Source organism: Sulfurospirillum diekertiae (assembly GCF_011769985.2).
GTDB lineage: Bacteria > Campylobacterota > Campylobacteria > Campylobacterales > Sulfurospirillaceae > Sulfurospirillum > Sulfurospirillum diekertiae.
On record NZ_CP039734.2, the window covers coordinates 459,911 to 690,596 of the forward strand.

General features: G+C 38.4%; 229 protein-coding genes, 7 tRNA genes, 1 other RNA gene and 1 pseudogene (2 of these 238 cut by a window edge). 163 read left to right on the forward strand and 75 right to left on the reverse strand.

The genetic code is table 11. The features are described from left to right. Positions 1–482 carry the final stretch of a dynamin family protein gene (locus FA584_RS02400; protein WP_167750133.1) on the forward strand. 1,543 nt of this gene lie to the left of the window's left edge, so 482 of the gene's 2,025 nt are visible here — the last part of the coding sequence; the start codon falls outside the window, past its left edge; it ends in the stop codon at positions 480–482. 266 nt (positions 483–748) lie between these two features. Beyond that, complete coding sequence (locus FA584_RS02405) at positions 749–910, forward strand: hypothetical protein (RefSeq protein ID WP_167750950.1); 162 nt, start codon at positions 749–751, stop codon at positions 908–910. A gap of 75 nt (positions 911–985) precedes the next feature. Here the strand turns inward: FA584_RS02405 and FA584_RS02410 are convergent, their stop codons facing one another. Genes FA584_RS02410 through panB form a run of 3 tightly spaced genes read right to left on the reverse strand, consistent with a single transcriptional unit; the run spans position 986 to position 3,839 of the window. Beyond that, a complete protein-coding gene (locus FA584_RS02410) occupies positions 986–2,026 on the reverse strand; it encodes an AI-2E family transporter (RefSeq protein WP_096045830.1) in 1,041 nt (346 codons plus the stop codon). Further along, positions 2,023–3,045 carry a Holliday junction branch migration DNA helicase RuvB gene (gene ruvB, locus FA584_RS02415; RefSeq protein WP_096045831.1) on the reverse strand — a complete coding sequence of 341 codons (1,023 nt, stop codon included), beginning with the start codon at positions 3,043–3,045 and terminating at the stop codon, positions 2,023–2,025. Before ruvB ends, FA584_RS02410 begins: the two co-directional genes overlap by 4 nt. A 5-nt stretch (positions 3,046–3,050) precedes the next feature. After that, on the reverse strand, positions 3,051–3,839 hold the full coding sequence (gene panB / locus FA584_RS02420; protein ID WP_096045832.1) for a 3-methyl-2-oxobutanoate hydroxymethyltransferase: 789 nt from the start codon (positions 3,837–3,839) through the stop codon (positions 3,051–3,053). Between the two features lie 79 nt (positions 3,840–3,918). Between panB and FA584_RS02425 the strand changes: the two genes are divergently transcribed. Both FA584_RS02425 and trpA read left to right on the forward strand, forming a co-directional pair. After that, entirely contained in the window at positions 3,919–4,329 is a 411-nt protein-coding gene (locus FA584_RS02425) for an Hpt domain-containing protein (RefSeq protein ID WP_096045833.1), read from the forward strand. After that, positions 4,326–5,066 (forward strand): tryptophan synthase subunit alpha, encoded by a 741-nt coding sequence (gene trpA, locus FA584_RS02430; protein ID WP_096045834.1) that lies wholly within the window; start codon positions 4,326–4,328, stop codon positions 5,064–5,066. Before FA584_RS02425 ends, trpA begins: the two co-directional genes overlap by 4 nt. A 29-nt stretch (positions 5,067–5,095) precedes the next feature. Here trpA and FA584_RS02435 read toward each other — a convergent pair whose 3' ends face one another. Together FA584_RS02435 and FA584_RS02440 are read right to left on the reverse strand one after the other, a co-directional pair. Further along, entirely contained in the window at positions 5,096–5,698 is a 603-nt protein-coding gene (locus FA584_RS02435; RefSeq protein ID WP_096047772.1) for a Tgt2/MlaC family protein, read from the reverse strand. Positions 5,699–5,702: 4 nt separating this feature from the next. Further along, a complete protein-coding gene (locus FA584_RS02440; RefSeq protein WP_096045835.1) occupies positions 5,703–6,455 on the reverse strand; it encodes an MlaA family lipoprotein in 753 nt (250 codons plus the stop codon). 226 nt (positions 6,456–6,681) lie between these two features. On the opposite strand from FA584_RS02440, the gene rpsB reads away from it, so the two are divergent. The 9 genes from rpsB to FA584_RS02485 all read left to right on the forward strand — a co-directional run bounded on the left by rpsB (position 6,682) and on the right by FA584_RS02485 (position 14,903). Further along, the gene (gene rpsB, locus FA584_RS02445; protein WP_096045836.1) at positions 6,682–7,473 is read left to right on the forward strand and encodes a 30S ribosomal protein S2; all 792 of its coding nucleotides are present in this window, start codon (positions 6,682–6,684) and stop codon (positions 7,471–7,473) included. Further along, positions 7,473–8,540, forward strand: a complete 1,068-nt coding sequence (gene tsf, locus FA584_RS02450; protein ID WP_096045837.1) for a translation elongation factor Ts — start codon at positions 7,473–7,475, stop codon at positions 8,538–8,540. Before rpsB ends, tsf begins: the two co-directional genes overlap by 1 nt. A gap of 58 nt (positions 8,541–8,598) precedes the next feature. Further along, positions 8,599–9,243, forward strand: coding sequence for an ABC transporter ATP-binding protein (locus FA584_RS02455; RefSeq protein WP_096045838.1), 645 nt, complete (start codon positions 8,599–8,601; stop codon positions 9,241–9,243). Positions 9,244–9,246: 3 nt separating this feature from the next. Further along, positions 9,247–10,020, forward strand: coding sequence for a flagellar biosynthetic protein FliR (gene fliR, locus FA584_RS02460; protein WP_087437762.1), 774 nt, complete (start codon positions 9,247–9,249; stop codon positions 10,018–10,020). 61 nt (positions 10,021–10,081) lie between these two features. Beyond that, entirely contained in the window at positions 10,082–11,524 is a 1,443-nt protein-coding gene (locus tag FA584_RS02465; protein WP_167750134.1) for a hypothetical protein, read from the forward strand. Beyond that, on the forward strand, positions 11,524–12,141 hold the full coding sequence (gene gmk / locus FA584_RS02470) for a guanylate kinase (RefSeq protein WP_096045841.1): 618 nt from the start codon (positions 11,524–11,526) through the stop codon (positions 12,139–12,141). Before FA584_RS02465 ends, gmk begins: the two co-directional genes overlap by 1 nt. 74 nt (positions 12,142–12,215) lie before the next feature. After that, positions 12,216–12,461: a twin-arginine translocase TatA/TatE family subunit gene (gene tatA, locus FA584_RS02475; protein WP_088437219.1), complete on the forward strand. Its 246-nt coding sequence runs from the start codon at positions 12,216–12,218 to the stop codon at positions 12,459–12,461. A 9-nt stretch (positions 12,462–12,470) separates the two neighbouring features. Continuing rightward, complete coding sequence (gene argS / locus FA584_RS02480) at positions 12,471–14,057, forward strand: arginine--tRNA ligase (protein WP_167750135.1); 1,587 nt, start codon at positions 12,471–12,473, stop codon at positions 14,055–14,057. Between the two features lie 9 nt (positions 14,058–14,066). Then, positions 14,067–14,903: a DNA/RNA non-specific endonuclease gene (locus FA584_RS02485; RefSeq protein ID WP_167750136.1), complete on the forward strand. Its 837-nt coding sequence runs from the start codon at positions 14,067–14,069 to the stop codon at positions 14,901–14,903. An 18-nt stretch (positions 14,904–14,921) separates the two neighbouring features. Here FA584_RS02485 and FA584_RS02490 read toward each other — a convergent pair whose 3' ends face one another. The 3 genes from FA584_RS02490 to FA584_RS02500 are packed head-to-tail and all read right to left on the reverse strand — an operon-like array spanning position 14,922 to position 18,227. Further along, on the reverse strand, positions 14,922–16,829 hold the full coding sequence (locus FA584_RS02490; protein WP_167750137.1) for an EAL domain-containing protein: 1,908 nt from the start codon (positions 16,827–16,829) through the stop codon (positions 14,922–14,924). Between the two features lies 1 nt (position 16,830). Beyond that, positions 16,831–17,286: a hypothetical protein gene (locus FA584_RS02495; protein ID WP_087437769.1), complete on the reverse strand. Its 456-nt coding sequence runs from the start codon at positions 17,284–17,286 to the stop codon at positions 16,831–16,833. Further along, complete coding sequence (locus FA584_RS02500) at positions 17,286–18,227, reverse strand: TonB-dependent receptor domain-containing protein (protein WP_228448086.1); 942 nt, start codon at positions 18,225–18,227, stop codon at positions 17,286–17,288. The genes FA584_RS02495 and FA584_RS02500 overlap by 1 nt, the downstream gene beginning before the upstream one ends. Before the next feature lie 119 nt (positions 18,228–18,346). Between FA584_RS02500 and FA584_RS02505 the strand changes: the two genes are divergently transcribed. Genes FA584_RS02505 through istB form a run of 3 tightly spaced genes read left to right on the forward strand, consistent with a single transcriptional unit; the run spans position 18,347 to position 20,267 of the window. Continuing rightward, positions 18,347–18,781, forward strand: coding sequence for a helix-turn-helix domain-containing protein (locus FA584_RS02505; protein ID WP_167750138.1), 435 nt, complete (start codon positions 18,347–18,349; stop codon positions 18,779–18,781). Between the two features lie 29 nt (positions 18,782–18,810). Next, the gene (locus FA584_RS02510; protein ID WP_245394675.1) at positions 18,811–19,458 is read left to right on the forward strand and encodes a DDE-type integrase/transposase/recombinase; all 648 of its coding nucleotides are present in this window, start codon (positions 18,811–18,813) and stop codon (positions 19,456–19,458) included. Continuing rightward, entirely contained in the window at positions 19,449–20,267 is an 819-nt protein-coding gene (gene istB, locus FA584_RS02515) for an IS21-like element helper ATPase IstB (RefSeq protein ID WP_025344704.1), read from the forward strand. The genes FA584_RS02510 and istB overlap by 10 nt, the downstream gene beginning before the upstream one ends. A gap of 24 nt (positions 20,268–20,291) precedes the next feature. Here istB and FA584_RS14365 read toward each other — a convergent pair whose 3' ends face one another. The 3 genes from FA584_RS14365 to nadD form a co-directional block, all read right to left on the reverse strand. Continuing rightward, complete coding sequence (locus FA584_RS14365; protein WP_228448088.1) at positions 20,292–20,462, reverse strand: hypothetical protein; 171 nt, start codon at positions 20,460–20,462, stop codon at positions 20,292–20,294. 81 nt (positions 20,463–20,543) lie between these two features. Continuing rightward, on the reverse strand, positions 20,544–21,302 hold the full coding sequence (locus tag FA584_RS02520) for a TonB-dependent receptor (protein WP_228448583.1): 759 nt from the start codon (positions 21,300–21,302) through the stop codon (positions 20,544–20,546). Between the two features lie 189 nt (positions 21,303–21,491). Beyond that, positions 21,492–22,373, reverse strand: coding sequence for a nicotinate (nicotinamide) nucleotide adenylyltransferase (gene nadD, locus FA584_RS02525; RefSeq protein ID WP_096045847.1), 882 nt, complete (start codon positions 22,371–22,373; stop codon positions 21,492–21,494). A 111-nt stretch (positions 22,374–22,484) separates the two neighbouring features. On the opposite strand from nadD, the gene gap reads away from it, so the two are divergent. The 6 genes from gap to FA584_RS02555 are packed head-to-tail and all read left to right on the forward strand — an operon-like array spanning position 22,485 to position 27,398. Continuing rightward, positions 22,485–23,486, forward strand: a complete 1,002-nt coding sequence (gene gap / locus FA584_RS02530; RefSeq protein WP_096045848.1) for a type I glyceraldehyde-3-phosphate dehydrogenase — start codon at positions 22,485–22,487, stop codon at positions 23,484–23,486. A gap of 11 nt (positions 23,487–23,497) precedes the next feature. Next, entirely contained in the window at positions 23,498–24,697 is a 1,200-nt protein-coding gene (locus tag FA584_RS02535; protein WP_096045849.1) for a phosphoglycerate kinase, read from the forward strand. A gap of 2 nt (positions 24,698–24,699) precedes the next feature. Beyond that, entirely contained in the window at positions 24,700–25,413 is a 714-nt protein-coding gene (locus FA584_RS02540) for a triose-phosphate isomerase (RefSeq protein ID WP_096045850.1), read from the forward strand. 13 nt (positions 25,414–25,426) lie between these two features. After that, positions 25,427–26,248: an enoyl-ACP reductase FabI gene (gene fabI / locus FA584_RS02545; protein WP_096045851.1), complete on the forward strand. Its 822-nt coding sequence runs from the start codon at positions 25,427–25,429 to the stop codon at positions 26,246–26,248. Between the two features lie 9 nt (positions 26,249–26,257). Then, positions 26,258–27,223: an ABC transporter permease gene (locus tag FA584_RS02550; RefSeq protein ID WP_167750140.1), complete on the forward strand. Its 966-nt coding sequence runs from the start codon at positions 26,258–26,260 to the stop codon at positions 27,221–27,223. A 22-nt stretch (positions 27,224–27,245) separates the two neighbouring features. Further along, positions 27,246–27,398: a hypothetical protein gene (locus FA584_RS02555; RefSeq protein ID WP_167750141.1), complete on the forward strand. Its 153-nt coding sequence runs from the start codon at positions 27,246–27,248 to the stop codon at positions 27,396–27,398. Positions 27,399–27,453: 55 nt separating this feature from the next. Here the strand turns inward: FA584_RS02555 and nusA are convergent, their stop codons facing one another. Then, positions 27,454–28,578, reverse strand: a complete 1,125-nt coding sequence (gene nusA / locus FA584_RS02560; RefSeq protein WP_096045853.1) for a transcription termination factor NusA — start codon at positions 28,576–28,578, stop codon at positions 27,454–27,456. 251 nt (positions 28,579–28,829) lie between these two features. Between nusA and FA584_RS02565 the strand changes: the two genes are divergently transcribed. The 6 genes from FA584_RS02565 to FA584_RS02590 all read left to right on the forward strand — a co-directional run bounded on the left by FA584_RS02565 (position 28,830) and on the right by FA584_RS02590 (position 33,268). Further along, positions 28,830–29,072: an HP0268 family nuclease gene (locus FA584_RS02565; RefSeq protein WP_087437777.1), complete on the forward strand. Its 243-nt coding sequence runs from the start codon at positions 28,830–28,832 to the stop codon at positions 29,070–29,072. Positions 29,073–29,132: 60 nt separating this feature from the next. Next, entirely contained in the window at positions 29,133–30,398 is a 1,266-nt protein-coding gene (gene miaB, locus FA584_RS02570; RefSeq protein WP_245391479.1) for a tRNA (N6-isopentenyl adenosine(37)-C2)-methylthiotransferase MiaB, read from the forward strand. Next, positions 30,379–31,014, forward strand: a complete 636-nt coding sequence (locus FA584_RS02575; protein ID WP_096045855.1) for a lysophospholipid acyltransferase family protein — start codon at positions 30,379–30,381, stop codon at positions 31,012–31,014. The genes miaB and FA584_RS02575 overlap by 20 nt, the downstream gene beginning before the upstream one ends. A 124-nt stretch (positions 31,015–31,138) precedes the next feature. Continuing rightward, a complete protein-coding gene (locus tag FA584_RS02580; RefSeq protein ID WP_096045856.1) occupies positions 31,139–32,218 on the forward strand; it encodes a DUF8341 domain-containing protein in 1,080 nt (359 codons plus the stop codon). After that, positions 32,215–32,736, forward strand: coding sequence for a PilN family protein (locus FA584_RS02585; RefSeq protein ID WP_087437781.1), 522 nt, complete (start codon positions 32,215–32,217; stop codon positions 32,734–32,736). The genes FA584_RS02580 and FA584_RS02585 overlap by 4 nt, the downstream gene beginning before the upstream one ends. Further along, positions 32,729–33,268 (forward strand): hypothetical protein, encoded by a 540-nt coding sequence (locus tag FA584_RS02590; protein WP_087437782.1) that lies wholly within the window; start codon positions 32,729–32,731, stop codon positions 33,266–33,268. Before FA584_RS02585 ends, FA584_RS02590 begins: the two co-directional genes overlap by 8 nt. Here the strand turns inward: FA584_RS02590 and tilS are convergent. From tilS to panC, 3 genes are read right to left on the reverse strand one after another with little or no spacing between them, the layout of a single operon-like run. Then, positions 33,237–34,259: a tRNA lysidine(34) synthetase TilS gene (gene tilS / locus FA584_RS02595; RefSeq protein ID WP_228448092.1), complete on the reverse strand. Its 1,023-nt coding sequence runs from the start codon at positions 34,257–34,259 to the stop codon at positions 33,237–33,239. The two genes, FA584_RS02590 and tilS, sit on opposite strands and share 32 nt — an antisense overlap. Continuing rightward, on the reverse strand, positions 34,216–35,526 hold the full coding sequence (rimO, locus tag FA584_RS02600; protein WP_096045858.1) for a 30S ribosomal protein S12 methylthiotransferase RimO: 1,311 nt from the start codon (positions 35,524–35,526) through the stop codon (positions 34,216–34,218). Before rimO ends, tilS begins: the two co-directional genes overlap by 44 nt. 8 nt (positions 35,527–35,534) lie before the next feature. Next, positions 35,535–36,356 (reverse strand): pantoate--beta-alanine ligase, encoded by an 822-nt coding sequence (gene panC, locus FA584_RS02605; RefSeq protein WP_096045859.1) that lies wholly within the window; start codon positions 36,354–36,356, stop codon positions 35,535–35,537. 101 nt (positions 36,357–36,457) lie between these two features. On the opposite strand from panC, the gene prfB reads away from it, so the two are divergent. Genes prfB through FA584_RS02625 form a run of 4 tightly spaced genes read left to right on the forward strand, consistent with a single transcriptional unit; the run spans position 36,458 to position 40,086 of the window. Beyond that, positions 36,458–37,552, forward strand: coding sequence for a peptide chain release factor 2 (gene prfB / locus FA584_RS02610; protein WP_096045860.1), 1,095 nt, complete (start codon positions 36,458–36,460; stop codon positions 37,550–37,552). A 47-nt stretch (positions 37,553–37,599) separates the two neighbouring features. After that, complete coding sequence (locus FA584_RS02615) at positions 37,600–37,923, forward strand: hypothetical protein (protein WP_096045861.1); 324 nt, start codon at positions 37,600–37,602, stop codon at positions 37,921–37,923. Between the two features lie 12 nt (positions 37,924–37,935). Next, positions 37,936–39,330, forward strand: coding sequence for a YdgA family protein (locus FA584_RS02620; RefSeq protein WP_096045862.1), 1,395 nt, complete (start codon positions 37,936–37,938; stop codon positions 39,328–39,330). A gap of 6 nt (positions 39,331–39,336) precedes the next feature. Further along, a complete protein-coding gene (locus FA584_RS02625) occupies positions 39,337–40,086 on the forward strand; it encodes an EI24 domain-containing protein (protein WP_096045863.1) in 750 nt (249 codons plus the stop codon). Here the strand turns inward: FA584_RS02625 and FA584_RS02630 are convergent. The 3 genes from FA584_RS02630 to rho form a co-directional block, all read right to left on the reverse strand. Further along, positions 40,083–40,577, reverse strand: coding sequence for an asparaginase domain-containing protein (locus tag FA584_RS02630; protein ID WP_096045864.1), 495 nt, complete (start codon positions 40,575–40,577; stop codon positions 40,083–40,085). The genes FA584_RS02625 and FA584_RS02630 overlap by 4 nt on opposite strands. A gap of 2 nt (positions 40,578–40,579) precedes the next feature. Further along, a complete protein-coding gene (locus FA584_RS02635; RefSeq protein ID WP_096045865.1) occupies positions 40,580–42,256 on the reverse strand; it encodes a DNA polymerase III subunit gamma/tau in 1,677 nt (558 codons plus the stop codon). 163 nt (positions 42,257–42,419) lie between these two features. Then, entirely contained in the window at positions 42,420–43,802 is a 1,383-nt protein-coding gene (gene rho, locus FA584_RS02640) for a transcription termination factor Rho (protein ID WP_191342075.1), read from the reverse strand. Positions 43,803–44,035: 233 nt separating this feature from the next. Between rho and uppS the strand changes: the two genes are divergently transcribed. The 4 genes from uppS to FA584_RS02660 all read left to right on the forward strand — a co-directional run bounded on the left by uppS (position 44,036) and on the right by FA584_RS02660 (position 49,965). After that, positions 44,036–44,713, forward strand: a complete 678-nt coding sequence (uppS, locus tag FA584_RS02645) for a polyprenyl diphosphate synthase (RefSeq protein WP_096045866.1) — start codon at positions 44,036–44,038, stop codon at positions 44,711–44,713. A 126-nt stretch (positions 44,714–44,839) separates the two neighbouring features. Further along, positions 44,840–47,893, forward strand: coding sequence for an EAL domain-containing protein (locus tag FA584_RS02650; RefSeq protein ID WP_167750142.1), 3,054 nt, complete (start codon positions 44,840–44,842; stop codon positions 47,891–47,893). 79 nt (positions 47,894–47,972) lie between these two features. Continuing rightward, the gene (gene hcp, locus FA584_RS02655) at positions 47,973–49,304 is read left to right on the forward strand and encodes a hydroxylamine reductase (RefSeq protein WP_167750143.1); all 1,332 of its coding nucleotides are present in this window, start codon (positions 47,973–47,975) and stop codon (positions 49,302–49,304) included. A 151-nt stretch (positions 49,305–49,455) separates the two neighbouring features. After that, positions 49,456–49,965, forward strand: coding sequence for a lipocalin family protein (locus FA584_RS02660; RefSeq protein ID WP_096045869.1), 510 nt, complete (start codon positions 49,456–49,458; stop codon positions 49,963–49,965). 78 nt (positions 49,966–50,043) lie between these two features. On the opposite strand, the gene FA584_RS02665 is transcribed toward FA584_RS02660, so the two are convergent. From FA584_RS02665 to FA584_RS02685, 5 genes are all read right to left on the reverse strand, one after another. After that, a complete protein-coding gene (locus FA584_RS02665; RefSeq protein WP_096045870.1) occupies positions 50,044–52,080 on the reverse strand; it encodes a hypothetical protein in 2,037 nt (678 codons plus the stop codon). Beyond that, positions 52,077–52,829 carry an NERD domain-containing protein gene (locus tag FA584_RS02670; protein WP_096045871.1) on the reverse strand — a complete coding sequence of 251 codons (753 nt, stop codon included), beginning with the start codon at positions 52,827–52,829 and terminating at the stop codon, positions 52,077–52,079. The genes FA584_RS02665 and FA584_RS02670 overlap by 4 nt, the downstream gene beginning before the upstream one ends. Positions 52,830–52,902: 73 nt before the next feature. Continuing rightward, complete coding sequence (locus FA584_RS02675) at positions 52,903–53,778, reverse strand: ADP-polyphosphate phosphotransferase (RefSeq protein WP_096045872.1); 876 nt, start codon at positions 53,776–53,778, stop codon at positions 52,903–52,905. 119 nt (positions 53,779–53,897) lie between these two features. Beyond that, positions 53,898–55,184, reverse strand: a complete 1,287-nt coding sequence (locus FA584_RS02680) for a cytidylate kinase family protein (protein ID WP_210394402.1) — start codon at positions 55,182–55,184, stop codon at positions 53,898–53,900. A 136-nt stretch (positions 55,185–55,320) separates the two neighbouring features. Beyond that, positions 55,321–55,536 carry an RNA-binding S4 domain-containing protein gene (locus FA584_RS02685; protein ID WP_096045873.1) on the reverse strand — a complete coding sequence of 72 codons (216 nt, stop codon included), beginning with the start codon at positions 55,534–55,536 and terminating at the stop codon, positions 55,321–55,323. A gap of 128 nt (positions 55,537–55,664) precedes the next feature. On the opposite strand from FA584_RS02685, the gene FA584_RS02690 reads away from it, so the two are divergent. Genes FA584_RS02690 through FA584_RS02700 form a run of 3 tightly spaced genes read left to right on the forward strand, consistent with a single transcriptional unit; the run spans position 55,665 to position 57,581 of the window. Next, positions 55,665–56,165, forward strand: a complete 501-nt coding sequence (locus FA584_RS02690) for a QcrA and Rieske domain-containing protein (protein ID WP_096045874.1) — start codon at positions 55,665–55,667, stop codon at positions 56,163–56,165. Then, positions 56,162–57,322, forward strand: coding sequence for a cytochrome b (locus FA584_RS02695; RefSeq protein ID WP_096045875.1), 1,161 nt, complete (start codon positions 56,162–56,164; stop codon positions 57,320–57,322). The genes FA584_RS02690 and FA584_RS02695 overlap by 4 nt, the downstream gene beginning before the upstream one ends. Beyond that, positions 57,309–57,581 carry a hypothetical protein gene (locus FA584_RS02700; RefSeq protein ID WP_096045876.1) on the forward strand — a complete coding sequence of 91 codons (273 nt, stop codon included), beginning with the start codon at positions 57,309–57,311 and terminating at the stop codon, positions 57,579–57,581. The genes FA584_RS02695 and FA584_RS02700 overlap by 14 nt, the downstream gene beginning before the upstream one ends. Positions 57,582–57,603: 22 nt before the next feature. Here FA584_RS02700 and hemJ read toward each other — a convergent pair whose 3' ends face one another. Then, a complete protein-coding gene (gene hemJ, locus FA584_RS02705; RefSeq protein ID WP_191342076.1) occupies positions 57,604–58,116 on the reverse strand; it encodes a protoporphyrinogen oxidase HemJ in 513 nt (170 codons plus the stop codon). Positions 58,117–58,253: 137 nt separating this feature from the next. Here hemJ and FA584_RS02710 point away from each other — a divergent pair, with 137 nt between their 5' ends. Continuing rightward, a complete protein-coding gene (locus tag FA584_RS02710) occupies positions 58,254–59,495 on the forward strand; it encodes a DEAD/DEAH box helicase (RefSeq protein WP_096045878.1) in 1,242 nt (413 codons plus the stop codon). Between the two features lie 20 nt (positions 59,496–59,515). On the opposite strand, the gene FA584_RS02715 is transcribed toward FA584_RS02710, so the two are convergent. Continuing rightward, positions 59,516–61,138 carry a YcaO-like family protein gene (locus FA584_RS02715; protein ID WP_167750144.1) on the reverse strand — a complete coding sequence of 541 codons (1,623 nt, stop codon included), beginning with the start codon at positions 61,136–61,138 and terminating at the stop codon, positions 59,516–59,518. Between the two features lie 129 nt (positions 61,139–61,267). Then, positions 61,268–61,643, reverse strand: a transfer-messenger RNA (tmRNA) gene (ssrA, locus tag FA584_RS02720). Between the two features lie 72 nt (positions 61,644–61,715). Between ssrA and FA584_RS02725 the strand changes: the two genes are divergently transcribed. Further along, on the forward strand, positions 61,716–62,219 hold the full coding sequence (locus FA584_RS02725; protein ID WP_228448094.1) for a hypothetical protein: 504 nt from the start codon (positions 61,716–61,718) through the stop codon (positions 62,217–62,219). A gap of 84 nt (positions 62,220–62,303) precedes the next feature. Here FA584_RS02725 and FA584_RS02730 read toward each other — a convergent pair whose 3' ends face one another. Next, complete coding sequence (locus FA584_RS02730; protein ID WP_167750145.1) at positions 62,304–63,902, reverse strand: cache domain-containing protein; 1,599 nt, start codon at positions 63,900–63,902, stop codon at positions 62,304–62,306. 83 nt (positions 63,903–63,985) lie between these two features. Between FA584_RS02730 and FA584_RS02735 the strand changes: the two genes are divergently transcribed. The 11 genes from FA584_RS02735 to FA584_RS02785 all read left to right on the forward strand — a co-directional run bounded on the left by FA584_RS02735 (position 63,986) and on the right by FA584_RS02785 (position 77,388). Further along, positions 63,986–64,660: a response regulator transcription factor gene (locus FA584_RS02735; protein WP_096045881.1), complete on the forward strand. Its 675-nt coding sequence runs from the start codon at positions 63,986–63,988 to the stop codon at positions 64,658–64,660. Positions 64,661–64,795: 135 nt separating this feature from the next. Beyond that, positions 64,796–65,785, forward strand: a complete 990-nt coding sequence (locus FA584_RS02740) for a DctP family TRAP transporter solute-binding subunit (RefSeq protein ID WP_167750146.1) — start codon at positions 64,796–64,798, stop codon at positions 65,783–65,785. A 157-nt stretch (positions 65,786–65,942) separates the two neighbouring features. Then, the gene (locus FA584_RS02745) at positions 65,943–67,265 is read left to right on the forward strand and encodes an OprD family outer membrane porin (protein ID WP_167750147.1); all 1,323 of its coding nucleotides are present in this window, start codon (positions 65,943–65,945) and stop codon (positions 67,263–67,265) included. 187 nt (positions 67,266–67,452) lie between these two features. Continuing rightward, positions 67,453–68,688: an OprD family outer membrane porin gene (locus tag FA584_RS02750; RefSeq protein ID WP_096045884.1), complete on the forward strand. Its 1,236-nt coding sequence runs from the start codon at positions 67,453–67,455 to the stop codon at positions 68,686–68,688. Between the two features lie 161 nt (positions 68,689–68,849). After that, positions 68,850–69,968: an ABC transporter substrate-binding protein gene (locus tag FA584_RS02755; protein ID WP_167750148.1), complete on the forward strand. Its 1,119-nt coding sequence runs from the start codon at positions 68,850–68,852 to the stop codon at positions 69,966–69,968. 101 nt (positions 69,969–70,069) lie between these two features. After that, positions 70,070–70,966 (forward strand): branched-chain amino acid ABC transporter permease, encoded by an 897-nt coding sequence (locus FA584_RS02760; protein ID WP_210394405.1) that lies wholly within the window; start codon positions 70,070–70,072, stop codon positions 70,964–70,966. Position 70,967: 1 nt separating this feature from the next. Next, positions 70,968–72,008: a branched-chain amino acid ABC transporter permease gene (locus FA584_RS02765; protein ID WP_167750149.1), complete on the forward strand. Its 1,041-nt coding sequence runs from the start codon at positions 70,968–70,970 to the stop codon at positions 72,006–72,008. Next, positions 72,005–72,778: an ABC transporter ATP-binding protein gene (locus FA584_RS02770; RefSeq protein ID WP_087437811.1), complete on the forward strand. Its 774-nt coding sequence runs from the start codon at positions 72,005–72,007 to the stop codon at positions 72,776–72,778. Before FA584_RS02765 ends, FA584_RS02770 begins: the two co-directional genes overlap by 4 nt. Beyond that, entirely contained in the window at positions 72,765–73,460 is a 696-nt protein-coding gene (locus FA584_RS02775; RefSeq protein ID WP_087437812.1) for an ABC transporter ATP-binding protein, read from the forward strand. The genes FA584_RS02770 and FA584_RS02775 overlap by 14 nt, the downstream gene beginning before the upstream one ends. Before the next feature lie 271 nt (positions 73,461–73,731). Further along, complete coding sequence (gene ccsA, locus FA584_RS02780) at positions 73,732–76,869, forward strand: cytochrome c biogenesis protein CcsA (RefSeq protein WP_167750150.1); 3,138 nt, start codon at positions 73,732–73,734, stop codon at positions 76,867–76,869. A 72-nt stretch (positions 76,870–76,941) separates the two neighbouring features. After that, on the forward strand, positions 76,942–77,388 hold the full coding sequence (locus FA584_RS02785; RefSeq protein WP_167750151.1) for a hypothetical protein: 447 nt from the start codon (positions 76,942–76,944) through the stop codon (positions 77,386–77,388). 10 nt (positions 77,389–77,398) lie between these two features. Here the strand turns inward: FA584_RS02785 and FA584_RS02790 are convergent. The 7 genes from FA584_RS02790 to FA584_RS02820 form a co-directional block, all read right to left on the reverse strand. Continuing rightward, positions 77,399–77,473, reverse strand: a tRNA-Glu gene (locus FA584_RS02790). A 25-nt stretch (positions 77,474–77,498) separates the two neighbouring features. Continuing rightward, a tRNA-Lys gene (locus FA584_RS02795) sits at positions 77,499–77,574 on the reverse strand. Between the two features lie 53 nt (positions 77,575–77,627). Beyond that, a tRNA-Asp gene (locus tag FA584_RS02800) sits at positions 77,628–77,704 on the reverse strand. A 7-nt stretch (positions 77,705–77,711) separates the two neighbouring features. Beyond that, positions 77,712–77,787 (reverse strand) — tRNA-Val (locus FA584_RS02805). Positions 77,788–77,815: 28 nt separating this feature from the next. Then, positions 77,816–77,891, reverse strand: a tRNA-Glu gene (locus FA584_RS02810). A 12-nt stretch (positions 77,892–77,903) separates the two neighbouring features. Further along, a tRNA-Lys gene (locus FA584_RS02815) sits at positions 77,904–77,979 on the reverse strand. A 54-nt stretch (positions 77,980–78,033) separates the two neighbouring features. Further along, positions 78,034–79,143 carry a CinA family protein gene (locus tag FA584_RS02820; protein WP_167750152.1) on the reverse strand — a complete coding sequence of 370 codons (1,110 nt, stop codon included), beginning with the start codon at positions 79,141–79,143 and terminating at the stop codon, positions 78,034–78,036. A gap of 303 nt (positions 79,144–79,446) precedes the next feature. Here FA584_RS02820 and ileS point away from each other — a divergent pair, with 303 nt between their 5' ends. The 16 genes from ileS to FA584_RS02900 all read left to right on the forward strand — a co-directional run bounded on the left by ileS (position 79,447) and on the right by FA584_RS02900 (position 97,046). Beyond that, positions 79,447–82,209, forward strand: a complete 2,763-nt coding sequence (gene ileS, locus FA584_RS02825) for an isoleucine--tRNA ligase (protein ID WP_096045891.1) — start codon at positions 79,447–79,449, stop codon at positions 82,207–82,209. After that, entirely contained in the window at positions 82,202–82,345 is a 144-nt protein-coding gene (locus FA584_RS02830) for a hypothetical protein (protein WP_167750153.1), read from the forward strand. Before ileS ends, FA584_RS02830 begins: the two co-directional genes overlap by 8 nt. Before the next feature lie 78 nt (positions 82,346–82,423). Further along, positions 82,424–83,782, forward strand: a complete 1,359-nt coding sequence (gatA, locus tag FA584_RS02835) for an Asp-tRNA(Asn)/Glu-tRNA(Gln) amidotransferase subunit GatA (RefSeq protein ID WP_096045892.1) — start codon at positions 82,424–82,426, stop codon at positions 83,780–83,782. Between the two features lie 13 nt (positions 83,783–83,795). Next, complete coding sequence (gene guaB / locus FA584_RS02840; RefSeq protein WP_087437817.1) at positions 83,796–85,244, forward strand: IMP dehydrogenase; 1,449 nt, start codon at positions 83,796–83,798, stop codon at positions 85,242–85,244. Positions 85,245–85,368: 124 nt separating this feature from the next. Then, the gene (gene metX / locus FA584_RS02845; protein WP_096045893.1) at positions 85,369–86,478 is read left to right on the forward strand and encodes a homoserine O-acetyltransferase MetX; all 1,110 of its coding nucleotides are present in this window, start codon (positions 85,369–85,371) and stop codon (positions 86,476–86,478) included. A gap of 1 nt (position 86,479) precedes the next feature. Beyond that, complete coding sequence (gene xseB, locus FA584_RS02850) at positions 86,480–86,683, forward strand: exodeoxyribonuclease VII small subunit (protein ID WP_096045894.1); 204 nt, start codon at positions 86,480–86,482, stop codon at positions 86,681–86,683. After that, complete coding sequence (locus FA584_RS02855; protein ID WP_096045895.1) at positions 86,680–87,471, forward strand: carbon-nitrogen hydrolase family protein; 792 nt, start codon at positions 86,680–86,682, stop codon at positions 87,469–87,471. The genes xseB and FA584_RS02855 overlap by 4 nt, the downstream gene beginning before the upstream one ends. Beyond that, on the forward strand, positions 87,468–88,133 hold the full coding sequence (locus FA584_RS02860; RefSeq protein WP_096045896.1) for a HesA/MoeB/ThiF family protein: 666 nt from the start codon (positions 87,468–87,470) through the stop codon (positions 88,131–88,133). Before FA584_RS02855 ends, FA584_RS02860 begins: the two co-directional genes overlap by 4 nt. A gap of 29 nt (positions 88,134–88,162) precedes the next feature. Then, positions 88,163–89,290, forward strand: a complete 1,128-nt coding sequence (locus FA584_RS02865) for a succinyldiaminopimelate transaminase (RefSeq protein ID WP_167750154.1) — start codon at positions 88,163–88,165, stop codon at positions 89,288–89,290. Positions 89,291–89,441: 151 nt separating this feature from the next. Continuing rightward, positions 89,442–90,752: a UDP-N-acetylmuramate--L-alanine ligase gene (gene murC / locus FA584_RS02870; protein WP_167750155.1), complete on the forward strand. Its 1,311-nt coding sequence runs from the start codon at positions 89,442–89,444 to the stop codon at positions 90,750–90,752. Then, on the forward strand, positions 90,752–91,111 hold the full coding sequence (locus FA584_RS02875; protein WP_167750156.1) for a hypothetical protein: 360 nt from the start codon (positions 90,752–90,754) through the stop codon (positions 91,109–91,111). Before murC ends, FA584_RS02875 begins: the two co-directional genes overlap by 1 nt. After that, the gene (locus tag FA584_RS02880; RefSeq protein ID WP_167750157.1) at positions 91,111–93,312 is read left to right on the forward strand and encodes an endonuclease MutS2; all 2,202 of its coding nucleotides are present in this window, start codon (positions 91,111–91,113) and stop codon (positions 93,310–93,312) included. The genes FA584_RS02875 and FA584_RS02880 overlap by 1 nt, the downstream gene beginning before the upstream one ends. A 74-nt stretch (positions 93,313–93,386) precedes the next feature. Further along, entirely contained in the window at positions 93,387–94,499 is a 1,113-nt protein-coding gene (gene dapE / locus FA584_RS02885; RefSeq protein WP_167750158.1) for a succinyl-diaminopimelate desuccinylase, read from the forward strand. After that, entirely contained in the window at positions 94,496–94,867 is a 372-nt protein-coding gene (locus FA584_RS02890) for a RidA family protein (RefSeq protein WP_167750159.1), read from the forward strand. Before dapE ends, FA584_RS02890 begins: the two co-directional genes overlap by 4 nt. A 105-nt stretch (positions 94,868–94,972) precedes the next feature. After that, positions 94,973–96,313: an FAD-dependent oxidoreductase gene (locus FA584_RS02895; protein ID WP_167750160.1), complete on the forward strand. Its 1,341-nt coding sequence runs from the start codon at positions 94,973–94,975 to the stop codon at positions 96,311–96,313. A gap of 43 nt (positions 96,314–96,356) precedes the next feature. Next, complete coding sequence (locus tag FA584_RS02900) at positions 96,357–97,046, forward strand: class I SAM-dependent DNA methyltransferase (RefSeq protein WP_167750161.1); 690 nt, start codon at positions 96,357–96,359, stop codon at positions 97,044–97,046. On the opposite strand, the gene FA584_RS02905 is transcribed toward FA584_RS02900, so the two are convergent. Then, a complete protein-coding gene (locus FA584_RS02905; RefSeq protein ID WP_167750162.1) occupies positions 97,043–97,519 on the reverse strand; it encodes a hypothetical protein in 477 nt (158 codons plus the stop codon). The two genes, FA584_RS02900 and FA584_RS02905, sit on opposite strands and share 4 nt — an antisense overlap. 79 nt (positions 97,520–97,598) lie before the next feature. Here FA584_RS02905 and FA584_RS02910 point away from each other — a divergent pair, with 79 nt between their 5' ends. Both FA584_RS02910 and FA584_RS02915 read left to right on the forward strand, forming a co-directional pair. After that, positions 97,599–98,054, forward strand: a complete 456-nt coding sequence (locus FA584_RS02910) for a GNAT family N-acetyltransferase (protein ID WP_167750163.1) — start codon at positions 97,599–97,601, stop codon at positions 98,052–98,054. A gap of 90 nt (positions 98,055–98,144) precedes the next feature. Continuing rightward, the gene (locus FA584_RS02915; protein WP_167750164.1) at positions 98,145–99,302 is read left to right on the forward strand and encodes a S41 family peptidase; all 1,158 of its coding nucleotides are present in this window, start codon (positions 98,145–98,147) and stop codon (positions 99,300–99,302) included. On the opposite strand, the gene FA584_RS02920 is transcribed toward FA584_RS02915, so the two are convergent. Further along, entirely contained in the window at positions 99,303–100,355 is a 1,053-nt protein-coding gene (locus FA584_RS02920) for a chemotaxis protein CheX (RefSeq protein WP_167750165.1), read from the reverse strand. Between the two features lie 128 nt (positions 100,356–100,483). Between FA584_RS02920 and FA584_RS02925 the strand changes: the two genes are divergently transcribed. From FA584_RS02925 to FA584_RS03060, 28 genes are all read left to right on the forward strand, one after another. Continuing rightward, entirely contained in the window at positions 100,484–100,936 is a 453-nt protein-coding gene (locus FA584_RS02925; RefSeq protein WP_096045903.1) for a hypothetical protein, read from the forward strand. Positions 100,937–101,017: 81 nt separating this feature from the next. Beyond that, complete coding sequence (pyk, locus tag FA584_RS02930) at positions 101,018–102,463, forward strand: pyruvate kinase (RefSeq protein ID WP_096045904.1); 1,446 nt, start codon at positions 101,018–101,020, stop codon at positions 102,461–102,463. Positions 102,464–102,664: 201 nt separating this feature from the next. Further along, on the forward strand, positions 102,665–102,973 hold the full coding sequence (gene rplU / locus FA584_RS02935) for a 50S ribosomal protein L21 (protein WP_096045905.1): 309 nt from the start codon (positions 102,665–102,667) through the stop codon (positions 102,971–102,973). Positions 102,974–103,113: 140 nt separating this feature from the next. Next, positions 103,114–103,374 (forward strand): 50S ribosomal protein L27, encoded by a 261-nt coding sequence (gene rpmA, locus FA584_RS02940; RefSeq protein ID WP_025343852.1) that lies wholly within the window; start codon positions 103,114–103,116, stop codon positions 103,372–103,374. Between the two features lie 119 nt (positions 103,375–103,493). Further along, the gene (obgE, locus tag FA584_RS02945) at positions 103,494–104,600 is read left to right on the forward strand and encodes a GTPase ObgE (RefSeq protein WP_167750166.1); all 1,107 of its coding nucleotides are present in this window, start codon (positions 103,494–103,496) and stop codon (positions 104,598–104,600) included. Then, positions 104,581–105,348 carry a glutamate 5-kinase gene (gene proB / locus FA584_RS02950; protein ID WP_167750167.1) on the forward strand — a complete coding sequence of 256 codons (768 nt, stop codon included), beginning with the start codon at positions 104,581–104,583 and terminating at the stop codon, positions 105,346–105,348. Before obgE ends, proB begins: the two co-directional genes overlap by 20 nt. A 75-nt stretch (positions 105,349–105,423) precedes the next feature. Then, a complete protein-coding gene (gene fmt / locus FA584_RS02955; protein ID WP_167750168.1) occupies positions 105,424–106,341 on the forward strand; it encodes a methionyl-tRNA formyltransferase in 918 nt (305 codons plus the stop codon). Then, positions 106,322–106,957, forward strand: a complete 636-nt coding sequence (locus tag FA584_RS02960) for a biotin--[acetyl-CoA-carboxylase] ligase (RefSeq protein ID WP_167750169.1) — start codon at positions 106,322–106,324, stop codon at positions 106,955–106,957. Before fmt ends, FA584_RS02960 begins: the two co-directional genes overlap by 20 nt. Next, a complete protein-coding gene (locus FA584_RS02965) occupies positions 106,954–107,739 on the forward strand; it encodes a ParA family protein (protein ID WP_025343857.1) in 786 nt (261 codons plus the stop codon). Before FA584_RS02960 ends, FA584_RS02965 begins: the two co-directional genes overlap by 4 nt. A 4-nt stretch (positions 107,740–107,743) precedes the next feature. Continuing rightward, complete coding sequence (locus FA584_RS02970; protein WP_167750170.1) at positions 107,744–108,598, forward strand: ParB/RepB/Spo0J family partition protein; 855 nt, start codon at positions 107,744–107,746, stop codon at positions 108,596–108,598. Positions 108,599–108,740: 142 nt separating this feature from the next. Continuing rightward, positions 108,741–109,163, forward strand: coding sequence for a FoF1 ATP synthase subunit B' (locus FA584_RS02975; RefSeq protein ID WP_096045910.1), 423 nt, complete (start codon positions 108,741–108,743; stop codon positions 109,161–109,163). Positions 109,164–109,176: 13 nt separating this feature from the next. Continuing rightward, positions 109,177–109,692, forward strand: coding sequence for a F0F1 ATP synthase subunit B (locus tag FA584_RS02980; protein ID WP_096045911.1), 516 nt, complete (start codon positions 109,177–109,179; stop codon positions 109,690–109,692). Further along, positions 109,692–110,222 (forward strand): F0F1 ATP synthase subunit delta, encoded by a 531-nt coding sequence (locus FA584_RS02985; protein ID WP_167750171.1) that lies wholly within the window; start codon positions 109,692–109,694, stop codon positions 110,220–110,222. Before FA584_RS02980 ends, FA584_RS02985 begins: the two co-directional genes overlap by 1 nt. Positions 110,223–110,269: 47 nt before the next feature. Beyond that, positions 110,270–111,775 (forward strand): F0F1 ATP synthase subunit alpha, encoded by a 1,506-nt coding sequence (gene atpA, locus FA584_RS02990; protein WP_087439809.1) that lies wholly within the window; start codon positions 110,270–110,272, stop codon positions 111,773–111,775. A 9-nt stretch (positions 111,776–111,784) separates the two neighbouring features. Continuing rightward, positions 111,785–112,669 carry an ATP synthase F1 subunit gamma gene (atpG, locus tag FA584_RS02995; protein ID WP_167750172.1) on the forward strand — a complete coding sequence of 295 codons (885 nt, stop codon included), beginning with the start codon at positions 111,785–111,787 and terminating at the stop codon, positions 112,667–112,669. Between the two features lie 33 nt (positions 112,670–112,702). Further along, the gene (gene atpD, locus FA584_RS03000) at positions 112,703–114,100 is read left to right on the forward strand and encodes a F0F1 ATP synthase subunit beta (RefSeq protein ID WP_096045914.1); all 1,398 of its coding nucleotides are present in this window, start codon (positions 112,703–112,705) and stop codon (positions 114,098–114,100) included. A 19-nt stretch (positions 114,101–114,119) separates the two neighbouring features. Next, entirely contained in the window at positions 114,120–114,515 is a 396-nt protein-coding gene (gene atpC / locus FA584_RS03005; protein ID WP_167750173.1) for an ATP synthase F1 subunit epsilon, read from the forward strand. Between the two features lie 5 nt (positions 114,516–114,520). Beyond that, entirely contained in the window at positions 114,521–115,108 is a 588-nt protein-coding gene (locus FA584_RS03010; RefSeq protein WP_096045915.1) for a MotA/TolQ/ExbB proton channel family protein, read from the forward strand. Positions 115,109–115,112: 4 nt separating this feature from the next. Continuing rightward, complete coding sequence (locus FA584_RS03015) at positions 115,113–115,502, forward strand: ExbD/TolR family protein (RefSeq protein ID WP_369806284.1); 390 nt, start codon at positions 115,113–115,115, stop codon at positions 115,500–115,502. Positions 115,503–115,507: 5 nt separating this feature from the next. After that, a complete protein-coding gene (locus FA584_RS03020; protein ID WP_167750175.1) occupies positions 115,508–116,284 on the forward strand; it encodes a TonB C-terminal domain-containing protein in 777 nt (258 codons plus the stop codon). A gap of 6 nt (positions 116,285–116,290) precedes the next feature. Beyond that, positions 116,291–117,556 (forward strand): Tol-Pal system protein TolB, encoded by a 1,266-nt coding sequence (tolB, locus tag FA584_RS03025; RefSeq protein ID WP_167750682.1) that lies wholly within the window; start codon positions 116,291–116,293, stop codon positions 117,554–117,556. A gap of 66 nt (positions 117,557–117,622) precedes the next feature. Further along, on the forward strand, positions 117,623–118,126 hold the full coding sequence (locus FA584_RS03030) for an OmpA family protein (protein ID WP_096045918.1): 504 nt from the start codon (positions 117,623–117,625) through the stop codon (positions 118,124–118,126). 10 nt (positions 118,127–118,136) lie between these two features. Beyond that, complete coding sequence (locus tag FA584_RS03035; protein ID WP_167750176.1) at positions 118,137–119,087, forward strand: tetratricopeptide repeat protein; 951 nt, start codon at positions 118,137–118,139, stop codon at positions 119,085–119,087. A gap of 109 nt (positions 119,088–119,196) precedes the next feature. Further along, on the forward strand, positions 119,197–119,829 hold the full coding sequence (locus FA584_RS03040; RefSeq protein ID WP_096045920.1) for an FKBP-type peptidyl-prolyl cis-trans isomerase: 633 nt from the start codon (positions 119,197–119,199) through the stop codon (positions 119,827–119,829). Beyond that, a complete protein-coding gene (locus tag FA584_RS03045; protein WP_228448197.1) occupies positions 119,738–120,580 on the forward strand; it encodes a Fis family transcriptional regulator in 843 nt (280 codons plus the stop codon). Before FA584_RS03040 ends, FA584_RS03045 begins: the two co-directional genes overlap by 92 nt. A gap of 57 nt (positions 120,581–120,637) precedes the next feature. Then, positions 120,638–121,561 (forward strand): ACP S-malonyltransferase, encoded by a 924-nt coding sequence (fabD, locus tag FA584_RS03050; protein ID WP_167750177.1) that lies wholly within the window; start codon positions 120,638–120,640, stop codon positions 121,559–121,561. Positions 121,562–121,571: 10 nt separating this feature from the next. Then, the gene (locus tag FA584_RS03055) at positions 121,572–122,273 is read left to right on the forward strand and encodes a 5'-methylthioadenosine/adenosylhomocysteine nucleosidase (protein ID WP_167750178.1); all 702 of its coding nucleotides are present in this window, start codon (positions 121,572–121,574) and stop codon (positions 122,271–122,273) included. Next, positions 122,260–123,012, forward strand: coding sequence for a PP-loop family protein (locus FA584_RS03060; RefSeq protein ID WP_167750179.1), 753 nt, complete (start codon positions 122,260–122,262; stop codon positions 123,010–123,012). Before FA584_RS03055 ends, FA584_RS03060 begins: the two co-directional genes overlap by 14 nt. Before the next feature lie 106 nt (positions 123,013–123,118). On the opposite strand, the gene recO is transcribed toward FA584_RS03060, so the two are convergent. Then, positions 123,119–123,751 (reverse strand): recombination protein RecO, encoded by a 633-nt coding sequence (gene recO, locus FA584_RS03065; protein WP_228448096.1) that lies wholly within the window; start codon positions 123,749–123,751, stop codon positions 123,119–123,121. Positions 123,752–123,976: 225 nt separating this feature from the next. Between recO and gltB the strand changes: the two are divergent. The 8 genes and pseudogenes from gltB to FA584_RS03105 all read left to right on the forward strand — a co-directional run bounded on the left by gltB (position 123,977) and on the right by FA584_RS03105 (position 134,237). Beyond that, a pseudogene (gltB, locus tag FA584_RS03070) lies at positions 123,977–128,402 on the forward strand (glutamate synthase large subunit). Position 128,403: 1 nt separating this feature from the next. Further along, positions 128,404–129,786 (forward strand): glutamate synthase subunit beta, encoded by a 1,383-nt coding sequence (locus FA584_RS03075; RefSeq protein WP_167750180.1) that lies wholly within the window; start codon positions 128,404–128,406, stop codon positions 129,784–129,786. Positions 129,787–129,789: 3 nt separating this feature from the next. Continuing rightward, entirely contained in the window at positions 129,790–130,515 is a 726-nt protein-coding gene (locus FA584_RS03080; protein WP_167750181.1) for an inositol monophosphatase family protein, read from the forward strand. 22 nt (positions 130,516–130,537) lie between these two features. Next, on the forward strand, positions 130,538–131,416 hold the full coding sequence (accD, locus tag FA584_RS03085) for an acetyl-CoA carboxylase, carboxyltransferase subunit beta (RefSeq protein ID WP_087437857.1): 879 nt from the start codon (positions 130,538–130,540) through the stop codon (positions 131,414–131,416). Then, positions 131,413–131,868: a 23S rRNA (pseudouridine(1915)-N(3))-methyltransferase RlmH gene (locus FA584_RS03090; protein WP_167750182.1), complete on the forward strand. Its 456-nt coding sequence runs from the start codon at positions 131,413–131,415 to the stop codon at positions 131,866–131,868. Before accD ends, FA584_RS03090 begins: the two co-directional genes overlap by 4 nt. A gap of 53 nt (positions 131,869–131,921) precedes the next feature. Further along, positions 131,922–132,281, forward strand: coding sequence for an RNA polymerase-binding protein DksA (dksA, locus tag FA584_RS03095; RefSeq protein ID WP_087437859.1), 360 nt, complete (start codon positions 131,922–131,924; stop codon positions 132,279–132,281). A gap of 10 nt (positions 132,282–132,291) precedes the next feature. Then, positions 132,292–133,302: a fatty-acid--CoA ligase gene (locus tag FA584_RS03100; RefSeq protein ID WP_167750183.1), complete on the forward strand. Its 1,011-nt coding sequence runs from the start codon at positions 132,292–132,294 to the stop codon at positions 133,300–133,302. Next, positions 133,299–134,237 (forward strand): tRNA dihydrouridine synthase, encoded by a 939-nt coding sequence (locus FA584_RS03105; protein WP_167750184.1) that lies wholly within the window; start codon positions 133,299–133,301, stop codon positions 134,235–134,237. The genes FA584_RS03100 and FA584_RS03105 overlap by 4 nt, the downstream gene beginning before the upstream one ends. Here the strand turns inward: FA584_RS03105 and FA584_RS03110 are convergent. The 6 genes from FA584_RS03110 to fliN are packed head-to-tail and all read right to left on the reverse strand — an operon-like array spanning position 134,231 to position 136,699. Further along, the gene (locus tag FA584_RS03110) at positions 134,231–134,593 is read right to left on the reverse strand and encodes a hypothetical protein (RefSeq protein WP_096045932.1); all 363 of its coding nucleotides are present in this window, start codon (positions 134,591–134,593) and stop codon (positions 134,231–134,233) included. The two genes, FA584_RS03105 and FA584_RS03110, sit on opposite strands and share 7 nt — an antisense overlap. Next, positions 134,590–135,006 carry an AEC family transporter gene (locus FA584_RS14370; protein WP_228448584.1) on the reverse strand — a complete coding sequence of 139 codons (417 nt, stop codon included), beginning with the start codon at positions 135,004–135,006 and terminating at the stop codon, positions 134,590–134,592. The genes FA584_RS03110 and FA584_RS14370 overlap by 4 nt, the downstream gene beginning before the upstream one ends. A 13-nt stretch (positions 135,007–135,019) precedes the next feature. Next, on the reverse strand, positions 135,020–135,283 hold the full coding sequence (locus tag FA584_RS14375; RefSeq protein WP_245394676.1) for an AEC family transporter: 264 nt from the start codon (positions 135,281–135,283) through the stop codon (positions 135,020–135,022). Beyond that, positions 135,261–135,518: an AEC family transporter gene (locus FA584_RS14380; RefSeq protein ID WP_228448586.1), complete on the reverse strand. Its 258-nt coding sequence runs from the start codon at positions 135,516–135,518 to the stop codon at positions 135,261–135,263. Before FA584_RS14380 ends, FA584_RS14375 begins: the two co-directional genes overlap by 23 nt. Positions 135,519–135,524: 6 nt before the next feature. After that, positions 135,525–136,391, reverse strand: a complete 867-nt coding sequence (locus tag FA584_RS03120; RefSeq protein WP_096045934.1) for a hypothetical protein — start codon at positions 136,389–136,391, stop codon at positions 135,525–135,527. After that, complete coding sequence (fliN, locus tag FA584_RS03125; protein WP_087437865.1) at positions 136,388–136,699, reverse strand: flagellar motor switch protein FliN; 312 nt, start codon at positions 136,697–136,699, stop codon at positions 136,388–136,390. The genes FA584_RS03120 and fliN overlap by 4 nt, the downstream gene beginning before the upstream one ends. A 188-nt stretch (positions 136,700–136,887) precedes the next feature. On the opposite strand from fliN, the gene FA584_RS03130 reads away from it, so the two are divergent. From FA584_RS03130 to FA584_RS03160, 7 genes are all read left to right on the forward strand, one after another. Then, entirely contained in the window at positions 136,888–137,076 is a 189-nt protein-coding gene (locus FA584_RS03130) for a hypothetical protein (RefSeq protein ID WP_167750185.1), read from the forward strand. 9 nt (positions 137,077–137,085) lie between these two features. Continuing rightward, positions 137,086–138,093, forward strand: coding sequence for an ATP-binding protein (locus tag FA584_RS03135; RefSeq protein WP_167750186.1), 1,008 nt, complete (start codon positions 137,086–137,088; stop codon positions 138,091–138,093). Further along, the gene (locus FA584_RS03140; protein ID WP_167750187.1) at positions 138,074–139,270 is read left to right on the forward strand and encodes a vWA domain-containing protein; all 1,197 of its coding nucleotides are present in this window, start codon (positions 138,074–138,076) and stop codon (positions 139,268–139,270) included. The genes FA584_RS03135 and FA584_RS03140 overlap by 20 nt, the downstream gene beginning before the upstream one ends. Then, positions 139,242–139,949, forward strand: a complete 708-nt coding sequence (locus FA584_RS03145; protein WP_167750188.1) for a hypothetical protein — start codon at positions 139,242–139,244, stop codon at positions 139,947–139,949. The genes FA584_RS03140 and FA584_RS03145 overlap by 29 nt, the downstream gene beginning before the upstream one ends. Before the next feature lie 106 nt (positions 139,950–140,055). Continuing rightward, the gene (locus FA584_RS03150; protein WP_167750189.1) at positions 140,056–140,619 is read left to right on the forward strand and encodes a hypothetical protein; all 564 of its coding nucleotides are present in this window, start codon (positions 140,056–140,058) and stop codon (positions 140,617–140,619) included. Between the two features lie 58 nt (positions 140,620–140,677). Then, complete coding sequence (locus FA584_RS03155) at positions 140,678–141,103, forward strand: ArsC/Spx/MgsR family protein (protein WP_167750190.1); 426 nt, start codon at positions 140,678–140,680, stop codon at positions 141,101–141,103. Further along, positions 141,088–141,387 carry a hypothetical protein gene (locus FA584_RS03160; RefSeq protein ID WP_167750191.1) on the forward strand — a complete coding sequence of 100 codons (300 nt, stop codon included), beginning with the start codon at positions 141,088–141,090 and terminating at the stop codon, positions 141,385–141,387. The genes FA584_RS03155 and FA584_RS03160 overlap by 16 nt, the downstream gene beginning before the upstream one ends. Here FA584_RS03160 and FA584_RS03165 read toward each other — a convergent pair. Together FA584_RS03165 and FA584_RS03170 are read right to left on the reverse strand one after the other, a co-directional pair. Then, positions 141,384–141,968: a gamma carbonic anhydrase family protein gene (locus FA584_RS03165; protein ID WP_096045942.1), complete on the reverse strand. Its 585-nt coding sequence runs from the start codon at positions 141,966–141,968 to the stop codon at positions 141,384–141,386. The two genes, FA584_RS03160 and FA584_RS03165, sit on opposite strands and share 4 nt — an antisense overlap. Positions 141,969–142,069: 101 nt before the next feature. Beyond that, entirely contained in the window at positions 142,070–142,993 is a 924-nt protein-coding gene (locus FA584_RS03170; RefSeq protein WP_167750192.1) for an AEC family transporter, read from the reverse strand. A gap of 107 nt (positions 142,994–143,100) precedes the next feature. Here FA584_RS03170 and FA584_RS03175 point away from each other — a divergent pair, with 107 nt between their 5' ends. Continuing rightward, entirely contained in the window at positions 143,101–143,583 is a 483-nt protein-coding gene (locus FA584_RS03175) for a HugZ family pyridoxamine 5'-phosphate oxidase (protein WP_167750193.1), read from the forward strand. Between the two features lie 71 nt (positions 143,584–143,654). On the opposite strand, the gene FA584_RS03180 is transcribed toward FA584_RS03175, so the two are convergent. Further along, on the reverse strand, positions 143,655–144,239 hold the full coding sequence (locus FA584_RS03180) for a TetR/AcrR family transcriptional regulator (RefSeq protein WP_167750194.1): 585 nt from the start codon (positions 144,237–144,239) through the stop codon (positions 143,655–143,657). Between the two features lie 104 nt (positions 144,240–144,343). On the opposite strand from FA584_RS03180, the gene fabF reads away from it, so the two are divergent. The 5 genes from fabF to FA584_RS03205 all read left to right on the forward strand — a co-directional run bounded on the left by fabF (position 144,344) and on the right by FA584_RS03205 (position 148,405). Beyond that, positions 144,344–145,588, forward strand: coding sequence for a beta-ketoacyl-ACP synthase II (fabF, locus tag FA584_RS03185; RefSeq protein WP_167750195.1), 1,245 nt, complete (start codon positions 144,344–144,346; stop codon positions 145,586–145,588). A gap of 8 nt (positions 145,589–145,596) precedes the next feature. Continuing rightward, entirely contained in the window at positions 145,597–146,613 is a 1,017-nt protein-coding gene (locus FA584_RS03190) for an epoxyqueuosine reductase (RefSeq protein WP_167750196.1), read from the forward strand. A gap of 20 nt (positions 146,614–146,633) precedes the next feature. Continuing rightward, on the forward strand, positions 146,634–147,386 hold the full coding sequence (locus tag FA584_RS03195) for an SDR family NAD(P)-dependent oxidoreductase (RefSeq protein ID WP_167750197.1): 753 nt from the start codon (positions 146,634–146,636) through the stop codon (positions 147,384–147,386). Between the two features lie 72 nt (positions 147,387–147,458). Continuing rightward, complete coding sequence (locus tag FA584_RS03200) at positions 147,459–147,893, forward strand: MarR family winged helix-turn-helix transcriptional regulator (protein ID WP_167750198.1); 435 nt, start codon at positions 147,459–147,461, stop codon at positions 147,891–147,893. A 116-nt stretch (positions 147,894–148,009) separates the two neighbouring features. Then, complete coding sequence (locus tag FA584_RS03205; protein WP_167750199.1) at positions 148,010–148,405, forward strand: cupin domain-containing protein; 396 nt, start codon at positions 148,010–148,012, stop codon at positions 148,403–148,405. Positions 148,406–148,455: 50 nt separating this feature from the next. Here FA584_RS03205 and FA584_RS03210 read toward each other — a convergent pair whose 3' ends face one another. The 3 genes from FA584_RS03210 to FA584_RS03220 all read right to left on the reverse strand — a co-directional run bounded on the left by FA584_RS03210 (position 148,456) and on the right by FA584_RS03220 (position 151,639). Beyond that, the gene (locus FA584_RS03210; RefSeq protein WP_167750200.1) at positions 148,456–148,860 is read right to left on the reverse strand and encodes a hypothetical protein; all 405 of its coding nucleotides are present in this window, start codon (positions 148,858–148,860) and stop codon (positions 148,456–148,458) included. Between the two features lie 90 nt (positions 148,861–148,950). Continuing rightward, on the reverse strand, positions 148,951–150,819 hold the full coding sequence (thiC, locus tag FA584_RS03215) for a phosphomethylpyrimidine synthase ThiC (RefSeq protein ID WP_167750201.1): 1,869 nt from the start codon (positions 150,817–150,819) through the stop codon (positions 148,951–148,953). A 403-nt stretch (positions 150,820–151,222) separates the two neighbouring features. Then, a complete protein-coding gene (locus FA584_RS03220; RefSeq protein WP_167750202.1) occupies positions 151,223–151,639 on the reverse strand; it encodes a chemotaxis protein CheX in 417 nt (138 codons plus the stop codon). Positions 151,640–151,840: 201 nt separating this feature from the next. Between FA584_RS03220 and FA584_RS03225 the strand changes: the two genes are divergently transcribed. The 8 genes from FA584_RS03225 to FA584_RS03260 all read left to right on the forward strand — a co-directional run bounded on the left by FA584_RS03225 (position 151,841) and on the right by FA584_RS03260 (position 163,994). After that, entirely contained in the window at positions 151,841–153,136 is a 1,296-nt protein-coding gene (locus FA584_RS03225) for an amino acid permease (RefSeq protein ID WP_167750203.1), read from the forward strand. Positions 153,137–153,306: 170 nt separating this feature from the next. Continuing rightward, the gene (locus tag FA584_RS03230) at positions 153,307–154,056 is read left to right on the forward strand and encodes a sulfite exporter TauE/SafE family protein (protein WP_167750204.1); all 750 of its coding nucleotides are present in this window, start codon (positions 153,307–153,309) and stop codon (positions 154,054–154,056) included. Continuing rightward, the gene (gene uvrA, locus FA584_RS03235; protein WP_167750205.1) at positions 154,053–156,872 is read left to right on the forward strand and encodes an excinuclease ABC subunit UvrA; all 2,820 of its coding nucleotides are present in this window, start codon (positions 154,053–154,055) and stop codon (positions 156,870–156,872) included. Before FA584_RS03230 ends, uvrA begins: the two co-directional genes overlap by 4 nt. 164 nt (positions 156,873–157,036) lie before the next feature. Further along, complete coding sequence (locus FA584_RS03240) at positions 157,037–158,320, forward strand: cation:dicarboxylate symporter family transporter (RefSeq protein WP_167750685.1); 1,284 nt, start codon at positions 157,037–157,039, stop codon at positions 158,318–158,320. Between the two features lie 235 nt (positions 158,321–158,555). Then, complete coding sequence (locus FA584_RS03245; protein WP_096047780.1) at positions 158,556–159,875, forward strand: cation:dicarboxylate symporter family transporter; 1,320 nt, start codon at positions 158,556–158,558, stop codon at positions 159,873–159,875. Between the two features lie 87 nt (positions 159,876–159,962). After that, complete coding sequence (locus tag FA584_RS03250; RefSeq protein WP_096045957.1) at positions 159,963–160,772, forward strand: HDOD domain-containing protein; 810 nt, start codon at positions 159,963–159,965, stop codon at positions 160,770–160,772. Between the two features lie 25 nt (positions 160,773–160,797). Continuing rightward, a complete protein-coding gene (gene polA / locus FA584_RS03255) occupies positions 160,798–163,455 on the forward strand; it encodes a DNA polymerase I (protein ID WP_167750206.1) in 2,658 nt (885 codons plus the stop codon). Next, positions 163,452–163,994: a manganese efflux pump MntP gene (locus tag FA584_RS03260; RefSeq protein WP_167750207.1), complete on the forward strand. Its 543-nt coding sequence runs from the start codon at positions 163,452–163,454 to the stop codon at positions 163,992–163,994. Before polA ends, FA584_RS03260 begins: the two co-directional genes overlap by 4 nt. A gap of 33 nt (positions 163,995–164,027) precedes the next feature. On the opposite strand, the gene FA584_RS03265 is transcribed toward FA584_RS03260, so the two are convergent. Then, on the reverse strand, positions 164,028–164,651 hold the full coding sequence (locus FA584_RS03265) for an opacity family porin (RefSeq protein ID WP_167750208.1): 624 nt from the start codon (positions 164,649–164,651) through the stop codon (positions 164,028–164,030). Between the two features lie 240 nt (positions 164,652–164,891). Here FA584_RS03265 and FA584_RS03270 point away from each other — a divergent pair, with 240 nt between their 5' ends. Further along, on the forward strand, positions 164,892–165,149 hold the full coding sequence (locus tag FA584_RS03270; protein WP_167750209.1) for a helix-turn-helix domain-containing protein: 258 nt from the start codon (positions 164,892–164,894) through the stop codon (positions 165,147–165,149). Here the strand turns inward: FA584_RS03270 and FA584_RS03275 are convergent. Then, complete coding sequence (locus FA584_RS03275; protein WP_167750210.1) at positions 165,128–165,742, reverse strand: M48 family metallopeptidase; 615 nt, start codon at positions 165,740–165,742, stop codon at positions 165,128–165,130. The genes FA584_RS03270 and FA584_RS03275 overlap by 22 nt on opposite strands. A gap of 3 nt (positions 165,743–165,745) precedes the next feature. After that, on the reverse strand, positions 165,746–166,882 hold the full coding sequence (gene dnaJ, locus FA584_RS03280) for a molecular chaperone DnaJ (RefSeq protein WP_087437893.1): 1,137 nt from the start codon (positions 166,880–166,882) through the stop codon (positions 165,746–165,748). A 150-nt stretch (positions 166,883–167,032) separates the two neighbouring features. On the opposite strand from dnaJ, the gene FA584_RS03285 reads away from it, so the two are divergent. The 4 genes from FA584_RS03285 to recR all read left to right on the forward strand — a co-directional run bounded on the left by FA584_RS03285 (position 167,033) and on the right by recR (position 170,106). Then, on the forward strand, positions 167,033–167,527 hold the full coding sequence (locus tag FA584_RS03285; protein ID WP_167750211.1) for a Spy/CpxP family protein refolding chaperone: 495 nt from the start codon (positions 167,033–167,035) through the stop codon (positions 167,525–167,527). Between the two features lie 97 nt (positions 167,528–167,624). Beyond that, positions 167,625–168,296: a response regulator transcription factor gene (locus tag FA584_RS03290; protein ID WP_088437236.1), complete on the forward strand. Its 672-nt coding sequence runs from the start codon at positions 167,625–167,627 to the stop codon at positions 168,294–168,296. Then, complete coding sequence (locus FA584_RS03295; RefSeq protein ID WP_167750212.1) at positions 168,293–169,540, forward strand: ArsS family sensor histidine kinase; 1,248 nt, start codon at positions 168,293–168,295, stop codon at positions 169,538–169,540. Before FA584_RS03290 ends, FA584_RS03295 begins: the two co-directional genes overlap by 4 nt. Further along, entirely contained in the window at positions 169,537–170,106 is a 570-nt protein-coding gene (gene recR / locus FA584_RS03300; RefSeq protein ID WP_096045963.1) for a recombination mediator RecR, read from the forward strand. Before FA584_RS03295 ends, recR begins: the two co-directional genes overlap by 4 nt. Positions 170,107–170,108: 2 nt before the next feature. On the opposite strand, the gene FA584_RS03305 is transcribed toward recR, so the two are convergent. The 14 genes from FA584_RS03305 to gatC form a co-directional block, all read right to left on the reverse strand. Then, entirely contained in the window at positions 170,109–172,307 is a 2,199-nt protein-coding gene (locus tag FA584_RS03305) for a sensor domain-containing protein (RefSeq protein ID WP_167750213.1), read from the reverse strand. A 134-nt stretch (positions 172,308–172,441) separates the two neighbouring features. Further along, complete coding sequence (locus tag FA584_RS03310; RefSeq protein ID WP_167750214.1) at positions 172,442–174,256, reverse strand: methyl-accepting chemotaxis protein; 1,815 nt, start codon at positions 174,254–174,256, stop codon at positions 172,442–172,444. A 169-nt stretch (positions 174,257–174,425) separates the two neighbouring features. Then, a complete protein-coding gene (locus FA584_RS03315; protein WP_167750215.1) occupies positions 174,426–176,066 on the reverse strand; it encodes a fatty acid--CoA ligase in 1,641 nt (546 codons plus the stop codon). 20 nt (positions 176,067–176,086) lie between these two features. After that, positions 176,087–176,878 (reverse strand): shikimate dehydrogenase, encoded by a 792-nt coding sequence (locus tag FA584_RS03320; protein WP_167750216.1) that lies wholly within the window; start codon positions 176,876–176,878, stop codon positions 176,087–176,089. An 8-nt stretch (positions 176,879–176,886) separates the two neighbouring features. Then, the gene (locus tag FA584_RS03325; RefSeq protein ID WP_167750217.1) at positions 176,887–178,299 is read right to left on the reverse strand and encodes an anthranilate synthase component I family protein; all 1,413 of its coding nucleotides are present in this window, start codon (positions 178,297–178,299) and stop codon (positions 176,887–176,889) included. Between the two features lies 1 nt (position 178,300). Continuing rightward, a complete protein-coding gene (locus FA584_RS03330) occupies positions 178,301–179,047 on the reverse strand; it encodes an SPOR domain-containing protein (RefSeq protein WP_167750218.1) in 747 nt (248 codons plus the stop codon). A 24-nt stretch (positions 179,048–179,071) separates the two neighbouring features. Beyond that, positions 179,072–179,614, reverse strand: coding sequence for a DUF1882 domain-containing protein (locus FA584_RS03335; protein WP_087437904.1), 543 nt, complete (start codon positions 179,612–179,614; stop codon positions 179,072–179,074). 8 nt (positions 179,615–179,622) lie between these two features. Beyond that, entirely contained in the window at positions 179,623–180,870 is a 1,248-nt protein-coding gene (locus tag FA584_RS03340) for a serine hydroxymethyltransferase (RefSeq protein WP_096045970.1), read from the reverse strand. Positions 180,871–180,872: 2 nt separating this feature from the next. Then, positions 180,873–182,393 carry a lysine--tRNA ligase gene (gene lysS / locus FA584_RS03345; protein ID WP_167750687.1) on the reverse strand — a complete coding sequence of 507 codons (1,521 nt, stop codon included), beginning with the start codon at positions 182,391–182,393 and terminating at the stop codon, positions 180,873–180,875. Positions 182,394–182,409: 16 nt separating this feature from the next. Next, complete coding sequence (locus FA584_RS03350; protein ID WP_096045971.1) at positions 182,410–182,877, reverse strand: Fur family transcriptional regulator; 468 nt, start codon at positions 182,875–182,877, stop codon at positions 182,410–182,412. A gap of 11 nt (positions 182,878–182,888) precedes the next feature. Continuing rightward, positions 182,889–183,422 carry a CvpA family protein gene (locus FA584_RS03355; protein WP_096045972.1) on the reverse strand — a complete coding sequence of 178 codons (534 nt, stop codon included), beginning with the start codon at positions 183,420–183,422 and terminating at the stop codon, positions 182,889–182,891. Continuing rightward, positions 183,423–184,370 (reverse strand): GGDEF domain-containing protein, encoded by a 948-nt coding sequence (locus FA584_RS03360; RefSeq protein WP_096047782.1) that lies wholly within the window; start codon positions 184,368–184,370, stop codon positions 183,423–183,425. A 90-nt stretch (positions 184,371–184,460) separates the two neighbouring features. Then, positions 184,461–185,528 carry a type IV pilus twitching motility protein PilT gene (locus FA584_RS03365; RefSeq protein ID WP_167750219.1) on the reverse strand — a complete coding sequence of 356 codons (1,068 nt, stop codon included), beginning with the start codon at positions 185,526–185,528 and terminating at the stop codon, positions 184,461–184,463. Between the two features lie 25 nt (positions 185,529–185,553). Beyond that, positions 185,554–185,844, reverse strand: coding sequence for an Asp-tRNA(Asn)/Glu-tRNA(Gln) amidotransferase subunit GatC (gene gatC, locus FA584_RS03370; RefSeq protein ID WP_167750220.1), 291 nt, complete (start codon positions 185,842–185,844; stop codon positions 185,554–185,556). Between the two features lie 151 nt (positions 185,845–185,995). On the opposite strand from gatC, the gene FA584_RS03375 reads away from it, so the two are divergent. The 5 genes from FA584_RS03375 (at position 185,996) to hisG (ending at position 189,284) form a co-directional block, all read left to right on the forward strand. Then, a complete protein-coding gene (locus tag FA584_RS03375) occupies positions 185,996–186,577 on the forward strand; it encodes a tetratricopeptide repeat protein (protein WP_167750221.1) in 582 nt (193 codons plus the stop codon). After that, on the forward strand, positions 186,577–187,587 hold the full coding sequence (locus tag FA584_RS03380; RefSeq protein WP_096045975.1) for an outer membrane protein assembly factor BamB family protein: 1,011 nt from the start codon (positions 186,577–186,579) through the stop codon (positions 187,585–187,587). The genes FA584_RS03375 and FA584_RS03380 overlap by 1 nt, the downstream gene beginning before the upstream one ends. A 29-nt stretch (positions 187,588–187,616) precedes the next feature. Continuing rightward, positions 187,617–187,934: a hypothetical protein gene (locus tag FA584_RS03385; protein ID WP_228448587.1), complete on the forward strand. Its 318-nt coding sequence runs from the start codon at positions 187,617–187,619 to the stop codon at positions 187,932–187,934. Then, entirely contained in the window at positions 187,931–188,554 is a 624-nt protein-coding gene (locus FA584_RS03390) for a type III pantothenate kinase (protein ID WP_167750223.1), read from the forward strand. Before FA584_RS03385 ends, FA584_RS03390 begins: the two co-directional genes overlap by 4 nt. A gap of 106 nt (positions 188,555–188,660) precedes the next feature. After that, on the forward strand, positions 188,661–189,284 hold the full coding sequence (gene hisG, locus FA584_RS03395) for an ATP phosphoribosyltransferase (protein WP_096045978.1): 624 nt from the start codon (positions 188,661–188,663) through the stop codon (positions 189,282–189,284). On the opposite strand, the gene FA584_RS03400 is transcribed toward hisG, so the two are convergent. From FA584_RS03400 to FA584_RS03425, 6 genes are all read right to left on the reverse strand, one after another. Next, on the reverse strand, positions 189,285–189,665 hold the full coding sequence (locus FA584_RS03400; protein WP_191342077.1) for a response regulator: 381 nt from the start codon (positions 189,663–189,665) through the stop codon (positions 189,285–189,287). 11 nt (positions 189,666–189,676) lie between these two features. Beyond that, the gene (locus tag FA584_RS03405; RefSeq protein WP_167750224.1) at positions 189,677–192,916 is read right to left on the reverse strand and encodes an ATP-binding protein; all 3,240 of its coding nucleotides are present in this window, start codon (positions 192,914–192,916) and stop codon (positions 189,677–189,679) included. Between the two features lie 15 nt (positions 192,917–192,931). After that, complete coding sequence (locus FA584_RS03410) at positions 192,932–193,330, reverse strand: SEL1-like repeat protein (protein ID WP_167750225.1); 399 nt, start codon at positions 193,328–193,330, stop codon at positions 192,932–192,934. Next, positions 193,327–194,499 (reverse strand): hypothetical protein, encoded by a 1,173-nt coding sequence (locus tag FA584_RS03415; RefSeq protein ID WP_167750226.1) that lies wholly within the window; start codon positions 194,497–194,499, stop codon positions 193,327–193,329. The genes FA584_RS03410 and FA584_RS03415 overlap by 4 nt, the downstream gene beginning before the upstream one ends. Positions 194,500–194,560: 61 nt before the next feature. Next, entirely contained in the window at positions 194,561–196,363 is a 1,803-nt protein-coding gene (gene uvrC / locus FA584_RS03420; protein WP_191342095.1) for an excinuclease ABC subunit UvrC, read from the reverse strand. After that, entirely contained in the window at positions 196,354–196,692 is a 339-nt protein-coding gene (locus FA584_RS03425) for a hypothetical protein (protein ID WP_226372237.1), read from the reverse strand. The genes uvrC and FA584_RS03425 overlap by 10 nt, the downstream gene beginning before the upstream one ends. 233 nt (positions 196,693–196,925) lie before the next feature. Here FA584_RS03425 and nadB point away from each other — a divergent pair, with 233 nt between their 5' ends. The 15 genes from nadB (at position 196,926) to argH (ending at position 214,829) form a co-directional block, all read left to right on the forward strand. Further along, the gene (gene nadB / locus FA584_RS03430; protein ID WP_096045984.1) at positions 196,926–198,395 is read left to right on the forward strand and encodes an L-aspartate oxidase; all 1,470 of its coding nucleotides are present in this window, start codon (positions 196,926–196,928) and stop codon (positions 198,393–198,395) included. Then, the gene (gene nhaD / locus FA584_RS03435; RefSeq protein ID WP_096045985.1) at positions 198,383–199,732 is read left to right on the forward strand and encodes a sodium:proton antiporter NhaD; all 1,350 of its coding nucleotides are present in this window, start codon (positions 198,383–198,385) and stop codon (positions 199,730–199,732) included. The genes nadB and nhaD overlap by 13 nt, the downstream gene beginning before the upstream one ends. Positions 199,733–199,745: 13 nt before the next feature. Then, positions 199,746–201,281, forward strand: a complete 1,536-nt coding sequence (gene guaA / locus FA584_RS03440) for a glutamine-hydrolyzing GMP synthase (RefSeq protein ID WP_096045986.1) — start codon at positions 199,746–199,748, stop codon at positions 201,279–201,281. A gap of 6 nt (positions 201,282–201,287) precedes the next feature. Then, positions 201,288–201,914 carry a uroporphyrinogen-III synthase gene (locus tag FA584_RS03445; RefSeq protein WP_096045987.1) on the forward strand — a complete coding sequence of 209 codons (627 nt, stop codon included), beginning with the start codon at positions 201,288–201,290 and terminating at the stop codon, positions 201,912–201,914. 273 nt (positions 201,915–202,187) lie between these two features. Further along, a complete protein-coding gene (gene purD, locus FA584_RS03450; RefSeq protein ID WP_096045988.1) occupies positions 202,188–203,462 on the forward strand; it encodes a phosphoribosylamine--glycine ligase in 1,275 nt (424 codons plus the stop codon). Then, positions 203,452–203,907: an RDD family protein gene (locus tag FA584_RS03455; protein ID WP_096045989.1), complete on the forward strand. Its 456-nt coding sequence runs from the start codon at positions 203,452–203,454 to the stop codon at positions 203,905–203,907. The genes purD and FA584_RS03455 overlap by 11 nt, the downstream gene beginning before the upstream one ends. Continuing rightward, positions 203,897–204,226: a hypothetical protein gene (locus FA584_RS14385; RefSeq protein WP_228448588.1), complete on the forward strand. Its 330-nt coding sequence runs from the start codon at positions 203,897–203,899 to the stop codon at positions 204,224–204,226. The genes FA584_RS03455 and FA584_RS14385 overlap by 11 nt, the downstream gene beginning before the upstream one ends. Next, positions 204,150–206,012: an LPS-assembly protein LptD gene (locus tag FA584_RS03460; protein WP_228448589.1), complete on the forward strand. Its 1,863-nt coding sequence runs from the start codon at positions 204,150–204,152 to the stop codon at positions 206,010–206,012. The genes FA584_RS14385 and FA584_RS03460 overlap by 77 nt, the downstream gene beginning before the upstream one ends. Before the next feature lie 32 nt (positions 206,013–206,044). Continuing rightward, positions 206,045–208,288, forward strand: a complete 2,244-nt coding sequence (locus FA584_RS03465) for a polyribonucleotide nucleotidyltransferase (RefSeq protein ID WP_167750228.1) — start codon at positions 206,045–206,047, stop codon at positions 208,286–208,288. A 101-nt stretch (positions 208,289–208,389) separates the two neighbouring features. Continuing rightward, complete coding sequence (locus FA584_RS03470; RefSeq protein WP_041956852.1) at positions 208,390–208,692, forward strand: F0F1 ATP synthase subunit C; 303 nt, start codon at positions 208,390–208,392, stop codon at positions 208,690–208,692. A 48-nt stretch (positions 208,693–208,740) separates the two neighbouring features. Beyond that, positions 208,741–208,825, forward strand: a tRNA-Leu gene (locus tag FA584_RS03475). A gap of 93 nt (positions 208,826–208,918) precedes the next feature. Next, positions 208,919–209,179, forward strand: coding sequence for a hypothetical protein (locus tag FA584_RS03480; protein WP_087437927.1), 261 nt, complete (start codon positions 208,919–208,921; stop codon positions 209,177–209,179). Between the two features lie 686 nt (positions 209,180–209,865). After that, positions 209,866–211,671, forward strand: a complete 1,806-nt coding sequence (locus FA584_RS03485) for a biotin/lipoyl-containing protein (protein ID WP_167750229.1) — start codon at positions 209,866–209,868, stop codon at positions 211,669–211,671. Positions 211,672–211,779: 108 nt separating this feature from the next. After that, entirely contained in the window at positions 211,780–213,357 is a 1,578-nt protein-coding gene (gene pckA, locus FA584_RS03490; RefSeq protein WP_167750230.1) for a phosphoenolpyruvate carboxykinase (ATP), read from the forward strand. 86 nt (positions 213,358–213,443) lie between these two features. Further along, entirely contained in the window at positions 213,444–214,829 is a 1,386-nt protein-coding gene (argH, locus tag FA584_RS03495; protein ID WP_167750231.1) for an argininosuccinate lyase, read from the forward strand. A gap of 40 nt (positions 214,830–214,869) precedes the next feature. Here argH and FA584_RS03500 read toward each other — a convergent pair whose 3' ends face one another. Next, positions 214,870–215,262 (reverse strand): histidine triad nucleotide-binding protein, encoded by a 393-nt coding sequence (locus FA584_RS03500; RefSeq protein WP_096045994.1) that lies wholly within the window; start codon positions 215,260–215,262, stop codon positions 214,870–214,872. Between the two features lie 115 nt (positions 215,263–215,377). On the opposite strand from FA584_RS03500, the gene pheS reads away from it, so the two are divergent. The 11 genes from pheS to FA584_RS14675 all read left to right on the forward strand — a co-directional run bounded on the left by pheS (position 215,378) and on the right by FA584_RS14675 (position 230,259). Then, positions 215,378–216,370 carry a phenylalanine--tRNA ligase subunit alpha gene (gene pheS, locus FA584_RS03505; RefSeq protein ID WP_167750232.1) on the forward strand — a complete coding sequence of 331 codons (993 nt, stop codon included), beginning with the start codon at positions 215,378–215,380 and terminating at the stop codon, positions 216,368–216,370. After that, positions 216,367–218,706, forward strand: coding sequence for a phenylalanine--tRNA ligase subunit beta (gene pheT / locus FA584_RS03510; protein ID WP_167750233.1), 2,340 nt, complete (start codon positions 216,367–216,369; stop codon positions 218,704–218,706). The genes pheS and pheT overlap by 4 nt, the downstream gene beginning before the upstream one ends. Then, positions 218,703–219,986: a 3-phosphoshikimate 1-carboxyvinyltransferase gene (aroA, locus tag FA584_RS03515; protein WP_167750234.1), complete on the forward strand. Its 1,284-nt coding sequence runs from the start codon at positions 218,703–218,705 to the stop codon at positions 219,984–219,986. Before pheT ends, aroA begins: the two co-directional genes overlap by 4 nt. After that, positions 219,983–220,816 carry a 4-hydroxy-3-methylbut-2-enyl diphosphate reductase gene (locus FA584_RS03520; RefSeq protein ID WP_096045997.1) on the forward strand — a complete coding sequence of 278 codons (834 nt, stop codon included), beginning with the start codon at positions 219,983–219,985 and terminating at the stop codon, positions 220,814–220,816. Before aroA ends, FA584_RS03520 begins: the two co-directional genes overlap by 4 nt. Before the next feature lie 64 nt (positions 220,817–220,880). Continuing rightward, positions 220,881–222,557 (forward strand): 30S ribosomal protein S1, encoded by a 1,677-nt coding sequence (locus tag FA584_RS03525; RefSeq protein ID WP_167750688.1) that lies wholly within the window; start codon positions 220,881–220,883, stop codon positions 222,555–222,557. Between the two features lie 3 nt (positions 222,558–222,560). After that, a complete protein-coding gene (locus FA584_RS03530; protein WP_167750235.1) occupies positions 222,561–223,049 on the forward strand; it encodes a hypothetical protein in 489 nt (162 codons plus the stop codon). Then, the gene (serA, locus tag FA584_RS03535) at positions 223,046–224,632 is read left to right on the forward strand and encodes a phosphoglycerate dehydrogenase (RefSeq protein ID WP_167750236.1); all 1,587 of its coding nucleotides are present in this window, start codon (positions 223,046–223,048) and stop codon (positions 224,630–224,632) included. The genes FA584_RS03530 and serA overlap by 4 nt, the downstream gene beginning before the upstream one ends. Before the next feature lie 246 nt (positions 224,633–224,878). Beyond that, the gene (locus FA584_RS03540) at positions 224,879–226,216 is read left to right on the forward strand and encodes a TolC family protein (protein WP_167750237.1); all 1,338 of its coding nucleotides are present in this window, start codon (positions 224,879–224,881) and stop codon (positions 226,214–226,216) included. Further along, positions 226,213–227,019, forward strand: a complete 807-nt coding sequence (locus FA584_RS03545; protein WP_228448103.1) for an efflux RND transporter periplasmic adaptor subunit — start codon at positions 226,213–226,215, stop codon at positions 227,017–227,019. Before FA584_RS03540 ends, FA584_RS03545 begins: the two co-directional genes overlap by 4 nt. Positions 227,020–227,024: 5 nt before the next feature. Further along, entirely contained in the window at positions 227,025–228,617 is a 1,593-nt protein-coding gene (locus FA584_RS14670; protein WP_167750238.1) for an efflux RND transporter permease subunit, read from the forward strand. Next, positions 228,604–230,259, forward strand: a complete 1,656-nt coding sequence (locus tag FA584_RS14675) for an efflux RND transporter permease subunit (RefSeq protein WP_369805684.1) — start codon at positions 228,604–228,606, stop codon at positions 230,257–230,259. The genes FA584_RS14670 and FA584_RS14675 overlap by 14 nt, the downstream gene beginning before the upstream one ends. A gap of 29 nt (positions 230,260–230,288) precedes the next feature. Here FA584_RS14675 and FA584_RS03560 read toward each other — a convergent pair whose 3' ends face one another. Both FA584_RS03560 and FA584_RS03565 read right to left on the reverse strand, forming a co-directional pair. Then, on the reverse strand, positions 230,289–230,456 hold the full coding sequence (locus tag FA584_RS03560) for a hypothetical protein (protein ID WP_161491978.1): 168 nt from the start codon (positions 230,454–230,456) through the stop codon (positions 230,289–230,291). Beyond that, a protein-coding gene (locus FA584_RS03565) for a DNA-binding protein (RefSeq protein WP_037958366.1) crosses the window boundary here: on the reverse strand, positions 230,453–230,686 show its 3' portion. It continues 15 nt past the right edge of the window; 234 of the gene's 249 nt are visible here — the last part of the coding sequence; the start codon falls outside the window, past its right edge; the stop codon is at positions 230,453–230,455. The genes FA584_RS03560 and FA584_RS03565 overlap by 4 nt, the downstream gene beginning before the upstream one ends.

Consider the following 230,686-nt stretch of genomic DNA (forward strand, 5'->3'; position numbering starts at 1 on the left):
AAGAGCTTCACTCCGACATCGAATTTGCCAATATGCGCCGTTTTGCTTCCAAGGCGTATGAGAGCATCTTAAAACCGTTTAACGATGAAATCGCTAGTTCCTACGCGAAGATCAGTTCCGAGTTTAACCATCTTAGTAGCGCGGTCAGTTTCAACTACCAAAATGCCACTGAAGTATGTGTAGCGTTTTTGGAGAACAAAATCGAAAAATCCGCTAAGCTCTACGAGGAAAATCCCACAAAATTTTCACTCTATACCCCCAAACTCGATGAGATTAAAGAGCGCCTTAGAACCTCATTTCATCTCTATGAGCTTGAAAATATGATGAACACACGAAACACATTCCTCAATAAAGATTATGACCGTTTAATCAGTCAATTTACGGCGATTAAAGAGGAAAAAGTAGCCTTTTTGGAAGAGCGAAAAGCACGTCATCATAAGATTATAGAGCAAATAGAAACGTTGGTGAAAGAGATAGTCTAGTCTATCTCTTTCGCAGGTTCTTGTTATTTTTATCTTTACATGTAAAGATAATCTTGATATCTCCTTCAAAAAAGTTAAATACTTAATTCTGACTCTTTATTTCATAACTCCGATCATTGCATCTCCAAAAGTAGGAGATTCTAAAAAAGAAATATTGATGTATAGTGGAGTGATCTGTAATGCTACACCATTTCAGCTCTTTTAAACAAAAGGGCTGAAGATACAAAAAATTCTTGAGAGCATCAGTAAAATCGAAAGGATACACAATGAAAAAGAGTTTAACATTTCTAATGCTTCTGTTCATAGTTATCATGGCAAGTGGTTGTGAAACATGGCATGGTGTCAAAAAAGATACCGCAAACGGTGCTGAATGGAGCAAAGATAAGGTCAATGATGGCGCTAAATACATAGAGAAAAAAACGGAATAGTTCCATAGAATCATTTTATATTCCGAAAAAAAAGAGGTTAGGGCTAAACGTTTAACGTTTAGCCCTAACCTCTTTTTACATGTAATGCTTCTCTTTGAGCAGTTTGTAGAGTTTTAAAAGTGATAAAAAGAGTGTCGTAATCGCAGGGCCTAATATCATTCCCCAAAAACCAAAGGTTGTAAGTCCTGCAAAAATAGCAAAGAAAATCAAGAGTTCATTAACGGCAGTAGGCGTTTTAACCATTTTGTCATTGATGTACTTGATAATAAGTGGTTTAATAAATGTATCGGCGATGATAGAAATCACTACAATCGAATAGGTTGCAATGATAATCGCGGTTGTCGTATTGCCATGCGCCACTTCGATGGCACAGAGTGGAATCCACATGAGTGCTCCACCCACAATGGGGATAAGAGATGCAAACCCATAAAAAATTCCTAACAATAATCCATCATAACCAAAGTACATACCAATGAACGAAAAGAGTGCCCCTTGAAAGATTGCACTAAATAAAATAGAATAGAAAACAACACTCATGACATTGGTAACCTCAGAAAAGACAAAATTAACCTCTTTTTCCTCAATAGGCATCACGCTTTTAAAATAATCAATGAGGTCTTTGCCATTGAGCAGTGCAAAGAAGAAAAAGACAACGATGAGGAGCATGTCTTTTAAAAAGCCAGCACTATTTTTACCGATTGATCCAAGATAGGAAAGGGCAGTCGTAGAGATTTGAGCGATATTAAGATTGCTGATAAAATCATCCAAGGTTGATTGCATAAATGCCAGTGGCGCAGGAAGGTGATAATCAAGTGTTCGCAGATATGTTTGTACTCTTTCGATCATCGAAAAATCAAAATTGTTGACTATTCCACCAATCGAAGTGATAGTATAAACAATAGGTCCAAACAGTAAAATGGATAAAAAAACCGTTGACAAAAGAGCCGATAGATGTTTACTTTTTGTCAATTTATATAACTGCAGGTTAATCGTATACGTTGCCATAGCGAGAAGTGAAGCAATGGTAATAATCATCAAAAAAGGTTCATACAGCTTGATAATAGAAAATAAAACGGCTAAGAAAATGGCTGTTAAAAAAAAGCGATGTTCATTCATACATTATCCTCAAAAAGTGCACTTTGTAACGTTGGGGGAGTAAGACGAAAAAGTTCATACGTTTTAGCCGTGGCAATTCTTCCACGCGCTGTTCGTTCAATATAACTGTTAGCAAGCAAATAAGGTTCAATCACATCTTCAATGGTTCCCTCATCTTCACTCAAAGCAGCTGCCATCGTGCTGAGCCCTAAAGGACGACCTTTACTTTGTAGCAAGAGTTCAAGGTATTTAATATCCAGTTCATCAAAACCAAGATCATTGACCCCTAGTTCATTGAGTCCATATTGCGCTCGTTCGATGCTAATTGTCTCTTCATCTACCACGTCGGCATAATCACGGATACGTTTTAAAAGGCGTAAGGCAATCCTAGGCGTACCTCGTGAGCGTCTTGCCATCTCATGTGCTGCATCGTGTTGACAGATTTTTTCAAGTTTATGCGATGCTTTGGTAATGATGAGTGAAAGCTCCTCTTTCGTGTAAAATTGTAAACGAAAGTGCATTCCAAAACGATCGCGCAAAGGTGAGCTAATCATACCAGCCCTTGTGGTTGCCCCTATGAGTGTAAAATGAGGCAAATCAATTTTGATCGTTTGTGCCGCAGGGCCAGAGCCTATGATAATGTCAAGGCGAAAATCTTCCATTGCGGGATAGAGTATCTCTTCAATGGCAGGAGAAAGCCTGTGAATTTCGTCAATAAAGAGGATGTCCCCTTCTTGAAGATTAGTCAAAATCGCGGCTAAATCACCACTTTTTTCGATCATCGGCGCGGCGGTTATTTTCATATTAGCACGCATCTCGTTGGAGATGATATGTGCTAGTGTCGTTTTTCCAAGACCTGGAGGGCCAAAAAAGAGAATGTGGTCTAAGCACTCGGAGCGTTTTTGTGCGGCTTGAATGAAAACTTGTAAATTCTTTTTGATCTTCTCTTGCCCGATGTAATCTTCAAATGAAGAGGGACGTAAACTTTTTTCGTACTCATTTTCAAAAGAGATTTTTTCGATTTCCACAATGCGTTCCATCTCGCTCACTTTGTGTAAGTGTAAGGTATTTCAGGGAAGCTTCGTTCTTGCACCTCTTTAACATAAGCATCAACAGCGTTTTGCACCAAGGTAGCACCTTCTAAATAGCGTTTAACAAATTTGGGTTGAAACGCTTGAAAGAAACCTAACATATCGCTCCAGACTAAGACTTGACCATCGGTATATTTACCCGCTCCTATCCCAATCGTTGGAATAGAAATCGCTTCAGAAATACGACGTGCGGCTTCTTCGACAACCCCTTCGATGACCACGCTAAAAGCACCTGCCTCTTCGATAGCCTTAGCATCTTCAATCAAGGAAAGAATATCTGCTTCACTGCGCCCACGGACTTTATAGCCGCCTTCACTTCTTACATACTGAGGCATTAAGCCAATGTGTGCCATGACGGCAATAGAGTTTTGTGTCAGTGCTTTGATAATAGGTGCACGACTGATTCCGCCTTCAATTTTAACGGCATGCGCATTGGTTTGACTATAGACGAGTGAAGCGTTATGCAGTGCCATTTTTTCATCAGTGTAAGTACCAAAAGGCATATCACAAATAATAAAAGTTTCTTTGGCTCCAGCACATACTGCTTTAGTGTGGTATAACATTACTTCCATGCTAGCAGAGAGCGTATCTGGTTTAGCATTGAAACTCATATTGAGGCTATCGCCCACAAGAATCATGTCGACCTTTTGGTCAAACAGTGATGCAAAGAGTGCATCATATGCCGTAATCACAGTAAGGGGAGTTTGCCCTTTATGTTGTTTAATGGATGTAATTGTTTTCATGGGGAGATTATACCCTATTTTAGGACAAGAAAAATTTATAAAAAACATGATACAATGAGCTACTTCGGAGGGTAAAAACATGGGTCTTTTGGCACAATTGGAAGTTGATTTTGACATCGAAATTGTAGGAGATTTTATCTCTCACTATGCCATTATGTGTGAAAATATGGAGCCTCTGATTATTGGGCTCAGCAAAAAAGAGCGTTATGTTGACAATATTGGGGATCTTTTTCGTATTTTCCACAATATGAAATCAGCTGCGGGCTTTTTAAAACTCGATCCCATTATTAAATTGGCAGTCTTGTGTGAAGATATTGCTGAAGAAGCACGTACATTGCAAGGCCCTGCAAGTGAAGAATTTATTGATTGGTTACTTCTTGTAAGTGACCAGTTTGAACGATATCGCAAAGATGTGGAAAATGATGCTGCATTTTTTACGGTTTTAAATCCCTTAATTATAAAAGTACCTCATACGTTGGAGAGAGAGTGAAGCAATTAGTTGCCTATATTACTGCGGGATTTCCCGATCAAAATTTTTCATTAGATTTAGTTTCTGCCCTAAAAGAAGCAGGTGTAGATAAATTAGAGTTAGGAATTCCTTTTTCTGATCCTGTAGCGGATGGTCCTATCATCGAAGTTGCAAATTTACATGCCTTGCAAAATGGTTTTAAAATGGAGACACTTTTTGAGATTTCTTCTGTGGTTGCTCCAAAAATTGAGACGTATTGGATGGGATACTTTAACCCTTTTTATCATAAAGGTGTTGAAGTGTTTGCTCAAAAAGCGGCTGAGTTTGGTGTGAAAGGATTTATTATTCCTGATCTCCCTCATGAAGAAGCGTTGCCTTATGTCTCTTTAATGGAGCAATATAAGCTTTCACTCATTAGTTTTGTAGCACCAACGGATAGTAAAGAACGGATTGCTAAAGTGGTCAAAGATGCAAAAGGGTTTATTTATCTTGTAGCTTATGCGGGCATCACTGGAGCTCACTCAAGTGAAGATCTTACCAAAACCATTCAAATGATTAAAGAACAGAGTAGTACACCTCTGTTTGTAGGCTTTGGTGTGAATGAAAAGACAGCAAAAGAACGGGCTCGTGGTGTTGATGGAGTTATTGTCGGAAGTGCTTTCGTGGAGGTTCTGCTTAATGAGGGTCTAAGTGGCTCAGAAAAAATTGCGATGATTGCTCAAAAAGCAAAAATCATTAAAGAGAAAATTAACGCATAATATCAAAGAAACAGTGGTGTTGCCAAAAATTACTGTTTCTTTGGTGTCAGCTCATCAGGTTTTTTGAGCCTTTCAAGTAAATTCTCAAAAGGCTCTTTCGCTAAAATATCTGCAAACTGTGTACGATACGTTTGAATGATACTGACTCCCAAAATATCAACATCATAAATCATCCAACTACCATTTTTGTCTTTATAGAATTTATAAATAATCTCATATACTTCACTGTTTTTCATCAAATGCGTTGTTAAATGGATACGGGTGTCTTTAATTTTTTCTAGATTCTTAATAACAATTTTTTCATCAGTGTAGAGATCAAGTTTTTCCATATATGAATTTTTAAGCTTCATCTCAAAGAGTTTAGTAAATTCCACTTGTTTTTCTGGCGCAAGTGATGACCATTGCTTACCACCGATGGCAAGTTGTGCCATTAAATTATAGTCAAAAATTAAATCAAAAATAGCAAAAAGTTTTTCTGATCTCTCAGTTTTTTGAATTTTTTTGTCACGTAGAATTGTGGTTGCTAGATCAATATTGGTTTGCATAAAAGAAGAAATATTTTGCTCTTCAAGTGCCATAGCTGGTGAAGTGCATAAAAGGGATAATAGTAATAGCGTAAAAATTCGTTTCATTGCTTTATTCACTTATGAGTTTATTTCTTCGTGATTCGTAGGCATTACGTAAAAAAGGATAGAGTTCAATAGCATCTTTTTTAAAACTGTCATACTCTTTTACATGTAAAGAAGTTTTATTGACGATATAGAATGCTGTAACAGCTAAAGATTCTCCTGAGCTATTAAATAAATCAGGATCATTGTCATTAATGTAATTGATAGGATTGAGCCATGCGTCACCCACAAGACCAACAATATCGCGGACATTGGATGGTCCCAATAGCGGAAGGACAACATGAAAGCCACTACCCACGCCATAATACCCAAGTGTTTGTCCTAAATCTTCATCGTGTGCTTTAATGCCGAGCTCTTCACCTGCAACGTCACGAAAGCCTAAAATACCCATCGTTGAATTAAGTACAAAACGTTCAGTTTCTTCCCAACTATTGTGCAATTTAAGCTGTAAAAGATTGTTAACAAAACGGATAGGAAAGAAAAGGTTCTCAAAAAAGTTTGAGACACCATGCCGAGCCATTTCAGGAACAATATACGCATAGCCTTGTGCAGTTGGTCGCAAAAGGTATTCATAAAAATGATCGTTAATGGATGTCATGATTTCATTGTAACCGCTCAGTGGATCAAAAAGATTTTCACTATTTTGTGTATTAAATTCAGCTTCTAAATCTCCATTGCTCTGCAAATCGCTACCAAGGTACTTTATATTTGAGGCACTTAGTAAGGATACGCTCAATAAACAGGCTAAAATAAAACGCAAAATAGTACCTCTTTCTTTTAAAATTGCGCAATTATAGGATTTTTTTGATTTAAAGTAAATTAAAGTAAGTAAATTTTCTTATAAAATGATTAAAGCAAGCAAAAATTAATCTTTTTTTGACTATAATCACCGTCCAAATCTCACACACACCAATCCTTTACGGTTGCAGTTTATACTGTTGATGGGTGTGGAGGCTAAACCAAAAAACAAAACAAAGGAGCACTTCATGGTAACCATGAAAGACTTATTAGAGTGTGGTGTACACTTCGGACACCAAACACGTCGTTGGAATCCAAAGATGAAAAAATTCATCTTCGGCGAGAGAAAAAACATCTATATCGTAGATTTACAAAAAACACTACGTTATTTTAGATATACATACAATGTTGTTAAAGATGCAGCAGCAGAGGGCAAAACAATGCTTTTTGTTGGTACAAAAAAACAAGCAAGCCAAGCGATTAAAGAGTACGCAGAAAAATGTGGAATGCCATACGTTAACCACAGATGGTTAGGCGGAATGCTTACTAACTATCAAACCATCAGACAATCAATCCGTAAACTTGACATCATCGAGAAAATGGAAGAAGATGGACAAATTGACCTTCTAACGAAAAAAGAAGCGTTAATGCTTAGAAGAAAAAAAGAGAAACTTCTTGATTACCTTGGTGGTATCAGAAACATGAAAAACTTACCAGATATGATCTTTGTTATTGACACCGTAAAAGAGAAAATCGCCGTTCAAGAAGCAAGAAGACTTGGAATTACTGTTGTAGCTCCACTAGATACTAACTGTGATCCAGACGTTGTAGATCTTCCAATCCCAGGAAATGATGATGCGATCCGTTCAATTCAACTTTTCTGTAAAGAGATGTGTGAAGCGATGACTGAAGGCTATGAAATCCGTTCAAAAGACGCTCCAGCAACTGAAGAAGTGGCTGACATTAGCGAAGACGAGAAAAAAGAGTTGATCGAAGAAGTGGTCAGCGAAGAAGAATTTGCAGTAGAGGCAGGCGAATAATGGCTGAGATTACTGCTGCTTTAGTTAAAGAGTTACGTGAGTCCACTGGGGCTGGTATGATGGACTGCAAAAAAGCACTTGTCGATACTGACGGTGACTTTGAAGCAGCAAAAGACCTTTTAAGAGAAAAAGGTCTTGGTAAAGCAGCTAAAAAAGCTGACAGACTTGCAAGCGAAGGTTTGGTCAATGTTTTTGTTGATCCAAGTCTTAAAATTGCAACCGTCAGTGAAATTAATGCTGAAACTGACTTTGTTGCCAAAAACGAAGGCTTTATTAATTTAACGAAAGACACTACCGCACATATCCAAGCAACTAATGTTGAAACAACTGAAGAGTTGATGAAAACAACCATTAATGGTACTGTGTTTGAAGAGTATTTTGCAACGAAAGTTGCAACCATTGGTGAAAATCTTGTTGTTAGGCGTTTTGCAACGCTTAAAGCGGGTGCAAATGGCGTTGTAAATGGCTACGTTCACTCAAATGGTCGTGTAGGTGTTCTTATCGCTGCAAATTGTGACAGTGAAAAAACAGCAGCAGCAGTGGGTGAATTCATCCGTAACCTCTGTATGCATGCAGCAGCAATGAAACCATCTTTCTTAAGCTATACAGAACTTGATCCTGAGTTTGTAGAAAAAGAGACGATTGGTATTAAAGCAGACATTGAAAAAGAGAATGAAGAGTTAAGTCGTCTTAAAAAGCCTCTTAAACGTATGCCATTGTTTGTCTCTCGTGTACAGTTAAATGATGCTGTTTTGGAAAATGCTAAAAAAGAGATGGAAGCAGAGCTTAAAGCACAGGGTAAACCTGAAAAAATCTGGGATAAAATTATTCCTGGTCAACTTGAGCGTTTTATTGCTGACAATACTCAGCTTGATCAACAATATACACTTTTAAGCCAATTCTATGTAATGGATGATAAAAAAACCATTGCACACGTTGTTGAAGAAAAAGCGAAAGAACTCGGTGGTAAAATTGAGCTTGTTGGCTATGTTCGTTTCGAACTTGGAGAAGGCTTAGAGAAAAAAGCATGTGACTTTGCTAGCGAAGTTGCAGAGCAACTTAAATAAGTATTAAATTATTTGTGGTGAAGAGGAAACTCTTCACCCTCTTTCTTGAAGGACATTGATGTCTTTACTACAGGTACAAAATATCTCTCATGCTTTTGATTATCTTTTATTTGAAAATGTTAATTTTACACTAGAACCCAAAGAGTCGATGGCGATTTTAGGGGTAAGTGGTAGTGGCAAGTCAACCTTACTTCATATCTGTTCAACACTGCTTCATCCCAATCACGGTGAAGTGATTTTATGTGATCATAACATTTACAACGATAATGATGACGCAAGATTAAAACTAAGACGTTATGACGTGGGTATCATATTTCAATCACACTATTTATTCAAAGGTTTTTTTGCGAATGAAAATATTGAATTAGCTTCATTTATTAGTGACAAAAAAATTGATAATGGTATTTTAGAGCGTTTAGGAATTGCTGATTTTATGCATTACCGTGTTGGAGATCTCTCGGGTGGACAGCAACAGCGTGTTTCAATTGCTCGTGTATTAGCCAAAAAACCGAGAATTATTTTTGCAGATGAGCCAACAGGAAACTTGGACGATAAAACAGCTCAAGAAGTTATGAATGTTTTGTTTGAGTACATTGAAAAAGAAAATGCTGCATTGCTTCTAGTGACGCATAATCAGCAGTTAGCAAAACAGTGTACATATATGAAACATCTCCATCTGGATGGATTAAAAGAGGACGCATAAGCTATGGAATCGCTTGTCAAACTGTTTGGTGAAAATCAAGTGATTCTTTGTTTTCTTCTCTTTGCCCGCTTGAGTGGTCTTTTTGCTTTTTTCCCTTTTTTTTCCCATGCCAATATTCCTCTTACGATTAAAACTTCGATGACTTTTTTTATGGTTATTTTTTTATATCCACTCTTAACGCCTTTACATGTAACGCCAACGTTGCTCAATCTTTCACTGGCCATTGTGGGCGAGCTACTCATAGGTTTTGTAGCAGGACTTTTTTTATCCATAACGCTTTCAATTTTGCAAATGGTTGGCATGCAAATCTCTTTTATTATGGGATTTACAATGGCAAGTGTCGTTGATCCTCAAACAAGTACATCTATTCCTCTTTTATCGCAATTACTCTCTTTTATAGGGTTAATGGTCATTTTAGCGTTTAATGGTCACCACCAAATGCTTTTATTTATTGCTGATTCGCTCAATCTTTTACCGCTTGGAAGTTTCTATCCTCAGACGAATATGCTCGCATATCTTGCTAAGGCTGTAACAGGCATGTTTATCTACGGGTTCACACTCTCTTTCCCTGTTGTCGCTTTTTCTATGCTCTTAGATGCTGTCTTTGGAATGTTGATGAAAACAATGCCACAATTCAACCTTCTTGTTATCGGCTTTCCTATTAAAATTGCTGTTTCGTTTGTTGTGTTGATTGCAACACTTACCTCTATGATGTTGATATTTAAAAAAGAGTTTTTGGAAGCTCTCAATCATTTAACCATTCTTTTTGTCCGTTAAAGCAATCATAAATTTTTTTATACTACAATGAGAGTTAATTAATTCTCATTCAGGAGTGAGCATGCGCCTGTTACTACTCAATAATAATCCAGCTGTTTCAAGATTGATCAAACTTAGTGCCGAAAAAGCAGGGTATGAGTTAGATGAGTTTGAAGACTATGGCTTGGTGCCACTAACAACTTATGATGTCATTTTAGTCGATAATGAACTTTATGATGAAGCTTCGATTGTAGGAGCATGTGAAAACACAGGCTGCGACTATATTATTTATATTTGTCAGCGAGGTGCGAAAAAACCCGATATTGCCCATGTTGCTTTAGAAAAACCATTTTTACCCACAGATTTTTTAGTGCTTTTAGAAAAAGTCAAAAATGTCATTATTAGTCATAAGGCTGAAGCTACAGAAGAAGCAACTAAAGTATTGCAATCCTTAGACGAGAGTGAAAAGTCCGCTGCTTTTGATATTGACCAGATAGATACTTTAGAAGATGAGGATGAAGACAATACTTTGCCTATCAATCTTTTAGAAGAGCCTGATGATCTTGAAAAAGAAGAGGATGAAAAAGAACTTACTTTTGATGAGATTGAAGCAGAAGATTTGGGGTTAGAGCAAGAACTTTCCTTAGATGATATAGTAGATAAAAATGATGAGGATAAAGAGTTGAAAATTGATGATGAATTTTCATTTGATGAGTTAGATTCATTAGAAAAAGAAGAAGTATCATCATTGGAAGATTTTGATTTTGATGAGGGAAATACCACTTCTCTAACTCCGGCTGAAACAGAAGATGAGCGTGAAGAAGAATTTGCAAATCCATCTATTCTCGATAAAGATGATATCAATGAAGTGAAACAACTATTGGATGAAAGCGAAGAAGAGGCTGAGGAAGAAGAAATTTCTGAATTATCTCTTGATGCATTTGACTTGGACAAAGAGAACGAAGAAGCAGGAAAATTCTTTTTTGATGATGTTGAAAAGGAAGATGAATCCTTAGAAAAAGACGATATGGAAAAATCATTAAATCTTGAATTAGACGATGTCTCTTCTTTGGATTTTGAAGAAGTAGCTCCTGTTGGAGAAGAAGAGAAAGAAGATCAGAGCATAGAAATACCCGAAGAGCAAGAAGAAATTATTGACGATTTTGCTGAAGGTATTGAAGAAAAGATTGAAGAAGAAGAAAAAGAGCTTGCACAGGAAGAAGATATATTAATTCCGCAGGTTGATGTTGCTTTTGATGCTTTAGCACAAAATGGTGACATTGACTCTCTTGATGATCTCAATGAAAATTTACTCAAAAAAGCCTTTGGTGAAGAGGTCAATGAAGAAGAATCTACACCGATAAGTGTTCCTGAGGAAAAAGGTGAAAAGATTGAAGTGATTCGAGGCGAAATTGAAAGTAGTATTGCAAGAAGTATCTCAGGTTTAGCGCAAAGTGATATCTTACGCGAAGCGCTTAAAGGGATGCGTATTAATATTTCTATTACGTTTGATGAGAAAGAGTAATGGTAAAAGGCAACCTTCTGGTCATTTCAGGTCCAAGTGGTTCTGGGAAAAGCTCATTGATGAAAGAAGTCATCAATGAAATATCAGATTCATATTTCTCAATTTCAAGTACGACACGGGCTATTCGAGAAGGAGAAATTGATGGAATTAACTATCACTTTATCTCAAAAGAAGATTTTGAAAAAGATATAGACGCAGGATTTTTTTTAGAGTGGGCAAAAGTACATGATAATTACTATGGTACGTCACTCAAACCCATCTTAAAAGAGCTCCACGAAGGTAAGTTGGTGATCTGTGATATTGATGTGCAAGGACATAAAATTGCACGGGAAAAATTTGGTAATTTAATTACGTCTGTTTTTATCACGACTCCCGATCAAAAAAGTCTAAAAGAGCGACTGATTCATCGTGGAACAGACAGTCAGGAAATTATTGAAAAACGTTTAGCCAATGCTGTTTCAGAGATGACGCGGATCAGAGAGTACGATTATGTTTTAATTAATGATGACTTTAAAATAGCGTTACATGACATGTTGGCAATTGCCTATGCTTCACGTAAAAAAATGGAATTGATGGATTTAGGTGAGTTTATCAGTTCATGGGCAAATATTGATTAAAAAGAGTGCTTCATTTTTTGTTTATAAAAAAATGATACAATAAATATAAAGTTTATAAGGACAAAGGAGAGAATATGGGTTCATTTAGTATTTCACATTGGTTAGTGATTTTAGCAGTCGTTGTTTTATTGTTTGGTGCTAAGAAAATACCAGAGCTAGCTAAAGGCGTAGGTCAAGGTATCAAGGATTTTAAAAAAGCCATTAAAGAAGATGAAGAAGCTAAAACGACCGTTGATAAAGTGGAAGTAAAACCAGAAGCTGGTGCTACTCCAACAGCTACAACAACAGCCGCACCAGCAGATGAAAAAAAGTCTGTATAAGGTTATCTATTGAAAAAATCGGTTATTCGTGCTATTAAAGAGACATTGCAAAGAGAGTTTGTTTTAGAAAAACCTACCAATCTTTCTTTTGGTCATTATGCAACTCCTATCGCTTTTTCTCTTGCTAAAGAGTTAAAAAAATCGCCTATTGCTATTGCTGAAGAGATTTGTCAAAAGTTTACTATTGGAGAAATTTTTCAAGAAGTTACTCCAATTAAAGGTTATATCAATTTTAAACTCAGTGAGAGTTTTTTAGATCAATATGCGACATGGGCCATTCAAAATGAGGCACTTTTTGGATCTGATGAGCAAAATGAATCTATTTTATTAGAATATGTGAGTGCAAATCCTACGGGACCTTTACATATTGGTCATGCAAGAGGTGCTGTGATTGGTGATGCATTGGCTCGTATTGGAAAGCATTTAGGGTACAAGATTACCACAGAATACTATGTCAATGATGCAGGTAATCAGGTTGATCTTTTAGGTCTTTCTCTTTATCTCTCCGGACGTGAGCATATTCTAGGTTTTCCAGTAGAGTGGCCAGAAGAGTTTTATCGAGGTGAATATATTATTGACCTCGCCCACGTTGCTTCTGCAGAATTGGGAAAAGCTATTTTTGAAGATGAAGCCAATATTCCATTGCTCTCTGTTTGGGGTAAAGATAAGATGTTGGAGCTCATTAAGTCGAATCTTGCCGATGTTGGTATTGAGTTTGAGCAGTTTGTCAGTGAAAAATCGCTTTATAACAAGTGGGATGAAAGCTTCGCCAAACTTCAAAAAAGTGATAAAACCTATACTGAAGGTGGTAAAGTTTGGATTCGCTCTACTGAACTCGGAGATGAAAAAGATCGCGTTGTTGTTAGAGAAGATGGTAGACCAACTTATTTAGCGGGTGATATTATCTACCATGACAATAAATTTCAACGAGGGTATGATAGCTATATCAATATCTGGGGTGCTGATCACCATGGGTATATTACGCGTGTCAAAGCGGCTATTCATTTTTTAGGCTATGATGAGCAAAAACTTGAAGTGATTTTGGCACAAATGGTTTCACTTTTAAAAGGTGGTGAACCGTATAAAATGAGCAAACGTGCCGGTAATTTTATTTTGATGAGTGATGTGGTGAATGAAGTGGGAAGTGATGCTTTACGTTTTGTATTCCTCAGCAAAAAGTCCGATACTCATCTTGAATTTGATGTGGATGTTTTTAAACAAGAGGACAGTAACAATCCAATTTTTTATATCAACTATGCACATGCGCGAATCAATCAAATTTTTGCTAAAGCAGAAAAGACACTTGCCGACGTACAAAATGTTAAGCTCGAAAATTTAAGTGAAGAGGCTCAAAACCTTCTCTTTAGTGCACTGTTATTGCCAGAAGTTCTTGAAGATACCTTTAGTTCTCGTCAAGTACAAAAACTGACAGAATATCTTAAATCACTTGCTGCCGCTTTACATAAATTTTACAATGAAAATCGCGTTGTAGGTAGTGAGGATGAAGAAAAATTTCTCAAACTCTTTGCTGTTGTAGGACTATCACTGCGTGTTGGGCTCAAACTTATAGGTATTAATGCAAAAGATAAAATGTAAAGTGTGATCGTGAATAGATCACACTTTATTGCTTCTTTTCTTTCTTTTTTAATTAAAAATCCCAAAGCTTTTCTTTTAGCGCTTCTTTTAGGAGGGCTATCATACTCGTATGAGTTTTTTATTGCACGTGATACAATGGTATTTCAAGGCATACCAAAAGCAATAGAAAACTCTTTGCACACATACACGCGAATCTTTCGTAATCGAGCTTATATGGTAGGTTATTCTGATCTAAAAGGAAACCCTTTATGGGTTGTTTATAAGCTCACACCTCCTTTTCAAAATGTATCACCTCTCAAACGACCGGATAGTTTTAATGCGGATTGGCGTAATATGGGATTGATTACATCAAGCGATTATGTCAATAGTGGTTATGATAGAGGTCACATGGCTCCGAATCATGCAATTGCTCTTTTATACGGCAAAGAAGCGCAAGAAGAGACCTTTTTGATGACGAATATTACACCTCAAAAACCAATGCTAAATCAAAAACTCTGGCAACATCTTGAAGTGATTGAGCTAGAATCCTTTGCTCCAAAATTTAAAGAGCTTTGGGTTTATACGGGTCCTCTTTTTGATTTTAAAACCACACACTTAAAAAGTTCTCGTTTTATTGAAATCCCCGATGCCTTTTATAAAATCTATGTGGGGATAGAACACAGTGGAGAGATCAAAACACTTTCGTTTATCATTCCTCAAAATGCAAAGGGAAATGATCGTTTGGAAAAGTATTTGGTGAGTATTGATGAAGTGGAACGCCGTAGTGGATTCGATTTTTTATATGAGTTGGATGATAAAATCGAAAATGTATTGGAAAAAAAGATTGATCAAAGTAGCTGGTTTTAATCTTTACATGTAAAGATATTAGGAGGCTATTGAAGGGGTTGGTTCAGCGAAAAAGAGACCTTGTGAATACTCAATTCCTAAAGATTTTATTTTGTCATAAATCATCTCATTGCTAACATACTCCGCAATAACTTTTATATGCGCTTCTTTGGCAAAAGAGACAATGTTTTTAACCAGTAAAAATGAGATTTTATCATCCAAAATCTTTTGAATGATAGTGCCATCAATTTTAATGAAGTCAGTTTTAATTTCTGTAAGATAGATAAAATTGGAGTAGCCACTGCCAAAATCATCAATCAAAATTCGATATCCCAATTTTTTGAGCATCAAAAGATTGTTTTTTGCATCATCTCGATGGGTTATCTCTTCGCTCTCTATGATTTCTAATCCCATTCTATGAGCGATATTTTTTTGCTTTGCATAACTCTTTAAAAGAGTAAGGATTGCTTCATCAATAATATCATGAGGATTTAGATTGATATTAATAGCAATAGATGGTTTTTCGACTAACTGTTCATAACAAATTCGTAATACTTCTTTCGTAATGTTTCGTAGAACAAAAGTTCCTCTGATCGTTGGGAGAATTTTTTCAGGTAAGATAATGGAGCCATTTTTATCAATAATGCGAAGTAAAGCTTCATAGTGCGATAACTTTTGTGTTTGTGTGTCAACAATGGCTTGATAGTAGCAAAGGATTCTATTTTCTTCAATGGCTGCTTTTATTTCATTGAGTGATAGGCATAGATTTTGGGTATATTCATTTTCATCGTAAATATCGATCGTATTTCTACCTTTATTTTTAGCATTGTAGAGTGCTATATCGGCTAGCTTAAAGGCTTCAGAGAAGGTTCTTGATTTGTATGGTACTAAATTAACCCCAATAGAGACAGTGACTTTGATCGATTCATTGGAAGAAATATGAAATCTCGTTTCTTGAATTGTATGAGAAATCCTTTCAATAACATTCAGTGCGCCTAAGTGATCATCTCTACGCGTTTTGGCCAAAATTAAAAATTCTTCGCCCCCATAACGTATGACGATATCATCTTTATGGCGAATAGCGAGTAAGATTGTGTCGGCAACTTGTTTTAAAACTTTATCACCGGCATCATGCCCGTAAGTATCATTGACTTTTTTAAAGTAGTCAATATCCAAGGTTGCTAAAATATAGTCATTGAGATTAATGAAATCTTCATATTTTTGAAGATAATTTCGGTTGTATACATTGGTGAGTTTATCAATAAAAGCAGTTTTTTTAACGGCTCGAAATCGTACTGCTTGAATAATGACAAAGAACAAGATAATAAATATAACTGCCATAACTGCGAAAATACCATTTTGTATCATATGAATGATTTGGTTAATTTCTTCAACTTTTTGGATGGAAAAATCAATGGCTAAAATAAGTTCGACATTGTTTTGATACATAATGGGAACAAGGTAGCTCATTGAGAGTTGTTGGAGCATTGAATGCCGTATAATCAAAGCTTTTTTCTGGGCATAAATATCAAGCCATTCGGGGCTATCAGCATCAAATTTTTGGTCGATAAATGCCTTATCCTCATGCTTAGAAGCATCTCCTAGAAATCTAAATACACCTCGGCTGTCTCTGTACAAAAGATAGGCATATTTTATATTGGGGGTGATTAAGGTTTTTAAGCTCTCCTCAATTTTATGTTGAAGCGCACTATTAAGTTTGATATCAGAAGTATAATCGGTACTCTCTTTTAAGAGAGATTGGATTGATGAAGCACTGTTATTGGTAATCGAAAATACGTCAGAAATTGAAATTTCAAATAGCTTTTTTTCAATGCTTTGTTCCAGATTGGCTGTTGAAAAAAGCACGAGTCCTAAAATGGTCGCAATAATAAACGTTGGAAAAATGAAATAGAATGGATATTTAAAAAAGAGCTTGTCGCTATCCATATTAGATTCCTTCTATAAATTGATTGAAGGTGGAAGGCAAGACAATAGCCTTCTTGTCAAGTCTATTTTTAATAAAAACAATATTAGGCCTACTCTTGTTCCAAAAAAGTGCTCCATAGTATTTGTCATCTGATAATAATTTACGATAGTTATTTGTAAAAAAGAGTCTTTTAGTATTGTCGCATAACGTCTCACGATCAACCGTTTTATTGACAAAAACAAAGTTTGATGTTTCACATTTTTGAGTGAGCGTAAAATATTGAGAATAGACTTTCTTCTCCATCTCTGACATATTGGGAATAAAAAGTTTGATCTCTTCATGAAGAGAGGATGTTGCAATTTCAGAGATGATTTTCGCCTCAAGTTCTATCTCTTTGCTGTAAGGTTGAACCAAAAAAGTATAGTTTTCTGCCGATAAAAGGCCAAAAAAAGTTAAAAGAAGGATGAGTCTTTTCATTAGAAAACCCACCTAAAGGAGAGAGTGACACTTCGATCATTGTCATCTAATGCAAAATTGGTTTTTCCAAAATTTTCTAAATACAGTGACTTTGTCGATTTATCTAAAATGTTGCTTGCTTTAATACTATAACTCAAATCTTTTGTGACATGATAGGTCGCACCAAGGCTCATATCAAAGCTATTGGGAATATCAAGATTAAGGTATTCATAGCCATTTCGATAGATCACTGAAGTGAAGTAATCAAACTTTTGATACCCACCCATAAATTTGATAAAACCGCCTTTGGTTGAGTTATTGACGGTCTCACTCAAATTGGAAGTATAGTAATTGAGTTTGATTTTGTCCCTATTGGAAAAGCTATACTCGTAGTCAAAGATGAGCCCATTTGTGGTGATAGTACGGTCAATATTGATAAATCCAACAGGAGTAAGATAGAGAAAATTATCCATATCAACATGATTGTAGTTAATGCCAAATTTGGAATCTCCTTTAGTATAAACTGCTTCGAGGGTATAGATATAATACTGCTGAGATTTGAGATTGGGTTTAGTTCTATCGGCATAATCGACATTGTAAAAAGATGGAGGAAGGGCTGTTTGGGTATAAAAACTTTTAAATCCCCAATTTTCGGTTGGGGTATAGATAGCGCCAACTCTTAAAAGCGTCTCTGTACTGTCTTGTAGGTAGGCATTACGATCATAGGAATCAAGTTTTGCATTAGCCACTAAAATAAGTGTATCGTTTAGTTTATAATTGTCTTGAAAGAGTATCGATGAAGTGGTCTCTTCATCAAAAGCGTTATAGTTTCCTACATTGCGTGTTTGATTCATGAAATTGGTGGTTTCACGGTTTTGCACATCATAGGTTTTGTTTTTAACATTGAGTGCTGCGATGAATGAATTGTCTTCAACATCAAATGATTTAGAAAGATATGTCAAACGAACTGCTAAACTGGTCAGTAGAAAATGTAATTTGAGAGTTGCATTTTGATTTAAAACCTTAAAGAACCAAGTTAAATTGGTTAAACTCCATTTTCAATTTTTTGGAAAGGAGTTGAATGTTAAAAAAAGGTGAAATTAAAATGATAAAGAAGTTTTTAGCTGAAGGGTTTAGTAAAAGTGCCATTGCTAGAAAGTTAGGTATTTCAAGAGAAACTGTAAGGCGCTATGCCAATCTTCCAGATGATTATATTCCCCATATCAATAGACCTCCTGTGATTAACAGTGTTGATCCTTATTTGCCACATATCGCCAAGATGTTAGAGACGGCAGAGCAGCAGAAAAGTGAAATACCCTTAACCGTCATTTATGAAGAGATTAAGAAGCTTGGATATGATGGAAGTCTAAGGTGGCTTCAACAAGTCATACTAAGATATGAGCTTAGAGCTCGAGCCAAATTAGATGAGCCTATTATACGCTTTGAAACCAAACCAGCCCAGCAGATGCAAGTTGACTGGGTAGAGTTTCCAAGGATAATTTATCCGCCTTTGTAGCGACGATGGGTTACTCTAGAGCATCTTATGTGGAATACGTTAATAATGAGAAGATTGAGACCTTGATAGGGTGCCATATGAACGCTTTTGCCTACTTTGGTGGTGTTCCAAAAGAGTGTTTATATGACAATATGAAAACTGTCATATTGTCACGAAATGACTATGGTAAAGGTGATCATAGATTCAATCCCTTGTTTGCTGACTTTGCCAAACACTGTGGATTTAGTATCAAAGTATGCAAACCCTATCGCGCTAAAACCAAAGGAAAAGTTGAGAGATTTAACCATTATCTGCGGTATAACTTTCATAATGGATTACGAGTGAGACTCTCTATGAAACATTACACATTAACGCTTGATAATGCAAATGCGGAAGTTCTAAAATGGTTGGACAATACCGCCAATAAACGCATCCACCAAACGACATTACAGATGCCATTTGAGTTGTTAGCACAGGAGCAGTTACAGCTACTTCCTGTGCCTAAAGCCTATCAAGGAATCCACCCTAAAGCTTTGATTGAAAGTGTAGCTAAAAAATATTCCCCAATCAATTCTCACAAAGACTTGGAAAAATTATATATCCCCAATAGAGACATTCAATGTTACGATGAGTTTATACCCATGGTTGCAAACATCATCCTTCCTGTTGGATTTTATGGTGGTGCATTATGGAGTTAGATACCTCTATCGATGAGTTATGTAAAGAACTCAAGCTCTCTATCATAGGCGAAAAATATCATGATATTGCCAGTATGGCAGCTAAAGAGAATTGGCAATATACACAGTTCTTGGAGGAGGTATTACGAGTGGAAGTAGATAATAGACTAGGAAGGTCTAAAAATATGTTGACCAAACTCGCAGGATTCCCAGTTATTAAGACATTAGAGCAGTTTGATTACACTTTCTCCGTTGGCGTGAACCGTAAACAGATTGAAGAACTCTCAAGCCTAATATTTGTTAAAAAGTATGAGAACATCATCCTCTTAGGTGAAAGTGGTGTGGGTAAAACACATCTTGCTATTGCGCTAGCACTCAAAGCGGTGCAACATCGCTATAAAGTAAGATTTACCACCATAAGTGAGCTTTTAAGTAATGCAAATAGAGCCAAAAAAGAGAAAAAATATGATAGCTTCTTGAAATCTATCGCCTCTCCATCGGTACTTGTCATTGATGAGATTGGATATTTCAATATGAGCAAAGAAGAAGCCAATCACTTTTTTCAAATTATTTCTAAACGCTATGAAAAAAGCTCTACCATTTTTACTTCAAATCTTGTATTTAGTAAATGGGTTCAAGTCTTTGCAGGAGATAAAATCGTTACAACCGCTATATTAGATCGAGTGTTACATCACTCACATATCATCAATATTCAAGGAGATAGCTACCGACTTAAAGAGAAGAAACAAACAGGAGTTTTACACTCAGAAATCTATAAGTTTGAAGCTAAATCTTCAAACATAGAAGGTCAAAATCAAGAGGTGGTTTAAGTTTCAATTCGCAACTTTTTTACACTATAAACTGACCAGTTCTGCGCTTCGCTTGACAAGATAGGCATTGGTTTTGAAAAATCGTAGATCTTCGTTAAAATTTTTAGGAATGGTTGCCCCAAGATTGGAGAAATTTAAAACAGGGATCAGTCCTATACCTTGCGCATTTGCTTCATCATAACTTCGATCATTCACATCGACAGAGAGGTTGGCTTTAAGCGACTTGTCGTCTAGAAAATAGTGTGTATAGTTAATGAAAAAATCTTTGGAGAGATTTTATCCACTATCAGGTGTAGCATCAAGGGCGAGTCCCGCATAATTATTTTTAGAAACATCCGTATAGCCCATGTTGATTTTTGTCGTTTCATTGCTAACGTCGGCATAAAGATATTTCTTACCGCCATTGGTATTAAGTTTATGACCATCGTAAAGTGTTGTATATTTAATCTGTTCATGGTTGAGAAACATTAAATAAGACCAACCATTTTCCAAACTTGAAGAGTTGGTAAAACTTTCTGAATGAGAACCTTTTGTTGTGACCAATCCATTGAGTTCAGAGCCATTCTCTTTCAGCGCTGATTTGGTGTAAATACGTACAAAATAGATACCGGTTTCATTGCCAAAGGAAAAGGAACTTTCACCGTAATAAATCTCAACGTGATCAACAAAATCTAAAGGTAAATCGCTCCAAGAGAGTGAAGTGGATTGATCGTAACCTGAACTGATTTCATGGTCATTAATAAAAAATCTAAAAAAGCCACTGGTGGTTGTTTTAGAACCGATCAGAGAGTAATTGGTCAAGCCAAATTGGTTGGTATTAACGTTAAGAAGAGGGAGTTCTTTTAAAATATCATTGAGTTTTGTGTATTGCATCAATCGAATTTCTTTTTGCGAATAAATAATAACATGTCCAATTTTTTCATTGACCGTTTGCAATGAATTATCGGAAGTTGTTTTATATTCTTGGAGTAAAGAGTCGAGTGAGTCAGCTAAAAGTAGACCGACACTTAATGCAATCAATAAAATAATTTTCATCTGTTTATTCAGTGATTCCTTCTATTTGATACTATATGCATATGGGACATATTAGTATAGGGAAGAAGAGCTTAATACTATATTTTTATATCACAAAAAGATTACAAGGCTGAGGATGGTTTATTTTACTTGTTTGGGAAGCAGTGAAAATCAAATAGCTTTAAATTACATGTAAAGAGAAGGCGTAGACTATTCTACGCTTCTTACTTTTTTCATTTCTTCTTCTCTCTCTTTGAGAAAGAGTTCTAAGTTATATTTGAGACGATATTGCGGTGTCATAAGGTGAATGAGAACATCGCCCATATCAATCACTGTCCAGTTGTCATCAGCATCAACATTTAAAAAACTTTCACCTGCGCCTTTAAGCTCTGTTTTGAGATGATCTAAAAGTGAAAGCCCGTGTCGCTCACCCATTGTCGTTGCTATAACAACAGTGTTAACAAAATAATCTTTGCCACTCATATCAAATACTTGTATATCTTCTGCTTTTTTGTCGCTTAGAGCAGTTACGATTCTTTCAATTCTATTATCCATTGGATTCCTTGTATAAAACGCTATCACTTCATTTTTGATGGCTTTTGGAATAAATCTTGGGTCCAAAAATGAGCGGAGCTTTGAAGAACTGATATTAACATTAATTGGTAAAATTTTCAAGCCTTTTGGAGGAGTAAACTCTCCTCTTGGTGCTACAACAAATTCAACAAGGTTACAAAGCTCATCGTAGCGGTTCCATTTAGGAAGTGCAGAAAAACTATCACTTCCAACGAGCAAAAAGAGTTTAGCTCCTGGGTACAAACGCTTTACATGTAAAACAGTTTCGATGGTGGGAACTTGTCTTTTTTGATCACATTCATATGAAAAAATTTCGACTTTCTCCATACCTTCAAACATCTTAGCCAGCCATTTTTGGCGCATAGCAGCGGGAGCACAAAAACTTTCTTTAAAAGGGCTGAGGTACGTAGTAACAACTAAAAGCTTATCAATATCAAGAATTTCAAGGGCTTTTTTAACAATGAGTTCGTGTCCAGAGTGAGGAGGATCGAAAGAACCTCCAAAGATAGCTATGTTCAACTGTAAGACTCCATGTACTTTAAACTTTTTTATACATCATTTTTGCTAAAATAATTCGCTTTTCTAAAAGCTAGATGGATTAAAACGACTATTATATCAAAAGGAATACCTATGGCACTCAAAATTGCTATAAATGGATTTGGTCGCATTGGAAGATGCGTTGCTAGAATTATTGATTCACGCGATGACGTTGAGCTTGTATGTGTGAATGACACAGCTGAACGTGCTACCACAAAACAACTACTTAAATACGATAGTGTCCATGGCGTTTTCCAAGGTCACGTTGAATTACTTGAAAATGATTATATGCAAATGGGAAAATCAAAAGTGAAGATGTTCTCAACCCGTGATGCCAAAGAACTTAATTTTGCAGATTATGGTGTGGATGTCGTTCTTGAATGTACAGGAGCACTGTTAACCCAAAAAGATATGCAGGTGTTTATCGACAATGGTGTCAAAAAAGTGGTACTCTCTGCCCCGGCAAAAGATGATACACCCACTTTCGTTTTAGGTGTCAATGAACATACCTATGCAGGGCAAGCCATTGTCTCCAATGCTAGCTGTACTACAAATTGTCTAGGACCTGTTGCCAAAGTGCTTGATGATGCGTTTGGCATTGACAAAGGGTTAATGACAACGGTTCACTCGTATACGAATGATCAAAATATTTTAGATGTGAAACACCGTAAAAATGATTTACGTCGTGCACGTGCAGCGGCGGTTAATATGATCCCAACGAGTACGGGTGCAGCCAAAGCAATCGGCTTGGTTCTCCCACACCTTAAAGGACGTTTACATGGACAAAGCGTTCGTGTTCCAACACCTAATGTTTCTATGGTTGATCTGAACGTTGTCCTTAAAAAAGAGACAACCAAAGAAGAGATCAACGCGCTTTTTACGGAGCATGCTAACGGAAAACTCAAAGGTATTTTGGAAGTTGATGTTGAACAAAGAGTTTCTCAAGATTTCGTGACTACATCATGGAGCTCCATTGTTGCAGTCGATTTGACACAAGTGATTTGTGGCAATATGGTTAAAGTAATGGCGTGGTATGACAATGAGTGGGGCTATTCGACACGTTTGATCGATATGGCTGTTCACGTAAGTAAATAAAAGGATAGGGAATGATTCGCTCTATTAGAGATTTGGATATTGAAGGTAAAAAAGTTTTTATTCGTTGTGATTTCAATGTGCCTTTAGATGAGTTTACCAATATTACGGACGATAGACGTGTACGCTCAGCGATCCCTACCATTCGTTATTGTTTAGATCATGGTTGCTCTATCATTTTGGCAAGTCACTTGGGTCGCCCCAAGGGTGCCGTGGATGAGAAATATTCACTTGCCCCCGTCCAAATGAGACTCAAACGTCTTTTAGACAAAGAAGTTGTTTTGGCTGCCGATGTGATTGGTAAAGATGCAACAGAAAAAGCAGCGGCGCTTCAGCCGGGTGAAATTTTACTTTTAGAAAATCTTCGTTTCAGCAAAGGTGAAACAGCCAATGACGAAGAGTTTGCAAAAGCGCTGGCGGATATGGCAGAAGTGTACATTAACGATGCCTTTGGTGTATGTCATCGTGCACATGCTTCCGTTGAAGCGATTACCCACTATTTTAATGAAAAAAGTTCTGCAGCAGGATTTCTCCTTCAAAAAGAGGTTGAATTTTCTAAGAACCTTCTTCGTCGTCCAACACGTCCCTTTGTCGCCGTTGTCGGTGGTAGTAAAGTCAGTGGTAAACTTCAAGCGCTGGTTAACTTGCTCCCACGTGTCGATAAACTCGTTATTGGTGGCGGTATGGCATTTACATTCTTAAAAGCGCAAGGACTCGACATTGGCAATTCAATCGTTGAAGATGAGTTGCTGGATGAAGCAAACCGCGTTATGGAAGAGGCTAAACGTTTAGGGGTAAAAATTTACCTTCCAGTGGACGTTGTTGCTGCGCAAACATGCTCTCAAGATGCTACGATTAAGTTCGTTACCGTTCAAGAAATTCCAAAAGGTTGGATGGGCTTGGACATTGGACCTGCAACATCACGACTCTTTAGAGAAGCACTCGCAGATGCACAAACGATTCTTTGGAATGGTCCAATGGGTGTTTTTGAGCTTGAGAAATTCTCGAAAGGTAGTTTCAAAATGTCTCATGTGATTGCAGAAGCCCATGCAACAACGGTTGTGGGTGGTGGCGATACCGCAGATGTGGTGGCGCGCGCTGGCGATGCCGATGAGATGACATTTATCTCTACCGGTGGTGGGGCAAGTTTAGAGCTTATTGAGGGTAAAGAACTTCCGGGCGTTAAAGTTTTAAGTAAAGATGAGACTGAGTAAGCATGATTATTGCTTCAAATTTCAAAACAAACTACACCAGAGGTGCAGCGAAGGCTTTTATCCAAGAGATTCAAGCCTTTATTTCTAACACAAAAAGTGAACAACAGGTACGTATTTTTGCACCCTTTACGGCATTGGATCATTTTGATGAAGTATCCACTCTCAAGGTGGGTGCACAAAACTTTTATCCGGTGCAGAGTGGTTCGTATACAGGCGAAATTGGCTTTGAACAGCTTGAAGAATTTGGTATTGATACGGTGCTTATTGGGCATAGTGAGAGACGTCATATTCTTAAAGAATCGCAAAGTTTTATCGCTGCGAAATATGATTTTGCAAAAGCAAGAGAAGTAGAAATTGTCTATTGTATTGGTGAACCTGCTGAAATTCGTGTGCAAGGCATTGATGCCGTGATGAGCTATCTTTGGGAGCAGTTTGAGGGTATTGAAATTAATTATGACAAACTCATCATTGCGTACGAGCCTGTTTGGGCAATTGGTACAGGGTTGAGCGCTAGTTTAGAAGACATTGAAGAAGTTTTAACACGACTTCGTGAAAAACTCTGCACGCCTTTGTTGTATGGTGGTAGTGTTAAAGTTGATAATATAAATACTATTTTACATGTAAAAGCATGTGATGGTGTTTTAGTAGGAACAGCGAGTTGGAATGAAAAAGCATTTTGCGAGATGATTCATATCGCAGATAATGTAACAAAATAAGAGGAGTTTGAGAATGATCATGAAAGGCAAAAAAGGTCTTATTGTAGGTATCGCCAATAATAAATCAATTGCATATGGGATTGCAAAAGCATGTAAAGAACAAGGTGCAGAGTTAGCATTTACGTATTTAAATGAACAATTAGAAAAAAGAGTACGTCCGATTGCTGAAGAGTTTGGTTGTGACAAAGTGTATGAGCTTGACATCAATAATCCAGCACATTTGGAAGCATTAACGGCTTCATTAGAAAAAGACTTTGGCAAGATCGATTTTGTGGTTCACTCCGTTGCGTATGCTCCTAAAGAGGCATTGACAGGTAGATTTGTAGATACTACCAAAGAAGCCTTTGATATTGCTCTTGGTACATCAGCCTATTCATTGGTTTCACTCTCACGCGCATGTTTACCAGCGATGAACGATAATGGCTCTATTTTGACTTTAACGTACTTGGGTGGACCTCGTTATGTACCTCACTACAATGTAATGGGCGTTGCAAAAGCGGCATTAGAATCGTGTGTACGTTACCTTGCCGTTGATCTTGGACGTCGAGGAATTCGTGTGAATGCGATTAGTGCAGGTCCTATCAAAACATTGGCAGCCAGTGGTATTGGTGATTTTAGAATGATCTTGAATTGGAATGAGATCAATGCCCCTCTTCGCAAAAATGTAACGACCGATGAAGTGGGTAACAGCGGTATGTATCTTTTAAGCGATCTCTCAAGCTGTGTAACCGGTGAAGTTCACTATGTTGATGCAGGATACAGCATTATGGGTATGGGTATGGATGAAACTGATGCAGAAGGTCATACCGTACTGGCCTGGGATAATCAAAAATAAGGTAAACACATGAAATTAGTGCTGCAAAAACTTGGATATGTAGTACTAATGCTCTGTATCATCTCGTTAATCTCTTTTGGAGCAATTCATCTTGCTCCAAACTCTTTCTTTGCCAGTGGTGAACTCAATCCTAACATTACACCAGAAGCATTAGAGCAACTCAAACACGTTTATGGACTTGATCAATCTTTGCCCGCACAATTTTTTGCATGGTTTAAAGCGATGCTCCAGCTAGACTTCGGTATCTCGTTTGCTAGTGGCAAGGCTGTGCGCGATGAAATTCTAGAGCGACTTCCTATCACCCTTTTGATGAATGTTGTTAGTTTAATTTTCGTCTTTATACTGGCTTTGTATTGGGGTATAAAATCTGCTATGAAACAATCAAGCCTTTATGATAAAAGCATCAAACAGTTTGCCCTTATCAGCTACGCAATGCCTTCGTTTTACCTCTCTTTGTTGTTGGTTATTCTTCTCTCGGTACAGTGGAAACTGTTTCCTATCTCAGGATTGCACTCACAAGGCATTAGTGGAAATGGTATTGTTTACATGGCGGATATGGCATGGCATTTAGCCTTACCAATCTTTGTAATGGTCTTTGGTGGGCTTGGAAGTTTGATTTTGTATGTGCGAAGTTTGACACTCAATATTTTAAAAAGGGACTATATCTTTTTTGCCAAAAGTAGGGGTATTGAGGGAAGGGCACTTTTAATGCGTTTTATTTTGCCGAATCTCTCACCTCCCATTGTGACGATTCTAGGACTTTCGCTGCCAGGACTTATCGGGGGTAGTGTGATTTTGGAGTCTATTTTTGCGATTAATGGCATGGGACTCTTGTTTTATCAAAGTGCATTGAGCAGGGATTATCCTGTGATTATGGGAATACTGATTATTTCATCTTTTTTGACTTTATTTGGCAATATGATTGCCGATTTGATTTTAACAAAACTCAATCCTCATTTTAAACGACGAGGATAAATAATTTTAAAAGGAGCCAACAATGAAAAATATTCTTTTAGTGCTAGTAACCGTTTTATTAATGAGTGGCTGTGCGACATGGGGTGGTATTAAAAAAGATGCTAAAGATGGCGCCCAATGGACCAAAGAGAAGGTCAATCATGGTGCTGAATACGTGAAAGAAAAGACAGAGTAAGTTTGCAAAAAAGTTTTACATGTAAAGCAAAAAAGCTTTACATGTAAAGAAGTTCTTAAAGTCCGCCAAAAAGGTTTTTAAGGGCGTTTGGATCACGTTGTTCTGCTTGTTCATCACTGCTTGCATCACTGTTTGCAGTTGTTCCACCCGATTCGACCAATTCAATTTCAAATCCTGTTAACATCGAAGTAAGACGAATATTGATGCCATTCTTACCAATTGCTTTTGATTTTTGATCGCTTGGAAGCGTTACAATGGCTTTACCATTTTGAATTTTGACATTGGAAATAATCGCAGGAGAAAGAGCACGTGCGATGAAGATTTCAGGAATATTGGAGTATTCGATACAGTCAATATTTTCATTATGTAACTCTTTACTGACCGCATTAATTCTCACACCTTTTGTACCGACAGTTGCCCCAACAGCGTCAATATTAGGGTGCAATGAACTGAGTGCTACTTTTGCGCGTTCTCCTGGAATTCTAGCACTGCCAATAATCTTAATGAGTTCATCTTTGATCTCAGGAACTTCAAGTTCTAAAAGAGATTCTAAAAATTTTGGACTGGTACGAGAAAGTTCGACATACATTCCTTGTGTTTTATCAATGAGAACTTTACGAATGACACTTTTGACCACGTTGCCGACTTTAAATTTTTCACCTTTGATACGGTTTTTGCGTGGCAATACCGCTCTAATTTCTTCAATTTCAATATAGGTATTTTCATCGTTATCAACGCGCACGACAGATCCAAAAACAGTTTTGCCTACAAGTTTTTGATATTTTTCAAAAATATTGTTTTCAAGGAGACGTTGAATGTGGTATTCAAGCTCTTTTTGAAGCGTTGCTGCTGCGGTTCTTCCTAGATTATCAAGTGGCAATTCATAGGTAAGTTCATCACCAATTTCGATCTCTGGGTCAACCTCTTTAGCATCTTTAATAGCAATAAAATTTTCATTACCTTCTAAAAGTCTTGTATCATCAGGTTCAACGACAATGACTTTTTGATAGAGTTTAAGTGTTTTAGTGGCTGGGTCTATTTCTGCGCCATATTCGTATTCTGCGCCATAAATTCTTTTGGCTGTTTTGACAAGAGCAAGTGTAACGGTATTTTTAACTTCGTTAATATCCAACCCTTTTTCATGGGCAATAGATTCTATAATGTCTATAATTTTTTCCATAGGTTTCCTTAATAAAGATACGTATTTTTATATCATGGTGTAATCGCAATGATGAAAAATCAAAAATGGAAATTTAAACGATTGCGGTGAAGAGTAAGGATTATAACTAAAATCTTCTTTTATTTTTCTTTATGAGAAGGTGGTTGTTTGCTTTTAATGAGGAATTTATTGAAATTAAAGTATACTTCGCGATATATCTTTGTGCGTGTTGTACACATACGATAATTTTTGCGATAGAAAAGAGGTTTACAATGGAAATCAAATTAGCACGAAATGAAATTAATGGAAAACCAAAGACAATTACATTGGAGAAAGTGACCGAGATTATTGAAAAAGAGGGACAAAAGATCTTCTATTTTGATAAAGAAAACTCTCATAAAGACCTCGTAAGCTTGGTAGAACACTTTGAAGCACAAGGGTTTAGTGTCTATTTAAGAGATATTCGCTACGGTTTGGGTGAGAGCGATTATATGTACGAAGTACACATTCTTTAAGGCTATATTTTGGGTATTTTAGAGGAAAAGAAACTTTATATAGAAACACTTGGTTGCGCGATGAATGTGCGAGATTCTGAGCACATTATCGCCGAACTAGGTGATAAAGAAAATTATGTCTTGACCAATAGTCTGCAAGAGGCAGATCTTATTTTGGTCAACACATGTAGTGTACGTGAAAAGCCTGTGAGTAAACTGTTTTCAGAGATTGGTAAGTATAACCTTCAAAAAAAAGAGGGTGCAAAAATTGGTGTATGCGGATGTACCGCAAGCCACTTAGGAAAAGAGATTTTTAGACGGGCTCCCTATGTGAGTTTTGTCATTGGAGCACGTAATGTCTCCAAAATCTCCACTGCCGTTAATACCGAAAAATTTTTAAGTGTCGACACCGATTATGATGAGAGTACGTACGCTTTTGGCGAGTATCGCAATAGTCTTTACAAAGCGTATGTGAATATCTCCATTGGGTGTGATAAAAAATGTACCTACTGCATCGTCCCGCAAACGAGAGGCGATGAGATATCCATTCCTGCAGAATTGATTGTCAATGAAGCACGCAAAGCTGCTCAAAATGGGGCTAAAGAGATTTTCTTACTCGGTCAAAATGTAAACAATTATGGCAGACGTTTTAGCGGTAACGTAGAGCGTTCCATGGATTTTTCAGACCTACTTAACCTTATCAGTGAAATCCCCGAAGTAGAGCGCATTCGTTTTACTTCTCCCCATCCCCTGCATATGGATGATAAATTTTTAGAGACTTTTGCCAATAATCCAAAAGTATGTAAGTCAATGCACATGCCATTGCAGAGTGGTTCCACGCATATCTTAGAGCAGATGAAACGGGGTTATAGCAAAGAGTGGTTTTTAAATAGAGCTTTAAAACTTCGTGAAATGATTCCTGATGTCTCTATTAGTACCGATATTATTGTCGCTTTTCCAGGGGAAAGTGATGCCGATTTTGAAGATACACTGGATGTCATGCGACACGTGAAATTTGAACAGATTTTCGCCTTTAAATACTCGCCAAGACCTCTAACCAAAGCGGCAGAGTTTACCAATCAAATCGATTCGGAAGTAGGGTCACAGCGCTTAGAGCGATTACAACTTTTACAAGATGAAATTTTAGATGAGATTGCCGCGAAAAACCTCAATAAAATTTATCCTGTTTATATTGATGAACTGCGTAATAGTGGTTTTTTAGCAGGACGAAGTGATAATAATGCACTGGTTCAGATTAAAGGTGATGAGAGTTTATTGGGACAAACCGTAAATATCAAAATTACCAACCCAAAACGTCTCTCCCTCTATGGCGAAATTGTTCTCTAAAGAGTTTAAACGTAAACTCTTAGTGTGGATTGTTCCACCTCTTATTTATGCATTGATTAAACTTTTATTCTTTACATGTAAAAAGAAATTTTATCGTCCGCAGAATGGTTCTGCTACGCCGAGTATCTATGTTTTGTGGCATGGCGAGATACTGATGGCAGCCGCAGCTTACACATACTATACGAAACGTGTAGAGGCTGATACCATTGTCAGTAGTCATTTTGATGGTGAATTGGCCGCAAGGCTAATGCAGCTTTTTGGTGGAGGAACGATACGTGGAAGCTCATCCAAGGGAGGGGCTTCTGTTTTAAGGCAGGCGTTAAAGTCACTTCAAAAAGGACGCGATATCGCTCTCACCCCTGATGGACCAAGAGGGCCAAGACACAGTGTAGCCGATGGTGCCGCAGTGCTTGCAATGATGAAAAAAGTACCGATTATTACCATGAATTGCAATCCAACCTCGTATTGGAGCATGAAGAGTTGGGATCACTTTTGTATTCCTAAACCATTTTGTACGATAGAATTCTATTTTGGTAATCCTTTCTATGTTCATGAACTCTCACTTGAAGAGGCAAAATCATTGATCCAAAAGCGACTTTTAGAGCATGCGGTGTAAGTCCCTTTGGGGATATGGTATTACTTTTGCTTGATATTTTACAAAACTTAAGCAATATTAGTCTAATATATAGTATCAATTCAAATTAACACAAGAGTCGTAATGTGAACAAAGAGTCAGTAATATGGGCATAAGAACTGTTCTTCAGAAAAAATTTCAGAACCTTTTTGTGGCTATTGTGTTAAGTGAAACAGAATGTACATTAAGTTGTAAGGTACTTAAAAATGGTGCCATTATTAGAACTTTTTCCAAAACATTTGAGTTGACTCCTCCACTTGACGCGCTTGATAAATCACTTGAAAATTATCTGATTTCTTTGCAAGAAGAGTATCAATTCGTGTATATCGCTTTTTTATTAAGCTCTTTAGGACAAGGTGCTATCTCGGGAACAGGCAATACAAGTTTTCATAAGCATAATGTTGATTTACAAAATGTTCATCATGTTGCTATGTTTAACCAATGGTCAGCATACGCATCATATATTGAAATTAAATGGGCAAAAAACCTTTTTTCTGAAGTAGGACTTGATCTTGTATATTCGCCTTTTATTATACTCAGTGATTTTGTTGTTTCCCAAAAGCTTAAAAATAAACCAACCTGTTATATTTTAAATTGCCAAGATTTTTTTGTTTTAGCCATTTTTGAGGCGAAACAGCTTCACTTTGGAGCCTTTTTTAAGACACAAAGCGATATTTCATTTACACGCAGTAACGATGTCAACGATTGGGAAAATGAGCAAGAAGAAGATGATATTGTTAGTTCTGATGAGATGCCAGAAATCAGTGCTGAAGAGCACGAAGATACCGAGCATGAAGGTATAGAAGAACTCAGTGAATTTGGGGAATTAGGCGAATTGGAAGATATTGATGATTTACGCTCCACTGACTCCTTTTCAGATATTGATGACAAAGCAATAAGTCCTTATAAAGAGATGAAGGATGTTAAAGAAGAAGATATGAGCCTAGAGCTTTATGGGCGCGATCTTTTAGTGTACAAATATCTCAAATCATCGCTTGAAGAGTATTATCATAACCCTTTGTATGTGAGTGAATTTATTGATGAGATTATCATTTTTGATGGCTATGAGATTAGTTCTGATTTAATTCGTCAACTTGAAGATGAATTGATGATGGATGTTGAAATCCATAAAGTAGACGTCAGTGATCGTATGTGCGATATAGCTATAAAAGAGGTTTTTAAATGAGACTAAGTTTCATAGCACCACGCGCAAAACCTTTCTTTTCACTCTTTAGTAAGATGTGGCTTGTTTTTATTAGCTTGATGTCCTGCTTTATGATTATTTTCAATTTTTATATCGTGATCGAGATGAGCTCTTTTAAACATGGTGTCGTTGATTTGACGAAAGAGCGTGAAATGCTAGAGAAAAAAATTGATGAAGATGATGAATCTATCGGTCTTATTTTGCGCCAAAAAGCGATTTCTGAAGAGATCTTTTCCAATAATACCCTGCTTAAAGAGAGTATGAAAAATCTTTTTGATTTAGTTCCGGATCAAATTACGCTGAATAAAGTTCAAATGGAGCGAAACTCACTTATTTTATACGGTGTCTCACCAACACAAGACACTTTTAATTTCTTGTTAGCAGCTCCTTTAAAATCAATTTTTCACACGAGCAATACGACATTTTATTTAACCAAAGAGGGTTGGTATAATTTTGTGAGCATCAATAAAATTCTTGGCGAGGATGGTTTCCGTGAATAGCCTTGATAGAAGCTTAGAAAAAATAGATATTATGAAATTGCTCATTTTTTTGATGGTGTTTATCATCATTACCTTTAGTTTTGTTTTCTTACTCATTATTCCTAATGTAAAAGAGCATCGTGTTCTTCAAGCAGAATATAAACGGGTCTTGGTGCATAAAACCAGAGTTGAGAACCTTTTCTTAGAGCGAGAAGCAGAGCTTTCCAAACTCAAAGCAGAAAATGTCCATATAATGAGTGCGTTCAAGCATCCTTTTACACAAGAAGAGTTTATTCGTTATGCGGGAACATTCTTTAAGCAAGTTTCTTTAACAGAAGTAACCAAATCAGACTATAAAAAAGAGTTTGTTGAGTACGAGCTCAATGTAACATCAACATTGAAAACACCCACAAATTTTTATAACTTTTTAGAGGGACTTAACCGCTATTCCAGTATTGTTCAAGCAGATTTCCCTATTCATTTAGAATCTGGAAAAGAGAATATTAGCTCTACCTTTAAGATTAAAGTGTATGATCTAAACGCAACGCGCTAAGATCAATATGCGAAGTAAAGAGGTAAGAGCGAATCTTTGAAGGAATGCGTGCTTGACGGCACCTCTCTTTAAATTTTTTATCCATAGCTTGCTTGAGATACGGTGCTATCAAAATCATTTTTTCTTCAAAACAGACTGCAATTTTTCCACCCACCACACAGCTCTTCGTTTTTAAAATCTCATCCCTTTGCGCTTTTGATAAGAGAATACCGAGGAGTTTGACTATTTTATCAATATGACGAATATTGATCAGGTCATCTTCATCTTTGGGAAGGAGAAATAAGTCTTTGATGCGAGTAGCCTGATGGGGTAAAAGACGTTTAGCATCTTCTTCCATATAGCGAAAACTTTTAGCGATACCCTCCTCATAATTTTCGATCAACGGATTGGCATAGTGATGGCGAAATTGGTTGCGTACATGTTTGAAAGAGGTGTTGCTTTCGTCAGTAAAGTAAGTAATTTTATAATTTTCAAGATAGGCTTGAAGTGTTTTTTTGTTGACATGTAAAAGAGGTCGGATCATCGTGTAATGCTCTCGCTCTTCTATCTCTTGCATACCCAATAATTCAACAAGCCCAGCACCACGAGTTAGCTGCATTAAAAACCATTCAAGTTTATCGTTTAAATGGTGTGCGCTTAAAAGTGAATTGTAGCCATGTTCTTGGATGATGTTTTCAAAAAAGGTATAACGCTCTTTCCTCGCAGAGTGTTCAAAATTGGCATTTTCAAGTTTACATGTAAAGGTGAAAAGTTGTTTATTGTAAGTATCGGCAAGTTTTTTTGCATACGCTTCTTCGACGTCACTTTGCTCTCTTGTTTGATAATTCACATGGGCAATATCAAAAGGGATATTCTGCTCAAGCAGTAAAAAGAAGAGGGCGGTAGAGTCTCCACCGCCTGAGAATGCCAAAAGATTTTTGGATGTTTTAAGAAGGTCAATCGTTGCGTTATGCAACAGAGGTAATGGTTGCAATGAGTTGATCTCCCGCACACTCCGTAATCGTTGCACGGTAGCAAAGGCCTACTTCAATGTTCTCAATATCGGAGTCATTAACCAAGACTTCGCCATCAATGCTCGGTGCCCAGAGAAGCTCGCGTGCGCCCATAAAAAACTCATGCTCGCTACTTTCTCCTTCAACCAAGATGATCACCTCTTTGCCGACCTCTTTTTCAAAACTTTTTTTCGTTTTGGCTTGGACGAGTTTGTCAAGTTGTTTAATGCGTTTATTGATCGTTTTGGTGTCGATTTTTTCATCCATTTCATAAGCGGAAGTGTCTTCTTCATCGGAATAGGCAAAGATGTTCACACGATCAAAATCAAACGTTTTGGTGAAGTCCAAAAGCTCTTGAAACTCTGCTTCACTTTCACCCGGGTGACCCACAATAAAGCTGGTGCGAATAAAGCTATTGGGCGCTTGGCGCATAAGGTTAAGTTGCTCAATGATACGCTCACGTCCAGCCCCTCGTTTCATACGTTTAAGCATAGAATCGCTGATGTGTTGGATCGGCATATCAAAGTAATTATGAAAGAGGGGAGAGCTAATAATGCGCTCAATTAAAGCATTGGATGTTGTCGTTGGATAAAGATATAAAATGCGCGCACTTTTCACGCCTTCGATTTGCTCTACGGCCTCAATGAGTTTAATCAAACCCTCTTTTTCGCCCACATCACGAAGAAAGGAGCTACTATCCTGCGAGATAAAGCTAAAATCATAAAAACCTTTTGAAACGAGTGCTTTGACCTCTTTCACTAAAGATTCCAATGTTCGAGAATGGAGTTTGCCTTTAAAGCCAGGAATAGCGCAAAAGCTACACGCTTGATTACAGCCTTCGGAAAGTTTGACATACGCATGTGCATTTGAGCCTGTAATAATACGTTCTTCTTCGTTTAAAAGGTATGTTGCAGGGCTAAAACGGTTTTGGCGAAGTGCGATGATTTCATCAATTTTATCATAATCCCCCACGCCCGTAAACAGATCAACCTCTTTGAGCTCTTTCGTCAAATCTTCTTTGTAGCGTTCGGTAAGGCAGCCTGCCATCACAAGCAACGAGCCTTTTTTACGGGCTTCATGCAGTGAAAAAATGGTGTTAAGACTCTCTTCTTTCGCAGGTCCAATGAAGCCACACGTATTGACGATCAAGACATCGGCCTGACTTGGGTCATCGCACATTTCATAGGCTTGAAGTTTGCCAAGCATGACTTCACTGTCAACGAGATTTTTGTTGCAGCCAAGTGAGACTAAATGTAGTTTTTTCAATGTATTCCTTAAATCCATAAATTATCAATGAGGCGAGTCGTGCCAACTTTGGCGCAGACGAGAATGATGGAGTTGCCTATTTCAATGGTTTCTATTGTATCAAAATCACGATTTAAAATTTCCACGTATTCTACATGTAAAGGTGCTAGGGTGCGCAACATTTCAGCTTTAATAGCCTCAATATGACGCTCTCCAGCGATAATGTCATGGGTTGCCACTTTGAGGGATTCGCACAGTAAAAGTGCCTCTTGGCGCTCTTTTGCATTTAGGTACACATTGCGACTAGAAAGCGCTAAATCATCATCTTCTCTGACGATTTCACAAGGAACAATTTCCAAATCCAGAAAGAGGCTTTTAACCATATTTTGAATCAAATAGAGTTGTTGCGCATCTTTTTTACCAAAATAAGCCCGTGTTGGTTTGGTCAAGTTAAACAGTTTCAGAACCACACGTAAAACACCATCAAAATGACCAGGGCGAGCTAGTCCTTCAAGAATATAGGCTTTAGCGCTTGGTGCTAGGATACTTGGCTCGAGAGAGGAGTACATTACTTCAGGGGTCGGCATAAATAAAATACTTACGCCTGCAAGTTCACAAATTTTAATATCGGCTTGAGTACGCTTAGGGTAGGTATTAAAATCTTCTCCTACTAGAAATTGGGTAGGGTTGACAAATACAGAGACAATGGCATGATCATTTTGAGCTACAGCATTTTGCATTAAAGAGAGGTGTCCATTGTGCAATGCTCCCATAGTTGGAACAAAGCCTATGGTACCTTTTAACTCGCTTCTAGCGAGCTTGAGTTCATCAATCGTTTTTACTATTTTCATTTTAGGCACTTTTGAGTAAAATATAAGACTAGACTTCTAAGAAACGGCTTTTGTTGGAGGTCTCTTAAATTGAAGCGAGTATTATAGCAAAAGGAAACCATTTGGATAGTTACGAATACACCGAACTTCTCAAAAAATTAACCACAAAAGTGGATAACATCGCACAGATTATTAAGCCAGATGAGCTGATCTCAAGGCTTAAAGAGATCGAAACGATTGAACAAAACCCTGAGTTTTGGAATGATGCCAAAAAAGCAGCGGAGTTACAAAAAGAAAAAACAGCACTCAACTCTTTACTCAATCGTTATACCAAAGCAAATACGGTTGTTGTGGATGCCGTGGATTTATATGAAATGGCAAACAGTGAAAACGATGAAACAACACTGGAAGAGCTTTATAAAGATGCACACCATTTGGAAGATCATATCACCAATTTAGAAATTGCCATGATGCTCAGTGGTGAAAATGACAATAACAATGCTATTATTTCTATTCATCCAGGCGCTGGTGGAACTGAGAGTCAAGATTGGGCGAGTATCTTATACAGAATGTATCTAAGATGGGCAGAGCGCTTAGGCTTTAAAGTCGAAGTCCTTGACTACCAAGAGGGCGAAGAGGCTGGGCTTAAAGATGTCAGCTTTATCATCAGTGGGGAAAATGCTTATGGCTACCTCAAGGTCGAAAATGGTATTCATCGTTTGGTACGTATTAGTCCCTTTGATGCCAATGCAAAACGTCACACATCGTTTAGTTCTGTCATGGTTTCTCCTGAAGTGGATGATGATATTGACATTGTCATCGAAGATCGTGATCTTAAAGTCGATACCTATCGCTCTGGTGGAGCGGGTGGTCAGCACGTCAATAAAACGGACAGTGCGATTCGAATTACTCATATGCCAACCGGTATTGTGGTACAGTGCCAAAATGACAGATCTCAGCACAAAAATAGAGCAACCGCTATGAAAATGTTGAAATCTCGTTTGTATGAATATGAGCTTGAAAAACAACAAGCTGTGAAAGATGGTGTTGAAAAAAGTGATAATGGCTGGGGACATCAGATTCGCAGTTACGTTTTAGCACCGTATCAGCAAGTGAAAGACACTCGAAGCAATATTGCGTATTCTCAAGTGAGCAATATTTTGGATGGTGATATTTCAAAAATGATTGAAGATGTACTCATTGCACAAAAACGCTAGAGAACTTTGCATTTTGACGAATAAAAAATATTAAAAGGAAAAAACGTATGGAAAAACAGGCGATCTTAACACAACTAGGTTATGGGGTTACTCCAAATGCACAAGCGCAACTTGAGCGCGTTATTAACAATACTATAGGTTTTGAACATATTGAAAAACATCTTCTTGCACTGCATGATGCCCTCAAAGTTCACCACTCATTTGTGGCGCTTTCTAGTAACAAAGATTACTTTAAAATCAAAAATGAAGCTACAGGTGAAGATCTCATTGCTGAGGTGAATGAGTTAATTAGTAAATGGGCCACAAAGTTCAAAATTACTTTGGAAAAAGTTCCTAACAAAAATACCTATTATGTTATAGGTTATAAATAATAAAGGCCCTGTATGTCAAAAATAAAATATATCGTTATATCTTCTGTTGTGGTGGCAGCATTAGCTGCAACACCTCTTGTTGTTTCGCATAAAGTTGACAGTAGTATAGAAACCAACAGAGTATTGCTTGAACAAAATGGTCAAAAACTAGAGATTTTAAGTAAAAGCGGTTACATGACGGGCACACGAACCTTTAGTCTTGAAGTGGTTGATGCGAAAAAAGCACGCGACTTTTTGCTCTCGACATTGGTTGAAAAAAATGCTCAATATAAGCTCTTTGCAGAAAGCTTGAAAACGGAAACTGATGAGGGTATCAATGACGCATTTGATGGTTTAAAATTTAAAGGTGAGATAACGAATTCAAATTTTTTACCCAGCGATGTCAAAGTCTCTTTGAGTCTTAATCAATTACCTCGTTCTATTCAGGAATCCATTGCGAATGATAAAGTGGCAAGTGATGCCATTTTACCCCTTTTAACGCGAGGTGTTTTAGCGCTTGATATGACATTTGGTAGTGACCAAAAACTCAAAGACGTGAAATTTAAAGATATCAAAGAAGAGATCAAAGCAGAAGGTACTGTTCTGAGCATTGATACGGAAAAACAGATGCTGACACTGACAGAACGTGGTGGTAGTGTTCAAGGTGTTCTTGGTGTTGGCAAACAAAATTTTGGCATTAACAGTGATATGTTTATGTTTAAAAGCGAGCTTCAAGACTTTGTTTATAACTTTAGCTATCAAGACGATCTCAATAACAAAGGTGACCTTAAAATTGGTAAGTACGCTTTTGAAATTAATGATGAATATACCAATGCCAAGTTTGATCTAGGTTCGCTCAAAGCCAACAGTAGTGTAGAAGATGTCAAAAAAGATCTTCAAATCAAAGCAGACTATACGTTTGATGATATTGCTCTCAATAACAGTAGTGCAGATATCACACTCAAAAAACTTTTTGCAAAACTTTTCTTACGAGGCATTAATTCGGATACAATGAAAAAAGTACAAGCGGATTATAATATGTTGCTTCTTGGAACAACACCGCTTGAAGATAAAGTTCTTATTGATGATTTTATAGCACTTGTCAATCATGGGGTGAAGCTTGATTTAGGGATTGCACTGCAAGGGTTTAGCACAGAGATGATCAATCTTAAAGATGTCAGCATTGACACAACACTGGTTGTGGCAGAAAATAACTATAGTGACAAACAAAGTCCTCTCGCACTTCTTGGGCTTTTAGATATTACTTCCAAAGTCAAAGTTCATAAAGAAGATCGTGCAACCCTTGAGAGCTTGGGTCTGACATCCGCTGAAGATTTTGCATTAGGAAAAGAGGAAGGTGACTTTTTCATTTACGAAATAGCAATGAAAAATGGTGCCATTAGTGTTAATGGTCAAACGATTCAGTAAATTATAATGACACAACCAATACCCAAAACGAATATTTTCGCACTGGCTCTTGGGGATACTTTTTCTCCAAGAGTTTTGCTGATTTCTCTCCTCTCTTTTATTCTCACACTCTTCGTCTTTATTGGAGCTATTTGGCTTCTTTTTGGAGGTGTTGGTGCTTTGTCTGCATGGATTGCACAGAGTTTACAGAGTTTTGAAGGCAGTGTGGAACAGAGTTGGTTTTTGAGTATGATTTCACTCCTTTTCATCACCAAAACGATTGTAGCCATTCTCTTTTTCTTTACGTCTGCTATGGTTGTTTACTATCTTTTTTTGATGGTCTATTCGGTGATTGTTGGACTTTTTGCAAGCTATTTTATCAAAGAGATAGGCATACTCTATTATCCTAGTGTGGCATTTCGAGGCATTGGTTTGCTTAGTTACGTGTGGATAGTGCTTAAAACGCTTTTGTGGACAACATTGATGTTTTTGCTACTTTCACCTTTAGTTTTTATTCCACTCTTTAACTTTGTGCTTTTAGTGCCTGTATTTTATCTGTTTCATAAACTTTTGGTGCTAGATGTCGCTTCAATGATTAATTCTAAAGAAGAGTATTTGGCGTTGAAGAAATTATATGCGGGGCAAATGAGAGGGATTTCTTTGATCTGCTTTGCCCTAACGGTGATTCCTTTTTTAGGGGTTGTGATCTATCCGTACTATGTAATTGTCATGAGTCACTTTCTGTTTCGTAAAACAGAGGAGTTACGAGCCCTTTAACAGAGCTCGAAAATTCCTTTTTGTCTATTTTTATAGATACTTCCATGGCTGGCAATTGCCCCATGCATGGCAAGATTGACCCCATTTTTTTCTCGGCACATTAAATCACCCAACGCCATCATGAAATTGCTGGTTGCTTCAACGGTATCAATGCTAAAAGGCACCATGGCACCTGTGAGGGTAATGATCTTATCTTTTACATGTAACGCTAAAAAAGTAGCGGTAACATCCATGGTATCCGTACCATGAACAATTAAAATTTTATGACATTGTGAAGATTGAATGGTTTTAACCATCAATTCACGATCCTCCTCACTCATCTCAAGACTGTCTTTGTGAATGATATTCAACAGTTCATAGGAGGTATTATAGCAGTAGCGTAAAATGGACTCTACGGCGATGCCATCTTGTGGAACTTCAAGCTCACCTTTAAGAGGATTGTAGCGTTTATTAAACGTGCCACCTGTGTTAATAATCAGGATTTTTTCCATCATTAAACCTTTTGGTGAATTTGAATTTTTTGTGGGTCAAAAAGCTCTGTTGCTCTTTGAACGAAAGGGGTATTAAGAACTTCTTTAGCGTCAATTTCCCGTTGACCTGCCATTATGGCTCCTGCGGCACAGCTGTCGCTTTGAGGTGCATCTTCAAACGCTACACTTTCGATCATCGAAGCGCTTTGATCGTTTGCGCTCAGTTCTGCTTCACTCATTTGCAATTCATAGTTAGGATCAAACGAAGGTTCAGGTTTTGGCTCAGGTGGAAGCACGTGCATTTTAGTGATTTTTATTTTTGTTTCCAAACCAAAAAGCTCTTGGACAAAGTGCTTGATAATGCTGTAATGAGTATTCAGCGTTTTACTCGCTTCTCCTTCTGCACTTGAACTGAGCATCAGCTGTTCTTCTGAAAAACTATCAAACCGAATATGCTTTTTAAAACAATCACCTAGCTCCGCGTTACGATCGAGCAATTTGTCGCACAGGCGGGCAAAAAGCATCTCCGAAGTGACGCCTTGATCTTTTACATGTAAAGATGTTTCTTCAACTTCCACAGGAGTTGTTGGTGCTTCTGAAACATCTGTTTTAGCATGAGCCGTTGTTGGAAGGCGAAATTTTTCATTTTCAAGTGAGTCGATCATCTCTTCAATGGTTTTAATGTTGGTTGCTTCAATCATCTTAAAGAAGATTAACGAGAGCACAAAACCGTTGTTTGCATTGATGTACAAAAGACTTTTAGATTCACTGAGAATCTTGAAAAAACGTTCATACAGCAGTGTTGAAAAACGGCGATCTTGTGCAAAAAAGGCATTTTTAAGATAAGCAATTAACTCATCTATGACGATTTCGCACTCATAACTTTCAAGCTCTTTAATAATGCCGAGCATCTCATTTTTATTGCCACTTAAAATCGTTGTAAAAATTGTTTCAAGTTGATTAGGATCTAAAAGCCCTAACATCGTTGCAACATTCTCAGGCGTAATGTAGCCTTTGGAATAAATAATGGCTTGATCCATGAGAGTCAACGTATCGCGCAGTGAACCATTGCCTGCACGGCTGAGCATCTCTAATGCCTCTTTTTCATATTCAATATTTTCAAGATGGAGAATATGGCAAAGGTGATTAACGACGTCACTTTGCTTAATCTGTTTAAAACGAAAGTGCTGTGCACGCGATAAAATTGTTGCTGGAAGCTTTAGAGGATCAGTGGTTGCAAGGATGAATTTCACATAACTTGGAGGCTCTTCCAGTGTCTTTAAAAGCGCATTAAACGCTTGCGTGGTCAGCATATGGACTTCATCGATAATGAAGATTTTAAAACGCGCACTGGTAGGTTTGTATTTGGTACTTTCAATGAGTTCACGAATGTCATCAATACCACGATTGGATGCTGCGTCCATCTCGATGATGTCGATATGACGGTTTTCGTTGGCACTTAAGCAGTGTTCACACACTTCGCAGGGTGTTGAGGTTGGACCTTGCTCACAGACAAGAGCCTTAGCAAAGATACGTGCTGTTGAAGTTTTTCCACTTCCACGAAGCCCAGAAAAGAGATAGGCATGAGAGAGTCTATCTTGGTTAAGTGCTAAACTAAGCGTTTGAGTAATCGACTCTTGGCCGATTAGCTTATCAAAGGATGAAGGACGATATTTTAGAGCAAGTACTTGATGTGACACGTAAAGACCTTTATCTAATTTATAACCAATTTTACACTATTTTGAGATTTTTTCCAAAACCTTGCTCTGCCAATATCCTTGGCAATTTTTAGTGTCATAGTGGCTAACTCAATCAAAAAAGTTTTGCTTTTTTGACGTTCTGAACTAGACTTTTAAAAAAAGTCTAGTCATTCATAATAGAGAGTAGTTCTTCATTGTCCTTGGTTTTAAGCATTTTTGCATACAAGAATTTAAGTGCTTCAATGTCATCCATTTGGCTGATAGCACTTCTAAGAGCCCAAATTTTTTGAAGACGATCAGGGGTAAGAAGAAGTTCTTCTTTACGTGTGCCAGATTTCATGATATTAATCGCTGGGTAGATTCTTCGATCTGAGATATTTCTATCAAGAACAATTTCGCTGTTACCTGTACCTTTAAACTCTTCAAAGATAACTTCGTCCATTCGACTTCCAGTCTCGATCAATGCTGTTGAGATGATGGTTAAACTGCCGCCATTTTCGATATTTCTCGCCGCTCCAAAAAAACGTTTTGGTTTATGAAGCGCGTTGGCATCGACACCACCACTTAAAACTTTACCACTGGAAGGGGTCACCGTATTGTAAGCACGAGCAAGTCTCGTGATAGAATCTAAAAGGATAATGACATCTTTACCCATTTCCACACGACGTTTGGCTTTTTCAATGACAAGGTTAGCGACACGAACATGGTTCGATGCGGGCATATCAAAGGTTGAGCTATACACTTCACCTTGGACACAACGTTGCATATCGGTCACCTCTTCAGGTCTCTCATCAACCAATAAAACAATGAGTTCAGATTCAGGATGATTGCGAGCGATGCCGTGTGCAAGTTCTTTCATAAGTTCGGTTTTACCACTTCTTGGAGGTGCAACGATCAATCCACGTTGACCTTTACCGATTGGGGTAAAAAGATCCAGTACGCGACCTGTGATTTTCATTGGATCGTATTCAAGTTTAATTTTTTCGGTAGGGTAAAGAGGTGTTAGGTTTTCAAAAAGAGGGCGTTTTTTGCTCTCTACAAGAGGGAGATAGTTAATGGCTTCAATTTTAAGAAGGGCGTAGTAACGCTCTTGGTCTTTTGGAGGTCTCACTTGTCCTGTGACAATGTCACCGGTACGAAGCGCAAATTTTTTGACTTGGGTACTGCTGACGTAGGCATCGTTGGCGCTGTCTGAGAAGTTGGCATCGGTGGCACGTAGGAAACCATACCCTTCACCCGCAATCTCCAAAATACCCGTAAAAAGAATGAATCCACCTTGGTTAACTTGCGATTTTAAGATCTCAAACATCAAATCTTGGCGTTTAAGTTCATTGGGGTTTTCAATGCCAAGTTCTGCAGCAATCTCTAAAAGTTTTTCAAGTGGCGTAGTTCGAAGCCCCTCTATTTTGTAACCATCTACGGGAATATGGGTTCGTGATTTGTTATAGTGTGTTGGTTTTGCTTGTACGTTTCCATTTGTATTACCGTTGGGTTGGGCTGTATTCGCGCAGGGTTGATTGTTTGAGGTGGGAGTGTTTCCGCTCATTGTGCCTTCTTTGTTGTTAGTTTGATCGTTCATGAAGCTAGAGTCTCTTAATATGGTGAAAGATTCCCAAAGATAGAGTTGCTTGAGTCGATTGTTATGAGACTACTTTGTGAGAATTTCTAAAAAGTAGTGATGGTGTAATTTTAGTCAAAGTGGCAAGATTTGTCAAGGTGGGCTAAAGAGAAAAAAGATAAAATGGCGCTCATAAATTGTAAGCTCAAAAGAAGTAAAGAATGAATGATTTAGTGCATTTGGCAATTATTATGGATGGCAATGGCAGATGGGCACAGCGTCAAGGCAAAGAGCGCTCTTTTGGACACAAGGAAGGCGCTAAAAAGGTACGAGAGATTACCAAATATGCTGCAAAAATGGGCATCAAATACCTCACACTCTACGCCTTTAGCACTGAAAACTGGAATCGCCCAAAAGCCGAAGTTAGCGTTTTGATGAAACTGCTTTCCAAGTATTTGCACAGTGAAATTCCTATACTTCTTGAAAATAATATCTGTTTTGATGTCATTGGTGATATGAGCAAACTTTCATCTTCTTTGCAAAAAGAGATCGCTTATGCGAAAGAGGCAACACAGCACTGCACGGGGCTAAGGCAAATCTTGGCGATCAATTATGGTGCCCAAGATGAGATTCTTCGCGCCATCAATAAATCTTTACATGTAAAGGGTGAAATAACCAAAGAGATTTTAGAAGCGCATCTTGATACAGCAGGCATTCCGTCTGTGGATCTGCTCCTTCGAACAGGGGGCGATTGTCGTCTTTCGAATTTTTTACTATGGCAATCTGCCTATGCGGAACTTTTCTTCACAAAAACCTTATGGCCTGAATTTTCAATGGGAGAATTAGAAGCTATTATTTCCGAATATAAAACATCTGAAAGACGATATGGCAAAGTTTAGTCAAGAAACAAAAGTATGACATTTTAAAAATGGTATAATTAGAAAGAATTACAAATATCAATAAACAGAATAGTGCTATACTAATGTGAAAAGTTTTGATAATTCGTTAAACTATAGTGAGTTATCATGAAAAAAATTATTTTAATTGTCTTGTTTTGCTTATGTCAATATGTGAGTGCTGAAGAGGCTCTTCGCCTTGGAATTTTAGCGTTTCGCCCAAAAGAGCAGGCGTTACTTCAGTGGCAACCTTTTGCAACTTACCTCCAAAATACCATCGGGAAACCTATATCCCTTCAAATCTATAATTATCCAGAATTCACACAAGCAGTTGCCAATCACGAGGTTGACATCATCTTGACCAATCCAGGGCATTACATCGTTTTAAAAAATAAGTTCAAACTCTCTGCCCCTCTTGTGACACAAATCACACAAAAAGATCATTTTACACTCACCCAATTTGCAGGCGTTATATTTACACGCCACGATTCACCGATTTTAACATTACATGATATAGAATATAAACAGATTGCTGTAACCAATACCAATTCTCTTGGTGGGTATCAGATGCAAGCCTATGAGTTGGCAAATAGCGGTATTGCTCCTCATGATACACGTTTAGTCATAACAGGAATGCCCCACGACAAGGTTATTGAAGCAGTACTTTCGCATAAAGCCGATGTGGGATTCGTGCGTACGAATGTCCTTGAAGATATGATTCATGAGGGAAAATTAGCATTATCCGATATTAAAATTATCAATGAACAAACAGATCAAAAATTTCCATTTATTCACTCTACTAAACTTTATCCCGAATGGCCTTTGGTTGTTGTGCCAAACTTTGATGAGCATATTGCGCGTGACTTAACCGTAGCGCTTTTAGCACTTCCCTCCCAGAGTGAAGCTGCTACTCGTGCTCATATTCATGGATTCACAGTTCCTGCGGATTACAAAGGGGTAGAAGATGCGCTGCGAACGCTTCGTGTACCACCTTTTGAAAAAGCGCCCAATTTTACCTTAGCAGATTTTTGGTCACGATATTCTAATTACATCACAGGAATATTATCTATTTTTCTTGTTTTTCTTATGAGCATTGGTGTGCAGTTGTATAGGCAAAACAAACAAATACGTCAAAATGAAAAATACCTACTTTCAGCTCAAGATAGCTTGCAAAGCACTATAGATGCTATTCCTGATACGCTGTTTGAAATGAGTTTAGATGGCGTTTATTTTCGTGTGGGAAGAGCGCATGCTCATTTTTCTTCTATGTTGGAAAATTTTATTGGTAAAAATGTCAATGATATTTATCCAAGTCACGTTGCTCTTGTTTTTATGGAAGCACTTCAGGAAGCCAATAAAAAAGGGCGTGCCTTTGGGTTTCAGTATGCTTTAGAGGGAACGCATAAACTCTTTTGGTTTGAGCTTTCGGTTTCTAAGAAAAAAGAATCTCATGACATGGCACATTTTATTGTGTTATCGCATGATATTACCGATCGCAAAGAGACAGAAGCACGACTCAAACTCGCCGCAAGTGTGTTTACGTATGCGCGAGAAGGTATTATGATTACCAATGCTTCAGGCGAGATCGTTGAGGTCAATGACACCTTTACATGTATTACTGGGTATGCCCATGAAGAAGTTATTGGACACAATCCACGCCTGCTAAAATCGGGAAGACAAGGGAACTCTTTTTACAAGCAAATGTGGCAGTCACTCCTTGAAAAAGGGCATTGGTACGGTGAAATCTCTAACCGCCGTAAGTCGGGTGAAGTGTATATTCAGATGACCAGCATCAGTGCTGTCTACGATGAAAAAAAGGTTGTCCAGTCATATGTCGCTCTTTTTACAGACATCACAACAATGAAGGAGCATGAAAAACAGCTTGAATATATCGCTCATTACGATGCGCTCACTTCTCTTCCAAATCGTGTTTTATTTGCAGATCGACTCAGACAAGCGATGGTGCAAACAGAGCGAAGGAAAAAAGAGTTAGCGGTTGTCTATTTAGACCTTGATGGTTTTAAAGCGATTAATGATCAATATGGGCATCACATTGGTGATGAGCTTTTAGTCATTATTGCAGAACGTATGGAGGAGGCTCTTCGTCAGGGCGATACGATCTCAAGGCTTGGTGGTGATGAGTTTGTTGCTGTTTTGACGGACCTTGAGAGTTTAGAAGAGTGTAGACCTATTTTAGATCGTCTTTTGCAAGCAACATCTGACCCTATTGTGATCAATGACAACATCATCCAAGTCTCTAGTAGCATTGGTGTTACGCTGTACCCAAAAGATGGTGTGGATGCAGAACAGCTTTTAAGGCATGCAGACCTTGCAATGTATCAGTCAAAACAGGGAGGGAAAAACCGTTACCACTTCTTTGATATAGAGTATGACAAAGCGATCCAACAGCAAAATGCAAGTCTTGGAAATATTTTATCTGCGATTGCAAACGATGAATTTATTCTCTACTACCAGCCAAAAGTAAATCTTAAAACACATGAACTTATCAGTGTTGAAGCGTTGATACGGTGGCAACATCCCGAGCAAGGCTTTTTGCTTCCGCATGCTTTTTTGCCGATCGTGGAAGATCATGTCCTAAGCATTAAGCTAGGTGAGTGGGTTATTGAGCGAGCATTTAAACAGATGAGTGATTGGATCAAAAAAGGGTTACCTCTCGCTGTGAGCATTAACGTCGGTGCGAGACAACTTCAAGATGCGAACTTTACGGATTACATCCAAACCATGTTGCTTCGCTATCCAGAGGTTCCATCACATCTTATTATATTAGAAATTTTAGAGACCAGTGCGTTGGAAGACATGGTGCATGTTTCGCAAATCATGCATGCGTGTAAAGCACTGGGAGTTCGCTTTGCACTGGATGATTTTGGTACGGGGTATTCATCGCTGAGTTATCTACGAAAATTGCCAATCGATATTTTAAAAATTGATCAAAGTTTTATTTGTAATCTTCTGCATGACCGAGATGACCTTGCCATTGTTGAAGCGATTGTGGGCTTAAGTAAAGCATTTGATTTGAGTGTCGTTGCGGAAGGTGTTGAAACACAAGAACATGCCGAGCTTCTCTTAAAGCATGGCTGTGAGTTAGCACAAGGCTACGGCATCGCACGCCCCATGCACCCCGATGCTATCATTGATTGGAAAAAATCCAGTTCTTACATGTAAAAGTCTTGATTGAGATCAATCAATGACATAAATATTTCCTCTTGCTAAGATGCTGGAAATTTTTGAAAGAGGATAAAATATGTCTTTAAACATGTTATGTGATCAATGCTCTATGAGTGCAATCGGTGGCTGTGGTTCAAAAGGTCAAGATGCGGGAACGTGCGGCAAAGATGCCAACTTGGCGAAACTTCAAGACATCATGATTTACGGTCTTAAAGGGCTCAGTGCTTATAGAACACACGCGAATGAATTTGGTGCAGACACCAAAGAAGTCGATGACGTCATCGCGCAAACACTCTACTTCACCCTTACCAACGTTAACTTCAACTTTGACGACCACATCGCTCAACTGATGAAAATCGGCTCTGCGGGTGTTAGAATGATGGACATCCTAAGCGAAGCACACACGTCTCACCTTGGTGTTCCAACGCCTGTGAGCATTTCTCAAAACAAGGCTGAGGGCAAAGGCATCTTGGTCAGTGGTCACAACCTTGACATGCTTTTAGAGCTTTTACGTCAAACAGAGGGTAAAGGCATCAACATCTACACCCATTCCGAGATGCTTCCAGCGCATGGTTACCCAGAACTTAGAAAATACGCACACCTTAAAGGTAACATCGGTAAATCATGGTTTGACCAAACCAAACTCTTTGAGCAATGGGACGGAACCATCATCGTGAACACCAACTGTATCGTTCCTCCAAAATCAACATCAACCTATGTCGATAGACTTTATACCTACGACATCGTCGGCATCAAAGAGGGCAAAAAAATCCACAATAACGACTTTAGCGAAGTGATCGCTCAAACATTAGCACTCCCCGATGTTACAGGTTTTGACAGTGATGAGACACTCGTAACGGGTCACCACTATAAAACCATCTTAGGTCTTGCTCCACAAATTCTTGAAGCGGTCAAAGCAGGTAAAATCAGCCAGTTCTTCGTCATCGCGGGTTGTGATGCTCCTGGCTCAGGCGGGGAATACTACCGAAAAATGGCAGAGAGTTTACCAAATGACTGCGTAATTTTGACATCAAGTTGTGGTAAATTTAGATTTAACGACATCGACTTTGGAACGGTTGCAGACACAGGCATTCCTCGCTACCTAGACCTTGGTCAATGCAACGACAGTAACGGCGCTGTTCACATCGCTCTAGCGCTTGCTGGCGCACTTGGCGTAACGGTGCATGACTTACCAGTCTCTATCGTTCTTAGCTGGATGGAGCAAAAAGCAGTTCTTATTCTTCTAGGACTCTTTAGCCTTGGCATCAAAAACATCTACCTAGGACCAAAACCACCACAATTTGTGAACGATGACATCTTCTCATTTTTGCAAGAGAACTTTAATTTGCATTTGACCGATGATGCAACATCAGATATGGAAAAATTATTGATTAAAAAACCTGCGTAAGGTTTTACATGTAAAACAAGGAAGCTTCAGGAGAGGCTTCTTTTGTCTCTAATGTATGCTAAATATTAAACACATAGGTTAGATTTAAGATCAGCATCAAAAGAGCCTTTTTTGAGTGTATACTTTTAACATCACTCAAAAGGGAGTCTCTATGTTCAAAATATTCATTACTTTTATATGCTCCTTCATTTTTCTAGGCTGCGCAAAACACTATGCACCACTTCCAACGGTCGAAAAAGTTGATCTAACCCGATACCTTGGCACATGGTATGAAATAGCACGGTACGACCACTCGTTTGAAAAAGGCTGTACCAATGTGTCGGCGACATACGCGTTAAATGAAAACGGAAGCATCAACGTCCTCAATCAATGCACCAAAGAAGATGGAACCCACAAAGAAGCCCAAGGCATCGCCTACGCAGAAGATAAGACACATTCAAAATTAAAAGTGAGCTTCTTTAGACCTTTTTACGGTAATTATTGGGTGTTGATGCTCGATGAAGACTATACCTACGCACTTATAGGTGAACCCAGCCGCGAATACTTATGGATACTTTCTCGCTCAAAAAGCATCGATGAAGCAACAAAACAGAAGATATTAACCAAAGCGCAAGAGTATCACTACGACACCAGTAAGCTTTTGTGGGTGCAACAGAAGTGAAGAAAGTGTAATGATTCACCTGCGTAGAAGGTTTACATGTAAAGATGAGGAAGCCTTTCAAGGCTTTTGCACAAAAATCTAAGTTTTAGTCTCCTTTGCATGTTTTTTTAACTTTTTATACTCATTGTACGAATCATAGATATTATTTGTATCATATTTCATAAATAATAGACCTAAAATATGATGAATTAAATTTTTATCATGCTCATTTTCGCTTAATAGCTCCAATGGGATAAATAAACTACTAAATAATATATTGTCTAAATTATTGCTTTGATTAAGTTCTTCTATAATCTTAGTTAGCTTGTCTAAGTCTTTGTTTGTATCTGTAAAACTTTTAATAACATCAACTGGAGCCTCTTCTTTAAACGTAAACCTTATACGTATTAAAGCCAATAGCAGACTTTGAAGTCTATTATTCATTATGCTATACCAATTATTGGGAGATAAAGAAATTTTAATGATTCTTTCATTATTGTAGTTGAGTACTTTACCATTTAAAAAATTTAATTGTTTTTTTTCTGTTAAATGCTTTTCATGTCTTAAAAGCTGTTGTTGTGAAGTTGCAAATGCTCTTATGAAATCTTGCAGAATATGCAAGTTTGACCCAGCAAAAGCATTTTTTGTGAGTGCTTTATTTTTGTTCTCAATAAATACGATTTTGTCATCTATCTTAATAACCAAATCGCACTCATATACTTCTCTTTTTGATAGAGCATATTTTCCTGAATATATATCAAAATTATTGTTTTCAAATATGGCTTCTACATAGTTATCTATATTCTTACCTATCTTAGTTGTAATATCTTCATCTATTTGAGATTTTATTTTTTCAACTAGGGCATTATAAAAGTACATTTTAAAATATTTAAAGCCAATAATATAATATTCATTTTTATAGTGAATGATTGGGTTGTGAACAAAAAGATTTTGCTCTTCAGTAGTATTTATAGGAACAGAATATCTTGAATTGATATTTTTTGAATCAATACAAAAGAACTTAATAATCTGTTCAAAATGTTTAAAAACTGTTATGTCGAGTTTTATAATATGTTGATTATTGCCAAATAGTTCTACTTGGTGCAGAAAATCAATTAAATTATTTTTTGAAAAGCCAAATTGTTTTTCAAATGTTGTGTTCAATGCAGAGTTACCAATTAGATTATTTATATAATTTATAACTGTCGAAGTTTTGAGTGGATAACTGAGCAAATATAAACTAGAATGTAAAATTTGTTTTTTAAGTTTTTCTTGAATATTTGTTTCATCAATAAATATATATTCCCATTGATTAAAAGATCTAAGTTGAAATAAATTAATAAATTGTTTGAAATAGTTTGTCATAGACTTTAGAGTTTCTAAATTCTTCTTTTTAAAATTTGAATGATGGATATTTTTTATTGCAATATTAATTATATAGTTGAATGGTATGGTTTTGTCATGACGGCTTTGACTGAGTATGAAATGAATAAAGTGAAATATATCAACTTGTTGCAATTTTTTTTCTATGATTGACGCGATTTTTTTATCTTGCCCTTTTTGAAAATTAATTTCCCCATCAATACAGTTTAAATTGATATTTACATACTTCTTAAAAAATATAATAGCATCGACAAGATGAGGGATTTCAGTATTATAATCTTCTCTTAGATTTGCAAAAAATCCATTTTGGCTCAATAAGTTAAGTAAATAGAGTTTTTTTATCAGTTCTTTCCAAAATAACTTGTTTGAAAAATCTATAATCTTTTCTTCGTTATATATTCCATAATCTCTTATTGTTTTAGCTAAGGAATAATAAATATGTCCCTTTTCTAATTTCTTATCATTCACCAAATGATCTATATGAATTTGCTTTGATACATGATATAAAGTACTCATATCCATAGTGCAATTATCTTGACTGGATAGTATAAATTGTTTAATTTGTTCTACAAATAAATCTTGAGCCTTGTTCCCATTTATAGGATAATCTATTTCGTAATCGTTTAAAATCTTTTTTTCTATAGAAGGAAAGTCTAATTTTTTAATATTTTCTAATTCATTAAAATAACTTTTTTCAGTATCTAAAACATCATTTACAAGGTTGATAAAGAGTTGAGTATAGTTTTTGCTCATGAAGTACCTTTCACTATATTCCTACACTTCGGATATCCACTACATCCATAAAATTCTTCCCCTGTTTGTCTATTGTGTCTTAAAACCATTTCTTTCCCACATCGTGAGCATATTTTAGTTGTTTGTGTTGGAGTAGGCTTGGTATTGTGTCGTGCAGATAAGTTTGCAACATGTTCCCTATCGGTTGTAAAACTTTGTTTGAGGCGTTTTTGGCTTAAGGTTTCAATCGTCATGTCAAATTGATACGCGGAGAGTTTTTCTTCTTGGAAAGATTGGATGTAGGAAGTGTATTTGGCGTTGATAAAAACATTTTTTGGCATCGTGGTTTTAAATTTGCAATCACCGATAAAAACAACGATAGACATAATGTTTTCAGTCGGTAGTGCCAATATCTCTTCTAAAGCTTTGGTGTGTCGATAGTTTTGTCGTAAAGGGTTTTGAAAGCGGTGTTTTTCTTTGAAGATTTGCTGTGTCCACATACTCTGATGCTCATCTCCAAAAATCCACCCTTTCATGTTTTTGGTTTCAATCACAAAAACACCATAACGAGAGACGATAATATGGTCTATCTGTGTGGTTGAGCCATCATTCAATTGCAAGGTGATGTTTCTAATATTGATATATTCGTTTTTGTTAAGATGCAAAGAAGTCGCAACATTCACCGTAAATTCGCCGACTTTACCTTTCATCCACGGTGTTTTAAATAAAATACCCAGCACAAAAACAGAACCAATAAGCCAGAAAATCACTTTATTTGCCTTTACATGTAAAAAATAAAATTACGTTATTGTATCTTTTTTGAAAAGAACCTTTCGCCTATCTTCACTCCTCCTCAACCAACCTCTGCCTAATCGCCTGCAACTCTTCTTGTCGCTTGTCGTCCGCTTCAGGGTAGTGCATATCAAGTGCTTTGAAGGTGTCTAAAAGAATGTTTGAGATGATGAGGCGGGCATTTTTTTTGTCGTCTGCGGGGACGATGTACCATGGGGCGTGTTTGGTGCTGGTGGCGCTGAGGCAGGATTCGTAGGCGTGCATGTATGCTTTCCAGTATTGGCGCTCTTCCAAGTCTGCGAGGCTAAATTTCCAGTTTTTATTGGGTTTGTCGATACGCTCAAGAAAGCGTTTTTTCTGTTCGTCTTTGGAGAGATGGAGAAAAAATTTGACGATTTTCGTGCCGTTTCGGTGCAGGTGATTTTCCAAGTCCATGATGGAGCGGTATCGCTCCCTCCAAATGCTCTCTTCATCTAACACGCTATCAGGCAGTCTTTGTCCTTTTAAAATCTCAGGGTGAACCCGAACGATGAGCACTTCTTCATAATACGAACGGTTAAAAACGCCTATCTTCCCGCGTTCGGGTAAAACGCACGTCGTGCGCCAGAGAAAATCATGCGCGAGTTCTGTGGCGGCTGGGTGTTTGAAACTGAAAACCTGACAGCCTTGTGGGTTGATGCCTGAGAGAACATGACGAATCACGCCATCTTTCCCTGCCGCGTCCATCGCTTGAAAGATGAGTAAAACGGCGTATTTGTTGGAGGCATAGAGGAGTTGTTGGAGGTCGCTTAACGCTTCTATATTTTCCTTCAGCGTCTCTTCATACGCTTCTTTGGAGGCATAAAATGCTTTGACAAGCGTGGGGAATTTTTTAAGCTCAACTTTTGCGCCTTCTGGCACGAGGAAATCTTCGGTTTTTAGTTTCATGATACGTTTTTCTCCTTACATGTAAAGAATCATAGAACCCAAAAAAGTCAAAAAGAACGTACGATCATTGTAACAAAATAGAGATCATTTTGGAGCTTTTACTTTTACATGTAAAGATTCTAGTGCGCAAAATCCTTCAGTAGCTCGATAATCTTTTGAGCTGCTTTTTCAGAACCGTACAAAGAAGCATCCAGCGTGACATGGTAGTTGGTTGCGTCTTTCCAATCGTGTTTGGTGTAGTGAAGGCAGTAATTGGCGCGATTTTTATCGGACATCTCTAAGTCTTTGTCGCTGCACGGTGGGGTGGCTTTGTATTTTTCATTGACTTTTGTTTTACGATACGCCATGTTGGCATGAATGAAAACATTGAAACAATTTGGGTCATCTTTTAAGATAAAATTAGCACAACGCCCGACAATCACACATGCATCTTTGGCGCAAATATCGCGGATAATCTTACTTTGCACCATAAACAAAACATCGGCAGGCGGAAGTTGGTCATCCACGTAGGCGTAGTTTTGTTCGTAGAGTTCATAAAGTAGTTCACTGGCTAAGTGTTGTTCGTTGGCTTGAATGTATTCCGCCGTGTAGCCCGTCTCTTCGGCGGTTAGTTTGATAAGCTCTTTATCGTAAAAAGGAATGCCAAGCTTTTGGGCGATCATCTCTCCTATCTCATGTCCGCCGCTACCGTACTCTCGTGAGATGGTAATGACCAGAGAATTGAGCGCTGCTTCTTGGGTGCTTTGAGTTTGAGGAGCGACATACGTCCCCAGCCATTGTTCGACAAACACCAATTTGGTGCTGTACAATTTAATCAACGCTCCAACAAGCAACGCCGCAACAACACTGCCTTCGCGTATGCCCTCCAGGCGATTTAAAAAGGTAAACGAGCTGATGACACCAATGATGACCATCGAGCTGTCTAAACTGATTTTGACTTTACCAAACTCTTTGTGGTACGTGTGCGAGATTGCAACCGCCAAACCATCGAGCGGTAAATAGGTCAGTTTTGTTTTTAAGAGTAAAAAAATGCCAAATGCCAACACACTACACGCCGCTAAACACCAAAAAGCTTGTGCGACATACGACGTGGGGCTTAGCGAAGAGATCAGATGCATCGTCAAATCAATGCAGTACCCAAAAACGATGACAGAAGGGAGTTGAACCAGTTGTGTCCATTGGTAGTTTTTGCGCAGAACCGCCATTTGCGAGGCAATAAAAACAAGGTTGAGCAAAATGGTCAATTCGCCCAAACTAAGAGGCATCGTTAAGCTGTATACATACGGTACACACGAGATAGGCGAAACCCCAAGATTGGCTTTAACCGAGAGTGAGACACCTAACGCCATAATGAATTGCCCTAAAATAAAAACGACAATTCGCTTCGTCATATTCAAATTTAGCATAGTTGAGTCTTCCTTCATGAATGCAGTAGCGACAAAAAACGTTTTGAGGGTGCATGGGAGTGTTGAAATGAAGGAGAAACTATACTCCAAACTAAATTAGAGAAACAAAAGTTTTTTAAAGTAGATGCGTTTCATTTCACATCGAAATGGCTTCAACTTCGATGATTTCACCGCACGCTTCGATCTTTTCGCCTGCAACGATTTTCGCGCGCTTCCTCGTCTCTACTTCGCCGTTTCGCTTTACTTGTCCCTCTTCGATGAGCATCTTCGCTTGCGCACCACTTTCGGCTACGCCAGTGACTTTAAGCAGTTTAAACAATTCGATAAAATCTTCTTCTAATTCAAATGTCATTTTTATTCCTTTGTTGATGTGAAATCATATCCGAATCCATCTTTACATGTAATCCTTCTCAAACCTCTATTGATGAAAGTTTTTGGTAAAATAGTCACACGCAAAGTGGGGAATAAAGGAAAATGGGAATGGATAGAAACCGAAGAGTGGTGAATTACTCGCTCTTAGCATTGACGGGAACGGGGATGTATTTTAGTATCGGTACGATGTTCCAAACCTTAGAACCACCCAAAAAAGCGCGACTGGATGCGGCTACGTTTATTGATACGACGACATTACCCTTGAATGAAATCTCCTATTTTATGTGGCAGAAAAAACCGCTTTTTATTCTTAAAAAAGATGCTTCGATGACGCTTGATAAAAAGCGCGACATTCACATTGGTGAGTATTATTACACCTTAATGATTGGGATTTGCACGCATTTAGGCTGTGTGCCAAAGTACGATGCGAGCGTTAAACGTTTTATTTGTCCCTGTCATAATGGGCAGTTTGACTCCAATGGCAACGCCCTTGCGAGTCCTGTGAGCAAGCCCTTGGTGATTCCGCCGTTTAAACTAAACGGTGAGGTGATTATCGTCGGTGAAGTGGGCGAGGCGTACCTTCAACTCATGGAGGAAGCCAAGGCATGAATCTAAGACTGAAGAACTTCAATATTTTACTCTACACGGGCGCCATCATGGTGGTTTTGTGCCTGTTGCTATTGTGCTCAGGCATTTTCCTTGCGATGCATTACATTCCTGATGCGGATAAAGCTTTTGAGAGTGTTCATACCACGATTATGCAAGAGGTCAATTACGGTTGGTTGTGGCGCAAAATCCACGCGGTTGGCTCAACGTTTTTCTTTTTACTGCTGTACATTCACCTCTTAGGCATGCTCTATTTTGGGTTTTACAAACACGGCAAAACGAAGTATTGGTACAGTGGCATGGTACTTTATTTTTGTTGTATGGTCATCGGGTTTACGGGTTATGTGCTTCCGATGGGACAGATGAGTTACTGGGCGGCGCAAGTCATCACCAGTTTATTAGAGTACATACCAGGAGCAGGTGAGGACATCGTACTGTGGGTACGAGGTGATTTTAGCGTGAGTGGCATTACGTTACTGCGCTTTTACACTTTGCACATTGTGGTGATGCCTTTACTGATTAGTCTGATGATTTTGGTGCATACGGATTTTGTGAAATGGTACGCCACGACAAAGCTTTCATGGAACCGCAAAGGCTTACATGTCTGCAAAGAAGAGCGTTTTAGTAAACGCGACATCAATCTCAAAGAGCCAAAACCATTTTTCTCCAATGCTGTTTTAAAGCCACTACTGGCGTGTACGCTCTTTTTGGTACTCTTTTTTTATTGCGCTTTTTTTCACGATGAAATAGCGTTTGATGCGCTCAATCTCACCCCTGCCAATCCAAGCGATACGCCTGCTCATATCTATCCTGAGTGGTATTTTTTATGGATGTTGCAACTGTTGAAAAGCTTTTTCTTTGACATCGGCATGATCAAAGGCTCATACATCGGCATGGCGTCTTTGGTGGTGGTCAATGTCGGGTTTTTACTGATGCCCCTTCTTGATCGAAACCCTCGTCGCATTCCCGCGCATCAGCGTCCGTACTTTTTGGTGTGGTTTTGGGCGTTGGTCATCTCTTTGATAGGACTTACGATTCTTGGAAAACTGCCGAGTTCGACGCTGACTTTGTGGGTTGGATTGTTCTTCTCCACGGTGCTGATGGCACTTTTTTTCATCTTGCCGTTTCTCTCCAAAAAGGAGTCTCATGCCAAATCTTAAAATATTTGCAGCCATCGTTGTATGTGTTTTCGTTCTCGTTGTCGGGCTTGAGTGGTTACCCAAACAGTATGCCACACAAACAAGCGCCATTGTGACGGAGCAAACACTAAAGGCTCCAACGAATGAAGAAAAAGCGATTTATGAAAAAGAGATGAGCAGACGTGATGTGATCGGGTACAGCATCGTGGGGTACTTTTTGTTACTCTCAGCATTGCTATACTTTAAAATTTTGCTACAACGCTCCAAGCCAACGGAGTAACGAAACGCTTTACATGTAAAGATTAGGGCTTCTTTTTTCCATCCAAAATCACGTCGATAATCATGGCAAAGATGCCTAAGGTAATCAGTGTAAAAGCCCATGAAAAGCTCTTTGTGACCACATACCCGACAATCAAAATAGCCAATGCCGTCGGGACTTCGTTGTAGGCTCTGAAAAATTTGCCACTTTTGGTGCAGGTATCATGGGCAAGCTCTAGGCGGTACTTTTCCAGCGAAAAAGAGTAGAGTGCAAGGGTAATGAGTACAGTAAATTTCGCATAAATCCACCCACCACTTGAGAGCAGTTGAGGGTCAATTAAAATCATGCCAAGTCCACTAGCAAGGGTTGCCCAAAAGGCAGGAAGCCCAATGTATTTATAAATCTTGTACTCTTGAATTTTCACCACTTCCACAAACGCTTTTTTTTCGGCATATTCGACATGATACACAAAAAGCCGTGGCAAATAAAACAACATCGCCATCCACGACATTAACGCGATAACGTGAAATGCAAGCAACCATTTATAGTGATCCACCATTTATCCTTTGACATTTTACAGACGTATTATAACACCAAAAACTTACCCTAAACTGCCTTTACATGTAATCCTTAAAACCTCCCCTAAAGTGAAACTATTCTACAATGACGAAAAGACTCAAAGGATGCCAGCCCATGCCATTTTCCACGCTCAAACTCTGCCCACAAATTCTCCAAGCACTGAGTGAAGTAGGACATACCACTCCCACGCCGATTCAAAAAAAAGTGATTCCGCTTGTGTTGAAACGTAAAGATGTTTTGGCGAGGGCGCAAACGGGTAGTGGCAAGAGTGCTTCGTTTGTCCTGCCGATGTTAGAGCTTTGGAGTGCGAACAAAGGCGAGGGAAAAGCGAAGATCAAGGCATTGGTTTTAACGCCCACCAGAGAGCTGACCGTGCAAGTCGCTGAAGCGTTTACTACCTTTGGAAAATTTTTACATGTAAAGCCAAAGGTGGTGAGTGTCATCGGTGGCGAGAAGATCGGCGAGCAACTTTTTGACATCCAACAAGGGTGCGACATCGTAGTCGCAACATCGGGTCGTTTGCTTGACATCATGAGCAAAAAGCAGATCAATCTCTCCAGTGTGGAGTTCTTTGTGCTTGATGAAGCGGACAAGATGCTTGACCTTGGTTTTGAGCAAGAGTTAAGTTCCATTCTAGAAGCCTTACCAAAAGAACGCCAAAATCTTCTTTTCTCCGCGACGTATCCCGAAAAGATGCAAACCATTGCTTCTAAAATAACCAAAAGTGCCGTGGAAGTGAGCATCGAAGCTGAAGCGCCAACGGTGGAACTGATCAAACAACGAGCTATTGAAGTCAATAAAGAGAACCGTGCTCCACTGTTGCGTCAGTTACTGCGTGAAAACAAATGGGAACTCGTCTTAGTTTTTATGGCAAACAAACGCGCTGCCGATAATATCGCTGTGAAGTTTCGCAAACATGGTTTTTTAGCCGAATCGTTTCATGGCGACCTCATTCAAGAAGACAGAGCGTGGACGTTGAAGTCGTTTAAAGAGCGCAAGATTCGCGTTTTGTTTGCCACGGACATCGCTTCACGTGGACTGGATATTGATGATGTGAGTTGTGTCATTAACTTTGATTTACCGCGTGCAACCGAAGACTACATCCACCGCATCGGACGAACAGGGCGTGCGGGGAAAGAGGGTGTGGCGATCTCATTTATCGACCATGAGGACAAAGCACATTTTGCGTTGATCGAAAAACGTTGTGGCATAAAACTTAAAAAAGAGCAGATCAAAGGCTTTGAGCTTGAAGGTGAGGCACCTCAAAAAGAGAAAGGGAGCGCGCCCATCAAAGGCAAACGTAAAAGTAAAAAAGACAAGTTAAGAGAGCAAGCGGCTTGCAAACCTGCTCTTTAAATCTTTACATGTAAAGATTTTTAAGCGACGATAGACGCCTTCTTAACTTCGAGCCTATCGTACATATCGAGGATATTGACATAGTGCTGGTGCAAGCTAACGTCGATGAGGTAGGCTTTACCATCTAAGATGTTCACTGCGTGTTCAACGTTTTCTTTACCAAAAATGTCCCATAGGGCACTTTCATATTCACTCCAGATAAGATTTTGTCCCCTTAACGAGAGGATTTCACACAGAAGTTTGCTCATAGGATTTTGACTAAAGCCAAGGAGCATGTGTGCCTCTTCGTAATTTTCCAAAAGGAGATTGACTTGTGCTTTAAGGTCAATCATCTGAAAATTTTGCTCAAAAATAACACCGATGTATTTTTCCATATTGAGTGAATCTTCTAATGGCTCAATGGTTTCTAAAAGCGTTTCGTGATTTTCTTCTTTGAAGTTCAGCACTGCATGACGGATGAATTTCCCACAGTTACGATTTTGGTAGACCATATCGTCGATAGGATAGACCTCAGAAATACTTGGCACAATCATGTGGCATGAGTAAAAGTCTAAATAAGTGTATTCACGTAGGTAAATCTCTTTGTTCATAGATTTGACGATGTTGCACAAGAAGGCGTACTCCGCTTCGCTTCCCTCGTCCTTATACTTCCATGGAGCATATTCAAAACTTTTGGTTGCATTTAAAAAGCCAAAGCCTATTTTTCCGTTAGAATCGATGAAGTGTGCTTCAAGGTTAAACGTGTCTTCTACGATGCTCATGTCAAAGGTTGGCATCTCAAAAGCATCAAGGTTTTCAACACCTCTTCCTTGCATGAGTTCGCTCATGGTGCGCTCTAGGCTTACTTCTAAAATGGGATGAGCACCAAATGAGACAAAGAGGGTGCCATTGCGTGGGTTGATGAGCGAGATAGCCGTTACGGGGAATTTTCCACCCAAAGATGCATCCAGAATTTCAACAATGAAGCCTGCTTTTCTTAGTTCTATCACATCCGCATGCAGTTTCGGGAAAGTTGCGATGATACTCTCTGGATATATTGGAAGTGCATAACCATTTTTGATGATCTCAATTTTAGCATGACGTTCAAAGATTTCACTCAGAGCCTGAACTTTGGCTTCATCAGGCGTATTGCCACTGGCAAGTCCATTGCTGACGTAAAGATTGCTGAGGATATTTAAAGGAATGTAAACTTGCTCATTTCCAAAAAAGCTTTGAAACGGGAGTGCGACGATCTTATCGGTATAGTCGCTGTTAAAATCAACTAAGTCTTCGTTGCTCATTTCGTTGGATGGATTGTAGATTACATGTAAAGCAGGATTGAGGTAATTTCCGCCAAATTCAAACACCTTTTGGTCTGGATAGTACGCACGATTGGGAAGGTGAAAGTCGATAAAACAGTTGTTGGTTTGAAGGCGCTCGATGTACTCACCCAGCGCGCTTGCTTTCGACGCCCCTGAAAGGGTGCCTTTGCCGTTAGAATAAATATGATTGGGGGCTTCGGTGGAAGCTAAGTTTACTGAGTAGCAGTTTTGAAGAGGATGCTTTTCCGTTGCAAAGGTAATGCCACACCCAAGGTCACTTAAGATGGTTTCCATTTTTAAAATAGAGACTTCGAGTGGGGCGTTTTTTGAGAGTATATTCATAATGTAATAATTCCTTTTGGGTGTAACGCAATGTCGAAAATTGGGTAAAATTGAGTAGATTAGGAAGGTAACAGGGAGGAAATAGAAGTTATGAAAACTCCCATTTTGCCGAGTTAAAATCAATTCGAATGGTGGAGCTGTGGGGGATTGAACCCCAGTCCAAAAATAGCCACCTATGACGTCTACATGCTTAGATATTGTTGATAGTGTTTAATTTTGCTTCGTACAACAATCAGAAAACTACGCAAAACGAGCCTTTAACTTCGCTGCATGTAAAGGCGTTCATGCAGTATATCTATCATAGCTATGATACTTCTCAATCCTCCTTAGATAGCATTAAAGGGAGAAGCAGTCCTTATGTATTAAACTTATGCAGCTAGTGCGTAAGCAGGACGATAGTTACTGTTGTTAGCAGTTATTGTTTGAAGGTTGTGTAACGGAAGACCCTCACTTCCGACATGCAGCCATAAGCTAAAACTACTCCTGTCGAAGCCATGTCAGCCCCATTCGGAAACGGATTTTACCATAATAAACAAAAAACTTTGCTATAATCCGCAAAAATGTATAAGGATTTGTTTTGAAAAGATTGATATTGCCTCTTTGTGTAGTTCTCTTGTTTATGTTTATACAAGGTTGCGCACCAAAATCACCGCCTCCAGCATCAACACTTAAAACCTATAATACTGAAAAAGAGACAACTAACCCAAAACTCACTAAGCTGGTTGGTAAAAATTACATCAAGGGTATTGTTCGCACTTTGAAACAAGAGGCGAATTCGTCATTATGGAATTATGAAATTGATGGTATTGATAAAACCAATGGAAAATTATCTTATGTAAACTTCGATCATAAATCCGTGCTTGCTAATGAAGGAGATCTTGTCTATGCTTCTTTTGATGGTATGCGTTTAACAGAGATGTTTGTAATCAAAGCAGTCAAAAATACTACCTATACACCGCCTTTAAAGAAAAAGAGCTCGGCTAAAAAGAGTAGTAGTGATGATGATGGCGGCGCTGGTAAACGTAATAAATCACATCAAGTGATTGGTGTTCCACAAGAAGAGTCTATTAAATTAAATTAATTTTACTTTTGTTAACCGATCGTTTACTTTGAGTTTCTATACTTCTCTTAGCGAATTTCATATTTTCTTCTGAATTATGGAGACTCAAAGGGGCGATCCGCCAAGCGCCTCTTTGAAACCTTTTTCTAACTCTATCGTAAAAATAGCTCCCCCATTTTCATTCTTCACTTCAAGTTTACCTTTCATACTTTTTTCGATGATAAGTTTTGACATATAAAGCCCAATGCCTGTACCTTCATTTTGTTCTTTACTACTAATATAGGGTTCAAAAATCTTTTCAATAGGCTTTATTTTAATGCCACCACCATTATCTTGGATAATCAAACGTACCACATTTTCATCGCTCTCTAAGCTAATAGTAATCTTCCCCCCTTGTTGTCCTGAAGCAAGGATGGCATCTTTCGCATTGGAAAGTAAATTTAAAACAACTTGTTCATACTCATTTTTGTATCCCACAATATACTCATCATGTGGAATGTTAACTTCGACAGTAATCTCTTGATTTGTAATAGACATACCAATAATCCTCAAGACTTCATCAACAGATACTTGTATGCTAAATGTTTTTTTATCTTTATTGGGCATAAAGAAGTTACGAAAGTCGTCAATGGTATGTGACATATATTCGACGATGTTTTCTGCCTCAATACATTTAATTTCCATGGCGGTTTTATCGAGCTTGTCCATGTTGTATTTGAGTTTGAGTGTCATCAAGAGCGCTGAGAGCTGAGAGAGAGGTTGTCTCCATTGGTGAGCGATGTTGCTGATCATCTCTCCTAGTGCTATAAATTTAGATTTTTGGATCAAAAGCTGTTCTTGTTCTCTGTTTTTTTGAATCTCTTCGCTGACACGGCTTTCCAGAGTACGATTAAGATTTTCAAGCTCAAGTGTTTTTTGCTGAACTTGTTTATGGTAGGTTTGCAAAAAGCGTTCAATGCGTTTTCCCAACATAACGGCGAAAGTATTGGCAATAAGGGCAAAGAGCAAGAAGATAATAATAGCTGAAGTCACTTCAAGTTTCATTTTCTTTTGAAAATCAGCTTTAGCAATGCCTATCTCTTTTTCAATATCATCTGTATAGGCACCCGCTGCGATAATGAGGTTCCATTTTGGGTAGAGTTTAAAATAAGATACTTTTGGACGTATGATATTGCTCTCAGGTTTTTTGTACATGTAATTGACAAAAGAGTAGCCTTTTTCGTGAATATCTTGAAGAAAGATTTTACGAAAAGCTTTCCCGTTTTCATCCGTATAGGCATCGGAGATATATTCACCTTCTATATCGGGACGATTAGGATTAATGAGCATTTTGGCAAATTTATTACCACCTTCTATCTGTTCAACTTGATAGACAAAAATATAGTTATGTTCTTCCCCACCATAACGAATATGGCGTATCCAGTCATAGACCTCTAATTTGAGCGCTTCTTCTTCTTTAGCGGAGGTCAATGGTTTTCTTTGTGTTTTGAACTCTATAAATTCGATGATTGCATCAACTTCGCGTTTTAAAACATTGCGTTTATTCTCAACAAACGTTTTTTTGCTGTCTTCAATTTGTGCGGAAAGAATTTCATACTGTTTGGTGATAAAAAAATAGCCATTAAACAGCATTAAAGAGCTAATAATAAAGATGTTACTAAAGATGATGATCGTAGAGATATTGCTCTCTTTGATAATTTTCATAAAAAACTCCCATAGCGACTGCTATAATAATGAAAAAGAAAAAGTATCATAGTGATTCTTTGGAGAAATGTAAAGGGTGTTTGATGGATGAAAAGATGCTGAAAAAGCTTGCTCACTATAGAGTTTTGTATGCGGAAGATGAAGTTGGAGTCAGAAAAAATGTCAATGAACTGCTCAGTCTTCTTTTTAAAGAGGTCTATTTGGCAAATGACGGAGAAGAAGCCTATAAACTTTTTTTACAGCACAAACCTGATCTCATTATCACCGATATTAAAATGCCACATTTAAGTGGTATCGAATTGACAAAAAAGATCCGAGAGAGCGATAGCAAAGCGCATGTTATTATTATTACGGCGTACACAGAAGTTGATTTTATGTTGGAGGCCATTGAACTCTCACTCCTTCGTTATATTGTTAAACCCATTACAGAGACGAAACTTTTTGATGCACTGGAAAAGTTTTTACAGTCTAAAGACAAAGCGCACCTCCAAGAGATAGCCCTTGATTGGTACTATGACTCAATGCAAAAAATGATTACACATAAAAATGAGATTTACGAATTAACCAAAAAAGAGGCTAAGCTCATTGAGTTATTGTTAGAAAAAGATTCGATTATTACCTATGAAGAGATCGAGCAATATTTGTGGGAGAGTGAATATATGAGTCTTAATGCCCTTCGTTTGATGATTAAAAACTTAAGAAAAAAATTGCCAGAGGGGACATTGAAAAATATTCAAGGGATAGGATACAAACTCTAAAAATAAACCTTTAAAATAGCGTTACAAAAAGAAGCTTTTAAGAGCATAGTGATAGAGCTTTGACGATTTACATGTAAAGAAAATTATTTTTCATCTATAATCAAATTTACACCTAAATCTATATAAGGAATCAACATGTTCATCTTTATTAGAGTGATAGTTCTCATAACGTTGTGTATCTCCTCTTCTATTTCAGCGGAATATACAATCAAACTTACGCATGTTGTAAGCCCCAATACACCCAAAGGGAAAGGTGCTATTTTCTTAGCCAAAAGAGTAAGCGAGCTCACACACGGTAGGGTAGAGGTTATTGTCTATCCCAATTCACAGCTTTATGGTGATGGTGAAGAGATCAAAGCTTTGAAACTAGGTAACGTCCACATTGCTATGCCAAGTCTCTCAAAATTTACCAGCATGGTACCTGAAATGCAACTTTTTGATTTGCCATTTTTGTTCAGAGATGCAAACCATGTTCATGCCGTATTGGATGGAGAAGTAGGACAAATCATCAAAGATAAAGTAACAGCAAAAGGTTTTGTTGCCATTGATTATTGGGATGCAGGTTTCAAACATTTTTCCTCCAGTAAAAAAGCGATTATAATGCCTCATGATGCGCAAGGTCAAAAATTAAGAATTATGAAATCTCATGTCCTCGAATCTCAATGCAATGTCATGGGTGCTATTCCTGTCATTCTGCCCTTTGCTTTAGTCTATTCTGCTCTCCGTCAAGGAAGTGTCGATGGAGCTGAAAATCCACTTTCTAACTTTTACACAAAGAATTTTTACGAAGTACAAATGAACTTGACGCTGTCATCGCATGGTTACCTTGGGTATCTTGTCATTATGAGTGAGAGTTTTTGGAGAAAATTTCCAGCCGATCTCAAGCCGATGATACTGCAAGCCGTGAAAGAGGCAACTGCATATGAGCGCAAACTTGTGGCGCAAGATGATGAAGAGACCTTGGCAAAGCTAGAAATGTATGCCAAAACGTCTAATCATTTTAAAATTTATACATTGAGTTTAGAACAAAAAGAAGTATGGCAAAAAACAATGGAAGCACTTTATCCACAGTTTTACAGTGTCATTGGTGAAGATCTTATTAAAAAAGTACAAATAACAAGATAAGTAAAATATATTTTACATAGCATTTAAAAGTTATTTTTTTTAATAACAATTTGATAACAAAAAGCGAATGAGTAGGGTGTTTATTGAAAGATTTATTGTAATTTATTATTTTTTGTGATAGACTTGTCTCGCCTTTAAAAAAATTCAAGGAGATAATATGAAATTAGCTAAACTTAGCTTGGCGGCTATCGTAGTTGCTGGATTAGCATCTAGCTCATTTGCAGAGAGCACAACTCTTGCAGATGCATTTAAAAACGGAAAAGTAAACGGCGAATTAAGAGCTTGGTACTTTAATAGAGACAATGGTACAGCAACTGAAAATATTTTCAATACAGGTGTTGATCTTACGTATGTAACAGATTCATTGTATGGTTTAAGTCTTGGTTTGACAATGCAGTCAAACTATTCTCCATTTGCAAATAATGCTGAGAAAACAATGTACACTTCTGATATGTATGGTTCAGGTGCAGTTCTTTCTGAAGCGTATATCCAATACCAAATTGGTAAAACAACCGCTAAAGTTGGTCGCCAATATATTGCTACACCTCTTGTCAATGGTTCTGGCTCACGTATGATCAAAGAAGCATTCGAAGGTGCAGTTATTGTTAACACAGATATCCCTTCAACAACATTATTTGGTGGTTATGCTGATAAATTCCAAGGCAGAACAACAAATATTGATAAAACTTTAACAGATAAGACTGCAAGTGATATCGGTGAATTCAAAAAAACAGCAGTATTCTATGGCGCAGGTACTACTGCAGGATCAAATGTTTTTGGATTTGATGGAGCCTACACAATGGGCGCAATCAACAACTCTATTTCAAACCTAACATTAACAGCTCAATATTTATATGTTAATGATGTTAGTAAACTTGATGGCACTGTACTTGGTGATGCAAATGGTTTCTATGGTGAGGGTAACTATGTATTGCCTTTAAGCAATATGAAAGTAATCTTGGATGCTGGTTACCGTGGTTCAAGAACAACGAGTGTTCTTGATACTGCACATCTTGAAGGTGATATGTTTCAAGCGCGTGTTGGCTTTAAAGAGCTAGCAGGATTTGGTGCATCTTTTGCATATAGTACCGTATCAAGTGACCAAAGTGTTCTCTTGGGTGCAGGTAATGGCCCAACAACTTATACTGCTCCACTGATCAAGGCTGCTGAAGTTACTTCAGGTGCAAATACAGATGCATACAAAGTTGAAGCAACTTATGATTTCAGCAAAGTAGGTGTTGTAGGTCTTAAGGTATTAGGACAATATGTATATGTTGATCAAGACGCTGTAACAGGTACTGTATTCAATGGCGTAGCTGCTAAAACAAAAAATAAATTTTGGGAAGGACAAGTTTCATATGACATCCCAAATCTTAAAGGTTTAACACTATCTCTTGAGTATGAAAATGCTACAAAAGAAGTCGCAAATGCTGATGTAGATTCAAATGAAATGAGATTTAGAGCTAACTACAAATTCTAATTTGTACCTCTCTTAAATCTATAAAACAGTGGCGATTTTCGCCACTGTCCCTTTTAAAATCTTCTTTTACCTCTTAAATTTCTAAAAAGCTTATTTTTTCATCACACGTTTTATTTTATTTTACTATTTTTTTGTGTATACTTCGCCTTGTAACCAAATGGTAATCAAACATTTTCAAGGAGAAAATATGAAATTAGCTAAACTTAGCTTGGCGGCTATCGTTGTTGCTGGACTCGCATCTAGCTCATTCGCAGCAGATACACTTGCTGACGCATTTAAAAATGGAACAGTAAATGGTGAGCTTAAAGCTTATTATTTTACAAATGATAATGGTAAATCAAGTGAAGATATTTTTAGTACAGGTGTTCTACTTGGCTATAAAACAGCTTCATTATACGGTTTGTCATTAGGATTAACATTCCAAGGTAGTGCTTCACCATTTGCTGATGATGGTGGGAAAGATAGATTTAATAGTAGTATGTACGGACCAGGTGCTGTTCTTTCAGAAGCATATGTAGCATACAACATTGGTAAAACAACTGCAATGGTTGGTCGTATGTTCTTAGATACTCCACTTGTTGCAAGTTCTGGTTCAAGAATTGTTAAAGAAGCATTTGAAGGTGCTGCAGTTATTAATACTGATCTTCCAAATACAACTTTAATCGCTGGTTATGTTCAAAAATTTCAATCTAGAACAAATCGCGACGGCAAAATTGGTGAATTTACTAAAAGCTTCGCAACAAACTCTTGGAATAATGTAGATGTTGAAGATGGCGCTTATACATTAGCAGCTATCAATAAATCAGTTACTGGTTTAACATTAACTGCTGCATATGCAGATGTAAATAATATTATTCAAGTAGCATACGCTGAAGCATTGTACGAAGGAAAAGCTGGTGAGATTGGTTATACCCTTGGTGGTCAATACTACTACAATAAGCTAGATAGTAGCTTGGTTGCACCTGATGATACAATCGGCCTCTATGCTGTCAAAGCTGGATTAAGCTTTAAAGGTATCAATGGTACCGTTGCTTACTCAAAAGTAGGTAATGATGATGTTGCTACTGGTGTTGTTATTTCTGGTTTAGGTAATGGTGCGGATCTTCTTTATACTGACGCAGTTATTGCGATGAACGGCTATAACAGAGATACAGCATCATATCTTGTTGATTTAAACTATGATTTAACAGCAGCTGCAAATATCGGTGCACGCTACGTTGTTGCAGACGGGTATTTGGATGCAGGTCTTGTTGGTGCTACAAAAACAACTACAGCAGACAAATATAAAGCTTCTTCTACAGCAGTTTACGGTACTTACAAATTTGAATCCCTCAAAGGCTTTAGCCTTGGCGCTCAATATGAACACCAAGATAAAGATGTAGATGGCGACGATCTTTGGGTTAAAGCTAACTACAAATTCTAATTTCTGCCTTTTACTTCCACCCCTTTCTCGGGGTGGAACGCTTTTCTTTCTTTTTAATATTTCTTATCTGCATATTTTTTATACAACTCTTCCCAAACTTTACATTCAATCTTAAGTAACTTTTTTGTACTATATTTCCATTACTACACTAAGGAGTATTCATGAGAAAACTAGCTCTACTCGCTACATCTGTTGCGCTTTTAGCATCATCATCTTTTGCTAAAGACGTCAGTGTTGGTGTCGCCATGTCTATGAGTGGACCACTCGCGGCATATGGTCAAACTGCCTATGAAGGTATTGAGTTTGCAAATTCCTTGCAACCAAAACTTAAAAATGGGGATACCATTAAATTGGTGCTTATTGATACCAAAGGTGATAAAGTTGAGTCAGCCAATGCTGCAACGAGACTGATCAGTTCTGACAAAGTTGTGGGAATTCTTGGTGAGTTAACCAGTACAAACACGGCACAAGTCATGGCAATCGCTGAGAAAAAACAGATTCCAGTTATCTCTCCTGTTGCAACAAACGACAAACTCACTGAGCAAAAAGAGTTTGCAAATCGTGTTTGTTTTACTGACTCATTCCAAGGTGCGGTTGTTGCAAACTATGCAACAAAAGATCTTAAACTCAAAACTGCGGTTGTTGTCGTTGATCAAGCGCAAGTTTATTCACTAGGTCTTGCAAAAGCATTTACGGATGCATTTACAAAAGCAGGTGGCAAAGTGATTAAAGAGATTAAAGTTAGCTCAGGTGACAAAGACTTTAAAGCCGTTGTCTCTCAAATCAAAGCAGCAAATCCTGATATGTTGTTCTTACCAATGTATCATCCAGAAGTTTCTATGATTGCTCGTCAAGCAAAACAAATTGGTTTGGTTAAACCAATGTTCTCAGGCGACGGTGTTGCCAATCAAACCTTTATTGACTTAGGCGGTGATGCGGTTGAGGGTTACATGTTTACAGACTTCTTTGACTATGCTGCGCCTCCAACACAACGCTCAAAAGATTTTATTGCAGCCTATGCTCAAAAAACAGGAAAACAAGAGGTTAACTCTTTTGTTGCTCTTGGTGCAGATGCCTATAATGTTATGATTGATGCGATGAATCGTTGTGCAAATCCAGAAGACAGCGTATGTGTCAACAAAGAGATCAAAGCTACAGCTAACTTTGAAGGTGTATCGGGTGTTATCAACATGGATAAAACGGGTAACTCTACACGTTCAGCTGTTATCAAAGTTGTTCAAAATGGTAAAGCGGTTTATAAAGCAACCGTCAATCCATAATTGTTCATCTCTCTTTACATGTAAAAGTGTAAAGAGAGATTTTAGAGCAATCTCCACTTATAAAAGTGGGAATTGCTCTAAAATATTTTAGGAGAATCTATTTGGATTTAACAATGTTTATGCAACAGATGGTCAATGGCTTCAGCCTTGGCAGTATGTACGCGCTCATTGCCATTGGTTATACGATGGTATATGGAGTCTTAAGACTTATCAATTTTGCGCATGGCGATATTATGATGGTGGGTGGATTTTTAGGTTATTTTGGCATTGCCATTCTTGGTCTTCCTTTTGGTGCAGCAGTCCTTTTAGCTATTGTGGGTTCTGCCATTTTAGGTATGGCGAGTGATTTTATTGCATACCGACCTTTGCGTAGTGCTCCAAAAATCTCACTTTTAATTACAGCGATTGGTGTTAGTTTTTTTCTTGAAAATGCTTTTAACGTCTTTTTCGGAGGCGTTCCTAGAGCCTTTCCGGTGCCTGCTTACCTTGAAGAAATTGTTGACATTATGGGTTTAACGATGCCCGTTTCCGCAATTATAGTACCTATTATTACTGCTTTCTTATTGGCTGCTATTCTATGGGTACTTTTTAAAACTAAATACGGTATGGCTATTCGTGCGCTAGCTTTTGATGTTGGAACGGTCAATCTTATGGGAATTGATGCAAACCGCATTATTACGCTGGTGTTTGGTATGGGTTCAGCCCTTGCCGCAGTTGGGGGTATCTTTTGGGCAGTTAATTACCCTTCTGTTGAACCAATGATGGGTGTCCTTGTGGGTCTAAAAGCCTTTGCCGCAGCTGTTGTTGGTGGCATTGGAAGTGTCGGTGGTGCTGTTCTTGGTGGATTGATTATTGGCTTTACAGAAGTCGTTGTTATTGCTTTTTTCCCAGAATTGGGCGGTTATAAAGATGCTTTTGCTTTTATCTTTTTAATTCTCATTCTTTTGTTTAAACCCACAGGAATTTTGGGTATTGATTTTGAAAAAAGTAGGTTTTAATATGAACAGCCTTATCCTAAAAAAAGAGCTATTGATCAAGCTCACTATCGTTGCATTAACACTATGGTTTATTTGGTTTTCCAACACACATTTTGATGAATATACCGTAAGAATTTTAAATAATATTGCTATTTTTGTTATTTTAGCGGTGAGCTACAATCTTATTAACGGTGTAACCGGTCAGTTTTCTCTTGAGCCTAATGGCTTTGTTGCCATCGAAGCCTATGTAACGGCACTTTTACTGGTAAGCCCTGAGTCGAAACAGTATCAATATGCCATTGTTGATCCTTATCCATTTATATTAACACTGCATGCTAACTTTGTTGTAGCACTTTTGTTGGGTGGTATATTTTCAGCCATACTGGCAGCATGTCTCTCTTTCCCTGTGTTTAGAGTACGCGGAGATTACCTTGCAATCGTAACACTTGGCTTTGGATTTATCATTAAAATTTTAGCGATTAATGTACCTGAAGCGACGAATGGTTCTCTTGGGCTTAATGACATTCCAGAATTTTCTAATCTTTACTGGACCGGTGGCATTGCAATGATTGCTGTTATTGTTGTGCTCAATATCATCAATTCTAAATTTGGTCGTGCAATGAAAGCGGTTCGTGATGATGAAGATGCTGCCATTGCAATGGGTGTGAATACCTTTAAAGCCAAAACATTGGCGTTTTGTACAAGTGCCTTCTTTGAAGGAGTCGGTGGTGGACTTCTAGCCGCACTCTTAACAAGTATTTCCCCTGATCTTTTTGACTTTTTCTTTACTTTCCAGTTACTTATTATTATTGTTTTGGGTGGTCTTGGTAGTACGACAGGAGCAATTATTGGTACTGTTTTAGTGATGGGTGGAAGTGAATGGATGCGTTTCTTGGATGAGCCAATACATCTCTTTGGTTACAATGCCCCTGCAATGCCGGGTATGCGTATGGTTGTTTTTTCTCTTGGCCTTATTTTGATCATGCTCTTTGCCCGAGAAGGCATTATGGGCAAACGAGAACTAACAGACTTTTTTAAACCGCGTAAAAAGGGTGACAAATGATCTTGAAAATTGACAATGTCACTAAAAATTTTGGTGGTGTCACAGCCATAAAAGAGACCAGTTTTAGCGTTGCGCCTAAAGAAATTTTTGGACTAATTGGACCCAATGGTGCAGGTAAAACCACGATGTTTAATATCATTACGGGTAATTATACACCGACATCAGGAGAGGTTATTTTCAGAAATGAAGCCATTAGTGGTTTAAAACCTCACCATATTGTACGAAAAGGTATTGCAAGAACGTTCCAAAATATTAGACTTTTTTCAAGCATGAGTGTTTTGGATAATATATTAATCGGCTTTGATTTCCAAGCACGTTATGGATTTTTAGAATCGATTTTGCGTTTCCCTCGTTTTATTGGGGAAGAAAAGCGTATTAAAACACGTTCAATGGAAATTTTAGACTACTTTGGCATGAGCTCTTATGCCCATGATAAAGCGGTTGATTTGAGCTATGGCCAACAACGTAAAGTTGAAATAGCACGCGCTCTTGCAACCAATCCTGATCTTTTACTGCTTGATGAACCAGCTGCTGGTATGAATCCATCAGAGACAGAAGAGTTGGGTGAGATTATTAAAAAGGCTCGAGTTGATTTTGATTTGACGGTTCTTTTGATTGAACATGATATGAAATTTGTCAATCAATTGTGCGATAAAGTTTTAGTTTTAGATTATGGTAAAACTATTTTTGAGGGCAAACCCGCAGATGCGATACAAGACCCTGAAGTGATATCTGCGTATTTAGGAGATTTTCTTAATGATCAGTGTTAAAAATTTACATGTCTATTATGGACTCATTGAAGCTGTTAAGGGAATTGATTTTGAAGTCAAAGAGGGACAAATTGTCTCTTTGATTGGCTCAAATGGTGCAGGAAAAAGTTCAACTTTGAAAGCGTTGTTGAACAGTGTTAAAAAAACGGGGGATATCAATTTCTTAGGTTACGATACCCATAACCATAAAACACACACGCTGGTACAACATGGTTTATCTCTCGTTCCAGAGGGAAGAAAGATTTTTATTAATTTGACAGTAGAAGAGAACCTTCGTATGGGGGCATTTAATAACGATGAAAATTTTGATCATCTTAGAGATGCTATGTATGAGCTTTTCCCGCGTATCAAAGATAAACGCTATCAACTAGCAGGGACAATGAGCGGTGGTGAGCAACAAATGTTAGCGATTTCACGTGCCTTAATGGGTGAACCGAAGCTCTTAATGCTTGATGAACCAAGCCTTGGACTTGCGCCTAAAATTGTTGGTGAAGTTTTTGAGATCATTACACGATTACGTAATGAGGGAATCACCATTCTTTTAGTTGAGCAAAATGCTTTTGCTGCTCTCAAAATTTCAGATTATGCCTATGTTTTAGAGAATGGTAAAATTGTTATGAATGGCGTTGCATCTGCAATGATTGGTGATGATACTATTCGTAAAAAATATCTCGGTGGATAAAAAATTCACATCTTCTGTTTACATGTAAATCTCTCTTAGCGGAGGTTTACATTTCTATTAAACTCTTCTATAAAAATTCACCCCATTAGAGCAAACAAGTACAAATGATTTTAGTGCAATATTTTACTTATAGAATGAAAAAAAGGGTATCAAAGTGTATTTTTTTTGTTTTTTCTAAATTAAATAACGCTGTGCAAGGGACATGTATGATTTATAAATTATTTACTCTAAAAAGGTAACATAACTTAATTTTTCCAGACAAGGGAGTTTTATGGATTTTGTATTGAAGCAGATTTTTTCGATGAAATCGGCTATCATCCTGATGGTGCTTTTTGGACTTTTTTGTGGTGTAGCAACGTTTATTGAAAATGATTTTGGTGTCGAGACGAGTTGGGCACTGATCTATACTGCATGGTGGTTTGAACTGATTCAAGTTGCTTTAGCACTTATTTTAATCTCTAATATTATTCGATATAAACTCTACAAACTCGATAAATTACCTGCATTTTTATTTCATATTAGTTTTATTTTTATTCTTATTGGTTCTGGGATCACGCGCTATTATGGCTTTGAGGGAACTTTACATGTAAGAAATGGTATGCAAGAGGATAAAGTTTTATCAAGTAGTACTTTTATTCAAGTTAGTGCTTTAAAAGACACTAAAACTTATAGCTATAGTCATCCTCAGCTTATTTCTCGTGCAGGTGGCAATGGCTTTTCATTCTCATTTGATGTAGGTGGCGACAAAGCAGAAGTGAAATTTAAACAATATCTACCCAATGCTACTGCAAAAGTTGTTGATGATCCACAAGGTGTTCCAATGATTTCAATGATGCTCAGTGGGTATGGCGAAAGTCTCAATGTTGTTTTAAAAGAGGGCGATACTTACGAGTCAAGTGAATATATTTTTAGTTTTAATGCCCAAGTTCCTCAAACCAAGAAGACCATTATCCAATTTACATTGGAAGATGGGAAATTTTATTTTTACTCCAAAGAAAAAATTGCATGGTTTAAAATGGCTGAAAACAAGCGTGGGGAATACGCAGCCGATAATAAGCAAGATTTTGTAACAGGGCAGCTTTATACCATTGGAAATGTGAATTTTGCACCACGTTATATTGGTCTTAAAGGGCAAGAAAAAGTTGTTGAAGATAAAAATCCTATGATAAAAGCAAGTGGAGTATCTGCAATTATCGTTGATGCAAAATATAAAGGCGAAACAAAAGAAATTGCTATGTTTGGACAAGGAAAAGGGAGTGAAGGTGAGCCAACTAAGATCATGATCTCAGGTGTTCCTTTCATCTTTGAGTGGGGTGCACAAATTTTCACACTGCCTTTTGCTATCCAACTTAATGAATTTCAATTGGATCGTTATGCTGGATCAATGTCTCCAATGTCTTATGCAAGTGAGGTTGAAGTGGTTGACAGTGAAAAAGGGGTTCATGTACCCTTTCGTATCTATATGAATCATGTATTGGATTATCGAGGCTTCCGCTTTTTCCAAAGTTCGTACGATAAAGATGAAAAAGGAACAATTTTGTCCGTAAATAATGATCCTGGAAAGTTACCAACTTATTTTGGGTACCTTCTTTTAGGGATTGGACTTTTCTTTAACTTGCTCAATCCAAAAAGTCGTTTCCGTAAACTTGCAGGCATGGTACAAAAAGATATGACTAAGGTAAAATCTATCTTGGTGGCACTTGTCTCCATCATTGCTTTGAGCCAAGGATCTGTACTACACGCCTATACTACGGAAGAGTATATAGGATTTTTAAAACAGTACGATGCAAAACATGCTGATAAGTTTGGACGCGTCTTAGTCCAAAGTGTCGATGGAAGAATTAAGCCGATCGATACAATTTCGACGGAACTGCTCAATAAAATTTATGGTGGCTCCTCCTATGAAGGGCTAAGTGCAAATCAAGTTGCCCTGAGCATGATGAGTTCTCCGAGTGAATGGCAAGGTCTACCTATTATCAAAGTATTTCATCCTGAACTAAAAAAAATTATTGGTATTCCTGAAAATCAAAAATATGCCTCTTTTAATGATTTTTTCGAAAAAGAGGGTGATCATGCTTATAAATTGACCAAGTATTCTGAAGAAGCTAATCGCAAGAAGCCAGCGCTTCGTAATCAATTTGATAAAGATATACTCAAAGTGGATGAGCGTGTTAACATTTGTTATATGGTTTATACGGGCGAAGTGTTTAAGATGATTCCTAAGCAAAATGACATCAGCAAAAAATGGTTTGCTCCACAAGAGGCTGTCATGAACTTTTCCAAACAAGAAGGTGATGAAGTTAGAGCGCTTCTTGGTGGATACTTTGACTCTATCAGTGAAGGATTGGAAAAAGGAAATTGGGAAAATGCTAACAAAGCTATCGACAAACTTCAATCGTATCAAGAGCAGTATGGCTCTGAGATTATCCCGAGCGATAGTCGTATAAAAGCAGAAATTTTCTTTAACCATGCGAAAATATTTGCACGATTAACCCCTGTGTATCTTCTCAGTGGCTTAGTTTTACTCTGCTTTATTTTTGCGAAAATGGTTAAGTCATCTTTAAATATCAAATTGGCAACAAAAATTGTTTTGACCATTAATTTTGTTGCTTTTTTAGCTCATACGGGTGGCCTTGGACTCAGATGGTATATCTCAACGCATGCCCCTTGGAGTGATGGTTATGAATCAATGATCTACATTGCTTGGGCCATAGCACTTGCGGGTATTTTCTTTTCTCGTCAATCTGTTGTCTCTCTTTCTCTGACATCAATCCTTGCAGGTGTAACGCTTTTTGTAGCACATCTTAGCTGGATGGATCCACAAATTACCAATCTAGTACCTGTTCTAAAATCTTACTGGCTCAATATCCATGTTTCGGTGATTACAGCAAGTTATGGATTCTTAGGACTATGTGCGCTTCTAGGCTTTTTTACATTGATCTTATTTATTATAAGAAGCACAAAGCAAACCAAACGTAATGTCGAAATTGAACGCAATATTATTGAAGCAACACGTATTAATGAAATGGCAATGATTCTAGGACTGAGCCTTTTAACCATTGGTAACTTCTTAGGAGGGGTTTGGGCCAATGAATCGTGGGGTAGATATTGGGGATGGGATCCAAAAGAGACGTGGGCTTTAGTTTCGATTCTTTTTTATGCAGCTGTGGTACATTTAAGATTTATTCCAAAATTTAACACGCCTTTTGCATTTGCAGTTGCTTCAACGATTGCTTTTGCTTCAATTATTATGACTTATTTTGGCGTTAATTTTTATCTTTCTGGTATGCACTCTTATGCCGCTGGTGACCCAATTCCAGTGCCATCTTTTGTCTATTATACCGTTGCCATCGTTGTACTTGTTATTGCTTTGGCTTATCCTAAACGGAGTATCTCTAAAACCTTATAAATACAAAGAGGGATATTAATCCCTCTTTTAAGTTTGTGCTATAATAGGCAAAAATTTAAGAGGCTCTCCTCCATGCAAGAGAATTATCTCATAATAGCGATTGTTGCTGTTATTGCCATTGTTTTAATCACTCTTTTTATTATTGTTGCAAATTTACAAAAAACGGTTGTTGTAGAAGTGACGCATCATACACAAGAACAAGAAGATAAAGCTCGAAAAGTAGCGATTGAAGAGTTAGTCGATATTGCTGCCAAACGTACTTCTTCTCGCAATGATCTTACCAATGCAATCCTCAAGGTAGCCAAAGAGTGCCCTTTCCCTACTAAAGAAAAAGGTGTAGCACCAAAACTCTCTAAAGTCTATCTCAATTTTATCTTGCTTATTGCAAGCCATCGTAATGCTGATGCAAAATTGATAGCATTTATGGATGAGGAGCTTAAAAAAGCCAATCCAGAATATAAACGTGAAATTGATTTGTATGAAAATGAGGGAATTAATCAAAGAGGAAATAGAATTTAGCTGAGGAAAATGGCGACCCCAGGGGGACTTGAACCCCCGTTCCCGCCTTGAGAGGGCGGTGTCCTAACCACTAGACGATGGGGTCGCACAAGTGTGTTTGTTTAGGACAATGGTGACCCGTGATGGATTCGAACCATCGACCACCTCCTTAAAAGGGAGATGCTCTACCGACTGAGCTAACGAGTCATGCTCAGACAGTTTCATAATACGATAAGAAAATGCTGAGGGAAAATAAAAAGTGGCGCGGCGGACGGGGCTCGAACCCGCGACCCCCGGCGTGACAGGCCGATATTCTAACCAACTGAACTACCGCCGCGCATAAATGGTGGTCGCTATAAGACTCGAACTTATGACATCCACCTTGTAAGGGTGGCGCTCTACCAACTGAGCTAAGCGACCATTATGAACACTAAAGAAGAAATATCAATGGCGACCCCAAGGGGATTTGAACCCCTGTAACCGCCGTGAAAGGGCGGGATCCTGGACCACTAGACGATGGGGTCGCACAGATAAAATGGTGACCCGTGATGGATTCGAACCATCGACCACCTCCTTAAAAGGGAGATGCTCTACCGACTGAGCTAACGAGTCATTCACGTTCTTCTCGTAATGAGGCTGAAATTATAGAGAAAAAAAGTTCATTTGTCAAGACATTTTTTCACTTTTGAGAAAAATATTTTCGCCTACATGTAAAAGCAACTTTAAGGCATGGTAAGCACTTTGGGTTTGAATATACTCACGATCACCTTCCAAAAGAAGTCTTTCGATAAGAATCTTACCCTCTTTATTGCGAGCACCTACATAGACCGTACCAACAGGTTTTTCAATACTTCCACCCGTTGGCCCTGCAATACCACTGGTAGCGATGGCAAAATCAGAAAGGCTAGCATTGAGAACACCTTCAAGCATTTCACGCACACAGAGCTCACTGACTGCTCCAAAACGTTCGATAGTGTCGTTACTGACTCCTAGCCATGACTCTTTGATTTCATTGGAGTAGGTTACAAGACCCCCTTTGAAAACAGTTGATACACCTGAACGTTTGGTAAGCATAGAAGCAATAAGCCCTCCTGTACAACTCTCTGCAATACTGAGTGTCTTACCATGCGCTTGGAGTGATTCTGCGATATGTTCAATGACATCAGGGTGATTGATTACTTTTTGAGGAAGAAGCGATTTTGCTGCTTTAAAAAAGCTTTCTAAATTGCCATATTTATTGGAGATTGCTTCGATGGTCATCCAGCCATCAATAATTTTTGCGGGAGTAATGCGAATCTCAAAATTTTGGGCTAAGGGTTCAAGTAAGATTTTAAGAGAATCTTCATCAATATTGATAATGGAAAATAGGGCTGAACTATTTTTATTCTCGATTAAAACAGTAGGAAGCTTTTTATTTTCACTGGCTTTGATAACATTTATGAGTTTACTATCGCGTTCCAAAAGATAGCTGTTTTCTTCAAAATGGACTGTCTTAGAAGGAATGAGCATACCTCCTTTAAGTTCTAGGGACTCTTCCCCAAGCGTTGCAATGACTTTATTGACAAGATTAAAACTATCATTAGCTGTGACAATGACGATTTCATCAGCATGTGTGATAGACTCTTCTAAGACAAAGAAGAGGTCTTTATCATTTTTATCAATATAGACAGTTTGATCAGGAAGATCAAGATGTTTGATAATCGTTGCATGAATATAGTTTAAAAATGGCAGATTGTATCGCAGCGCTTTTCCAACTACGATCAAAGAGCTTTTCATAGGAATCCCTTTTTTTGTTTTTTTAATAGAGTTCCGCAAGAACTCTTAGCACGTTTTGAAGCAAAGCTTTAAACATTACATTAACACTAGATTTTCTTTGGCACAAGCCATGCACCCTTTGATGCTTTGAACTACTACTAGGGCATTAAAGCTTGCCAACTGTATTGGCGGACTCAAACTTAGAGTCATAACGTATCTCGTATTATACCGTAAGTGCTTCTTAAATCGTTTTTAGATAAACTTGCCTCATTTTAAGAGACGCTTACATGTAAAGAGTTGTAGCTTCCAAGGAGAAATAAATAGATGGACTATAAAGAGACCTTGCTTCTTCCTCAAACCGATTTCCCAATGCGTGGCAATCTTCCTCAAAATGAGCCTGCACGTTATGCCAAGTGGTTTTCCAAAGAGGAGAGCGCTTATGCAAAAATGATCAAAAATAGAGAAAATGCCCCAACGACATTTATTCTTCACGATGGTCCTCCGTATGCCAATGGACACATTCACATTGGACATGCCCTTAATAAAATTCTCAAAGATGTGATCGTCAAAACCCACTATTTTTTTGGTGAAAAAGTACGTTATGTTCCCGGTTGGGATTGTCACGGTTTGCCCATTGAGCAACAAGTGGAGAAAAATCTTGGGAAAGAGAAAAAAGATGCCCTTCCCAAAAGCAAAATTCGTGAGTTGTGTCGTGAACATGCACGTAAATTTATTGATATTCAACGTGAAGAGTTTAAATCCCTAGGTGTTATTGGCGATTGGGATAATCCCTATATGACGATGAAATTTAAATTTGAAGCCGACATCTACCGCGCATTGTGTGGCGTTGCCGATAAAGGACTTTTGGTTGAACGCAGTAAACCGGTTTACTGGTCATGGGCGGCACGTAGTGCGTTAGCCGAAGCCGAAGTCGAGTATGAGGACAAAGAAGATTATTCTATTTTCGTTGCTTTTGCACTGAGTCCTGAAGCTAAGGCAAAACTAGCAATCAGCACGGATGCTTCAGTTATTATCTGGACAACAACGCCGTGGACACTGCCTGCGAATGTGGGAATTGCGTTTAGTCCTGATGAAAACTATGTGCTTACGAGTGACGGTTATATCGTCGCTGAGCCTTTACATGTAAAACTGTTAGAGCAAGGTGTGGTGAAAGGTGAAATCGTTAAAACCTTTAAAGCGAGTGTGCTTGAAAATAGTTTTGCTCTTAATCCACTGAATGGACGTAAATCACAGTTTGTTTTAGGGGAGCATGTAACGATGGATGGCGGAAGTGGCTGTGTTCATACCGCACCGGGGCACGGCGATGATGACTACAAAGTAGGGCTTCGTTACGGTCTTGAAGTGATTATGCCTGTGGATGAGAGAGGTTGTTACGATGAAACTGTCGTTCGTTTAGGATTGCTTCCTGATGCGCAGAGTTTTGTCGGTGAGCATATTTTTAAATGCAACGAGCGTATTTTGGAGCTTTTGGGCGACAAACTTCTGAAATGTTCAAAATTTACCCACTCCTACCCATTTTGTTGGAGAACACATCAACCGGTCATTTACCGTGCAACCAAACAGTGGTTTGTGGCGATGGATGAAGCGGTTGACGGACGTGAGAGCCTTCGTAAAATGGCCATGGACGAGCTTCAAAAGGTTCGTTTCTACCCCAAATCTGGCATTAACCGTTTGGGCTCAATGATCGAAAATAGACCGGATTGGTGCATTTCCCGACAAAGAGATTGGGGTGTGCCAATTGCATTTTTTAGAGATAAAACGACGGGTAAACCGATTTTTGATGCGAACGTTGTCACGCATATCGCTAATATTTTTGAAGAAAAAGGTGCGGATGCGTGGTGGGATTTAGAGATTGAAGACCTTTTGGTCGCCAATAGCGGTTATAAGCCTGAGAATCTTGAAAAAGTGATGGACATCTTGGATGTTTGGTTTGACAGTGGTAGCACGTGGAAAGCGGTACTTCAATCTCCAGATTACGATGCGGGGGATTATCCTGCGTCAATGTATTTGGAAGGCAGTGATCAACATCGTGGTTGGTTCCAAAGTTCACTCTTGGTCAGTACTGCCAACAACGGCATTGCGCCGTACGGTAAAATCTTAACCCATGGTTTTACGGTTGATGAAAAAGGCGAGAAGATGAGCAAATCGAAAGGCAACGTTGTTGCGCCTACCGATATTGCAAAAAGCCATGGTGTCGAAATTCTTCGTCTTTGGGTTGGAACCAGTGAATACACGACGGATCTTAAAATCAGTGACAATATCTTAAAACAAATCAGCGAACAGTACCGAAAAATTCGTAATACGTTCCGATTTTTATTGGCAAATATTAATGATTTAGAGACTCTTTTGCCCTACTCGCAAATGAGCGTTTTGGATCAATGGATTTTAGTCCACGCCAAAGCGGTTTTTGATGAGGCGCAGGGGTACTTTAGAGAGTATGAATTCTCCAAAGGATTTGCGCTTTTGAACCATTTTATCGCTGTGGAACTCAGCGGAATTTATCTCGATATTTCCAAAGATAGGCTTTATTGTAACGCTAAAAACGACACGATTCGTCTCTCTGCGCAAAGTGCGATGGCGATGATTGCCGAGAAATTGATGGTCTTGATGGCTCCAACGTTGACCTATACGATTGATGAGATGATGGAGTATGCACCTGCTATCTTAAAACAAAAAGGCGAAAGTGTTTTTGACCTTGTGTACGAGTCACTGCCAAATATGACAACATCGTTTGAAGAAGCTTATATGGTCGAAGCGCGTGAAAAATTCTTTGAGATCGTTGATGCGCTCAAAAAAGAGAAAATCATCAAATCAACCCTAGAGTTGGTGCTTCAAACCAGTTCTCCTAAAATTGCAGCCTTGGAAAAAGTGGATGCGGAAGATTGGTTTACCGTGAGTAAGGTGATTGAACATATGGAAACAGGTGAAATGGGCGTATTTGAAGTCGCAGGCGATCACTTTAAAATCTTTAAAGCTGCCAAATGCAAATGTCCGCGTTGTTGGAAATATCGCGCTAAAAGCGAAGAAGAGCTGTGCCACCGCTGTAATGAGGCTTTAAATGTTTAATTTCAGTGCTCCTGTGCCGTTAAGTTTTGTTTTTATAACCATTGGCGCGATTTTCGCAGTCATTGGTGTGTGTATTTATCTGATCAATGTCAAAACAAAAAAATTGAAATCTGCTGATAAAGGCAGTAAACTTTAACAAACCACAAAGTGAAATGAGTTCTGTTTTGCGTGTCTTTGTGCAAAGTATTTTATAAATAACGATAAAGGAGAGGCGTTGATAACCTTAAAAGAGGCATTAAAACTTCCCAAAGAAGAGATCGAAGCGTTTCGAACTGATTTAAAGCAAAAAATAGAAGCAACAAAAAGTTTGGGTGCTTATATCGAACAGCTTACAGGTAAAGCGATTAGTGAGTATGGTTCAGGCATTCCGATTGCCATTAAAGATAATATTCAAGTCAATGGTTGGGAAGTTACCAGTGGCTCTAACATCCTTCAAGGTTATGTTGCCCCTTACAATGCAACGGTTATTGACAATATGTTACGTCATGGGCTCTCTCCATATGGGCGTACCAATATGGATGAATTTGCGATGGGAAGCTCCACTGAATCCTCGTTTTATGGAAAAACCTTAAACCCGCACAATCCAAAATGTGTCCCAGGTGGTAGTAGTGGTGGTAGTGCCGCTGCAGTTGCCGCGGGCATTGCCATTGCAGCCCTTGGAAGCGATACGGGTGGAAGTATTCGTCAACCCGCCGCTTTTTGTGGCTGTGTTGGATTAAAACCAACCTATGGCAAAGTCAGCCGTTACGGTTTGGGTGCGTATTCAAGCTCACTTGACCAGATTGGACCGATTACGCAAAATGTTGAAGATGCGGCGATTTTATATGACATTATTGCAGGGCATGAGCCTAAAGACTCTACCAGTGCCAACATAGCGCACCAAAGCGTTGCAGACAAACTGAACGCTGATCGTAAAATGACGATTGCTGTGATTGAGAATTACCTCAATGAAGCGAGTCCTGAAGTGCGAGAGCGCATGATGGATGGCATTCGCGCACTCGAAAAAGCGGGACATAAAATTATTTATCGCAATTTTATTAACTCTAAATACGACATCGCAACCTATTATGTGATTGCAACAGCCGAAGCGAGTGCTAACCTCAGTCGTTATGACGGTGTTCGTTATGGTAATCGTGGTAGCAATGAAAACCTCAAAGAAATGTTTATTCAAAGCCGAAGCCTTGGTTTTGGAGAAGAGGTTAAACGAAGAATCCTTTTGGGAACCTTCGTTCTAAGCAGTGGGTATTATGATGCATATTACATCAAAGCACAAAAGGCACGTCATTTTATAAAAGCGCAGTATGAAGCAATTTTTAAAGAGGCTGATCTGATTTTTATGCCTGTAACTCCAACGAGTGCGTTTGAGTTTGGTTCAAAAGCAGATCCATTGGAGATGTACTTGAGTGATATTTACACTATTTCACTCAATCTTACAGGGCTTCCTGGTATTTCGATTCCTCTTGGAATGGATAGCAAAGGGCTTCCTGTTGGCGGACAACTTATTGGTCAAGCGTATGGTGAGCAAGCACTTTTAGATGGAGCGCTGAGCTTAGAGAGAGAATTAGGGTTATAGGAGAAGGACACACATGAAAATTAGAAAAAGAGCATTAACATTTGAAGACGTATTATTGGTACCAAAGTATTCAGAGATTTTGCCTAAAGAGGTTGATATTAAAACAAAATTAACGAAGAATATCACACTGAATATCCCTCTGGTATCGGCTGCAATGGATACCGTAACAGAGCACCGTGCGGCGATTATGATGGCGCGTCTTGGGGGACTTGGCATTATTCATAAAAATATGGATATTGAATCTCAGGTGCGTGAAATCAGACGTGTTAAAAAAAGTGAAAGCGGTATCATCATTGATCCTGTTTCCATTAAAGCCAAAGCGACGCTTAAAGAAGCACTTGCCATTATGTCAGAGTACCGCATTTCAGGTGTTCCTGTAATTGATGATAACGATATATTGATTGGTATTTTAACCAATCGCGATCTTCGTTTTGAAAATGACTATAGTAAAAATGTTGAAGAGCTCATGACAAAAATGCCTTTGATCACCGTTAAAAAAGGCACAACGTTGGATGATGCCGAAGCAATTTTTAGAACCAATAAAGTTGAAAAACTTCCTATCGTGGATGAAAACAATAAACTAGCGGGTCTGATTACAATTAAAGATCTTAAAAAGCGCCAAGAGTATCCTCATGCCAACAAAGACGAGTTTGGTAGACTTCGTGTGGGAGCTGCTATTGGTGTGGGTCAACTGGATCGTGCTCGTGCGCTCGTGGAAGCGGGTGCTGACGTTTTAGTTTTAGATTCAGCACACGGTCACTCCAAAGGAATTATTGATACTGTTAAACTGATCAAAAAAGAGCTTAAAGTTGATATTATTGCAGGGAATATTGCAACTTCCGAAGCGGCACTTGCTCTTGTTGAAGCGGGAGCTGATGGCATTAAAGTAGGTATTGGACCTGGAAGTATTTGTACCACACGTATTGTTTCAGGTGTAGGTGTCCCTCAAATGACGGCAATCGAAGAGTGTTCCGATGTGGGGCGTAAATATGGTGTTCCCATTATTGCTGATGGTGGTATTAAGTATTCAGGTGACTTTGCAAAAGCGTTAGCTGCTGGAGCTCAAAGTGTTATGGTTGGAAGTTTACTTGCTGGAACCGATGAGAGCCCAGGTGAGCTTATTACGTACCAAGGACGCCAATATAAAACCTATCGTGGTATGGGAAGTATTGGGGCGATGACGAAGGGAAGTAGTGATCGTTATTTCCAAGAGGGAACGGCTGCTGATAAACTTGTCCCCGAAGGTATTGAAGGACGTGTTCCTCATGCTGGTTCTATTCGCGATGTCATTTTCCAACTGGTGGGAGGCCTTAGGTCTTCTATGGGCTATGTGGGTGCACGTGATATTATTGATTATCAAGAAAAAGCTGAATTTGTTGAAATTACCAGTGCGGGTCTTAAAGAGAGCCACGTGCATGATGTTATCATCACACACGAAGCACCAAATTACAGAGTAAACTAAGCATTATATTTTTTACATGTAAAAAATATTCTGTCTCGAAAGAGACAAGCTTCAGTGCCACAGCGGCGAGCGTAGGTTTTTGGGCTTTGCCTAAAAACCGTGGTAAAAAGTAATAAGGAAATGTGTGAAAATTCAAACAGCTATTGCCCATTTTGATGAACCGCTCTATTTAGAGAGTGGTCGTATCTTAGAAATCTATGATCTTAAGTATGAGACGTATGGTGACATGAACGAGACCAAAAGCAATGTCATTGTTGTCTTTCATGCCCTCACTGGAAGTTATCATGCGGCAGGTCGCTATGAAGGTGAAACAAAGGCTGGTTGGTGGGATCCTCTCATAGGCGATGGAAAAATCATTGATACAACCAAGTTTTGTGTCATTTGCGTCAATATCCTAGGAAGTTGTTTTGGCTCAACGGGACCTATGAGCATCAATGCTAAAACCAAAGAACCACTACGCCTTAAATTTCCCGTTTTAACGATCAGTGATATGGTTAGAGCACAAATGAATCTTTTTACCAGATTGGGGATCAAAGAGGCGTATGCGATTATTGGGGGCTCTCTTGGGGGCATGCAAGGGCTGTGTATGTCCATTGAGTATCCTGATTTTGCTAAACGGGTTATACTGCTTGCAACCACATACGCGACAGGTCCTTGGGCGATTGCATGGAATAAGATCGCGATAGAGGGTATCGTGAATGACCCACGTTTTAAAAATGGCAATTACGACGCCTCTGATTTTGAAGAAGAAGGGCTGCTCAGTTTTGCGATTGGTCGAATGGCGGGGCATATTAGCTTTTTAAGTCCTTATTCGATGAATAAAAAATTTGGACGCAATTACGTTGAGACTGACGGTCTGTACGAGCTTTTTGGACGTTTTCAGGTGGAGCGTTACATGGAGTATAATGGTTACAGTTTTGCCAAGCGATTTGATCCATTAAGCTATCTCTACATCATTAAAGCGATGAATATATTTGATGCAACACGTAATTATGACTCGTTAGAAGACTCGCTTAAGTTTATCAAAGCAAAACTCACCCTTATTTCATTTCAAGGCGATTGTCTGTTTATGCCTGAAGAGATGGCTTTGATTAAGACAACGATGGAAAATATGGGCAGAGCTGATCGTGTGGATTATGTCTGCATTGACAGTCAGTATGGGCACGACGCCTTTTTAGTTGAGTATGACAAGTTTGATTTTTACATTAAAAAAGCACTGGAAGCGAAGGTATAAGATGAAAGAAGAGAAACAAAGTTTTGAAACAAAGCTTGAGAACGCCAAAGTGATTTTAGAGACACTTTCAAATCCTGAGCTCTCCTTGGAAGAGGGAATGAAAAAATACCAAGAAGGTATTGCCATTTTAAAAGAAGCAACCAAAATGCTTGAAGAGGCAAAACTGACCTATACAAAATTGCAAGAGAAGGAAGCATTGGCATGAAAATAGCGGCATTGCAACTCAGTACACTCCCAATGAGCGAAGCAAAACTCGATTATTACTTTCGCATTTGCAAACAAAAAGAGGTTGAGGTGGTGCTGTTAAGTGAATACGCACTCAACAGTTTTTTCAAAGAGTTAGAAAGTATGCCACTTTCCATGATTAAAGAGCAATCCAATCATAAAATTGAAGTTTTGAAAAAATTGTGTGCGGATTATGATTTGCATGTCATTGCTCCGATTGTCAATATTAAAGGGGAGTTTTGCTACAAATGCAATGCTCATTTTTCGGCTAAATCGGTGCATTTTTTTGATCAACAATTTTTAATTAATTATAAACACTGGAATGAAGAGAAATTCTTTGCCAATACCGTTTCAAAATATGTATTGCCTATCTTTTTACACAATGGTATTCGCTTTGGTATCGTCAGTGGGTATGAACTTCATTTTGACACTGTTTGGATGGAAGTCATGAAGAAAAATGTGGATGTAGTCCTTACACCGACTTCATCCACATTTGATTCAGCACACCGTTGGGAAGAGCTTCTTAAAATGAGAGCCATGTTAAACAATGTTTATATTTTAAGAGCTAACCGTGTGGGAAGTTACAAAGAAGAAGAGACGTGGCAATTTTACGGCAAAAGCAGTCTGATTTCTCCTTTTGGCGAAGTCGAGCTCACCTTAGGCGATAAAGAAGAGATGCTGGTCGCGACCATCGAAAAAGAAAGCCTTGCGGAAGCGCGAAAGCTTTGGGGATGGAAAAAACAGGTAAGTAAGCGAGAAAGCGTATGATGCACTATTTCCACAGACAAGTACAGCTCTGGGGAGAAGAGACACAACAAAGTTTACAAAGTAAAAAAATTGTCATCATTGGTTGTGGAGGGCTAGGAAGCTCTTTAGCGTACGCGCTAGGAAGTTCGGGTATTGGTGAAATTCACCTCGTGGATTTTGATGAAGTGAGTGTGCATAATATTCATCGTCAAATTGCTTTTAAAGTAGGGGATGAGGGAAAACTCAAAGCCGATGTGGTCAAAGAGAGCATTGAAGCGCGTTGCCCTTTTGTCAAAGTTTATGCGCATATCGGACGTTTGGAAGTCTTTACATGTAAAGAGATTGAAGTCGATCTTATCATCGATGCAACCGATAATTTACCAACACGTAGCTTAATTGATGCCTATGCCAAAGAGGTAAAAACACCGTGGGTTTATGGTTCTGTTGAAGCGTTTAATGGGCAAGTTTGCTTTTTTGAGCAGAGTAGTTTTTCTGCCTTTAAGATTAGTGACAAAAAACCTTCCGGTATTGCTGCTCCTATTGTGATGCACATAGCCTCGTTGCAAGCCAATTTAGCATTGCGCTATCTAGCGGGGCTCAGCGTTAAAAAAGATTTGCTTTATTATCTGTTTATCAATGAAGAGGGTGAACTCATCACCCAAAAATTTGGAATGCTACACTAAAAATTGTTTTACATGTAAAAGGAAAACCATTGCATTTTGAACCTTATCCCTTTGAAAAATTAACGGAATTATTAAAAGATATTACGCCCAACAGTGCGTATCCAGCGGTTACATTAACCATTGGTGAGCCACAGTTTGAGACACCTGATTTTATTCAAAAAGCACTCAAAGAAAATGTGCATTTGCTCAAAAAATATCCTAAATCTTCGGGTGAAGCATCTGTTAATGAAGCGCAACGCAGTTTTGTGAAAAAGCGTTTTGGTGTTGAGCTTAAAGCCAGTGAGTTAATCTCTGTTTTTGGAACAAAAGAGGTGCTTTTTAATTTTCCTCAGTACCTCCTTCATGACAAGCCAAACCCTGTGATGGCGTATCCAAACCCGTTTTATCAAATCTACGAAGGTGCCGCCATTGCGAGTCGTGCTCGTGTGGTACATCTTAATTTGACTCAAGAGAACGGGTTTAAACCGGATATTCATTTAGCCGCCCTCAAAGAAGCAGATTTGATTATTCTTAATTCTCCCAACAACCCCACCACTTCGGTTTTAAGCCTTGAAGAACTGGGTGAATGGGTGAAGTTTGCCCTCAAATACGATATTGTACTTCTTAATGATGAGTGTTACAGTGAACTTTACGTGGGCGAGAAGCCAGCCTCTTTGTTGGAAGCCTCTTTACATGTAGGAAATAATACATTTAGAAATATTTTGGTACTCAATTCTCTTTCCAAACGAAGTTCAGCGCCAGGGTTACGCTCAGGATTTATTGCAGGCGATGAGAAAATCCTCAGTGGTTACGCAAAGTATCGTACCTACGTGGGAGCAGCGATTCCCTTGCCACTCCAGAAAGCATCAGCTGCGGCGTGGAATGATATGGAACATGTGGAACTCACACGTGCACAATACGCGAAAAACCTTCGCTTAGCACACGATATCTTAGGTGTACCCGCAATCAATGCAACCTTTTACGTTTGGCTAGAAGTGAAGAATGATTTGGAATTTACATGTAAACTGTATGAGCAAAAAAATATCAAAGTTCTACCAGGTCGTTTCTTAGGACGTGGCGGTATGGGTGATGGATATGTCCGCATTGCGCTTGTTGAAAATAGCGAAAAAACGGAACAGATATTAAAAGAGATCAAAGAGGTTATCGCCTCTTTCTAAAAAAGGTGAAGCCTTTCAAGCTTTACATGTAAAGCATAAAAGCGCTATATTTCTGCCTCGAAAGAGGCAAGCTTTAGTGCATAGCGCAGCGTAGCTTTTCAAGCTTAGCTTGTAAAGCGTGTAAAAATAGATTATGTATGAAGGATAATGGTTGAAAAAGGTTCATTTTGTAGGAATCGGCGGAATAGGGCTTTCCGCATTAGCAAAATATTTAAAACAAGAGGGTTATGAAATCACAGGCTCAGATGTTAAAGCCAGTAAAATTACAGCAGGCTTAGAAGCGATGGGTATTCCTGTGCATATTCCTCATGATCCAGCGTGTATTACCGATCAAGATTTAGTGGTGTTTTCAGCGGTTATTAAACCTGATAACATTGAGTTAGTCAGAGCACGTGAGAAAAACATGACGATCATGCCACGTCGTGAAGCTCTTTTGTTTATCTTGAAAAATAGACGTGTTTTTTCAGTCTGTGGAGCACATGGTAAAAGTACAACGAGTGCGATGCTCGCTTCCATGGTAGAGGGCTCTTTGGTTATTGGTGCGGAGAGTAAGCAATATGGCTCTAATATGTACTACAAAGAGGGCAATAATGTCATTTTTGAAGCCGATGAGAGTGATGCGAGTTTCTTAAACTCCAATCCCTACATTGCTATTGTCACCAATGCTGAGCCTGAACATATGGAATATTATAACTACGATTATGACCGATTCTACGGAGCTTACAGACACTTTTTAGAGAGTGCTAAGATTCGTGTCATTAATGCAGAAGATCCTTTCTTGAGCACGTTAACGGAATTGGAAGCGGATCGTCTTTATCCGAGTCGAGACATTCGTGAGATTGAGACCGTGATGCGCAATGGTGAGCCTTTTACCTCGTTTGTTCTTAAAGATTTAGGACGTTTTGAAGTGTGGGGTATTGGCGCGCACATGGCACTGGATGCCTCTTTAGCTATTTTAGCAAGTTTACATGAAATGGACGTGGATACGGCACGTGAGAAACTCAAAAACTACCAAGGGATTAAAAAGCGTTTTGATCTTTTAACGAAGGGTGAAACTTTTGCATTGATTGATGATTACGGTCATCATCCCACTGAGATCAAAGCAACACTGCAATCAGCTAAAAAATATGCTGAACTCATGGGGCTTACGAAGATTACTGCCATTTGGCAACCGCACAAATACTCACGTACGATTGATAATTTAGAGAGTTTTGTTAACTGCTTTGAAGGCGTGGATCAGCTTATTATTTTACCGGTTTGGAAAGCAGGTGAAAAAGAGGTTTTCATTGATTTTGAAAAAGAGTTCGCACGTTATTCGCCTCTTTTCCCACCGCGTATTTACCGAAATGAGAATAGTATTGAAGTATTCCCTTGTGAAGCGAATCAGCAGATGTTTAATGAAGGTTTGGTGATTAGTTTTGGTGCGGGGGATATAACCTATCAACTCAGAGGAGTTATGTGATGCAACTTTTACTTTTTTTAGCACTCGTGTTTCTTATTGCTTCTGTTATCGCTGCCAAAAAGAGCACTTTTTCTAAAAAAGCAAAAGGAGGACTGTTTATGGTCCTTGCCTTTCTCCTCGCTCTTGCTTGGTGGTATGAAGCACAAAGTCGACAGAGCAGTGAAGAAAACCGTTTGATGATTAGTGCATTTAAACAAGGTAAATCGCTCTATTGTGATGGTCGAGAAATTTCTTTGGACACCTTTGTTTTTGTGAATGGAACGCTTAGTTTTATTGCAAACAATAATAACCAAAATGACAGAGGTGTTGTCATCGATTTAGAAACATGTAAGCTTGAAAAAGCGAAAGTAAATCCCTAATGGAAAAACTTTTTTCAAAACTGGATTTGGTCGATTATGCCCAAAGTTTTAAGCACTTTTTAGCACGTGAAAAACCCCTTTTTATGGAGGGTGACGCAAATTTACATTATAAATTGATTCATGAGCTTCTTACCTGTGATCGCCTCAAGCCTCTGCCTGAAGTTCCTTCTTTGGATGTAGCACTCATGCATCTAAGCAAGATGGGCATACTGCGTCTCAATGAAATTTTTGCGTTTGTTCAAATAATCAAGTATATGCAGTATCTCAAAAATATGTTGATTGATCAAAGTCTTGGCGAATGGATGGAACGAATTCTGATTCCCCAAGAGATTACACACATTTGTGACTATTTTGATGAGAAAGGGGAACTAAAACCTAGTGTTGATGAGCAATTTGCCAACATCGCACAAAGTCTCAAAATGGTGAAAGATGAAATGAACAGCACCCTTCGCCGTCTCATTTCCACCGAAAAAATAGCACTTTACCTCGCCGATAAACAGATTCACTATATCAATAATCAAGAAGCACTTTTGGTTCGCGGTGGATTTAATCATGTGCTTAAAGGCAATGTTATTGGGCGCAGTAGTAGCGGATTTTTTTATGTCGTACCTGAATCTTTAGGCAAACTGGTAAGTCGCGAAAGTGAATTGATAGACCGCAAAGAAGAGCTGGTTTATAAGTACGCCAAACAGATCTCTGCCGTGTTTACCAAGCAACTTAAATTTTTGGGCTTTGTGAACAAAGAATTTGACCGTTTTGATGCCTATTATGCGAGAGTTGCGTATGCGAGAGAAAAAGATATGGAGTTTGTGCTTCCTTCAAAAACACATTCGATCAAGCTTGAAAACTTTGCCCATCCTGCTCTTGTGAATCCAAAACCCATCACGATTGATTTTTCCAAACAAGTTTTGATGATCACAGGTGTGAATGCGGGGGGTAAGACGATGCTTTTAAAGTCGATTCTCTCAGCGGCAATCTTAAGTAAATATCTGCTTCCGATGCGCATTGACGCGAGACATTCGAGCATTGGCTCTTTTAAAGAAGTCTTTGCCATTTTGGATGATCCTCAAAATGTCAAAAATGACATCTCCACCTTTGCCGGGCGGATGAATGAGTTTAGTAAACTCTTTGGGAAAAAAGCAGCACTCATTGGTGTGGATGAAATTGAGCTGGGAACGGACGCTGATGAAGCGGCGAATCTCTTTAAAGTGATGATCGAAAAACTCATCGACAAAGAGATGAAAATCGTCATTACCACCCACCATAAGCGCTTAGCTTCCTTGCTTGCCACCCACCCAGAAGTGGAGCTTTTGGCCGCAATTTACGATGAAAAGAGCGAACGTCCCACATACGGCTTTCTCAAAGGAACGATTGGTCGAAGTTATGCGTTTGAAACAGCCCTTCGTTATGGGATTCCGCAGAGCTTAGTTGCCGAAGCACGTGTTTTGTATGGCGAAGACAAAGAAAAACTCAATGAGCTCATTCAAAAAAATATTGATTTAGAGCTTGAGATGCGCAAAACCTCGGAAGAACTGGATGCGAGACTTCGTGAGGTAGAAAAACTCAAAGAGTCTTTGCGCGATGAAAAAGAGCGCGTGAGAGAAGAGTTTGATCATGCCTATTCGAAGATGTCTAAAGAGTTCAATCAAGCGATTGGCGAAGCAAAAAAAGCGATTAAAAGTTCCGATACCAAAGAGTCGCATCGTCTGTTAAACAAAGCCAATCAGTTGCATCAAGAGACACGCAAAGTGATTCCCGATCAAAAGGCCGAACCTTTACATGTAAACGATAAAATCAAATATGGAAGCTCCAAAGGGGTGATTAAAAGCATCAAAAAAGAGGAAGCAACCATCGAATGCGATGGCATTATGCTTCGCGTGCCACTCTCTAAGCTCAAACGCAGTGGTAATCAACCTAAAGTGCATAAAGCGGGCGTGGTGATTTCTAAAGAGACACCGAGTGGCTCAATGATTTTGGATTTACATGGTCTGCGAGCCGATGAAGCCGTTGAAAAACTGGATAAATTTTTAAGTGACGCATTGATGAGTGGTTTTGATGAGGTTTTGGTCTATCATGGCATTGGGACAGGCAAATTAGCGTATGCGGTACGAACCTTTTTAAGCACCTATCCATCACTTGTTTCCTATGGTGATGCACCGATTAATATGGGTGGATATGGTGCTACATTGATTAAACTTTAAAAAAGCTTGATGTTAGAGAATAAACGAAGAAAGAGTATCAACTCTAAACGATACTTCTTTAAAATAGAGGAATGATGTTAACAACAGAAGAACTTTTCTTAAAACTTTTACGCTTTGTCTCCGTAACACCTCATGATGATGGGGCTTTTGCGTTTATAAAAGAGTATTTAAATGATTTTAACGTTATGGAAGTGAACGTTGAAGAAACGAAAAATCTCTTTTTATATAAACGCTTTAGTGAAGGTCCACATCTTTGCTTTGCAGGGCATATTGATGTTGTACCAGCGGGTCATGGATGGCAGAGTGAGCCGTTTGAACCTATCATGAAAGAGGGTATCGTTTATGCGAGGGGTGCGCAAGATATGAAAAGTGGTGTGTGTGCATTTTTACAAGCACTCAAACAAACAGAAAATTTTAAGGGCACACTCTCAGCACTTCTCACCAGTGACGAAGAGGGTGATGCTAAACACGGTACCATAGAAGTTCTCAAAGCATTAAAAAGTCGTTCCTTCTTACCCGACTACGCCATTGTGGCAGAACCTACATCCGAAACAGTTTTTGGAGATGCTATCAAAATTGGGCGTAGAGGTTCTGTCAATGGGGTCATTGAAATTACAGGCAAGCAAGGTCATGCGGCTTATCCTGAAAAAGCGGTCAATCCTGTCCATCAAGTAGCTTCCGTACTGCACAAGCTTGCAGGTCATTTACTCGATAATGGTGATGAGGATTTTACCCCTTCCCAAATGGTTATTACCGATATTCGCGGCGGTATGGAAGTCACCAATGTCACTCCTGGAAATCTCAAGATTATGTTCAATGTCCGCAACTCAACTCAAACCGATATAGAAAAAATTCGTCTCTATGTAGAAGACGTTCTTCAGGGAATGAACTTTAGCCTCAGCCTCAGCCAAAGTGCGCAACCTTTTATTACATGTAAAGACTCTTTAATTATCAAAACACTCAAGAATGCGCTTTTACATGTAAACGGAAAAGTACCTAAACTTTCCACGGCGGGTGGAACCAGTGATGCACGTTTCTTTGGTAATTTTGGTGTTGCAACCGTCGAGTGCGGCGTGGTTAATGACACGATTCATGCTCCCAATGAGTGCTGCCCTTTAAGCGAAGTAGACTCTTTGGTGTCGGTATTTAAAACTGTAATTGAAAACTTTAAAAAGGAAGTTCTATGAAGATTGTTTCAACAACCAATGCACCTGCTGCTATTGGACCCTATTCGCAAGCCATTGTTGTGAACGACATGGTGTTTACTTCGGGACAAATTGCACTCAAACCCGATGGTAGCTTTCTAGAAGGTGATGTGGAAGCGCAAACCACTCAAGTATTGGAAAACCTCAAAGCAGTGCTTAAAGAGGCGGGAAGTAGTTTGAAAAAAGTGGTTAAAACAACCATTTTCTTAGCAAATATGGATGACTTTGCAAAAGTCAATGAGGTGTATGGCTCTTTCTTTACGGAAAACAAACCTGCACGCAGTACGGTTGGCGTGAAATCACTGCCTAAAAATGCCTTAGTTGAAATCGAAGCAATCGCTGTAAAGTAAAAATTTTATTTTAAAGGTCTAAAATCAACTTTATTTAAAGTTGTTGTAGGACTTTTTATAATAGAATATCGCACCCTAAAATCTTAGAGTAGGAAGTTGTTTAGCATGACAAAAAATCACTATGACGTCTTGGTCGTCGGTGGCGGAATCTCAGGTGCAGCTCTTTTTTATGAGCTTGCAAAATATACAGACGTTAAGCGCATTGCGCTTGTCGAAAAATATGAGCGTTTAGCAAAATTAAATTCTGCTGGAACGTCAAATTCTCAAACCATTCACTGTGGTGATATCGAGACTAACTATACTCTAGAAAAAGCGAAAAAAGTCAAAGAGACTGCAAGCATGATTGCAAAATATTGTGTTGCGCATGGACACGAAGGTAAATTCTTATTTTCGCACCAAAAAATGGCAATCGGTGTGGGTGATACCGAAGTTGCTTATATGAAAAATAGATACGAAGAGTTCAAAGAACTTTATCCGTATTTAGAAGTCTTTGACAAAGAAAAACTCGCCAAAATTGAGCCAAAACTCATTTATGACCTTGATGGCAAAGAACGCCCTGATAACATTGTTGGTGTGGGCGTCGAAGGTGGTCAGTACAGTACCGTTGATTTTGGTGCCATGACAGAGAGTTTGGTTCATGAAGCGCAAAAGATTGAAGGCAAAGTCGCTGATGTCTTTTTGAACTCTCAAGTAACCAATATTACCAAACTTGGTGATATGCATGTTGTGATGACCAAAGATCAAACGTTTACGGCTGATTTTGTGGTAGTAAACGCTGGTGCACACTCCCTTTATCTTGCACACGATATGGGATTTGGTCTTGACTTTGCATGTTTACCCGTTGCAGGTAGCTTTTATATGACAAAGAAAAAAATGCTTAATGGTAAAGTTTACATGGTTCAACACCCAAAACTTCCATTTGCAGCATTGCATGGTGATCCTGATATTTTAGCCGATGGTTGTACCCGTTTTGGACCAACGGCGTTGGTTCTTCCAAAATTGGAGCGTTATACAGGCGGTACGTATCTTGATTTCTGGCAAACATTACAGTTTGATGGTAAAGTAGCGAAAGTCTTTTATGATTTGATGAAAGATAGCGACATTCGAAATTATATCTTTAGAAACTTCTTCTTTGAAGTTCCTAAATTTGGTAAAGAACTTTTCATCAAAGATGCGCGCAAAATTGTTCCATCATTGCAACTAGACGAGATTGAGTACGCCCATCACTTTGGTGGAGTAAGACCTCAAGTAATCAACAAAACAGAGAAAAAATTGATGTTAGGTGAAGCAAGCATCAATCCGGGAACGGGTATTATCTTTAATATGACGCCAAGCCCAGGTGCTACAAGTTGTCTTGGTAATGCCAGACGTGACGTAAGAATCGTTTGTGAATACCTAGGTCGTACTTTCAACGAAGCGCTCTTTAAACAAGAACTCGTCGACTAAATCTTATGGGGCTTTGAAATAAAGCCCCAAACAAAGCTTATCTATGATAAATCCTCTTGATCTTTACGCCAAAATCGAATCTTTAATCGGTTTTGATGCACAATATGAAAAACTCTACCAGATCTATTTGAGTTTGTTAAAACCTTTACATGTAAAGACTGTTTTAGATGTTGGATGTGGTAATGGCACGTTTTTGAAGCATTTGCAAAACGAGCAATTTGATGCCTATGGCATTGATAGAAGTGTTGCAATGGTTGAACGCTCCCTTACTTTAGGTATGAATGCAAGTACCAAAGAGCTAGAGGAGTTTGGTGAAGCTTCGTTTGAATGCGTGGTTGCCATCGCAGATGTTCTTAATTACATCTCCCCTACAGAGATGGACTCTTTTTTGGAAGCAGTCGCAAGAGTTTTGCCCAAAGAGGGTTATTTTATCTTCGATGTTAACACGCTGTATGGTTTTGAAGGTGTGGCAGATGGCGTCATGTGTCAAGATAAGGAAAACCAATTTTTATGCGTTGATGCAACATTTTCTGATAAAGAATTGTTAACAAAGATCGTTTTATTTGAAAAAGAGGATGAGCTTTACCGTAAAGTTGAGGGCTCGATAACACAATACTTTCATCCACTTTCATTTTTCAAAAAGCTTAAAATGTTTAAACTCTGCTCTACCAAACCCGTCACACTTTTTGGCGACGAGCCTGATAAAACTATTTTAATTTTGCAAAAACGTTAACCCATTTTTTGTAAAAATGTGTTGAGCATTGAGTTTTGCTGATCTATCTTAGTGTCCGTATTAAGTTTATCCATGAGTTGTTTGCGAAAATCACTCAACATTTGGTCTAAACTTGCTAGTGCTTCGGCTCGCGCATTCCCCGTTAATGGAGGTTGAGCATCGGCACTTAATCCTAGTTTGTCTTCTAATTCTGCTTTTTTCTCTTCAATCATTTTTTCAATTTTTTCATTGTTATAATCTTGGAAAAAAGTCAGAGCACCTTTGCTTCCCAACGTCTTCTTAAACTCTTCAACCATTGCATCTGATTCACTTGGTTCTGTGATAGCGGACTGATTCATGGTTGTTTTTGTGGCAATTTGTTTTTGGAATTCTTCTGCAAAAGAAGATGTTGTAGAAGCACTATCGTCTTTGAGCACAGATTGCGTGCTACTAAACAATTGACTGAGGTTATTTTTTGCATCGCTGATAGTCATAAAAACTCCTTATAACATAGTAATTATAACAAGCAAAAAAGGTTCCTATGTTACAATAATAAAAAAGTAAAGGTCTGCTATGTTCACGGTTGAAGAGGCAAAACTTTCGGATATAGAGAGTTTAATTGATTTGCTAACACTACTTTTTTCACAAGAAGCAGAGTTTGCTCCTGCAAGAGATATCCAAAAAAGAGGGCTTCAAACGATCTTAGAAGATAAAAAAATTGGTACGATTTTTGTTCTCAAAGATAAGCAAAAAATCATCGGCATGGTCAGCCTTTTATGGACAATCAGCACAGCATTGGGTGGACGTGTTGCTTTTTTAGAAGATATGGTAGTTGATACTGCATGGCGAGGAAGAGGCGGTGGACATATACTGGTTGAACATGCCATTGCTTATGCAAAAAAACTTACATGTAAACGCATTACACTTTTAACGGACACTGACAATTTAGCCGCACATCGTTTTTATCAGCAGTTTGGATTTCAAACCTCTGTGATGCAACCTATGCGTTTGATACTGAATGATCAATAAAAAGAGTATGTCATAAGTGCATAAACATTTTTGCAAAAAATATCTGAAAGTAGTACCATACAACATTATGATAGAGCTTAGGAGATATTTTTGAGACGTTTTTTTGTGTTAGCCTTCACTCTTTTGAGTATGCTTAATGCTGCCAATACACCAGCATATGATCCTGCGACTTTGTATCAAGAGGTTGTTCAGAAAATTAAAGATGAGTCCATAACTTCTGTTGATGAAAAACGACTGATGAACAGATGTTTGGATGGAATGGTCAATAGTGTTGATCCAAATGGGCGCTATTTGAACGAAGAAGAATATGAAACGTTATACCTCAGTTCTAAAGCAGTAGCTGGAGTTGGACTATTTTTGGCAGAAAAGCATAATCATATCTTTGTAAAATCGGTTGTCGATCACTCTCCTGCACAAAAAGCAAATCTTCAAAAAGACGATGAAATTGTTCAGATTGATGGAATATTGGTTCGTGACTTAAATTTTGAAGAAGTTGTCGCAGCACTAAGGGGGTCACCCAATACGAAAGTAAAATTAGGTATCTTAAAACCTAATAGTTTTAAATCTATTGAAGTACAAGTCATGCGTAAAGTTGTGACGATTGATTATATTACTTCCTTGATGTTTGAAGGCGATATAGCCTATGTTAAGGTAAGTTCTTTTGCACAAAATGCCCTTTTAGAAATGTTAGATGACATACAGTATCTTTATAATCTTCAACACAATAAACTAGACGGAATGATTTTGGATCTTCGCGATAATCCCGGTGGGTATTTCATCAGTGGCATAGCCCTTACGTCACTCTTTTTAGAGAAAGACAAGCCTATCATTAATGTGAAAAGTCGGCACAAAGAAGAAAAAAAGCAGTATATCAATACACCACAAGATTATGACGGAATGGAATATGTTGAAAAAATTGAAGCACTCTCTTTTTTAAAAACCATTCCATTGGTCATTTTAGTCAATAATGACTCCTCTGGTAGTTCTGAAATCGTAGCTTCGGTATTGCAAGAGTATAATCGTGCAATAATTATCGGCACTCCAACGTTTGGCAAAGATACTTTTGCCACTCTTTTCCCTCTATCTACTACTTCGTCAGCCGTAAAATTTGCAACAGCAAGGTGGAGCACTCCAAAAGGGAAAAGTGTTTGGCCCAATGGAGTAACACCCAATATTGAGGTTATGCAAGAGAGCGAAGAAGACGATAAACCTTTAAGTGAGGCTTTACGTGTTTTAAAAAAGAAGTAATTACTTCGTGATAAACATGTAAAATGGTTTTTCATCCAACTGCATATCAATCCAAACGCCATTAGAACCCAAAGTATCGTTAAGGGCAACTTGTAAAGAGAGATAGGTTTTAGGAAGTTCAAAGAGCACTTTGAGTTTTTTGTTAGAAAAAATTGCTTTTGCTGAACCTGTAATAATATTACAAAACTCTGCAACCCCATCAACAATCGCAGCCGTGTCATCTGCTTCAAGGCTCTCTCCTAGCATAGCCTCAAGTGCAATAAGGGCAAGTTCTCTTGGAAATATAAGAAAGAAAGAACCGGAAATCTCACCTTTAAATTTCATAGCCGCAATAATCACTTGCGGTGGAATTTTTTCATTAAACGGTCTGATCTCGTGTTTGATTTTTTGAGCTTCAAGACCTGTAATTGTGACGAGGGAATTAACGGCCGTATCAATAAAAACAGGGAGATTCATAATGAGTTGTCTAGAAAGTCCTAAACTTTGTGTAGCCGAAACTTTGCTTTTTGATTGGTTGATCGCCGTATGGGTAATGGTCATATCGTATTTTTTAGCAGAGGCTTTGAGTTTAAAATCTTCTGCATCATGGGCATGAACAATCGAATATCCAAGCTTGATAAGTTCACTGGAAATTTTATCAGCATTCTCTTTATCATCATCATAAATCAGTACCGCAAGCTCTTTTTTGAGCGCACTTGGGTTAAAAAAAAGAAGGGCGGTGTTAATGTTTTGAAAGAGTTTAACCGATGTATTTGCGCTAAGTTTTTTGAGATAGGTAAACGTATCTTTTTTATAGTCACCAATGGCTATTGGAAGATCAATTGCTTGGCTAAGTTTTTCAAGTTGTGTTACAAGATTTGCAAGGTTTGGATCTTCTTTAACAAAAGGAGAATAAGGAGCTTCTCTGAGTGAAACAAGAATACCTTTAATGTTTTTTTCTTTCAAAGAAATTTTTTGACCCAAGATCGTATTGCACAAAACTGTATTACGGCTCTCAAGAATAGTTTCATTGTAGTTAAAAATTAAAATAGAATGTTGGATGGTGTTTGTCATGGACTTCGCTCAACCGTTTTATTAATTAGGATTATGAGTATAGATAATAGCACAGAAAGCTTTTAATTTGGTTGAAATGATCTAAGGTATAATACAAGCTTACAAAAATTAAGAGGTATAAAAAGTCGATGAAATCTCATTTTGTGGACATTGATAACGCAGTTAAACACTATGTTGCCAATGAAATTGACATTGAAAAAAATAAGGAACTCGAAGAGCTGATATTTTTTTCAAGTTATACAATTAAATTTGATGTTTTTAAGAAAGCAACGAATAAATTAAAAAAAGTATTGCATCAAAGCCTTCCTCATGAGATGCACATGTGGGAGGTTGATGCCTTGTATGTCATTCAAAAATATCAGCTTGAAATTGATTATGGCAGTGCACGTTATACCTATTTACTTCGTGCTCTTCTCAAAGGACAAATAAAAATCAATGAAGCTGTGATGAAGCATTTTGTACAATTATGTAAAAGAGCACACTCGTTAGAGTATGTTCAAAGTCGGGCAGAACAGATCTATCGGCTTTTGTTTGAGGAGATGGAAAAAATAGATATGCGTAAAAGTTCATCATCACTTTAGGTGTTACATGTAAGGCTTATGATATAATTTGGTAACAATAAAGTGATACAATTGAACTCATTTTGAAAGAAGGAACTAAAGATGGATAAAAAGACAAAAATCCTAGCAACCGTTGGCCCAGCAAGTGATAGTGTAGAGATTTTAGAAGGATTAATTAATGCTGGCGTAAACGTATTTCGTCTCAATTTTAGCCATGGTACTCATGAGTATCATGCAAGTACGCTAGCAAAAATAAGAGAAGCAGAAAAAAATGCACAGAAAAAAGTAGGTGTTTTACAGGATATTTGTGGTCCTAAAATTCGTGTTGGAAAGCTTGAAGAAGATTTTTACCTTGAAGAGGGAGATAAGCTTTATTTCACCAAAGAGCAGATTGTTGGTAAAAAATTAGAAGAGGGTAAGTATGAGCTCTGCATCAATCAGCCTCAAATCTTAGATATGCTTAAAGAAGATGAATATATCTATTTGTATGATGGTAATATTCGTGCACGTGTGATTGAAGCAGGCGATAAAATTGTCACTGAGATTGAAAATAGCGGTAAACTTTCTTCTAATAAAGGCGTTAATTTTCCAAATACTGTTATTAATATTGAAGTTATCACACCAAAAGATGAAGCGGATCTTTTGTGGGGTGCTCAGCATGGTGTTGACTTCGTAGCCGTCTCTTTTGTCCAAAGTGCTAAAGATGTTTTACATGCAAGAAGAATTCTTAAAGAGCATAAATCTCGTGCACATATTTTTGCAAAAATTGAGAAGTTTGATGCTGTTGAAAAAATTGATGAAATTTTAGCTGTAAGTGATGGCATTATGGTCGCTAGGGGAGATCTTGGCATAGAAGTACCTTACTATAAAGTACCTAGTATTCAAAAAAGGTTAATTGCCAAAGCAAATGCTGCTTCAAAGCCCGTTATTACTGCAACGCAAATGCTTCTTTCCATGGCTGAAAAAGAGATGGCAACACGCGCTGAAATTAGTGATGTCGCAAATGCCGTTCTTGATGGAACCGATGCGGTCATGCTTTCCGAAGAGAGTGCAATTGGCAAAAATCCAATTCATGTTGTTGAAGTCATGGCCAATACGATTAGAGAGACTGAGATGATTTATCCTTATGGTAAATTTGAGGTTTATCCTTTCTTGGACGAAACAGATATCATCTCCTCATCTACCGCACGTTTGGCAGATCGTTTAGGTGTTGAAGCGATGATCTCACTCACCAGTTCAGGAAAATCTGCTAAAAAATTGGCACGATATCGTATCAAAGCGGATATTTATGCTGTAACGCATGATGAACGTACAGCACGTTCGTTAACGATTGCATGGGGTATCAAACCAATTATGAATATAGAAGCAAGTAATCTTAATATGATGCTTGGTAAAACACTTCAAAAAGGAATTGAGCGAGGATTGATTGATAAAGAAAAAACCTATATCGTAGCAGCGGGTTATCCAGCAGGCGTTGAAGGTAGTACTAACTTTATTCGCATCTTAAAAAAGGCTCAAATCGAATATTATACTGATATGGTCTTGTAAGTTTTTAATATAGCCAAAAAGCTTTGCTTTTTGGCTATATTAGGTATTTTTGTAATGTGACAGTTCTCTCTAAAAAGCCAAACTATCGCATTTTCTGTCGAACTGTGACAAACTAAGTGGGTTTTATTTTAATATTACCTTAAAGAAGGTTTAGGTAGAATCCATACCTCAAAATAAATCTCTCCCAAGAAGGACATACGCATGTATGCAATTATAAAAAATGGCGGGAAGCAGTATAAAGTTCAAGAAGGCGACTATTTAAATGTCGATAGACTTGACGCTCAGCCAAAAGAGAAAATCGTAGTGACGGAAGTTTTAGCTGTGAACAATGGCGAACTCAAAGTGGGTGCCCCATTCGTCAATGGTGCTACAGTAGAACTTGAAGTTGTTACTGAAGGCAAAGATAAAAAAGTTATTACTTTCAAAAAACGAAGACGTAAAGATTCAAAAGTCAAACGTGGTTTTAGAAGACAATATACTAGAGTAAAAGTTGTAAGCATTAAAGCTTAACCTACCTATAGAATTCTGCCAACTTCAGTTGGCTAGCTTTAGTGCCGTAGTGGCTAACGTAGCTTGAAGAGCTTGCTTTTTAAGCGTGTAACGGAGTTTTTCAAAACTCCGATTTAAGATACAAAAATTAGGAGTAACCAATGGCTCACAAGAAAGGTCAAGGAAGTACCCAGAATAATAGAGACTCAGCTGGACGTAGACTGGGTGTTAAAAAATTTGGTGGTGAGTTCGTACGTGCAGGCAATATTATTATTCGCCAACGTGGAACAAAAGTACATGTAGGCAATAACGTAGGTATTGGCGTTGATCACACAATCTACGCATTAATCGATGGTTTTGTACAATTCCAACGTAAAGATAAAATCAGAAATAAAGTTTCTGTTATCCCCGCAAGCTTGTAATTTAAAGGTGGAGTGCGCTCCACCCTCTTTTTTTTCCTCAAAAATAAAAATACCTCTAATGATTATACATTTACATGTAATGATTAAAGGTATTATTCTACATACAAAAGGTTTTTACGATGTTTATAGACAATGTAGCACTCACACTAAGCTCTGGCAAAGGCGGCCCTGGTTGTGTCTCTTTCCGTAGAGAAAAACATGTTATCCAAGGTGGTCCTGATGGTGGCGATGGTGGACGAGGTGGCAATGTCTATTTTGAAGTGGATAAAAATACGCATACCCTTTCACATTTTCGAAACAATCAACACCTTAAAGCAAAAAATGGCGAACCAGGAATGGGAAAAAAAATGTACGGTAAAATGGGTGAACATTTAATTGTTACCGTCCCTCCTGGAACGCAAGTTTTAGATGTCGAAACAGGTGAAGTGCTTTTAGATCTTTTAGACGATACAGATAAAAAGCTTTTTTTAGAAGGCGGAATGGGAGGGCTGGGCAATACACACTTTAAAAGTTCCACCAACCAGCGTCCTGAATTCGCTCAACCTGGACGTCCTGGGATTACCAAAGAGATAAAATTAGAACTTAAATTGATCGCTGATGTTGGGTTGGTCGGTTTTCCTAATGTGGGAAAATCAACATTGATTTCAGTTGTTTCCAATGCGCAGCCTGAAATTGCAAATTATGAGTTTACAACTATCACACCAAAACTAGGTGTTGTGGTCACGGATGATTATCGCTCCTATGTTATGGCGGATATTCCCGGAATTATTGAGGGTGCAAGTGAAGGTAAAGGGCTTGGTATTGAGTTCTTGCGCCACATTGAGCGTACAAAATTTTTACTTTTTATGGTGGATCTTGCCAATTACCGTGATCTTAAAGAGCAGTATTACACACTTAAACAAGAGTTACGAAAATTTTCTGAAAAACTTTCACTCCGTGATTACGCCATTGCGCTTACTCGTTGCGATACATTAAGCTCTGAAGAGATTAACCAAAAAGTAGATGCTTTCTTAGGACTTCTTGACCTTGAACCGAATGAATTATCTCAAAAGTATAAAACGCGTGAAGATTTACATACATATTGCCAAGATGTGCATGAAAGGGAGAGAGCCTTACCATTCTTTGTAATGCCAATCTCTTCGGTCTCTAAAATTAATATAGATCCTATCAAGTATGCCCTATCTGATGTTATTACAAAGGTACGTGATGAGAAGAGTAGTCGTTAAGGTTGGCACACATGTGCTTAGCGATCAAAACGGTTTATGTGAAGAGCGTATTTTAAATTTAGTTGAATTTTTAGTAGCGCTCATGAAAAACCATGAAGTGATTTTAGTCTCTTCGGGTGCTGTAGCTGCTGGGTACTCTATTTTAAAACTTGATAAAAAAATGCTTCATAACCGCCAAGCAATCGCCGCAGTAGGGCAACCACAACTGATGGCAACCTATAACGAAAAATTAGAAAAATTTGGGAAAAGTGGCGCACAACTTCTTTTAACGGCAGATGACTTTGACTCACGAAAACGCTGTTTTCATGCTAAATGTACCATTGATACCCTTCTTGATAATGGTATTCTCCCTATCATTAATGAGAATGATGCAACAGCGACGGAAGAACTTGTTTTTGGAGATAATGATCAACTTTCTTCCAGAGTTGCCTACTATTTTGGGGCAGACATGTTAATCTTGCTCTCCGATATTGATGGCTACTATGATAAGGATCCTCATAAACACGCGGATGCAAGCATGCGTAAAATTGTCCATGAGATTGATCCAGCAGAACTTGAAATGGAAAAATCAACCAATTTTGCGTTTGCAACGGGCGGTATTGTCACCAAACTTAAAGCCGCAGACTTTTTGTTAGAGCGTAAAAAATCGATGTTTATTGCCAGTGGTTTTGATTTAAGCGATGTCAAAAGTTATATGATAGAGGGCATTCATAAAGGTGGAACACTCTTTACATGTAAAACGCTGTAAGAGAGAATTTCTTCGATTTTATAGCGTTAAAACCGAAGTGTTTATGTGAAGAATGAACATATACGAAGGATTAAAATGCGCATAGTCTTTATGGGAACCCCTGCTTATGCAACAACGATTTTAGAAGCACTTTTAAAAAACTCTGACTGTGAAGTTATACTATTAGTAACACAAGAAGATAAGCCTGTTGGACGAAAACAGACGCTCACTCCTCCTCATATCAAAGCATGGCTTTTAGAACACGATTTACATGTAGAAATTTATCAGCCAAAATCTTTACGCACAGAAGAAGCTCACATCAAAATAGCGCAATTAAAGCCTGATTATATTGTAGTGGCGGCATATGGGCAGATATTACCTAAAAACATTCTTTCCATTGCTCCTTGCATTAACTTGCATGCATCGCTACTCCCAAAATATCGAGGTGCAAGTCCAATTCAATCAACACTGTTAGCCAATGAAACCTATGCAGGTGTGACCTCTATGCTTATGGAAGAAGGTTTAGATACAGGTGCCATGTTGGGTTTTTCATATCTCAAAATTAAACCAGAGCATAATGCTCCTATGCTGTTTGATCTCCTTGCGGATGCCGCAGCCAAGCTAATCATTATGACACTTCAAAATTTCCCCTTGCTGGCTCCACTGGGTCAAGTAAGCGCTAATGCAACCCATTGTAAAAAGATCAAAAAAGAAGATGGCCTTGTATCATTCGACCAAAGTGCACAGTCTATCGTTACTCGGTACAAAGCACTCACCCCTTGGCCTGGTGTATTTTTAGATTCAGGATTGAAACTTCTTGATCTTGAGTTGTACAGTGATGGAGAAGAGACTCTTTCAGGCGTTATTAAAGAGATCAAAGCTGAAGGTGTTGTTGTTACATGTAAAAAGGGTGCATTGTTGCTTAAAACACTTCAGCCTATCTCCAAAAATGCAATGAATGCACTGGATTATATTCGAGGTAAAAGGTTAAATAGTGGTTATACATTGGTTTGATACTTTAGATTCTACTCATCAATATCTCCTTAGCTCTCTTCGCGAAGGTACACTTCTTGCACCATGTGCCATTGGAGCTACCAAACAGACAAATGGTATTGGGAGCAGAGGTAATAGTTGGATTGGTGAAGTTGGAAATTTTTTTTTCTCATTTTGTGTAGAAGAGAAACAGTTACCTCCTGATTTACCATTAGCTTCTAGCTCTATCTATTTTTCTGCTTTAATGAAGCAGGTTTTAGAAGAGCAAGGCTCGAAAATATGGTTAAAATGGCCCAATGATTTTTACTGTGATACGAAAAAAATTGGAGGGATGATTACCACGAAAACGGGTGCAAATATTGTCTGCTCAGTAGGACTCAATATTAGCATTTCACCTAAAGATTTTGGAACTTTAGATATCATCGTCACACCAAATGCTTTAGCCAATGATTTAATTCAAAAGGTTGAGGAAAACATATCGTGGAAGAAAGTTTTTAGTAAATATAAGATAGAATTTGATCTAAATCGAAATTTTTCTTTCCATTTAGATGGCAAATTGGTCTCGTTACGTGATGCGATATTGTGTGATGATGGCTCTATAGAGCTAGAAAATAAAAAGGTGTACAGTTTACGATGAGTGAGATTATAGCGATAGCAAATCAAAAGGGTGGTGTTGGTAAAACAACGACCGCTATCAATTTGGCTGCCTCCTTAGCAGTTGCTGAAAAGCGCGTGTTATTGATCGATATTGACCCTCAAGCCAATGCTACAACAGGCCTTGGTTTTCACAGAAGTGACTATGAATACAATATCTATCACGTTCTTATCGGCAGAAAGCGTCTCTCGCAAGTCATTCTTGAGACATCACTTTCAACGTTACATGTAGCACCGTCCAATATTGGTCTAGTAGGTGTTGAAAAAGAGTTTTATGACAATAATACGAAAGGGCGCGAGCTCATTTTGAAAACAAAAATTGAAGAGATTAAAGATCAATATGATTACATTATTATTGATTCACCGCCGGCACTTGGAAGTATTACCATTAATGCTTTAAGTGCAGCAAATTCCGTCATTATTCCTATCCAGTGCGAATTTTTTGCATTAGAGGGTTTGGCACAATTACTGAATACCGTGAAATTGATTAAAAAAACAATTAATCCGACACTTGAAATTAAAGGTTTTTTACCCACGATGTATAGCACACAAAACAATCTTTCTAAGCAAGTTTTTGCTGACCTTAAAGAACATTTTAAAAGTAAATTGTTTGTTGACAAAGAGAGTGCTTCCTATGTAGTGATTCCTCGTAATATTAAACTTGCAGAATCTCCAAGCTTTGGCAAACCAATTATTTTATACGATGTAGAATCTCCTGGTTCTAAAGCGTACCAAAATCTTGCTAATTCGATTTTAGTGAGTTAATGTGATGAGCGCAAAAAAGGTCTTAGGACGAGGGTTAAGTGCTATTATAGATGATGTTGAAGAAGCCTATAAACAAGATATTGAGCAGGCTAAAGATTTAGTGCGCGAAATTGATGTTGAGCGCATTTCTCCCAACCCTTATCAACCACGTACACATTTTAATGAAGTTGCCTTAAAAGAGCTGAGCGAATCAATTAAGCGTCATGGATTACTACAACCTATTATTGTTGTAGCAAAAGATGATAATTATATGCTATTAGCAGGTGAACGTCGTTTACGTGCTAGTAAACTCGCTGGCTTAACTAAAATTAAAGCGATTGTTGCAGACATCGAATCAAAAAATCTGCGTGAATTAGCGCTGATTGAAAATATCCAAAGAGAAGATCTTAATCCTGTAGAGCTTGCCGTTGCTTATAAGGAACTTATTGAAGAGTATAAAATAACTCAAGATGGACTCTCGGAGATTATTCACAAAAGTCGTACTCAAATTACAAATACAATTCGTTTGTTAAGCCTCAGTGAGCAAACTAAAAAATATCTTGCTGAAGGCATTCTCTCTCAAGGTCATGCCAAAGTGCTTGTAGGACTGGAACCTAAAGATGAAGAGACGATTGTTAACACCATTTTAGGTCAAAAGCTTAGTGTTCGCGAAACCGAAGCCTTGGTTAAAAAACTAAAAAGCACAGACGAAACGAGTGGTAAAAAAGAAAAAATCATTTCTGCTATTCCTGAAGAACTTCAAACACTCAAAAGCAGACTCAAAGAGCTTGGTTTTGAGGCTACACCAAAAGCCAATACCATTACAATTTATTTTAAAAACGGTGAAGCAATCTGTACTTTTTTGGAGCAATTGAAGTAATAATATTAGTTGTTTTGGTTAATTTAATAAACGATTTTCCTTTGCTGTGTTACAATTCGCGCAAAATTTTGATACAGCAATCTTGTTTGTGCTAAAAAATCTTAAAAATTGAGTCTGATCTCGAGCTAAAGGAGCAAGAAATATGTTGGATATTATCCCAGCACTGTTACTGGTGACTGGAACTGTATTTTTAGTTTTGTTAATACTTCTTAACAAAACACTTTATAGACCCCTTCTGGAGTTTATCGACAATAGAAATAACTCTATTAATCGTGACTTAGAAAATGCAGGGAAAAATGCCAGTGACGTTGTAGCCTACTATAAAGAAGTAGAAACGATTTTGTCTGAGGGCAAAATGGAAGCAGCTAAAATTAGAGAAGCTGCACTGAGTGAAGCAAAAGAAAAAGCTGCAAAAAAAATTGAACAAAAAAAGAGTGATCTTGAAGTTCAAAGCGTAGTATTCTTCAAAGCTTTAGAGTCAGAAAAAGATGAGTTTAAAAATGGTCTGTTGGCACAAATGCCTCTCTTCAAAGAGAGTATTTCTGCTAAACTGAGCCATATTTAAAAGGAGTATGTGGATGAAAATGAACTATATTTTATTTTTATTAGCTCCAATAGCACTATTTGCTAATGCGGGTGAAAGTGATGGTGCAAGCGATATCATCCCCCGAACCATCAACTTTTTAATCTTTGCTGCAATTATGTACTATTATGTTGCCGATGCTGCTAAGCAATGGTATTGTGGACGTAAAAACGAAATTGCAACAAAATTGGATTCTATTCAGGTAAAACTTAAAGAATCAAATAGTAAAAAAGAGAATGCCCTTCTAAAAGTTGAGGAAGCAAAAGCGAATGCAAGAGCTCTTGTTGAAACAGCAAAAAAAGAGGCGATTCTTTTAAGTGATAAAATAGCACAAGAAGCAGATGCTGAGATTGCAAATTTGTCAAAAACATTTGAAGATCGTATTGGTGTTGAACGTCGTAAAATGCAAAGAACGATTGTATGTGAAGTTTTAGATGAGATGTTCAAAGAAGGATCTATCTCTTTAGATAATGATGAGATGGTTAAAATTGTCAATAAGAAGGTTGCATAATGAGTGGAGCGATAGCAAAAAAATATGTTAATGCTCTCATGAGTGGATGTACGGATAGTGAACTTACAGAAGTTTATGGCGTATTGGTTCAATTGGTTGAGGCATTTAAGCTAGAGAAGTTTATTAACATTATTCTTTCACCAGACGTAACATCAAAATCGAAAGAAGAGTTGGTTCTCTCTTTGGTTGATACTAAAAACATAAAATTCCAAAATTTGATTAAATTGATTAATAGTAACGATCGATTAAAATTGATCCCACATATGGCTAAAGAGCTTAAATATCAACTCTCTTTGAAAAACAATAGTTTTGAAGGTAGTGTATCAACTAACTTTAAAATGAGCCAAACGCAAGTTGCTATGTTAGAAGAAAATTTCAGTAAAAAATTTAACGCTAAAGTCAATTTAAATGCCAATGCAAATGCGTATCCGGGGATTAAAGTTGAGTTAGATGATTTAGGTGTTGAAGTAAGCTTTTCTCTTGAGCGACTTAAAGCTCAAATGACAGAGCATATTTTAAAAGCAATTTAATAATACATAGATAAAAGAAAGTTAAGGAGTAATGTGTGGGAGCAAAAATGAAAGCTGACGAAATCAGTTCAATCATTAAAGAGCGTATTGAAAACTTTGAGCTTAATGTTGATATCGAAGAGACAGGAAAAGTTATTTCTGTCGCTGATGGTGTTGCCAATGTTTATGGTTTGAAAAACGTTATGGCCGGTGAAATGGTTGAGTTTGAGAATGGCGAGAGAGGAATGGCATTAAACCTTGAAGAATCAAGTGTTGGTATCGTTGTCCTTGGTAGTTGTACTGATATCAAAGAAGGTTCATCTGTTAAAAGATTATCAAAACTTTTACGTGTACCTGTGGGTGAAGCATTGGTTGGTCGTGTTGTTAACTCATTAGGCGATCCTATTGATGCTAAAGGGCCTATTAATTCAACCGAAACACGTTTCGTTGAAGAAAAAGCGCATGGTATTATGGCACGTAAATCCGTCCATGAACCACTCCAAACGGGTATTAAAGCGATTGATGCGCTTGTTCCAATTGGTCGAGGACAAAGAGAGCTTATTATCGGTGATAGACAAACGGGTAAAACAACGATTGCAATTGATGCTATCATCAATCAAAAAGGTCAAAATGTTACATGTATTTATGTAGCGATTGGTCAAAAACAATCTACCGTTGCACAAGTGGTTAAAAAACTTGAAGAACACGGTGCAATGGATTATACTATTATTGTCAATGCAGGTGCCAGTGATTCAGCAGCAATGCAGTTCTTAGCACCATATACAGGCGTTTCTATGGGTGAGTATTTTAGAGACAGCGGTAAGCATGCCCTTATCGTTTACGATGATCTTTCAAAACATGCTGTTGCTTATCGTGAAATGTCATTGATTTTAAGACGTCCTCCAGGTCGTGAAGCGTACCCAGGCGATGTTTTCTATCTACACTCAAGACTTCTTGAGCGTGCTGCAAAAGTTAACGATGAATTAGGTGCAGGTTCTTTGACTGCTCTTCCAATTATTGAAACACAAGCTGGTGACGTATCAGCGTATATTCCAACTAACGTTATTTCAATTACAGATGGTCAAATTTTCTTGGAATCCGACCTCTTTAACTCAGGTATTCGCCCAGCAATTAACGTTGGTCTATCTGTTTCTCGTGTTGGTGGTGCAGCACAAATTAAAGCAACCAAACAAGTTGCAGGTACAATGAGACTTGACCTTGCTCAATATCGTGAGCTTCAAGCATTTGCACAATTTGCAAGTGATCTTGATGAATCAAGCCGTAAACAATTAGAGCGTGGTCAACGAATGGTTGAACTCTTGAAACAGCCTCCTTATGCGCCAATTCCTGTTGAAAAACAAGTTTTGATTATTTTTGCAGGTGCTAAAGGGTACTTAGATAGTATTGACGTCAAGTCAGTAGGTCGTTTTGAAGCGGAACTTAACTCTTATGTTGAAGCGAAGTATGCAGATATTTTTGAACAACTTAAAGCTAAAAAAGCGATTGATAAAGAGCTTGAAGAGCTACTACATAAGGCATTGAGCGAGTTTAAAGCGACGTTTGCAGTCAAGTAAGGATAAGCTATGGCAAACCTTAAAGAGATAAAGAGAAAAATCAAGAGTGTTCAAAATACTCAAAAGACGACACGGGCTATGAAGCTTGTTTCCACTGCAAAGTTGAAACGAGCAGAAATGGCTGCAAAGCAATCACGTGTGTATGCCGTTAAGATTAACGAAGTGCTCTCTGAAATTGCATATAAAATTAATCAGTACAAAAATGGTGCTGCTGAAAGTCGTTTCTTTGATAAAAATGAAACTCCAAGCACGATAGATGTTATTTTTGTGACAGCAGATAAAGGATTGTGCGGTGGCTTTAATATTCAAACGATTAAAGCTGTTCGTAACCTTTTAACTGAAAATACAGAGAAAAAAGTGACGGTTAGACTTCGTGCTGTTGGAAGAAAAGGTATGGCGTTTTTCAATTTTCAAGGAACTGAACTTTTGACCTCTTATGCAGGTGTAAGTTCATCTCCAAGCTATGAAAAAGCACAAGAAATTATTCAAAGTGCCATTAATGATTTTGTCGAAGGTAAAACAGATAAAGTTATCTTAGTCCATAATGGTTACAAAAATATGATTTCACAGGAGTTAAAAATCGTGGATGTTGTACCTGTACAATCTCCTCTTGAGACACTTGAAACGAGCTCTTTAATGGAATTAGAGCCTGATGAGAGTGGTGAAGAGATTTTGGACTCATTGTTACAAAAATATTTTGAATTCAATATGTATTATGCATTGGTTGATTCATTAGCGGCTGAACACAGCGCACGTATGCAAGCAATGGAAAATGCAACAAATAACGCCAAAGAACGTGTGGGTATTTTAACTTTGGCATACAATAAAGCTAGACAAGAGTCTATTACTACTGAACTCATTGAGATCATCAGTGGTGTAGAATCTATGAAATAAACTGTTTTGCAAAAAATAAAAGGAGAATATTCAATGAATGGATTAATTAGCCAGATCATGGGTCCAGTTGTTGACGTCGATTTTAATGGCTACCTTCCTAAAATCAATGAAGCGATTGAAGTGAATTATGAAGTAGAAGGCAAGAAACAACGTTTGATTCTTGAAGTAGCAGCACACTTAGGCGACAACCGTGTAAGAACAATTGCAATGGATATGAGTGAGGGTTTAACAAGAGGAATTGAAGTTAAAGCTTTGGGAAATCCTATCCAAGTTCCTGTAGGTGAAGAGGTTTTAGGACGTATTTTTAATGTCATTGGTGATGTTATTGATCAAGGTGCTGATGTTTCAAGAAAAACACTATGGTCTATTCACAGAGAACCACCAAAATTTGAAGAACAAAGTACAAAATCAGAGATTTTTGAAACCGGTATTAAAGTAGTTGATCTTCTTGCCCCTTATGCAAAAGGTGGTAAAGTTGGACTCTTCGGTGGTGCTGGTGTTGGTAAAACCGTTATTATTATGGAATTGATTCATAACGTTGCGTTTAAACACAGTGGATACTCAGTATTTGCTGGTGTTGGTGAGAGAACACGTGAAGGAAATGACCTTTACCATGAGATGAAAGATTCCAACGTTTTGGATAAAGTTGCATTGTGCTATGGTCAAATGAGCGAGCCTCCAGGAGCACGTAACCGTATTGCCCTTACAGGTCTTACAATGGCAGAATATTTCCGTGACGAAATGGGTCTTGATGTTTTGATGTTTATCGATAATATCTTTAGATTTTCTCAATCAGGTGCTGAGATGTCAGCGCTTCTTGGACGTATTCCTTCAGCTGTTGGTTATCAACCTACTCTTGCAAGTGAAATGGGTAGATTTCAAGAGAGAATTACATCAACAAAAAAAGGTTCAATTACTTCTGTTCAAGCAGTTTATGTACCAGCAGATGACTTAACTGATCCAGCTCCAGCAACGGTATTTGCTCACTTAGATGCAACAACCGTACTTAATAGATCAATTGCAGAAAAAGGTATTTACCCGGCAGTTGATCCACTTGATTCAAGTTCTCGTATGCTTAATCCAGATATTTTAGGTATTGAACATTACACTGTTTCTCGTGGTGTTCAAGCCGTTCTCCAAAAATATAAAGATTTGCAAGATATTATTGCAATCCTTGGTATGGATGAGCTCAGCGAAGAAGATAAAGTGACAGTTGATCGTGCTAGGAAAATTGAAAGATTCTTATCCCAACCATTCTTCGTTGCGGAAGTATTTACGGGGAGCCCTGGAAAGTATGTAACGCTAGAAGAATCAATCGCAGGATTTAAAGGTATTTTAGATGGTAAATATGATGATTTACCAGAAGCTGCTTTTTATATGGTTGGAAGTATCGAAGAAGTTATTGAAAAAGCTGCAAAACTAAAAAGCTAAGAAGCGATAAGGTTAAAAAATGAATACATTAAAATTAGAAATTGTGACTCCAACAGGTCAAATTTTTGCTAACGATGTAAAGAGTGTTACGCTTCCAGGCAAAGAGGGTGAGTTTGGTGTTTTACCAAATCACGCCTCTTTAGTAACGCTATTACAAGCAGGCGTAATTGATATTGAGCTTAAAGATGGCAATCATGATGTTGTTGCGATTAATTGGGGTCATGTCAAAGTCGATGAAAATTCTGTAACTGTTTTAGCTGATTGTGCTGTCTCAATTGGTGGAACTACTGAAAGTGAAGTAGCAAAATCTCTAGAAGCTGCTAAGCAACTTCTAGAGAGCATTAGTGACTCAGATGTCGCTATTGCTATGGCTACAGCAAAAATCGACTCAATTGCAAAAACAAGGAAGTTTTAAATCTTATGTCATCATTTGAATTATTTTTGAACTATTTTGCAAGAAGTGGTTTTTTTACGTGGGTGATTTTGATCTGGCTATCTGCTTATTTTATCATAACATGTGGTATCTTCTTTAGTAGGTATCTTTACTTGGGTTATTGGCTTTCAATTGAAAAAAATTCGCTAGAGTCAATGCTCATGGGGGCTAAGAATGTACGTGATGATTCAATTCTGAGAAAATGTTCAAGTGCAGCAGGCGCTTCAGAAAAACTTTTGAATGTATGTAAAAATGTTGCTGAAAAAAATGCAACCAGCGGTTTATGGATGCTTTCTATTATTGCCTCAACAGCACCTTTTATTGGATTGTTTGGAACGGTTGTTTCAATTTTGCAAACATTTAGTGGACTTGGCCAATCAGGTAGTGCATCTCTTGGTGTAATAGCTCCAGCAATTAGTGAAGCCTTAGTTGCAACAGCTACAGGCATTTTTGTAGCTATACCCGCATACAGTACAAACCTCTTTCTTCGAAGAAAAGCTTATGAAGTGATTGTCTATGTACAAAGAGAAGTAGATATTTTGCTCTCTGCAAACGAAACAAGACGAGATAGCTAACATGATGAGTCAATTGGATGAAGTACCAGAACTAAACATTACTCCGCTTGTGGATATTATGTTGGTACTCCTCGCCATTTTAATGGTAACAACACCTGCATTAGTTTATGAAGAGGTGATTAAACTTCCCGATGGTAGTAAATCAGCTGTTGTTAGTAAACTTCCTGAACTTGAAATTCGGGTAACGAAAGATAAAAAAGTCTACATAAAAAGTGATAGCTTTACTCTTGCTGAATTTCCTGATAGTTTTATGATGCAAAAAAGTAAATATCCACTTAAGAGCATTGTTTATATTAAAGCTGATGAAGGTCTCTCATATAAAGATGTCATGTTTGTGCTCAAAACAATTAAGCAGGCTGGTTTTACGAACGTATCTTTAGAAACGAATGGATAAATACTGTGTCGAGTGTGAATAGATATGCCTCTTTTGGATGGACTTTGTCCATCCTTCTCTATATATGTCTTTTAGTTGGTCTCGCTTATGTTTTAAGCTCTCAAAAAGATACTATCAAAAATTATACTTCAAACAAAGATCCTATGAATGTTGCTTTGGTTGAGCGCAAAAAGAATGACTCAGAAAAGCCAAAAGAGGAACGAAAAAAAGAAGAGGTCCAAAAACCAGTTGAAAAACCGGCAGAAAAACCTGTCTCTGAAGATAAAAAAGTTGCTTCTTCTCCAAAAGAAGCTGTAAAGAGCCAATCACTTAGAGGTCTCTTTGAGGATATTAATACTTCCAAATTACCTCCTGATGCAAAAGAACAGAAAAAAGACCAAACTACGCCAACACGTATCAAACCGAATAAAGAAGAGACAAAAGAAAAAAGTGAGAATGCAGCATCTAAAATTGCTAACTCATTGAACTTTTCTGAGCAAAAACATTCAATTGATACTAAAAAAGGTGGAGAGTATGACCCTTTCATTGGTAAAGTACAAGAAATCTTAGAAGAAAATTGGCAAAAGACGATTGATACAGAAAATGGAAATGTCGCTAAGGTTGTAATCAAAGTAAGTGATCGAGGAACCTTTAGTTATAAAATAGTTTCTTTGTCTTATAATAATGAATTTAACACGAAACTCAAAGAATTCTTAAAAGCTATGGAAAGTGTAGAATTTCCAAAGTACGAAAAAGGACCACTTTTTGAGATGCAGGTTGAATTTAAAGATATAAAGGAGTAAAACATGATCAAAAAAATAGTTGCTTTCTTCTTTTTAACAATTTTTGCATATGCTTCAGATGCAACAGTAGAAATTGTAAAAAAAATAGATGTGCTACCCAAAATTGCGGTACAAGATGCAAGTCCAAAAAATGTTGATTTGGAATTTAGAAAAAGTTTTTTTAAACTTATTGCAGGAGATTTGCGCGTTAGTAGCCATTTTAATGTACTTGACGAATATTTGCAAAGTAGTTATGAAGGGGGACCTTTAGAAAATTTTCTATCAGATAAAAAAGTAGATATGATTTTGCGTTTTAGTTTAGGTCAAGATTTTAATACGGCATCCGCAAATGTAAAATTGATTAATGCTAAAACGGGTGCAACAACTTTTGAAAAATCGTATAGTATTAGTGATAAAAAAAGAAACCCATTTTTGGCACATAAAATTGTTGTTGATGCAAATGATCAAGTGGGTGCACCTTCGGTCAAATGGATGGAGCAATCAGTTTTATTTGCACGGTATACAGAAGCAAAAAAAAGTGAAATTGTCATTTCAGATTATACACTCAGCTATCAAAAATTGATTGTTTCTGGTGGTCTAAATGTCTTTCCTAAATGGGCGAATACAGAACAAAGTGCATTTTTTTACACTTCCTATAATGGCGCTGAACCAACTATCTACAGGTATGATTTAAAAGATGGGAGTAGAAAAAGTATTATTTCAAGTTCTGGAATGCTTGTTTGCTCTGATATTTCAAAAGATGGTAATAAGTTACTTCTGACGATGGCACCTAAAGATCATCCAGATATTTATTTGTATGATTTGCAGAGTAGAAAAATCACTAAAATTACTGATTATGCAGGTATTAATGTGAATGGAAACTTTATCGATAATGATAAACGCATCGCCTTTGTTTCTGATCGACTAGGAAATCCTGATATATTTGCACAAGGAATTTATGATAAAAGCTTTGAAAAGCTCGTTTATCATGGAAAAAATAAGAATTCAATCTCAACCTATGATAATTATATTGTTTACTCAAGTAGAGAAGGGGATAGTGAATTTGGACGAAATACTTTTAATCTCTATTTAATTTCAACAAAAACAGATTATCTTAGACAATTGACTGCATCTGGAGAAAATCTTTATCCACGTTTTTCGCAAGATCCTGATACTATTATGTTTATAAAACAATTTGGAAATCAGAGTGCTTTGGGGATAATTCGACTAAATGCAAACAAAACATATCAGTTTCCGTTAAAAATAGGTAAACTTCAGTCAATAGACTGGTGATTTTTTTAAAAAAATGTGGTATAATTCCGAAGTTTTTAAATTTGAACTTTTAAAAAGGATCTAATAATGGGTAAATTAGCTTTAACAAGCTTAGCGGTAGCGGTTTTGGTTTTAACAGGTTGTAGCCAAAAAAGTCCAGAAGTCGATATGACTAAAGGAACTGGTGATACAAAAGGTGCTGGTGTAAATGATGGCATGAGTGCACTTCAAAAATTGATTGCTTCTTTAGAAGCTAATTCTAAAACAATCTATTTTGATTTTGACAAATATAATGTCAGAAAAGACCAACAAGCAAATATTGATGCAAACGCTGCATTATTCAACTCTGCAGAGGCAAAAAGCTTCTCAATCAAAGTTGAAGGTAACTGTGATGAATTCGGTACTGACGAATACAACTACGCACTTGGTCTTAAAAGAGCAAAAAGTGTTAAAGATGGTTTAGTTGCTAAAGGTATGGTTGCAGATAGAATTACAGTTGTAAGTTATGGTGAGAGCAATCCTGCTAGTACAGAGCACAATAAAGAAGCTTGGGCTAAAAACAGAAGAGCAGAATTTAAAGTACTTCCATAATCTTTATTGAATGAAAAAACAAATTCTTCTATTTTCGATAGCATTGCTGCCTCTGGCAGCGCTATCGAATGAACCCTCAGCCTTTGGTAGTAATACAAATGATGTTGATAGTAGCAGTGCCACTACGTCTTATAGTAATACTGTTAGTGTAAGTGACAAAAAGTATTTCCAAAATAATCAGAAAACAATATCTTCTACTTCCAATGATAATCTTAGTTCAACAAAAACTGATCAAGGTAGTATTTCTTCTGAACAATATGAAGGTATGCGATCAGTTGTTGATAGTTATGCAAGTAAAATTGCTAAACAAGATGATAAAATGCGACAACTCGAAGAGGAAAATAAAAAACTCAGAGAGTATGTTGAAGAAAATCGTAAAATTCAAGCGGATAACCAAGAGAAAATAAAGACAGTTGTTGGAGAACTTGGAACATTAATTGATTCCATTAATAAAAATTATGTTCCAAAAGATAAATTTGATCAACTTGCTAATGAAGTAAGAGGTGGGAAAAGTGCTTCTAAAACAGCTACTCCCGCAATTGATTCTACAAAAAAAGACACTGTGAAGGAAACTCCTCCTGCGACTAAAGTAATTTCTGCAAAAGAACTTAGCACAAAAGATAGTGCCACATTGACAAAAGAGGCAGATGATTTACTTGAGAAAAAATCATATTCAGAAGCACAAGCCCTTTATACAGAACTTTTACATCGCAATTACAAGCCTGCTAAAACAAATTTTAGTTTAGGCGAAGCAGCTTATAACCAAAAAGCTTATTCTACTGCTATTGAACATTATAAAGCAAGTATTACTGCATCGGATAAAGCAGCTTATACTCCAGCACTTTTATATCATACAGGTGTTTCATTTGAAAAGCTTGGAAAAGCTAAAGAAGCACAAGGTTTTTATAAAGCTCTCAAAGATGGATACCCTGATTCTCCAGAAGCAAAAAAAGTAAAATAGTTTTTTTTATACATTTTCTTGCACAAAAAATAGACTTAACAATTTCTCCTAAGGGCATATACAACAAATATATGTTAGAATCTTATGTTTATAAATTAAGGGAGAAAATATGAGTATTAGTGATAATCAAGTAGTTTCAATCCATTATGAGCTTAGAAATGTTGATAATGGTGAAATTTTAGATAGTAATCTTAATGCAGCGCCACTTTCTTTTATTGTTGGAAAAGGTCAAATTATTCCAGGATTAGAAGAAAAAATTAAAGAGCTTAAAGCTGGTGATAACGCTGATATTAAAGTAGTTGCAGCTGATGCCTATGGCATTTATGATGAAAATGCTGTCCAAACATTACCAAAAGAGCAATTTGCTGGTCTTGAGCTTCAAGCAGGCATGACACTTTATGGTCAAGGTGAACATGGTGAGACAGTTCAAGTTATTGTCAAAAACTTTAATGATGAGACTGTTGAAATCGATTTTAACCATCCTTTAGCAGGTCAAGATCTTTTATTCGCAATTAGTATTTTAGAAGTACGTGATGCAACAGCAGATGAGCTTCTAAATGGCTATGTTGGTGGTGGACACAGTTGTGGTTGTGGTGCAGGTGGATGCGGTTCACATGACCATGATGAAGAAGGAGAGTGTTGTGGTGGACATGATCATGGACATGACCACGAACACGGTGAAGGTGGATGCTGCGGCGGCGAAAGTCACTCACATGGTGGCGGATGTTGTGGATCACACTAATTATATAGCAAAGTCTAGAGCCTCTATGGAGGCTCTTAAGTCTGCAAATCTTCTTAAAAGTGTTACAATCAATGCACTTATCTTAGGTGAAAGTGGTGTAGGGAAACAAAGTCTTGCTAGTCATATTGTTTCAGCACCTATTGTCGATGCAAGTGCCTTTAATGAGCTGTTAGTACTCATTGAAACCAACAGCAGTCTTATTGTTAAAAACTTTCATAAAATTACTAATTATAAAAAACTTAAAATTGCCCTAGATGTTCATAAAACAAGAATTATTGCTACATCAAGCTTGCCTATAAGCGAAGCACTCATGGATGAATTTTTTAGTCTTAAAGTTGTCATCCCCCCTTTACGTGAACGTATGGAGGATGTGATCCCTTTGATGGAAAAGTTTGCTCAAGAAGCGTGCATGATGTTTGATGGAGAATTTGGTGAAGCTCCTTCGTTAGAGGAAATTGTGCCAGACTTGAGTAAAAACTGTTATTCTCTGCGACGCTCAGTGTATAATGCTTATTTGATGAACTCCTTTGGAGAAGAAGAGATTTTGGCGATGATGGAGCGTTTTTTATCCCAACGTATAGGTGGGAGAAATGATTATCGTGAGCTATTGTATCTTTTTGATGTCCCAATGATTAAAAGCGGTTATACCAAGTTTGGTTCACAACTTGCTATTAGTGAAAAATTTGGACTTAATCGAAACACCCTACGTAAAAAAATCAACGATTACAAAGATAGATTAAAAATAGACTAGATGTTTACCTTGTAGTAAGTCTGCAAAGTTTACATGTAAAATATAAAAGGTTAATCAATGAATAATAGTATCTTTATATTCCCTGGACAAGGCAGCCAAAAAGTTGGTATGGGAAAAGATTTTTATGATCATTCATCCATTGCAAAAGAGATGATTGAAAAAGCAAGCCAGAGAGTAAGCTTTGACTTTACAACGCTTCTATTTGAAGAAAATGATAGATTAGATCAAACAGAGTTTGCACAACCTGCTATTTTATTAGTCAGCCTTATTGCTCATCGTCTTTTTGTGGAACAGTGTAAAGTGGTGCCTAAAGTAGTTCTAGGTCACTCCTTAGGAGAGTTTTCTGCTTTGAGTGCAGCTGGTGCTATGGATTATTTGGATGCTGTAGAGCTTGTACACCAACGCGGTCTTTTGATGAAAAAAGCATGTGAAGGCATTAATGCTGGAATGATGGCGCTTCTTGGCTTAGATGATGCAAGTGTTGAAAATCTTACATGTAAAGAGCGTGAACTGGGTAAAAAAGTTTGGGCAGCAAATTACAATGGTGATGGACAAATTGTGATTGCAGGTAATCGTGATGATTTAATATCTTTAGAGCCACTTTTTAAAGAGGCAGGTGCTAAAAAATCAGTGCTACTCCCTATGTCTGTAGCAAGTCACTGTCCACTTTTAAGTTCGGCTCAATCAAAACTTGAAGTTTATTTAGACCAATGGCTTAAAGAGAGTTTCACAACGCCTATTATCTCCAATGTAACCGCATCTGAATACCAAAGCAAAGCTGAGGCGAAAATACTTCTATCCCAGCAGCTTATTTCACCTGTAAAATATAAACAATCCATTTTACATGTAGAATCATCAACAGACGCTTTTATTGAATTTGGTGGCTCAGTGCTTAAAGGTCTTAATAAACGGATCACTCAAAAACCAACACATAGTATTACTGATATGAAAAGTTTAGAAGAAGTGCTAGCACTTTTGTAAAAGGGAAAAAATGAAAATAGCTATTATGGGTGCAATGGTCGAAGAGATCACACCACTTTTAGAATTTTTTGGAAATTATGAAACGATTGAGTTTGCCAAAAATAGGTACTACGTCACATCGTATAAAGGTATGGATTTAGTGATAGCTTACAGTAAGATTGGTAAAGTGAATGCTAGTTTGACAGCCTCAACGCTGATTGAAAAATTTGGAGCACAAAAGCTTCTTTTTTCAGGTGTCGCAGGTGCCCTTAATCCTTCATTAAAAGTGGGTGACTTGCTCGTAGCCACGAAGCTTGCTCAACACGATCTTGATATTACCGCATTCGGTCATCCTCATGGTTACGTACCTGAGGGTTCTGTGTATGTTGAAACGGATAAAGCTCTTACCGAAATAGCTAAAAAAGTAGCGTCTGTTCAAAAGATCAAATTGCTTGAAGGCATTATTGCTACTGGTGATCAATTCATTTGTGATAGTGTAAAAAAAGAGTGGATTCATTCCACTTTCAACGCGGATGCGACTGAAATGGAAGGTGCTTCGGTTGCGGTTGTTTGCGACGCATTGAAGGTTCCTTTTTGTGTCCTAAGAGCGATTAGCGATGCGGCTGATATGGACGCTGGTTTTAGCTTCGATGAATTCTTAGTCAGTTCTGCTAAAGAGAGTGCTCGGTTTATTATCGCGATGCTGGACGAACTTACGTATGATCACCATTAGTAAACGCCTTTTACGCATTGCTGGGCGTACCAATGCCCATTACAACCTCATAAAAGAAGGCGATAAGATTTTGCTGGGGCTTAGTGGCGGTAAAGACTCCCTAAGTCTTGCGCATATTTTAAAACACATGCAACGTGTCGCTCCATTTGATTTTGAATTTAAAGCCGTTACAATTGCCTATGGGATGGGTGAAGATCTTCAGACGTTGCACAACCACTGTATTGAGCATGACATTGATCATGAGATTGTCGATACAAAGATTTTCGATCTTGCACAAGATAAAATACGTGAAAACTCCTCTTTTTGTAGTTTTTTTTCACGCATGAGACGAGGAGCTCTTTACACCTATGCGCTTGAGCATGGTTACAGTAAATTAGCTCTTGCACATCACCTTGACGATGCCGTAGAGAGCTTTTTCATGAACTTCTCACACAATGGAGCCCTTCGCTCAATGCCACCCATTTATAAAGCGCAAAATGGCTTATGGGTGATTCGCCCACTTATTCATGTACGAGAGCGTCAACTGCGTGATTGTGCGATTGATGCTCATATGCCTATTATTGGAGATGAAGCATGTCCTGCGATGCGTTTTGATGTCAAAATGCCCGTGATGCGTGCCAAAACGAAAGAGATGCTTGTTAACATGGAAAAAGAGAACCCCGATCTTTTTATTTCACTCAAAAAAGCATTTGAGAATATTCAAACAACCAGCTTTAGCGATGCACGCTTTTTAGAGTAACGCTTTTAATAAAATCATTTGCAAGACATTTCTGCTTCGAAAGAAGCAAGTTTCAGTGCACAGCGCAGCGTAGGCTGTTAGGTTTTACCTAACAGTCGTGTCAAGGTTAAAATCCTTCCAATAAAATCTTCCATAGCACATTGATCTGTTCATCATCCAGTGCTATGGTACTTTGTTCTTCAAAAAGTTGTTTTACATGTAAAAGATCAAAGGTTTGATTCCAAGCACAGGTTTTATGTGCAGGTAAAAAACCTCGAATAAGTGTTAAATCCTCTAAGATAGGTTCTTCGCAGTTAAAACAGATAAAATCATCATGTAATCTTCCTTCATATATTAAAAGTTTAATATAGGCTTCTATAGCGATACGTTTAGGATTTTGTATCTGCCAAATAGATGAACTTAGTTCTAAAAGATCAAAATAAAAACTATCAATTGTTCCTATGTCTTTGAGATGTGTATAAAAAAGCCTGATAAAGGGTTGCCAGACAAGCATACGTTCTCTTTGATTATTCCAAGGCGTTCCTAAATGCATAATAGAACGAAGTTGCGGCAGCGTGGATTTGAGAGAGGGGATGGCTTCAAAATCTATTTTATAACCTAAATGAATTGTGGAATGGCGAGCACCGTAAAATCTATAAACCGTTTTAATGCTATTTTGCGTTAAAATGGTGACAATTAAATCTTCGTCTTTTACACGATTCAAATTGATAATATATCCTTGCATAAGGAATTTTAGCATCTCTACATTTCCTTATTATTAAAATTTAAAATTAATTATAATAATTTATATTTTAAATTTAATTGACAATTAATTTAAAATATGATAAGAAAATAGATCAAACATCGAAAAATAGTGTTTTATTGAAAAATAAGTATTTTTAATGTATTATCCGCTCGCTTTTAGCTTAAAAATTTGTCAGATTTCGTCAGAATTTTGATGAAAATTCCACAAAAGGCTTGTGAAATGGATCTTATTACAGGATTTAAAGACAATTGCGGTTTTGGATTAATCGCAAATATTAAAAACATTCCAACCCATGAAAATGTTGAAGATGCAATCACGGCATTAGAGCGAATGATGCACAGAGGCGCTATTGCTGCAGATGGTAAAAGTGGCGATGGTAGCGGACTCCTTTTCTCTATGCCTGCTGAGTTTATGAAAAAAGAAGCACACCAATTAGGTGTGGATCTTCCAAAGCAGTTTGCTGTTGCTATGATTTTTTTAACGACAGATGAACAAAAAAGGATTTTTGAAGAGACCTGTGAGCAAAACGATCTTAAAGTTCTTTTATATCGTGACGTTCCCGTAAAAACCAAAGCCCTTGGAAAATTAGCACTTGATTCACTCCCACAAATCATACAAGTATTTGTAACTTCTTCTTCCCTCGTTGCAACAAAACGTTTTGAAGCATTGCTATACCTTACTCGTAAAATAGTTGAAAGAAGACTTGCAAGTGAACCTGATTTTTACATTGCTTCTTTTTCGAGTAAAGTGATTTCGTATAAAGGTTTGGTGATGCCAACTTACATCAAAACCTTTTTCCCAGACTTGAGTGATAGCGATTTTAAAGCAACATTTGCACTTTTTCACCAACGCTTCTCAACCAATACACTTCCCAAATGGAAACTGGCACAACCTTTTCGTACCCTTGCACACAATGGTGAAATCAACTCTATCTCAGCCAATCGCTTTAATACGCAGGTTAAAAGTGAGTGCATGAAAAGTAGTATCTTTTCTGATGAAGAGTTACAAAAACTTTACCCATTGACGACGAATGATGTGAGCGATAGCGCTAGTTTGGACAATATGTTTGAATTTATGCTCATTAATGGATTTGACTTTTTTAAAGCGGTACGTTCGCTCATTCCTGCTCCATGGCAAAATGCGCCTCATATGGACTCAGAGCTTCGAGCTTTTTATGAATTTTCAAGTATTAATTTTGAGCCGTGGGACGGACCTGCTGCCATTTCTTTAACCGATGGTCGTCACATCGCTTGTGTCTTAGATAGAAACGGATTACGTCCTGCTAAATACATCATCACCAAAGATGATCGCATCATCATCTCTTCTGAGTATGGTGTCTTAGATATTGAAGAAGATAACATTCTTGAACGAGGCAGGTTACAAAGTGGTCAGATGATTGGCGTGGATCTTAAATTTGGTAAGATCATGAAAAACGATGACATTAATGATTACCTTAAAAGTTCAAATACCTATACTGAGTGGCTGAACAAAGGGCTTGTTTATTTACAAGAATTTGTAGATATTCCTTTTTCAAAAACAACAGATTATATACGTGAAAATCTTGAAATAGAACAACGCTATTTTAACATCACCCAAGAAGTTAAAAATATGGTCATCGAACCAATGATGAAAGATGGTAAAGAGGGTGTTGGTTCAATGGGCGATGACACGCCAATGGCTGCTTTTAGTCATGTACAACGCAATTTTAGTGACTACTTCAAACAAAAATTTGCGCAAGTTACCAATCCTCCAATTGACCCTATTCGTGAAAAAGTAGTTATGAGTCTAAATACGAGCTTTGGAGAGATTCGCAATATCTTAGATGAAGATCAAGAACATGCTATTCGTATTAAATCAATTTCACCAATATTGATGCAAGAAAAATTTGAACTCTTAGACTCTTTTGGTGATCCAAGCAAAGCACGTTATAAAGATGAATATAAAAATCGCTACTTCTCAACACTTTTTGAAGACAATCTCAAAGGTAGTCTGGAGGATTTAGCGTATGACATTGCACAAGCGGTTAAAAATGAGGGTATTCGTATTATTTTCTTGGATGATCGTGGAATAAATGCAAAACTTAAACCAATACCGATGCTTTTAGTCATTGGTCGTGTTAACCAAGTGCTTCTCGATGAAGGTGTACGCTCATTGACTTCGATTATAGCAATTTCTGGAGAGGCACTTGACACACATTCATGTTCTTGCATGATTGGCTTTGGTGCAAGTGCTATTTATCCTTATTTACTCTATGGTACCATCTTAGATGAATGTAAAAAAAAGTGAAATGGGTTCTTATGAGATTAGAACGAAACTCAAAAATGTGAATCATGCTCTTGGCCAAGGGCTTTTAAAAGTTATGTCAAAGATGGGTATTGCAACGCTTGCGTCATATCGAAATTCTGCATTATTTGATGTGTTAGGTCTTGGAAAAGATGTCGTTCATGAATGTTTTGACGGTGCAATTTCTCTTATTCCTGGTCTTGGTTATGAGGATATTGAAGAGCGTTTAAGTCGTAATCATCATCATGCGTATGAGCTTAATTTGACTAAAAAACTTTTCCCATTAGAAATTGGTGGATTTTATAAATATATTGATGGGCAAGAGCATCATGACTACCATCCTAATGCTATCCATGCGATTCATAAAGCTACGATGAGTGGTGAGAAAAAGGATTTTCAAGAGTTTACGAAGCTAATCAATAATCGTGGACTAAAAATGATCAGAGATTTTTTTGAACTTAAATCTGATCGCGAGCCTATTACGTTAGATAAAGTAGAGTCTAAAGAAGCTATCTTTAAACGTTTTTCAACTGCTGCCATGAGTTTGGGTTCCATCTCTCCTGAAGCGCATGAAGCTTTGGGCGAAGCGATGAATAAAATTGGTGGTATGAGCAACTCTGGTGAAGGTGGTGAATCGCCTGAACGTCTTAAAAGTAATAAAAACTCACGTATTAAACAGATCGCATCGGGTCGTTTTGGTGTGACTCCTGAGTATTTGCGCTCTGCTACAGAGATTCAGATTAAAGTAGCGCAAGGGGCAAAACCAGGTGAAGGCGGACAACTTCCAGGGCATAAAGTAACGCCTCTTATTGCAAGCCTTCGTTACACTATTCCAGGTGTGACATTAATTTCACCGCCACCACATCATGATATTTATTCGATTGAGGATTTGGCACAGCTTATTTTCGATATGAAGCAGATCAATCCCGAAGCGATTATTACCGTTAAACTGGTTTCCACTGCGGGTGTTGGAACGATTGCCGCAGGTGTTGCCAAAGCGTATGCTGATAAAATCATCATCTCCGGCGGCGACGGTGGTACGGGTGCTGCACCACTGACTTCTATCAAATTTGCGGGAAATCCTTGGGAAATTGGTTTAAGTGAAGCCCATAATGCCCTTAAAGCAAACCATTTACGGGATAGTGTTCATCTTCAAACCGATGGTGGTTTAAAAACAGGTTTAGATGTCATTAAAGCCGCTCTTTTGGGTGCAGAGAGTTATGCGTTTGGCACACTCTCGTTGACGATCATTGGTTGTAAAGTGCTTCGTGTCTGTCACTTAAACCGCTGTTCAGTAGGCGTGGCAACACAAGATGAGAAATTAAGAGAGCATTTTGTTGGAACAGTAGATAAACTCATCAATTTCTTTACGCTCCTAGCGGAAGACGTGAGAGAAATACTTGCGCATCTTGGTTACACACGGATGGAAGATATTATCGGACGAAGTGATCTTTTGAGTGTGATTGATGATGCCTTTGCGAAAAAATTTGATTTTTCTTCTATTCTTATGAGATTGGAAGGTCCAAATACCCACAATGGTAAGTCCAATGATCCATTTGATAAAAATGAATTTGAAAAAGAGATTTTAAAAGACGTCTATAAAGTGATTGAAAATCCAGATGAAAAAATTGTGATGCATAAAAGTATTTGCAATACCAATCGTAGTTTTGGAACACTCATCAGTGGTGAAATTGCGAAATTTTACGGTAACAAAGGTCTTAAAGATGACAGTATCGTCTTTCGACTCAATGGTGTTGCTGGACAATCATTAGGGGCATTTTTAGCCAATGGTATTAGCATCAACCTTAAAGGGACAGCAAATGATTATGTGGGCAAAGGTATGAACGGTGGAAAAATCGTTATTGCCCCAAAATACCAAGGTCGAGGTTACTCTTGTGCTGGTAATACCTGTTTGTATGGCGCAACCGGTGGCAAGCTTTATATTGCTGGTAATGTTGGAGAACGCTTCTGTGTTAGAAACTCCGGTGCAACGTCTGTCGTTGAAGGTACGGGAGATCATGCGTGCGAATATATGACCGGCGGTGTGGTTGCCATTCTCGGCGATACGGGTGTAAACTTTGGCGCTGGTATGACGGGTGGTGTCGCATTTGTTTACGATGAAACTCGTGATTTTATTGATAAACTCAACCAAGAGCTTGTCATCGCAGAGCGTATTGATACGGATGATATGGATGAAGCACGCCACTTCCTTAAGCGTTTACTTAGAACACATATTAATGAAACAGCAAGCTTTAAAGCAACACAAATTTTAGAGAATTTCCGCCACGCGGTAAGAGATTTTTGGATAGTGCGACCTAAAGATATGACGAAGGTGCCACTCAATCCGGAGCAAGGAGACTAAGATGCAAAATTTTATTAATGAAGAGAGATGCGAGCCTAGAAAACGCTCAAGCGGAGATAGAGTCAAAGATTTTAAAGAAATTTATGAAGTTTTGAGTAAAGAAGACGCCTCTTTGCAAGCGGATCGTTGTATCCAGTGTGGTGATCCTTTTTGTCATAGCAAATGCCCTTTGCATAATTACATTCCTTTTTGGCTCAAAGCAACCAGTGCCATGAAGCGCGATCTTGCGTTTAATCTCTCCAATGAGAGCAATCCGTATCCTGAGATTACAGGGCGTATTTGTCCACAAGATCGTTTATGCGAAGGGGATTGTACACTGAACGACGGGCATGGTGCCATTACGATTGGCGCGATTGAGACCTTTATTTCTGAAGAGGGCTTTAAAAAAGGTCTTAAACCTACTTTCCCAGGTATTACGACCAAGAAAAAAGTCGCTATCATTGGTGCGGGACCTGCGGGTCTTGCATGTGCAACTTATCTTCTAAGAGCGGGTATTGCCGTCAGTATGTATGAGAGACAAAATAGGGCTGGTGGACTTTTAACGTATGGGATTCCTGGTTTTAAGCTTGATAAAGAAGTCGTAGCACGTCGTGTGAGATGGCTTCAAGACGCAGGTATGACGTTACATGTAAACACAAATGTCGGTAAAGACATTAGCTTTGATGAGATTGCCCATAGTCATGATGCACTCTTTTTAAGCATAGGAGCTGAAAATCCTCGCAAAGCCAATGTTACCAATGAAAATGCAAATGGTGTCTTTATGGCAATTGATTTTTTACGCTCTATTCAGAAAAAACTTTTCAGCGAGAGTTACGATAAAAAATTTGAAGTCAAAGGTAAAAATGTCGTGGTCATTGGTGGTGGTGATACGGCAATGGATTGTTTACGAACGTCCATTCGTGAAGGTGCCAAAAGTGTGACTTGCCTTTATAGACGCGATAAATACAATATGCCAGGCTCAAAAAAAGAGTTTAAAAATGCCATTGAAGAGGGTGCAGAGTTTGTCTATAACGTTACGCCAAAAGAGATTTTAGTCAACTCTGATGGACAAGTGATCGGGATTGATATGAATAAAACCATCCTAGGTGCGAAAGATGCCAACTGCCGTCAATGTGTTGAAATTGTTAAAGGTGGCGAATTTAGGGTAGATGCGGATGTCATTATATTTGCCCTTGGATTTACTCCAGCCGTTCCGACTTTCTTAGCTGAAAATGGCATTGAAGTTTCAAAAACAGGCGTCATTGTGGTTAATAGTGAATATCAAACAACGAAATCAGGTGTTTATGCAGGTGGGGATTGTAAGCGGGGTTCTGACCTGGTTGTTACGGCAGCAAAAGAGGGTAAAGAAGCCGCATTGCACATGATTAAAAAATTGCTTGGATAATACGTGAGCTTTATTGAATCCGCACTGCAAGCGAACAGAGAGCTCTTTCAGCTTTTACATGTAAAAGGGTTGGAAGAGTCTCATTATCAATCTTTTGCGCTTGGAGCAGGAGGAGATGTGAGTTCAGGCATTGATCTGGTGGCAGAAAAAATTTTTATTCATTACCTTTTGCCGTTTGGAACGATTGTATCCGAGGAGAGTGGGGTGATTGAAAATCCTACTTCCTCTATTCGTATTGTACTTGACCCCATAGATGGCAGTGATAATCTGCTTTCAAATATTCCTTATTATGGCACCTCTATTGCCTATTTTGAAAATGATAAATGCACTAAAGCAGTCATTACTAATCTTGCCAATGGCGATATTTTTATCAAAGATGAAATGGGTTTGCGCCGTGGAAAATTAGAAAAAAATACCTTGAGTCTGGTTACATGTAATGCTTTTTCAAAGGTGGGAATTTTTGAGCGATCTTACTGTTCACTTAAGGTACATGACACGCTCAAAATTGCTAAAATTAAGTACCGTTCTCCTGGTGCTTTTGCCCTCTCTCTAGCTTATGCACACGATGTTTCGTTTGTTTTGTATGAAGGTAAAATGCGCACGTATGATATAGAAGCGGGGCTCTTTATGTGTGAGGATCTTTACACGTTTTGTGAAGGCGATATTTTCCTTGTAAGCAAAGATAAGGAAATTTTTGCTAAAATAAAAAGTTTATTTATAAGCAATTAGCTTTAAAAGAGGATAAAAACTTATGCGATTTGCAGAAATTTTCTCTAAGATCCGAAAAGCACAATCTACCCCAAGCGAAGCTCCAAGCCATTGGGTTAAGTGTAGTGCGTGCCAATCATTAATGTATTATAAAGAGATTGAACAACGTTTTAATGTATGCCCTAAATGCGGTTTTCATATGCGTATCTCAGCAAAACAACGTATTGAACAATTATGTGATGAAGGTAGTTTTGTTGAGTTTGATACCAATTTAGTGCCGATTGATCCTCTTAAATTCGTGGATAAAAAATCGTATAAAAAACGTATTGAAGAGGCGCAAGAAAAGACAGGTAATAATTCGTCAGTTGCTTGTGGTTCATGTCGTATTGATGGTGTGAATGCACAAATTGTTGTTTTTGATTTTGCCTTTATGGGTGGAAGTTTAGGCTCTGTTGAAGGGGAAAAAATCGTTCGTGCCATCAACCGCGCTATGGCCAATAAAGAAGGTTTAGTGATCGTAAGTGCCAGTGGTGGCGCACGTATGCAAGAGAGTACATTTTCATTACTTCAAATGTCTAAAACTTCCGCTGCTCTTGCCAAACTAGCGGATGCTAAATTACCGTATATTTCCATTCTTACCGATCCAACCATGGGAGGGGTCAGTGCATCGTTTGCCTTTTTGGGCGATATAATCATGGCAGAGCCAGGTGCTCTGGTTGGGTTTGCTGGACAAAGAGTGATTAAACAGACCATTGGTGCCGATCTACCAGAAGGATTCCAGAAAGCAGAGTTTTTACTTGAACATGGTTTAATTGATATGATTGTTACCCGTACTGATATGAAAAAAGTGGTAGCAGATCTGTTAAAGCTTTTGGGTGAGAGTTGTAAAAATGATGCATTTGAGCTAAGACTCAAAGCATGAATGTAAAGGTCTTTACGATCGAAAAGAGCAGCGATAAAGCATTAGATGCTATCGCGTGCGAATACACCAAGATGATTTCTCGCTTTGCTAAAGTTGAAGAAATTAAGATTTTTAATAAGCAAATCGCGACAGCACAAATGATCGGAGAGAAAGAAGCTAAGATTTCCTACACAAAAGCGTATGAATCCCATTTAAAAGGGTACAATGTCGCACTTGATGTAGAAGGTGAACAGCTAAGCAGCGAACAATTTAGTTCTCTCTTTGATCAAGATGTTACGATTAATTTTTTTATCGGCGGTGCTTTTGGGTTTGAAGATGCCTTTTTAGGTAAAACTCAAAAGATTATAAGTTTAAGTAGATTAACATATGCGCACAAAATCGCGAAGGTGGTTTTATTTGAACAGATTTATAGGGGATTGTGTATAAAAAACAACCATCCCTATCATAAATAGTTGATTATAATGTAGGTTTATTTCAGGTCAATTTTTTGTAAAGGAAACAAAGGATGAGAGAGCACGAGCTAAAGCATTTCGAAGACCTTCTGAAAGAGAGAAGAGTCCAAATTAAAAAGAATATTGAAGACTCCATGCGGGAAATCAATGATCTTAAAGATACCGATGTCGGTGATGAAGCAGATCATGCTTCGGTCAGTACAGACCGTATGATCGAGCAGGCTATCAGTACACAACAAATGAAAGAGCTTAGCGAGATAGAATTTGCACTTAATAAAATCAGAAATGGCAGTTACGGCATTTGTGAAATGTGCGAAGAGGAAATTGGTTTTCAAAGACTCAAAGTTAAGCCACATGCACGTTATTGCATCGTATGCCGTGAGATTATTGAAAAATCAGCAAAAAATAAGTAGGTAGGAAGACATGGGAATCAAACGCTATTTTCTTGTATCACTAATTTATATGTTAGCTATTGGACTTTATGTCTATAGTTTTAATGGTGGCAGCACTACACTTGAGCTGTTTAGTTTCTCAATGACTCTACCTGTAGCGTTTTGGATTGTTCTTCCCATTTTATTTTTGGTTATTGGTTCTATCGGGCATTTGGTATTTTATAATTTTAAAGATTTTTTGTACAAAAGAGCATTGAAAAAAGATAATGAACTCTTTCAAGAAGCGACTAAAAATCGTATTTTGGGAGAAGAAGTTACGACTTCTTATAAAACAGAAGGTTTTAAATTTGCAGGTAAAGTTCTTCAATGTATGCGCTTTGATCCAGCTCTCCCTACAACGTTTCTTGAAGAAGATGTTGCTAAGGTATGTGCCCTAGCCGTCAGTGTCGCCAATGGTAATTATGAAGATCTTAAAAAATACAGATTGGCTAAAGCAAACCCTCTTGTCATTCAAAACAGTATTAATCGCCTTAAAGTTGAACCGCGTTTTGCGCTTGAAGTATTGAAAAATTGTAAAGAGCTTGATAATGAACTCTGCCGTCAAGCATATGATGCGTTGATTGGTTTTGCAAGCTTTAATGAAATTAAACGATATGATTTTCCACCAGAAAAACGTACTTTCCGTCGCATGATGGAGCGTTATTTGGATGCTGATGACAGTTTTGATATGGATATAAAATCCATTGAAGATATGTTAGAGCATTTCAATGCAGATCGTGCAGATTACCTTGAACTAGCCCATGAAATCAAAATTAAACTCACCCCAGATGCACTCATCGCACTCTTTGAAAAACTTTACAATTCTAAAGGTGCGGTTGCAGCGGATGCATACTTGTATGTACTTTATGATCTTCAGATGATTGATAAAATTCGTGATCTTTTACTCAACTCTGATCCTGAAGATTTTGTGAAATTTAAAACCATTCTATTTTTACGAGATCATGGCAGAAATATTGATATCGAAAAATTCTTGCGTTTATGATTCATGAGATAGACTTTAGTAAGGGCATTTTAGCCCTTGCACCTCTTGCTGGTTTTACCGACCTTCCATTTCGTTCTGTTGTTAAAAAATTTGGGGCAGATGTCACTTTTTCTGAAATGATCAGTGCCAATGCGCTGCGTTATGGTTCCGAAAAAACCTTTAAAATGCTCACCAAATCGCCTTTAGAAACACCCTACATTGTACAAATTGCAGGATCTGATTTAGTGTCGATTAAAGAGGCTGTGCTAGCCCTGAATGATATTGAGGGTATTGATGGGATTGATCTAAACTGTGGATGTCCTGTGCCTAAGATTATCTCCCAAGAAGCAGGTTCATCACTGCTACTGAACCTTCCGCATATGCAAAAAATCATTGAGACGATTAAGACTTATTCTAACAAACGCTACACCAGTGCTAAAGTACGACTAGGCTTTACGACCAAAATTCCTGAAGAGATTGCAAAGGCATGTGAGAGTGCTGGAGTTGATTTTATGAGTATGCACGGACGTACACGTGCAGGAGCGTATAAAGCGGAAGTTGACTATCAAGCCATAGCGCGAGCACGTGCGTCTGTTAAAATCCCTCTGATCGCCAATGGCGACATCGTTAGCTATGAAAAAGCGTTACATGTAAAAGAGGTCACAGGATGCAACAGCTTGATGATTGGGCGAGGTGCTGTTGGAAATCCATGGATTTTTTACCAAATCAAAAATGAACTGTCTCATGTGGAAAAAACAAAAATTTTAGAAATAGTGCTAGAGCATTATGATGCCATGATAGATTTTTACGGTGAAAAAGGACTTGCTATTTTTCGTAAGCATTTACATACGTACTCAAAAGGGTTTCGTGAAGCGTCTGAATTTAGAGATAAAATTAACCGCATTGAAGATGAAGTGCTTATGCGAGAAGCGATTGCAACTTTTTTTGCTCAATAGCCATCATCAAAGCCTTGCGCTTTGTGTTTATCCTTTTTATAACTCCCTCGATATTTCTCTTTCTCCAGTAAATTAGCCTCTTTTAAGAGACGTTTGTGCGTCTCTTCAATGTCTATCTCTTCGAGGTTAACAATGCTATTAGAAACCAAGGTAACGTAATTTTGCAATAAATTGGTATAGGTAGAATCAAGTCTTACAGGTTCAACCTTTTGCAATGTTTTAAGCCCTTTCTCTGCACGCTTGACAAACAAAAGAAAATCAAAATTTTCATTTTTAAGCGCATTGACACAGCTGCCCATAAAGCGTTCCAATGCTCTAATGTATTTAACCCGTGCGTCTTTATCGTTAATGTTCATGGTAAATTGATGATATTAAGATAGTGTAAAAGGTTGCTGATAAGAATAAAAAAGGGTATGAAAATCAGCGATGTAAAAAAAACAAGTACGGTGACATCCAAAGGTCTGCACTCATACAATGCCGCTAAATTGACGTTGGTAACAGCCAGAGGCACAACCAGTTCAATAAAAATAAGTGTGGCAACCATGGGTTCTAAATTAAGCAAGCCAAACAAGATAACGCCTGCAATCAGAGGGGTAATAATGAACTTAATAAGGCTTACATGTAAAAGAAGTTTGGTGTTAATATCGCGCAATTTAATATTGTAAAGGTACATACCAAAAATGACCAGTTGAATAACCATCGTGCAGTATGCGCCCATTTCCAAAGGCTTTTGCATCGCAGGATGAAGATGAATGTCGAAAATATTCATAAAAAGTGCAATGCTAGCAAACCAGATGACCGGTAATTTCAATGTTAAAAAGTGATTGTTTGATGCTAAAGTTACCTCTGGAGTAGAAAAAGACACCGAGGGTATAAACGATAAAAACATTGGTGATGTTGATCATACTCATGTATAAAATAGAGTCATCGCCAAAAAGTGCGATACCTAAAGGAATACCAAGATTGCCCGTATTGCCAATGATAACACAGATCGTGATGATGGATTTTTCTTTAATGTCCTCTTTAAAGAAAATCAATGCAATCACGGAACTGATGAGGACACACATTAAAGAGATAGGCTAAATACCAAAAAGGCGCTTGAAGCAGTGAAAAATCAATGGGTCGGCTTGAGAGTCCCCAGAAAGAGAGCATTGGCTGTAAAAAGTAGATGGAAAGAAGGATCATTCCTTTTTCATTCATCTCCTCTTTAAGCATTCGTTTTGCCATAAAGCCTAGCAAAATGAAGGCGTAAATAGACAAAATGGAAATAGCTATGGTCATAAGCTCTTAACGTGTCTCATCATAAGGAGTGTAATCCGCTGAAGCCTTATTTTTATACGTGCTGAGTTTATTGTCTTGAATTTTGAGGTAGTCATCTAAGCGCCTACGGTTCTCTTCAAAAACTTTTTCAAAATCGTTATCATCCTTAACTTCACCATTTTGAAATTTTTCCAATAGAACATTGGAATTTCCTGTCATGACAAGGTAGCGTATGGTTCCGTATTCAAACAGCACCACGCTATTTTGGTTGTCAATCTGTTTTTTATGAAGCACATTGACCTCTTGTTGTGTCCCTGTTTTTGGGTTAAATAACCACGATTTGCCATTGCCACCTTTGGCCGACATAGGCTTAAGTGTTTGGATGCCAAGGCGTCTTTTAATCCAAAACATCAGTACAACTAAGGCGAGTAAAACAATGATAACGAGAATGTAGCGGGTATCAATAAAATCCGTTGAAGACGTCGATGATGTAGGGAGCGGTGAAGTGACAGCATCTGAGCTTTGTGTAGGACCTTGCATAATGCTACTTCGTATGCGAAGTCCAAAGCCATCAACCGTTTTAGAGGCAACAACACTGACTTTTTTATCGCTTTTGAGCACCACTTTGAGGGTATTGTTTTTTTCTGGAATAATAGTAAGTTCTTGAATAATATTGGAGTTAATGCTCTTTTCGATCATCTTATCGTAGCCAAGATCATTGATGGTGAGCGTCATAGTCGTGGCATCACTTTTTTGAGAGATACTACCTTCATGCGGAGCATCAAACGAGAGCATAATATCGACACGGTCACTTCGCTCATAAACGTTATACGTTAACAAATTGGAAGCACTTACCCATGACCATAATGCTAAAAGTGCAAAGAAAATTCTCATAGATTCTCTTTTTTGAAGTATTGGATGACGGTTTTGGAGTCTAAAATTTCATTGATACGAATGGCGAGGTTTTTCTCGTACACCATAACCTCTCCTTTACCAAAGATTTTGTTGTTAATGTAGAGTTCAACACTTTCACCGGCAGGTTTTTCAAGGTCAATGACAGAACCTTTTTCAAGTTTTAAAAGCTTTTGAATCGTAATATTGGTCGTGCCAAGTTCCGCCACAAAATCAACACTAATGTCTAAAAGATTTTCAAAACCGGAGAGAAGTTTGCGTGCGACATACTCTTGATCGACTGCGTCCAATGCTATTCCTTTACAGATGGTTAAGCTAACAAAGCAAAAACTCTTCCAAACCTTGGTGTATACGTCTTATTATAGTTTATTTTGTTTAAATTGTTTATTAAGGTATGAGATGCTTAGCGCATTGTTTCTATTGGCATAACTTTTGCATAACATCTTACGTTTACATGTAAAGATTTTAAAGGGTGATAATGGGAAAATTTGAAGCAAAAATAAAAGAAGAGGTGATGCAAAATCTCTTCAACGACACCACCAAAATGTATGAAATGATCGAAACCCGTTTTATTCTGGATGATGCCTCTCGTAGCGCACTCATTGCACTGTGCAACCAGTTTAACAATGACCTCTCTTTGTTGCTCAAAGAGAGTAAACTTGCGTAAGGTTGTGTGATGATCACACCTGCCATTGGAACAACTGAACTTTACAAACAACTCAGTGTTTTACTCAAAACCGATACGCCTGTTTTTTTGCACGGGAGCCCTGGCATTGGGAAATCCTACATCGTCAATGACATCGCCAAACAAGAGGGGCTTGAAATCATGGATGTGCGCCTCAGCCAACTCGACGCGGTGGATTTACGGGGAATCCCCACCATCAAAGAGCATCAAACCGTTTGGATGCCGCCTGTTTTTTTGCCCACTGATGCCAAGAGTGAGGGCATTTTGTTTTTAGATGAGCTCAACTCTGCACCGCTTTCGGTGCAAGCGGCGATTTATCAGCTGGTACTGGATCGTAAAATTGGCGAATATAGCCTTCCCAAAGGGTGGCGCATCGTTTGTGCGGGCAATAAAATCAATGACAAAGGCATTGTCTTTAAACTCCCTTCACCTTTAAGTAACCGCATGGTGCATCTGGTGCTAGAGGCAAAATTTGATGACTTTAAACTTTGGGCGATGAAACATGATGTGCATCATTTTATCATCGGTTTTTTAGCCTTTCGCCCCGATCTTTTAAGTTCTGAAATTCCCTCTTATACCGAGACAAATCCTGCTTTTTGCTCTCCACGAGCGTGGAATATGCTCTCCCATATCCTTAAAAATACCACTGACATTCACAGTATTCATCCCATTATTTACGGCACCATCGGCTATGCCGCGGGGGTTGAGTTTATTGCGTTTGTCAATGTCTATAAAACACTGCCCGATGTTGACGCTATCTTAGCGGGCGAGACACTAGGAATCCCCAATGAGCCCAGTGCGTTGTATGCGCTCTGCGCCGCACTGATTGAACGCTACACGGTGCTTTCTCAAGCGGAACATCTTTTGGCGTACTCTAAACATCTGCCGACTGAGTTTGCGGTGATGCTCATCAAAGACTTGATTATCAAAGATGAAGAGATCGCCACGCTAGAGAGTTTTGATGCATGGATGGAGCGTTATGGCGACTACATCATCTGAGTTGCACAAAGCGTTGTTTGAGAGAATACGCATTCATTTTCTCTTTAACCATCCTTTTTTGTCAGTCCTTGCGCTCTCCGTTCCGACACGCTATATCACGAATGCCAAAAGTGCGTTTCAAACGGATGGCTTTTCGCTGAGCATTGATGAAGAAAAACTCTCACGTTACAGCGAAGAGGAGATTATTTATCTCTACGCACACACGTTGTTGCATATTGTTTTAAAGCACCCAGCACGTCGAAAAGCGCGTGAAGAACTCGTTTGGAATCAAAGTTGTGACGTGGTTATCAACCTTATTTTAAGCGAGTTTGACCACGTGGGTGTAATGCCAAGTGATGAGATTTTCGATGCCGATATGAGCGGTCTCAGCGTGGAAGAGGTGTACGAGATCCTTTACAAAGAGCAAGAGAAACAGCCCAGTTCTGAGAAAGATGAAAACGAAAAGCAGAAGTCGTTTATTTACGATGAAACCAAGCACGACCTTGAAAGCTCCAACGAGAGTCTGCAAAGCTCCGAGGCGAAGGAAAAGCTTGATAATATCATCATTCAAGCACTCAGCATTGCCAAGCAAGCGACGAAAGCCTACGACAGTTTGCGCATTGAAATCGACACTTTACTCAAACCAAACATTGACCTCTACGATGTTCTTAAAGAGTTTTTGATTACAGCACTTTTTGAAAAAACCGTGACGTATAACAGGCCTAATCGTAAGTATTTTCAACAAGGCATTTACCTGCCCAGTACGCACAAAAGTAAGGAGCAGTTGGAGCTTATTATCGCGATTGACAGCTCTGGAAGCGTGAGTTTAGACGAGTATCAAACCTTTTTGGGCATCGTCAAAGAGGTGTGCGAATCGTTTTACGAATACAGCGTGACGCTGTTGCCCTTTGATTTACATGTAAAAGAAGAGCTCATCGTCAGTTTTGATAGTTTCAATCCAATCAACTCTGAAAATCTCTTTATTCCCAAAAGCGATGGCGGGACGAATTTTAATGCCGTTTTGGATTTTATCGATACCCATTATGCTATTCGAAGCGAGCAGTTGTTGATGGTACTTAGCGATGGCGAGTTTGACATTGGGCGTTCTTTGGTGTGCGAGACGCTTTTTGTTTTGAGTCAGAAAAAAAATGGTGCAAAGTTTGAGCGGTATGGAAGAGTTATCCAATTTAACTTATAAAGAGGAAGTCGATGCCCTCAAAGACGCGCCCGATTTTGAAGCGTTGGGCGATGCGCGCTACATTCATCATAGCGACATGGAAGCGAGATTGTATTGGGCATTTTGCAGACCGAGTGGCTCGCATCCAGACCAGATTAGCGATGCTGAACCGCTTGTTTCCATTATGGCATTCAATCATTCACGCTTAGGTGCCTTAGAGCGATTTGAGCGCTTGCATCCTGATGTGATTCGCAACGAAGAGCTTCGCGTGAAGATTAAAAATCGAACGCGCATGCTTTTTCGCGCCCTTGTCGATAGTGACTTTAGCGAACTCAATGCGGTTTTAGAACGCGTGCCTATCTTTTTACCCGTAGCGATGGATCAGCTCAAAAATGGGCGCAAATGGAATGACATCGAAGCCAATTTAGTTGAAGCATCTCGGTTCATTCGCACCGCCGAAGCGCTTTTAGATGAGGTGGCTTGGGAAGCTCTTTTTCTCAAACTCAAAGTCATTGAAGAGAGTTCGGTGGATGATCTCAAAGCGTATTTACAGTATGCCATTGAGTACAAGAGAGAAATTGATGCACGTTTGTTAACGTACATTCACGATGAAACTTTAACGTGGATTGCACAGAGTTCTTTGCATCTTTTGCAAAAAAAAGCGATGGAAAAATTAACACAGGCATTAATAACGCGATAAAATACATAAAAAAGCACCAAAGGTGCGCGGGCACTCCGCCGAGGAGAACATAGCGTTAGCGTAGCTTTTAGAGCTTGGCTCTAAAGGCGTATAAAGGATTGAAATTATGGACGAAGCGTTTGATCTGAAGCATTTTGAGACGTTTTTAGGCGAATCAAACAGTGAAGGTGGCCATTGGGATAAGATCAAAAAGCGTACGGCAACCCTGTTTCAAGTGCTTATTGATGGAGATTTAAAAGAGTTGGTGTTTGTACTGAAGCATTATCCGCAATATACGGAACTGGTGTGTGAGCATTTTCGTTATTTGTACAACTATTCCGAACAGAGTGCGGACATCTTTGCGGCATCGAAGCTTTTGTACATGAGTGAAGCGTACCACCAAAAGCAATTTGTGCGCAATCTTTTGCGCAAACTTGAAAAGATCGAAACGTATGAGCTTTCACAGATTAAAACCTTGATTCATTTTTTGGTAGAGCATCAAGAGCGCTTGCATCCGATCATCATCAGTTACTATAAAGCGGAGATTGTAGCGCATTTGAGAAGTGGCAATTACCATCTGTTACAGCAAAAAATCATCGAAAAAGAGCTTTTAAAATTACATGTAAAGAGCGATTTTGACTTTGGTGCGAAAGATAGAGACGCCTCGTTAGACATTCCTTACATGGTTTAGGCTACAATCAGTATGGCATGGCATTTGCATAGAGCCCTCTAAACGCAAAGGAGTGATAATGTTTTCAACGACGCCAAAGCAGGTCATCTTTTACGAAAAAATAGGTTGTAGCGGCAATGCACGTCAAAAAGCACTTTTACGTGAATACGGTGTTTCATTTGAAGTGCGAAGCCTTTTGGATACGCCTTGGGATGTACCCACATTGGAGTCTTTTTTTCACGGATTAACTCCCCAAGAGATGCTCAACCCTTTTGCGCCACAACTCAAAGAGGGAACGTTTACATTAGAAGATTACACCAAAGAGAGTCTTATCGAAAAGATGGTGAGCGAGCCTATCTTAATCCGTCGGCCACTCTTACAAATAGGTGATGTCAAGCTCTGCGGTTTCGATATTCCACGGCTAAATTTGCTTTTACATGTAAAGATGCCAACACCCCAAAATATCAACGCCTGTTTAAGCAGTGACGCATGCAGCAATGCTTAGAGTATATCTGTAAAGAGTTTGAAAAGGTCAAAGACTATTTGCATGCACCAACTCCTACCAAAGAGCTGATTATTAACAATCTTTTTGCCAATTTTATGCACTGCTTTTCGGAGTACCCATTCGAAAAGAAGCGTTATCCCAAAGAGTTTTTAGAAAGTGCCAATCTTTACAATGCAGGCGATGCGGTCATGCTCAAACGTTTTGAAGATATTGGAATGCGTTATTTGCTGTTGAGTGATTTTTACGATTATGTAAAAATCACTCATTTGTACCGTAAAGTCTAGTCTTCCTTAAGGCTTGAGAGTTTAGCACAGAGCTTTTGTGTGACTCTTTTAGTGGTTGCTTCATCACGATCGAGTCCGTAAACACTGAGAGGAAAATTGAGAGGTTTTTGGATGCGCCAGATGCACTCATGCTCTTCTGTTGGAAGTATCTCCGCAGGATTGCCTACAGCGACCCAGCCAATAGGAACCATACTGCCCGGTTTGATGTGCGATTTGATGTGAACCACTGCGCCAATGCGAATTTCACTGCGCGCGCCGACATGAGAAGCATGTAAAACAGAGGCGCTGGTCGCAACAAATACTTCCTCTTCCAAAACACAGCCAACGACATGGGCATGTGGACCGATCAGACAGTTGTTCGCAATGGTTAAGGGGTGATTATCAAGGCTTCGAAGTACGGCATTTTCCATGATAACACACTCTTCGCCAATAGTAATTGACCCACCTTCTGCGATGATTTGCGCTCCAAACATGATGCGAACATTCGCACCGATGGTGACATTGCCATAGACCATGGCGTTAGGCGCTATATACGCGGTAGGGTCGATGCGTGGGGATACGCCTTGATGACTTGAGATCATACAGTTTCCTTTTGATAGCACAGATACGTGTGGGTGAGATAAAATAAACATGAAATTATACTGCTAAGCGAGGCAAATAAAGCTATAAAAAAAATAAATTTTTAGAGTGAAACGATATGAAAATAGTGTAAAAGATAGCTAATAAACATAAGATACGGGATGAAAATAAATGAAGTAAAAAAAACCAATGAAGCTACGTCAACAGGCTTGCAGTCGTAGATGGCGGCGACATTGATATTATTGAGTGCCAAAGGCATGATAAGCTGAATCAGTAAGATGGCTGCGACTAAGGGTTCGAGTGGAAGAAGATAAAAGAGTATCCACGCACTGAGTAAAGGTGCGAAGATAAACTTCACAAGGTTTACATGTAAAAGCAATTTATAATTGAGCGCTTTGATTTTGACATTGCACAGATACATACCAAAAACGATGAGTTGAAGCACGATCATACAGTATGCACCCATCTCCAATGACTTAAAAATCGTCGGTGGAATCTGAACATGCGCAAAATTGAGCGCGAGGGCGATGAATGACGCCCAGATGACAGGAAGTTTGACGATGTTGAGCAGTGAAGCTTTGAGATTGGATGTGCCACCAGAGTAGAAGAAAACGCCCAAAGTGTAAGTCATAAAGGTATTGGCAACGCTGATCATACTGGTGTAGATGATCGATTCCTCACCAAAGAGCGCAATGCCCAAAGGAATGCCAAGATTGCCCGTATTGCCAATGGCGACAGCAATGCTCATGATCGCTTTTTCTTTGTCATCGCTAAAAAAAAGTCGCGCAAAAATATAGCCAAGAAAGATCGTTATACATGAGATCAGCACATAATAAAACGGTACTTGCAGTAAAGAGAGCGTAATTTGTTTAGTAGAAAGCCCCCAAAAAGAAAAAATGGGGTGTAGAAAATAGACGGTAATAATGCTCATGCCGCGCTCTTGTATCTGCTCTTTAAAGATTTTTTTCGCGATAAACCCAAAGAGAATAAAAACATAAATCGACAAGATCGCAACAACGATATTCATGACAAAGACTCTTTACATGTAACGATTTTTAAAAAGGTATTGTAACGAAAATAAGAGCCAAAAGATTTACTCTTTCGTGCTACAATGAAATAAAAAAAGAAGACACTATGAAAGAGTTTATCGCCAACATTCGAACTGCCATCATCGGAACACTGGACGCAAAAGGAGATCCCTTTAGCTCGTACGCCCCTTACGTGTATGACAACAACCGTTTTTACGTCTACATTTCCGACATTGCCACGCATGCCAAAAATATTCAACGAAATCCCAAAGCATCACTTTTTTTCGTGGAAGATGAGAGCAAAACCGAAAACTTATTTGCCAGAAAACGCGTCTCGTTGCAATGCGATAGCACCAAAATCGTCCGTTGGACAGAGCGTTTTGAAGAAGTGCTGGGTTTGTTTGCGAAAAAATTTGATGCCAAAATGGTAAACACGCTCAAAAAAATGACCGACTTTAATCTGTACGAATTCAAAGTGACTTACGGCGAAGCAACCTTTGGGTTTGGTAAAGCCTATTTTGTCGGTGGAGAAAATATGGACGAACTCATAGCGCGAACCGGCGATAACCCGCATCATGGGGTGAAGTAAAACGCTTTACATGTAAAGATAAAAACCTAGAAAAAGTAGCCTCATTTTGTTGACGTGAAATAACCGCTGTTTTAAAAAAGATGTTGATTTTGCTTTAATACACTAAAAAGCGATGTGATTGTGTTGTCGTAGATTGCTTTATCTTTCATCGCTTTTGTCGATAAAATGGCTCCTTCAACCACACTGAGTATAAAGAGTGATAAATTGTACGATGAGGTGCATTCCAATTCATGGTGCTCAATGGCTTTGATAAGAATTTTTTCTATAGTTTCTCTGAGGCGTTCGTATCGTTCTTTCAATAAAAGCGCAAAATCCGCATCAATGTTGGACATCTCTTGTATGAGGTTGGCTAACGGACAGCCTCTTTCGCAAATAATAGGGTATGACGTCAGTAACATGGTTTGAAAATGCTCTAAATACAAAGAGTGATGGTTTAAAACATCTTCGTATCTGGTGCCAAAGACTTCCTTGGTTTTCTCTTTGATGGCGGCTAAAACCATCTCTTTTTTATTTTCAAAGAAATGATACATCGAGCCTTTATTCAATCCCGCTTTTTTTAATATTTTCAGTACAGAAGCCCCTTGATAGCCATTGGTATACACTTCTTCAAACGTAATTTCCAATAATAATGTTCTAGTATCTTTTTCTTTCGCCATTGATTTCCTTTACAAGAATTATAGCAGAAAAAAGTTGACCTAAAGGTCAATAAATGTTATAATACTTGACTTCAAGGTCAAGAATAATTTTACAAAGGAATTTTATGAAAAGAGTCGTCATTACAGGAATGGATATGATTACACCTCTGGGGTATGACATGCAAACGTCATTTGACAATATTATCGCAGGGAAAAGTGGCATAACAACGATCAGCAATTTTGATGCAAGCTCTTTGCCAGTGCATTTTGGAGGAGAGATCAAAGCGTTTGATGCCTCCATCATTATGAATCCAAAAGATGTTAAAAAAACAGATCGATTTATTCACCTCGGCATTAAAACGGCTATTGAAGCGTTTAAAGATGCGCATTTTCCAGAAGATGGTAGTATTGATTTTGAGCGTTTTGGCATTGTCGGTGCGAGTGCCATAGGTGGCTTGCCTCGCATTGAAGAGAGTGCTATCACCTTGCACGAGAAAGGCTCATCGCGGATCTCTCCTTTTTTTATTCCGGCGTCATTGGTAAATTTATTAGGCGGGCATATCGCGATTATGTTAGGACTCAAAGGTCCCAATCTCTCCTCCTCAACGGCATGTGCCGCGAGCAATCATGCCATCAGTGAAGCGTGCCGAATCATCATGCTAGAGCAAGCCGACATCATGCTTGTCACAGGTTCTGAATCCGCCCTTTGCGCTTTAGGTATTTCAGGATTTGCCTCCATGAAATCTCTCTCGACCCATAACGAAAATCCACAAACCGCGTCACGACCGTTTGATAAGCACCGAGATGGTTTTGTAATGGGCGAAGGTTCGGCAACCTTGGTTTTAGAAGAGTACGAGCATGCCATCAAACGAAATGCCAAAATTTACGCAGAAATTGTGGGTTTTGCAGAGAGTTGCGATGCCAACCATATCACCACACCTACGGTACAAGGCCCGTTACGGTCGATGCAACAAGCGGTCAAAATGGCAGAAAAACGGGATGCGAATTTTGCTTTGGATTATATCAATGCGCATGCAACGTCCACGCCTGTTGGCGATAAAAATGAAACCGAAGCGATTAAACAACTCTTAGCGGGTAAACCCATACCACCTGTCTCTTCCACCAAAGGTGCAACGGGGCATTGTTTGGGTGCTAGTGGCATGATCGAAGCGGTGATTACCGTCTTAGCGATGCAAGAGAGCATCTTACCACCGACGATTAACTACACAGAAGCGGATTTGGAAAATCAGTGTGATTTGGACTATGTCCCCAATCAGGCACGTGCGCAAAAAATTAAATACGCCATGAGCAACTCGTTTGGTTTTGGTGGAACCAATGGAACGATCATCTTTAAAAATTTAGCGGTTTAGAGGAAAAGATGCAAACAATCGCCCAAGCTATACAGGACAAAGCGTATGAATTAGGGTACGAAAAGTGTGGTATTATCCCTTTAAGTATGATGCATGAATTTGAAGGTAAACTTGAAGAGCGTACAAGGAGTGTTCCTTCCTCATCTGGGTTTTATGAGCGTCAAAAACGCTTGATTGATCCTACGAAAACTTATCCTTGGGCAAAATCGATTGTCGTTGTCGCCGAGCGATATGGGCAGTATAAACTTCCGAGCAATCTTGCAGGGCATATCGGTAGACCCTATCTGTATGATGCACGGATTAATGAAAAAACCGAGGAATTTCAAAGAGGACTTTTGTTGGATGCGTATCTCAAAAGTTTAGGATTTCAAACAGCAACAGAGCGAAAGTATGGCTTAGTAGGGTTGCGTTGGGCAGCGATGAAAGCGGGCTTAGGGATCATTCGTCGTAACAACTTTTTTTACACAGAATCAGGATCGTGGGTGACGTTGTACGCATGGTTGATTGATGAAGAGATGACGCTTGTGGAAACAAACACCTTACCTTCGTGTCCTGAAAAATGTCAACGTTGCATCACGGCATGTCCTACCAAATCACTTTCAGCTCCTTATACCATGAATCCAATGCGTTGCATCTCCTTTTTAACAACCTTTGGAGGGCGTGACCTTCCTCATGAACCTTTGGCAAAAAGCTTTGGCGCGTGTATTTACGGCTGTGATATTTGCCAAGAAGTGTGTCCTATGAATCACAAAAAACTCAGTGATGAAAAAGAGTTCCCCGAACTTTTAGCATTAGCACCTTTTCTTTCAGCTGAGCGCATTATGGGGATGGACGAAGATTTTTACCGTGAACATATTCAACCCAAGTTTTTTTATCTCTCACCGGATGATCTTTGGAAATGGAAAGTCAATGTGCTCTGCTTTATGCAAAATAATTATCAAGAAAGTTTTAGACCCTACATTTTAGAGGCTCGCAGTGCTTCACATGAAAAAGTTCGTGAGATGGCAAACAGTATAATCTTTTAATATCCCATAAAGGAGAAATTATGCAACGGTTATTGGAAGGGAAAATCGCTCTTATCACAGGCGGTAGTTCAGGGATTGGTTTGGCTACGGCTGAAAAGTTTGCTAACGAAGGTGCTTATGTGTTTATCACAGGGCGTGATGCTGTAAAACTCCAAAAAGCCGAACAGCTGATCGGTCATGATGTCGTAGCACTTCAAGGCGATGTCGCTGACATGGAGGATTTAGAAAAAATCTTCACTGCCATTCAAGCGCAAAAAGGCAAACTTGACATCGTTTTTGCCAATGCCGCCGCTGCTGAGACTTCGATGTTGGAGAACATAACGATGGAGCATTATTACCGTGTTTTTGATACCAATGTCAAAGGGACAATTTTCACGGTACAACGTGCACTACCACTGCTCAGTGATGGTGCAAGTATCATCCTCACCGCATCCAAATCAGCCGTGAAAGGACGAGCAGGCTTTAGCGTTTATTCTGCGTCCAAAGCCGCCATTCGCAATCTCGCACGCAGTTGGTTGCTGGAGTTAAAAAACCGTCACATTCGCGTCAATGTCATCAGCCCAGGCTCTACCGCAACCCAAGGACTTGGAGCACTGTCAGGATCACCCGAAAACGTTGAATCTTTTTTTAACATCCTTAAAGAGCGCGTTCCTCTAGGCCGAATGGGACAACCCCACGAAATCGCCGCAGTGGTTGCTTTTATGGCATCAGAAGGGGCAAGTTTTATGAACGGAGCCGACATTCAAATAGACGGCGGTGAAGCACAAATATAGGTTTACATGTAAAGACAAAATAAAATCAAAACGGGCTTGACTTTAATTAGATATCTAATTATAATACTGCTTATGAAAAATCAAAGACTGATAACGCTTTCGAGCCGATTGGCTGAAAAAGCCAATAAATTTATCATTGCAGAGCTCAAAAAATATGAACTCTCTGACATTGCACCCAGTCATGGCGATATCTTAAGCCTTTTGTTTGATGGTAACGCTTACGAAATGGGCGAAATTGCCAAAAGAATTCATCGAACCAAACCAACGGTGACGGTTTTGATTGAAAAACTTGAGAAGAGTGGTTATGTCGAGCGTATAAAATCAGATGATGACGCCCTTTTTACCCGTGTTTCTTTAACGGCAAAGGGATTTGAATTGAAGCCTTTGTTTGAAACAATTTCTGAGCGGCTGAACCAATGTGCCTACCAAGGACTCACTGAAGCTGAAGCGATGTTGTTGGAAGTCTTACTTGAAAAAGCTGTCGTTAATTTTGAGAAGAGAGAGTAAATATTTATCTATTTAGTTAGATATCAAACTAAAATTTCAGGAGGGCTTAACAATCGTTATAGATGCATTTTTAAAGTTTTACAAGAAATCATATATCACAAATAAAAGGAAAAATTATGAATCCATCAGGAAAAAATTATAGTGTTCGCTCTTTGGGTAATGTAACATCATTAGGTCGTATTGAACTACATGAAGCATTAAGTCTTACAGGCTCAGAAGTTACTATCAACGAACTTCCCTCTGGTGTGAGTGTACCTTTTGTCCATGCCCACAAAAATAACGAAGAGGTCTATGTCGTTTTAAGTGGCAAGGGTTGGCTGTACATTGACGGCGATGAATTTGAGATCAAAGAGGGTGATGCCTTTAGAATTGACCCAAATGGAGCGCGTTGTATCAAAGCAGATAATGCCTCTACGCTTCGTTTTATCTGCATTCAAGCTAAGGCAAACAGTCTTGAGGGATTTACCCAAACGGATGGAATTCCCGTTGATGTGAAACCTTCTTGGCTATAAAGAAGAGATGATTTGCCCTTAAATTAGCAAGGGCAAATGTTTATTGGCATTTATTTTCTACGTTCACATCTAAGCCATTGAACATTATCTTCAACTTTTGAAAGATTCAATTCTTTTCTCAAATTATTACGTAAGCTATTTATTAAAGGGTCAAGTTCAAATTGACCGCCTGCAGCAACAGTAACGGCTAAATTTTTTGCAAGTTCAACTTGTTCTTGTGAGCCGAAGAGTTGTATATCAGCAAGAATATTTTCAAGTTTTTCATTTCGCTCATCGGTTAATTCTCTGTGAGAGACATCATTTGTTAATATTCGATAAGCATTGATAAGGTGTGTTATTGATATTTCTCTTTGTTTGTTTTTTAAATCACGTTTAGCCGTAAAAGAGTGTGCAATGAGCCATCCAAGAACTGCAAGACAAATTGTTATGATAATTTTAAGATATTCAAGTTCCATCTAAACCCTTTTACATGTAAAATAATTTTAGCAGTATCTTAACGCAAAAAATAAGAGATTTAGCCCTTAAAAATCAAGGGCTAAATCTCTTTACATGTAAATCTGTCCGCCACTCTCTTTAAAGTGTTCAGCTTGCTCTTCCAAGCCCTTTTCCAGCGCAATATTCACATCTTCTGCACCGATTTTTGCGGCGTAGTCACGAACATCTTGTGATATTTTCATCGAGCAAAATTTTGGTCCGCACATGGAACAGAAGTGGGCTACTTTGGCACTTTCTACTGGAAGTGTTTTGTCGTGGTACTCACGAGCGCGATCAGGGTCGAAGCCGATGTTGAACTGGTCGTACCATCTAAATTCAAAACGGGCTTTGCTCATAGCATTGTCGCGGATTTGTGCTCCCGGAAAACCTTTGGCGAGGTCTGCGGCGTGGGCGGCGATTTTGTAGGCGATGATGCCTTCTTTGACGTCTTCGCGGTTGGGTAAGCCTAAATGCTCTTTGGGCGTAACGTAGCAGAGCATCGCTGTACCGTACCAGCCGATTTGCGCTGCACCAATGGCTGAGGTGATGTGATCATAGCCTGGAGCGACATCGGTAACTAAGGGTCCAAGAGTGTAAAATGGCGCTTCAAAACAGTCCTCTAACTCTTTGGTCATGTTCTCTTTGATTTTTTGCATCGGGACGTGTCCCGGCCCTTCGATCATCACTTGGACGTCGTGTTTCCAAGCGATTTTGGTGAGTTCTCCTAAGGTTTCAAGCTCGGCAAATTGCGCTTCATCATTGGCATCGTAGAGTGAACCGGGACGTAAGCCATCGCCGAGTGAAAAGGCGACATCGTAGGCTTTCATGATGTCACAGATTTCTTCAAAATGGGTGTATAAAAAACTCTCTTTGTGATGGTGCAGACACCATTTTGCCATGATACTTCCACCCCGAGAGACAATGCCCGTGAGACGTTTCGCGGTCATTGGAACATAAGCGAGGCGCACACCTGCGTGAATGGTGAAGTAGTCCACGCCTTGTTCGGCTTGTTCGATGAGCGTGTCACGGTAGACCTCCCATGTCAAGTCTTCAGCGATGCCGTTTACTTTCTCGAGTGCTTGGTAAATCGGCACGGTTCCAATCGGCACAGCGGAGTTGCGAAGTATCCACTCCCTCGTTTCGTGGATGTTTTTACCTGTGGACAAATCCATAACGGTATCGCCACCCCAACGAGTTGACCAAAGCATTTTTTCGACCTCTTCCTCGATGGATGAGGTAGTAGCGGAGTTGCCAATGTTGGCGTTGATCTTGACCATGAAGTTACGTCCAATGATCATCGGTTCGGCTTCGGGATGGTTCACGTTGAGCGGAAGAACGGCGCGTCCTGCGGCGATCTCTTGACGGACAAACTCAGGGGTATAAATTTCAGGCAATTTTGCCCCAAAATGCTCGCCTTTGTGTTGAGAACCTAAGAGTTTATTTTGGCGTGCTACTTCAAGGTTGCAGTTTTCACGAATGGCGACATACTCCATCTCTGGGGTGATAATGCCTTTTCTGGCGTAGTGCATTTGGGTGATGTTTTTACCACTCATCGCACGGCGAGGCTTTTTAAGATTGGGGAAGCGAAGGGCGTTTAGTTCAGCGTCATCGTGGCGTTTGTGAAAATAGACAGAGCTAAAATCATCTAGTTGTTCGCTGTCAGCTCGCTCTTCAATCCATTTGGCACGTAGTGGCTCTAAGCCTTGGTGAAGGTCAATTTTGACATTGGGGTCGGTGTAAACGCCTGAAGTGTCATAGACGTGAAGCGGTGGATTTTCCTCAAAGCTACCATCGCGTAGCGACGTAGGGCTTAGGGTGATTTCGCGCATCGGGACTTGAATGTCAGCTCTTGTGCCTTGGATGTAAATTTTCTTGGAACTTGGGAAGTTTTGAATGTAGGATGCGTCTATTTTTTCGAGGTTGTCGAGTACTTTACTCATGAGTGTATCTCCTTATTTCCTACGCTGGCATTACCCAGATCAGGTTCGTGAAACCGCATTAACGGTTTCTTGGGGTGTGATCTCAGCTTTTTACAGCACCCCCACAGACTATAGACTTCTTTCATAACCCATTGAAAAAAGAGTATCGTCCATAGCACATCACTTTTCAAAACTAAAAACATCGCCATAGCTACGGCTATGACTCAATTTTGAGTTTTAAAAATTAACGCACTTTGAACAAACTCTTTATTTTTTCAAGAGTTATGAAAGAAGTCTAACGGTAAACAATTAAAAAAGAATTTGATTATACAGAGCTATGCAAAGAGGTGACTTAAGAAAAAAAGTTGGATTGGAAAAAGTAAGAATTTAGTAAAGATACGTTTCGATTGTTTACATGTAAAGCTTATCGGCCTATGACAAAGGTGCTGTTGTTGATGGTATAGAGCAAAGATTCTTCCAGTTTGATAGGCAGAGGAGCAGAGACATTGCCTAAAAATTCAGGCATATTGAGTTGATAGTCGCTGTTAGGGTTTTGTCCTTGGAGAATGACTTTAGCAGAGCCGATAATTTGATTGGCGATCTCTTTGAGGAGGTCATCCAAGTCATCTTCGCAGAGATTTTCTTCAAAGAGGAGATTTTTAGCAATTTCGTTCAGCGTTGCTTTCTCAAAAAAGAGATACCAAATATGCTCACACTCATTTTCGATCAAAGCAATAGCAGAGCCATAAAATTGTCCGCCTAGATTCTCCACAAAGTGTGGAATTTCACATAAAATAGTTGAACAAAAGTTTTCAGTCGCTTCAATCACAGCTTGCTTCATTGCTAACCCTTTAATATGCGCTATTGGCACATTATAGATTAATATAATTAAATTATGTATTAAAGAAAATACTCAGCAGAAATGTATTTTCAAAAAGGGATAATTCTTTACATGTAATCACTTTTTATACCAATAGTGGCGATAATTTTTTTGAAAAACGCTACAATGACGCTTCGATTTTTTACAAAGTAAGGGAATTTTATGCATGCAAAAGGGCTTTCACGAGGCTTGAAAAATAGACATGTCCAACTTATTGCATTGGGCGGAGCTATTGGAACAGGCTTGTTTTTGGGGGTTTCTACAACCGTTCAACTTACAGGTCCCGCGGTACTTTTAGGGTACGCGTTGGGTGGATTTATTGCATTTATGATTATGCGTCAACTGGGCGAAATGGTCGTCGAGGAGCCCGTTGCCGGCTCATTTAGCCATTTTGCAAACAAATACTGGCATCCGTTTGCGGGCTTTGCATCGGGTTGGAACTACTGGATTTTGTATGTTTTAGTCGGTATGGCAGAACTGACTGCCATCGGTACGTTTGTACACTTTTGGCTTCCCAATGTTCCAACATGGGCATCAGCGGCATTTTTCTTTATTTTGGTCAACCTTGTCAATTTAGTGAATGTTCGCATTTACGGCGAATTTGAGTTTTGGTTTTCCATCATCAAAGTAGCGGCGATTATCTCCATGATCGCGTTTGGTAGTTACTTACTCATCAGTGGAAACGGTGGTGAGACGGCTCATTTTAGTAACCTTTGGGCACTAGAGGGTGGATTTTTCCCACACGGTATCAAGGGTTTTTTAATGGCGATGGTGTTCATCATGTTCTCCTTTGGTGGACTTGAGCTGATCGGTATTGCCGCTGCTGAGACGGATGATCCAAGTCATACGATTCCACGCGCGACCAATCAAGTTATTTACCGGATTCTTATCTTTTACATTGGCGCACTGGCGGTTCTTCTTTCTCTCATGCCATGGATGAACATGACCAAAGATGTGACCCCATTTGTCATGGTATTTAGCAGTTTAAATGAAAACTTTGTCGCGCATGTACTCAACGCCATCGTTTTAACAGCGGCACTTTCCGTCTATAACAGCGGTGTTTATTCTAACTCACGTATGCTGTTTGGCTTAGCCGCGCAGGGTAATGCTCCTAAAATGCTGATGAAATTAAACGACAAAGGTGTTCCTGTTAATGCCGTACTTTTCTCTGCACTGATTACGGGTAGTTGTGTTGCGCTGAACTATTTTATGCCCGAAGATGCGTTTAAATTTTTAATGGCACTCGTGGTCTCTGCATTGGTCGTCAACTGGTTTATGATCAGCTTTGCGCACCTCAAATTTCGTTATGCGAAGATCAAAGAGGGTGTTGTCCCTAAATTTAAAGCGTTTTGGTTTCCTGTTGGCAACATCATCTGCATTCTTTTCTTTGCGATGATCTTGGTTATTATGCTGTTCATTGATGGCATTAATATCTCTGTTTACCTCATTCCTGCATAGATCGCACTCCTTGCGCTTGGGTACAAACTTTCTCGCAAATAACCTCTTGGTCTTTACATGTCAAAGTGTTTACATGTAAAGACCACTTTCTTGTGGTAACTCTTCGTTTAAATCGTTTATTAAGAGCGGTTGAAGTACAATCCAACATCTTGTAATTAAAGTTGGCATAGATGTTAGTAGTCCTTGGGCTATTTGGAATTATTGTAGGGTTTTGCTCTGGCTTCTTTGGTATTGGTGGTGGAACTATTTTAGTTCCTACGCTCATTTATCTTGGATTTGATATTAAAGTTGCTATTGGTATATCGGTGATGCAGATGATTTTTAGTTCAATGTTCGGATCGTACCACAATCATAAAGCGGGTGTTTTAGCTTTAAACAGTGGCATGATTTTAGGACTAGGTGCCTTAATTGGTGCGGCATTTAGTGGTGCGATAGTGAATGCATTACCTCATTTGGCTTTATTAATCCTGTTCGCGTTTACTTTATTGATTTCGATTTATAAAATGTTTACGGCAACACTCGAAAGTTATCTCCTTCCCAATGAATCGAAAAGTCTTTTATTAATAATTGGTATCGTGGTGGGAGCTATTTCTATTAGTACGGGAACAGGCGGAGCCATTTTTTTAACGCCAGCTTTAGTTGGATTCTTGCATTGGGATATTAAAAAAGCAGTTGGAACCACGCTATTTTTTGTGATTTTTGCTTCAATTTCAGGATTTATTAGTCTTGCGGCACACGGTTTGGTGGAATACGACGTAGGTGCTGTTATAAGTATCGGATCGGTTATTGGCGTCTATTTTGGCGTTAAGCTTTCCCATCGTATGGTAAAAAAAGTACAAAAACGAGCTTTGCTTATTTTGTATGTGGTTATGTTTTTATTAACCCTCAATAAAATTTTAAGTGAGATGAATATTCTATGATCAAAATTTACGGCGCTAGAGAAAATAATCTTAAAAATATCAATTTGGAAATTCCAAAAAATAAGCTTGTGGTTTTTACGGGCTTAAGTGGAAGTGGTAAAAGTACCTTGGCGTTTGATACGCTTTATGCAGAAGGGCAACGCCGCTATATCGAATCGCTTTCGTCGTATGCGAGACAGTTTTTGGATCGTGTGGGCAAACCCGATGTCGATAAAATCGAAGGGTTAACGCCTGCGATTGCGATTGATCAAAAAACGACGAGTAAAAACCCGCGCTCAACGGTGGGAACGATTACGGAAATCTATGATTACCTGCGCTTGCTTTATGCGCGTGTGGGAAAACAGCACTGTCATTTGTGTGGCAAAGAGATTTCTCAGATGTCGGTGGCAGATATTATCGAGCAGGTATTAAAACTTCCTCCTGAAACGAAACTTTCCATCTTAGCGCCATTGGTGCGTGAGAAAAAAGGTAGTTTTGCGGATATGATCGAGTCTTTACGTCACAAAGGTTATGTGCGCGCTTTGATTGATGGTGTGATGGTCCGTTTGGATGAAGAAGTCGAGCTTTTAAAAACCAAAAAACATACGATTAAAGTCATTATCGATCGTGTGGTGGTGCGTGATGAAAATAGAGACCGTATTGCGACCGACATTGAAAAAGCACTTTTGGAGAGTTATGGTGAAGTGGAACTAGACATCTCCAATGCTGAAGAAGTAGGGCTAACAACATCGCATATTCATTACAGTGAGCATTTGGCGTGTTTTGATTGTAAGATCAGTTTTGAACCCCTCGAACCACTTTCCTTTTCGTTTAACTCACCCAAAGGAGCATGCCCAACATGCGATGGTTTGGGCATTCGCTATACGTTGGATCTTAAAAAAATCATCAATGAGCATGTAAGCATCGAAGAGGGTGCGATTAAAATCTTTTACGGATTTAACAAAAGTTTTTACGCTAAATTCTTACAAGCTTTTTGTGAGGCTGCGGGTATTAATACCAAAATACCATATGAAGAGTTAGAAGAGCACCAACAAAAAGCCATTTTGCACGGTGGGGTGGAAGATGCGACCTTCTTTTGGAAAAAACATAAGCTAATTCGTAAATGGGAAGGTGTCATCAAAATCGCTTACGATATGCTCAAAGATGAAAAAGAGTTGGGTGATTATATGAGCGAAAAGACGTGCGACACGTGTGGTGGGTATCGTCTGAAAAAAGAGAGTCTAGCGGTTCGTTTAGCTAAGAAAAACATCGCCGATATTTTGGAATTCCCCATCGATCAGTGTTTAGCTTTTTTCCAAGACGAGAAAAATTTTGCTTCGATGAAACCACAGCAGAAGATGATTTCTGAGCCTATTTTAAAAGAGATCAAAGAGCGTCTGTTTTTCTTGTTTGACGTAGGATTAGGCTATATCAGTTTAGGACGAGATGCTAGAACGATCAGTGGCGGTGAGGCGCAGCGTATTCGTATTGCTTCGCAAATTGGCAGTGGGCTAACAGGTGTCATGTATGTGCTCGATGAACCTAGCATTGGTCTGCATGAGAGAGATACGCTTAAACTCATCCGAACGCTTCGCAGTTTGCAGAAAAAAGGCAATTCGGTGATTGTCGTTGAACACGATAAAGAGACGATTAAAACGGCTGATTTCATTGTCGACATAGGACCAGGGGCTGGAAAATTTGGAGGTGAAGTGGTCTTTCAAGGTACCAATGAAGAGCTTTTAAAAAGCAATACGCTCACCGCGCAATACCTTAACGGCACGAAAGTCATTCACTACCGCAAGAACCGCAAGCAAGAGCGTTGGATAGAGCTTAATCATGTTACGATCAACAATATTCAAAACCTTGATGTCAAAATTCCTTTAGGCAATCTTGTCGCCATTACAGGAGTGAGCGGTAGTGGTAAAAGCTCACTCATTCTTCAGACCTTGCTTCCTGTTGCCAAAGAGTATCTTAACCGCGCGAAAAAAGTGAACAAAGTCGCGGGGGTTGAATGCATTGGTCTCGATCAACTCGATAAAGTCATTTATCTGGATCAAAGCCCTATTGGCAGGACTCCACGAAGTAATCCTGCAACGTATACAGGCGTGATGGATGAGATTCGTGCACTGTTCGCTAAAACCAAAGAGGCTCAGATAAGAGGCTACAATGTGGGACGATTTTCGTTTAACGTTAAAGGTGGACGTTGTGAAAAGTGCCAAGGTGATGGTGAAATTAAGATTGAGATGCACTTTTTACCCGACATTATGGTCAAGTGTGATGTCTGTAAAGGTCAACGCTACAACGCACAAACATTAGAGATTAAGTATAAAGGGAAGTCTATCTCGGATGTTCTCAATATGAGTGTGGATGAAGCCTATGACTTTTTTAAAGCTATTCCTAAAATTAACCAAAAAATTCAAACACTCTCCGATGTTGGTTTGGGGTATATCACCTTAGGTCAAAATGCTGTGACATTGAGTGGTGGTGAGGCACAACGTATTAAACTAGCCAAAGAGCTGAGCAAGAAGGATACAGGCAATACATTGTATGTTTTGGACGAGCCAACGACAGGTTTACACTTCGCTGATGTGGACAGACTGGTAAAAGTGTTACACCATCTCACAGATATGGGTAACAGTGTATTGGTCATTGAACATAATATGGATGTCATCAAAAATGCAGATTATATGATTGATATGGGACCCGATGGAGGAAGCTACGGAGGGCGTATTATCGCAGTTGGAACGCCTTTTGAAGTTGCACAAGATGCCTCAAAAACAGAAAGTTATACGGGAAAATTTTTAGCACAGGAACTAGCATCAGAGAAGAAATCCTAAAATATGTTCCCTTTAGTAACGTTTTTTAGTGGAAAAAATATCACAGTACCTTTTACATGTAAATCTACATAATATAGACATATCTTTTCATTATAATCGGTTCATCAAAAAAACGAAAAGGATGTTTCGTGGAAAAAACCGTGAATGTGAAGAAAAAAGATTGGATGCACTATACGATAAAAAGCTTGGCCTTTTGGGTTATTTTTGGCATTATCGCAGGTATTGCTCTTGGTATGGTTGATCCTAAACTGGCAACGCAAGCAAAGCCAGGAATTGATTGGTTTATTCAAGCGTTGAAATGGCTTGTTGGACCGATTATCTTCTTAACCATTATTTCAGGTATTGTTGGACTTGAAAGTCTTAAAGAAGTTGGTTCAATTGGATTAAAAGCATTAATCTATTTTGAAATCGTAAGTACCTTTGCGTTGGCAATCGGTGTACTTTTTGGAAATATGTTTGGACCTGGACATGGAATGAACCTTTCCGTTGATTCGCTAGATCCTAAAAGTGTTGCTAAATTTACAAGCACGGGTGACGTTGGGTCTATATGGTCTATCCTCAAAAATGCAGTTCCAAGTGACCCTATTACACCATTTCTGAATGGTAATACACTTCAAGTATTAACGATGGCATTGGTTTTAGCCATTTTGATCGCTGCTTTTGGTGGAAAACATAAAGCTACTATTTTGAAACCACTTGAAATTGTTCAAAACTTTTTCTTCAAAATCTTAACGATTTTGATGTGGTTAAGCCCTATCGCATCTTTTAGTGCGATGGCATTTTTGATCGGTAAATTTGGTATTGCTTCTTTGATCAATATGGCAAGTTTATTGGGTGTTATGGCTATCTCTGTACTTGCATTTGTTTTTGGTGTCCTTGGTATTATTATGGCAATCTTCAAAATCAATATTTTCAAATTTATGCGCTTTATCGCTAAAGAGGTATTGATTGTATTTGCAACGTCATCCAGTGAATCTGCATTGGCTCCATTGATGCGTCGTCTAGAAGCCGCTGGTGTAAGCAGAGGAACAACAGGTCTTGTTATTCCAACGGGGTATTCATTTAACCTTGATTGTACGAACATCTATCTTTCACTCTCCATTATCTTTATTTCTCAAGCGTTCAATATTCCATTGACCCTTGGTGAAGAGTTAAGTATCATCTTCATTTTGATGGTTACCTCAAAAGGTGCTGTAGGTGTAACAGGTTCTGGTTTTATCGTTCTTGCAGGAACTTTGTCTGCCATGGGTGGCGCAATTCCTGTGGTAACGGTTGCGGTACTTCTTGGTGTTGATAAATTCATGAGCGAAATGAGAGCGGTAGGTAACCTTTGTGGTAATGCGGTTGCTGCTGTTGTTGTTGGTGCTTGGGATAAACAGATCGATATGGATAAATTCAGATACGCATTAGATCATCCAGAGAGTGTTGAAGACACAATTCCTGGTTAATCAATTTTTATACGGTCAATGAGGTGTTACAATTACTTCATTGACCTCTTTCTTTTTAATATAATTTCCCCCCTTTTCTTTAAAAAATCTCATTAAAATCCCTTTTCGTATGCCATAATAAATCATATATCATAAAACACTTTGCAAATCACATCTTAAGTTTTCGTAGAAATTACGCATCGGTTATAGAGCTTAGACTGGTTTTAAAGTATCAAAAGGGTCTTCGTTGAACAGAGTGAGCAAGAAAAAGGGAAGTAAGAAAGATTGGAAGCACTATACCGTTAAAAGTTTGGCTTTTTGGGTGATCGTCGCTATTATCGCAGGTGTGACCTTTGGTGTGATGGATCCAGAGAATGCTATCAAGGCAAAACCTGGAATTGACTGGTTTATTCAAGTTTTGAAATGGCTTGTTGGACCGATTATCTTTTTAACGATTATTACGGGTATTGTTGGGCTTGAAAGCCTTAAAGAAGTTGGCTCCATTGGTATTAAAGCATTTATCTATTTTGAGATAGTGAGTACATTTGCTCTTGCCATTGGTGTTTTATTTGGTAATATTCTCCGCCCGGGGGAGGGAATGAATCTCTCCATTGAATCCTTAGACGCTTCTAGTATTGAAAGTTTTACGCAGGTAAAACAGGAGGTAGGTTCAGCATGGAGCATTCTCAGACATGCCATTCCTAATGATCCTATTTCACCATTTTTACACGGGGATACGCTCCAAGTGCTCACAATGGCACTTTTCTTTGCAATCCTTCTTTCTGCTTTTGGTGGAAAACATAAAATCACGATTTTAAAACCTTTAGAAAAAGCGCAAAACTTTTTCTTTAAAATTTTAACATTGATCATGTGGTCAAGCCCTATTGCAAGCTTTAGTGCTATGGCATTTTTGATTGGTAAGTTTGGACTATCATCACTCCTGGGTATGGCAAATTTATTGGCCGTTATGTTCGTTTCGGTTCTTGCATTTACCTTTGGCGTGCTAGGTGTTATTTTATGGTTTTATAAAATTAATGTTTTCAAATTTATGCGTTACATTGCAAAAGAAGTCTTAATTGTCTTTGCAACTTCTTCAAGTGAAGCAGCGCTCGCTCCGCTAATGAGAAGGCTTGAGGCTGCGGGTGTTAGTAGAGGAACAACAGGGCTTGTTATTCCAACAGGTTACTCATTTAACCTTGGGTGTACCAATATTTATCTTGCACTTTCTATTATCTTTCTGTCTCAAGCATTCAATGTGCCTTTGACTTTGAGTGAGCAGATGAGCATCATTCTTATTTTGATGGTGACATCAAAAGGGGCGGTAGGGGTTACGGGTTCAGGCATTATTATCCTTGCGGGAACTTTGTCGGCAATGGGTGGTGCGATCCCTGTCGCAACGGTTGCAGTTTTGCTCGGAGTGGATAAATTTATGAGTGAAATGAGAGCTGTTGGTAACCTTTGTGGTAACGCTGTTGCCACTGTTTTTGTTGGCGTTTGGGACAAGCAGATTGACATGAAAAAATTTAAACATGCATTGGATAACCCTGATAGTATTGATGATGGGATTCCTAGTTAAACCTTTGTTACTCCAATGAGGAGCTCTCCTCATTGGATTTTTACTTAAACCTCGCTATAATCAAACAAATTAATAAAGAGAGCTGACATGCTAGAAGAAATTGCTGAGCGCATCAAAGCACTTCCTCCCCTCCCTAAAAGTTTTCATCAGATGACGCTCATTTGCCAAGACCCAAATGCGAGTTCAGCAGACCTTGCACGGGTCATTGAAGAAGATCCTATGATGGTTGCTAACTTATTGAAAGTCGCTAATTCTCCTTTATATAACTTTAGGCGAGAGATTAAAAGTGTACTACAAGCCGTGAGCCTTTTTGGAATGTCTACTACACGTTCTTTAGTGACGGATATGTCGATTAAAAAATTGTTACAAGTCGATATGGCACCATATGGTGTTACGCCTGAAGAGTTTGCTGCTATCTCAGGATTGCAAAGCGCCTTGATGGTTCAGTGGTACAGCAAGATTGATGCAACGAAAGCAGATTTTCTTTTTCTGGCGGCACTTTTGCAAGAGACCGGTAAAATTCTGATTGCCGATGAAATTGTCAAAAATGATGAAATGTATCAATTCCGTTCTGAAATTGAAAATAGTAACAATATCGCTGATGTTGAAAAAATGTTTGTCAGAATGACGAGCAGTGAAGTGGCGGGGCTTATTTTTAAACATTGGAAATTTGAAGATAAAATGGTACACGCGATTGAATACGTTGATGCTCTTGGGGTTGCTCCTTTAGACATTCGCCCTTATGCGGTTGCGCTAAAAGTGGTTAAAACGGCTATCCCTATTAATGCACCACTCAGTGAGCGAAGTATCAACCTTGCTTTGAATATTCTTGAAAAAGAAAAACTTGATAAACAAGCATTTCTTGAGGTTGTGACAAAACTCAAAGAATACTACTAACTTCTTACATGTAAAAGGTATTTCCGTGAAAATTCTTACAATTATTGATACATTTGGTTTCTTTTTTAGGAACTACTATGCGCTTCCACAACTGCGCAATACTCAAGGTTTTCCTACAGGACTTCTCACAGGATTTGCCAATTTTATTTATGCGATTAAGAATGAGCACGATACCGATTATCTACTGTTTGCGCTCGATAGTAAAGGCAAAAATTTTCGTCATACACTAGACCCTAACTACAAAGCAAACCGTCCCGAAGTCCCCGAAGATTTAAGGCGTCAACTTCCTGTAGCTATCTCTTGGATTGAGAAAATGGGCTTTAAATGCTATGCGCAAGAGGGGTATGAGGCGGATGATGTCATCGCATCTGCAGTACGTTTTGCGAAAAGCCATGATATTAAAGTGCGTATTGTCACCCACGATAAAGATTTGTATCAACTCATTGATGATGGCATGGTAGTGATTTATGATCCGATGAAAAAGATGGAGATTGATACGGAAAAATGTTTTGAAAAATTTGGTGTTTATCCTAATAAAATTAATGAATATTTAGCGCTCGTGGGTGATGTTGCCGATAATATTCCCGGTGTAAAAGGCATTGGCCCAAAGGGAGCTAAAAAACTTTTGGATGATTATGGAACAATCGAAAATGTGTATGAAAACCTTGAACGTATAGGGAACCCTCGTGTTCAAGCGATGCTCGAAGAAGGACGTGAAAAAGCCTTTTTAAGCAAACAACTGGTTCGTCTGGATGATTCGCTTAACATCGCTGATAAGTTCGATGCATTTCATTTTCCTTGCGATAATCCCCTCATCAATATAACCGATGAACTTGAAAAGTATGAGCTACGTCATATGCTCTCTCGTGTAAGAAATGAGTCTTTACATGTAAAGTCAAAAGAGGCGCCAAGTAACAGTTTTAATGCAATTTTATTGGATGATACCAAGATGTTGTTTAACATCATAGAAGGCATTGAAGAAGACGCTATAGTCGCGTTTGATACAGAGACAAATGCATTGGATGCATACAATGCAAAGATCGTTGGATTCTCTTTTGCAACTAATACGCATGAGGCATATTATGTGCCTATCGGACATCACTATTTGGGAGTAGGCGATCAAATTGCATTAGCCGATGCGAAGAAAGCACTGGAAGCACTTTTTACTCACAAAATTGTTGGACAAAATCTCAAATTTGATTTGGCTGTCATTGAAAATAATTTTGGCATTAAAGATGTTGCTATTTATGCGGACACGATGCTTCTTGCATGGCTTCTTAATCCTGAAACCAATGTCGGTCTTGATACGCTCTCCCTTAGATTTTTTAATCATGCGATGGTTAAGTTCAAAGATGTTGTCCCTAAAGGAGAAAATTTTAGTGCTGTGCCGTTAGAAAAGGCGTGTGAATATGCCAGCGAAGATGCGTGGATGACCCTTAGGCTTTTTGAGAAACTTCATGAAGTGCTTGACCCAGAATTGTTTGATCTTGCCAAAGAGGTTGAGTTCCCCTTTATTAAGACACTGATGAAAATGGAAAAAGAGGGCATAAAAATTGATGGTCGTTATTTTGAAGTCCTCTTAAAACGAACAGACCATGCGATCGAAGAACTAAAAGCGGAAATTTTTAGTTTATGCGATGCGACGTTTAATCTTAATTCAACTCAACAACTCGGAGCCGTTCTGTTTGAACAGTTAGGACTTCCAACGGTTAAAAAGACCAAAACAGGTTATAGCACCGATGAAAATGTTTTGAATGAGCTTTTAGACCAACACCCTAGCATTGCCAAAATTTTGGAGTATCGTGAACTTTATAAACTGCGTTCCACGTACATCGAACCACTGCTTAAACTTTCCAAAGAGTCTCCATTGGGACGTGTGCATACTTCGTTTATACAAACAGGCACCGCAACAGGAAGACTCAGCTCTAAAGACCCTAACTTGCAAAATATTCCGGTTAAAACGGAACTTGGGCGCGAAGTACGCGGTGGTTTTGTGGCAAAAGAGGGCTGTAAACTCATCGGCATTGATTACTCCCAAATTGAGTTAAGACTTTTGGCACATTTTAGCGGTGATGAAGCGATGATTCATGCCTTTCAATCGGGTAAAGATATTCATAAAGAGACAGCTTTAAAACTTTTTGGCGAAGCAGAGGCTGTAGCAAAACGGGGTGTGGCTAAAAGTATTAACTTTGGATTGTTGTATGGAATGGGGCCTAAACGCCTTTCGGAAACGATTGGTATCTCGACCAAAGAGGCAAAAAGTTATATTGAAAGTTATTTTGCAACCTTTCCAACGATTAAAAATTATCTTTCAGATATTGCAGAAGGTGCTAAAAAAGAGGGATACGTGCAGACACTTTTAGGTCGAAAACGTTTTTTTGACTTTGAACATGCTAACGGTATGCAATACGCGGGTTACCTTCGTGAAGCGGTCAATACCGTTTTTCAAGGAAGTGCCGCTGATCTCATCAAGCTTTCAATGAATAAAATTATGGCTACACTTGTGGACGATGAGGCAAAGTTACTGCTTCAAATTCACGATGAATTGATTTTCGAAGTAAAAGAAGAACGGGCAGAAGCGTTTGCCTTGCAGGCTCAAAAAGTTATGGAAGAGGTTTATCCTCTTCGTGTTCCACTGAAAGTTTCCATTGCCATAGGTAATAATTGGGGAGAACTCAAATGATAGAAGTATTGTTGTTAGCATTTGCTCTTAGCATGGATGCTTTTGCTGTTTCCATTGGCCTTGGAGCTAAACAAAATGGTCATACCACCAAAGCACTTGCCCTTAAAGCGGGGCTCTTCTTTGGTGTTTTTCAAGCATTAATGCCTTTGCTTGGGTATCTTGGCGGTAAAGGAGTCTTGGGCTTTGTGAGCCAGTATGCTGCCTATATTGCTTTTGGTCTGTTGCTACTTATAGGGGCAAAGATGATTTATGAAGGTGTTAATGAAGGCGTTGGTGAAGAGCTCACAAAAATAACCAATAAAATCATGTTAACCTTAGCCATTGCGACGAGTATTGATGCTATGGCTGCAGGCTTTAGCTTAATGCTTTTAGATCTCAATCCTCTGCTTTCATGTGCTATCATTGGTTTAACAACGTTTGTAGTTAGTTTTCTAGGCGTTTATGTAGGAAAGCTCAGTGGTACGTGGTTGGAAAGCAAAGCGGAGATTTTTGGAGGGGTTGTTCTGGTTGCAATTGGGTTTAGAATTTTATTTTTTTAAGAGAGAGGCTCATGTAATGAGCCTCTGTATGGATTAGAATTTGTAGTTTAATCCGACATAGTATTGAATAATTTTTTCTGCTTCAAGTTTGATATCAGCCCTATTGATACCATCATTGGCTGAGAAGGTATCTTTAACATCACTAATCATATATCGAACGCCTATCTCTAGCTCTGTATTTTTTGTAACAGAGTAAAGTAGACCGACTTCTGGGCCATAGTTAAAGCCCTTTGGTTTGTCAAGTGAAAGTTCTTTGGCTCCGTCAACATCCCATTTAGCTTGACTGTAAGAAGCATTGACACCAATAAAAGGTGTGAAATCAGATTTATTTTTAAATAAATAGTCATACCCAAGACCAAATGTATATGAGGTTAAATCATCTTTCTTATTTTGATATGCCAAGCTGCCATAAATTCTACCAAACTCAAAATATTTTCCCATTTTAAGTGCTTCATAGGTACTATTGATCGTCTCTTTATAAGTACCTTCAGTATTAAGACCTTGGCTTGGAATATAGGCTGAACCAGAAGTTTTAGTATGCATACTCATACCACCAAACTCACCACCTACAAACCATTCATTACCCATTTCACCTGCAACTAATGTTGATGAAGTACCAATCATTAATAATGTTGCTACGATCAAACTTTTTTTCATAAGAAAACTCCTTTTGTTTTAAATATGCAATTAAAGCATATTGATTAATTAAATTCAAATAGTTATTACTATGTATGATGTAAAATAGTCATATTGAAATGAAAATAAATACATACAAGAGAAATTTTTCATTCTGTGACGCATTCTGTGACGCGAAAGCGATAAAATGAATATAAAGAAATTCAAGTTGCAGGGTATTAAGAAGCTTGAGTTGCTTAAAATATAAAGTATGGTATTAAAATGACTAAAATTCTAGATCATTATTGTATTGAAAAGTTTCATTACAAAATTGGGAAAAATGTTAAAAGACTACGTGAACGTAAAGGTTATTCGCAGTTAGCTCTCTCACAAGCGTTAGGGTATAAATCGGTTGGGCTTATTTCACAAGCTGAGATTTATCATAAACAACAACACTTTAATCTAGAACACCTTTTGAAGATTGCACATATTTTAGAGTGTCACATTGAAGATTTTTTTCAAGAGAGTGTTGGCGAATAGTTTTTAAGAATTTTCTCGCATGTTTTATACTCAGGCATATGTTCGGCTACGCATTGCCAGAAGCTTTTTTGATGGTGTTTGTGCTCAATGTGTGAGAGTTCGTGAATGACGATGTAGGTAATGCACTCTAGAGGCAGTTGAGCGAGGCTGAGGTTAAAGCTTAGTTCATTCGTGTATGAGCAACTTCCCCAACGTTTTTTGGCTTTTCGAAAGCTGATTTTCGTGGGTTTAACGCCCATTAAAAAACTCCACTCTTCGACGAGTCTTGTCACCAAAGGGATGGTTTTTTCTTTGTAAAATGCATCAGGTGTCTGCTTTACATGTAAAAGAATAGGCTCGCCCAAATAGAGCACTTTTCCCTCTTCAGTAAAAAGTGATTGTATGGTTGTTCGCTTTTTTGCCGCTTTAACTTTTGTAAAAATCCATGCCGCTTTTTGACTTACTAATTCGTGAATATATTCTTTGGATGTGTAGGGTGTTTTGACAATGACCCCTTTGATTGGGTCTATCATAATGTAAAGATGTTTCAGACGGCGATTAATGATGATAGAGTAGCAAAGCGTTTCGCCTTGGTACTCTATGAGAGGTTGCATCGTTTAATTAAACCAGCTTTTTATTTTATCGAAGACACTTTCAAATTTGTCGTCTTTTGATTTTTTTTCAACGCCAAATTCTTCTTGCAATTGAATGAGTAGCTCTTTTTGCTCTTTAGTAAGCTTTTTAGGGTAGCGAATAGAAATTTGCGTAATCATGCTTCCTAATTGATGCGTATGGACATTTTTAACACCTTCATGTTTGAAGATAAACTGTTGTTTGTCTTTCGCTCCAAGAGGTAATTCAAGCTCTGCTTCGCCTCGAATCGTTGGGATTTTGATGGTTTCACCAAGAGCAACTTGCGTAAAAAATACAGGGACTTCGATGTAAATATCATCGTTATGGCGTACAAAATGCTCATCTTCTTTGACATGCACTAAGATGTAAAGATCGCCTCTTCCTCCGCGCTCATCAATATTACCTTTGCCCGCCACGCGGATTCGGTTGTTATTGTCAATACCCTCAGGAATGTCAATCGTCACTTTGTCTTCGATTTGCGTAAAGCCTTTGGCATTACAACTTGGGCATGGATTGGTAACAACGCTCCCTTTTCCATTACAATTTGGGCAGGTTTGTGAAAAGGTCATAAAGCCTTGTCGGTAGAAAACCTGACCTTTGCCTTTACACTCTTTACATGTAGCCTTAGACTTATCTTTGCTTCCCGTTCCATCACACGTGTCACAAGGCTTCTTATAGGAGAAAGTCACCTCTTTTTTAGTACCAAAAATGGCTTCATTAAAGGCAAGTGTTACTTCTGCTTCAAGGTCGAGGTTGTATTTGCGATTTTGCTTTGATCCACCACCGCCAAAACCACCACTGCTTCCAAAGCCTCCACCAAAGACAGATTCAAAGATGGAGCCAAGATCACCCATAATGTCTTCATAACGCATATCGGAGAAATGGCTAAAGCCTTGAGAATCAAGTCCTGATTTACCGTAGCGATCGTACGTAGCACGTTTTTGCTCATCACTTAAGACTTGGTAAGCTTCATTAATCGCTTTAAATTTCTCTTCAGCCTCTTTATCACCCTGATTGCGATCGGGATGGTATTGCAATGCTAATTTGCGATAGGCTTTTTTAATCTCAGTAGCGTCTGCTGTTTTGGTAATTTCCAATATTTCATAATATTCTAGATCCACTATTATCTCTTTACATGTAAGTTTTTGAAGATCAAGATTTTAGCAAAAAGTAGTTTAAAATTTGGTTGTTAAGGTTGATTAACAAACCATTAAAGGCTCATTAATAGCACTCCTGTAAGATTTCATCATAAAACTTTTAAGGAGTACACAATGAAAAAGACAATCTTAACACTTGCAACTTTAGTTGCACTAGGAACGACCAGCGCTTTCGCCTTTGGTGGCGGTAACTGTCAAGGGATGCAATCTGGTATGGGTATGATGCAAGGTGGCGGAATGGGTGGTCAAGGAATGATGATGCAAGGTGGAAGAGGGGGTATGGCAATGATGGAACAACTTAACCTTACCGATGATCAACGCCATAAATTACATGTTTTGCAAAGTGAAATGAAGTTAGAAATGACTAAATTGCAAGATCCGAAAATGAGAACAAAAATGCAAGATCTTATGAGCGGTGATAGCTTCAATAAAAAAGAGTTTATCAAACTTCATACCGAAATGTACGAAAAAATGTTAGCGCTTCAAGCGGATCATATGGAAAAAGTGTTCAATCTTCTCACAAAAGAACAACGTGCAGAGCTTAAAACGTTGATGGCTCAAAAACCACAAAGACCAACCCCAGCACAAACACCCGCTACCAGTAAATAAAAGTTCAAATTTTACCTCTATAAGACCTCTTCGGAGGTCTTTCTTTTTAAATATCACTCAAATTCAGTATAATTATAAAAAACTACAAGGCCATAGAATGATTAATGTCTTGATGATAGAAGATGATACCGAATTCGCCGAAATTTTAAGTGAATATCTTGCGAAATACAATATTAAAATTACCAATTTTGAAGATCCTTATTTGGGGTTAAGTGCTGGAGTCAAAAAGTATGATTTACTCATTTTGGATTTGACATTGCCTGGGATGGATGGACTTGAAGTTTGCAAAGAGATTGTTGCGCAATATGACATTCCTATCATTATCTCATCAGCACGCAGCGATATCAGTGATAAAGTCATCGGCCTTCAAATCGGTGCGGATGATTATTTACCAAAACCGTATGATCCTAAAGAGATGTATGCACGCATTCAAAGCTTGATTCGTCGTTATAAAAAAAGCTCAACGTTGGAAGAACAGCAAAGTCATAGTGTTTTCTTGGTCGATGAAAAACGCCATGAAATCTCTTTTAAAGGAGAGGTTCTTAATCTTACTCCCGCAGAATATGAGATACTCTCGTATATGATTCGTCAAAACGGTTTTTCGATCTCGCGTGAACAGTTAGTATATAACTGTAAATCGCTGAAAGATAAAGGCTCTAAAAGTTTAGATGTCATTATCGGTCGTTTGCGTACTAAAATTGGTGATGATTCTAAAAGCCCTGAGTACATCCACTCCGTACGAGGTATTGGGTACAAGCTTGTCGGATGATTAAAAACTCAATTCTCAACAAGATCAGTGCGATCTTTTTTCTCTCACTTTTTTTACTGGCGATGTTCTTTGCTCTTTTGTTGGAGCATCAAAGCGATAAAAATCTAGAGAATATGAAACAGCGCCAAATTCAATCGGTCAATTATTTGTTAGTCATGTATCGTAACAACGTTCAGCCAAAAGATATTGAAGAGTATTTCAATAATTTTGGACTCAAAAAAGTTGCCAGTAAACATCTGCGTGATTCTGTTCTTGCCAATGGGGTGGTTATTTTCCAAAAACTTTCTCCCATTAGCCGTTTTTCTTCCATTGTGTACAATGACCGTTATTATCTTTTTATTGATAATTTTGAATCCAGTGTTCTTTTAGAGAGCCAAGACTACAAAAATTTTAACGAAAGTTTATGGGTTGTTTTTGTCATTGCGTTGTTGATTTTGCTTTACATGTACGTCTCTATTTTTAAAAGTATTGCACCGCTTAAGACACTCAGTTCGCAAATACGCAAGTTTGCCAGTGGGGATTTAAGCATTGAGTGTCAGAGTGAATCGAATGATGAAATCGGTGAAGTTGCCAATGAGTTTGATCGTGCTGTTAAAAAAATACGCGATCTTATCAATTCCAGGCAGCTTTTTTTACGGACGATTATGCATGAGCTCAAAACGCCGATTGGCAAAGGGCGTATTGTTGCTGAAATGCTTGAGGATGCTATTGCTAAAAAACGATTAGTCGGAGTGTTTGGTAGGCTTGATCTTTTGATTGCCGAATTTTCCAAGATTGAGCAGCTTACATCACAGCGGTATGAACTCAATCTCAAAGAGTATTCGCTTTTACATGTAATCGATCAAGCGATTGATCTTTTGATGCTTGATGACCAAAAAAGAGAAGATCAGGTCCATGTTGAAGGCGATTTTGATTTTAAAGTGACCGTTGACTTTGAGCTTATGGCGTTAGCGATTAAAAACTTGATGGATAACGCGATGAAGCATAGCCTCAATCATCGTGTCTTTGTAAAAAATAGTGGGCAGAGGCTGATTATTGCGAATGAAGGAGAACCTCTTAAAATGGCGATTGAAGAGTATTTTCAACCGTTTGTCTCTGGCTCTAAAGCGTGTGGTAGTGGATTGGGGCTTGGATTGTATATTGTCAAAAATATTGTGGAACAACATGGATTGGAAATAGCATACGCCTATGAAGCAGGCTATCATCACTTTAGCATTGATTTTTCAAAAGGATTTATCGCATGATGAGAGGGTTAGAGAAGTTTAATAAACTGGTCGATGCCTTTGAAAAACTCCCAACAGTTGGTCGGAAGTCGGCTATTAGATTTGCGTATCATTTAGTTTTAAACGATACCTTTTCTGCGATGAAACTTGCCAATGCCATTGAGAGTGCGATTCAGAGTATTCGAAAATGCGAACAGTGTGGAGCCCTCAGTGAGCATGAAATCTGTGATATTTGCCTTGATGAAAGACGTGATAGTCAAAAGCTCTGCATTGTTGAAAGTGCCAAAGATATTTTTGTGTTAGAGGAGCATAAACTGTTTGATGGGCACTATTTTGTTCTGTGTGATTTGGAAGAAGAAACGCTCAGTAAACTTGAAGCGATGGTCAATGAAGATGTGAAAGAGATGATTTTTGCGCTGACGCCTTCGTTAGCAAGTGACGCGCTTATTTTATTTATCGAAGATAAACTTAAAGCGTATGATCTTCATTTTACAAAAATTGCTCAAGGTGTACCAACAGGTGTGCACCTTGAAAATGTTGATATGCTCTCATTATCGAAAGCTTTGGAATCACGTACTAAAATTTAGGCTCAATCTGTCTTTGTTTCATTAAAAAATTTATAATTATTTTTTCCTAATTGTTTGGCACTATACATAGCCTTGTCTGCTTGCAAGATGAGTTCATCTGCCTCAAGCGTATCGCAAGGGTAGAAACTAACACCTAGGCTTGCCGAAATATAAAGATCAATCCCATTAACGACGATCACCTCTTGTATGGTTTCTAAAATTCTGACAAGAATGGCTTCGCACTCTTTTGGCTCTTTAAGATGGGTCAGTAGTGCTACGAATTCGTCGCCACCTAAGCGAGCGATGGTCTCATTCTGACGAATCAGTTTGGTAATGCGCTCAGCCACAATAATGAGTAACTCATCTCCAATGCTATGACCATAGGTATCGTTGACTCCTTTAAAGCCATCAAGATCAATATAGACAACAGCAAAATAAGTATGATAGCGCTGTGCTTCGGCAATAGCTTGATGAAGCCTATCCCAGAATAGAATACGATTGGGAAGAGAAGTTAAGACATCATGCTGAGCAAGATGTTCTAATGCTTTTTCATGTTCTTTGATGGTGGATATATCAGTAAAGAGTGCAACAAAATGTTGAACTTCCCCTTCGCTGTCTTTAACGGCACTAATGTTTAACATTTCGGCAGTTAAACTACCATCTTTGCGACGGTTCCATATTTCCCCTTGCCAATTGCCTTTTGTAAAAATACTGTGCCACATTTGTGTATAAAAACTGTTTTCATGTCTTCCTGATTTTAAGATGCGAGGGTTATGTCCAATGATCTCGGATGCTTCAAAACCAGAGTTGCGAATGAACGCCTCATTTGCTTCAAGAATGATGCCTTGTGGATCGGTAATAATAATTCCCTCTTTTGCATGGGTAAAAACGTTAGCAGCAAGTTGCACTTTGGAATCGCTGGTACTTTTATCAATTGCAAGGGCAATAAATTGAACTTCATCTTCCACAAGTTTGATTTCTCTAGGCGTAAGATTTTGCTGTTGCAAAGAACAAATGATTAAAAGTCCAAGAGGTTTTTTAAGTGCTGAAAAAATAGGATTGATCCAACATGTTTGTGTTTCATCGGATAAAAAACATTGAAACTCTTCATCAGCACACCATTGTTGATCTTTCATGTCACAGAGCAAGATAGGTTCGGATTTAAGGTGCATGAGATGATTCAAAAATGGAGTGTTGCTTTGTGACATCTTTATCAGTGACATACTAAGGTTTTGAAGCTCTTTGGATGTCGCACCAAGTGTTAGTTTTGTGATGGTTTCATCAAAAAGTAAAATACTGCATCCAATACGGCGGTGGTGTATGGATTCAATGCCTCCAATCATTACATGTAAAATGGTTGAGAGGGGTGAAGTGTTTACCATCATCTGCAAAATTTGTTTATGGTGTTGTTCACATTCTTGGATATACTTGCGTTCGTCAATGTCTGCGAGTACACCAACAAGCCCTAGTTCTTTACCTTTATCATCGTAAAAACGTTTGCCCGTGAGATTTCCCCAAAAGCTTGTACCATCATTGCGACAATAGATTCGTTCTAAATCTACGGATGATATGCTACTTCCAAGGAGAGATAGCATCTTAGTCCGGCCGATCTCTTTTTCGCTGGGATGGATGAGTTCAACATACTCTTTGCCAATGAGTTCCTCAAGAGGGTATAAAAACATTTCAGCCATGCGTCGATTGGCATGAATGATATAGCCTTCAAGGTTGACTAAGAAGATCGCAACACTAGAGGTATCCATGATTTGTTTGAAGAGGATTTCTTGTTTAGCAAGATTTTCATTGACTGCATCTAACTGCTTTTCTGTTTCTTTTCGCATAGTGATATCATGTATGATTGAAAAAAGAACTCTTTTCTTACCTAACGTAATAGGTGTTGAATAAACTTCAACATCTTTTATTTCATTGTTGGCAAGCTTGTGTTGAAAGGTAAAGTAGTTACGCTCTTCCACCAGAGCACGTTGTCGTTCTTGGTGTACTTCATTGGGTGGAAGTGTGTTAAATGAAGCAACAGACATTCCCACAAGACGGTCGAGTGGATACCCATAGAACTGTGCTGCAGCTTTATTGGCGTTAATAATCTCTCCGCTGTGAGGATCAATGAGAAGCATAACGGAACTACTATCATCAAAAAATCGGTAGAGGGCATTATATGTGTTGTCTGATAAAAATAAAGTATCAAAAAATGTGCTAAACAGACTCATTGTACCCTCTGTTGAGAAATATAACATCTAAAATAATATTAGTGTAACATAAAATTTGTAATGTTTGGTTGTAGAATCGACAGCAGCTCAATAGATATATTTTAATAAAAATAGAAAATTAAAAAGAGAGGAGTTTAGCCCCTCTTTGCTTCCTCTACCATATGATCTAAAATTGTGAAGAGCTCTTTACTTTTTGTCTCGACAATTTTAAAATTATTTAGAATTTCCTCAGATTTTTCCACACAATTATTGTTTTTAATACAGGCTAATGAGGCATATATTTTATCATGAACATTTTGATGCGGTGATGCAAGGAGCGCATAACTTGGGACATTTTCAAAGGCTTTTTTGCCATCTCCATGTTCATACCATTTTCCTAACCTGCACTGGTGATGATCCCTAAATGTTGTTTTTTCTTCATTATGGAAGATGGCGTTGTATGCGTTAAGTTTGAAAATAATATGATCAAGCTTAGCAAGTTCAATGAAAATATCATAAGAGATAAGAAGATTTTCTTGGCGAATGGCATCGGCATTGTCTGTAAGTTCACTTAAAGCCTGCCTGAAGAGATCAACTTGTAAAACAGAGTCTTTGACATAAACTTCCGTGCTTTCACTACTTTCTACCATTGTTTCGGCATTTTGCTTCAAAATATTGATCGTGGCTTCCACTTCTGCCGTTGCTTTTTGAGTACGTTCTGCAAGCTTTCGAACTTCATCTGCAACAACCGCAAAGCCACGACCATGTTCCCCTGCACGCGCTGCCTCAATCGCAGCATTCAGTGCAAGAAGATTGGTTTGATCTGAAATATCTTTAATCAGGGCAATGACCTGTGCAATTTCGTCGGTACTATGAGTCACACTATCGGCATTTTTTCGCGTATCATCAATTCTCTCAACGATATGTTCCATTGCGCCTATAATTTGATCGGTATTTTGGTGCACATTTTTAACGACTAAAGAGGTTTTATCATTGAGTTGCAAAATATTTTGTAATGTTTCTATCGTTGTTTGCATCGTTTGTTGAATATCCGTACTTCCGTGAATGGCTCCCTCACTCATTAAATCGGTTAATGAAATCATTAATTGTGAATGAGCCATATGTTGGTTAATTTCAGTGTGAGCCTCTTTGATCTTACACTCTTCTAATTGAGCAAGATGAACAATTTGTTCAAATTTATCAAAAAGGCGATTAAAATTTTGGGACGTTTGAGCAATCTCATCTTGTGACTCTATAGGTAAACGGCTAGAGAGATCGCCTTGTTCCGATGCCAATGAGGCAGCAATAGTCTTAAGGCGGTTGATATTTTTAAGAATAATGGTGTTGGTAAACCCTAAAGCTGCGAGCAAAATAATAATACCAATTAAAGCAGTCAAGGCCATTGTCGCAAAGCCTTTTTGAAGGGCATCATTTGATATATTTTCATCGGCTTCAGCTTGTTGATTTGCCATAATCACAAGTTGATCAATATATTGACGATGTATGTCATAGTATTTTTGTAGATCGCCTTCTAACAATGCTCGTGCTTCTTGTATATTGCCTTTTTCAATGGCAGGAATGAATTTTTTTTCAGTAAGGTCAAAATAACTCAATGCTGAGTTTTTAATCTCCTTTAAAACCAAATTTTTCATACGTGATTCAAGATTACTCTGATCCCAATAGCTTTGGCGATCGGTAAAATCTTTTTTAAGGGCATCCAGTTTGGCTTTAAGAGTAGAAATCTGTTCGGGTGTGCTATTCAGGAGCTCATAAGTAACAAGGCGAGTTTCAAGGATGTACTCTGGAGGCGGGAGAATATCGGCTAAAAGGTCTTTTGAAAGAATAATTTTTTCGTAGAGGTTACCTTTGATTTGTACCGTTTGAATCGTCATAAAAGAGACACCAATAACAAGTATCACCACCAAGGAGCTAATGAACGCAGAAATAATTAATCGTAGTTTAATCGTCATAAAGAAGCCTTTTGTAAAAAAATTCATCGAGAACAAAGAAGGCAATAAAAATAATATGCATAAATTATTCCTTAAAAAATTAAATTAGAATTTTATTGATCAATAGTGATTCTTAAGAATGTTAAAAGTGAAGGATAGGACGTTTACATGTAAACGTCCTAGAAGTTTTTTAATGCGCGTATTTTTTACGGAGTTCTTTTTTATCGACTTTTCCAATGCTCGTTTTATCGATGCTTTCTACAAATTTTATTTTTAAAAGCATACTCTCACGCGCCATAATACCTTTTTTAATAAACTCTTTGGCATGAAGAAGGAGTTCTTTTTCGCTAATGGCTTTACTTGAGTCGATCACCACAAGAGCAAGAGGTCTCTCTCCCCATTTTTCATCGTCAATCCCAATAACCGCAACTTCTTTCACAAAAGCATGTTGGTTAATAATATCTTCAAGTTCTAAAGAGGAAACCCATTCGCCTCCTACTTTGATAATGTCTTTGACGCGATCAGTGATTTTAATATAGCCTTTTTCATCAACATTGGCCATATCGCCTGTGTGTAAATAACCACCACTCCAAAGAATTTCAGAGTTTTTTTGATCTTTAAAATAGCCTTGACTCAGCCAAGGAGAACGCACAACAATTTCACCGGTGCTCATTCCATCGCGAGGAAGTGGTTGCATCTGTTCATTCACAATTTGCATTTCCACAAAACCCATGGGGCGACCCGTTTTGATGCGAATATCGCTTTGGGCATCATCATCCAGCGCTAACATCTCTGGGGTGAGTTGTGCCACACTTAAAATAGGGCAGGTCTCGCTCATACCATAGCCTGTGAACATGTCAATGCCTCTTGAGAGTGCCTCTTTGCACATTGACTTAGGAAGCGATGCTCCACCGATCATCACTTTCCATCCTTTGAGATTCACCTCATTAATTTTAGGCGAGTTAAAAAGCATGTGCATGATGGTTGGAACACAATGAGAGAAGGTAACGCCTTCTTTGTCAATGAGGTCTAAAAGCACGTCTGGCATATAACGTCCCGGATAGACTTGTTTGACACCCAACATGGTTGCGACATAAGGCAATCCCCACGCATGGACGTGAAACATCGGGGTAATGGGCATATACACATCGCCTTGGTGAAAACTACCTTGTTTTGGGGCACTTCCAAGTGTGGAAAGCGCGCCTAGCGTATGCAAAACAAGTTGGCGATGGGTAAAGTAAACACCTTTGGGAAGTCCCGTTGTTCCTGTGGTATAAAAGGTTGTTGCACGAGTATTTTCATCGAAGTCTGGAAAATCAAATGTATCGGCACTTTGCGCAAGCAGTTGTTCGTATTCACCTTTTACATGTAAAGAGGTTGGGGGGATTTTACCATCATCTGAGAGAATAATAAAAGCATCAATATCCAGCCTTCCTTTAATCTGCTCTAAGGTGGGAAGAAGATCCGTGTGTGCCAAGATGACATCATCTTCAGCGTGATCAATCGTATAGAGAATCTGCTCAGGAGCGAGTCTAATATTGATGGTATGAAGGATAGCGCCTAACATGGGAATAGCAAAATAGCATTCCAAATAACGATGGGAGTCATAGTCCATAACAGCAACGGTATCACCTGCTTTGACTCCTATAGAGGTTAACATATTGGCTAGTTGATGAACGCGTTTTTTAAAGGTCGCATAGGTAAAGCGCTTATCGCTACGATAGACAATCTCTTGGTTCGGATCAAAATAGATAGGAGCATTTAGAATATTTTTTATCAGTAGCTGATAATCATGTGCGTAAGGGTTATTGAGTGTTTTTTCGAGCTGCACGAGCTCTCCTTTAGTAAGATTTAGATATCAAATGCGGGGCGCATCAATGATTCGATCATTTTAACGTCGTAGTGTTGAGAGAAGAAAAGGTTAAAGGCAAATACGCCTTGGTAAAGAAGCATCTCTTTACCGTCTTTACATGTAAGACCATAATTTTTTGCAAGTTCTAAAAAGGGCGTTGGTTTATTATAAATAACGTCAAATACATATTTTGAATGTGCAAAAATATTTTTTAAGAGTTCTGGTTCGCAAGGGTACTCTTCATCTTTAAGACCTGCAGAAGTGGTATTGATGATGAGATCATAAGGCAGAGGAGTGAATGTCTGCCATGTTTTACATGTAAAGCCTTTCGCTTCAAAAAAGGAAAGCCTAGAAGCTGAGCGGTTGAGGATTGTTGTCTCAATCTGATGTGCTTTTAAAATAATAGCAATGGCTTTAGCCGTTCCACCTGCGCCTAAAATCAGGGCATTGCGAATATAGCCAAAGGGCTTAATTGCCTCGTAAAATCCTTCTGCATCGGTGTTGTATCCAATGACACGTGTGCCTTCTCGAACGAGTGTATTGACTGCACCAATCTCTTTTGCAATGCCTCTCACTTCATCACATTGGGCAAAGGCGGTCTCTTTATGGGGAACGGTGACATTGGCACCTTCTAATTTCATTGCATGAAACATTGCCATGAGTTTTTCGGGGTCGGTAATGGCTTTGCGAATATAACAGCCATCAAGTTTTAAAGCTTGCAATACGGTGTTATGCAACCTTGGGGAAATAGAGTGTGCAACAGGATAACCAAAAATACTAAAGAGTAACATGTGAAGCGTTACTCCCTAAGATCGTCAAGAGAGCTTGTCATTGCGCCTAGTTTATTGGTCACTTCGAGGTATTCAAGCTCAGGCTTGCTATCCGCTACAATGCCACCACCCGCTTGGAAAATAATCTTTTCATCATCCAAATACGCGGTGCGAATCATAATACAGCTGTCCATATTGCCATCAAACCCAAAATAACCTGCTGCACCGCTGTAAAAGCTACGTTTTAAGCCTTCAAAATCGCTAATGAGTTCCATAGCACGAATTTTAGGTGTTCCTGTCATCGTGCCTGCAGTAAAGGTTGCGGCAAAAAGATCGAACATGTCATATTTGACATCGAGGATTGCTTCAATATCTGTAACCATATGCATGACATGAGAATAGCGTTCTACACGCATCATCTCTTTGACTTTGACGCTGCCGACTTTGGCAACACGACCAAGATCATTACGACCTAAGTCAATGAGCATCAAATGCTCCGCTCTCTCTTTTTCATCACTGAGCATCTCTTTTTCATAGGCGATATCTTTTTCATACGTAGATCCACGTTTACGTGTTCCCGCAATAGGGCGCAATGTAATGCGTCCATCTTTTAGTCCAACCATAACTTCAGGAGAACTACCGATAATAGCAAAGTTGGGATACGAGAGATAAAACATATAAGGAGATGGATTCTTTTGACGTAAAATTCGGTAGAAGCTAAGACGATCAATATGCGCGTATTGTGTAAAGCGATTGGACATCAAAATCTGAAAAACATCGCCACTGCGTATCATCTCTTTGGCTTGTGCAACCATATCAAAAAAGCGCTCTTTGGAGAGTGCAAATGAGCTTTTGCTTTTATCGACAAGCGCTGTTTGAATAGGAATATGAATGTGCGGCTCTTTCAGTGTCGCTTCAATCAAATCCAGTTGCTCTGCAATACTTGGTACAAAGGTTGTTAAGATAAGCGTGTTGGTTTTATGCGAAAAGGTACAAACGAGTTTTGGACGCATTAAGTCAACTTCTGGGATATGAAGCTCGTCTTTAAGCCCATCCATGTGAGATCTCAATCGTGGCTCAAAAATTTTTACTGCATCGTACCCAATGTAGCCGATAAAGCCATCAACAAAACCTACTCCTAGCTCTTTAGTATAGGTTTGATAGAGCGTTTTATCGAGCTCTGCATAGCGCTTTTTCAAAAAAGTAAAAGGATTGGATCCTAAATTATATGAAACACCTTCTTCATCAATATGGATGCTAACATCGTCTTGGTGAATCACACGTTCACGTGCGCCAATAAAAAGAAAGCTAAAGTTGCCATCGTTGTTGTTGATAGCACTTTCAAACAAAAAACAGAGCTCACCTTCAAAATATCGTTGCAATTTTGCAAAGATTGTGATGGGGGTGAGCTGATCAAAAAGAATTTTACGAGAGCTTAGCACCTTATTTTACCCTATAAATAAATGCGTTTTTATTGACACTAGAACGAATGAGGCTAAGAGCATTTTCGGCTTCAGCAGACGTTGCATAAGGTCCAATAAGGAGTTTAACCACTTTATTACCATTGACGACAGTTGCATATGTCTTGCAATCAAATCCTTTTGATTTGATGTCACTGAGTTGCTTTGCATCAGGAGCTGTCGCAACGGCACCGACTTGAACATAAATACCAGGAGAAACCGTACTACCGCTTGTTGCAGAAGGCGTACTTGGCGCTACTTCGGTACTACGGAGCATTTGCTGAGGTTTAGCCGCTTCTTTTTTAGGCTCTTCTTTCACTTTTGCAGGAGCAGGTTCTTTGACAGGTGTCGAAGCAGTAGGCGTTGTCGTTGTTGTCTCTTTAGGTTTAACGTCACTCCCTTTGGCATCTTCTTGTTTTTGTGCTTCTTTATCTTTAAGGGTTTTGATCATATCTTCAAAACTCTCTTTTTTAGGGTTTTCCTCAATAATTGGCACTTGTTTAAAGAGCTGGTCATCTTTAGGAATTTGCGTCTCTTGCGTTGGCTCAGGTGGTAAAATTAGTTTAGAAGTGTCTTTCCCTTGATCTTTGTTTGCTACTTTCATACTTGCAAGTGCGACAAGAAATACAAGAATCAAAAAAGCAACCAAAATAAGGATACGTTTCATCTTAACGGTTTTATTGTCTCCTTTTTCTAAGACAATATCACTTAATTCATTTCTATTTTCCATCGGTTCTCCTTAGAATGATGTTGACTACATATGCTTCGACCAAGAAGCGCCTCGCTCTTTTTGGTACAAGTCATAAGGCAGTGCCAAAATATTAAACTCTTTTGGAAGCTCTTGCGTTGGGAACATTCTCCATTCGCGCGGAAGCTTTTGAGAGAGCTTTGCTGAAAGCATTTTAGCGATCTGATACCCCTCTTGCAAGGTAGTATGACCTTTATGAACATACAGATGTAGATGACCCTCTGTTTTACTTTTATACGCAGTAAAATTGATGAATCCCTCTTCTCTAAGCAAAAGTTGTGCCCTATGCCAAAATCGCTCGGTATTTCTTCCATTATAGTCAAAAACAATATTTTCGACTTTGTCAAAGTTATTAATCAGTGAATGAGCAACTGTAATTTTTCCATCAAGATGATCTTTGATGATACTGTTGTTCAAAGGCTGATCAATTCGCTCATATTTATCAAAAAAGACTCTCCCTCCAAAATCGATCTTTTGGACAATAGCGTCACGCTTGATCCAATAGTGGTCGGTAATCATTTTGATGAGAGAGACGTCAATGTTATACATAATTTCCCTTAATAGGTTGGTCTGTCATAAATAATAAAGTTACTTGCTAACGTTTTCATTTCAGCTTTGATCTTTACATGTAAAGCTTCATCGTTGATATTATCGAGTACATCAGCAATTTTGTTGGCAATAATTTCAAACTCTTTTTCTTTCATACCACGTGCTGTAAGCGCAGGGGATCCAATACGAACACCACTGGTCACAAATGGGCTTCGTGTCTCGCCTGGTACGGTATTTTTATTAACGGTAATGCCTGCACGCCCAAGTGCTAAGTCAGCCTCTTTACCACTAAACTCTTTGTTTAAAAACGAAACGAGTACGAGATGGTTATCGGTACCACCACTGACGATGTCATAGCCTCTTTTAATCAGCACATCGGCTAAAACTTTTGCATTGGCACGTACTTGTTTTGCGTATGTTTTCCATTCTGGTTTCAGGTTTTCAGCAAAACCAACGGCTTTGGCTGCAATCACATGCACCAATGGACCACCTTGAATTCCTGGGAAGATCGCGCTATTGATTTTCTTAGCGATCTCTTCATCGTTGGTAAGAATGATACCGCCACGAGGTCCACGAAGCGTTTTATGCGTTGTTGATGTGACGACATGACAGTGAGGGAATGGACTTGGATGTTCACCGCCTGCGACTAAACCAGCAACGTGTGCGATATCGGCAAAAAGATACGCACCCACTTCATCTGCAATTTCCCTAAATTTTGCAAAATCAAGTTCTCTTGGGTAGGCACTTGCGCCACACACGATTATTTTAGGTTTAACGATATGGGCAATTTCTCTTACTTTATCATAGTTGATGCGACCATCAAGCTCAACGCCATAAAAGAAGCTAGAATAGGTTTTGCCTGAACTACTCACTTTAGCACCGTGTGTTAAGTGTCCGCCGTGGCTTAAATCCATACCTAAAATTTTATCAAATGGATTCAAAAGCGCTTGGTAAACACCTTGATTGGCTTGGCTACCTGAGTTTGGCTGAACGTTTGCATAGGTACAACCAAAAAGTTTACAGACTCTATCAATGGCAAGTTGCTCAACAGCATCAGCAAATTCGCAACCACCGTAATAGCGTTTACCAGGATAACCTTCAGCGTATTTGTTTGTAAAAACACTGCCCATCGCTTCCATAACAGCAGGATAGGTGAAATTTTCACTGGCAATCATTTCTAAATGATCACATTGGCGATTTAACTCTTTTACCGTTAGGTCGTAAATAACAGGGTCAACAGTTTTTAAAATACTCATTTTTATTCCTCGTCTTTTTGTGTTTGTTCATCGGTATCACCAAGGGGTTTCATTGCTGGGAACAGAATAACATCTTTAATCGACAACTCATTGGTGAGTAACATCGTTAAACGATCAATTCCTAGCCCTTGACCCGCAGTTGGTGGTAAACCGTAGCCTAGAGCATAGACATAATCTTCATCCATTTCATGGGCTTCATCGTCACCTGCATTTTTAGCCTGCAACTGTTTTGAAAATCGTTCATATTGATCGATAGGATCATTAAGTTCGTTAAATCCATTGGCAATCTCACGCCCGGCAATGAAGAGCTCAAAACGCTCTGCAATGTTTGGATTGATTTCGCTTCGACGTGCAAGTGGGCTGATTTCAATTGGATAATCAATGATAAAGGTTGGATTGATGAGTTTTTCTTCAACAAACAGATCAAAAAGTTCTTCATAGAGTTTGCCAAGGTTTAAATTTGCGTCAACACTCAAACCTTTGTCTATAATATATTTCGTAATTTGGGCACAATCATCAAGAATTTCATCTGGAACGCCACCGATTTCACTCAGAGCAGTTCTAAAAGCAATTTTTTGGAATGGTTTTGAAAAATCAATTTCCAAATCTCCATAAGGGAGTTTGCGTGGAAGTTTAAGTTTCTTTAACAACACATCAAACATTTCTTCGGTGAGGCGCATTAAATCATGGTAATTATGGTATGCCCAGTAAAATTCGATCATGGTAAATTCAGGGTTGTGTGTTTGATCCATGCCTTCATTTCTGAAGTTACGGTTGATTTCAAAGACGGATTCAAAACCACCGACGACAAGGCGTTTGAGGTAAAGTTCTGGCGCAATTCTTAGGTAGCGATCAACTCCTAAGGCATTATGGCGCGTAATGAACGGTTTTGCATTTGCTCCACCTGCGATGGGGTGCATCATAGGAGTTTCAACTTCTAGAAAGTCACGTTCTTCAAAGAAATGACGAATTTCACTGACAATTTTACTTCTAATTTTAAAAGTTTTACGTACATCAGGGTTCATAATCATGTCAAGGTAGCGTTTGCGATAACGTAACTCTTTATCTTGGAGACCATGGAACTTTTCAGGAAGAGGTACTATTGACTTGGTTGCGACTTCCAATGACTTTACATGTAAAGAAAGTTCACCTGTTTTTGTGACAAAAGGAAAACCTGTGACACTGATAATATCACCGACTTCAACCAGTTTTTTAGCTTCATCAAACCATGCATCACCAATAGACTCGCGACTGAAATAGATTTGAAGCACACCTTGCTCATCTTCAATTTTTGCAAAAGCGGCTTTCCCCATATGGCGTAAAAATTTGATACGTCCCACAACTGTATTGTTCTTGTTCTCATCGCGTTTGAGTTCACTCTCTGCAACATATTCATAGCACTCTAAAAACTCTTTGGTGCTGGTGTCTTTGATAATATTATGCCTATAAGGGTTATGTCCAAGGGCATGTAGCGCCTTTCCCTTTTCGATGCGTTGTTGTTGGTATTGGTCTTGAAATATCAAAATATCGTCCTCTTTTCTAATGTTTGCTTTTTTGTGCACACTCTTTGCAAAGACCACGCAGTTGCATTAAATGGCTGGTAATGATGAAATGGTTTGCTTGCGCAATTTCAAGTTGTAGTTGTTCGATTTTATCATTTTGAAATTCGATAATCAGCCCGCAGTTTTTGCAGATCATATGATCATGGTGGGGTTTATTGGCAAGTTCAAATTTTTTACCGGCAACACCAAATGAGATCGATGTGACCATGTGAGACTCTTCAAGCAGATTCAGTGTACGATAGACTGTAGCAATCCCAATATTAAGCTCTGGATACGTACTTCGAAGAAAAATATAGAGATCTTCGGGTGTAAAGTGCTCATCTTTTTCATAGAGTGTTTTTAAGACGACTTCACGTTGCTTGGTAAATTTTAAACTATTGTTTTTCAATAACTCTTTAAAGTTTGAGAGTAAGGAGTTATATTCAAGATTTTCAAACGTACTCATCATGACCTCTTTTAAGGGTTAGTTTTCTCTTTAGGTTGCAAATTCTCAAACATGGTGTTGGTATCAAGTTTGACAATATATTTGCCAGTTTCTAAAAAGAGTGGAAACATCATGCTGTTAGCAACGTAGGGTTCAATTCTTGATTTAATGAATTCAATATTGGTTAATGTGACTGCCAAAACAGAAAAAACTAAGAATATTTTCATGCTGCCTATGACAAAACCAGCCAATTTATCAAACATACTAAGTCCACTCAGACTTAAGGCTTGCGCAATAAGATAGCCTAAAAAGATACACGTAATCCAAAAAACAATCAAAACCGCAATAAATCCAAAAAGGTATAAAGATGCTTGATTGTTAAATGCAAAAATATGATCACTAATCATTTTACCTGCTTCATGCGCATAACGCGAAGCAAAGTAGATACCACCAATAATGCCTAAGAGACCAAAAACCTCTTTTACAAATCCATTAATAATGCCCTTAATTCCCAATATCAGCACTAAGGCAAGAGATATAAGGTCAAACATCGAAAAATTTGCCATTTAATGTGCGCTCCTAAAACAGTTTTTACCACTTTTTTTGGCTTCGTAGAGCGCTTTGTCCGCTGTATCCAAAAGCTCGTCGGCACTCATCGTGCGTTTATGAGAACAAATGCCTGCACTCAGTGTTAGATGGATATCATGATTTTTATACAGTAATTTACTATCGCTTGTTTCTTTGATAATGCGATCAACGATTTTCGTGGCTTCATCAAAAGAGGTTCGGTTCAAAATAACGACAAATTCTTCACCACCATATCGATAGATACGTGTTCCCCGTCTAAGTGAATTTTGAATCAGCTTGGATAGAAAGATTAAGGTTTTATCGCCGGCAATATGACCAAACGAGTCATTGATTTGTTTAAAATCATCGGCATCGAACATGACAAGATGCATATCCATATCTCTATCTCTACCAACACTTAGTAGTTCTTCTAAGTCTTTAACAAGAACTCTTCTGTTGTGGGCTTTCGTTAGAGGGTCAATGTTGGATTCACGTTCTAAGCGTTCTACTTCTAGTTTGAGTTTAGCAATTGTTTCATCGGCAGCTTGAAGTTCATGTAATATTTTACCTTGAAAGTTATCAAAAGCCTGTAGAACTTGATGTGTATCGACACTCTCATAATCTTTTTTGATATTGTCAATATTGATAGATGTTTCATCTGAAATAAATTTAAGGTTATCATTCGTTTTTACAAACTCTTCTAACCCTTTTTTCATTAAACCAAAGCAAGTTTCACTCACCATTTCTTCTTGTTGTGCATTGGAAAAAAGGTAACTATGTTTTTTTGTAAGGTCCATCAACTCTGTATCACCGCTTTTTTGCAGTGTCTCAACAAACGTATCGTGATAATATTTTGGATAAGGAGGGATGTTTAAACTTTTAAGCTTTGCAAATGTCTCTTCTGCAAGCTGAAAAACCATTTCTGCGATATGATTATTGTTGTTCATTTCCATAGGTGCCTTTTTACCCATTTTATTTTAGAGTTTTTAATGCTTTAGTATAGCTTGAATAAGCTGTAATATTAGTAAAATTGCTTATTACATCCCCATATTGTTGAGAAGTTCTTGTGGCTGGGTAGAGTAACGTATGGCATCATCTTTCGTAATAAGATTGGCTCTAAGGCTTTTCATCATTGCTTGTGTTTGAGTAATCATGCCTGTTTTTTGTTGGTTAAGCTGCATTTGCGAATAAATCTGATGAATTTTATTTTCACGAATTAAGTTGGCAATAGCTGAATTATTAATCATAACTTCATGGATCGCAACCCTTCCTCCTCCGACTTTTGGAAGCAAACTTTGCGAAATGACAGCATACAAAGATGTTGCAAGCATATTACGTACTTGTACCTGCTCAGCTCCTTCAAAACTATCAACAATTCTATTGATGGTTTGAACTGCTGAATTAGTATGAAGTGTTCCTAAAACCAAGTGTCCCGTTTCTGCAGCCGTAATGGCCGTACTGATGGTTTCTTGGTCACGCATCTCACCCACGAGGATAATATCGGGATCTTCACGAAGTGAAAATTTGAGCGCTCTGGCAAAACTTTTAGTGTCTTCACCTACATTTCGATGTGAAAACAGACATTTTTTATTGGTATGAATAAATTCAACAGGATCTTCAATGGTAATGACATGGCGGTGCTCAAAGAGGTTTACTTCATTTAAAAGTGCTGCTAGTGTTGTTGATTTACCACTTCCTGTAGGTCCAGTGACCAGAATGAGCCCTTTTTCTCTCTGAATAAGTTCTTTAAAAACAATAGGAGTATTGAGATCATCTAAGGAAGGGATATCAATAGGGATAATTCTAAAGGCTGCTGCAAGTTCGCTGTTGATTGTGTAATAGTAGTTGGCACGAAAACGACCAATATCTGGGAACATGATTGCAAAATCAAGCTCTTTTTCTTCTTCAAGTTTTTTCTTTTGCTTATCGGTAATAAGCGTATAACAGAGCTCTTCAATCGTTGTACCATTCAGCTTTTCCATATCAAGTGGCACAAGTTTCCCATCAATTCTAATTTGTGGTTCGCTACGCCCAACAAGATGTAGATCTGACGCTTTATAGGCTACCACGTTTTTTAATAATGCTTTGATATTGAGTGAGCTCATCTTTTAATTCCCCTTCAAATAAACGTTATTCAATGATTTTTGGAACGACAAAAAAGCCACTTTCACTTTGTGGTGCATGTTGTAAAATAGTTTTAATAATTTCATGATTGACATGAGGGATATCTTCACGAAATGGTGTACCACCTGCAAGTGTTGTAAAGGTTGCTTCTTCACTATCAAGCGTAAGTTCATTAAGATTTTCAACAAAAGAGACAATTTCACTCAGTTGATTAATGACACCTTCTCTCTTTTCATCGCTAATTTTTAAAGAGGAGAGTTTTTCCAATTTTTGAAGTAGTTCATTATCAATTTTCATGGTTTAAAATCCTTAAATCTTTTAAAAGGTAATTATAGCAAATTCTCTTTTGGTGGATACTGAAACGATAGTAGACTTCTATTAGTCCCTTTTTATATTTCTTGTGATAAACTTTGCCATGTTTTTAAAAATCGCTTATTAAGGATAGTGTTTGGGACTTAAAGAGAATATTCAAGCGGTCAAAGAAGAAATTAGCACTGAAGAGCAATTCCTTGAGGGAATGATCAAAGGAGAGCGTTTTTTTAATCGCAATAAAAAATATATTATCTCGGCATTAGTGCTTGTAGCTTTGGGTGCTGGATGGTATGCTATCAATGACATCATGTCGCAACAGCGTTTAAAAGTTTCAAATGAAGCGTATCAAGTTTTATTAAAAGATGCTAACAATACGGCAGCACTTGAAACACTTAAAGCGAAAAATCCAAAGTTGTATACGATGTTTATTTTTGAAACAGCACTGGTGAAAGGTGACACTGAAGCACTTAAAACAGTCTCTCTTTCTAAAGAAAATCCTATTTTAGCGGATTTGGCAACCTATCAGCTTTCTCAACTTGATCTTAATGCAACACCAAAAGGGGAATTATTGGCAGGCATGGTGCTTCTTCAAGAGGGATATGATTTACTCAAAGATAAGAAAATAGAAGAGGCGAGGTTGAAATTTGCTCAGATTGATGCAAATTCACCACTTAAACAGATTGCAAAAAATCTAGAACACTATCAAGGTTTGAAATAATGAGATACGCAAAAATTGCCTTTTCACTTTTGGCTTTATTAATGGTTGTAAGCGGCTGTGGTACAAAACGACAATACTTTGAACCAGAATCACTTGCTGGAAAAGTTAGTTATGATGATTCATTACCAGGAACAATTATAGATGCAGTGAGAGATGGTGCGACATTGTCTAATGGGCAAGTTATAAATAAAAGTGGTCTAACAAATATCATTTTACCAGAAGGTTTTGTTTACCTTTCTGAAGATAAAGGTCGTTATGTTGCGGCTTCTAAGTGTGGTGCCGTACAAATTGTTGATGCCAGTAAAAAAGTTCTTTTTTCTAAAGAATGTAGTGTAGCTGTAGCTTCTGCAGCGCTCAAAGGAAATCTTTTAGCACTTGTTTTAGGTTCTAATGAGCTTGTCATCATTGATATTAATGATGGCAAAGAGATGATGCATTTAAGACAAGATAATGTGTATGTTTTAGATTCTCGTATTGCTTCTCCGTATTTTTTGGGCGATTTGATTGTTTTCCCAACACTTGATGGTAAATTGTTAATTGTTGATCAACAAACTAAAAAACCAATCCGTGATGTTGTTGTAAGTAATGAAAAGTTTTTTGGGAATATTATTTATCTTCAAGTTTTAGGGGATCGTTTGGTCGCTGCAACAAAAAGTAAAGTTGTCTCCATTAGTCCAAAAGCTATCAGCTTTTTAGAGACGGATGTCAAAGATGTGATTGTTCTTGAAAATCGTATCTTTGTTTTCACTAAAGATGGACGTGTCATTCTTACCGATGCAGATCTTAAAACACTTAAAGAGCGCAAATTTCCATTTGCAACATTTGCTGGAACTATTTACGGTGATTTTATTTACATGATTGAAAAAGGTGGCTATGTCATTGCAACAGACTTAGATCTCATCTCAACAAATGTTTATAAACTTCCTGACAGTATAGAAAGTCATGTGTTTACAACAGGTGATGCGCTTTATTATAAAAATCACTTTTTCAAGCTAAATCGTAAGAAATAAGAGTTGGATTTAATACCACTATGAAGGAGATGTTAGAACGTATTTGTAACAAACAAGTCGTTTTTACATCTCTAGAAATGGTGGATCCCAAAATAGTGCTCCATACTCGTAAAAAACTTGCTATCTTTTGTGGTACTGATCGCAAATCTTTTTATCACTTAATTTTTCATTCCCAACAAAAGAGTCGTTTTCTTATGAAACACGTACAAGAAATTATTGAATTTACGTGTGCATTAGAATCACATTTCCAGCATGCCTATAAGTATAAGCACTTATTAGTACAAGCACCCGTATGTTCAAAGGCAGCACTCTTACTTCATGAAAATGGTTGGAAGGTTTATGAATGATTTTATGTGATATTGGTAACTCAAATGCAGATTTTTATCAAGATGGTAAAGTATGGACAATACCGCATAAACAATTTAAAGAGTTTGTAGCTACAGAAAAAGTCTATTATATTAGTGTTAGTGAAGCTCTCAAAACTACACTTCAGTCGAAAAATAATTTTATTGATTTGGAACCTTTCTTCGAGTTTGATACAATTTATCAAGGCATGGGAATTGATCGTATTGCTGCATGTTCAACAATAAGGGATGGTATGATTGTCGATGCAGGAAGCGCAATAACAGTTGATATCATGTCAGGAGGAATGCACTTAGGAGGCTTTATTTTGCCAGGGCTTAGTGCCTATGAGAAGTGTTATGCTTCCATTTCACCTCGTCTTATGCTCCCCATTAATCCAAGTATATCACTTGATGCACTACCGCAGAAGACGAATGATGCTATTTCATATGGGGTTATTAAATCAATTATCATGCTTTTAGAAATTACATGTAAAGATAAAAGAATTTTTTTTACAGGCGGTGATGGAAAATTTTTCTCTAAATTTTTCAGTAATGCGATTTTTGATCGTACGCTGATTTTTAGGGGAATGCTCAAAACTATCAAAGATGCACATTTGGAATAGTAGAAATTTCTGCCTCGTTAGAGGCAAGCTTTAGCGCCACAGCAGCAGAGCGTAGGTTTTTTGGCTTTGCCTAAAAACCGTAATTAAAAATAGAAAAGGGAAAAGAATGTTAACAGTGGCATTGCCAAAAGGCAGAATTGCAGAAGAGACTTTAGAAATTTTTGAGAAAATTTTTGGAACAGCATTTCGTTTTGATGATCGTAAATTGATTTTAGAAGCAGATGGTTTCCGATTTTTATTGGTTCGAAATCAGGATGTTCCAGCTTATGTTTTGCATCAATCTGCAGATATTGGAGTGGTTGGCTTGGATGTGTTAGAAGAAAAAGATGAGGATCTTTTACGTTTGCTTGATCTTGGTATTGGAAAATGTAAAGTATGTGTTGGCATTCAAGAGGGTAAATCAATTGATTATAGTGCTCCAGAACTAAAAGTTGCTACAAAAATGACTAATATTACACAAAAATATTTTTCTAAAAAAGCAATGGCTGTTGATATTATTAAACTGTATGGCTCTATCGAATTAGCCCCTCTTGTAGGGCTATCAGATGTGATCGTTGATATTGTAGAAACAGGTAGTACAATGAAGCAAAATGGACTTAAGGTTGTTGAAACAATTTTAGATTCTTCAGCGTATTTAATTGCAAATAAAAATAGTTTTATTGAAAAGAAAGAGGAAATTACTTCATTGTATTATAAGATAAATGAAGTGATACAAAAACGTAGTTGCTGATCAAAATAGATCAGCAACTTTTGCTATTTTACTGCTAAGTTCATGCTCTCTAATAGGTTTGACTAAAAAATCAAAAGCTCCATGATCAAAGGCTTCATGTTTACGAGTTTCATCGGTAGTTAAAACAATGACAGGAAGTTTTTTAAATTCTATCATAGATTGAATATTCGTTAAAAATTCAATACCATCCATAACAGGCATTTTGATATCAAGTAATACGAGATCAATATCTCCTTGCATCTTTAAGAGATTGATAGCATCTAATCCATTGGTAGCTTCGATAATAACACCAACATGTGCATTCTTGCGCAGCATTGAACTAATGAGCTTGAGATTAATAAAATCATCATCAACTGCTAAAATCTTTAATTGTTTTCCCATCATATGGCCTTTTAAATAAACTTATGGATAAGTGTCTCAAGGTCTTTTTTGCTAATTTGATTTGGTAAAATAGCATCAAAGGCAACGGTGGTATCTTGATTTTTATCTTTTGGATCAATAAACATAATCGTATTGATTTTACCTGCATTGTGCTCTTTTTCAGTTGACTGAATCCATGTTGAAAATATTTCTACATCATCCAGAAGCATCTCTTTATCAAAAAGAATAACTTTGTAGTGTTTTGATCCAATTTTTTGTTTAAAATCATTGTAGGAAGTAGCTGATTCAACGTATTCACACATTTTACTTAACACGCTTGTAAATATTTTCGTTTCAATAGGGCTTTTCTTCAAAACAAGCACATCTTTGATCTCGATCGTTGGAACGATTGATTCATTACTCTTCTCTTCAATAAGAGGATTTTGAATCTCTTCAATGCTTGTAGATAAGTTTGGTTCAACATGTAGCATTTCTTCCGATTGAAGAGGCACATGTATCTCCTCAGGCTGTTGTTTTACTGTCGATTGTTTAACGTCTACCGAAGGAGCTTCCTCTTGCGCCGTAAAATCTATTTTATCTTGAATAAAGAGGTTAAGAATACTAATAATACTGTCTTTTTTGATTGGTTTTGTTATATACTCGTCCAATCCTTCTTTCATAAAACGCTCACGATCACCTTTGAGCGCATTAGCCGTAATAGCAACAATAGGAATATGGGGGAGATGGTTTTGCTCTTCATACTCGAGAATTTTATGCGTTGCTTCAATGCCATCCATAACGGGCATCGCAATATCCATGAAGATCATATCAAAGTTATCATTACGGCGACGTTCTACTGCTTGAAGACCATTAGGTACAATCGTAATATTAAGGCCTAAATCTTCTAATGTTCTTCGAATTAATTTTTGATTGATCTCATTATCTTCGGCAACAAGCACATTCGCTTTAAATTTCTTGCCAAAAGTAACTTTTGGCAATGGTTGTGGTTCAATACGATCTTCTTTTACCGGTAAAAATTCGCGTTTGGATTCCAGTGCTCTAACAAGTTTTGATACGTTGATTGGCTCATAAATAGGTGTAATGTATTTCGTATTAAACTCATTGTACTTGACTTGTTGAGAAGATTTGAAGATCAGGATAATAGGTAACTTGATCTTTTTATACTCTTCAAGTTCTTCCTTGGTAAGATTGTTATAATCAGCGACGATGATATTGCTTCCTGCTTTAAAAATAAGGTTTTTAAGTGCAGGAAAATCTGTATAGTATTTTGCATGTGCTCCAAAATAAGTAAAGTAATCGTACATAAACTCAGTATGTGCTTTATTACTATTGAGAGGTGAATAGATGGCGCAATTAAAGTCATTGAAATGATCTTTATAGTCGGTACCACTTGAGCTGGATTCTACAAGGTCTAATACAAAGAAGAAGCGGCTACCTTTACCTTCATCACTTTCCACTTCTAAACGACCACCCATCAGAGCAATATATTTTGATGAGATGGTTAGACCCAGTCCTGTACCTCCAAATTTACGTGTAATCGTAGAATCAGCCTGGTTAAAGGCGTCAAAAATACCTTCAATTTTATCTTTGTTAATACCAATACCTGAATCTTGTACACTGAAGAGTACGCGAGCTTTATCAAGGGGTGCATTATCGACACGTTTGATTTCTACAGTGATTTGACCATTGTTTGGAGTAAATTTAACAGCATTACTCATAAGATTGATGAGAACTTCTTTGATCTTAACGGCATCACTTTTAAGGTAGTTGTGTAAGCTAGGGTCAATATACAATGAAAGTTGAATATTCTTTTCAGCAGCCTTCGGTCCATACACTTCAACTGCATTCTCAAATTCGTCAATAGGGGAGAAGAGAATTTCGTCGATTTCGATTTTATTGCTTTCTACTTTAGAAAGATCAAGAATATTATTAATAATGGCTAAAAGGTTTTCAGAACTTTTTTCAATAACATCTACAAATTCACGTTTTTCTTCATCGAGATCAGAATTTTTCAAAAGTTCTGTAAATCCAATAATACCATTAAGAGGTGTTCTAATTTCATGAGACATATTGGCTAAGAAGATACTTTTTGCGGCACTGGCTTCTTCCGCATTTTTCTTCTCTTTGGCAATGTTTTCAATCGCTCGATCGATAATACCATAAGCGACGTTCATACCTTCCGCCGTGTTAAAGTCAACTTTTTCTTTTGTTTCGGCAAGTTCTTCAACACGTGTAAAGATATTTTCAAGGCCTTGAACATTCTTTCTAAATTGTCCTGAAAGTCCAAGTCCTAGGAACATCAAAACGATGGAGATAATCCATGTAAGCCCTGCACCAATCAATTGACCCATGTTTTGAGTATCATAGTTTTTTTCTTCTACGTTAAGAGAAGCTTTAATAATTTGAGCAGATTTGTCAAGAATATCAATTTTCTTTGTTAAGAGACCAAACCAGAGCGTAGGGTCGATTAAGTACTCGCCACTTTGCGCAGCTGTAATAAGTTCAGCCTTGACTTGAGTGATTTCCTCGTCAAGTTTAATATTCTCTGGGAGTTTATAAAGTGTTTCAATCTGTGTACGTGTTGCTTGGTCATTAATAGTAGTATGGTCAAAAATATTTGAAACACCAAAAATACTAATCCAAATTTCAAGGTCCTTAGGGCTAAAAGGGACATATTGACTGAGGATTTTAGAAACGAAACCTCTCTCTTGTCCTAAATATTCGATGTTTTTGTAGGCAGAAACCAAAGAATACGTAAGGTTTGAAATATTAGAGTTTGAATTGATAGCTCCCAGTGTTTCAAGCTCTTTTAAGAGAAATGTATTAATCTGACTATAGTAATCAAAGAACATTTTATTAAAGTCAATCGAGAATTTATCGACTGCTTGACGCATATCACCAATCTTGTTAATGTAAAGAATAGTGTTTTTAATATTTGGCGTTACTTCATGGGTTTGATAAAAGTTATGAAATTCCGTAATGGCTTTTGTAACCGCTACGCGTTGTTCTTGAAGAGATTCTTTTGCAATACTTCCTTGACTTGAAATATAAGAAGCGCTCAGTCCCCTCTCTTTTGCAAGCTCAATAGAGAGTGTGCTTAAAACCCGGGTACTTTCTATTTTGTTTTTCAGTGTTAACGTTGTATCAAATTGCTTATATGATAAGAAGAGAAAGTAACTGGAAAAAATAAAAAGAATAATCAGAGGATATTGACTGATAAGCTTTAAAGTATGCTGAGTCGTTAATTTCATGGTCGGAGTCCTTTATTAACTGTTTAGTAGTATATTGTAAGTAGAAGCAATGTCTTTACATGTAACGCTATCTTTTGCCCCTTGGTTGAGGAGAGAAACAGCCTCATCATGTTTGACTTTATTTTTAAGATAGGCTTCCGCAAGGTAACATTTTGCTTTAATATTGCCTTTCATCACCGCTTGTTCTAAGTAGGGAATAGCAAGTGCTGGGTTGGCTTCAACGCCTTCTCCGTAAAGATACATTTTCCCAAGGTAAAAGTATCCTTGCACTGAATTCTCTTTTTTAATAGAGAGTTCAAACAGCTCTTTAGCATGTACAAAATTACCATTTTTATATTCCATCATTGCATCTCGAAAGCTATCTGCCCATGCGAAAGATAGAAGTAAAAAAAGGCTCAAAATCAGTTTATTCATAAAACATTCTCCTTAAAACGAGCAACCGAATCTTGAAGGTTTTTTAATGTCTGGAGAATTTCCTCTTTGGTATCAAACTCTAAACTGGTCTCTAGATGCTCAAATTGATTGGAAAGTGAGGCTATTTGTAAATGAAGTGCAATGCTCTTGAGTTTTGTAATCTCTTCTTTTGCATTGTTGCGGTTATTGTCATTAATGGCTTGCAACAAAAGGGGCATTGCAATATTTAAGGCATTGATATACTCTTCAAGGATTTGTGCTAACGTGCTAATATCAAGTCCTAGTTCTTCCGCACACTGTGCAAGATCAAACTCTTCATCTTCTACGAGTAGCGGTGCTGGTGCTTTTCTGAGCTCTTCAACAAAGAGTGTTGTATCTTCACGGAGATTTTCTTCTTTGTCATCGGGATAATTTTCAATGGGTGCTACAAAATCAAGATCATTGATTTTAATTTGGTCGATCGAGTGATATTCAAAAGATGTGTCTTCGTTTTGTTTCTCATCACTTTTGGGTTCTTCTAAAATATGATCGTCAAATTTAAGTTTAAAATCAAATGAATCTTCTGGGAAAGGAAGCGATGAACCAATTTTCAAATCACTCTCTTCTTTAGGTTCATCAAACGTCTCTTCTAAAGGTTTGAGGGTAGGTGCTATAAAATCATCTTCTCGTTCTGTAGTAGATAAAGATAACGGGGTATCAAAGTTAATATCAGATGACAAGGATGGTGGGGCATCTTCAACAAAAGTTTCTTCATGCGGAATGAAGCTAGGAGTTAATTCTTGTTCGACCATAGGTGCAGAAGCTGGAGATTTGTTTGTTGAAAGAGGTAGATCATGTTTAAATGGGGCGTTGTTCAGTTCCACACTGTAGAAAAGAAATGAGCCGTTAATCTCTTTTTGGAGGTATATTTCATTAATAGTTAGTGATGTTTCAATTTCTTTACCATTTTTGGTTTTGATCAAAACGCGTTTATTGGGTGTACCGCTATGCTGAGCATAATCAATCCATGAGAAGTTTTTGAACTTAAAGATAAAGCCAGGTTTGTTCACAAAGAGGTCGGCAAAATCATTGTGATAATTACGAAACTCTTCCATGTCTTCGTATCCTAACAGATACAACTCTTGGGTTCCCATTCCTAGAAATAGACCACTTTTATCGTAAAGTATCAAATGACGATCCTTGAGTGAACGTTGAAAATTCCATTTTAACTCACTTATACTTAAAACTAACCTACTTTTTTAAGCCCTGAAATAGATTAGCGCCAAGCTTCTTACCTACGGTGACCTCTAGTTCTTCTTGACTCGCATTATAGATGGCTTCAAAGGTTCCAAAGTAGAGGAGTAATTTCTTAATCGTTGCGGCACCTACGCCTTCAATGGTTTGAAGTTCTAAACTCATATCACGCCCTCGTTTTTTCTTTTGATGATAAGTGATAGCAAAGCGGTGTGCTTCATCTCGAAGACGTTGGATAAACTGTAAGCGCTTATCGCTAGGAGGCAGTTCAAATGACTGGTTTTGGTTGTAAAGAAGATCGTGCGCACTTCCTTTGGCACGGTTTGCTTTGGCATCGCGTTTTTCTTTGGCGATCGCAAGTAAATCGACCTGTACCCCTTTTTGCAAGAGCAGACTTTTCGCCAGTTTTAAAATGGTTTCACCTCCATCGAGTACCCAAAGATCGGGAGCAGATTCTTTGGAAAAATCATTAATACGACGCTCTAACATTTCTCGCATTTGTGCATACTCATCGCTGTGGTGAAGTTCGTAACGGCGGTAACTAGCCTTGTCAAACCCTTCATCCCAAACGACCATGCCTCCGACGGGGGATTTGCCTCCAAGATGGGAGTTGTCAAAAATTTCAATGCGTTTGGGAAGGGCTGTAAAATCAAATAGCACTTGCATCTGTTCTGTGAGAGAATTATTGTTTTTGGTGCTGTGTTGAATTAAAATTGTTTTGGCATTCTCTTGCGCCATAGAGATTAAATGCAGTTTTTCACCGCGTTGTGGGACGCTAATGGTGATCTTTCGCCCAAATTTTTCACTTAAAAATTGACTCATATCTTCGTGTTCGTTAAAGGATTCTGCGATGAGAATTTGCTTGGCAAAGGTTTGATTCATCGGGTTATAAAACTCAAAGAGTGCGCGTTGATACAGCTCCTCTTTTTCAAAACCGTACGCATTGTGCATGAGTGTGTGCGATGTCGAGACGATTTTGCCACCACGAATAAACAGACGCATAATGACTGCTGTTTTTTCCATGATCTCAACGGCAAAAACATCGTAATCTTCCAGTTTTGAGAGTTCTACATGCGTTACATGTAAAGCGTCTTTAATGGAATTGATGATGTCACGAAGCTTCGCCGCCTCTTCAAAATTGAGCTTCATCGAAGCCTCTTCCATCTTTACATGTAAAAGGGTAACGAGCTTTTTTTGATCGCTTAAAGCTTCCAAGGCTTCTTGGACAATTTTGGTGTACACTTTGGTGTCTATCTTTTGTTCACACGGTGCTAAACAGCGGTGAATCTGGTGAAACAAACAGGCTTTTTTGCCTTTCAAACAGCCCTTCTTTTGCACCAGTGGAAAAGCTAAATAAAGCGCATCTAAAAGTGCCTTGGCTGAACCTGAAAGGGGACCAAAATACTTCATATGCTTATCGTTGACAATTTTACGTGTGATCTCAAAACGGGGGAACGGCTCAGCAAGATTGATGGCGATGTACGGGTAGGTTTTATCGTCGCGCAATAAAATGTTGTACTTGGGTTTGAGCTGTTTGATCAGCGAGTTTTCCAAAATGAGTGCGTCGTGTTCGCTTTGCACGACGATGTATTCGACATTTTCGACTTCACTAATCATCTTGGCGATGCGCGGTGAGAGATTAGGCGCAGCACTCAGTTCACCCGAAAAGCGAAAATAGCTCTTCACACGATTTTTAATGCTTTTGGCCTTGCCCACATATAATAGCATGCCTTGCGCGTTAAAATATTGGTAAATTCCCGCATTGTGCGGAGCGTTTTTAAGTTTTTGGGCTAGCATGATCGATTTTTTGTAATGGTCTCTTTAATCGCTTCAAAAAGTGCGCGCAGTTTTTCATCCTCACACAGCGTTTCAAAGGCTCCCGTGGCTTGTTCCGCATAGAAAATTTCTGAATTAGCAGAGGCAATCAACGCCTCTTCTTCGTTTTTTTGATTCGTGACAAAGGCTTGAACCTCGTTTACATGTAAACAAGCACACTCTGGAAAATGTGCATGAACCTCTTTTAATAGACTCTTTATTAAATTACGTTTATAATTAAATTCCATTTTGGCACAAGGATGATTGAGTACAAAAAAGAGCGTATCGTTTTTGGTGTACACAAAGCGTATCATGCTTGTGAAGCTTTTGGGTAATAAACTGAGCAATCTGTCATAACAACGCACCTGCTCATATTTCTTCATAGAAGGTTGTTGTACGAGATGAGAAATTATACTTTTAGAATCTTTCATGTTCTCATTATAGCATGTTTGGGCTTTGCTCTTTTTGGTTGTGGTTTCAAGGGTCCTCCTATTTACAAAGACAGTAACACAACGACCTATCCTAAAAATATACGCACAACCGTCAAATGAAAACGTCGTATGATGTTTTAATTATTGGTACAGGCATTGCGGGTTTAAGTACGGCACTTGCACTACCACGCTCACTGAGTGTGCTTATTGTCTCTAAAGATTACGCATGGGAATGCAATACCTTTTACGCACAAGGTGGTGTCGCCGTTGCCAAAGATACGGCTGACATACCTTTACATGTAAAAGATACACTCGGCGCTGGGGCAGGACATTGTGACCCAGAGGCGGTTAATGTGCTCTGTTCTGAAGGGCCGATTGCGATCAAACGTTTAATCAATATGGGATTTCATTTTGACAAAGATGAAGATGGAAATCTTCTCTACACCAAAGAAGCAGCACACAGCACCAACCGCATTTTACACGCAGGTGGTGACGCCACAGGGCGCTACATTCACCTTTTTTTAATGCAACAACTTCCTTTTCCTATTCTTTATAACACGCAAGTCACTGACCTATTGATTGATGAGGGTGTCTGTTATGGTGCACGTGTTTTTCATGCCGATAAAATTTTTAATCTTTATGCTAAAAAAGTCATTATTGCCAGTGGTGGAGTAGGGTCTCTTTACGAGTATCACACCAATGCGCGAACGATTAGTGCCGATATGCAAGGCATTTGTTTGAGTCATGGCATTGCACTTGCAGATATGGAAATGATGCAGTTTCACCCTACCGCTTTTGTGCTTGGCAACAGCGTTCGTAAACAGCTTTTAAGCGAGTCGCTCAGAGGCGAGGGCGCCATGGTGGTGGATGAAGATGGGAGACGGTTTGTGTTTGATTATGATCCACGAGGCGAACTTGCACCCCGCGATGTGGTGAGTCGTGCCATTTTTCGCTATAAACAAAAAACGGGTAAAGAGGTCTATTTAGACTTAAGTGCCTTTACCAAAGAGCATTTTGCACAGCGTTTTCCGAGTATCTATTTTAATATGACCAATATTGGCTACAACGTACCTGAACAGCGAATTCCTATCTCTCCAGCCTTTCACTACTCCATGGGTGGCATTAAAACGGATTTGCGAGGAAACGTTTTACATGTAAAAGATCTTTATGCCGTTGGCGAGTGCGCAAATACCGGTGTGCATGGAGCAAACAGACTTGCAAGTAACTCATTGCTTGAAGGATTAGTGTTCTCCGCTCGTGTGGCAGAGGAGATCAAACAGAGTATCTTCGAACCAAAGGTACAGCGTACGTTTAGCGAAGTTGAAGAAGTGCTGATACACGAAAATGACAAGGTGCTTAAAAATGAGTTACGCCATTTGATGTGGTATTATGCAGGCATCCTGCGAGAACCAAAAAATTTGGAAAAAGCAAAAAAGAGAGTGGAAGAGATGTTAGCATTATCCATTGGAAAACTGCTGAGACTTCGACTTTTAGTGTCACTTGAAATTATTACCAGTGCGCTTAATCGAAAAGAATCACTGGGTGCACACTATTTACAACAAGGGAATGACCTATGCGAATCTTAGTAGCGCTATTTGTTTTAGTTAATACCATTTGGGCGTCAAGTGGTCAAAATCTTACTAATACTTGGGTTGGAATCGTCTCATTAATCCTCTTCGTTGTGGGGTATTATGTCGTAGCCGCTGAGGAAAAATTTCATATCAATAAATCAAAACCTGCTTTGTTTATGGGAACATTCATTTTTATTCTCATTGGTATTTATTTTGCCGTAAATGGGATGGATAATACACCTTTAACGCATGAACTTGATGCTCTTATTTTAGAGATCGCAGAGATCTTTTTCTTCTTAATGGTAGCAATGACCTACATTGAAACGATGATTGAACGACGTGTTTTTGATGCGCTGAAATATAATTTAGTTTCAAAAGGCTATTCGTATAAAAAACTATTTTGGTTAACAGGAAGCTTAGCGTTTTTTATTAGTCCTGTTGCAGATAACCTCACTACGGCCTTAATTCTCTCCACAGTTCTGATCACAATCGAAAAAGAGGATAAACTCTTTTTAGTCCCAGGTGCGATTAACATTGTTGTAGGTGCCAATGCTGGTGGCGCTTGGAGCCCTTTTGGTGACATCACTACGTTAATGACATGGATGGCAGGTAAAGCTACGTTTGTTGAATTTTTTGGACTTTTCCTTGCCGCCTTTTTAGGGTGGTTGCTCACGGGTTGGTTACTCTCCTTATCTGTTCCCAAGACAAAGCCCCATTTTGACGCCAGTGTTGAACAAAGGGTTGTGATCTTAAAAGGTGGAAAAGTGGTGATTGCTTTAGGTGTTATTACCATTATCTGTGCCGTTTTATGTCAACAACTTTTCCATATACCACCGATGTGGGGTATGGTTTTTGGACTCTCTTTACTTAAGCTCTACACCTATCAGCTTAAACGTAGAAGCAATGAATTTATCAGTATTTTTCAATCCATCAGTAAAATTGAATACGATACACTGTTCTTTTTCTTTGGTATTTTAGCTGCGGTTGGAGGGCTTCATTTTTTAGGTTTCTTAGATTTAGCTGCAAAATTGTATGATAGTGCAGGTGCAACCACGGTTAACATTGGCGTAGGCTTTTTATCGGCTATCGTCGATAATGTCCCGGTGATGAGTGCCGTGTTAAAAGCCAATCCTACGATGAACGACGATCAATGGTTATTGGTAACAATGACCGCAGGTATTGGTGGGAGTTTGATTAGCTTTGGTTCTGCTGCAGGCGTGGGTGTTATGGGAAAACTTAGAGGTATTTATACCTTTGGAACGCATATGAAATACGCATGGACCGTGTTTGCTGGCTATGTTCTCTCGCTGGTGATTTGGTATATTCAGTTTGAAATTATTGGCATATTTTAATAGAAGGAAATAAATGAAAGAAGTCCCCATCTTAGTCTTAGATTTTGGTTCACAATACACTCAGTTGATTGCACGTAAGCTCCGTGAGAGCGGTGTTTACTGTGAGATCGTGCCTTACAATGAGAAGATTGAAGATATTCAAAAACGTAACCCAAAAGGTATTATTTTAAGTGGTGGTCCTGCGTCTGTATATGCGAAAGACTCGTATCATCCTGATCCTGCTGTTTACGCACTTGGTTTGCCTCTTCTTGGTATTTGTTATGGAATGCAACTTTTAACGCAACATTTTGGTGGAAGTGTTATTCCTGCGACGCATCAAGAGTATGGTAAGGCAAAACTGCAATTTGAGAGTGACCATAAAATTTTTAAAGACACACCATGTGGACAAATTGTTTGGATGAGCCATGGCGATAAAGTGGAAGCATTACCAGTGGGATTTGAGAAAATTGGGTACAGCGAAAACTCACCGTATGCGGCTATTGCCGATGAAAAACGCAATATGTATGCCTTTCAATTTCACCCAGAAGTTTTTCATTCAGAACAAGGTAGTAAGCTTTTAAAGAACTTTGCAAAATACATTTGTGGCTGCGAAAGTACTTGGAATATGGGCTCATTTGCGAAAGAGCAAATTGCGAAGATTCGTGAAAAGGTTGGTTCTAAAAAAGTCTTATGCGGTGTCAGTGGTGGCGTTGATAGCTCTGTGGTGGCAACCCTTTTAGCTGAAGCGATTGGCGATCAACTTGTTTCCGTGTTCGTGGACAATGGACTGCTGCGAGCACACGAACGTGAACAAGTTGAAACGATGTTTAAAAGTCGCAATGTTCCCCTCATTACGATTGATGCAAGTGAGAAATTTTTAAGCAGACTTGCGGGTGTGAGTGATCCTGAAAAAAAACGTAAAATCATCGGCGAAACCTTTATCGAAGTGTTTGATGAAGAGGCGAAAAAACATGATGGAATTCATTTTTTAGCTCAAGGTACGCTTTATACCGATGTGATTGAATCTGTATCGGTCAAAGGCCCTTCCAAAACGATCAAATCACATCATAATGTTGGTGGTTTGCCTGATTGGATGACGTTTGAACTGATTGAGCCTCTTCGTGAAATCTTTAAAGATGAGGTACGTATTTTAGGAGCAGAATTAGGGCTTCCAAAAGATATGCTTTCTCGCCATCCTTTCCCAGGACCGGGTTTAGCTATTCGCATCATGGGGGAAGTTACGAAAGAGGATTTAAAGCTTTTACGCGCAGCCGATGTCATTATGCTTCAAGAGCTTCGTTCATCTGGATACTATGACAAAACGTGGCAAGCCTTTACGGTTCTTTTAAATGTGAAAAGTGTTGGCGTCATGGGTGATAATCGAACGTATGATAATACCATCTGTGTCCGAATTGTGGATGCAACAGACGGTATGACCGCAACCTTCGCACACATCCCACATACGATTTTGGAAAATATCAGCCGACGTATTATCAATGAAGTGGCTGGCATTAACCGCGTGGTGTATGACATCTCCTCAAAACCACCTGCAACGATTGAATGGGAATAACAGACGATGATCTACCTCTTCAGCGATAAAGCGTATGAAGGGGTAGTGCATCTCCCACTTTTTGAGATTGTGTTTGATCCAACGCCTCTTGATTTGGAAGGATTTGATGCCATCATTTTTACCTCAAAAAATAGTGTTAAAGCGCTCGATCGAAATGGCAGAGCATGGAAAGATAAAAAAGCCTATGCCATCGGCGAAGGAACAGCTTCGTTTATAAAGAAGTGTGGCGGCAATTTAGTCTTTACATGTAAAGAGTCGTATGGCGACGCATTTGCCCAAATACTCACTCCTCTTTTAACCAATCAAAAGGTCTTCTTTCCCCGCGCGAAAGAGGTTTCCTCTTCACTGTTTGAAATTTTACATGTAAACCATATTGACATAGAACAACGCATTGTGTATGAGACAAAATGTAAGTATTATCCTTCTTCTTTTACCCCTTTAAAAGAATCTAAACTTATTTTTACTTCACCCTCTACGGTACACTGCTTTATGAAAAATTTTGACTGGGATGAGAGTTATACCGCCATTGCTATTGGTGAAAAAACAGCTTCCGCTCTGCCTTCACATGTTAAAAAGATTGTCTCTTCCTCTCAAAGTATTGAGGCGTGCGTCGCCTTGGCAAAAGCTCTTTAGAAGCTAAATTCCTTTATAATTAAAGAAGTTTAGTAGTTTGCCTCGCCTGGGTGAAGCGACAACCGTTTTCATGAGGGTCCAACAATTAGTATACGGGAATACGTACATTTTTGGTGTGCCTGTGGTTTCGTTTGAGCTTTGTAAAAAGTGAGAGATTGCAGCCTAAAGAAAAGGTCGACTCCCAGAAGTTGGCTTATTAGGGCCGCTTCAATCACGGAACGCTCACTTGGGTTTTTACATGTAAACGAAATAGATTTTTTTGGAGAAATATTAATGAAGGTAATGGTTGTTGGTAGTGGTGGCAGAGAATATTCTATAGGTTTAGCACTGAAACGTGATCCAAACGTAACTGAACTTTTTTTCGCACCGGGCAATGGTGCAACGCCACAACTTGGAAGCAATGTTACCTGTAAAGATTATGAAGCATTAGCCAATTTTGCTAAAGAAAATGGCATCGATCTGACCGTTGTCGGACCAGAAACCGCTTTGGTGGATGGTATTGTCGATATTTTCAAAGCCAAAGGTTTAGTCATTTTTGGTGCATCCAAAGCAGCAGCTCGTTTAGAGGGCTCGAAAATCTTTATGAAAAACTTCCTTTCTCGCTATAACATTCCAACCGCAAAATTTATCGAAACGAGTGATGCTAAAAAAGCCAATGATTTTATCGAAACCCTTGATCTCCCTATCGTTGTAAAAGCCGATGGTTTGTGTGCCGGTAAAGGTGTCATCATCGCGCAAAGCAAAGACGAAGCGAAAGAGGCTGTGAGTGATATGCTCAGCGGTAAAAGTTTTGGTGATGCAGGGCTTGGCGTCGTTGTCGAAGAATTTTTGGATGGGTATGAGCTCTCCTTATTTGTTATTTGTGATGGTGTGGATTATAAAATTCTTCCCGCAGCACAAGATCACAAACGTTTGAAAGATAATGATATTGGACCTAATACGGGTGGAATGGGTGCATATGCACCAACCCCATTAATTGATGAAGTGCTATATAAAAAAGTCGAAGAGCGTGTGGTTAAGCCGACGCTTGCAGGTATGCAAAAAGAGAATGCTCCCTTTGAGGGTGTGTTGTTTATTGGCTTGATGATCGTCAAAAATGAGCCGATTGTTTTGGAATACAACGTTCGTTTTGGCGATCCAGAGTGCGAGATTTTAATGCCACTGTTAAAAACACCTGCGAGCGAGCTTTTTTATAAAGCGGCAACAGGCAACCTTAAAAATTTAAACATAGAATTTTTTAATAAATATGCTATTGCAGTCGTGATGGCAAGTGAAAATTATCCTTATGGCAATTCAAAGCCAGCAGAAATTATTATTGATAAAAATGTTCATAAAGATCTCGAAAATACGCACATCTCTTACGCAGGCGTCAGCCTTGAAGATGGTAAGCTTTATGCAACAGGCGGACGTGTCCTTTTATGCGTGGGTGTAGGTGATAGCATCAAAACGGCACGTGATAGTGCCTACCTGCTTTGTGGACAAGTCCATTTTGCTGGAAAACAATTTAGAAGCGATATTGCATATCAGGCACTCAAGCATGACAAATGAAGAGTTGATTGAAAAGTTTGAAAGCGAAAATATTACATTAGCGCCACTACAAAAGCGTGGACTAGCGTATTTGATTGACGAAATCTTAATTTCCGTTCTTTTTTCATTGATTTATCTTGATCAAATGCCTGAAAATGTGACGACAGAAGAGCTTCTAAATACTATTAACAGTCTGTTTATCTATGTTGTCGTATTAAAAGTGATTTATCAAACTTTTTTTGTATGGATGTATGGAGCAACGTTAGGAAAGATTGCGATGAAAATCAGAGTGATTTCAACAGCTGATTTAGAAAATCCATCTTTAGTCCTTTCGTTAAGTCGAGCAGTGTTTAGAATTATTAGTGAGTCCATATTTTATTTAGGCTTTATATGGGCGTATTTAAATCCAAAAAGAGAGACATGGCATGATAGAGTCGCCAACACGTTGGTTATCAATGCGAATTAGATTTTTTTTCCTATTGTTGCTTTCTTTGGGAAGCTTATGGGCAGCACCAACACAAAAAACACCTCAAGATGTAGAAGTTTTAGCAAACAATGTGAGTAAAGAAGGGACATTAGTCCATGCTGTTGGCAATGTGGTTCTTTATAGTCCAAAGTATCTTATTACTGCAGATGAGGCCTTCTATGATCAAGCCAATGGTGATTTAGAGCTCTTTGGTAATATTACGCTACTTGAGGGCGTGAATTATGCTTCCAGAAGTGGGCATACCAAGATTAATCTTAATACCGACAAAGGCGTTTCAGACCCTCTCTTCTTTTTTTGATGAGAGTTCCGATGTATGGATAAAATGTGAAAATGCCATTTTAAATCCTGATACCTACATTACTCAAAAATCCATTGTTTCGAGCTGCAATACTCAAGACCCTGATTGGAAAATAGCATTTACGTCAGGAGAATTCGATAAAGAAAACAAATGGTTACATCTTTATAATCCTGTCTTTTATGCAGGTGATATTCCCGTTTTGTACCTCCCTTATTTTTCATTTACGACGGACAAAACTAGGCGTACAGGACTTTTAAAGCCTGAATTTGGGATGAGTAGCCAAGAGGGTTTTTATTACATGCAGCCTATCTATTTTGCTCCTGATGTGAACTACGATGTAGAGCTTCGCCCGCAGGTACGAACAAATAGAGGTGAAGGAATGCACGGAACCTACCGTTTTGTAGACTCTGCCTATTCTAATGGTTCTATTACAACAGGGTACTTTAAGGAACACAGTAGCTATGCCAAGGATGAAAACCTAAAAAATGATAGCCATTATGGTTTACAAATGACATATGATCGTAGTCAGCTTTTAAGTGAAAAATATAATACTATTGAAGATGGCTTATGGTTTGATATCAATTATCTTAACGATATAGATTATTTTAATACGATGAGAAATGATACGTTGAGCTATGATAAATTAGCAACTTCGCGTTTCAATTATTATATTAAGCACAATGAGGACTATTTTGGGTTTTATGCTAAATATTATATTGATACTTCACTAGTAACCAATGATACAACATTGCAAGAATTACCAACATTACATTATCACCATTTTTCAAATCCACTTTTATTTGATAATTTACTCTATTCTGTTGATTATCAAGCCCACAACTATACACGTTCAGAGGGCATAACGGCATTTCAAAATGAGTTTAATGCTCCATTTACCTTATATTTTTCATTTTTAGAAGATTATTTACATGCAAGCGTTTCAGAAAATATTTATGCAACGCATATTGCTTATGGAAACGATGATACACAAGAAAATGAGGGAAAATATTGGAGAAATTATCATAAATTTTCACTCTATACAGAACTTTCAAAACCGTACGATAATTTTTATCATACAATGTATCTTAATCTTGATCAAATTCTTCCTAGTAAAGAGGATGAAAATGGTTATGTAGCTAATTTTATTGCTTTAAATACATTGACTAAAAGTACCTCTTTAACACTCAAAGAATTTTTTTATAATGAAGATGGTGAAAAGAAAGTAAGTCACTCATTAAAACAGATTTACTACAGTGACTACGATTATAAGTATGGTGATTTGGAAAATGATCTCAAATACTATGTAACCGATAAAATTTATTTAGGGCATAATTTACATTATTCCCATGAATTTAGTAAAGTGTCTCGTAATCAAGTTTCTATTAATTATGCCGATGATATTTATTCGACATCATTACGCTATACCTACCAAGATAAAACATATCGAGAAAATACAATTTATAAAGTGAGCCAAGATATTTCATCTAATAAAGATTATAGCTTTGTGACTCTATATGCTGACAGTAAATATTTCACACATTATAATATTTTCTCAAGTGTTGATTATGATGTACAAGATGATCAATTTAGATCATGGAATATTGGGTTTAAAAAGAGTTTGAAGTGCTGGGATTATTCTATACAATATAGAGATAAAATAACGCCTAAATTAACGAGTGCAAGTGTTGACTCAGTGAATAGAGAAGGTATTATGTTTATGTTTAATATCTATCCACTTGGTAGCGTAGGATATGATCTTTCGAGAGAGTCCGAACAAAAATTTTAAAGAAATGTAGTTAATAAACGAAGGAGAAAAGAGTGGAATATAAAATTACCGTTAATAATCAAGAAGAGATTTACGATATTGGTAAAGTTGCAAAACAAGCAGCAGGTGCTGCATTATTGAAAATTAAAAACACTGTTATTTTAGCAACAGTTGCAAGAGACGACAGTCAAGTTTCAGAAAATTTTGTACCATTGACCGTACAATATGTTGAAAAAACCTATGCTGTTGGGAAGATTCCCGGTGGTTATTTTAAACGAGAAACAAAGCCTGGTGATTTTGAAACACTTACTTCACGCATTATTGATCGAAGTCTTCGCCCTCTTTTTCCTAAAGGATATGCTTATCCAACCCAAATTGTTGTTTTTGTCTTAAGCTGTGATCCTGAAGTTGATCTTCAAGTAGCTGCACTTAATGCTGCTAGTGCGGCACTCTATCTCTCTGATATTCCTGTGAATAAAGCAGTTGCTGGTGTACGCATAGGATATATTGATGGAAAATATGTTGTTAATCCTTCTAATTCAGCTTTAAAAACAAGCACTTTGGATCTTTACGTCGCAGGTACAAAAGAAGAACTTTTAATGATTGAAATGCGCTCTATTGCATCAATGGAAAGTATGAATCTTCCAATCATGGCCATTGATCCAATGCTTGATCCTACATTAGCAGAAAGTGTTATTACAAAGCAATCGATTAATGAATTTAATGAAGATGCCATTATAGAAGCAATTGACAAAGCTCAAAGTGCCATTACTGAGGCAACAAGTGCGTATGAACAAACGTTTACACCTTTGAAAAAAGAAGACGCGGAGCTTGATTATAAAGAAGATTTAGAAAATGATTCTATCTTTGCCTATATTGATGAATTTTATAAGCAAGACGTGCATAATGCCATCAATCAAATGGCAAAAAGTGAGCGAGCTAATGAGCTTAGTAAAATTGTAACTAAAATTTTAAGTGATGAAGTTGCCATTTTAGAGGGCTGGAGTAAAGAGCTTGTCAATAGTGTGATCAACGCGTATAAAAAGAAAATTGTAAGAGAAATGATTATTGAAAAACGTGTTCGTGCTGATGGTAGAAAGCTGAATGAGATTCGACCGATAAGTATTGAGACCAATATTTTACCATTGGCGCATGGATCATGTCTGTTTACCCGTGGACAAACGCAAGCCTTAGCTGTCGTGACATTGGGTAACGATAAAGATGCACAAATGTATGATCTTTTGACTGAAAAAAATACAATTAATGACACCTTTATGGTGAATTATAATTTCCCTGGATTTTCTGTAGGCGAAGCTTCTCCTCTTCGTTCACCAGGTCGTAGAGAGTTAGGTCATGGTAATCTCGCACGTCGTGCATTAGAGCCAGTTCTTGATATAAATCGACTACAAACGATTCGACTTGTGTCTGAAATTTTGGAGTCAAATGGTTCGTCTTCAATGGCAACCATTTGTGGTGGAGTATTAGCACTTAAAGCGGCAGGGATTAATATTGAAAAACTCGTTGCAGGTATTGCAATGGGACTTATTTTTGAAGGCGATAAACATGCAGTTTTAAGTGATATCATGGGCTTAGAAGACCATGATGGTGATATGGACTTTAAAGTTGCAGGAACAAGAGACGGTATAACTGCGCTACAAATGGATATTAAACTAGGCGGTATTTCACGTGATGTTCTTAAAGAGGCATTATACCAAGCGAAAGAAGGAAGAGCCCATATTTTAGGATTAATGGAAGCGGCAAGTCAAGAGATTATTGTTAACAATTCTATTTTGCCAAAACTTGAACTTTTTAGTGTTGATCCATCAAAAATTGTGGATATTATTGGACAAGCTGGAAAAACTATTCGAGAAATTATTGAGAAGTTTGAAGTCTCTATTGATCTTGATCGAGAAAAAGGTGAAGTTAAAATCGCAGGTGAGAACAAAGAAAAAGTTGAAGCTGCCAAAGAGCATATCATTCAAATTACCAATAAGCCTTCCTTTGGTGGACGTGGTGGCGGAAGAGATAGAGGAGGGGACAGACACAGTGCCCCTAGAGAAGAGAAGCCAGTTCCTACATTTGTGCAAGATGAAGTGGTAGATGGTGTTGTCAAACGTATTGTTGATTTTGGTGCATTTATTGAACTCCCTGGTGGCATTGATGGTCTCCTTCATGTCTCTAAAATTGCCGATCACCGTGTTGATAAAGTCAGTGATTATCTCGCTTTGGAGCAAAAAGTACGTGTCAAAATCTTGAAGCAAACGGGGAATAAGATCGAGTTAGGGCTAGAGCGCTAACTTTAAAGGGTTTTTAACAATTAGATGGCTATAATCTCGCTCACAAAGTGGTAAGTAGGGGTTTATCCGAACAGACTTTGAAAAACAAATAGGAGCAATCTTTGAAAAAGATTCTTTTTTTAATGGTAGCATTTGCAACGTTAGCGTTTGCAGGTGAGGGCGAAACAGTTAAAGCTTACTCAGCACTTGCTGTAGGTATCGTACTTGGTCTTGCTGCACTTGGTGGCGCAATCGGTATGGGTAACACTGCTTCTTCAGCAATTTCTGGAACAGCAAGAAATCCTGGTCTTGGTGGTAAACTTGTAACAACAATGTTTATTGCACTTGCGATGATCGAAGCACAAGTTATTTATGCACTTGTTATCTCTTTGATCCTTCTTTACAAAAACCCATTTCTTGGTTAATTAACAAACAAAACAGTGAGACCTTATCATAAGGTCTCTTCTTCTTATGCGGTCGTGGTGGAACGGTAGACACGCTACCTTGAGGTGGTAGTGCCTTACGGGTGTGGGGGTTCAAATCCCCCCGACCGCACCATTTTATCTCCCTTTTTTCCTTCACTATTTTATTAAATTCGATGTTAAATTATGTTACTATTTCTAAGACTATACAAATCTCGAAAGGTATCTGATGCGGGACTTAGAGCTCAAAAATGTTATTAAGCTAAATGGCAGAGAATTTCTTATCTCAACAATAAGTATGCATGTTCGTCACTCTTTTTTTGAAGGCGATGCTAAGAAAGTTGTCTACGAGACGATGGTTTTTGAAATTATTAACGATGAAGTACAATTTCATCATCCAATTTTTAATGAACGTTATAATATGCCAGATGAAGCTATATCCGAGCATGGTGCTATTATTAAACATCCTGAAAACTTCTTTATTCTTTAAGCTCAAATTTTTAAAAAACAATCAGCCTGCAAATAATTTGAATGAACCTATGATGGTAGGTGAGCAGGTAAGTTCAAAAATAAAGTATGCAAGAAAATTGTATATAGGCACATATCGACTGAAGTATTCAGATGTGATTTTTAAATTTTCTATGCTATTTTGATTAGTATTCGTCTCATACCATCATCAATATCTTCTTAATAAACTCCTAAAATTCATGGTCTAGAGTCACTTCTTTTAAAGATAAACTCCATGTTTTATCTTTTAGAATAGATATTTTGTTGCAAATATCTTTACATGTAAAGCAGTAAATTTATCCCTACTTCAGCACTTTTCTATAGGTTTGATTTAATAAATAAAATGATAAAATACTAAAATTTTGACTATTGTTTTTAGTTAAATTTAAACAAAAGGGTTGTATTTATGGAAGTTAATCTGTATGTGGAGAGCTTAAGATTCTTGGTTCTTAACCAATCTACATGCTTTGTGCTTTTAGCCACATTGATCGTTATGTTCAACGTTCAGGTTAAATCATTATGAAATACTTCCCAATGAAAAACGAGAGTATTCATATGAGTAATTCTACTGAAGAATTATTGCAAAAAGATAACTTCACAGTTGTCGCAGCAATTGCTGCTTCTATTCAGTCTTAAAACAAAAGCAAATACTAAAAGGGCAAAAAGAAAATGGCGAAAAAATACATCGATGTGATGGATACGACGTTTAGAGATGGGTTCCAGTCAGTTTTTGGTGGACGTGTACTTATGGATGACTTTCTACCTGCAGTAGCAGCAGCAAGAGATGCAGGTATTAACCATTTTGAATTTGGTGGCGGGGCACGTTTCCAAAGTCTTTATTTCTATTTAAATGAAGATGCCTTTGAAATGATGGATAGATTCCGTGCTATTGCAGGCCCTGATGCGAACCTTCAAACACTCGCTCGAGGTGTTAATACTGTTATGCTTGACACCGGTAATCGTGAACTGATTGATTTACATGCTAAAATGTTTCGAAAACACAGTACAACAACGATTCGCAACTTTGATGCACTGAACGATGTCGAAAACCTCAAATACAGTGGTGAGCGTATTGTACATCATGGTCTTAAACATGAAATCGTTGTCACTATGATGGATCTTCCTCCCAAATGTGTTGGTGCTCATGATGTTGCTTTTTATGAAAAAACACTGAGAACAATTTTGGATTCTGGCATCCCATACCACAGCGTTTGTTTCAAAGATGCCAGTGGTACGTCAAGTCCTCAAAAAGTTTATGAGACCATAAAAATGGCCAAAAAACTCTTACCTGAAGGCATGCATGTAAGACTTCATACACATGAAACAGCAGGTGTCAGTGTTGCGTGTTATTTAGCTGCTCTTGAAGCGGGCGTGGATGGTATTGATCTTGCCGCTGCTCCTGTGAGTGGAGGTACAAGCCAGCCAGATATTCTAACGATGCTTCATGCGGTCAAAGGTAAAAATTATGATCTTGGTGGATTAGAGCTTGAAAAAATTCTTACCTACGAGGATGTTTTGCAAGATTGTTTAAAAGATTATTTTATGCCACCAGAAGCGGTGCAAGTCTCTCCTTTAATTCCTTTCTCTCCAATGCCAGGCGGTGCGTTAACTGCTAATACTCAAATGCTTCGTGATAATAATATTCTTCATAAATTTCCAGAAGTGATTAAAGCCATGCGTGAGGTTGTTGAAAAAGGTGGATATGGTACAAGCGTTACGCCTGTATCACAATTTTATTTCCAACAAGCATTTAATAATGTCATGTTTGGACCATGGACAAAAATTGCTGAAGGCTATGGCAAAATGGTTCTTGGTTATTTTGGAAAAACTCCAGTTGCACCTAATGCAAAAGTTGTTGCGCTTGCTAGTAAACAATTAAAACTTGAACCAACGAAGAAAAATGCGCTTGATCTTGCGGATGAAGATGAGAGTAAATCGTTAACAACGGTTAAGCAACTTTTGGAAAAAGAAGGATTAAAAGCGACGGAAGAAAATATCTTTATTGCTGCTTCATGTAAAGATAAAGGTATTGCTTTCTTAAAAGGCGAAGCAAAAGTCAATGTTCGTAAAATTGGCAAAGCTGATAAAGAAAAAGTCCTTTGCAATGCTTCTGAGGATTATACCGTTATTGTTAATGGTCAAAAATACAATGTTAAGCCATCTGATAAACAAGATGCATTTGTTATTAACGGACAAGAATATTTCATTGAAATTGAAGAAGGATGTAGTGCAGAGTCTGGTAACGCCGCACTTATCCCTTCTAATAATGCTGAAGTGAGAGCTGGAATACCTGGTTCTATTTTTAAAGTTTTGGTTAATGTCGGGGATAAAGTGACTAAAGGACAACCCGTCATCGTTATAGAAGCGATGAAAATGGAAATTGAAGTTCCCGCAACCATTGATGGTATTGTGAGTAGTGTTCGTGTTAATCAAGGTGATGTTATTGTTAATAATCAGCTCCTTGTTACGCTATAAGCTATAAAAATAGACAGAGCCAAATGTGGCAGGTGTCACTTGGCTCTTCGCTGTTGCAGAGATTTTCTGCTATGAATGATAATTAAATGTATTGAGGATATCAATAATATGTCGAAGATTAATGAAATTGAAAAATTAGGGTTAACCAATATTGGAAAGGTTCACTACAATCTAAGTTACGAAGAACTCTTGAAACATGAAATCGCTAATAATGAAGGACATGTTACAAGTAATGGTACATTTAGTGTTGATACAGGAATCTTTACAGGACGAAGCCCAAAAGATAAATATTTTGTAGATCAAGAGCCTTCTAATAAATATATCTCATGGGGTAAAATGAACCATAAAGTGAGTAAAGAGATATATGAAGAACTTTTTGAAAAAGTTAAAAAAGAACTCTCCGGTAAAGATATTTATATTCAAGATGCTTTTAGTGGTGGAAGTTTAGCCAGTCGCAAGAGTATTCGTGTTGTCACAGAAATTGCATGGCAGGCACATTTTGTAAAAAATATGTTTATTAGACCTTCAGAAGAAGAATTAGCCCATTTTAAACCAGATTTCGTTCTTTATAATGCATGTAAAATAGTCAATGAAGACTATAAAAAGCACAATTTACACTCTGATGTATTTGTTGTTTTTAATGTAGAAGACAATATTGCTATTATTGGTGGTACGTGGTATGGTGGAGAGATCAAGAAGGGAATCTTTTCTATGATGAACTACTGGTTGCCTTTAGAGGGGAAACTTTCTATGCACTGCTCAGCCAATGTGGGTGAAAAAGGTGATACTGCTCTTTTCTTCGGTCTTTCAGGTACTGGAAAAACAACTCTTTCAACAGATCCAAAGCGTAAGCTCATTGGAGATGATGAACACGGCTGGGATGATAATGGTATTTTCAATTTTGAGGGCGGCTGTTACGCTAAATGTATCAATCTTGATCCAAGCAGTGAGCCTGAAATTTTTGGGGCAATTCGTCAAGATGCACTGCTTGAAAATGTTGTTATGAATGATAAATGTGTAGTTGATTATGCAGATGCCTCTAAAACAGAAAATACCCGCGTGTCTTATCCTATTTATCATATTGACAATCATGAAACAAGCCTACAAGCAGGACATCCTAAAAAAATTATCTTTTTAAGCGCCGATGCATTTGGTGTTTTGCCTCCTGTATCTAAACTTAATAATGAGCAAGCAATGTACTATTTCCTCAGTGGTTATACCGCTAAAGTTGCTGGAACAGAGCGTGGTATTACGGAACCTGTTGCAACGTTTAGTGCCTGTTTTGGTGAGGCATTTTTACCACTGCATCCAACCGTTTATGCAAAACTCTTAGGTGAGAAAATCGCAAAGCATAACGTTGATGTTTATTTGGTCAATACAGGTTGGACTGGCGGAAGTTACGGTGTTGGAAAGCGCATGAGCATTAAAGCAACACGTGCATGTATTAATGCAATTTTAGATGGTAGTATTAATGATTGCGAATTTGAATCTATCCCTGTTTTCAACATCCAAGTACCAAAAGCACTTGATGGTGTTCCAACAGAAATTTTAAATCCTAAAAATACATGGGAAAATAAAAGTTTTTACGATGCAACCAGAGATGAACTTGCTGGTATGTTTATTGACAACTTTAAAAAATACATTACAGCGGATTCTGATTTCTCAAATGCAGGTCCAAAACTCTAATTTTAACTTTACATGTAAAGGAGTTTTTGAGCTCCTTTACCTTTTAATATCACAAAATCTAACGCAATTTTATAGGAGATATTTGAATGTCAAAGCTATGGTCTGGCAGATTTGCCGCAAGCGGAGCACAATTACTCGACGAATTTAACGCTTCATTACCTTTCGATAAAAAACTATACGAAGAGGATATCAAAGGCTCAATTGCGCATGCAACAATGCTTGCAAAACAAGGTATTCTCACCCAAGATGAAGCCGATCAAATCGCGACAGGTTTACTGCAAATCAAACAAGAGATTGAATCAGAAACATTTGTTTTTGATATTGCCCACGAAGATATTCACATGTCGGTCGAAACAAGGCTTATTGATCTTATTGGAGAAGCAGGAAAACGCCTTCATACAGCGCGCAGTCGTAACGATCAAGTTGCCGTTGATTTTAGACTGTACGTTCAAAAACAAAATTTAGTGATAGTGCATGTATTAGAAGAGGTCATTGATGTTTTAATGAGTATTGCTAAAGAACACACCAACACACTTCTTCCAGGCATGACACATCTTCAACATGCCCAACCCATCAACCTTGCCTTTCACCTCTTAGCGTATGTTTCGATGTTTAAACGAGACATTGAACGCCTTGAAAGTTCTTACCAACGCAATAATATTTTACCTCTTGGCTGTGCCGCCCTTGCGGGGACACCTCATAATATTGATAGAGAGTATGTGGCCAAGCTTTTAGGATTTGATAGTGTGAGCGTGAACTGCCTTGATACGGTCAGTGATCGTGACTTTGCACTTGAAATTCTCTTCAATATTTCGACGATTATGATGCATATTTCACGATTTGCGGAAGAGCTTATTTTGTGGTCAAGCTATGAGTTTAAATTTATCACGCTTAGCGATGAATACTCTACAGGTAGTTCCATTATGCCCCAAAAGAAAAATCCCGATGTCCCTGAACTTTTACGTGGTAAAACAGGGCGTGTGAATGGCAATCTGATTGGATTATTAACCGTGCTTAAAGGACTTCCTCTAGCGTACAATAAAGATATGCAAGAGGATAAAGAGGGCGTGTTTGATAGTGTTGAAACCGTTTACATGTCTCTTAACATCCTCAAAGAAGCGGTTCGTACGATGACTATTAATGTTGGACGCATGAAACAAGCCTGCGAAGTTGGACATTTAAGTGCAACGGATTTGGCTGACTATTTGGTTCAAAAGTGCAATATCCCTTTTCGTGAAGCTCATTTTATCACAGGGCGTGCCGTAGCACATGCTGAAGGATTAGGAATTGATCTTAGTGTTATGAGTGTAGATGAGCTTCAAAAAGTTGACGCTCGCATCGGTGAAGATGTCAGCGAATATCTCTCTTTAGTTCATTCGATGAATGCACGAACTTCTCAAGGAGGAACGGCAGTCTCTTCTACATGTAAACAGATTGAAATTTTTGAAACATGGATAAAATCGCGTCATTAAGTAAATCATGAAGAGGTTCTTCCTCTTCATCTATAGTGTTTTAAAGAAATTTGTGAGTATCACTATCTACTTTGTGTGCATCATTATTTGATTTTTTATCACTCGAAAGAGTGTCCCATGAAAGTGGCGCTCCCCCTAAAAGGTGAAAATGCAGATGCAAGACTTCCTGCCCACCATCACTGCCATTATTGGTAATTAAACGGTATCCACGCTTGTCCAATTCTAAAAGTTTAGCCACTTGCTGAATAAATTCTGTCATTGTAACCATGATTTTTGGATCAACTTCTTGAAAACATTTATACTCTTTTTTGGGAATAATCAAAATGTGTATAGGCGCTTTTGGATTAATATCGTGGAATGCTAAAAAATCCTCATTTTCTAGTACTTTGTTGCAAGGAATTTCACCACTTACAATTTTACTAAAGATCGTCATCGCCTTCTCCTCTTTTTTAGGATGATTTTAACCTTTTATAATTAAAGTTTGACTAAAATGGACATTCGAATAGATTGAAGAGCATTATTGATGCTTGTGAATGAAAGGCAACCCTTTGAAAGATATAGAAAATGCGATAGGTTCGTGTACATCGCTTGTTGAATTAGAAAAGATGCGAGTCTCTCTTTTTGGTAAGAAAGGGTATTTTGCTGCACAATTTGAAGAGCTCAAAAAGCTTGAGGGTGAAGCAAAAAAAGAGTTTGCTCAAAATCTCAATATCAACAAAGAGAATTTTTTAGAACGACTCAATCAAAAAAAGAGTGCACTTGAAAGTGTTATGATTGAAGAGCAAATGCGTAAAAGCAGTGTTGATGTCACACTTTTTAATCAAGAAAGCGCAGCAGGGGCATTGCATCCTGTGATGGATACTATGGATAAAATTATCGAATATTTTGTAAGTATGAACTTTTCGATTGAGGAAGGACCTCTTGTTGAAGATGACTTCCATAATTTTGAAGCCTTAAACCTTCCAAAGTATCATCCAGCACGTGATATGCAAGATACCTTTTATTTTAAAGATTCGATGTTGCTTCGTACGCACACCTCTCCTGTTCAAATTAGAACCATGCTCAAACAAAGTGCACCGATTCGTATGATCTGCCCAGGTGCTGTTTTTAGACGTGATTTTGACATTACGCATACTCCGATGTTTCACCAAGTCGAAGGACTCGTGGTCGATAAAACAGGAAAAGTCTCTTTTGCTAATTTAAAATTTATTCTCGAAGACTTTTTAAAATATATGTTTGGCGATGTTAAAGTACGTTTCCGTCCAAGCTTCTTCCCCTTTACCGAACCTAGTGCAGAAGCGGATATTAGTTGTATTTTTTGTCATGGTGAAGGCTGTCGTGTCTGTTCTCATACCGGCTGGTTGGAAGTATTAGGCTGTGGCGTTGTCGATCCGAATGTCTTTAAAGCCGTTGGGTATAAAGATGTCAGTGGTTATGCCTTTGGACTTGGTGTTGAGCGCTTTGCGATGCTACTGCATCAAATTCCAGATTTAAGGTCTTTATTTGAGGGTGATTTGAGATTATTGGAGCAATTTAGATGATAGTAACGAAACAGTGGTTAAATGAATGGATTGATATCAGTGCGATTGATACGGACAAAATTTCTATAGCACTCAATGCCATTGGTTTAGAAGTCGATGGACTCACAAAAATCAGAATTCCTCAGAATGTTCTTATTGGTCATGTTGTCTCATGTGAGAAGCACCCCAATGCGGATAAACTCAATGTCTGTCACGTTGATGTAGGTGCAACTGTTCAGCAAATTGTGTGTGGGGCTAAAAATGTTGCAGCGGGACAGATGGTAGCTGTTGCACTGATTGGAGCAGAACTTCCTGGCGGCATTAAAATCAAAAAAGCGAAACTCAGAGATGTGGAATCCTGCGGTATGATCTGCTCTTCCACGGAGCTTGGACTTCCGAAAATCAATGATGGCATTATGATTTTGGATGAGAGTATTGGAAAGCTAGAGCTTGGAAAACCTCTGTGTGAGTACCCTTTAATCAACGACGATGTGATTGAAATTGGACTAACACCTAACCGAGGTGATTGCCAAAGTGTCTATGGTGTAGCTCGAGATTTGAGTGTCTATTTTGATTTGGAAGTAAAAACATTAGGACAAAAAGAGGAAGAAGAAAACCAACCAGGGGTAGGACGAGTGTTACATCTACACGGTAGTGAAGCACTTTCAGGCTCTTATATGTACAAAGTATTTGACAATAAAGAAATTGGTGTTCCTCTTTTAGTTGAGCTTCGATTAGGTTTTGCTGAGGTTGAATCTTCGTGCTTACTGGGTAAATTGATTGACTACGCAACTTATGTGACAGGTGTACTTCTTCGTGCTTATAATCAAACCTGTTTTGGTGCTAAAGATGATAAAGCAAAAATTACCATTGCTAAAGATGAAAATGGATTAGATGCTATTTATGGTCTGAATGGACAAAAAATAGCGATTGCTGGAGTTGCTCAAATGACTGAGTGCAAAGCCTCAGCAAGTGATGAACGCATTATTATCGAAGCAAATTACACGCATCCTGAAATTATCGCGTCACGGAGTGCCAATAAAAAACTAGGAGCAGATAAACATCTGTATCGCTCTTCACGAGGTAGTGAACCACAGCTTGCTTTTGGGTTAAACTATTTTTTTAAAATGCTTAACAAGCGTTCAAAAATTATGGCTTACGCAGATTCTCAACAAATTACACAAGATTTTGAAGCCAAGATTATCAATATTCACCAAAGTGACTTGACTGAAATGATTGGCGAAGAGATTCCTAAAAATAAGATTATCAAGATTTTGAAACAGTTGGGATTTGGTGTTAACTTTGCTTTTGAGCAAGATGTGATTAATGTGAAAATTCCACAATTTAGATCAGATGTGATCAATACGCAAGATATCTGTGAAGAGATTGTTCGAATTGTCGGTATTGATAATATTCATTCCAAGCCTTACTCTTTTGCCGAAAAACTTAAAATTAATCAACCTTATCTTAATTTTAAAAAACGACAGATGTATCGTTATAGAGCCGTAGCTGCAGGATTTTTTGAGACATTGCATTTCGTATTTGGTGACAGTGAAAATGCTAAGAAATTTCATTTACCGCTTTTAAATGAAGCACTTGAAGTTGCAAATCCTATTACAAGTGAACTTAATACGCTTCGAAGCTCTTTATTGCCAAATATCTTAAATGCGGTTTCAAATAACCTCAAATTTGGTAAAAAACGCGTAGCCCTTTTTGAAGTAGGAAGTGTTTTTGATAGTGAGAGAACGGAATCTAAAAAAATAGCGTTTGTTTTTAGTGGCGAAAATGGCATTCCTGAGATTTCCAACCATGGAAAACCAAGTAAAATTGATTTTTTTGCCTTTGCAGAAAAAATTCAAAGCGTTCTGAGTAACTTTACACTTCTTCCACTTGAAGAAGTTAATGGTCTTTGCAGTCCGTATGAAGCAGCTCGCGTTATCATTGATGGTGTTGAAGCGGGTTATATGGCACGTGTCAATGTCCAAGTGGAAAAAGAGCTTGATTTAGATCGTACGTATATTTGTGAGCTTGATTTTGAAGCGCTTTCATATAAACGTAAAGTTGCAAAAGAGTATTCCAAATTACCCTCTTCATCACGTGATCTAAGCCTACTTGTAGATGCAAAAATGCAATACTCGGAGTTAGAGAGTTTTATTACGTCCATTGCTCCTAAAGCTTTAACAAAATTTGCCGTGATTGATCGTTATGTCCATGAAAGTTTGGGAGATAAAGTCAGTCTTACACTTACGTTACAATTTCAATCTTTAGACAAAACATTTGAAGAAGAAGAAATCGCCTCAATGGTAGAAGCGCTACTTTCAAAAATTCAAGAGAAATTTGGAATTACCATCCGATGAAAACGTTACATGTAAACCCCAAAGTCTCTTTTGAGTTTACAACCGATCAAATTGCCAGCGATAAGTCTATTTCGCATCGCTGTGCGATTTTTTCACTTCTAAGTGATCAACCTTCTATGATCAAAAATTATTTGCCCGCAGAAGATACACTGTGCACACTTAGCATTGTTCAGTCTTTGGGTGCTCAGATCGAAAGAGCAGAAGATGGAACACTGACGATTACGCCACCTCTTAGTATTGTTGAGCCTCCACTTATTTTAGACTGTGGTAATTCGGGTACGGCAATACGCCTTTTAATGGGATTTCTCTCTTCGTGTAAAGGTTTTTTTGTCTTGTATGGAGATCAGTACCTTTGTTCTCGTCCCATGCGTCGTGTTGCAGACCCACTACGCAGTATTGGTGCACAGATTGATGGAAGAAGCGAAGGTAACTATGCCCCTCTTGGCATTCGAGGAGAAACGCTTAAAGCATTTTGCTACGAGAGTAAAATTGCTTCGGCTCAAGTGAAGAGTGCGCTTATTTTAGCAGCTCTTCAAGCAGATGGAATTTCAACATTTAGTGAGCCAGAACTGAGTCGTGATCATAGTGAGCGAATGCTTCGTGGCATGGGTGCTAAAGTGATTTCTGAGGGTTTACATGTAACGATTCATCCTCAAAGTACACCTTTGAAACCTTTAAAAATGACCGTTCCGAATGATCCATCCAGTGGATTTTTCTTTGCTGTTGCCGCTGCAATTAATGCGGGGAGTTCTGTGACACTCCACAATATGCTTTTAAATCCCACACGCATTGAAGCCTATAAAGTACTTGCACGTATGGGAGCCGAGGTTCAGTTTATCGAACAAGAGAGTATGTATGAAAGTGTCGGTGATATTGTCATCACAGGTAAAGAGCTCCATGGTGTTGACGTCACTGATAATATTTCATGGCTGATTGATGAATTGCCTGCTCTTTCGATTGCTTTTGCCTATGCTAAAGGCAAAAGCCTTGTCAAAAATGCACAAGAATTGCGTGTAAAAGAGAGTGATCGCATCTCCAGTGTAGTGAAAAATCTTCGCTTGTGTGGTATGGAAGTTGAAGAGTTTGACGATGGTTATGCCGTACACGGTGGAGAACTAAAAAGCGCTACAATTAACAGCTTTGGAGACCATAGAATTGCAATGAGTTTTGCTATCGCAGGAACGCGTGTGAGCATGGTAATTGAGGATATTGACTGCATTAACACTTCTTTCCCTAACTTCATTGAGTTACTTTCTCAAATAGGCAAGGTGAACACATGAAAATTAAACTTGCTACCAGCTATGGTTTTTGTTTTGGCGTGAAGCGTGCCATCAAAATCGCAGAAAATACTAAAAATGCTTCAACCATTGGACCGCTTATTCACAACAATGAAGAGATTAACCGTTTGAGTGAAAATTTTAATGTCAAAACATTGCATGATATTAAAGAGGCGGATGGTGTTGGTAAAGCGATTATTCGGACGCATGGTATTCCTAAAAAAGATTTGGAGATGCTTCTTAAAAGTAATGTTCAAGTCATAAATGCTACTTGCCCTTATGTGACAAAACCCCAAGAAATTTGTGAAAAAATGAGTATGGAAGGGTATGAGATTGTCATTTTTGGCGATGCCGATCATCCCGAAGTAAAGGGCGTTGAAAGCTATGCAATTCATGGTGCTCATGTGGTACAAAGTGTGGAAGAACTCGAAAAAGTAAACTTTAAAGGCAATAAAATCGCGGTGGTTTCACAAACGACGCGGAAGATCAGTGAATTTTTAGAGATTACCAATTATTTAGAGACACGTTACAAAGAGGTGAGAGTTTTTAATACCATCTGTAACGCCACTTTTGAGAACCAAGATGCAGCAAGAGAACTTGCAAAAGAAGCTGATGTGGTGGTTGTTATTGGTGGAAAAAACTCTTCAAATACCAAGCAATTACATAGTATTTGCAAAGAATATTGTGTGGATAGTTTTTTAGTGGAAAGCGAAAAAGATTTAGATCCAAGTTGGTTTAGCGGAAAAACGCTTTGTGGCGTGACTGCGGGCGCTTCAACGCCGGATTGGATAATCGAAAAAATAGTTGGAAAAATCAGCGAAATTAAAGTATAATAGGCAACTTTTACATGTTTACATGTAGCTAAATGTGTCAAAAATCAATCAAAAAGGGTATAAAATGGTAAATGAGGCGAACAAAGCTGTTCATACTGACGCCGTAGACGAGCATGAGGAGATGGATTTTGCGGCTATGTTGGAAGAGTCTTTCAAAGATTCTGAGAGAGATGCACTCATCAATGGTGTTGTTGTAGCGATCAAAGAAGATGTTATCTTAGTGGATGTGGGTAAGAAGTCTGAGGGACGTCTGAACGCATCTGAGGTTACAGATGAAAATGGCAACATAACATGCAAAGTGGGAGATGTAATCCCTGTAGTTATTACAGGATTCAGAAACGAAAGACCAGCGGTTTCGCACAAAAAGGCCCTTCGTAAAGGTCATATTAAATCATTTATCGCTGAATATAAAGAAGAAGACGATATTGCTCTTGATGTTAAAATCACCGGTAAAAACAAAGGTGGATTTATTGCTGAGAATGCTGAGGGTATCGAGTTTTTCCTCCCACGTTCTCAAGCTGCGGTCAAAGATATGAACGCACTTATGGGTAAATCACTCAAAGTTAAAATTATTAAAATTGACACCGACACAGAATCTATCATCATTTCTCGCAAAAAATTCTTGGATGACGAACGCAAAAAACGCAAAGAGATCGTTCAAGAGTTGATTGACCGTGATGAAGTGGTTGAAGGAACCATTAAAAAAATCACTACCTACGGTATGTTTGTAGACGTTGGTGGTATTGATGGCTTAGTTCATTACAGCGAAATCAGTTACAAAGGTCCAGTAAACCCTGGTACACTTTATAAAGAGGGTGAAGTCATTCCTGTTAAAGCGATCAAATATGACAAAGATAAACGTCATCTTTCTCTTTCTGTAAAAGCGGCTATGCCAGATCCTTGGGATGAGATTAAAGATGAATTAGAGACAGGTGATTCGATTCAAGTTACCATCAGCAATATTGAGCCTTATGGTGCGTTTGTTGATCTTGGTAATGACATCGAAGGTTTCCTTCACATATCTGAAATTTCATGGGATAAAAATATCAAACACCCACGCGATTACATCGAAGAGGGACAAGTGGTTGATGTTGAAGTAATTGAGATTGATGCTAAAGAGCGAAGACTCAGAGTATCTTTGAAAAACGTACTTCCAAAACCATTTGATGATTTTATGAAAAAATTCAAAGTAGGTGATGTTGTTAAAGGTGAGATCACTACCATCACAAACTTTGGTGCTTTTGTTAAAATCGGTGGTATTGAAGGTCTTTTACACAATGAAGATGCTTCATGGGATCGCAATAATAAATGCAAAGAGCTTTTCACTGTTGGCGCTGAAGTTGAAGTCAAAATCGTTAAAATTGATGAAGAGACTGAAAAAGTATCTCTCAGTAAAAAAGAGCTTGAAGACAGCCCAATTCAAAAATATGCAAAATCTCATGAAAATGGTGACATTGTTCACGGTAAAATCAGAGATATTAAAGAATTTGGTATTTTCGTTGAGCTTGAGGACAATGTTGACGCATTGATTCGTAAAGAAGATTTGGGTCAGGTTAATGAAGCAGATTTGAAAATTGGTGATGAAATTGAAGCAGCCATTACCTTTATTGATGACAAAAAAAATCGTATCCGCCTTTCTGTAAGACGTCTTTCAAAATTGAAAGAAAGAGAAGCACTTAAAGAGATCAATAAAGAAGAGAAAATGACGCTCGGAGATATTTTAAAAGATCAACTGAAATAATCGATGCAAAAAAAAGTACTTGGCGCAGTTTTTTTACTCCTCTTTGCAGGGGTAGGATTTTTCCTCTATAAACTTCTTCATCAAAATGTAGATGTTACTGTTGAGGTCGCCAAGTATGAATCTCCGAAAAAGCAAGAAATCAAACAAGAAACATCGGAAACAGTTTGGATCAAAGAGATGGCACATAAAGATGCGAGGGAGTTTGTATTTCCTGTGAATGAGCTCTTTATGCAAATTGATTCGTTTGGGCAAAAAAGTGGTAGTGGCGGTAAGTTAAAGTCATTTCGCTTGGTGATTGATCGAGTGGATCGTTACTCTCTTTTTTGTATTATCCAGACACTCACCTCTTTGCACCTGCCCTATATGGTGATAAAGGAAGATAAAGTTCCACTCATTTATATAGAAGAAAAAAGTGAGAAACAGCTAAACCAAGTTGTTCTTGAACTTGAAAAATACGATATAAAATCAAAAATTGTCGAGGTTTGGTTATGAAACAGAAGAAAATCATTGTATGCGATGCAATCCACGAAAAAGGTTTTCAAATCTTACGTGCTGAGAAGGATATAGAAGTTATTGACGCTGTGCGTTTACCCAAAGATGAACTTTTAAAAATAATCGGTGATTGTGATGTTGCTATTACACGTAGTTCTACCGATGTTGATGAAAAATTTCTCAATGCGGCTACCAATTTAAAAGCAATTGTCAGAGCAGGCGTGGGTGTTGACAACGTAGATCAAGATGGTTGTAGTAGACGTGGTATCATTGCTATGAACGTACCAACAGCCAATACAATCGCTGCTGTAGAACTTACTATGGCACATCTGTTAGGAACAGCACGTAGCTTTGTGAATGCCAATAATCACCTCAAAATCGAGCGAGTATGGAATCGTGAAAAATGGTATGGTGTTGAGCTTTGTGAAAAACGTCTTGGTGTGATCGGTTTCGGTAATATTGGTAGTCGTGTTGCCATCCGTGCGAAAGCCTTTGGCATGGAAGTAATTGCCTATGATCCGTATATCTCTGCTTCAAAAGTAACTGACCTTGGAATGACCTATACTGAAAATTTTGATGACATCTTAGCTTGTGATTTTATTACGATTCATACTCCTAAAAATAAAGAGACTATTAACATCATCTCACATGATGAAATTGCAAAGATGAAAGATGGTGTGCGTCTTATTAACTGTGCACGTGGTGGTTTGTACAATGAAGAAGCCTTATTTGAAGGTATCAAAAGTGGAAAAATAGCCTTTGCAGGTATTGATGTTTTCTCAAAAGAGCCCGCAACGAGTCATCCACTCTTAGACCTTGAGCATATCTGTGTTACCCCACATTTGGGTGCAAATACCCTTGAATCTCAAGAGAAAATTGCAATCCAAGCGGCTGAAAATGCAATTAGTGCCGCACGTGGTATTAGTTACCCCAATGCGCTTAACTTACCAATTAAAGCTGAAGATATTCCTGCCTTTATTGAACCGTATTTAGAGCTTGTTCAAAAAATGGGTTTCTTGGCAGCTCAGCTTAATCGTTCTGCAATTAAGTCTGTTAAACTTGAGTTAGAAGGTGATATTGGTGCTTATGGCAAATCACTGCTTACCTTTGGAATTGTTGGCTCTCTTAAAGAAGCCAATGAAAATAAAATCAACTATGTTAATGCAGAGTTTGTTGCTAAAGAAAAAAATATTGAAACAAAGTTTGAAGTTATCAACAGTACCAGTGGCTATAAAAATCAAGCGACATTAATTTTAACAACAGAAAAAGATGTTGTGAGTATTAGTGGAACGGTTTTTGGTGAGAATGAACAACGTATTGTGGGTATTAATGGATTTAAATTTGACTTTAAACCAAAAGGCAAAATGATTATCTTTAAAAACCACGATGTTCCGGGTGTTATTGCACATATTGCTTCCACCTTAGCTAAAGAGAATATTAATATTGCGGACTTTAGATTGGGTCGTGGTGCTAATAAATTTGCAATGGCTGTTATCTTAGTTGATACAGATATTGATAAAAAAATCATTGCAGAGCTCAATCATCTTGAAACATGTGTTTGGGTTGAGTACGCTGTTTTATAATTTATTTCGATCATTTGAAGAAGAGGCATGTTTAAGACATGTTTCTTCTTTTCTTCTGTTTTTTGTTTAAATAAAGTTAACTTATATTGAACAATACTCAATTCTATGGGCTTCAAAATCTATTTTAAAAAGTAAAATTTTATTATCTTTTCCTAAAACATTGTGCTTAATTATTTTTGATAAATAAACAAATATTATAAATTTGATAATATTGTTCTCATTAATGAAATAAGGGTAGGGTTTTACATGAAATTATTTTTTTTAGCTTTAATCACGTTAGGCATCTGTTTTGCGCAAGATGGATTGAGTTTAGAAAATGCCATTACAAAAGTAAAAGCCAATAACCAAGAAATTGCGATTGCAAAATTTGATGAGCAAATCAAAACATTAGAACATCAAGCGGCCGTTGGGCAAAACTATGGAAGTTTGGATCTCTCTCAAGCGGCACTTCGCAGTAATGATGCGTTGAATATTTTTGGCTACAAACTTCAATCTCGTCAAGCAACGTTTGCCGATTTTGGCTTTAAGCAATTTAGTGGCAGCAACTATATGTTAGCGCCCAATGATCTTAACAACCCCTCAGATCGTAACCATTTTCAAACTAAAATCGAATACACATTGCCTCTTTACACAGGTGGCAAAATAGAGCAATACGGTAAGATCACCAAAGCACTTCAAGAGATGAGTACGTTAGATCGTGAAGCCTTAACGCTTGAAAAAATCTATGAGCTTAAAAAGAGTTTTTTTGCGATTTCTCTTTTAGACAACTATCTTTATAACCTTCACATTATTGCTACCAATACAACAAAATTAGAAGCGACAACTGAAGCGATGATGCAAGAAGGCTACGTTAAAAAGGTCGATCTTTTAGAAGTACAAAGCAAACAAGCCGATGTTGAACGTCTCATTAAACAAGCAGAAGCCAATAGAACACTGTTATATTACTTTATCTCTTATTTAGTGGGTGAGCCTGTCACTGCAATTCAAGGAAATTACGAAGAGGCTGAAACGCTTTTGAGTTCGGATGAACGCGTGTTGAATGATAATCTTGATATTAAAAAAGCAGCACAGGGTGTGGAAATTTCTAAGATGAATATCGCTTTGCAAGAGAGTGCTTTTTTACCCCAAGTGGGAGCTTTTGCCAATTATGGCAGTAGCGATGAAAAACTGATGAATGATTTTTCTAAAAATGATGCTTACACCGTAGGTTTGCAAATTAAATTGAATATTTTTAATGGTGGAACGGATAAAAATAATTTAGAAAAAGCACGCGTGGAGCATCTCAAAGCTTCCCAACAGCTTCAGTTAGCCAAAAATAGTATTGCTTTATCTTTCAAGCAAATTCAAACGCAAATTCAAAGCCATGAATATGAAATACAGAGTTTAAAAAAAGAGGTGGAATTAGCACATCTAATTTATGAAAATTATGCGGGAAGATATGCTGAAAAAATCACTTCAATCAACGAGGTTCTGATGAAACAATCCGAAGAGTTGACCAAAGTGCTCAGACTGAAAGAGGTGCAAAATGCACGCAACGAAAAGATCTTTGAGCTCCAAAAATTAGCCAGTAAGGAAATACAGTGAAATCTTTACATGTAAAGAGTGTCTTACTCTGTTTTATGATGAGTGCGGCGCTTCATGCCACAAGTCTAACCCTCAGCGGTAGCGTTATATCGGAGAATCAAAAGAGTCTCTCTAGCCGTTATATGGGCTATGTCAAGCGTGTGTATGTCAATGAAGGCGATGTGGTGAAAAAAGGGGCATTGCTGTACAGCATTGACTCTAAAGAGGTGGACACAGCACGGGAGCAAAGTGATCTTGCTATCGCGCAAGCAGAGCTTTCGTTATCCACGGTTGAAAATCAATATGCCAATGCCAAACTCAATTTAGAGCGCTATGAGCGTTTACTGGCAAAAGATATGGTGTCTAAGTATGAAGTGGAAAACTTGGAGCTTGCTACGACCAATCTTAAGGCAACCGTAGAGATTGCTCGAAAACAGGTCGCTTCTGCCAAGCAAAAACGCCAAGAGGTACAAAATCAGTACCAGTACCTTAACATCAAAGCGCCCAATGAGAGTGTTGTGATTGAAAAGCATATCAAAGAGGGTGAGATGGCACTCTCGGGCGTGACCACCGTGGTGCTTGCCGATTTGAGCGCGCTTAAAGTTACAACGGAGATTGCAGAGAGCTATCTGGGTCGTGTGAAAGTAGGCGATATCGCGCGTGTGGAAGTTCCTTCCATCGGGTGTATTAGTGAAGGAAAAATCGAAGCGATTATCCCTAGTTCCAACCCTATGGCGCACACATTTAAGATGAAACTCTCTTTTACATGTAAAGATGCCAAAGCGTACCCCGGAATGTATGCCGTGGTGAATGTTGGTGAGTAGTGATCATGAATAAATACAAAGAAAAATACCTAGCAGGGTATCTAGCCCGTCTTTTTTTACGTAATCCTCTGACGATGATTTTAGGGGTTGCGCTTATCTCCTTAGGGGTCGTAGCGCTCTCTTTAATGCCGAGAGAAGAAGACCCTCAGATTTCGATTAGTGGTGGTGTGGTCATTGTCTCCATGCCCGGAGCCAGCGCTGCTGAAATCGAACAGATGGTTGTCCGCCCACTGGAGAGACGCATTAAAGAGATTAAGGGTGTGGAGCATATTTACGGGGTTGCAAGCGATAATGTGGGCATTGTGAATGTGATGTATTATATTGGTGAAAACCGTGAAGCTTCCAATCTTAAGCTTTATGATAAAGTCATGCAAAATATGGATCAAATGCCCGAAGGTGCGTCAACACCGCTTGTCAGACCTTTTGACATTGATATTGATATACCGATTCTCTCCATTGCTTTTTACGCTAAATCTGCTCAGAGTGTGGATAATGTGAGCCTTTACAAGCGTGTCGAGGCCTTTCGCAATTCACTGGGTAATGTCCCCAATGTTGCCAAAACAGAGATCAAAGGGGAGCATAAAGAGCAGTTTAATATTGAGATTGACCTCTCCCGTCTTGCAGGGTACCATCTCTCGTTGGATCACATAACCGCTTCTTTAAAATCACTTACCGCTTCGTCTCCTGAAGTGAAAAATCGTACGCAAGAGGGAAAGCTGGTCGTTTTTGGTGTTAAAAATGCGTTGGAAAATATCCACGATATTCAAAATCTGATCGTTGCTAATTATGGCGGCTCGGTGGTGTATCTGAAAGATATTGCGACCATCCATTTGGGTGATGACATTCAGAACAAAAAGAGTGCGCAGATCAGTTACAAAGTAGGGGAGCGTTTCACGCCACTGCAAGATCAAGTCACACTCAGTGTCTCCAAGCTGAAAGGCTCCAATGCCGTGGTCATTGCCGAAGATGTTCTTAAACGACTTGAAGCGAACAAAGCGGCATTGGCAAAAGAGGGGATTGGGTATAGTGTGACGCGAAATTATGGCGAGCGTGCCAATGAAGCGGTCAATGAACTGGTCTTTCACCTGCTGATCTCTGTTGTGATTATCGCGCTTTTGCTGATTGTTATTTTAGGCTGGAGGGAAGGGCTCATTGTGACGCTCACCGTCCCTGCTATTTTGGCGATTACCATTTTTATCGCGTATATGAGCGGTCAAACGATTAATCGTATCACGCTGTTTGCCTTTTTGCTGAGTCTTGGTCTTTTGGTCGATGATGCCATTGTCGTCATTGAAAATATCCATCGTCATCTGCACAGTAAAGATGCCCAAGATAAAGAGATGGATGAACTGCTGATTGAAGCGACCGATGAGATCGGGGCACCGACTAATTTAGCAACGATAGCGATTATTTTAACGATGGTTCCGATGGCATTTGTCGGGCAAATGATGGGCGAATTTATGAAACCGATACCGCTGAATGTACCCGTAGCGATGCTGGCTTCACTTTTGATCGCCTATATTTTTACGCCATTTTTAGCCAAGAAATTTTTAAAAAAACCAACGCAGACCAAAGGAGAGAATGATGCAGAAATTTGAGCAGTTTATTCACTCTGTTTTGGTAGAAGAACGTAAACAAAAGCTGGTTTTGCTTTTCACGCTCCTAGCCTTCTTTGCGGCAGTGATGATGTTTCCCACGAAAATTGTTTTGGCCAAAATGTTGCCGGGCAAAAGTACCAACACGTTTTCGATCTATATTGATCTTCCCAATGGAAGCTCTTATCAAGAGACCAATGCGGTAAATGCGTGCGTGGTTGGCATTTTGCAACAAGAAAAAGAGATACAAAACATTGAAGTCTTTAATGGCATGGGTTCGCCTTTGGATTACGCAGGATTGGTGAAAGGCTCTGGGCTTAAGAGTGGCGAATACGTGAGTGAAATCGTGGTCAATCTTAGCGATTTGCATCAGCGTAATGAGCGTTCTTTTGCGATGGTGCATCGCTTACGCCCAATAATTCAAAAAAGCTGTGAATCTTTGATTGCTCAAACTTCTATTAAGATGGTGGAACAACCTGCGGGTCCTCCAACCATGGCCGCGCTTGTGGTCGAACTGTATGGCGATAATGCGTCTGCATTGAATGCGCTTGGGCAAAGAATCAAACAGATATTGGCTCAAACGAAAGACCTTGTGGATGTCGATATGTTGGCAGATAAGATCTTTGATAAGTATGTTCTTGTCCCTGATAAAGAAAAAGTGATTCGTTCGCATTTAAGCCTTGCACAGATTAACGAGCTATTGTATTTGAGCTTTGAAGGGGAGCATGTTGCTCACAAAAACAGTGAAAGTTCTCCTTCTCAAATCCCACTTTTTGTGGTTTTAAGTGAAGCTTCTAAGTCACTTCCTTATGCTTCTAAAGAGGAGTTAAGTGCCAAACTAAGCGCATTAAAGCTGATGAATACGCAAGGCATGATGGTGCCACTCTCTGAAGTGGTGCACGTCGAGAAAGTGAAGTCCACACCGACCATTATGTCAAAAAATCTGCAGACAATGGTGAGCATCGTTGCCGAAGCAGATTTGGTTTCTCAAGTCTATCCGCTTTTGGATGCACGCAGTCGTATTCAAGATACTTTGAAAGACGAGTTTGAAATTAGTCGAAGCCATCTCTTTGATTTAACACTCAAAGACAAAAAGAGCGGTGAAGTATTTAATCTTGTCTGGGATGGTGAAATGAAAGTAACGATGGATACGTTCCGAGATCTTGGCGGAGCTTTCATCGCGGCGCTGATTTTGATTTTTTTATTAATGGTCGTTTACTATAAAAGCTTTGCACTCTCTGGTATTGTGCTTTTAGGAAGTTTCCTCTCCATCATTGGGGTGATTGTTGGGCATTGGATCATGGATCTGTTCACATCAACAACTTTCTTTCTTACGGCAACGTCACTGATTGGTTTTATTTCATTGATGGGTATTAGTTCACGAAATGCACTGTTATTGATTGATTTTACCAAGGCGTTAATGACTCAGGGAATGGATAAACAAGAGGCGATTGCAAAAGCGAGTGCTACCAGAGCAAAACCGATTGTTCTTACTGCTGCGGCGATTATTTTAGCGAGTACATTGCTGGCAACCGATCCTATTTTTGGTGGATTGGGTGTTGCATTGATCTTTGGAACAATTGCGGCAGTTATCGTATCGTTAATTGTTGTTCCTGTACTCATGAGTAACACGAAAGCGATCTAAAGAGATTTACATGTAAAGCATAAGGAGACTTATCGCTTTACATGTAAAAATTTTCTGCGGGTTAAAATCAATAAGCGCATCATGCGAAAAGCAAAAAGACGTTTGTTCATAATGCTAATTTTGCGACAATTCTCATTTTTTAAACATTCAAATACTTCTTCTAATGCCAATTTCTCACTTACAGATAAGTTTGTCATACCGTTCCTTTTTGCCCGTCATTGATCTTACGCACTAATCTCACAATATCTTCATCTTTTAACATACCCAACATATTAAAAACCACTGGAATGCCCATAGGAGCGCTACTACCGAGTCTCCACTCTTGATAGGTACGCATGGATATTCCAAAAGTTTCTGCCATCTTTTTTTGAGAAATCTTCTTCCCCATATTTTCGGCTTCAATGGCATTATGCAAAAGATTGATGAT

Excerpts from the sequence above, each read along its gene's own strand:
- FA584_RS02405 (WP_167750950.1), top strand. The coding sequence starts at position 749 with ATGAAAAAGAGTTTAACATTTCTAATGCTTCTGTTCATAGTTATCATG.
- FA584_RS02410 (WP_096045830.1), bottom strand. The coding sequence starts at position 2,026 with ATGAATGAACATCGCTTTTTTTTAACAGCCATTTTCTTAGCCGTTTTA.
- ruvB (WP_096045831.1), bottom strand. The coding sequence starts at position 3,045 with ATGGAACGCATTGTGGAAATCGAAAAAATCTCTTTTGAAAATGAGTAC.
- panB (WP_096045832.1), bottom strand. The coding sequence starts at position 3,839 with ATGAAAACAATTACATCCATTAAACAACATAAAGGGCAAACTCCCCTT.
- FA584_RS02425 (WP_096045833.1), top strand. The coding sequence starts at position 3,919 with ATGGGTCTTTTGGCACAATTGGAAGTTGATTTTGACATCGAAATTGTA.
- FA584_RS02435 (WP_096047772.1), bottom strand. The coding sequence starts at position 5,698 with ATGAAACGAATTTTTACGCTATTACTATTATCCCTTTTATGCACTTCA.
- rpsB (WP_096045836.1), top strand. The coding sequence starts at position 6,682 with ATGGTAACCATGAAAGACTTATTAGAGTGTGGTGTACACTTCGGACAC.
- tsf (WP_096045837.1), top strand. The coding sequence starts at position 7,473 with ATGGCTGAGATTACTGCTGCTTTAGTTAAAGAGTTACGTGAGTCCACT.
- FA584_RS02455 (WP_096045838.1), top strand. The coding sequence starts at position 8,599 with ATGTCTTTACTACAGGTACAAAATATCTCTCATGCTTTTGATTATCTT.
- fliR (WP_087437762.1), top strand. The coding sequence starts at position 9,247 with ATGGAATCGCTTGTCAAACTGTTTGGTGAAAATCAAGTGATTCTTTGT.
- FA584_RS02465 (WP_167750134.1), top strand. The coding sequence starts at position 10,082 with ATGCGCCTGTTACTACTCAATAATAATCCAGCTGTTTCAAGATTGATC.
- gmk (WP_096045841.1), top strand. The coding sequence starts at position 11,524 with ATGGTAAAAGGCAACCTTCTGGTCATTTCAGGTCCAAGTGGTTCTGGG.
- tatA (WP_088437219.1), top strand. The coding sequence starts at position 12,216 with ATGGGTTCATTTAGTATTTCACATTGGTTAGTGATTTTAGCAGTCGTT.
- FA584_RS02490 (WP_167750137.1), bottom strand. The coding sequence starts at position 16,829 with ATGGATAGCGACAAGCTCTTTTTTAAATATCCATTCTATTTCATTTTT.
- FA584_RS02495 (WP_087437769.1), bottom strand. The coding sequence starts at position 17,286 with ATGAAAAGACTCATCCTTCTTTTAACTTTTTTTGGCCTTTTATCGGCA.
- FA584_RS02505 (WP_167750138.1), top strand. The coding sequence starts at position 18,347 with ATGTTAAAAAAAGGTGAAATTAAAATGATAAAGAAGTTTTTAGCTGAA.
- istB (WP_025344704.1), top strand. The coding sequence starts at position 19,449 with ATGGAGTTAGATACCTCTATCGATGAGTTATGTAAAGAACTCAAGCTC.
- FA584_RS02520 (WP_228448583.1), bottom strand. The coding sequence starts at position 21,302 with ATGAAAATTATTTTATTGATTGCATTAAGTGTCGGTCTACTTTTAGCT.
- gap (WP_096045848.1), top strand. The coding sequence starts at position 22,485 with ATGGCACTCAAAATTGCTATAAATGGATTTGGTCGCATTGGAAGATGC.
- FA584_RS02535 (WP_096045849.1), top strand. The coding sequence starts at position 23,498 with ATGATTCGCTCTATTAGAGATTTGGATATTGAAGGTAAAAAAGTTTTT.
- FA584_RS02540 (WP_096045850.1), top strand. The coding sequence starts at position 24,700 with ATGATTATTGCTTCAAATTTCAAAACAAACTACACCAGAGGTGCAGCG.
- fabI (WP_096045851.1), top strand. The coding sequence starts at position 25,427 with ATGATCATGAAAGGCAAAAAAGGTCTTATTGTAGGTATCGCCAATAAT.
- FA584_RS02550 (WP_167750140.1), top strand. The coding sequence starts at position 26,258 with ATGAAATTAGTGCTGCAAAAACTTGGATATGTAGTACTAATGCTCTGT.
- FA584_RS02555 (WP_167750141.1), top strand. The coding sequence starts at position 27,246 with ATGAAAAATATTCTTTTAGTGCTAGTAACCGTTTTATTAATGAGTGGC.
- nusA (WP_096045853.1), bottom strand. The coding sequence starts at position 28,578 with ATGGAAAAAATTATAGACATTATAGAATCTATTGCCCATGAAAAAGGG.
- FA584_RS02565 (WP_087437777.1), top strand. The coding sequence starts at position 28,830 with ATGGAAATCAAATTAGCACGAAATGAAATTAATGGAAAACCAAAGACA.
- miaB (WP_245391479.1), top strand. The coding sequence starts at position 29,133 with ATGAATGTGCGAGATTCTGAGCACATTATCGCCGAACTAGGTGATAAA.
- FA584_RS02575 (WP_096045855.1), top strand. The coding sequence starts at position 30,379 with ATGGCGAAATTGTTCTCTAAAGAGTTTAAACGTAAACTCTTAGTGTGG.
- FA584_RS02580 (WP_096045856.1), top strand. The coding sequence starts at position 31,139 with ATGGGCATAAGAACTGTTCTTCAGAAAAAATTTCAGAACCTTTTTGTG.
- FA584_RS02585 (WP_087437781.1), top strand. The coding sequence starts at position 32,215 with ATGAGACTAAGTTTCATAGCACCACGCGCAAAACCTTTCTTTTCACTC.
- panC (WP_096045859.1), bottom strand. The coding sequence starts at position 36,356 with ATGAAAATAGTAAAAACGATTGATGAACTCAAGCTCGCTAGAAGCGAG.
- FA584_RS02615 (WP_096045861.1), top strand. The coding sequence starts at position 37,600 with ATGGAAAAACAGGCGATCTTAACACAACTAGGTTATGGGGTTACTCCA.
- FA584_RS02620 (WP_096045862.1), top strand. The coding sequence starts at position 37,936 with ATGTCAAAAATAAAATATATCGTTATATCTTCTGTTGTGGTGGCAGCA.
- FA584_RS02625 (WP_096045863.1), top strand. The coding sequence starts at position 39,337 with ATGACACAACCAATACCCAAAACGAATATTTTCGCACTGGCTCTTGGG.
- FA584_RS02630 (WP_096045864.1), bottom strand. The coding sequence starts at position 40,577 with ATGGAAAAAATCCTGATTATTAACACAGGTGGCACGTTTAATAAACGC.
- rho (WP_191342075.1), bottom strand. The coding sequence starts at position 43,802 with ATGAGCGGAAACACTCCCACCTCAAACAATCAACCCTGCGCGAATACA.
- uppS (WP_096045866.1), top strand. The coding sequence starts at position 44,036 with ATGAATGATTTAGTGCATTTGGCAATTATTATGGATGGCAATGGCAGA.
- FA584_RS02650 (WP_167750142.1), top strand. The coding sequence starts at position 44,840 with ATGAAAAAAATTATTTTAATTGTCTTGTTTTGCTTATGTCAATATGTG.
- hcp (WP_167750143.1), top strand. The coding sequence starts at position 47,973 with ATGTCTTTAAACATGTTATGTGATCAATGCTCTATGAGTGCAATCGGT.
- FA584_RS02660 (WP_096045869.1), top strand. The coding sequence starts at position 49,456 with ATGTTCAAAATATTCATTACTTTTATATGCTCCTTCATTTTTCTAGGC.
- FA584_RS02665 (WP_096045870.1), bottom strand. The coding sequence starts at position 52,080 with ATGAGCAAAAACTATACTCAACTCTTTATCAACCTTGTAAATGATGTT.
- FA584_RS02675 (WP_096045872.1), bottom strand. The coding sequence starts at position 53,778 with ATGAAACTAAAAACCGAAGATTTCCTCGTGCCAGAAGGCGCAAAAGTT.
- FA584_RS02680 (WP_210394402.1), bottom strand. The coding sequence starts at position 55,184 with ATGCTAAATTTGAATATGACGAAGCGAATTGTCGTTTTTATTTTAGGG.
- FA584_RS02685 (WP_096045873.1), bottom strand. The coding sequence starts at position 55,536 with ATGACATTTGAATTAGAAGAAGATTTTATCGAATTGTTTAAACTGCTT.
- FA584_RS02690 (WP_096045874.1), top strand. The coding sequence starts at position 55,665 with ATGGATAGAAACCGAAGAGTGGTGAATTACTCGCTCTTAGCATTGACG.
- FA584_RS02695 (WP_096045875.1), top strand. The coding sequence starts at position 56,162 with ATGAATCTAAGACTGAAGAACTTCAATATTTTACTCTACACGGGCGCC.
- FA584_RS02700 (WP_096045876.1), top strand. The coding sequence starts at position 57,309 with ATGCCAAATCTTAAAATATTTGCAGCCATCGTTGTATGTGTTTTCGTT.
- FA584_RS02710 (WP_096045878.1), top strand. The coding sequence starts at position 58,254 with ATGCCATTTTCCACGCTCAAACTCTGCCCACAAATTCTCCAAGCACTG.
- FA584_RS02715 (WP_167750144.1), bottom strand. The coding sequence starts at position 61,138 with ATGAATATACTCTCAAAAAACGCCCCACTCGAAGTCTCTATTTTAAAA.
- FA584_RS02730 (WP_167750145.1), bottom strand. The coding sequence starts at position 63,902 with ATGAAAATTATCAAAGAGAGCAATATCTCTACGATCATCATCTTTAGT.
- FA584_RS02735 (WP_096045881.1), top strand. The coding sequence starts at position 63,986 with ATGGATGAAAAGATGCTGAAAAAGCTTGCTCACTATAGAGTTTTGTAT.
- FA584_RS02740 (WP_167750146.1), top strand. The coding sequence starts at position 64,796 with ATGTTCATCTTTATTAGAGTGATAGTTCTCATAACGTTGTGTATCTCC.
- FA584_RS02745 (WP_167750147.1), top strand. The coding sequence starts at position 65,943 with ATGAAATTAGCTAAACTTAGCTTGGCGGCTATCGTAGTTGCTGGATTA.
- FA584_RS02750 (WP_096045884.1), top strand. The coding sequence starts at position 67,453 with ATGAAATTAGCTAAACTTAGCTTGGCGGCTATCGTTGTTGCTGGACTC.
- FA584_RS02755 (WP_167750148.1), top strand. The coding sequence starts at position 68,850 with ATGAGAAAACTAGCTCTACTCGCTACATCTGTTGCGCTTTTAGCATCA.
- FA584_RS02765 (WP_167750149.1), top strand. The coding sequence starts at position 70,968 with ATGAACAGCCTTATCCTAAAAAAAGAGCTATTGATCAAGCTCACTATC.
- FA584_RS02770 (WP_087437811.1), top strand. The coding sequence starts at position 72,005 with ATGATCTTGAAAATTGACAATGTCACTAAAAATTTTGGTGGTGTCACA.
- FA584_RS02775 (WP_087437812.1), top strand. The coding sequence starts at position 72,765 with ATGATCAGTGTTAAAAATTTACATGTCTATTATGGACTCATTGAAGCT.
- ccsA (WP_167750150.1), top strand. The coding sequence starts at position 73,732 with ATGGATTTTGTATTGAAGCAGATTTTTTCGATGAAATCGGCTATCATC.
- FA584_RS02785 (WP_167750151.1), top strand. The coding sequence starts at position 76,942 with ATGCAAGAGAATTATCTCATAATAGCGATTGTTGCTGTTATTGCCATT.
- FA584_RS02820 (WP_167750152.1), bottom strand. The coding sequence starts at position 79,143 with ATGAAAAGCTCTTTGATCGTAGTTGGAAAAGCGCTGCGATACAATCTG.
- ileS (WP_096045891.1), top strand. The coding sequence starts at position 79,447 with ATGGACTATAAAGAGACCTTGCTTCTTCCTCAAACCGATTTCCCAATG.
- FA584_RS02830 (WP_167750153.1), top strand. The coding sequence starts at position 82,202 with ATGTTTAATTTCAGTGCTCCTGTGCCGTTAAGTTTTGTTTTTATAACC.
- guaB (WP_087437817.1), top strand. The coding sequence starts at position 83,796 with ATGAAAATTAGAAAAAGAGCATTAACATTTGAAGACGTATTATTGGTA.
- xseB (WP_096045894.1), top strand. The coding sequence starts at position 86,480 with ATGAAAGAAGAGAAACAAAGTTTTGAAACAAAGCTTGAGAACGCCAAA.
- FA584_RS02855 (WP_096045895.1), top strand. The coding sequence starts at position 86,680 with ATGAAAATAGCGGCATTGCAACTCAGTACACTCCCAATGAGCGAAGCA.
- FA584_RS02860 (WP_096045896.1), top strand. The coding sequence starts at position 87,468 with ATGATGCACTATTTCCACAGACAAGTACAGCTCTGGGGAGAAGAGACA.
- FA584_RS02875 (WP_167750156.1), top strand. The coding sequence starts at position 90,752 with ATGCAACTTTTACTTTTTTTAGCACTCGTGTTTCTTATTGCTTCTGTT.
- FA584_RS02880 (WP_167750157.1), top strand. The coding sequence starts at position 91,111 with ATGGAAAAACTTTTTTCAAAACTGGATTTGGTCGATTATGCCCAAAGT.
- dapE (WP_167750158.1), top strand. The coding sequence starts at position 93,387 with ATGTTAACAACAGAAGAACTTTTCTTAAAACTTTTACGCTTTGTCTCC.
- FA584_RS02890 (WP_167750159.1), top strand. The coding sequence starts at position 94,496 with ATGAAGATTGTTTCAACAACCAATGCACCTGCTGCTATTGGACCCTAT.
- FA584_RS02895 (WP_167750160.1), top strand. The coding sequence starts at position 94,973 with ATGACAAAAAATCACTATGACGTCTTGGTCGTCGGTGGCGGAATCTCA.
- FA584_RS02900 (WP_167750161.1), top strand. The coding sequence starts at position 96,357 with ATGATAAATCCTCTTGATCTTTACGCCAAAATCGAATCTTTAATCGGT.
- FA584_RS02905 (WP_167750162.1), bottom strand. The coding sequence starts at position 97,519 with ATGACTATCAGCGATGCAAAAAATAACCTCAGTCAATTGTTTAGTAGC.
- FA584_RS02910 (WP_167750163.1), top strand. The coding sequence starts at position 97,599 with ATGTTCACGGTTGAAGAGGCAAAACTTTCGGATATAGAGAGTTTAATT.
- FA584_RS02920 (WP_167750165.1), bottom strand. The coding sequence starts at position 100,355 with ATGACAAACACCATCCAACATTCTATTTTAATTTTTAACTACAATGAA.
- FA584_RS02925 (WP_096045903.1), top strand. The coding sequence starts at position 100,484 with ATGAAATCTCATTTTGTGGACATTGATAACGCAGTTAAACACTATGTT.
- pyk (WP_096045904.1), top strand. The coding sequence starts at position 101,018 with ATGGATAAAAAGACAAAAATCCTAGCAACCGTTGGCCCAGCAAGTGAT.
- rplU (WP_096045905.1), top strand. The coding sequence starts at position 102,665 with ATGTATGCAATTATAAAAAATGGCGGGAAGCAGTATAAAGTTCAAGAA.
- rpmA (WP_025343852.1), top strand. The coding sequence starts at position 103,114 with ATGGCTCACAAGAAAGGTCAAGGAAGTACCCAGAATAATAGAGACTCA.
- obgE (WP_167750166.1), top strand. The coding sequence starts at position 103,494 with ATGTTTATAGACAATGTAGCACTCACACTAAGCTCTGGCAAAGGCGGC.
- proB (WP_167750167.1), top strand. The coding sequence starts at position 104,581 with ATGAGAAGAGTAGTCGTTAAGGTTGGCACACATGTGCTTAGCGATCAA.
- fmt (WP_167750168.1), top strand. The coding sequence starts at position 105,424 with ATGCGCATAGTCTTTATGGGAACCCCTGCTTATGCAACAACGATTTTA.
- FA584_RS02965 (WP_025343857.1), top strand. The coding sequence starts at position 106,954 with ATGAGTGAGATTATAGCGATAGCAAATCAAAAGGGTGGTGTTGGTAAA.
- FA584_RS02970 (WP_167750170.1), top strand. The coding sequence starts at position 107,744 with ATGAGCGCAAAAAAGGTCTTAGGACGAGGGTTAAGTGCTATTATAGAT.
- FA584_RS02975 (WP_096045910.1), top strand. The coding sequence starts at position 108,741 with ATGTTGGATATTATCCCAGCACTGTTACTGGTGACTGGAACTGTATTT.
- FA584_RS02980 (WP_096045911.1), top strand. The coding sequence starts at position 109,177 with ATGAAAATGAACTATATTTTATTTTTATTAGCTCCAATAGCACTATTT.
- FA584_RS02985 (WP_167750171.1), top strand. The coding sequence starts at position 109,692 with ATGAGTGGAGCGATAGCAAAAAAATATGTTAATGCTCTCATGAGTGGA.
- atpA (WP_087439809.1), top strand. The coding sequence starts at position 110,270 with ATGAAAGCTGACGAAATCAGTTCAATCATTAAAGAGCGTATTGAAAAC.
- atpG (WP_167750172.1), top strand. The coding sequence starts at position 111,785 with ATGGCAAACCTTAAAGAGATAAAGAGAAAAATCAAGAGTGTTCAAAAT.
- atpD (WP_096045914.1), top strand. The coding sequence starts at position 112,703 with ATGAATGGATTAATTAGCCAGATCATGGGTCCAGTTGTTGACGTCGAT.
- atpC (WP_167750173.1), top strand. The coding sequence starts at position 114,120 with ATGAATACATTAAAATTAGAAATTGTGACTCCAACAGGTCAAATTTTT.
- FA584_RS03010 (WP_096045915.1), top strand. The coding sequence starts at position 114,521 with ATGTCATCATTTGAATTATTTTTGAACTATTTTGCAAGAAGTGGTTTT.
- FA584_RS03015 (WP_369806284.1), top strand. The coding sequence starts at position 115,113 with ATGAGTCAATTGGATGAAGTACCAGAACTAAACATTACTCCGCTTGTG.
- FA584_RS03030 (WP_096045918.1), top strand. The coding sequence starts at position 117,623 with ATGGGTAAATTAGCTTTAACAAGCTTAGCGGTAGCGGTTTTGGTTTTA.
- FA584_RS03035 (WP_167750176.1), top strand. The coding sequence starts at position 118,137 with ATGAAAAAACAAATTCTTCTATTTTCGATAGCATTGCTGCCTCTGGCA.
- FA584_RS03040 (WP_096045920.1), top strand. The coding sequence starts at position 119,197 with ATGAGTATTAGTGATAATCAAGTAGTTTCAATCCATTATGAGCTTAGA.
- FA584_RS03045 (WP_228448197.1), top strand. The coding sequence starts at position 119,738 with ATGATCATGGACATGACCACGAACACGGTGAAGGTGGATGCTGCGGCG.
- fabD (WP_167750177.1), top strand. The coding sequence starts at position 120,638 with ATGAATAATAGTATCTTTATATTCCCTGGACAAGGCAGCCAAAAAGTT.
- FA584_RS03055 (WP_167750178.1), top strand. The coding sequence starts at position 121,572 with ATGAAAATAGCTATTATGGGTGCAATGGTCGAAGAGATCACACCACTT.
- FA584_RS03060 (WP_167750179.1), top strand. The coding sequence starts at position 122,260 with ATGATCACCATTAGTAAACGCCTTTTACGCATTGCTGGGCGTACCAAT.
- recO (WP_228448096.1), bottom strand. The coding sequence starts at position 123,751 with ATGCTAAAATTCCTTATGCAAGGATATATTATCAATTTGAATCGTGTA.
- FA584_RS03075 (WP_167750180.1), top strand. The coding sequence starts at position 128,404 with ATGCAAAATTTTATTAATGAAGAGAGATGCGAGCCTAGAAAACGCTCA.
- accD (WP_087437857.1), top strand. The coding sequence starts at position 130,538 with ATGCGATTTGCAGAAATTTTCTCTAAGATCCGAAAAGCACAATCTACC.
- FA584_RS03090 (WP_167750182.1), top strand. The coding sequence starts at position 131,413 with ATGAATGTAAAGGTCTTTACGATCGAAAAGAGCAGCGATAAAGCATTA.
- dksA (WP_087437859.1), top strand. The coding sequence starts at position 131,922 with ATGAGAGAGCACGAGCTAAAGCATTTCGAAGACCTTCTGAAAGAGAGA.
- FA584_RS03100 (WP_167750183.1), top strand. The coding sequence starts at position 132,292 with ATGGGAATCAAACGCTATTTTCTTGTATCACTAATTTATATGTTAGCT.
- FA584_RS03105 (WP_167750184.1), top strand. The coding sequence starts at position 133,299 with ATGATTCATGAGATAGACTTTAGTAAGGGCATTTTAGCCCTTGCACCT.
- FA584_RS03110 (WP_096045932.1), bottom strand. The coding sequence starts at position 134,593 with ATGAACATTAACGATAAAGACGCACGGGTTAAATACATTAGAGCATTG.
- FA584_RS14370 (WP_228448584.1), bottom strand. The coding sequence starts at position 135,006 with ATGAATATTTTCGACATTCATCTTCATCCTGCGATGCAAAAGCCTTTG.
- FA584_RS14380 (WP_228448586.1), bottom strand. The coding sequence starts at position 135,518 with ATGACCATAGCTATTTCCATTTTGTCTATTTACGCCTTCATTTTGCTA.
- FA584_RS03120 (WP_096045934.1), bottom strand. The coding sequence starts at position 136,391 with ATGAGAATTTTCTTTGCACTTTTAGCATTATGGTCATGGGTAAGTGCT.
- FA584_RS03130 (WP_167750185.1), top strand. The coding sequence starts at position 136,888 with ATGGGAAAATTTGAAGCAAAAATAAAAGAAGAGGTGATGCAAAATCTC.
- FA584_RS03135 (WP_167750186.1), top strand. The coding sequence starts at position 137,086 with ATGATCACACCTGCCATTGGAACAACTGAACTTTACAAACAACTCAGT.
- FA584_RS03140 (WP_167750187.1), top strand. The coding sequence starts at position 138,074 with ATGGCGACTACATCATCTGAGTTGCACAAAGCGTTGTTTGAGAGAATA.
- FA584_RS03145 (WP_167750188.1), top strand. The coding sequence starts at position 139,242 with ATGGAAGAGTTATCCAATTTAACTTATAAAGAGGAAGTCGATGCCCTC.
- FA584_RS03150 (WP_167750189.1), top strand. The coding sequence starts at position 140,056 with ATGGACGAAGCGTTTGATCTGAAGCATTTTGAGACGTTTTTAGGCGAA.
- FA584_RS03155 (WP_167750190.1), top strand. The coding sequence starts at position 140,678 with ATGTTTTCAACGACGCCAAAGCAGGTCATCTTTTACGAAAAAATAGGT.
- FA584_RS03160 (WP_167750191.1), top strand. The coding sequence starts at position 141,088 with ATGCAGCAATGCTTAGAGTATATCTGTAAAGAGTTTGAAAAGGTCAAA.
- FA584_RS03165 (WP_096045942.1), bottom strand. The coding sequence starts at position 141,968 with ATGATCTCAAGTCATCAAGGCGTATCCCCACGCATCGACCCTACCGCG.
- FA584_RS03170 (WP_167750192.1), bottom strand. The coding sequence starts at position 142,993 with ATGAATATCGTTGTTGCGATCTTGTCGATTTATGTTTTTATTCTCTTT.
- FA584_RS03175 (WP_167750193.1), top strand. The coding sequence starts at position 143,101 with ATGAAAGAGTTTATCGCCAACATTCGAACTGCCATCATCGGAACACTG.
- FA584_RS03180 (WP_167750194.1), bottom strand. The coding sequence starts at position 144,239 with ATGGCGAAAGAAAAAGATACTAGAACATTATTATTGGAAATTACGTTT.
- fabF (WP_167750195.1), top strand. The coding sequence starts at position 144,344 with ATGAAAAGAGTCGTCATTACAGGAATGGATATGATTACACCTCTGGGG.
- FA584_RS03190 (WP_167750196.1), top strand. The coding sequence starts at position 145,597 with ATGCAAACAATCGCCCAAGCTATACAGGACAAAGCGTATGAATTAGGG.
- FA584_RS03195 (WP_167750197.1), top strand. The coding sequence starts at position 146,634 with ATGCAACGGTTATTGGAAGGGAAAATCGCTCTTATCACAGGCGGTAGT.
- FA584_RS03200 (WP_167750198.1), top strand. The coding sequence starts at position 147,459 with ATGAAAAATCAAAGACTGATAACGCTTTCGAGCCGATTGGCTGAAAAA.
- FA584_RS03205 (WP_167750199.1), top strand. The coding sequence starts at position 148,010 with ATGAATCCATCAGGAAAAAATTATAGTGTTCGCTCTTTGGGTAATGTA.
- FA584_RS03210 (WP_167750200.1), bottom strand. The coding sequence starts at position 148,860 with ATGGAACTTGAATATCTTAAAATTATCATAACAATTTGTCTTGCAGTT.
- thiC (WP_167750201.1), bottom strand. The coding sequence starts at position 150,819 with ATGAGTAAAGTACTCGACAACCTCGAAAAAATAGACGCATCCTACATT.
- FA584_RS03220 (WP_167750202.1), bottom strand. The coding sequence starts at position 151,639 with ATGAAGCAAGCTGTGATTGAAGCGACTGAAAACTTTTGTTCAACTATT.
- FA584_RS03225 (WP_167750203.1), top strand. The coding sequence starts at position 151,841 with ATGCATGCAAAAGGGCTTTCACGAGGCTTGAAAAATAGACATGTCCAA.
- FA584_RS03230 (WP_167750204.1), top strand. The coding sequence starts at position 153,307 with ATGTTAGTAGTCCTTGGGCTATTTGGAATTATTGTAGGGTTTTGCTCT.
- uvrA (WP_167750205.1), top strand. The coding sequence starts at position 154,053 with ATGATCAAAATTTACGGCGCTAGAGAAAATAATCTTAAAAATATCAAT.
- FA584_RS03240 (WP_167750685.1), top strand. The coding sequence starts at position 157,037 with ATGCACTATACGATAAAAAGCTTGGCCTTTTGGGTTATTTTTGGCATT.
- FA584_RS03250 (WP_096045957.1), top strand. The coding sequence starts at position 159,963 with ATGCTAGAAGAAATTGCTGAGCGCATCAAAGCACTTCCTCCCCTCCCT.
- FA584_RS03260 (WP_167750207.1), top strand. The coding sequence starts at position 163,452 with ATGATAGAAGTATTGTTGTTAGCATTTGCTCTTAGCATGGATGCTTTT.
- FA584_RS03265 (WP_167750208.1), bottom strand. The coding sequence starts at position 164,651 with ATGAAAAAAAGTTTGATCGTAGCAACATTATTAATGATTGGTACTTCA.
- FA584_RS03270 (WP_167750209.1), top strand. The coding sequence starts at position 164,892 with ATGACTAAAATTCTAGATCATTATTGTATTGAAAAGTTTCATTACAAA.
- FA584_RS03275 (WP_167750210.1), bottom strand. The coding sequence starts at position 165,742 with ATGCAACCTCTCATAGAGTACCAAGGCGAAACGCTTTGCTACTCTATC.
- FA584_RS03285 (WP_167750211.1), top strand. The coding sequence starts at position 167,033 with ATGAAAAAGACAATCTTAACACTTGCAACTTTAGTTGCACTAGGAACG.
- FA584_RS03290 (WP_088437236.1), top strand. The coding sequence starts at position 167,625 with ATGATTAATGTCTTGATGATAGAAGATGATACCGAATTCGCCGAAATT.
- FA584_RS03295 (WP_167750212.1), top strand. The coding sequence starts at position 168,293 with ATGATTAAAAACTCAATTCTCAACAAGATCAGTGCGATCTTTTTTCTC.
- recR (WP_096045963.1), top strand. The coding sequence starts at position 169,537 with ATGATGAGAGGGTTAGAGAAGTTTAATAAACTGGTCGATGCCTTTGAA.
- FA584_RS03305 (WP_167750213.1), bottom strand. The coding sequence starts at position 172,307 with ATGAGTCTGTTTAGCACATTTTTTGATACTTTATTTTTATCAGACAAC.
- FA584_RS03310 (WP_167750214.1), bottom strand. The coding sequence starts at position 174,256 with ATGACGATTAAACTACGATTAATTATTTCTGCGTTCATTAGCTCCTTG.
- FA584_RS03320 (WP_167750216.1), bottom strand. The coding sequence starts at position 176,878 with ATGTTACTCTTTAGTATTTTTGGTTATCCTGTTGCACACTCTATTTCC.
- FA584_RS03330 (WP_167750218.1), bottom strand. The coding sequence starts at position 179,047 with ATGGAAAATAGAAATGAATTAAGTGATATTGTCTTAGAAAAAGGAGAC.
- FA584_RS03335 (WP_087437904.1), bottom strand. The coding sequence starts at position 179,614 with ATGTATAACATTGACGTCTCTCTCATCAAAATGATTACCGACCACTAT.
- FA584_RS03340 (WP_096045970.1), bottom strand. The coding sequence starts at position 180,870 with ATGAGTATTTTAAAAACTGTTGACCCTGTTATTTACGACCTAACGGTA.
- FA584_RS03350 (WP_096045971.1), bottom strand. The coding sequence starts at position 182,877 with ATGAGTACGTTTGAAAATCTTGAATATAACTCCTTACTCTCAAACTTT.
- FA584_RS03355 (WP_096045972.1), bottom strand. The coding sequence starts at position 183,422 with ATGGCAAATTTTTCGATGTTTGACCTTATATCTCTTGCCTTAGTGCTG.
- FA584_RS03360 (WP_096047782.1), bottom strand. The coding sequence starts at position 184,370 with ATGAACAACAATAATCATATCGCAGAAATGGTTTTTCAGCTTGCAGAA.
- FA584_RS03365 (WP_167750219.1), bottom strand. The coding sequence starts at position 185,528 with ATGAGCTCACTCAATATCAAAGCATTATTAAAAAACGTGGTAGCCTAT.
- gatC (WP_167750220.1), bottom strand. The coding sequence starts at position 185,844 with ATGAAAATTGATAATGAACTACTTCAAAAATTGGAAAAACTCTCCTCT.
- FA584_RS03380 (WP_096045975.1), top strand. The coding sequence starts at position 186,577 with ATGAGATACGCAAAAATTGCCTTTTCACTTTTGGCTTTATTAATGGTT.
- FA584_RS03385 (WP_228448587.1), top strand. The coding sequence starts at position 187,617 with ATGTTAGAACGTATTTGTAACAAACAAGTCGTTTTTACATCTCTAGAA.
- FA584_RS03390 (WP_167750223.1), top strand. The coding sequence starts at position 187,931 with ATGATTTTATGTGATATTGGTAACTCAAATGCAGATTTTTATCAAGAT.
- hisG (WP_096045978.1), top strand. The coding sequence starts at position 188,661 with ATGTTAACAGTGGCATTGCCAAAAGGCAGAATTGCAGAAGAGACTTTA.
- FA584_RS03400 (WP_191342077.1), bottom strand. The coding sequence starts at position 189,665 with ATGGGAAAACAATTAAAGATTTTAGCAGTTGATGATGATTTTATTAAT.
- FA584_RS03405 (WP_167750224.1), bottom strand. The coding sequence starts at position 192,916 with ATGAAATTAACGACTCAGCATACTTTAAAGCTTATCAGTCAATATCCT.
- FA584_RS03410 (WP_167750225.1), bottom strand. The coding sequence starts at position 193,330 with ATGAATAAACTGATTTTGAGCCTTTTTTTACTTCTATCTTTCGCATGG.
- FA584_RS03425 (WP_226372237.1), bottom strand. The coding sequence starts at position 196,692 with ATGATACGCTTTGTGTACACCAAAAACGATACGCTCTTTTTTGTACTC.
- nadB (WP_096045984.1), top strand. The coding sequence starts at position 196,926 with ATGAAAACGTCGTATGATGTTTTAATTATTGGTACAGGCATTGCGGGT.
- nhaD (WP_096045985.1), top strand. The coding sequence starts at position 198,383 with ATGCGAATCTTAGTAGCGCTATTTGTTTTAGTTAATACCATTTGGGCG.
- guaA (WP_096045986.1), top strand. The coding sequence starts at position 199,746 with ATGAAAGAAGTCCCCATCTTAGTCTTAGATTTTGGTTCACAATACACT.
- FA584_RS03445 (WP_096045987.1), top strand. The coding sequence starts at position 201,288 with ATGATCTACCTCTTCAGCGATAAAGCGTATGAAGGGGTAGTGCATCTC.
- purD (WP_096045988.1), top strand. The coding sequence starts at position 202,188 with ATGAAGGTAATGGTTGTTGGTAGTGGTGGCAGAGAATATTCTATAGGT.
- FA584_RS03455 (WP_096045989.1), top strand. The coding sequence starts at position 203,452 with ATGACAAATGAAGAGTTGATTGAAAAGTTTGAAAGCGAAAATATTACA.
- FA584_RS14385 (WP_228448588.1), top strand. The coding sequence starts at position 203,897 with ATGCGAATTAGATTTTTTTTCCTATTGTTGCTTTCTTTGGGAAGCTTA.
- FA584_RS03460 (WP_228448589.1), top strand. The coding sequence starts at position 204,150 with ATGCTTCCAGAAGTGGGCATACCAAGATTAATCTTAATACCGACAAAG.
- FA584_RS03480 (WP_087437927.1), top strand. The coding sequence starts at position 208,919 with ATGCGGGACTTAGAGCTCAAAAATGTTATTAAGCTAAATGGCAGAGAA.
- FA584_RS03485 (WP_167750229.1), top strand. The coding sequence starts at position 209,866 with ATGGCGAAAAAATACATCGATGTGATGGATACGACGTTTAGAGATGGG.
- pckA (WP_167750230.1), top strand. The coding sequence starts at position 211,780 with ATGTCGAAGATTAATGAAATTGAAAAATTAGGGTTAACCAATATTGGA.
- argH (WP_167750231.1), top strand. The coding sequence starts at position 213,444 with ATGTCAAAGCTATGGTCTGGCAGATTTGCCGCAAGCGGAGCACAATTA.
- FA584_RS03500 (WP_096045994.1), bottom strand. The coding sequence starts at position 215,262 with ATGACGATCTTTAGTAAAATTGTAAGTGGTGAAATTCCTTGCAACAAA.
- pheT (WP_167750233.1), top strand. The coding sequence starts at position 216,367 with ATGATAGTAACGAAACAGTGGTTAAATGAATGGATTGATATCAGTGCG.
- aroA (WP_167750234.1), top strand. The coding sequence starts at position 218,703 with ATGAAAACGTTACATGTAAACCCCAAAGTCTCTTTTGAGTTTACAACC.
- FA584_RS03520 (WP_096045997.1), top strand. The coding sequence starts at position 219,983 with ATGAAAATTAAACTTGCTACCAGCTATGGTTTTTGTTTTGGCGTGAAG.
- FA584_RS03525 (WP_167750688.1), top strand. The coding sequence starts at position 220,881 with ATGGTAAATGAGGCGAACAAAGCTGTTCATACTGACGCCGTAGACGAG.
- FA584_RS03530 (WP_167750235.1), top strand. The coding sequence starts at position 222,561 with ATGCAAAAAAAAGTACTTGGCGCAGTTTTTTTACTCCTCTTTGCAGGG.
- serA (WP_167750236.1), top strand. The coding sequence starts at position 223,046 with ATGAAACAGAAGAAAATCATTGTATGCGATGCAATCCACGAAAAAGGT.
- FA584_RS03540 (WP_167750237.1), top strand. The coding sequence starts at position 224,879 with ATGAAATTATTTTTTTTAGCTTTAATCACGTTAGGCATCTGTTTTGCG.
- FA584_RS14670 (WP_167750238.1), top strand. The coding sequence starts at position 227,025 with ATGAATAAATACAAAGAAAAATACCTAGCAGGGTATCTAGCCCGTCTT.
- FA584_RS14675 (WP_369805684.1), top strand. The coding sequence starts at position 228,604 with ATGCAGAAATTTGAGCAGTTTATTCACTCTGTTTTGGTAGAAGAACGT.
- FA584_RS03560 (WP_161491978.1), bottom strand. The coding sequence starts at position 230,456 with ATGACAAACTTATCTGTAAGTGAGAAATTGGCATTAGAAGAAGTATTT.